Consider the following 161497-nt stretch of genomic DNA (forward strand, 5'->3'; position numbering starts at 1 on the left):
CCATTCTCTAAAGCTAAATCGATTGCACTCTCTAACGTTAACTCTCTAGAAAAGGCTGCTGTCGAAAGTAATACCAATAGCCCTAATATTTTTTTCATCAACTTCCTCCAAATAATTTATTTTAAACCCTATTCAAGTTTAGAGTTTTTTATCCCAAAATATTCTATTTTTGTTATGTGTATTTTTTGTGTAATAGCTTCATATTTCAGTTTTTTTACAAAAGAAAAAGAGCTATAGAAGCTCTTTCTCAAACTTTATTTTAAAAGTTGATCTTTATCATTTTTGTCATACTCAATAACTCTTCCTAAAGAATCCCCTGGTTCGCTATAAGGATAATCTTTCACACTAGCCACTATACCTGTATTTGGTGATTTATACTCCTTTACCACATTTCCAAATGCATCATATTGAACAAATAAAACATCATCTTTGTTTACCTTATCCATCACTTTTACTTTTGCTTCAACAAACCCACCTTTTTCAGCACGAATACGACTCCAAGTATTTCCATAGAATGTTTCTACTTTTGATTTTATCTCTTTAGCATCTAAATAATTCCAATAAATAAGATTATTTAGTACTCCATCTGTTGCTCTAGCTACTATTTCTGCTTCTTGAGTTTCTGAAGACCCTAATTCAAAAGTTATACTTGGAACTCCTAATTCAACAAAAGATGTTTCTACCGATCCCTTTTCACCATTATCCATTTTTACGATATCAGAACCTGTTAACTCAGCCATCTTCTTTATATCTAAATTTCTAAAATCTGCATACACGAATAATGGAAACTGGCTTCCTTTTCCACTTGTATGTAGATCAATCACCTTATCCGCATTTTTAGATAGTAAATTTTGCCATATTAATGTAGAGTATTTTTGATCAACAGTAGTTACCTTTCCAGAATCCATCTGTCTATTCACGTCTGATGTATTCTCTGAATTCCCTCCAAACTTGTATCCTCTAGTATTATTTAACAGTCCAGGAATATTCATCCCATGAACTATAGTAACTGTTCCCTTAACATTCTTAGGATTTAATTTTTCTTTCACTTTATATGTTGCTAAAATAGGATTCAACTCATTTCCATGAACTCCAGAGTTTACTAAAAATTTTCCTCCTGTTTTTTCTCCTTTTATAACAGTAACTGGAATATACCAAGGACTACCTAAACTATTTTCTGTTCCTTGGAAAAAGAACTCATGAGTTTTCCCTACTTCCAAATCAGTTACGTCGAGATTTGTAATTATATCTCTTCCTAAATATTTTCCCCCAGTGTACTCTGTTTTAGCTAAAGTAAGTGCTGATAACGATAAAAAAGTTAATAATAAAGTTTTTGACATTTTTGTCCTCCCGATTTTTTTAGTATCTACCCCAAAAGAAAAGGCATACCAAAAAATGGTATGCCTTTGAGAACTTAATTAAAATCTTAATAAGCGTATTGTTATGGCAGCGTCACAATACTTAATTCACAGGATCACAAGATCATAGCCCTCGGCCTTAGGCTCCCTTTGTGGAAGTGAACTAACCTCTCTTCTATTGTTAGCAGGAGTATACTATAAAAAGAATTTTTCTGCAACCATTTTTTTGAATTTTTTTATTTTTTAAAGGATAATTTGAAAATATAGTGTAATATTATTCATAGCAACTTTATTGAAAATATTAGGAGGAAAATATGAAAATAACTATAATTTTAGATTTTATATGCCCGTATTGTTTTGTAGGAGAAAAGATTCTTGAAAAAGCGCTTAAAGAAAAAAATATTACTCCTGAATTTAAATTCTTACCGTATGAACTTTCTCCAGAACCAAAACCACAAGCTGTTGTGAACGAGGCTGGAAAAATATATTTTCAGAAAAATATTGTCGAGTGGGCAGAGTCTGAAAATATTTTAATTAATTTCCCAACTGTAAATCCTAAACCTCGAACAGCTCTAGCTTTCGAAGGTTTATACACTGCTGAAAAATATAATAAAGGAATTGAGTATATCCGTGAAGTTTTAGATGCATATTGGCTTCATAATAGAGATATTGGAAATATTAATGTGCTAACAGATGTTGCTAAAAATTTAGGTATTCCTGAAAACGAGTTTTCTGAATCATTAAGCTCTGGAGAATTTAAAGAGCAACACTATAAATTAAATTTAGAGGTTTCAGATTATGATTTTGATGTAGTTCCTACATTTTATATAGATGAGGTTCAACTAAAAAATTTCCCTAGAAGAATTGAAAAGTGGTTAGAAATTTTAAATTAATTAAGATAAGAAAAAATGAGAGGGTTTCCTCTCATTTTTTTATTAATACATTCTATATCCCATAGATGTCAATTTTTCTTTTACTTTTTCTTGATGCTCTTTATCAAAGCACTCTAAAACAAAACTTGCCTCTTGAGAAGTAATTCCTAAGTTTGGACTATACATTGTTTGATTAACACTTAAAATATTTGCGTTCATTTCACAAATTGCAGCAACTACTTTAGCCATCTCTCCCACTTTATCAGATAATTCTACTGAGAACGCAAATCTTCTTCCTTCTAGAATTAATGCTTTATTCAATACTCTTTCAACTAGATTAATATCTATATTTCCACCTGATATAACTGCACAAACTTTTTTATTTTCAACCTTTATTTTTCCTGCTAAAATTGCAGCTACTGTTGTAGCTCCTGCACCTTCAGCAACAACTTTACTTTTTTCCATAAGGAATAAAATTGCCTTAGCTATTTCATCTTCTGTTACCGTTACAATTTCATCAACGCACTCTTGAACCACTTTAAATGGCTCACATCCTGCTTTTCTAACTGCTATTCCATCAGCTATTGTTGGTTTTGTTGTAATCTCACATACCTCTTTCATAGCTACAGCTTCCATCATTGATGCTGCATTTGCAGCTTCTATTCCTATAACTTTTGCTTCTGGTCTTAATGATTTTATAGCTTTAGCTATTCCACCAATAATTCCTCCTCCACCGATTGGTACTAAAACAACATCTACATCTGGAATATCCTCTAATATTTCTAAACCTATTGTTCCTTGCCCTGCCATTACAAATTTATCATCAAAAGGGTGTAAAAAAGTGGCACCTGTTTCTTTTTGAATCTCACAAGCTTTTCTATAAGCATCATCATAAACTTCACCTTCTAGAACTACTTCAGCTCCATAAGATTTAGTCGCTGCAATTTTTGCTAAAGGTGCTGTTGCCGGCATAACTATTGTTGCTTTTATTCCTTGTGCCGCTGCTCCTAGTGCAACTCCTTGTGCATGATTTCCTGCCGATGAAGCTATTACTCCAGCAGCTCTTTCTTCAGCTGAAAGGCTAGCTATTTTATTTAAGGCTCCTCTTAATTTAAAAGATCCTGTTTTTTGTAAATTTTCTAATTTAAAGAATACAGAATTCCCTGTTAAATCCTTTAATGTCGGACACTCTACTACAGGTGTTCTTTTTAATGAATCCTTTATAGTTTCATTAGCTTTTAATATATCTTCTAAGGTAAAATTGCAATCCACGGTTTAACCCCTCCAAAAATTCATTATTATACAACTTTTAATAAGTTTATTATATATTTTTAGGACAAGTTTTTCAAGCTTTTTTTAGTTTTTTTGATTTCTAGTGATCTTATATATTGTAAACAGTAACATTCCCGCACTAATAAACTGAATTGGTGACAACATCTTTTTGTTAAATATATAATCAAAAACTATTGACGAAACAGGAAAACATAACTCACACATTGTTGCTATATTTGCTCTTATGTGTCTAAGCCCTAAGTAGTATAGCAATACTGCTCCACTACCTGTTGTTAAACCAATAATCACAAATATCAGCCATTGGTCTGGAGTTGTTTTCAAGAACCATCCCATATTTCCGTTAAATAGTACTATCAATCCTGTAATTATTGATGTAAAAAGATATCTTGTATATAAAGCCGTTCTAAATGACGAGTTTGCCAATATCTTTTTTCCAAATACTGTTGAACTTCCAAAAGAAAATGCAGCTAACATAGCATACAAACTTGCTACTCCAACTTTATCCCCGGCTTCAAAGTGAGGAAGCGTAAATTGGAAAGTTAGGAAGTATCCACTTATTAGTGCCGCTAAAGCCCAGAATATAAAATTCTTCCCTACTTTTTCTCCTAATAAAATTCTTGCTAAAATAATTGCAAATACCGGCTGTAATTTTTGTAGCAATGTTACTACTGTTAAATGATTAAAGTTTACTAAAAATAGAGCTTTTACTATTGACAACGTACCTAAAGCTCCTCCAAATAGTGCTATTAAGAAATAGAAAAACAGATCCTCTTTTCCTAATTTCTTTATATTCGCTATCTCTGTTTTTCCGAACAATAAACTCATTCCTAATAATGGAAGTAGATGCAGTACAAATACCACATAAGCTACATCCAGTTTAAATAATCTGGGTGTTAAAACTATACCATCAAATCCCCACATAGTTGCAGCTAAACAAACTAATCCTGCACCTAAATATTGTTTTTTTATGTTAAACACTTTGCCCTCCTAGAAAAATAAAGTTGTTTGATTTGTTTCACTTAAAGCTTCTATACAATTCAACTCTTTTAATTTATCTACTGTTGTTTGAGATGTTTTTGTTCTTCTCTTCAAATCTTCATAAGAGATGAATCTTCCCAACTCTCTTTCTCTAATAATATTCTCCATAACAGAAGCACCTAGTCCATTTAAAGCCATCAACGGAACTCTTATTTTACCATCTTCTATTGTGAATCTATATCCATGCGATTTATATACATCTAGATTTAAAAATTCAAATCCTCTTGCGTGCATCTCTACTATTATTTCACACACTGCTAGTTGAGCCTTTTTCTTTACATCCAATTTAGGCTCTTTATTTAACTCTTGTATTCTTTCTCTTACACTCGCTAAATCTTTCATCAACTCAAAGTCAAAGTCCTCTACTTTTCTACTTAAATATGCCGCATAAAATGCTAAAGGATAATGAACTTTGAAATATGCTATTCTCATTGCCATCATAACATAAGCAACCGCATGTCCTTTAGGGAACATATACTTTATTCTTCTACAAGATTCTATATACCATTCAGGAACTCCATGCTCTTTCATTAAATCAGAATACTCTTTCCATTGATTTACATTTTTACTTGGCTGTCCTTTTCTTACAAATTCCATTATCTTAAATGCCGTACCTTTTTCAAGCCCCTGATCTATTAAGAAGTTCATAATATCGTCTCTAACTGATATAATCTGTGAAAGTGTTGCCTTTCCTTCTCTTACAAATTCTTGGGCGTTATTTAGCCATACATCTGTTCCGTGTGAAAGACCCGATATTCTTACAAGTTCTGCAAATGTTGTTGGCATTGTATCTACAAGCATCTGTCTTACAAATCCTGTTCCAAACTCTGGAACACCATAAGTTCCAACAACTGATCCAATCTCTTCTTTGGTTACACCTAATGATTCCGTTCCAGAGAAAATCTTTATAGTTTCTGGATCCGCTAAAGGAATATCATAAACATTTACTCCAGTATATTCTTGAAGCATTTTTATTGTTGTAGGATCATCATGCCCAAGTATATCTAATTTTACTAGCTGCTCATCCATTACATGATAATCATAATGTGTTGTTGTAGAGTCACTCGATTGATCGTTTGCAGGTCTTTGAACTGGACAAAACTCATATATAGAATTCCCTTGAGGTACAACTATCATACCACCTGGATGCTGCCCTGTTGTTTTCTTTGCACCTTCACACTTTTGAGCCATTCTCATAACTTCAGCTCTACCTGAAATGATACTGTGATCTTCAAAGAATTTTCTAACATATCCTTCAGCATTTTTCTCTGCTAAAGTTGATATTGTTCCTGCTTTAAATACATTACTTTTTCCAAATAACTCTTCACAATATCTATGAATTTCAGATTGATACTCTCCTGAGAAGTTAAGATCTATATCTGGAACTTTATCTCCATCAAACCCCATGAAAACTTCAAACGGAATCGAATGTCCATCCTTTTTTAATCTTTGACCACACTTTGGACAATCTTTATCTGGTAAATCGACTCCAGCTCCTTCTCTTTCAATAAACTCTGAATGTTTACACTCAGGATTTGTACATAAATAATGTGGATATAATGCATTAACCTCTGTTATTTCCATCATATATGCGACTATCGAAGACCCAACTGAACCTCTCGAACCAACTAGATACCCATTGTCTAAAGATTTTTTTACTAACTTTTGTGCTGATAAATATAGTACTGAGAATCCGTTTCCTATGATTGCTTTTAACTCTCTTTCAATTCTTGCCTCAACATTTTCAGGTAAAGGATTTCCATAAAGTTCGTAAGCTTTAGTATAGGTCATGTCTCTTACAATATTTTCAGCGTTATCTATTTTAGGCGGATAGAATCCACTTGGAATTGGTTGAACCTTATCAATTTTATTATTGATATCATTTGTTGCGTCAATAACAATCTCTCTTGCGATATCATCACCTAAGTAACTAAATTCTTCTAAAAGTTCACCCGTCGTTCTAAAGTAGAATCCATTATCAACTCTATATTGATTTTCCCTAAATACACTTCCACTTCCATAAAGAAGAATAGATCTTATTTTATGATCCTCTTTCTCTAGATAGTGTACGTTTGAGGAAGCAGTTACTATTTTTCCATTTTCTTTAGCTAAATCATACATATACCTATTCATTTTTTCTACATCTTTAAACGAAGCTATAGCCCCTGTATCATCACTATCTAAAAATTCTGAAAATGTAACTCTTGGTTGTAATTCAACATAATCGTAAAACTGTAAACATTTTTTTACTTTTTCCAAATCATTTCTAAAGTACGCTTCTGAAAGTTCACCATTATTTGCAAAATGAACTGATGTCGGTGCTCCTAGTATAAGTCCCTCTCTATTTTCACTTAATACAGTTTTTAAAATTCTCGGTTTTTTATTTCCAAAGTAATCAATATGAGCTTCTGAAATTAATTTATAAAGATTTTTCAATCCAACTAAATCTTTTACTAAAACCATTACATTTCTAATATCCTGCTTTCTAAAGTTTAGTGGGAAAGCTCCTGTCATATTCAGTTGATTTGTTACTCCAACCTCTAAATATCTCTCTAAGAATATTGCAAACATAGCTGCTGTAGCTTGAGAGTCATCAACAGCTCTGTGGTGATTCTCTAGTGCTACTTTTAAGAATTTTGTCATAGGTTTTAGTCCATATCCTTTTTGATTAGGATATAGATCTCTCGCCATTTGTAGTGTATCTATAACTGCTGGATTGTAATCTATATCTAGATACTTTTTTATATCTCTTTTCAAGAATCCCATATCGAAAGGTGCGTTATGAGCCACTAAAGTTGCATCTCCTAAAAACTCCATAAATTTAGGTAATACCTCTTCTATTGAAGGCATTCCTGCTACTAAAGCGTCATCTATTCCTGTTATTTCCTGAATTTTTTTTGGAATAGGTTTCCCCGGATTTATAAGCTGAGAATATCTATCTACAATTCTTCTACCTTGAAGTTTAACTGCTCCAATCTCTATTATTTCATTTTTATGTGAATTAAGACCTAAAGTCTCTAAGTCAAACACTACATATGTCTCTTCATCAATCAAAACATCTTTTGCATTTTGCACCATCGGTTGAGTATCATCAACCATATACATCTCACAACCAAAGATTATTTTTATATCTTTACCTTTTGCAGCTTTATACGCAAACGGGAAAGCATGAACAACACCATAATCAGTTATCGCAACAGCTTTATGCCCATAGTTTAACGCTCTTCCTACAATTCCTTTTACATCTTCTACTCCACACATTTCACTCATTTTAGTGTGTGTATGTAACTCTACCATTTTCTCTTCAGATAAATCTTGTTTTTTAGACTTCTCTTTTTCTAATTTATTTAAAATATTAACTAATATTATTTCCTCATTATTTTCAAAAGTATCTATCTGTTTTTTTCCACTAATTTTTACAAAATCTCCAACTTTAACATCAAAATCCTCTGGACTATTCAAGAAAATTTTTGCAGTTATTGAATCTTCACCATCAGTAATTCTTAATACTTGAAGAATCTTTCCAGTTCTTAACTCTCTTCCTTCAGTAGCAAACAGCTCACCTTCTACAACTGCAATTTCATTCTCTATAAGTTCTTTAAACTCTGATAATGGCATACTTGGACTTTTTATATCTTTCTTTTTACTGAATCCACCTCTTCCTGTTGGAACTGCCGATTTTATCTCAACTGGTGGAGCAGCAACTTTTGCAACTGTTTCTTTTTCCTCTTCTTTTTCACTTAACGTTATTATCTGATTCTCAATTTCACTCTCAATATTTTTTATCTCTGAGTTGAAATCTCCCGAAACAAAGTTAACTTTAAATCCTTTTATTCCATAGTTCTCTAAAAGTGTTTGCAACTTTACATCTAAATTTGAACTATAAAGTGTTTCTACTGCCATTTCATTTTTCAACTCTATATCAACATTATTTTCTCTTATAGAGACTCTATAAAGATATAAAAATGATTTTGAAATAGCATTTGTTTTTTTCAATTTTTCGATAACTCTCTCTACAATCTCTAAAAAACTCTCTTTGCTTATCTCCTTAGACATATACTCTATTTTAAAATCTATATCTAATTCACTTCCAAACTTCTTTTTTAAATTTTCATAAGCCTTATCTAATCCTTTTAAATCTTGCGGAGTAGAAACCACACATATAAGATCCATCTTTTTATTTCTCTCGCTGAACACTATCTCTGTGATTTCGATATTTTCAATCCCCATCTCTTTAAAAATATTTCTTTGAGGTCTTATTCTAATTTCTCTTCTCAATTAGTTTTCACCTAATAATCTATCTAAGATGATTGAAACCGCCGATCTAACTGATAGATGGTTATAGTCTGCCGCCCCTCTAATTGGTTCTAAAATGTAATCTGACATATTCATAACCTCATCAATCAATCCCCATCCTGTTCCGAATAGAATTAAATATGGTTGATCATCATTTATCATTTTCTCAGATAAATTTTTATAGCTTATTGAGTTTGGGAATGTTTTTGCTGATGTCGTTATTATTAAAGGTTTCTTTCCTTCTCTTGCTTCTATTTCAGCGATACTTCTCTCTATAGATTCATAAACTCTCGTTCTTCCAAAAGCTTCCTCTCTATCTCTGTTATATCCTGTTCCGAAACCATCTTGCCAGTAACCTATAATTCTTTCAGTTAATTGCTTTTGTGCATCTACAGATACTATTATATGATATTGATTAACATCATAAGTTCTACAAGTTCTTGATATATCGTGTATATCAAAGTTTGTTACTGATGTACATACTACGTCCCCTCTTTTATTGTATACAGGTGAGTGAACTAGTCCTAAATATATTGCTTTTCTCATTTTTTTACCTACCCTATTCTCTCTAATTTTTTATACATCTCTATTTTATCTAAGTAAACCTGATTTGCATATTGTAAATAGTCTACATTTTTATCAGAAAGTTTTTTGATAGCTTTAGCTGGAGATCCTACAATTAAATCCCCCTCCTCTGCTATCAACTTATCCGTTACTAAGCTTCCAGCTCCAACAATACAGTTTTTAGGAATCTTCGCTCCATTTAACAAAATTGATCCCATTCCAACAATGACATTATCACCTATTTCACAACCATGAATTATACAGTTATGACCTACTGTTACATTATCACCTATAACTACTGGGAACGGAGTATCTCCATGAACCGTAGTATTGTCTTGAATGTTTGAATTGTCTCCAACTGATATCTTACTCATATCAGCTCTTAAAACTGCTGAAAACCAGATGCTAACATTTTTTCCAGTTTCAACATCTCCAATTATTGTAGCATTTTCAACTATAAGATTATTCTCACCAATTTTTGGAACTAAATTTCCTAATTTATATATCATTTGCTCCACTTCCTTTTATCTCTTTTAAAAGTTTTTTTTCTAACTTTGAGAATTCACGGTCTTTCAATAACTCAGGTCTTCTTTCTAGAGTTCTTTTTAAACTTTGTTTTAATCTCCATTCATCTATATTTTTATGATGACCTGACATAAGAACATCTGGCACCTTTAATCCCTCATATTCAGCTGGTCTTGTATAGTGTGGATAATCTAAAAGTCCATTATAAAAAGAATCATTTTCATAAGACTCTTTTTTTATAACTCCAGGAATCAATCTTATTATTGAATCTGATATTACCATTGCAGGTAACTCTCCACCAGTCAAAACGAAATCTCCTAACGAAATCTCTAAATCAACTTTGCTATCAATAACTCTTTCATCTATTCCTTCGTAGTGACCTGCTATTATTGTTATCTCCTCTTCTTGAGCTAAATCACAAGCTAACTTCTGATTTAATCTAACTCCTTGAGGAGAAGTGTAAATTACCTTTCCACCATTTTGCTCTAAGGCTTTAAGTAGCGGTTCTGGTTTCATAACCATTCCAGCTCCTCCACCAAAAGGCATATCATCACACTGTCTTTGTTTTCCCTCAGCAAAGTCTCTTATATTAACTATATTAATCTCTACTTGCTCTTTTTCCACAGCTCTTTTAACTATACTATGCTCTTTAAACGAGTCAAAAAACTCTGGAAATAGTGTTAATATATTTATTTTCACAACTTTCTCCTTAGTCTTTCTTTTTTTCTCTCATACCATCAATTAACGAAACTAAAATCTCTCTCTTTTCAAAATCTATTTTTTTTATAAATACCTCTACATCAGGTATCATCGTTTCATATTCATCATCTTCAATAACATATATATCGTGAGCAGCTGTCTCATAAACATCTACAACTTCTCCAATATTTTCTCCATCTTCTGTTATGGCTTTCATTCCTAAAACATCATTTGCTAAAAACTCATCCTCTTCTATTCCTAAGATATCTCTTCTTACTTTTATAACTCCGTTTTGAATTGAATTTGCATCCGTTTTATTAGTTAACTCTTCAAATTCAAGAATCCATTTTTTATCTACCATATTTGATGCTTTTTTAACCGTTAATATTTTTACATCACCTGAAGGCAATTCAACCATAACTTTACTTCCGTTTAATGGTTCTAAATCATCCAAATTTGATGTAACTTTTATAGCTCCTTTTAAATGGTGAGTTCCTGAAACTCTTCCAACTGATAATAAATCCATTTTTAATTCTCCTTCAAAATTCTTTAATTAGTCTACAAATTCAACATTTACATTTAATTTATCTTTTACTCCAGCAGCTTGCATAACTCCTCTTATTGCATTTGCTGTAAGTCCATTTTTTCCTATAACTCTTCCCATTTCTCCCTGAGCTACACTAACTTTAAATGTTACTGTATCATCTATTAAATCATAACTTATTCTTATTCCCTCTTTTGTTTCAACTAACTCACCGATTATATAATTAATTAATTGCTCTAATTTTTCCACAATATTATCCTCCTGATTTTTTATTCTTATAACTCTCCAGACCAAGGTCCTTCTGAAACTATTTCAGCTTTAACCCATTTTCTATTTAAATCTTCAACAATCATTCTTACATCCTCTTTAAAATCTGTTGTTGATACGATTGATAAATCTCCTGCGTCAGCATTTTTAGTTCTTACTACTCCAACACCTTCGTAAGCTTCCATTATTTTATTGATAAAATCAATATCCTCACGTTTCGTTTTTATTTTAAATTCATAACTATCCATTCTTACTCCTTTTTAAGCTAAAAGGAGGCTTTCAAAAATTAGGTACCCCCTCTTTTATCAACGCCTCACTTATTAAAAGTTTTATTCTGCTTCAAATACCTCAGCTAAGTCTATAAACTGCTCTATTGTTAAATTTTCTGCTCTCTCTGTTTCAGGAATATCTAATTTAGCTAACTTTTCTCTTATGGCATCTTTCGAATATCCTAAAGTAGATAAGTTATTTATGATATTTTTTCTTTTATTAGAGAATGCTGCTTTAACATATTTAAAGAACAATTCTTCAGAGATTCTACTTTCATACCTTGCGTCTTTATAGAACTTTATCGACATAAAAGCTGAATCTACTTTAGGTGGTGGTGTAAAGAATGCTTTGGGAATTGTAAATAGATATTCTGCTTCACCGTAATATTCTACGGCTAAAGTTAAAACACTTCTCTCTTTTCCTGATTTTGAGCAAACTCTTTCTGCCACTTCCTTTTGTACCATTATGAACATTTCACTAATTCTGTCTCTATGCTCAATTATTTTATTTATAATAGGTGAAGTTATATAGTATGGAATATTCGCTACAACTCTTCCCTTCTCTATTACTTCTTTTAAATCTACCGTTAAAACGTCTTGCATTATTAGATTAAATTTTGGATTTGATGAATACTTTTTTGTTAAGATTTTTTCTAAATCTGTATCAATCTCTATACAAGTTACCTTTTCAGCTCTTTCTAAAAGTAAAGCTGTTAAAGCTCCCTCTCCAGGCCCAATCTCAATTATATGCTCATCTTTTTCAACATTTGAAACTTCCATTATTTTATTCAAAACATCGTTTTGATCTGTTAAGAAGTTTTGTCCAAATTTTTTCTTATGTTTAAAGGACATCTTACCTCCTTTTATTTCTATTATTATTTTCTAACTACTTTTCCGATATAAGGAAGGTTTCTATATAATTCATCATAATCTAGTCCATATCCTACTACGAACTCATCTGGAATTTCAAACCCGATGTATTCTCCAACCATTTCAACTTTTCTTCTGCTTGGCTTATCTAATAAAGAACAAACCTTTAAGCTATTTGGTTGTTTTGACATTAAAAACTTTTTAACAGATTCTAGAGTTAATCCTGTATCAATTATATCCTCTATTATTAGAACATCTTTTCCTGTTAAGTCTGCATCAACATCTTTTAAAATCTTTACTACACCTGTGCTATCAGTTCCTCCATGGTAACTAGAGACTTTCATGAAATCCATAGCTAAATCCATCTCAACATTTTTCAGTAAATCTGCCATGAACATGATTGACCCCTTCAGTAAACCTACGCAAATAAGATCTTTACCTTTGTAATCTCTCTCAATCTCTTTTGCAACCTCTCTTACTCTTGCTTGTAAATCTCCTTCAGAAATCATTTTCTCTATTGTGTAATCCATTTTTCCCTCCTAAATTTCAAATAATAGTTTACAAAATATTCTATCATTTAAGCTACTATTTATCAAGTAATTATTGATATTTTAGTGCCACTATGATATTATTTTATAAGTATTTAAAGTATTTTATTATTTAATTTCACAGTACCAATTTAGGAGGAAAAATGAAAAAATATTTAGCATATCTGCTATCTTTTATACTTGTTATTTTTATTTGTTTTTTTAGTTTTAACATATTTTTGAAGATATCTTTCAATAAAAGTTTCTATTCATTACCAAATTTAACTGGAATGAATTTAGATCAGATTAAAAAAATTGACTCTATTGATAAAGTAAATGTTATTATTGCTGGAAGCGACTTTTCTGACCTTCCTACTGGAACTGTTTTCAGACAAAATCCTTCTCCTGAAAAAACTGTGAAAGAGGGGAGAACTGTTAGAGTTTGGTTAAGTAAAGGAAAGGACGATTATATTATGCCTGACTTTACTAATAAAAACTTAATTGAGGTTTCTGCAAAATTACAAGAAGAGGGTGTGAGAATTAAAAAAGTTTCTTATACATCTTCAAATTTACCATATAATACAGTTTTAGCTACAACGCCTTCTTTAGGACAGAGTACTCAAAAAAATAAAGGAATTTCACTTCTTTTAAGTAACTCTAACTCTGTAGCTTCTGTAGAGGTTCCAGATACAATAGGTTTCACATTTGATGAAGCAACTAATGAATTAATTTCAAAAGGCCTTATTATTGGAACTGTTCAAGAAAAAGTAATTCCTGACTTAGAGAAAGGAATTGTTATCGAAACAACAAATATTGGAGAAACTGTCCCTGTTGGAAGTATTATTGATATTGTTGTTAGCTATTAATTTAAGGAGTGTGAATTATTATCGAAGGTATTGTTATTAATAAAATTCAAGGATTCTATAACATTGAAAGCGATGGAAAAGAATATCTTTGTAAATTAAGAGGTATTTTAAAAAGATCTGACAAAAGAGAGAACTGTACTGTTGGAGACTACGTTGTCTTTGACGCAGATGGTTTTATAACTGAAGTAAAACCTAGAAAAAATCTTCTAAGAAGACCTTTAGTTGCTAATATTGATTTCGGAGTTATACAATTCGCGGCTAAAGACCCTGCTATAGATTATGAAAAAATCAATATTCTTATTCTAAATAGTCTATACAATAAAATAAACCCAGTTTTAATCATCAATAAAGTTGATTTATTATCTGAAGATGAACTTAAAGAGATAAAAGTAAATTTAGAGTATCTTGATAAAATCGAGATTCCTGTTTTCTACATCTCAACTTATGAAAATATTGGTATCGAAGAACTTAAAGAGTTTTTAAAAGACAATGTTACTGCTTTTGGTGGTCCTTCAGGTGTAGGTAAGTCTAGTATTTTAAACCTTCTACAAGACTCCAAAGAATTAAAAACTGGAGAAACTAGTAAAAGATTAAGAGCTGGAAAGCATACAACTAGAGACAGCAAACTTCTTACTCTTCCTAGCGGTGGTTTTGTTATTGATACTCCTGGATTTTCATCTGTTGATCTTCCACCAACTGAGGATGCACAAGAACTAATTACTCTTTTCCCTGAATTCAATTTAGGAGAAGGTTGTAAATTTAATAACTGTGTTCATATCAACGAACCTCAATGTGGAGTTAAAAAAGCTGTCGAAAATGGAGTGATTCCAAAGGAAAGGTATGAGTTCTTTAAACGTTGTTATGATAAATCTAAAAATGAGATTTGGAATAAATATAAATAATTATTAAAAAATGTATTTAACACTATAAGGGAGTGAATTTAATGATACAAAAAGAGATTAAAATAGCGCCATCTATACTTTCAGCTGATTTCAGCCAACTTGGTAATGAGGTTATAGCTATTGATGCAGCTGGAGCAGATTATGTACATATAGATGTTATGGACGGAATGTTTGTTCCTAATATTACTTTTGGTGCACCTGTTGTAAAGTCAATCAGAAATAAAACTAAATTAGTTTTTGACGTACATCTTATGATTGAATCACCTGAAAGATATATCGAAGATTTTGTTAAAGCTGGAGCTGATATCATTGTTGTTCATGCTGAAGCTACTAAGCATCTACACAGAACAATACAACTTATAAAGTCTTTCGGAGTTAAAGCTGGTGTATCTTTAAACCCTGCTACTCCTGTTGAAGCCATTAAATATGTTATTGATGAGTTGGATATGGTTTTAGTTATGTCTGTTAATCCTGGTTTTGGAGGACAAAAATTTATTGAAAGTTCAGTTAAAAAAATCGCTGAAGTTCGTCAATTAAATGAAACTGTTGATATTCAAGTTGATGGTGGAATCACTGACGAAACAATCGGAAGATGTATCGATGCTGGTGCAAATGTTTTTGTAGCTGGATCATATGTTTTCTCAGGAGATTACAAAGAGAGAATAAAGTCTTTAAAGGAGAGATAATTATGAATAATATAAATAAAGTAAATGATGTTTTAGAAAATTTCTATAAACTATTCTATGAAACTGAGGATTTAGCATTAAAAAGAGGAATCAAATGTATAACTCACACAGAGTTACATATAATAGAAGCTATCGGAAAAGAATCTTTAAGTATGAACGAGTTATCTGACAGACTTGGAATAACTATGGGTACAGCTACTGTTGCGATAACTAAATTGAGAGAAAAAGGATTTATTGATAGAGTTCGTTCTGATGCAGATAGAAGAAAGGTATACGTTTCTCTTTCTAAAAAAGGAATTGAAGCTTTAAACTACCATAACAACTACCACAAGAATATTATTTCTACTATCACAGAAAATATTCCTACTGATGACTTAAATCACTTTACTGAAACTTTTGAATTAATTCTAAAAAATTTAAAAGATAAAACTGAGTTTTTCAAACCTCACTCTGTTACAGAATTTGCTGTAGGATCTCTTGTTTCTATTACTGAGGTTAAAGGAACTCCTATTATCCAAGACTATTTCGCAAACAACGGAATTGAACACTATTCGGCTGTAAAGATTATAGAATCAGAAGATAAAGATAAAGTAGCTCTTGAAAAAGAAGATGGTTCTGTACTTAAAGTAAATCTTTTAGATGCAAAAAACCTGATTGCTATTAAGGTTGAAGAGTAATGTTATACCTTGATGGTATCTCTTTAAATAAAATCAAAGATGAATTAGAATCATCTTTAAAGGGTAAAAGTGTTAATAAAATAGTTCAGACGAGTTCTTTAGCTGTAACTATTAACTTCGGGAAACTAAAATTTGTTCTTTCTTGTTTCCCAGCCCTTTCTCTTTGCTACTTATCAAATACAAAAGAGGAAAATCTATTAGAAGAGAACAGTTCTTTTTCTTTAAACTTAAAAAAGCATCTAGTTGGATCAACACTACTGTCTATTAAGCAGATTGACTTTGACAGAATTTTAGTTTTTACATTTTCAAAATTAAACGAACTTGGAGAAATCAAAGTTTACAATCTATATTTTGAAATGATGGGAAAACATTCAAATCTTATACTAACAGATAGAGAAAATAAAGTCTTAGATTCTACAAAACGTTTTTCAATAGAAGAAAACCCAAGCAGAATTCTCTTTCCAGGAATCGAGTATACTACTCCATCTCTAGAGAAAAAAATGAATCCTGATACTATTACAAAAGAGTTTTTTGATTCTGAAAAAGAATCTAAAACTTTATTAAAAAATGTTGAAGGCCTTGGAAAGTCTCTTGCAAATTCACTAGATTCTTTTGAAAAATTAAAAGAAATTTTAAACGATAAAATATCTCCTAAAATATTTTTTAATGAACATGATGAAATTCTTTTGGCTACAGTTCTAAATATAGAACCCAAAGAATATGCTTCTGTAAAAACTTATGAGAGCTTTAATGACTTAATAAATTTCTATTTAGAAAATAAAAATCTATCTAATACTTTTAAAATATTAAAAGATAAACTAACTGCGTGTGTAAAAAAAGAAATAAAAAAATCTGAAAAAATTATTATCTCAATCAAAAAAGATTTAGAAGATAAAAAAGATTTTGATAGATATAGAGAGCTCGGGGATATTTTAGCCGCTTCTCTTTACACTTTAAAAAAAGGAATGACCGAGGTTGAGCTCTACGATTTCTACAACGATAAGATGTGCAAAATACCTTTAGACCCTTTAGTAACTCCACAAGTTAATCTTGAAAAAATTTATAAAAAATATAATAAATTAAAAAAAGGAATGGAGTTCAATGGAAAAAGATTTATTGAAATTTCTGAAAATTTAAAATATTTTTTAAGTGTAGAAACGTTTATTGAAAATAGTGATTCCAAAGAAAATCTAAAACTTATTGAAGAGGAACTTTTAAACGAGGGCTACTTGAAACTTTCATCTAAAATAAAAAGTAAAAAAGCTCCAAAAAAAATAGTCACTAAAGCTTTTAACTTTGGAGAGATTACAATCGATAATATTTTAGTTAGATATGGAAGAAATAATCTTGAAAATGATGCCCTAACAACTAAGTATTCTAATAGAGAAGATATCTGGTTCCATTGTAAAGATATGCCTGGAACTCACGCTGTTATTAATCATTCTGAGATTTTAACTGAAGAAACTATATATAATATTGCTGTCTTCTGTGGTCAACAATCTAAACTTCCGAAAGGAACTAAATTAACTGTTGACTATACTCCAATCAAATATTTAAACAAACCTAAAGGTGCTAAACCTGGATTTGTAACATACAAGGTATTTAAATCTATTATCGTAACAATATAAGCACGAATCAAAATTATTTCTGGGGTGGTTTATGAAACAAAAATTAATAGCTTTATTTTTCATATTTTACATCACTTCTTTTGCTTCAACGTCTTCACTTTATAGATCGTTAGAATTAAAAGATAAAATGACATATGATGTTTTTAAAAATGCTGTAAAAGGCGCTTCTAAAATTAAAGGAAACAAATCCCAATACTTAACAGTTATCGATTTTACTAAACCATCTACTGAACCAAGATTCTTTGTTATGGATTTAAAAAAGAAAAAACTTCTTTACTACACTTATGTTTCACATGGAAAAAATAGTGGAAAAGTTTTAGCTACTAAATTTTCTAATGCACCAAACTCTTTCCAAAGTTCTTTAGGTTTCTTTGTTACTGACAGCAAACCATACTTTGGAAACTTTGGCTATTCATTAAGACTAAAAGGATTAGAAAATAGATTTAATTCAAATGCATACGATAGAGCAATCGTTATCCACGGAGCTGACTATGCTTCTAAAACATATATTGATCAAATGGGATTTTTAGGTCGAACTTTGGGTTGTCCTGCTATTCCTACAGAACTTTCTAAGGAAGTTATTGATCTTTTATCAGATAACTCTATTGTATTCATTGCTGGAAACGATACTAAATATCAAAAAGAAAGTCGTTTTATAAATTAATAAAAAACAACAAAAGGAGGCTATTTTGCCTCCTTTTAAATTAGTACTGCTCAATCTCTTTTATCCACGAATTTTCCGATTTCATAAAATTTTCTATCTCTACTTCTGCACCTTTATTTAAACTAAATTTAACAATCCCCTCTTTTATTTGTCCATCACTTTCAATTATAAATTTATGTTGCTTTCCTTTAAGTTCTATCACAGTTTTCCGATTTTTACTTATTTTCTTATCCTTTTCTCCTGCTATTTTTAAAACTATATTTTTACTTTCAGCCTTATCTTTATAAATATTATTAAAAATCAAAGTATGTTCTTGTCCGCTAACGTATAAAAAATAACTTATTAAAACTAAAGAAAAGAAAAAAGATATCAATACAACTATTCTTCTCATACCTCTCCTCCTTTTCTTTCCTTCTCTCTTCTCCACTCATGCATAACTAAAACCAAAGCGATTATTCCGTAAGATATAAACACTCTAAAGTATTCTCCTATCTGGGCTGATCCCATAAGTTCCTTTCCTGCTACCGGAGATATTATAAAGAGTAAATGAAATAAAATTATTCCCGTTATTGCATTTGGAATACTTGCTTTTACTGCAGATGCTCCACCTATTAAAAGAGCTGCTATTGAAAACATCCCTATCTGTTCATGGCTATTATAAGTATTCATCGTACCTATATTTTGTAAGTAAATTATCTGTCCAAAACCAGCTAAAACTGTAGATATAACAATGGCTAAAACTCTTGTTCTTTCAACATTTATTCCAGCAGCTCTAGCTATATCCATATTTTGTCCAACTGCTCTCATATCTTGCCCTAACTTCGTTTTTCTAAACCAAACTATGAACAAACATAATAAAATAACAATTAGAAATGTTGCAACAGGGATTTTTTGTCCGAATATATTTACTTCTAAAAGTGCATCTAAACCTCTTCTAACACCTTGTAAATCAATTGCATTTCTTATTCCACTTCCTCTTGATAATATCAACTTTGGATTTGAAATCTTTATGACACTTCCCATGCCATATAAAACTAATAATTGATATACTCCATTCATAAATAAACCTAATATCATTGAAGTTATCATCTCTTTTCCTTTAGCTTTATTCAAAATATTTCCACTAAAATATCCTAATAATACCGCTATTGGAGTTGATAAAATCATAGCTAAAAATACTCCTTGATAACCCACAACTCTCCATTCTGTTATGAAAATTAAAGCTATCTGTCCTGCCATTGCACCAAGTACAATTCCAAAATTTAATCCCATTCCTGCTATTATTGGAATTAACAGCGATAAAACTAAAAATAGATTTCTATCTAATCTCAATATCATCTCTTGAACAAGATAGTGAGGAGTTAGCTTTGATACTGGAACTATTAAAATTAAAAAAATTAAAATAAATAGTGGTACTATATTTTTTTGTATAAACTTTTGTACTTTATCCATTAATTACTCCCCCCTTTTCTTGTCAATGCATATATGATCATTCCATTTGAGATTATAACTCTAATTGTTTCAGACATATCTGTTTTTATAACTCCACTTATCACTACAGGAGTCATTGTTATTACACCTTGGAATAAAATCGTTCCAATCATTACATTAAAAATTGTAGCTTTTTTTATTGATGCTCCTCCTATCAAAATAGCTGCAATAGCTGGAAAGGCCATATAAAATGGTGCTAAATAAAGCTGGATAAATCCAAAACTTTGTTGATAAACTATTATTCCTATTGCTGCTATAACTGTTGACATAATTACTGAGTTTATTCTTGTTTTGTCAATATCAACTCCTATAGATTTTGCGAATCTCTCATTTGAACCCACAGCTTTCATTGCTAATCCTTTTTTAGTTTTAAAAAACTCTTTAACTAATAATGCTAAGAGTAAAAAAAATAAAATCTCACCTATATAGCTAGAATTAGGAAAATATGGCAATATCTTTCCCAAAATTTTGCTCCAATATCCCTCTACACTTATAGTTGTTCTTAGTCCCTCTCCACCATAAGCCCATATCATATCGGGTTTTTTAAATGGAAGTATCAACCACATAATACACATAAATGCAACTGATGAAAATCCGACATAAGTCGCTATCATCATCTCTCCGCCTTTTACCCTATTTAATATTTTCCCATAACCATATCCAAAGATAACTGATATTGGAACTGATATCAATATAGCTCCTAAGAATCCAAAAATTCCAGTTAAACCTAACTCAATACTTATAACTGCTCCTAGTAATCCAGCCTCTATTCCTAATGGCATTCCAAAATTCAATCCTGTTCCACCTTGAATCATCGGAATCAACGATAAAACTAAAATTATATTCATACCAACTCTTATCAATGTATCTTGAAATGCAGATTTTAAATTTACACCTACGAATGGAGCTAAAATATATAATGATAATAAAAATAACGCTATAATTATCCTTGGTAGTCCTATACTACTAATTTTTTTTATCATTTTTCCCTCCTTTCACTCCTGTCATAAGTTTTCCAAATTGTAATATATCCTCATCTGAAGATAATATCCCCGCAATCTCACCCTCTGTCACAATAGCCACTCTATCGCAAACACTTCTTAGTTCCTCCAACTCTGATGATGTTAAAATTATGGTCATCCCACTTGCTCTGTTATACTCTTTAAGCGTTTCTAAAACTATTTTTTTAGCACCTATATCTATTCCTCGTGTCGGTTCTGAAATAAACAAAAGTTCTGGATTTATTGTAAACGCTTTAGCTAAACAAACTTTTTGTTGATTACCACCACTTAATTCTCCAACTTTTTGATGGCTACCTACACATTTAATTTCTAATTTATCTATATATTTTTTTGCATTCTCCTCTATCTTTTCACTATCGATACTTTTGAACAAACCAAAATATCTTCTTTTTAGAAACTCCTCTTTTATATAAATTGATGGATAAGCTATATTCAAATCTATCTCTTCATCTAATATCAAACCAACCTCTTTCCTATCTTCTGAAACAAAATATAATCCCTTCTCTAAAATCGATTTTGGATTTTTTAAATTCAATACCTCTCCTTTATATCTAACCTCACCTCGAGCCTCATACAGTCCCATTACACCATTCGCAACTCCGACTTTCCCTTGCCCTGCCATACCACCAAGACCTAATATCTCTCCTTTTTTTACTTTTAAATTTAAATTTTTAACTTTTTCTCCAGGCATATTAACCCACAAATTTTTTATATCTAAAACTATCTCCGATTCTATATCAACTTTTGCTTCTTTTTTCTCTTTTTTTCCAATATCTCTTCCAATCATAAGTTTAGTAATTTCATCTACGTCCGTTTTTGATGTTTCTACTTCACTCATCATTATTCCATCTCTTAATACTATTACTCTATCTGAAACCTCCATTATCTCATCCAATCTATGAGTTATAAATATTATTGCAATTCCTTCACTTGCAAGCCTCTTCATAGTTTTTAACAAAATCTCCGCTTCTTTTTCTGTTAGAACTGCTGTTGGTTCATCTAAAACCAATAATTTCGTATTCTCTCTTTCTATCTCCCTTGCTATCTCAGTAAACTGCATGTGTGCCACTGGCATATCTTCAATTTTAGTTTCAACATCCAAATCTATTCCTAAATGTGAAATTGCTACTTTAGCTCGCGCTTTATCCTTTTCAATATTTATTTTGCTTATTCTATCTCCAAAAACTTCTTTTAAATATGATTTTTCTAAACTTTCTCTATTTAAAACAATATTTTCTGAAGCCTTAAATCCTGGAATTAAAGAGAATTCTTGATGAACCATTCCTATTCCCGCATTTAAAGCATCAAAAGAACTTTTGAACTGAACTTTCTTACCTTGGAAAAACATATCTCCATTGTATCCACCAGTTTCTGTAATAACGGACATTCCAAAAATTATCTTCATCAATGTCGATTTACCCGCCCCATTTTCACCTACTAATCCTACAATTTCACCCTCTTTTATTGTAAAATTTATATCCTTTAAAACGGCATTTTCTCCAAAACTTTTAGAAACATTTGTGACTCTTAGTAACTCGTTTTCCACAATATCACACTCCCTTATACTCCTTTAGCAAAAATTTGACCACTAGATTTCCTTAGATACTAGTGGTCAATAGATTCCATTATTTTATTGAAAAATATTTCTCCGGAACTTCTAGTTCTGTCATCTTTAAATAACCTTTTCCTAATACATATGTATCTTGATATAATAAATAGAAGTTATCTTTCTCTACTCCTCTAACATCAACGTAGTTACTTCCATTCCACTCTGCTCCAGGAGTATTTTTAGCCAAAACACTTTTTAATGCATCAAAATCATCAATCTGTGCTTTTCCTTCAATAACCTCCTTTGCTAAATCAACTAAAGACAGTGTTACTGAGAAGTTATATGAATATGCCCATGTACCCATTCTTCCACTTGCACCTTTATCAACAACTGTTTTCTCAACTTTTTCTAATATTTTTGGCCAGTTCCCTTTCTCATCTTCAGCGAATTGAATTCCTAAAGCTCCAGGATACCCCATTGTAGGCGAAGGTAAATCAGCTTCAACAAAATATCCACCTAACTCTGCAACTCTTTTTAATAGTGGTTCTGTATGTGCATCATTAGTAGCAAAAAATGCTGTTTTATCGCCATATCTTTGAATCCAGTTTGGTACTTGTTCTAAAATATATTGTTGTGCTCCAGCTACCCCAACATCACTAACTGGATCTGGAGCTGTCATCTCTATAAACTCCATTCCTAAATCTTCAGCTGCAACTTTCATGATATTTCTTCTTTTTGATAGAAGTTCATAACTCATATGTCTTGGGAAAGATATATGCATAAACTTCTCTGCTCCCATCTCTTTAGCTGCTTTTACTATCAAATATCCTCTAGCTATACTATCAGGGTTTACAACTAGATCAGAGACCTCTCCTATCATCTCTGGATCCTCGTGTGGAGAATTTGCTAATAATAATATATCTGGTCTCTTCTCTCTGATTCTTCTAAATGCCTCTACTGTTCCAGGAATCGCTTCACCTACAACTATTGCTTTCATTTTGGAATCATCCGCTAAACTTACCATCTGAGAAATTGTTGTCTCCATTTCTTGCATAAAGTTATCTGGATATGTTACATGAACAATCTCTCCACCCTTATCCGCAGCTCCATACAACTTTATTGCTTCCTCCGCTCCTCTCAATCCATCTTCTGATTGTGATACTGTTCCAGTTATAACTCCTATGTGATAAGCCCCCTGTGCTGATGCAACTAAAGAAAATAAGAAACTCATCAAAACTACAAATATTTTTTTCATTTACCTCTCCCTCCCTATATTTATTTTTTTCTTTCCGATAAATATATTTCAATTGAACAGTTTTTAAAAATATATTTTTATTATCCATGTATTAACTAAATATATAATTAGTACTTATGTAGAAATCACTTTCCTCAAGATACTATTTTTTTAGCATTTTTGTTCTTTTTTTATTTTCAAAAAATAAAAAAAACTGCATCACTGCAGTTTTTTAATACACTTTATTTTGCTAAATCGTATATTGCTTGAACATATATTTTTAACCAAGTATCTAACTTATCTAGCTCTAAATATTCATTTTTTTGATGCATATTATCCTCTTGATCTTTTAGTAGTGCTCCAAAAGCAACTCCATTTGTTACTGCTCTTGCATATGTTCCTCCACCTATAGAAACAGGTTCAGCATCAACATCTCCAGTTATATCCTTATAGATATCCATCAATGTTGTAACTAAGAAACTATCTTTTGGTACATATAATGGATTTTTTTGTGATCTTACAGTTACATTTAAATCCATATTTTTAGCTCTTTTTTCAACCTCTTCTATAACTTGTTCCTTCGTGAATGTAACCGGGTATCTAATATCAAACCCAAACATCACTTTTTTATCTTCACACTCTATTTTTCCAATTGTTAATGTCAATACTCCAGATGGCTCATCTTTAAAGTTAATTCCTAATCCCTCTCCTGAATAATCCATTTTTATGTATTCATTGAAGAAATTAACTAAATTCTTTAATTTAGAATCCTCTATTTGAAGCATTGTTAAAAACGAAAATAGTGCTGATATTGCGTTATAACCATTCGATGGTCTAGCTCCATGTGATGCTTTTCCTAAAGAAACTACCTCTATCTTTCCATCTTTTTCTGTTGCCGATATTTTAAAATCTTTTCCTTCATTATATATATTCAGATTTGTAAAAATATCATCTCTCATTGATATTGGAAACTCTGCTACAGCTGAATCTGGAACCGAATTAAACGCAACTCCACCTTTTATAGAGAAATCTAACTCTTCATTATATTCTTGACTCAACATTAAATGTAGTATTCCTTTTTCAGCATATGTAACTGGGAAAGATGAGTCTGGAGTAAATGCCATTGCTGGTTGTGGCATATTTAACTTACCGAAGTAATGATTCATACATCCCCAACCTGTTTCTTCGTTTGCTCCTACTATAACCCTAACTTTTCTATTTAATTTTAATCCTGAATCTTTTATTGCCTTTAAAGCATATAAAGCTGCTATTGTAGGACCTTTGTCATCTAAAACTCCTCTTCCATACATTTTCCCATCAACTATTTTAGCCTCGTATGGAGGATGATCCCAACCCTTTCCTTCAGGTACTACATCTACATGTCCTAAAACTCCTATCATATCTTCATCTGATCCAGTTCCAAAGTCAATGTGACCTGCATAGTTATCAAAGTTTTCAACTTCAAACCCTAACTCTTTTCCTAAATTAAGCATATGCTGTAACGCCTTCGCTGGCCCCTCACCAAAAGGCATTCCTTCTAATGGTTCTTCTTGAACACTTTTAATTCTAACTGACTCTTGAATCGATTTTACAACCTCTTCCTTGTAATTCAATACTAACTCTTGTAAATTCAATTTTTCCACCTCTCCCATTGATTCTTTACTTTATATCTACTAATGTATCCCTATATTTTGTATAGAAATATCTTACATACTCATACTCAAATGGACTTCCAGTTCCATAGTATCTAAAATTCTTATTCTCTTGTCTTGCATTTATTGCGCTCATTCCACTTACAGCTGGATGTGTTATATCTACTCCTACTGGATTATCATATGGATTTATTTCTGAAATAGTTAATATTCCCGTAGCCTTACCTGTTGTATCTCTCAAATTAGATGGTCCAAATCCTGGTAAAACTAAATACGGACCATTTCCTACTCCATATTTTGCTAATGTCAATCCAAAGTCTTCATAAGTTTTTGGTAACTCCAAAGCAGACGCTACATCAAACAATCCTAAAACTCCAAATGTAGAGTTTATTCCAAATCTAGCTAATGTTATTGTAGCCTTTTTTCCTTCAAATTGTAAGAGGGAATTTAAAAAAGTGTTTATTTCTTGCAGATTCGAAAAGAAGTTTGACACACCTTTTTGGACAAAATTTGGTGTTACGTACTCATACGTATTCACTGCTGGTATCAAAACATACTTATCTAGATAATAATTAAAATAGTAAATCCTTCTATTTAAAGGTTCTAACGGGTCATAAACCTCTATAAATTTAGTTCCATTTACCTCTTTATAATCAGCAATTTCTCTGTTTGACATTTCTGGAGATTGCATTATCTCTTTTCCAACAGATAATTTCAAATATTCCCTTTTATCGACATATACTTTTTCAGTGATGTTCCTTCTTTCGGAAACTTGAACAGAGCTTTCTGGGGTTTTCCTCATAGATGAACAACCAATAACAAATAAACAGTTTAGAATTACAAAAACTTTTTTAAAGTTCATTGTTAAACACCCCCGTTTTCAAGAATTCTAACATCTTCTCTACATTTGTTTGATAAAACATATTTCCACAATGTCCTCCAACTGGATATATTAACGCTCTATCTTTAAATACAGTTTCTATGAACTCTTTATCTCTCTCTGCTAATATAAAATCATCTTCATTCGTTACAGCTACTATTTTTTTCTCATTTTGCAAATAAGCTCGTATTATTCTTAGGTCACCATATTTTACAATATCATTAAATTTTAAATCTCCACCCAATATTTTCAAATAGTACGGATAAGCTAAATTATTTAAATAGTCACTAAAATTAGCAAAATTAATTGCTTCAAAATATTTAAACATATTCTCAAATTTTTTTGGTTTTGTTTTAGAATAAACGTGTGTTCCATTTATTTGATCCACTATATAGTTCAAATCTATTGATGTTAAATTAAAAGCTAATCCAATTAAACGTTCCATCTCCTTATCGGATAATTTTTGTTTTTCAAAAATTGAATATATACTTTCTTCAGTAATTTGTAAATCACTCGGCGATATATTTCTCTTTACAGCCTCCATTACTTCATCCACTATTTTTGAAATTTCACCCTTATCCTTTATATTTTTTATAAGCATATCATCTAATACAGTAGCTGAATGATATAAATTTATAGCTGGATTTACCATATATACCCTTTTAAAATTGAAATCTTTTCCAACTGAATCTAAATATGATAGTACTGCTGAATGAGTTGCTCCCATACTATATCCCATTAAATATATATCTGTTATCTCTAGTTTTTCTTCTAACTTTACTTTATCTAACATATCACCCATAATATTATATAAGTCTAATCCATCTTGAATCAGTACTCCAGGAACTCTACTGTTAGATACATTTAAAATAAAATTAGAGTTAAACGTAGATGTTACTGTTAACACATGATAACCAGCATTATAAAATATCTTTTGAAAATTCTTGGTTCTAATTGAATTGTAGGCCGATCCAGTTCCTGATAAAACGTATATCAATGGTGCCTTTCCTTTTTGTTTACTCAATGAAAATTTAAATCCTTGATCATACCATAAGTTAGCTGGTATATTTTTACTTCTTGGAGTCAATATATTAAACTCTTTAGTTGGTACTTCTTCTGGAATTCCATCTGTCATTATTTTCGAACTACCTACAATTGTAGCTATATAAGGATTTTTCATTGGAAACTTATACTCTGCAAAAATATTAACAGTTAAAATTAACATAAATATAATTTTTAAGTATCTTGTCATTTAAAAGCCTCCCTTATTAGTCATTTAAATAATTTTTTTTAATTCCTCTAATACACCGCTTTCATTATTACTTTTAGCCATGAAATTTGCTATTTTTTTTATTTCATCATGAGCATTCTCCATAGCAAAGCTATATTTACCTTTTTTCATCATATCGTAGTCATTTAAATAATCTCCAAATATCATTGTTTCATCATAAGAGATATCTAACTCTAATTGTAAGGCTTCTAATGCAATTCCTTTATTAGATTCTAAATGACTAACATCTAACCAAATCTCTCCCGAAACAACAACTTGACAATCAATTTCATTTTTTACGTGTGGAAATACATGTTCTTCTGTTCCTGTTAGATCACAAAATGCAATTTTTATTATCTCATCATGTTTTACATCTAAAAGATCTTCAACTATCTCTCTTTCTTCGTAATATTTTTCAACTTCTTTTAAAAATTTTGGATTTTTTGATTCTATGTATGCTGACTTCTTTCCACAAAGAACGATATCTGTCGTAGGTATTTTTCTTCCGATTCCTACATATTTTTCAATCATCTCTACTGTTAAAACTCTTGAATAAATCTCTTCTTCATTCTGTACAACATAACTTCCATTTTCAGCAATAAAAACAATTTTATCTTTAATTTTATCAAAATTTTTCTTTAAATTTTGATATTGTCTTCCACTTGCAACAACAAATTTTATATTCTTTTCTTCCATTTTTTGAAATATATTCCAAAATTCATCTGAAAATTTTTTTTCATCGTCTAAAAAAGTTCCATCCATATCTGTTACAACCAATTTTATCATTTTAAACTCTCCCCCAATTTTTTTATCTATTTTCTAATCTATTTCTAACATCATACAAAAGTATTCCTGTTGCCATAGCTACATTCAGCGATTCAGCAGTTCCATATATAGGAATTATAACTTTTTCATCACTAAGTTGTATTATACTCTGAGAAACTCCATCTCCTTCATTTCCAAATATAAAAGCATTTTTCTTTTCTAGCTTCATTTTTGTATACGGAATCGAATCCTCTTCTAAAGCTGTTACAACTATTTTATATCCTTTATTTTTTAATAAATCTACAATTTTTTCCTCTTCAATATAATATATATTCATACTTAATATTGATCCCATGCTACTTCTTACTGTTTTGTCATTATAACAATCAACACTTCCTTTAGTAAGTATAATATCTTTGAATCCTGCTGCATCAGCTACTCTTATTATTGTACCTAAGTTACCTGGGTCCGCTACTCTATTTAATACCACAACATTATCTGTCAAATCATCTAACTGATTTGCTTTTGAATTATAGCAAATTATTACTCCTTGAGAATTTTCTTGAGATGTTAACTCTTTAAATAGTTTTTCTCCCAATATTATTTTTTTACAATCGTGATCCTTAGCCATTTCTACAACTTCTTCTGCTATCCCCTCTTTGAAAATAATCATTTTTGGTGTTTCTTTAAACTCTAAAAATTTTCTTCCCTCTGCTAAGAATAATTGCTCTAAATCTCTATATTTTTTCGTTTTTAACTTCTTCAAGCCTTTATAAACTTCATTATCTTTACTTGTTATTATATCCACTTTTCTCTCTCCTAAAACTCTAATATCTTTTATTTAAGATTATACATGAATTCCGTATTATTTTCTAGTTAAATAATCCTTTACAATTCATTTCCTACTTGACTATACCTAAAAAATATAATACAATTTTCATTGATTATAAAATTTAAATTTTTAGGGAGGTTTAAGTGAAAAAAATAATAATTTTACTATCTTTGATTTTTTTACTTCTTTCTTGTGGTAAAGAAAAACAAAAAAATGAAAATGTTCTATATCTTTATGGATGGGCTGATTATATTCCTGCTAAGATTTATGACGATTTCCAAAAAGAAACGGGTATTAAAGTAGTTGAAGATATCTATTCATCAAACGAAGAGATGTTTGCAAAAATTAAAGCTGGAGGAACTGGTTACGATATCTTAACTCCATCAACTGATTACGCTGAAATTTTAATGAACGATGGAATGATTGATAAACTTGATAAAACAAAATTACCATCATTAAAAAATATAGATCCTATGGTATTTGAAAAATTACAATATTTCGATACTAATAACGATTATGCATTCCCATTTGCTATGGGTGCTACAACAATTGCTATTAACACAGAATATGTTAAAGATTTTCCAAGAGACTTTACTATCTATAATAAAACTGAGTACAAAGGAAAAATGACTCTACTTGATGATATGAGAGAAGTTATGACATCTGCTTTAGGAACTTTAGGATATCCTCAAACGACAGAAGACGAAGCTGCTATTGCTGCTGCTGCACAACTAGTTAAAGAATGGAAAAAGAATATCGCAAAATTTGATTCTGAATCATTCGGAAAAGGATTTGCTAACGGAGAATTCTGGGTTGTTCACTGTTATCCTGATAATGTATTGAACGAATTAACAGATGAACAGTTAGAAAAAACTGAGTTTATTATTCCTGAAAAAGGTGGAACAGCTTATATTGATTCATTTGTTATTCCTAAAACTGCTCCAAATAAAGAAGCAGCATATAAGTTCTTAGATTTCATTCACAGACCTGAGAACTATAAGCTCGTTGCAGAACACTTAAGAGTTCCATCTATAAATGTTCCAGCTAGAGAATTAATAACTGTAGAACCTATATACACTATCGAAGATCTATCTCATACAGATATCTTAAGAGATATCAAAAACACACTAGATATTCAAAGTAAATATTGGCAAGAAGTTTTAATAGATTAATTTTTAAGCCTAACTTATTTTTAAGTTAGGCTTTTTTATTTCTTGTAAGGCTCTTATTTATAGTGTATAATTTTAAAAAAGAATAGTTTTAGGAGGTACCCTATGAATTTTAATATTAGAAGAAATGACTTAATTGAAATTTTCTCTGAATTTATTAATATCTTAAAAGATAATCCAATCAAACCTATCATTTCAGGTTTAAAAATAGAATCTAATAACGGTAAAGTAACTTTCACTGGAACAAATTTAGATGTCAACTATATAAAGACTATCCACTGCGAGACAATTGAAGATGGTATTGTTATATTTAAGCCAAACTTAGCTTTAGAATATATCAAACTTTTAGACGATGAAGTAATTTCTCTTTCATCTAAAAATGATATTCTATCAATACATTTAGCTGAATTCACTTTACTTTATAACGATAACTTCCCTGAAAATTTAAAGTTACCTGTTATAGATGAAATTGCTAAAATCTCTCCTCAAGAACTTTACAAAAGTTTAGAAAAAACTAAGTTCTCAGTTGCACCATCTGCTGAAAATTTAGCTATCAACTGTATAAGAGTTCTTTTCAGACAAGATCGTATATCATTTGTTTCAACGGATTCATATAGATTAACATATCTAAAAACAGATAATACTGCTTTATTAGATAAAGATTTCTCTATTCCTCTTGAATCTGTTAATATTTTATGTAAACTTATAAAAGATTTGAACGAAGATATTCTTATTGGAGCTAGTGGAGATAATTTAATTTTCCTATGGGAAAATACATATTTCTTAACTAAAATTACAACACTTCCATTCCCTAACTTCGACGCTATACTTTGTGGAAATAGCTTCAGTAAAGAGATGGAGTTTAATTATAATGACTTTAAAAGTGCTCTAAAAAAGGTTTTAACTGTTGCTAGAACTAGTAACGAATCTAAAAATGGAGCTATTCTTGAATTCAAAGGTAAAAAATTATCTATTTCAGCTTCTTCTGGAAAAGCTAAAATAAACCAAAAAGTTGATATGATTAAACTTGGAGACGACTTCAAATGTTCTCTTAATGTTAAATTCCTATTCGAATTTGTTGAAAATTTAAATACAAATGTTTTCATAAAAGGAAATTCATCAGCAGCAATGTTTGAAATTACAGAAAGAGATAATAACTCTTATAAATATATTTTAATGCCTCTGGCTTTAAGAGACTAAAAAATTTAAAGTTAGGTGGTTCTATGATAAAAATTTATAAAAGTCATAACGATATTTTAGAAAAAAAACTTTTTTCGATTTCTGAAACTTTAGAGGTTGAAAAACTCACTGAAAAAAATACTTGGATACATCTTTCTAATCCAACGGAAGAAGAGATTAAAGTAGTTACTAATAGCTTTGATATTCCTGAAGAACACATCAGAGCAGCTCTAGATGAAGAAGAAAAAGCACGTTTAGAGATTGATGACGATATCATCCTTGTAATTATTGATGTTCCTATTCACGATGAAAATAATCGTTGCTCTTTTACAACGGTTCCTTTAGGAATTATCTTGTTAAAAGATCATATATTGACTGTTTCAACAGTTAAACTTTCTCTTATAGAAGAGTTTGTTCAAGGAAGAATTAAAAGTTTCTTTACATTTAAGAAAACTAGATTTATTTTACAAATGCTATTTAGAAACTCTACTTATTTTTTACTATATCTTAAACAGATTGGTAGAATAAGTGACAATATAGAGAGACAACTAAAAAATAATCTTAGAAATCAAGAACTTATGCTTCTCTTGGAATTGGAAAAAAGTTTGGTATATTTCACGACATCTTTAAAATCTAATGAAGCTGTTTTAGAAAGAATGATGAGAACAGAGATTGTTAAAAGGTATCCGGATGATCTAGAGCTCTTAGAAGACGTAATTATAGAAACAAAGCAAGCTATTGAAATGGCGAATATCTACTCTAGTATTTTAAGTGGAACTAGAGATGCTTTTTCAACAGTTATGTCAAATAACTTAAATATAGTAATGAAAAAACTTACATCTATAACTATAGTTTTCGCGATTCCTACAGTAGTTTCTGGGTTATGGGGAATGAACGTTGGTGGAGTTCCATTCGCTAGTGATACCTATGGTTTTTTATGGGTTGTTCTAGTTGCTATTGCATGTGGAATTTTTATAACTTGGATTTTATTTAAAAAAGAGTTGTTTTAAATTAAAAAAAGCTCAAAACTTTATTTTAAAAGTTTTGAGCTTTTATTTTTATCCTTTTCTAATATCTATTATTTTTTGAGCTAAATTGTCTTGTAATTCCTCGTACTTTAAAAAGTTATATTCAAATCTTCCTCTGCCTTGAGTTAAAGATTTTAAATCTATCGCATATTTCAAAATCTCACTTTCTGGAACCTCAACTGTCAAAAGTTGCTCAGAGTACGCTTTAGGTTCCATTCCTAAGATTCGCCCCCTTCTTTTATTCATATCTCCCATTATGTCTCCTATATACTCGTCTGGAGCTACTATTTCCATCTTAACTATTGGCTCTAATAAAACACATCTAGCAGTTTCCATTCCTTTTCTAAAAGCCAATATAGCAGCTTGTTTAAAAGATATTTCATTCGAATCCACAGGATGATATGATCCATCATAAAGAGTTGCTTTTATATTTATTACTGGATATCCAGCTAATTTACCTTTAGTTTTAGCTTCTAAAAGTCCTTTTTCCACTGCTGGAATATAAGTCTTAGGAACAACTCCTCCATGTATATCATCTGCAAAGTTAAATTCATCTTCATGAGGTTCAAATTTTATAAATACCTCTCCAAATTGTCCTGCCCCACCAGATTGTTTTTTATGCCGACCTTGAGCTTCTACAATATTTTTTATAGTTTCTCTATAAGACACCTCTGGTTCTTTTAATATAGCATTAACTCCAAATTTATTTTGAAGTTTATTCAGAAGTATATTCAAGTGTTTTTCTCCCTGTCCCCCTATTATAAATTCTTTTGTCTCAAAATTTCTCTGAATTGAAAATGAAGGATCTTCATCCATCAATCTTTGAATTGCTCCACTTAATTTATCATCATCATTTTTTTCTTTTGGTATAATTGACATATATAAACAAGGTTTTGGAAAATCTATAATATTATATATAATCGGATGTTCTTTATCACAAAGTGTATCTCCTGTTTGCGCTTCTTGAAGTTTTGTGACAGCTCCAATATCTCCAGCTCTAACCTCTTCCGCAGTTATTTGCTTTCCTCCTCTAAAGAAAGATATATTCCCTACTTTAACCTTGATATTTTTATTTGAAATTATAACCTCGTCATCTTTTTTTATTACTCCTGAATTAACTTTAAATAGTGATATCTTCCCCATATATGGATCTACTATTGTTTTAAAGATGATAGCTGAAAATGCTTCATTTACATCTACTGCTCTTTCTATTTTTTCATTACTCTCTATTGTATATCCTACCTTTACTCCTCCATTTACCTCTTGTGGAGTAGGTAGATAATTATACATCATCTCAAATAACGTTCTTACACCTATTCCATTGCTCGCAGACCCTATTACGATTGGTACGATCTCTCCGGAAACTACACCATCGTGTAACCCTTTTCTTATCTCTTCATCTGTGAACTCTTCTCCTAAAAAATATTTATTCAAAAGATTTTCATCTGTCTCTGCTATAGCTTCTAGCAATAGGCTCCTCACCTCTGAAACATCTATATCTTCAGGAATTGGTGCATCAACGCAATTCTCTCCATTAAATATTCTACCTTTTAAATCTACAACATTCACGAATCCTTTAAACTCCTCTTCAAAACCTATTGGAATACAGAATGGAGCAACTTTTTTTCCAAATTTTTCCTTTAAATCATATAGTAATTTTTCATAATTATGTACACCTTTATTCATTTTATTTATGAAAATAACTCTCGGAATTCCTTCCTCTTCTAACATTCTCCAAGCTCTTTCTGTTCCAACTTCTACTCCAGCAGCACCATTTATAACTAATACTGCTCCTCCTGAAACTGCTAAAGCTGAAGATACTTCTCCTGTAAAATCTGAATATCCAGGTGTATCCAATATGTTATACTTATGGCCTAAATACTCCAAAGGTATAACTGATGTATTTATTGAAAATCCTTGTTTCATCTCCTCTTTATCAAAATCTGATGTACTCGTCTGAGAATCTACACTTCCCATTTTAGAGGTTGTATTAGATATGTATAGCATGGCCTCTACTAAACTACTTTTTCCACTTCCACGATGCCCTAACAGAGTTATATTCCTTATTTCACTCATTTCATAACTAATCATATTTGTTCCTCCTATTTTTTAAGAGATTTTTTACATTAGTACTTATATAGCTAATATTTTCAAATAAGTCAATAGGAATTATAAAAGAAAATAAAAAAAACCGAGATTTCTCTCGGTTTTACAAAGAACTATTAGTTCATTTTGTCTACTAAAGACTTTCCTGCTTTGAACTTTACAGTTTTCTTAGCTTCTATTTTAATTTCTTCTCCAGTTTTAGGGTTTCTTCCTGTTCTTTCTGGTCTTTCAACTACTTCAAATTTTCCCCATCCGATGAAGTTGATTTCTTCTCCAGCTTGTAAAGTTTCCTCTATTGTAACTAGAACTGAATCTAATTTTCTTTCCGCTTCAGCTTTTGAAGAGAATACACCTTTCTCAAATAATACTTTCGCAAACTCTTTTTTTGTCATTATATTTTCCTCCTAAAATGCTTCTATTATTGTAATTAAGTACAGTCATTTATATCATATAAACCAATTAATTTCAAATGTTTTTTAGGTTTTTTTGGATTTTTTTGATATTTTGTTATATAATCAATTTATACTAAAGATGAGGAGGTTCTTTTTAATGATGAAAAAATTGATTTTTTTGATTTTCACCCTTGTTTTATCTTCGTGCACATCGCTAAAATACAGCGTGAATTCGTCTAAATACCAGTCAAAATCATACAATGAACGAGTTAGATTTATCATTTTACACTACACAGCTCTAAATGACGAACGTTCGATCACTGCTTTAACAAAAAATAATGTCAGTTCGCACTACTTGGTCACACAAAAAAGAGAGGATCCTGTTTATTCTTTAGTTCCAGATACTAAAAGAGCTTGGCATGCTGGTGCAAGTTCCTTCGATGGTTACAAAAATTTAAATGATAACTCAATTGGTATTGAGATTTCAAATTTAGGTTATTCAAATGCTAGTAAACAGAAAACTTCAAATTTAAAAGAGGGTATGGTTGATATTACAATGTTTTATCCTTACAATGACGCACAGATATTTAAGATTGGAATGTTGCTTAAAGAGCTTACTGCAAAGTATAAAATCAATCCTAAATATATTTTAGGTCACTCTGATATAGCTCCAACTAGAAAATTTGATCCTGGTCCTAAATTCCCATGGAAACATCTTTATGATAAATATGGAGTAGGAGCTTGGTATAACCAAAAAGATTTCAATCACTATTATTCACAAAAACTTTTTGATTCATATTCAGTCGAAGCATTAAAAAAAGAACTTGAAAAATATGGCTACACTATTAATTCAACTGACATTTGGGATTTAGAGAGTAAAAAAGTAATTGCTGCATTCCAAATGCACTTTAGACCTAGAAAAGTGGATGGTGTTTTTGATCTTGAAACTTTTGCTATTTTAAAGGCTCTAAATAGAAAGTATAAATAATTTTATTGACAAAACAAGAAAATATGTTTTATAATCAAGTCAACAATATTAAAATATGATAGATAAACTTCAGGGCAGGGTGAGCCACTCATGGCAATTCCCGACCGGCGGTTATAGTCCGCGAAACCTTCGGGTTTGATTTGGTGAAACTCCAAAACCGACAGTATAGTCTGGATGGAAGAAGTGTTTTTTTTATGCACAATTTTTCTAAGCTATCGCTTTTTTAGCCCGAAGTCTATCTTCGGTTTTTTTTTATAAAAAATTTGAGGAGGACTAAAATGGTAAAAATTTATGAAGGTAATTTTGTAGGAGAAAATTTAAAGGTAGGTATCGTTTGTGCTAGATTCAATGAATTTATTGTTTCTAAACTTTTAGGTGGAGCTATCGATGCTCTTAAAAGACACTCTGTTAACGAAGAAAACATCCATGTTTCTTGGGTTCCTGGTGCTTTTGAAATACCTCTTATCGCAAAAAAAATGGTAGAAACAAATAAGTTTGATGTTGTTATCACTCTTGGAGCTGTTATTAGAGGAGCTACACCTCACTTTGATTATGTTTGTTCTGAAGTATCAAAAGGAGTTGCATCAGTATCTCTAGATTCTGGAATTCCAGTAATATTTGGAGTTCTAACAGTAAACTCTATTGAAGAAGCTATTGAGAGAGCAGGTACTAAAGCTGGAAACAAAGGATTCGACGCTGGAATCTCTGCTATTGAAACTGTTAATCTTATTAGAACTATATCTGAGGCATAATTATGCATGAACATTTTATGAAAATAGCTATAGAAGAAGCTAAGAAAGGATTTGGATTTGTTAATCCAAATCCCCTTGTTGGAGCTGTTCTTGTAAAAAATGATGAGATTTTATCTACAGGTTATCATCAAATTTTCGGTGGTCCGCATGCTGAGGTAAATGCTATCTCAAATGCTACTATCACTGAAGGAGCTACTCTATACGTTACATTAGAACCTTGTTCTCACTATGGAAAAACTCCACCGTGTACAGAACTTATTATAAAATCTAATATAAAAAGATGTGTTATCGCTACTCTTGATCCCAATCCTCTTGTTAGCGGGCGAGGTATTAAACAACTTAAAGATGCGGGTATTGAAGTTATTATAGGTATTTTAGAAAAAGAAGCTATAAATTTAAACAAAGTTTTTTTTAAGTTTATCAAAGAAAAAATCCCCTATATCTTCTTAAAAGTTGGAATTACATTAGATGGTAAAATCGCTACTAGAAATTACTCTTCTCAATGGATAACAAACTCTCTAGCTAGAGAAAAAGTTGAAAAATATAGAAATTTCTTTTCTGGAGTTTTAGTTGGAGCTAATACTGTAATTCAAGACAATCCTTCTCTTACATGTAAAACTTCTGGAAATCGAAATCCATATAGATTAATTCTAGACAAAGATCTGATTATTAATGAAGATTATAAAATTATTCAAAATAATTCTGATAAAAAAACATTTATCATCACTAATAAAAAAAATATGGATAAAGAGCTTTTTCAAAAATTAGAAAAAGATTTCTTTATTAAATTTATTACATTTTCAGATGATGAAAATCTAAAAGATATTTTAAAAAAAATAAGCTCATATAATATTGATTCTATTCTTGTCGAAGGTGGAAGTGGAGTTATCAGTTCATTTTTTAAAGAAAATCTATTTGATGGAGGAGAGATTATGATTGCACCCAAAATTTTAGGCGACAACTCTGCAATTCCATTCATATCGGATTTTTCACCTCTAAACATCAATAGTGCTTTCAATTTAGACAATATTAAAATAAATCTTTATGATAATAATATTGGGTTTGAGTTTTATAAGGAGGAAGGATGTTTACCGGTTTAGTTGAAGAACTTGGAAAAATAATTTCTATTGAAAAAACTTCTGCAGGAGCTAACATCACCGTTTCTTGTAATAAGGTTTTAACCAATGTAAAGCTAGGTGATAGCATTGCAACAAATGGAGTTTGTCTAACAGTAGTAGAAACTACTTCAAGCTCTTTTACAGCAAATGTTATGAATGAATCTCTTAGAGTTTCGGGATTAAACGAACTTAAAATTGGTTCACTTGTAAATTTAGAGAAATCTCTTACTTTGCAATCCTATTTGGGCGGACATCTAGTAACTGGTGATGTTGACTGTACTGGAAAAATTACTGATATCTGTAGTGATGGATTTGCAAAAAAATATACTGTTGAAATTCCAAAAGAATTTATGAAATATGTTGTTTATAAAGGTAGAGTGACTTTAGATGGAGCCTCTTTAACTGTTGCATCTCTAACTGATACAACCTTTACCGTTTCTTTAATACCACATACTCAAAAATCTATTACTCTTGGATTTAAAAACATTGGGCAAAATATAAATGTTGAAACAGATCTTATTGGTAAACATCTTGAAAAATTGCTCCTGAGTAGAGAACAAAATGATGAAAAACCTAAATCAAATCTCTCTAAAAATTTTTTAGCTGAAAATGGTTTTTTCTAATTATTAAAGGAGGAACAAATTATGTTCAATAAAATAGAAGATGCAATCAACGATTTAAAAAATGGTAAACTTATCGTTGTTGTAGATAATGAAAATAGAGAAAATGAGGGTGACCTTGTTGGTATTGGAGATATAATCTCTAAAGAAAATATAAATTTTATGATTAAATATGGAAGAGGTCTAGTTTGTGTTCCTATTGAAGAGAAAAGAGCCTCTGAATTAGAATTACTTCCTATGGTTTATAATAATAGCGATTCTCATGGAACAGCATTTACAGTTTCTGTGGATTCTCTTAATGGAACAACAACTGGAATCTCTGTTGAAGATAGATACAATACTATCAAAGATCTTAGTTTTAAAGCCACTTCTGGGAAAGAGTTCAAAAAACCCGGGCATATATTCCCTCTGATAGCTAAAAATGGCGGTGTAATCGAAAGACCCGGTCATACTGAAGCTTCTGTTGATTTAGCCAAATTAGCAGGTTTTAATGGATGTGGTGTTATCTGTGAAATTATAAAAGAAGATGGTGAAATGGCTAGAGTTCCGGATTTAATCGAATTCTGTAAAATTCATGATTTAAAAATGATTACTATTGAAGATTTAATTCAATACAGAAAAACTCATGAACTTCAAACTGAACTTGTTTGTGAAGCTCCTCTTCCTACAAAACATGGAACATTTAGACTTATTGGATTCTCTAATACAATTGACTTTAAAGAGCATGTAGCTCTTGTTTTCGGAGATATCAAAGATAAAGATGACGTTCTTATTCGTGTTCATTCGGAATGTTTAACTGGAGATGCTTTTGGTTCTTTAAAATGTGATTGTGGTAGTCAACTTGATAGATCTTTACAGAGTATAGTTGAACATGGTTCTGGTGCTCTACTTTATATGAGACAAGAGGGAAGAGGAATCGGCTTACTTAATAAAATTAAAGCATACGAACTTCAAGCTCAAGGAAAAGATACTGTTGAAGCTAATACACTATTAGGATTTGCTCCTGATCTTAGAGATTTTGCTGTTGCAGCCCAAATGATTAAACTTTTAGGTATTAAAAGTATCAACCTTATGACAAATAATCCTAAAAAAATTGATGATCTTGAACAATACGGAGTTAAAATTACCAATAGAACTCAAATTGAATTTCCTTCGAATGCTTGTAACTCACATTATTTAAAAACTAAAAGAGAAAAAATGAATCATCTTTTTAAAATAAATTAAATTTTTAATAACAAAAAGGCTTGAAATTAATTTCAAGCCTTAATCTTTTAAATCTTCTAATATCATTAAATAATAATCTATATCTTGTAGAAGACTCTCTTTATCTTTTTTAGAAAATTCCTCTGCATAAACTTTAACTTTCAACTCTTTAAATTGATTTTCTAACTCTTTTCTGTCCTTCTCTTTTATAGGTTTTGAAACTAAATTATTGAAATCATTTTGATAACTTCTATAATCTCCTCTTAATCCTACAGAAAAACATCCGGTAAAAAGCAATCCTATACTTAAAATTAATAAATTCCTCATAATTTTTACTTCCCTTTTTTTGTTTCATCTGTAAAAAATTTCAAAAAATTATATATATCTTTAGAGATATAATCCCAAGTATGATATTCATTTTCATATATCTTACCTTTAAAATTCAGTTCATACTTTTTAGCTCTTCCCACAACATCAAGCCACTGCTGAAACATCAAATATGGCTTTTTATCTTCTGATCCAACACTTAAATAGAATTTTTTTCCTTCAAATTTTTTAGAATCCATAGTTTTTATGATACTATAAGGATCATTTTTCAATATTTTATATCCCCAAGGACTGAATACTTTCACAAAATGGGCCTTATTAACATCATTAAACAGAAATCTAGGAACATATAAATATCTGAATATTCTCATTACTCTCCTATTTATACTCATTCTAATTAAGCTAATTGCTCCTGAAAAACTAGCTATCACATCATATGACTCAAGATTTTTAAGTCCTATTTTTAAAGATCCATATCCTCCCATAGAAAAACCGCCAATTCCTTTTATAGAATTAGGATACTCTTTTTCTATATAGTTGGTTAAATCTTTTGAAAAAAACTCTTCATATTGATGGATTTTATCTTTATAGAAGTTAGTATACCAACTTTCACCTTTATATCCAGAGTCAGGAAGAATAAAGATGATATCGTCTACTCTCCCTTTCCTCTTTAAAGTTAAATAATTCTCTCTTATTTTAGCTTTATAAAGCCAATCTTCACATTTGTCTCTTATTCCATGAAACAACACTAAACATAAAGGATTTTGTTTTAAAATTTTTGGTTTTAAAATTAAAAATCTCATCTTCTCTTCTGTATAACTACTTTTTAAAAAATGCTCTTCTAAAATAAATTCAGAATCTAACTCTTCATTTGAAAACTCCGAATATTTATGTTTTACATTTACAATTTTTTCAACTTGTGGAAAACCAAGAACTCTTTTTAGTTTTCTATCCAATTTAAAATTATAAGGGTATGTTACTATATAAAAAACCAATGAAATTATAGCTAGAAAAACCAGTATATTTAGTACCATTATTTCATTCCTCGAATTAGAACTCTGCGTTATTTGGAGTTCTTGGGAATGGAATTACGTCTCTTATATTTGTAACTCCTGTTACATACATAAGCATTCTTTCAAATCCTAATCCATATCCTGAATGAGGGAAACTTCCATATCTTCTTAAATCTAGATAGAATCCATAATCCTCTGATTTTAATCCTACTTCAGCCATTCTATCTTCTAAAATTTCTAAACTATCCTCTCTTTGAGATCCACCAATAATCTCTCCGATTCCTGGAGCCAATAAATCCATCGCTCTTACTGTTTTTCCATCTGCATTTAATTTCATGTAGAATGATTTTATATCTTTTGGATAATCCGTTACGAATACAGGTCTTTTAAAATGCTCTTCAGATAAGAATCTTTCATGCTCACTTTGTAAATCTATTCCCCATTTAACTGGATAATCAAATTTCTTTCCTGAATTGATTAAGATATCTACAGCTTCAGTATATGTTACTTTTCCGAAATCACTATTTAATACATTATTTAACTTATCAAATAATCCCTTTTCAATAAATTGATTGAAGAACTCCATCTCTTCCGGACATTCATCCATTACATATTTAATGATATATTTAATCATATCTTCTGCTAATTCCATATTTGCTTCTAAATCTGCAAAGGCTATTTCAGGCTCTACCATCCAGAACTCTGCAGCATGTCTTGATGTATTCGATTGTTCAGCTCTAAATGTTGGTCCGAATGTATATATATTTCTAAACGCTGAACAGTAAGTCTCACCATTTAATTGACCACTAACTGTTAGATTAGTTTCTTTTCCAAAGAAATCTTGAGAAAAATCTATTTTTCCATCCTCAGTTTTTGGAGTGTTGTTTAAATCTAAAGTTGTTACTCTAAACATCTCTCCTGCGCCTTCACAATCAGAACCTGTTATGATTGGAGTATGAGTATATACAAATCCATTCTCTTGGAAGAATTTATGAATTGCATAAGCTAATACTGATCTCACTCTAAATACAGCTGAGAAAGTGTTTGTTCTTGGTCTTAAGTGTGCTATTGTTCTTAAGAACTCAAATGAGTGTCTCTTATTTTGTAATGGATACTCTAAATCAGCTTTTTGGAAGATTTCTATTTCTTTTGCTTGAATTTCAAAAGTTTGACCTGCACCTTGAGATGCTACTAATATTCCTTTTACAATTATTGATGATGAAATTGATAATCTTGACACTTCATCAAAATTAGCTAAGTTAGTATCAAATACTACTTGAACACCCTTAAAGAAACTTCCATCATTTATCTCTATAAATCCAAAGTTTTTTTGTGATCTTATTTTTCTTACCCAACCTGAAATCTCTATCTCTTGGTTGATACACTTTTCTGTTTCTCTATAAAGAGTTTTTACTAATTGTTTCATTCTTATCCCCCTATATCATTTTTGCTTCATCGACAATTTCGATGCTGTCTAATTTCTGTCTTACTTGTGCTTTAAACTGTTCTAAATATAACTTTCTATATTTTTCTCTTTCAAGCTTTTCTTCAGCTGTTAGCTCTCTTTTTTTAGCTTGATTAGAAAAATAGTTAACCATCTCTATTATATCTTTCATTTCCATAATTGTTTCCTCCAAACTATACGATATATAGTCTTATTTAACTTTTCTGTAATTATACCGTTTATTTGAGTTTTTGTCAATTTGCTTGTAACTCTAAAAAGAATATTTTTGTTGTATTATTTTCTTTGAAAAATTGCTATAATTTAAATGAAAATTTTTTTAAGGAGTTGAAGTTTTTTATGAACTATTTCCAACCAAGACCTAAAACAAATTTTAATGTTACTGTTGATATTCCAGGTTCAAAATCTATTACAAATAGAGCTCTTATTCTTTCAGCTCTTTCTGGAAAAAATGTAACTTTGAAAAATATACTTTTGAGTGATGATACAAAATATATGATTGAAGCTCTAAAGAGTTTAAATAATAATATCACACTTGATTTACAAAATAAAACTTTAGAAATTAAAGGAAATAAAAATCCTAAATTTGATAATTTAGAAATTTATATCGGAAATGCCGGAACTGCAATGAGATTCTTAAGCTCATATTTAGCAACTGGAACAGGGACCGCTACTTTATATGGAAACGAGCGAATGAATCAACGACCTATCAAAGATTTAGTTGATTCTTTAGTTCAATTGGGTGTTAAAGTTGAATATATGAATGAAATTGGATTTCCGCCTATTAGAATTACTTCTAATGGCGTTTCTTCAAATTATGTAGAGATTGATTGCAGTAAAAGTAGTCAATATATTTCATCTATTTTAATGGCTGCTCCTAACTTTAAATCGCCTATACAAATCAAATTTACTAGTAGAGTTGTATCTCGACCATATATAGATATGACTCTGAAAATGATGAAAGATTTTAGTGTCGATTTCTTAGAAAAGGATAATAGCCTTTTTATTACTCCTCAAGAATATTCTTGTTCTGAATATTTAATCGAAGGTGATATGTCATCCGCTTCATATTTTTTAGCTATGGCTCTTATAAGTAACTCTACTGTTACTCTTAATAATTTTTTTAAAGAAAGTATTCAAGGAGATTCTAAATTTTTAAATGTTTTAACCGAAATGGGATTAGAGGTAATCTCTTTCAATGACACTAATATTACAGTTAAAGGAGTTCAAAATTATAACGGAATCGAGCTCAGCATGAACGATATTCCAGATGTTGCACAAACACTTGCTGCTGTCGCTTTATTTGCTAAAACACCCACAAAAGTTTGGGACGTTGAAAATATGAGAATAAAAGAAACTGATAGAATCTCAGCTTTAAAAAATGAGATTTTAAAATTAAACGGAAACTTCGAAGAGTTTCAAGATGGATTTTTAATTATTCCTAAAATTATAGATGAGTACAAAGGAGATTTTTTAGAAACATATGATGATCATAGAATGGCTATGTCTTTAACTTTAATTGGCCTTAAAGTTCCAAATATAAAAATTTTAGATCCAAACTGTGTTTCTAAAACTTTCCCTAACTTCTTCGAAGAGTTTAATAAAATTTATTTGGGGGAATGAAATGAAAAAAAATTATCTTTTTTTTACTCTCTTATTCGCCTTTATTTTTTCATTTAGCTTTTCTAAAACAGCTGAAGATATTGAGATTAAAAAATTAAAAGAACAGATTAAAATATTACAAAAAGAAATTCAAATTTTAGAAGCTAGAAAAATAGAGAGATTTAAAGAAGAGGAAAAACAGCCTAAAATTGGACTAGTTCTAAGTGGTGGCGGTGCTAAAGGATTCGCACACATTGGTGTACTGAAAGTTTTAGAAGAGAATAATATCAAAGTTGATTACATCACTGGTACTAGTATGGGAGCCCTTATAGGAGCTCTTTATTCTGCGGGATACACTCCTGACCAGATTGAAAAGCTTGTTCTAGATATTAACTGGCAAGAAACTTTTAATGATAGTCCAAACCTTGCCGATATTCCTATCGACCAAAGATCTTTAATGAAAAACTACAATCTTTCATTAAAATATGATAACTCTCTTAACTTTGCATTACCTAAAGGGATTAGAAATACACAAAAGATATACCTTACTTTGAAAAATCTGCTTTGGAATGTTGAGCAAACAAGAGATTTTAAAAAATTACCAATTCCTTTAGAGATTATTGCAACAGATTTAAATACTGGTAAAGCTAAATCTTTTAATAGTGGAGACCTTGCTCAAGTTATTACAGCAAGTATATCTATCCCAACTATTTTCGATCCAGTTGTAATTGGAGGCAATTATTATGTGGATGGATTATTATCTAGAAATTTTCCAGTGGAAGATGCTTTCAACTTAGGAGCTGATATTGTTATCGGTGTTGATGTTGGAAGTTCTTTACAGAAAAAAGAGGAATATGATATTCTGAGTGTTGCAGATCAAATTGTTGCTATACAAAGTACAAGTTCTACTAAGAGACAAAGAGACCTAACTACTGTTCTTATTGAACCAGATGTCTCAAAATATAAAACCACAGATTTTAATGATTTTAAATCAATTAAAAATTCTGGAGAGATTGCTGCAAGAAAACAGATTAACAAAATTTTATCTTTTGGTCCTAAACAAAATAAAAGAAAAAGTTCGTTACAATTCAAAAATAACTTTGTCTTAGATAACTTAGAGATTATTAGTGAGTCTGAAAACGCAAATCATAAAGAGATTATTGAATCTATTTTCAAAAGCTCATTTGGTAATAGTGTTAATCCAGATACTTTAGAAAATTTAATGCTAAAAACATATAGTCTTAACTTTGTTAATAAAATATACTACTCTTTTGACAACAACACTTTGAAGCTCCAAGTTGAAGAAACTCCAACTAATATAGTTGGATTAGGAGTGGATTATCAAACTGACTACGGAACTACATTTTCTATTGGAACTGATATAAGTTCATTCGGAAAGATTGGAACCTTGTCTACTGTCGAAGCTACTTTTGGAGATTATTTAGGTCTTAACCTAAAGAATTTCTCCTATTACGGTGTTTCAAATAAAGTTGGAGTTCTTAGTAGCATAAGCTATTCTGAAAACCCATTTTTTATCTATCATGGTAAAAATAAAATTGGTAGTTATAAAAGTCAAGTTACAAAACTTGAAAGTGCATTTGTAACACAATATTCAAATCTATTCTTACTGTCTTACGGTGCTTCCTTAAACTACAGTAGTTTAGACTCTGAAATAAAAAATATTCTAGATACATCTATTGAATATTCAAAAAGTTACGGTGATATCTTTCTTAATATAAATTGGGATAAAACTAACTCTACAGCCTTTCCTACCAAAGGGTTTAAAGGTGAAGTTTCTCAAAGATGGGGTGGGAATTTAGGAAAAGATGATTTAAATTTCCTTTCTACAAATTACATCTCATCAAATTTCATTCCAATTACAGATAGTACAAGTCTAACTGCTAAACTTTTTGGAGGTAATGTCAGCGGAGAAGATATTCTTCCTGATAAATATATTAAACTTGGTGGTCTATCTGACGACCTATCACAAAATATGTTTTCTTTTAGTGGATACTATTTCCAAGAAAAATATCTATCATCACTTCTTGGAGTTAGTTTAGGTCTTCAACAAAAGATTATTGAAAATCTTTATTTTAGTACTCATTGGGATATTGCAACTTACAAATATGTTGATGAAGATTTCACTAATAATGCTAAATCCATACTTTGGAAAGATTATTCTCAAGGTGCGAGTATTGGACTAAATTATCTTAGCCTTATCGGCCCTATTAAGTTTAATATATCAAAAGCTCAAGAATCTCATGATTATCTATTCCAATTTAGTTTTGGTTATAAATTTGATTAACAAAAAAACACCCTAAATTATAAGGGTGTTTTTTACTTCTAATTTTTGAGCCAAACTTTCTAGCTCTTCTAATTCTTTGTCTGTAGGTGGTAAAAGAGTTTCTTGTAGAATTTCTCTAACTCCAAAATGTCTATATTTTATTATCTTATACCTTACATCTGTTTTAGCTATGACTTCAGATACATTTTTTATCGTCATTCTATTGTTCAATTTTCCCTGAACAACGACAGTTCTAACTTCAAATAGTTTTCCTATCTCTTTTAAAAAATTTAAATTTTTAATTACATTTTCAACTCTTTTCTCTGTTAATTTAAAATGCTCTTCTTCGTTCCAAGCTTTAACATCGAGCATAAAAGAATCAGTTACTTCCACAAACTCTTTATAAATATCCTTTTCTAAATCTAAACTTCCATTCGTATCTACAAAACAAGTTAAGTTTGGCCAACTTTTCTTTATCTCCTTAAAGAACTCTGTGATAAATTTATATTGAAGGGTACTCTCTCCTCCACTTACAGTAACTCCTTTAATAAAAGCTTTTACCTTCGCAACCTCTTTTACTAATTGGCTAACACTGTATTCTTTAACTTTAGGTGAAGCATCAAATCCACAGCTTTTTATACATCTATCACATTCGCAACATAAAGAATCATTCCACACTACTTTCTCTTTCTCTATGTAAAGAGCATTAGTTGGACACTCATCAACACATTTATAGCAATTTTTACAAATATTTATTGTTTCTGGATTATGACAATATTCACAATTGAAATTACATCCCTGAAAAAATATTGCCATTCTATTTCCTGGTCCATCAACATTTGAAAATTTTATTATTTTATTTATTTTAGCAGTTAACTCTATACTACTCACTTCTTAGTTTTCTCCCTAAAGCTTTTGCATTATCTCTAGCACCTTTTCCTAAAATAGTTGTATCTCTTAGAACTTGCTCTCCTTTATCTAGCTTTTCCATTTCAGATCTTTTTACTAAATATCCTGTTACTCTTACTACATCACAACTATCACTATATAGTGAGAAGAATCTCATATCAGTCTCAAAAGCTCCCTTTATTATATCTAAAATCGCTTCAGGATTACTTTTGTAAGTTTCGTCGAATACGAATATATCTCCAATTCCACTTGGACAATATTGATGGAACGGTGCTGACTGAACTATGTGCTCAAATATCTCTGGTTCTTCTCCTACTGGAATTCTACATCCTGGACTTTCATTTCTATCTGTATCAATACCAACTTGTGAATGTAACAAGTGAGTATTTCCGAAAAACTCTCCAGCATATTTTGTTTTATGATTTTGAACTAAGCTACTCATTGATCTTACTATTTCTAAGGCTAAATCTGCTGCTACTTCTGAATATCCAAATCTATCTTTCTTCTCTGTTGCTCCTAAAAGATTATTTACACATTCTGCTAGTCCTACAAATCCAAATAATCCTGTGAACTTCTCTTTTTCAAGTAATCCCTCTTTAACTAAGAAGCTACTTTCATAAAATCCACTTTCTTCAATTACGAACTTTGATCTTTCATCTATATAGTTTAACATCTCTTTTGAAACTTCTGGTAAAACTTTAGTTAAAAATTCCTCTTTTGAAGAAGCTAATTTTGAAAGAGCACCCAATCTCACTCTTACTAAAGTGTTTGCTCCCCCACCAACTTTTAATCCATTGTAACAACTTACAATTCCGTACTCTCCTTTAAAGTCATCTCTGAATATTTTGTCATTTGCAAAACTTGGTTTTGCTGTTACAAGAGCTGTTTGAATTGCTTCAACTGCTATTTTATCAGATGTTTCCTCTGCGTATTTTATTGTTAAGTTCGGTGTTGGTAATTCTAATTCTCTCATAACTTTTAAAATGATAAGACCCGCTTTTGTCTCTTTTGGTCCTATATTTGCATGACAGAAAGAATCAGTTATAGTTGAGTCTATATGTTTTAAAAATAATTTTATCGCTAAATATGCTTCACTTTCATCTTTAATAAAAGGTTCTAATAAATAATCAATATTTCCTAAATAAACAGGCATTGTAGTTATTGAAGGAACATGCTTATAAAGTATCAATAATCCATGAACAGCTTCCCAAATATTCGTTGGCTTATCTAAGTTCAAAAACTTACTTCCATTTTGCATAAACACGTCATAATCAGGAACTATATATCTCGGTCTATAAGGTGCATTTCCTTCAAATAAATCACAAATAATTCCGTCTTCAATATATTTTTTCAAAGCTTCACTTTTATTTAAAACTTCTATACTTCCTTCTGCTAATCTAGCTAGAGTAACAACTTTTTGTTCAAAAGTTATTTTTTGACTCTTTATTGTTTCTAATATCATTACCTTCTCCCTTGAATTAAAATATAAATTTCACATATTATATTCATTTTCTACCACTTCTGTCAACTTTTATTATATTTTTCTAAAAATATTACAACCTTTTTTTTAATTCTTTGAATTGAATTATCTATCGCTTTAGGTTCTTTTTCTAACTCCTCAGCTATCTCTAAATAACCATAACCTTTAACCATATATGAAAATACCTCTTTTTCTAAACCGCTTAAATTTACCTTTAAAAATTTTTTAAGTAATTTCATCAACTCTTTTCCAATAACAATCTGTTCAGGTGTATAATATCTTAGTGACGGATTATTATATCTTATTAACTCTTCAATTTCTGAATACCCCTCTCCCTGCATAGCACTATTCAAATTTCTATTTTTTTCTGAATTATAATTTTTAACCGCTGTTATGATCTGTCTTTTTATACACAGAGATGCAAAGGTGCTAAAACATGCACTCCTATTCTCGTCAAAAGATCGAATAGCCTTCATTAAGCCTATCATTCCCTCTTGCACTAAATCCTCTCGTTCTGCACCTTTTAAAAATAAAGTTCTGTTTCTCATGTAAATAAGATTTTTATATTCTGCGACTATTTTCTCTATTGATTCTACGTCTCCCTGCTTAGCTAACAAAATATCCTCATTCCTAATCATGATCCCTCCTTATATTAAAGTTCAAACAACAATTTATTCTATTTAATTCATAACAATATTTTCCCCTTTCCTATTTTATATACCTCTTATATCGAAAAAAATCAATTTTTTATTTTAAATGTATCTCCCCCTTTCTTTTTTCACTTTTTTAAGGTACAATTATATTGACAAAGTACAATTAAATTACTTAAAAAACATTTATTTTATTTAGGAGGGGCTATGAAAACTGATATACAAATTGCACAAGAAGCAAACTTATTAAAAATTTCTGATATTGCTTCTAAGCTAAACATTAACGAGGATTATTACGATACTTACGGAAAGTACAAAGCTAAACTTAACCTTTCTCTATTAGATGAATTATCTACTAAGAAAGATGGAAAATTAGTTCTTGTAACTGCTATTACACCTACGCCTGCAGGAGAAGGAAAATCTACTGTTACTGTTGGTTTAACTCAAGCTTTAAATAGAATTGGTGTATCCTCTGTTGCAGCTCTTAGAGAACCTTCTTTAGGACCTGTTTTTGGAATGAAAGGTGGAGCTACTGGTGGAGGTTTCTCTCAAGTTATCCCTATGGAAGATATCAATCTTCACTTTACTGGAGATTTCCATGCGATTGGGGTTGCTCACAATCTTGTTTCCGCTTGTATTGACAACCATATCACTCAAGGAAATACTTTAAATATCGACAATACTAAAATAACTTGGAAAAGAGTTGTTGATATGAATGATAGAAATTTAAGAAATATTGTTGTTGGTCTTGGTGGAAAATTAAATGGATATCCTAGACAGGATTCTTTCCAAATAACTGTTGCATCTGAAATCATGGCAACTCTTTGTCTTTCAAACTCTTTAAAAGAGCTTAAAGAAAATATTGGAAAAATTGTATTTGGTTATGATTATAGTGACAAACCTTTAACTATAAATGATTTAAAAATTTCTGGAGCTGTTACTGCATTATTAAAAGAAGCTATAAAACCAAATTTAGTTCAAACTCTAGAAAATACTCCTGTTATCATCCACGGAGGACCTTTTGCTAATATAGCTCATGGATGTAACTCACTTCTAGCTACAAAATTAGCTTTAAAACTTTCTGATGTTGCTGTTACTGAAGCTGGATTCGCAGCTGATTTAGGAGCCGAAAAATTCTTAGATATAAAATGTAGAAAAGGAGATTTAAACCCTAACTGTGTTGTTATAGTTGCTACTGTTAGAGCTCTTAAACATCACGGTGGAGCAAAAGTTTTAAATGAAGAAAACTTAGATGCTTTAAAATTAGGTTTAGCTAATCTTGATAAACATATCGAAAATATGAAAAAATTCAATCTACCTGTTGTTGTTGCTATAAACAAATTTGTAACTGATACAGATAATGAAGTTGAATTAATTAAAGCTCATTGTGAATCTTTAGATGCACCTGTAGCTCTATGTGAAGTATGGGCTAAAGGTGGAGAAGGTGGAGAGGAATTGGCTAAATTAGTTCTTCAAAAAATTGAAGAAAACACTGCTAACTATAAACCTCTTTATGATTTAGAACTACCTATTAAAGATAAAATCTCTAAAATTTGTACAGAGATTTATGGAGCTAACGGAGTTTCTTTCTCTGCAGCTGCTAATAAAACTATTAAACAACTTGAAGAGCTAGGATATGGTAATCTTCCTATCTGTATGTCAAAAACTCAAAAATCAATATCTGACAAAGCAAATCTTCTTGGAAGACCAACTGATTTCACTGTTGAGATTGATACAATTAAACTTGCCGCTGGAGCTGGATTCATTATTGCTATGGCGGGTGGTATCATTGATATGCCTGGACTTCCTAAAGTTCCTGCAGCTGAACTTATTGATATCGATGAAAACGGTACTATTACAGGTTTATTCTAAATAACTTTGACCCTTACTTAAATATAAGTAAGGGTTTTTTATTTTTGTAAAATATAGTATAATATATTAAAATTCTACTGCATGTGAGGGATAAATATGAAAATTGGTAAACTTACTATTTCAGATTTAAATGATTTAATTTTTAAAAATATAAAAAATAGTAACGAAAGAATTCTTTCTGCTGGTGAAGTTGGAAGTGACTGTGCAGCTATTGAAGTTGGAGATGAAGTTGTTTATCTATCTACAGACCCTATAACTGGAACTAGTACTGGACTTGGAAAACTTGCAATCAACATCAACTGTAACGATATTGCTACAGAGGGAGTTTCTCCAACTGGTATAATGCTTACTATCTTAGCTCCTCCACACACTCAAAAAGAAGAGATTGCTTTGATTATGAAAGAAGCCCAAGAGGAAGCTGACAAACTTGGAGTTTCTATAATCGGAGGACACACAGAGATAACAGCAGCAGTCAACAAAACGATCATATCTGCTACATCTATTGGAATAGGAAAAAAATCTGACTTTAAAAAAAGAGAAACTATTGTCGCTGGAGATAGGTTAATCATAACTAAAGGAGTTGGAATTGAGGGAACTGGCATTATTGCTTTTGAAAAAGAGCTGGAACTTTTAGATGTTTTTCCAAAAGAAACTATCCAATTTGCAAAAAATCTTTTAGATTTAACTAGTGTTGTTAAAGATGGAGTTGTGGCTAATAAGTTTTCAAAAGGTATGCATGATGTAACAGAAGGTGGGCTTTTAGGTGCTCTTTGGGAATCTAGTTGCTTCTATAATTTAGGTTTGGAGATTTCATATGATAAAATATTTATTCATCAATGCACAAAAGAGATTTGTAAATACTTTAAAATAGATCCTCTAAAGCTTATTTCAAGTGGAACTATGCTTATGGTTGTCAGCGAAGAAAATTCAGAGTTACTAATTAATGAATTGAAAAAAAATGGTATTGAAGCTTTTGATATCGGAGTATTTACAAATTCTAATGAGAAAGTTTTAATAAAAAATGGTGAAAGAATCAAAATTTCTTCACCTGAAAGTGATGAGTTATATAAAGTTATATAGTTAGGAGAGATTATATTGAATATAAAACAAAGAGTAATTGGTTTATTAAGTGAGTTTGAAAAAGGAAAATATTCTAACATTCTTTTAAATGAATATTTTTCAAAAAATAATTTAAGTAAAGGTGAACGTGGATTTATCACCGAAGTTTTTTACGGTGTTATTAGAAACGACATCTATTTAAACTATCAATTAGAAAAAAGAACTAAAGCAGTTAAAAAAAATTGGATTAAAAATCTTTTAAAAATCTCTATTTATCAAGCTACTTTTATGGAAAGTGACGATAAAGGAGTAGCTTGGGAAGCAACTGAATTAACTAAAAAGAAATTTGGAGTTCCTGTTAGTAAATTTGTTAATGGAGTTATTAGAAGTTATTTAAGAGAAAAAGATGAAGAGATTCAAAAGCTTAAAGAAGAGGATAAATTAGATCTTTTATACTCTTATCCAAAATGGTTCTATGACAAAATCAAAAAAGAGTACAAAGAAAATACAGAACAAGTTCTAATTTCACTAAAAAAAGTACCTTATATGAGTATTAGAGTAAACACTTTAAAATATTCTGAAGAGGAGTTTGAAACTCTTTTGAAAACTTTAAAAATTGATATAATTAAGAAAGTGGATACTATATATTATATTGATTCAGGTATTGTTTTACATACTGATGAGTTTAAAGATGGTAAAATCATAGCTCAAGATGGTTCATCTTATCTTGCTGCTAAAATTTTAAATCCAATAGCTGGAGAAAAAGTTGTTGATACTTGTAGTGCACCTGGAAGTAAAACTGCTGTTCTTGGTGAGCTTATGAATAACACCGGAGAGATTTATGCTTTAGATATTCATCAACATAAGATAAAAATTATTGAAGAAAATCTAAAAAAATTAGGTCTTACAAATGTTAAAGCTATCAAGCTAGATGCTAGAAAACTTAAAGAGCAAGGACAAAAGTTTGATAAAATTCTTGTAGATGCTCCTTGTAGTGGATATGGAGTTTTAAGAAAGAAACCCGAAGCTCTTTACAATAAAAACATGGCTAATGTTAATGAGTTAGCTGGATTACAATATGATATTTTAGAATCTGCTGCAACTACATTAAAAGTTGGTGGAGATTTAGTTTACAGTACTTGCACTATATTCTCAGAAGAAAATAGTGATAATGTTGAAAAGTTTTTAAATAACCACAAAAACTTCTCAGTTCAAAAATTTGAGATGCCTGAAAATGTAAATGGGCACTTTGATAAAATCGGTGGATTTTTAATTGATTATACAGAAGAAATTTTAGATAATTTCTATATTATTAAGCTAAGAAAGGATTTTGAATAATGTTAGATGAATTAAAAGAAGCTAACGGCTATGTTGTTAGTAAAATAGAGGAAACAGACTCTTTAATTTTAGAGATGGAGGCTTTTGCTTTAGAGCACAACGTGCCTATCGTTACAAAGGAAGTTGCTAAGTATCTAGATTTTTTAGTTTCTAGTCACAATTTTAAAAATATACTTGAGATTGGAACTGCAATTGGATACTCTGGAACTATAATGGGAAGAGTTGCTAAAAAAAATGGTGGTAAATTGACTACTATTGAAATTGATGAAGTAAGATACAATCAAGCTTTAGAAAATTTCAAAAAAGGAGACCTTTTAGATTCTGTTAATCTTATTTTAGGAGACGGAACTGAAGAGGTTAAAAAATTAAATGAAAAATTTGACTTTATCTTTATTGATGCTTCAAAAGGTCACTATATGGAATTTTTCAACGATTCATTTGAAAGACTTACTGAAAATGGTATGATTTTTATTGATAACATCATGTTCAGAGGATATCTGTATAAAGAGTATCCAAAAAGATTTAAAACTATAGTTAGAAGACTTGATGAGTTTATAACTTATCTTTCTCAAAATCATGATTTCGTTCTTCTTCCATTTGGAGATGGAATTGGTCTTGTAAAAAAATAAATAACTATTTTAATAATAGAAAAAGTAGGATTTACATCCTACTTTTTTTATACCTATCTTTATATCTCTCTAAATACTTGTACTCTCCATTTAATATCCAGTTACAAGTTAAAGCTATTATAACTCCAACTATTGTTGTTAAAATTCTTTTTCCAGCCCAAAAGTAAGGATCACGCCCCTCCATATTTGTTGCTATTCCTAAGAAAACAATACAAGCTATTGTATTAGACGATGGTTTCTTTAATACATAAGTACATCCAAATATAATTATAACCATCGAAAGAGCCATAATAATGCTTCCTTTAAAATCACTTGCTTCTGTAGTTATAAAATAGATGGCTAATAGTCCCATTAGCCCTCCAAATATTGTTCCAATTACTCTTTCTATACCTACTTTTACAGAATCTTTAACAGTTCCTTGCAAGCAAGATACTGCTGCTATAGCAGCATAAAATGGATTTGCATTCAATAAAACTTTTAGTAAAAAAACACACCAGAAAACTGAAACAGATATTCTCAAACTCTTATTTAAGGTTTCATCGTATTCTTTTCCCATGTCTACTTCCCTCTATGTGTATAATGAGGTAATAACATCGGTGATGCCTTAGCCTCTTCTAAATTTTCAGATTTCAACATCTCATGGTATGAATTTACATGACTTAATGTTAAGTCTTTTAATTCTATACTCTTAGAAACTTCTCCTGCAGATGCTCCAGCTCTTCTTCCAAATACGATTATATCTAAAAGTGAGTTACCCATAAGTCTATTTCTACCGTGAATTCCTCCTGCTGCTTCTCCCGCTACATAAAGATTTTCAATCTCTGTTGATCCATCCTCTTTAATTAGTAACCCTCCATTTTGATAATGTAAAGTTGGATAGATTAAAATTGGTTCTTTTCTCATATCAATTCCAAACTTCTGATACATTCTCATCATTGCAGGAACTCTTTTCTCTATAGTTCCAGGCCCATTTAAAATCTCTATCAGTGGAGTATCTAACCAAACACCTTTCACTCCATTTGGAGCTTCTATTCCTTTACCAACTTTGTTACACTCTCTAATGATAGCTGATGCTTCAACGTCTCTTGTTTCTAGGTGATATACAAACTGTTCTCCATCAATATTTAAAGGTGTAGCTCCTAAACTACGAACTTTCTCTGTTACTAGTGCTCCAAATATTTGTGCTGGGAATGCAACTCCTGTTGGATGATACTGAATTGTATCAGCAAATGCTAATCTAGCTCCAGCTCTATATCCTAAAACTAATCCATCAGCTGTTGCTCCATAGTGATTGGATGTTGGGAACCCTTGATAATGAAGTCTTCCTGCTCCACCTGTTGCTAATATAACCGCTTTAGCTTTTGCTACATGGTACTCTTCAGTTTCTATATTGTATAAAACTGCTCCTGCAACTTTTCCATCTGTATCTAAAATCAGTTCTACTGCTGGTGAGAATTCTAGTACTTCAATCTCTTTATTTTGAACTTCATCTCTAAGAACACGCATTATTTCAGCTCCAGAATAATCTGCTGCCGCATGCATTCTTTTTCTTGATGTTCCTCCACCATGAGTTGTAACCATAGTTCCATCAATCTCTTTATCAAACATAACTCCTAAATCATCTAACCATTTTATAGCTAAAGGAGCATCTTTTACTAAAGCTGCTGCTAACTCGGGAACATTTGAATAGTGACCTCCACCCATAACATCTAAATAGTGCTTTGCTGGTGAATCATCAGGTTTATCTGCTGCTTGAATTCCACCCTCTGCCATCATAGTATTAGCATCACCAAAACGTAATTTTGTTGTGATTATTACTTTTGCTCCAGCTTTGTGAGCTTCTAAGGCAGCAGCGGCTCCAGCTCCTCCCCCTCCTATGATTAAAACATCAGCTTCATAATCAACTTTATTTAAATCTATCTCTATATTTTCTAATCTACTTTTTCCATGAAGTAAAGCTCCTAACTCGTTAGGTACTTTCTCTCCTTTATTTTTTCCTACTTTTATTTGAACAAATCCAGATTCTATATAATCCGGATGATTCTCTCTTAAAACCTCTGTTTTCTCATCCGCTGTCATTCTTGGGTAATCCCCTTGAGCTATTCTTTCAGCACGTGTCGCTTCAACTTTTTTTATTAGCTCCCTCATCTCTGGTGTATACATAACCACTCCTCCAACTCTCTATTTTGTTATGTCTCTATTATTATATAGATCTTTTAATTCTGATATATCCTTTTTCATTAACTCTTCTAAAGCTAAATTATGCTCTCCAGCTTCAATCTCTTTCACTCTATCATTTAAGTGAGTTGTTTCAGCTGCAATATATTTACCTGTCAATCTACGAGCTAGTAGTCCTACATTATAGTGAGTTATCCCAGCTGGACATCTTGTTGCACAAATTCCACAAGATACACAGTCAAATGATGCATGAGCACACTTCTCTAACTCTCCTCTTTGAGCGTATCCAATATACTGCATTACCTCTAAGCTTTGAGAGCATCCTTTTGTACAAGAGTTACATCCTATACACTTGTATATCTCTGGATAGTATTTAGCTATCGAATCTGCTGTTGCATCTAACTCATTTATATCATAACTTCCCTTATCCCCTGGGAAAAATGGAATCTGAGTTAAGTACATATCGTCTTCAACCTTACTTTGGCAAGCTAAAACAACTTTCATCTCTTTGTTTCCCTTTACTCTATAAACAGTTGCACACGCTCCACAGAATCCTGATCTACATCCACACCCTCTTTTAAGTTGATATCCAGCATACTCCATAGATTCCATTATTGTTAATGTATTAGGAACAGAGTATCTCTTACCTAATATATATATATCTACCATTTTTTTATCTGTCACTTTTTTATTCCTCCTAGCAAAGTATTAATATTCATCTGGAAGTTCTGTTATCTCATCACATCTGAATACAGGTCCATCTTTACAAACATATTTGTCTCCGATATTACAACGACCACATTTTCCAAAACCACACTTCATTTTTAACTCTAAAGTTGTATAAACCTGCTCTTTTTTAAAACCAATCTCTTCCAACCCTTGAAGAACATATTTAATCATAATTGGTGGCCCACAAACTAAAGCAACTTTGTTTGTATCAAACCCTAATTCTTTTATATAACTAGGTACAAACCCAACATGACCATTCCAGTTTTCAGCTTCTCTATCTACTGTCAAATGTACATCTGTATCTTTTGAATTAGGCCAAACTCCAAATATATCTTTTGGATGAACTAAATCTTCTGGAGTTCTTGCTCCGTAAACTATATCAACTTTTCCAAACTCATCTCTTTTATCCATAACATAGTTTATAACCGATCTTAAAGGAGCTAATCCGATTCCTCCACCAATAAATAAAAGGTCCTTTCCTTTTAAAAGTTCTACTGGGAAGTTATTTCCATAAGGTCCTCTTATTCCTATTTCATCTCCAGCTTCTAGTGTATGTAAGTAGTCTGTTACTACTCCACATTTTTTTATACTGCACTCTATATATCCCTCTTCCGTTGGTGATGAAGTTATTGAAAATATAGCTTCTCCCAATGGAGGAACAGATATCATAGCACATTGTCCTGGCATAAATTCAAATGGTGCTTTACCATCCTTTGATACTATTCTAAATGTTGTTACATCTGGAGTATCTCTTCTTACAAACTCTAACTTTGCTAACTGTGGAACCAAAGGATCCTTCTCATGACATGTACAAGCCATTATTTATTCACCACCAATTTTTTTATTACTTTTACTATATCTAAATGCACAGGACATTTCTCTATACATCTTCCACATCCAACACATGAGTATACGCCATCATGATTAGCTGGATAATAAACTAACTTATGCATAAATCTTTGTCTTACTCTTTGCATCTGAGTTGTTCTAGGATTTCCATGAGCCATCAGTGTAAAATCTGAATACATACACGAATCCCAACATCTAAATCTCTCTCCACCATTATTTCCAGCATAATCTTTTACATCATAACAGTGACAAGTTGGACAAACATAAGTACAAGACCCACAAGCTAAACATCTTCTTGCTAAATCTTTCCAAACTTTTTCATTTTCAAATACCTCTTTTAAATCTCCAATTTTATCAATTTCTAAATTATTTAAGGTATTTTCTGCAGACATTTTTGTAATTCTCTCTTTTGCTTCATTATATAAAATTTCATCTTCTGATTTTACATCTTCTAAAATATCTTTAAGTAACTCAGTTAATCTCTTACCATTTTCACTAACTTCATTCCAATAATAGAAATCCCCACAATCAACTAGGGCCACATCTGTAGATTTTAAAACTCCTGCTGGCTCTACTCCAAAAACTTCGCAAAAACAACTACTTTCGATGTTGTTACAAGCTAAAGATATAACAATACCTCTATCTCTATGAGCCTTATAATAAGTATCTACTGGTTCTCTTAAAAATATATTATCTAAAATTTCTAATGATTTTATATCACAAGGTCTTGCTCCAAAAATTACATATCTATCCTCTGATACACTTTCAACACTGAATTTTATCTTTTTATTCTCTGTTTTAAATTTTAAATAAGTTTCACTTTGAGGAAATACAAAGTTTTTTAAAGGAACTGCTGTTTTTAAAGTTTTTAAATCTACCTCTCCATCTTCATGAAAATTTTTAAACTTTAAAGTTCCTTTATCCATTTTAGGAAGGAATAGATTATACTCTTCATCTATTTTTTTCCAAAGATTATCTAAATTATTTTTAAATAATTTTTTCATTACTTCCCTCCTTTTTTATCTGAAAAACTATCTTTATCCTCTATATCAAAGTTTGAAAGACTATCCTCTTCAGCTCCATAAAGCTCCTCTAAATCTTTTATAATCTTTCTATTTATTTTTCCTAAAGGAATTCCTACAGGACAAATTCTTTCACACTCTCCACAATCCGAGCAACGCCCAGCTACGTGATAAGCTCTTATAATCTGATAAAATCCTGTTTCACTTTCATTGTTTGCTTTTCCTAAAACATCCTCATCTTTATTTTCAAAAACACAAGTTTCACAGTTACAAGCAGGACAGATATTTCTACAAGCGTTACATCTAATACACTTTGATAACTCTCCCATCCAGTACTCATATCTTTCATCATAACTCATATTTTCAATCTCTTTTACTTCAGCATACTTATCTAAATTTTCATTTAAACAAGTTTCACACTTTTTAAATCCCTCTCCTGTAACAAAATCTTTCATTCCATCGCAGGCAACTTCATAAACTACAACGTTTTCTTTTGATAATCTATTATCCATTATAATTTGATCAAAACCTTTTCTATCACATTTTTTTAAGAAAACTCCTACTTTTTTTCCGTTATGAGTCTCTTCTATTAAATATTTTGCTAAATTATTTACACAATATTCATCAAAAATCAGTGTATCTAGTTCTGACTCTTCATCTATAAATGCCGGTATTGACTCTATTGAATCATCCTCTTTTTTCCATCCAATTATCATATCAATTTTTTTTGATATAAAATCCTCTTTTGCTTTTAATATCATCTCTATCTTTCCCATCTCGTATCCCTCAACTTTCTATTAGGTCCTAGTGTATGAACTTTTTCTAAAATATCATTCATAACTGTAGAAAACTTATTTGCTTCAGCTGCTGATATCCAATCAACTTTAAAACGTTCTTTCTCTATTCCCATAAATTGTAAAAGATTTGTAAATACTGAGAAACGTCTTCTTGTATAATAGTTTCCTGTAGAGTAGTGACAATCTCCTGGATGACATCCTGCCATTACAACTCCATCAGCTCCTTTTTGGAATGCACGAAGTACAAAGTTAGGATTAACTCTACATGAGCAAGGAACACGAATTATCTTTACATTTGCTGGGTAATTTAATCTACTTGTTCCCGCTAAGTCCGCTCCTGCATAACTACACCAGTTACAACAAAATGCAACGATTAGTGGTTTGAACTCTTCGTTCTTATTTATTTCTAAAGACATATTGCGTCTACCTCCGCCATTATCTGTTTATTCGTAAATCCTTTTAAATCTATAGCTCCCGGACGGCAAGAAACAGTACATCCTCCACATCCTTGACAAAGTGCCTCATTTACTTCAGCAACCTCTTTTCTGATAACTTTTCCATGATCATACACATCTACCATTTTTATTTTTATAGCATCATATGGACACATCTTAGAACAAGCTTTACACCCACTACACATATTTTTATTTACACTTGAAACACAAGCGTTGTTAGTTAACTCTTTCTTACTTAGAAGAATTATCGTTTTTGCTGCTGCTGCACTCGCTTGAGCTACTGTTTCAGGAATATCTTTTGGACCTTGGCAAGCTCCTGCTAAATATATTCCTGCTGAAGCAGTTTCAACTGGTTTTAATTTTGGATGAGCTTCTGTAAAGAAGTTATTTAAATCACTACTGATATTTAGTTTTCTTTTCAATGCTACTGCATCTGGTTTAGCTACTGTTGCCGATGATAAAACTACCATATCCGCATCTATCTCTAATGGAACACCTGCAAGAGAATCAACAGCTTGAACCATAAGTTTTTCTCCTTCTGGAATAACCTTTCCAACCATTCCTTTTATGTAGTGAACCCCGTATTCTTCTACTGCTCTTCTATGGAACTCATCAAAGTTTTTTCCAGGTGTACGAACATCTATATAGAATACATAAACTTCTGTGTCAGGATATTTATCTTTTATCAGCATTGCATGTTTTGCTGTATACATACAACAAATTTTTGAACAGTAAGATTTTCCTCTCTCACTTGTATCTCTTGATCCAACACATTGTACAAAAACAACTTTCTTAGGTCTTTCTCCATTTGATGGTTTTACAAACTTTCCTTTTGTTGGTCCTGCTGCATTCGTCAATCTTTCAAACTCTAACCCTGTTATTACATCTGGATGCTCATATGCATACTCTCCAAAGTTATCTAGTTTTATAAGATCAAATCCTGTTGCTAAAACTATAGCTCCATACTTTTGATTTACAATCTCTTCCTCTTGATCAAACTTCACAGCTTTTGTTCCACATACAATTGAACAAACTCCACACTTTCCTGTTTTGAACTTTAAGCATTGCTCTTTATCTATAACCGGAACCTTTGGAACTGATTGAGCAAAGGGAGTATATATTGCTGTTCTTGTTGCTAATCCCTCTTCAAATTCACTTCTTCCTTTTTTCGACGGACATTTTTCTATACAAACTCCACATCCTGTACACTTATCCATATCTACATATCTTGGTTTCTTTTTAATTGCAACATTAAAGTTTCCAACAAACCCATTTACACTTTCTATCTCACTATAAGTATACAAAGTTATATTTGGATGAGCTGCTGCATCAACCATTTTAGGTGTTAATATACAAGCTGAACAATCTAATGTTGGGAATGTTTTATCTATTTGAGCCATTTTTCCACCAATACTTGGTGTTTGTTCAACAATATCAACTAAATATCCTGCATCAGCTATATCTAAAGCTGCTTGAATACCTGCAATTCCACCTCCAACAACCAAAGCTCTTTTTTCAACTGCAGTTGTTCCAGCTACTAACTCTTCATTTAATGTCGCTTTAGCTATCGCTGCTTTTGTTAAAGATATCGCTTTTTCTGTTCCAACCTCTTTATCTTTATGAACCCAAGAACAATGTTCTCTTATATTTGCTATTTCAACTAAATACGGATTTAATCCCGCTGTTTCAGCTGCTTTTCTAAATGTTGCCTCATGCATTCTAGGTGAGCATGACGCTACAACAATTCTATCTAAATTTTTCTCTTTTATTGCATCTTTTAAATAGTTTTGCCCTACCTCTGAGCACATATATTGGTAGTCTACTGAATGTACAACTCCTGGCATATCTTTTACTGCATCTCTTACTTTTTCTACATCTACAGTACCAGCAATGTTACTTCCGCACCAACAAACAAACACCCCTATTCTACGCACTGATTTTCCTCCCTTAATTAAAAAAATTACTTAGTATATTTACGGAATCCACTTACTACTGCTTGTTGTGGCATTTTTCTATCTTGCATTATTTTTGCTACAAACTCAGGAGTTAATCTATCCTCTCCTTGCTTTCTAACAACTGTTTGTCTAACTGCTTCCATTAACTTTGAAACACTGACATTTCTAGGACATCTCGATTCACAAGTAAAACAAGCTGCACAGTTCCAAATAGATTTAGATTCCCTTAACTTTTCTACATCTCCAATTTGTAAAAATCTTATAACTTGGTGAGGTAAAACGTCCATTCCTGCATTTGCTGGACATCCTGCAGAACATTTTCCACACTGCATGCAGTCATCTATTTTTTCTTTGCTTAACTCAAGTACTTTTTCTACTTCTGAGTTTCTTTTAGGATTTATTTTCCCTTTAAACATTACTCCTCCTCTGCTTTAATCTCTAAAGCTTCTGCTAATAACTCAGTAAAATATGTAACTTTTATCTTAGAATTTTTCTCCTCTAAGTTATATTTACAAAGAGGGCAAGCTGTTATAATTTCCTCTATTCCATTTAACTCTGCTGATTTTAGAATTTTTTCACTCATATTTTCAGCTAGCTCTTTATTATTTACAGATAAATATCCACCACAGCACTCTGTTCTATAAGGATATTTTATCGCCTTTGCACCTAAAGCTTCTATAAAATCTTCCATTATTTTGGGATTTTCAGGATTATCAAAAGTCATCTCTTTTTGTGGTCTCAACAATAGACAACCATAATAAGCTCCGATTTTTCTTTCTTTTAAAGGATTAGTAACCTTTGCCTTTAATTTCTCAAAAGTAACATCATTCTTTAACATCTCTAAATAATGCACAACCTCTGTTTCACCAACATACTCATTCTCAACCTCTAAGTATAAGTTCGCTTTTTTTCTAACATTTGGTTTTGTTCTCATATCGTTATTAACTCTTTTTATAACATTGTGACAAGCTGAACAAAGAGTCAAAAGTTTTTCTCCTTTATCTCTTGCTGAAATTAAGCTTCTAACTGATGAAAGTTTATGCGCTACCTCTCCGTCACTCTGAGGATATACCCCACCACAGCATTGCCAATTTTCAATCTCTTCCATTGATATTCCTAGCTTTTTAGCTGCATCTAAAGCATAATTCTCTAAATCTTTTGCTTTAGTTTTTAAGGTACAACCTGGATAGTAACTATACTTCATTCCATTCCTCCATTTTAAAAGTATTTTTTCAAAAATTACTGTTCTGAAAACAAATGAATTACTTCATTAAAAGAACACTTTTTACTTAAATTATAGTATTACACTAGTATTCACGTCAACTATTTTTTTTTATTTTTTCATTTTTTATGAAAACTTAACCAAAACTCGCTTAATAAACGGTTAATCGTTACCATTAATAAAATATATTTTTCATTTGTTGACAGTTGTGTACAAACTATGTATAATTAGTGAAAAATGTTCTTAAATAAATTTATCAACACTATTTTTATACAGTTTTATTTTTGAATGTTAATTAAATTTTAAGGAGGAAACTACTCAATGATTTTTTTCATCACACTTTTAATCATCTTTTTTGTGGGATATTTTATAGTTAAAAAATATTATCCTCAAGGGGTCCTATTTGTAGGAGGATTTCTTTTACTTTGTACCGCAATTTTATTTAACGACACACCCATGTTAAGTGAAAAGGCTTCTCTAGGATCTAATTTTTTAGACATATTCCAATATCTAAAAGATACTTTCTCTAAAACAACAGCCGGTTTAGGATTAACTATTATGGTTGTTGGTGGATTTGCTAAATATATGGATCATATCGGGGCTAGTAAGGCTCTTGTTAAAATTACAACAAAACCTATGAAGAAACTTAACTCTCCATATCTTGTTTTAGCTTTAACTTATATTCTTGGACAGATATTAAATATATTTATTCCTAGTGCATCAGGTCTTGGAGTTTTACTTATGGTAACTGTTTATCCTATACTAGTTTCTCTTGGTGCTAGTCCACTTTCAGCTACAGCCGTTATAGGAACAACTGCCTGCCTTGATTTAGGACCTGCATCTGGAAACTCAGTTCTTGCTGCTAAAACAGCAAATATAGACGCAGCTCTTTATTTTGTTAAATATCAACTTCCTGTCTCTGTTTTTGTTATCACTGCTATCGCTTTAACGCATTATTTTGTTCAAAAAATCGGAGATAAGAATCTTTCATATGATGAAAGTGAAATCAAAAAAGAAGCAACTCAAGCTGATAATTCGGAAGAGGCTCCTGGATTCTATGCATTATTCCCGATTATTCCTTTGGTTATAATATTAGGATTTAGTTCACTTTTCAAAAGTAGTATCAAAATGAATGTTGAAGTTGCAATGCTTTTAAGTATCACTGTTAGTATGGTTGTTGAAGGAGTAAGAAGACGTACTTTCAAAAATACAATCACTGATTTAAAAATAGTTTTTAATTCTATGGGTTCTCAATTTGCGGCTGTTATAACACTTATTGTTGCGGGTCAGTTCTTTGCTTACGGACTTACTAAAGTTGGAGTTATCGATAGTATTATCGAATGGACAAAACATGCAGGTCTTGGTGTTCAACCTATGATTCTTGTTATGACTGGTGTTATCTCTGCATCATCTGTTATTATGGGATCTGGAAATGCTCCATTCTTCGCTTTTGCTGCCCTTGCTCCTACTGTTGCAGCTTCTGTCAATATAGATCCTGTTGTTATTGCTATGCCTATGCAACTTGCATCTGGAATTGCTAGAAGTGTTTCTCCTATAACTGCTGTTATTGTTGCTGTTTGCGGTATCTCTGGTGTTTCACCTTTCTTAGTTGTAAGAAGAACTTTCTTACCTATGCTTGTTGGTTTAATTGTTTTATTAGTTTCAAATATGATTTTATTTGGATAATTTATATTAAATGGGGGATTTTATGGATTTAAATAAATATTTAAAAAATTTAGAAACTTTAGTTAATGTAGATTGTGGAAGTAACACTCCTGATGGTCTTAAAATTGTAACGAAGTTTTTTGAAGAGCTTTATTGCGATTGGATTGTTGAATATCATGAATTAAATAAAAATAATCCTGTTCTTGTTATAAAAAATAGAGATGTCGAAAATTTTGATTTTCTTTTTATTGGACATAACGATACTGTTTTTCCTGAGGGAACTGTAGCTAAAAGACCATTTAAAATAGATGGAGATATCGCTACCGGACCTGGTGTTTACGATATGAAATCAGGATTACTTTCTATGTATGAAGTTGCGAAGGAGTTTAAAGATTCAAAGTTAAATATCTGTATTATTATAAATACAGATGAAGAGATTAGCTCTTTAATCTCTAGAGATTTAATTACTGAAATGGGGAAAAAAACAAAATATGCTTTAGTTTTTGAACCTGCTAGAAAAAATGGAAATATGGTTTCAGAAAGAAAAGGTTTAGTTAAATATGAGATTACTTTCAAGGGAAAAGCGGCTCATGCAGGAATCGCACCACAAAATGGAATCAATGCTATCATAGAAGCCTCAAGATGGGTTTTAGAAATTTCAAAACTTCAAAATTTAGAGATTGGAAACTCTATAAATGTTGGAGTTATAAATGGTGGCTTTGGTGTAAATACCGTTCCTGATAAAGCTGTTATAAAATTTGAAGGTCGTTCTCATGATATAAAACATTTTGAAAATATTATCAAAACTTTAGATACTTTAAAGTCAACTCCTTATGTAAATGGAATTGAAATAGAAGTAAAAGAGATTGGATATAGACCTCCTCTTGTTTTAAATAATCTTTCAAAAGTTCTTTTAGAGAAATTTGATGTTGCAAAAGCTGAATTGGGAATTAAAGCTGAATGGGAAAAAACTGGTGGTGGCTCTGATGCTAACTTCTTAGGAATACTTGGAGTTGGAGTCTTAGATGGGATTGGCCCTATTGGAGGAAATTCTCATGAGGAAACTGAGTATCTTGTTATCTCGTCAATTGAAGATCGTATCGAAATGATAAAAAAAGTATTAAGAACATTTTTATAAACTTAGAGAGGATTTTCCTCTCTTTTTTATTAAAAAAGATTTTCATAGAAAAAAATACTAAAATAATGTATAATTAGGAAAAAGAATATATTTGGAGGTAATTTTAATGAAAATTAAAGCCTTTCCTTTAGGAAGCTATATGACAAACTGTTATTTAGTTTGGAATGATAAAAATGAGGCTTCTCTTTTTGATTGTAGCGATACAAGATTAGCAGGGATTGTTTCTTTTATAAAAGAGCATAATTTAACTTTAAAAAATGTTATTTTAACTCATGGTCACGGAGACCATATCGGTGGAATAAATGAAATTAAAAATATTTTTCCTGAGGTACAACTTTTCATAGGAAAAGAGGAAGAAAAGTTCCTAACAGACGCTTCTTTAAATCTATCTTACGCTATACAAGGATTTGACTTTGTATATACAGGTGATTTTACTCCTTTAAAAGAGGGAGATTCTATTTTTGGATTTGAAGTTATTGATACTCCTGGTCATACAATTGGTTCGAAATGTTTTTATAACAAAGAAGCTAATTTTATGATCTCTGGCGACACACTATTTAGAAGAAGCTACGGTAGATATGATCTACCAACTGGAAATTTATCACAATTACAAAGAAGTTTAAAAAAGATTTGTGAGAACTATCCAGAAGATACTATAGTGTATAGTGCCCACACTGAACCTACACTTTTAGGGGAGGAGAGAAGAGTATTAAAATCCCAAGGAATGTTTTAGGAGGACTTAATATGGAAAATAAAATTTATGATGTTGTTATTATTGGAGCTGGACCCGCAGGTTTAACATCTGCACTTTATGCAGGAAGATCAAACTTGTCAGTATTAGTTATTGAAAAACCAACTGTTGGAAGCTTACTTATGGCCCACAAGATTGAAAACTATCCTGGAATTCAAGGATCACCTACTGGTAAAGATATCTATAATTTAATGAAAGAACAAACTTTAAAATTTAATGTAGAATTTGTAGATGCTACATTTTTAGGTTTTGATCTACTTGGTGAAAATAAAATAGTTAAAACTGATAAAGATAACTTTGCAGCTAAAACTGTTATTATTGCAAGTGGTTGGGCAAAAAATGGTGCTAAAAAATTACCTGGTGAAGAACAGTATTTAGGTAAAGGAGTTTCTTACTGTGCTACTTGTGATGGTGCTTTCACTAGAAATATGAGCGTTTCACTTTTCGGAAAGGGTAAAGAAATCGCTGAAGAAGCATTATTTTTAACAAAATACTCTAAAGAAATCCATATGTTTTTAACTGAAGCTTCGGATGAATCAGAGGATAAATCACTTATGGAAACTTTAAAAGCCAATGAAAAAATTAAAATGTACTATTCATCTAAACTTTTAGAAATAAAAGGTGAAGAATTTGTAGAAGAGGTAATAGCTGAGGTAGCTGGAGAAAAAATAAACTGTAAAACTCAATTTGCTTTTCTATATCTAGGAACTAAATCATTGAAAGAGCTATATGGAGAAGTGGCATCTTTAGACGAAAATGGATATCTTATAACAGATGAAGCTATGCATACTTCTATTGAGGGTATATTTGCTGCTGGAGATGTCAGATCAAAAATGATTAGACAAGTGACTACAGCAACTTCTGATGGAACAATAGCGGCACTTGAAGCTATAAAATTTGTACTTAAAAAACAAAATTTAAGAGCTCAATATAGTTAAAAACTTATAATTTTATAAAAAAAGAAGTCAGAGCCTCAAAACTCTGACTTCTTTATATTTATAATCTGAATAACATATCCTCATAAGTTGGAACTGGCCAAACTTTCTTTTCAACTTGATGCTCTAATAAATCAACAATATCTCTTAAACAACTTAAAAGAGGAATAATCTCTTTATTTAAATATTCTACTTTTTCATATAATCCATCAATTTCATTAGCTACAACTAATTGTGATTCTAATTGTGCTAAATAATCTTTTAAACGATTTTTACCAGCTAATAATTTAACTAAGTGAGCTTTATCAGCAGATAAATATTCATCATTTCCTAAAACTTCTCTCAATGAAAGAATACTGTTTGATATTTTTGCAGCATACTCCATAAGTGCTGGATATATTTCATTTCTTGCGATTCTAACCATTGAGCTTCCTTCAATATTTACTTGCTTTATATAACGCTCACAGTAAACTGAATATCTCGCCTCTAATTCTTCCGGAGATAAAACTTTGGCATTTTTAAACAGTTCGATTATATTCTCTTGTTTATAAACTTTTAATCCTTCTAAAGTATTTCTTAAGTTTTTTAAACCTCTTTTTTCAGCTTCAACTTTCCAACTGTCATCATAACCATTTCCATTAAAAACGATTCTTTTATGTTTTTCATATCTATCTTTAATTAATTCAATTATATTTTTCTTTAAATCCTTTGGATCTTTAGATTCTAATAAATCCGCATATTCCTTTATGATTGTACCAATTATTGTATTTATAATAAATGTCGGTGTTGATGCTGAAGCACTTGATCCTGGCATTCTGAATTCAAATTTATTTCCTGTGAATGCAAATGGAGATGTTCTATTTCTATCAGAAATATCTTTTGGTATTTTTGTAAAGTTTTTAACACCAAATTCCATGCTTTCTTTTACATCGTTTGTTGGAACAATCTCTCCAATATTTTTTAAAATTTCTTCTAATTCATCACCAATGAAAACAGAAATTATTGCTGGTGGAGCCTCATGCCCCCCTAATCTATGATCATTTCCTGGTGTTGCACAAGACGCTCTTAATACATCAGCATATCTATCAATTCCTTCTAATACTGCTGTTAAAAATACTAAGAACTGAAGATTATTTTTTGATAAAGAAGATGGATCCAATAGATTTTCTCCTAAATTTGTTGCTAATGACCAGTTACAATGTTTTCCTGATCCATTCACACCTTTAAATGGCTTCTCGTGTAATAAGGCACTTAAATTGTGTCTGTCTGCAACTTTTTTAATTATATCCATTGTTAATTGGTTTTGATCCACTGCCACATTTGCTGTCGCAAACATAAGTGCTATCTCAAACTGGTTTGGAGCTACTTCATTATGCTTTGTTTTAGCCATAATTCCTATTTTCCATAACTCTGCGTCTATTTCATTCATTACTTTTTCAACTTTCTCTTTAATACTTCCATAGTAGTGATCATTTAATTCTTGACCTTTTGGAGGCAATGAACCAAATATTGTTCTACCAGAAAGCATTAAATCTTGACGCTTCTCCCAGAAACTCTTCTCTATTAAAAAATACTCTTGCTCTAGACCTAAAGTATTTGTAATTGAAGTTACATTTGATTTAGGATCTAAAATTCTTTTTAATCTTAATGTTTGCTCTGATATAAAATCAATTGATCTTAATAAAGGAACTTTTTTATCTAATGCCATTTGATTGTATCCTATAAAGGCTGTTGGAATATATAACGACTTAGACAATCCTTCTCCTCTTAAAAACATTGGTGATTTACAATCCCACGCTGTATATCCTCTAGCTTCAAAAGTTGATCTTACTCCTCCATTTGGGAATGATGATGTGTCAGCTTCTCCTTTTATAAGCTCTTTTCCTGAAAACTGTGAAACACAACTTCCATCTGAAGACATTGAAATAAATGAATCATGCTTTTCTGCTGTTAGTTCTGTCAAAGGTTGGAACCAGTGTGTAAAATGTGTTGCTCCATTTTCAGTAGCCCAATTTTTAACTGCATTAGCTATAGAGTCCGCAAGTTCGATAGATAACTCTTTTTCTCCGTTTTGAACCTTTTTAAACTCTTTAAAATACGATTCTGGTATTCTGCTTTTTAATTTATCCTCTGTAAAGCAAAATTGTCCAAAAATTTCTAGCATGTTGTTCATAAATCCTCCTCTTTTTCGTTCTACATTGTCGAACGTTGTTCTTTAATAAAAATTTGTTATATTCACAATATACTATTTTTATATTTTTGTCAACCAAAAAATAAAAAAGAGGAGTTAATACTCCTCTCTTGCTCCTAATTCGAACGATATTTTTTTACTCATAGCTACCATCTTCGGTGCCAGATGCGGAAGAATATGCATCATTTTCTCCCTTGTAGCCATTATCGATGCAGTTCCTACAAATTCATTATTAACCTTAAAAATTGGAACTGAAATACAATATATTCCCAATTCTACTTCTGATCTCTCTAGAGAATAACCATCTTTTCTAATCTTGTAAATCTCTTCGATTAAAGTTTCTCTATCTATTATTGTACTATTAGTATATTTATATAATAAATCTTTATTAAATATAACATCTATATTTACATCCTTAGAGTAAGCTAATGCTAACTTTCCAGAAGCTGATGCATTCAAAGGAATCTTAGTTACTGATGTACTTATTGTATAATACATTGAATCAGACTGAACTCTATCAATTAACTTTAAATGCTCTCTTTTAAAAATAAACAGATTTACTGTTACAGAAAACTCCTCTGATATGTTAACTAAATATTTATGTCCCACATTCTTTATCAAAACATCTTCATTTACAATAAAACTTTTCTCTATAAAAGCTGGTCCTAGTGAATAGTTACTATTTTTTTCACTCTGCTCTAAATATGAATTTTTTAAAAGTGTTGAAACAATTCCATGAACAGTACTTTTACTTAATCCAACCTTCTCACTAATCTCTTTTAGTGATAGTTCATGAACTTCCTCATTAAAGCAATTCATTATATCTATTGCTCTTTGGATAGATTGTATAGTTTTTCCTTCCATAAAATCCCCTTTTATTTTAGTCTGAAGTATCCTTCCTCTGTCTTCTCTACTTTACCTTCTTTTAATAGTCTTCCCATTGCTCTTTTAAACGCTTTTTTACTTATTCCAAAATATTCTTTTATAGCTTCTGGAGAACTGTCATCATTAAATCTAAAGTGAGTTTTTAATATTTTCATTTTACTTACTATTACTTCAGCATCTTTATCCATTTGAACAAAAGCTAACTCTCTCATTGCTAAATCTAACTTTCCATCTTCTCTAACTCTAATTACTCTTGCTTGAATCTCTTCTCCAACATTAAATTTTCTGAAACATTCACTATTAGGTATAAGTCCAAAGTATCTATTATCTACTGCAACAAATATTCCAATTTCTGGATTGATTCTATAAACAGTACCTTCTACAAAATCATTTTTCTTGTAATCTTTATTTGGCATTAGGAAGCTGTATATTTTCATAGTTGCAGATAATCTTCCTTTACTGTCTTCATATATACCAACTAAAACTTCATCACCTGGTTTTACGTCTCCATCCATTTGTGCGTAAGGTAATAATAACTCTTTCTTTAGTCCCCAATCTAAGAATGCTCCTAGTTTTTCGTTCATATCTGTTACATATAATTTCCCTACTGTTCCAACTGTTAAAGCTGTCTTTCTAAATGTCGCTGTCAATCTATCTTCTGAATCTCTATAGATCATAACATCTATCTCATCACCTATATCTAACACTTTTCCTTCTAATTCATTGTTTGGTAGAAGAATGTTATCTTTTGCATCCCCTGTTCCTGCATCTAAATGTGCACCTTTACTACTGAAGTTGTTAATCTTCATCGTTTGTCTTTTTCCTACTTTTATCATTTCGCCTCTCTCCTTACTATTTTACTCCAAATAGTTTCTAAATAAATTAAATTTTTCATCCAATTTATGGGGATAATTTTTATAGTAATATTGTAATAATGTTACTACTGGTTTATAATCCTCATAATTTTTTAATATTCTTAAATACTCTTCCTCTATGCTCAATAAAGAGTAATAATCACTTTTTTCAAAACTGATAAATAACTTATTAATTATCTCCGTAACTTGATTCAAAGGAACGTCAATTCCTTTTCCTATTATTAAAGCTTCAATATAATATTTTTTCGCTTCATTTTTTTTATTCAAGATATCTGCAATCTTACCTAAATTATATAAAAGTATAAATTTCTTTCTGTTTTCATTTTCCAATTTACGTTCATGAATCCTTTTTAATCTCAAATAAATAACTTTCAACTCATCATTTTTTAAACTTTTTATCAAAATTTCACTTAATTTATATAAAATCTCTAATTTAAATTCTAAATCTAAAGCTTGTTTAAAAACTTCATTATATATTTTTATAGATTTCTCTAACGAATCTAGTGTGGAAATCTCTATTAAAATTTTTAAATAATTATTTTTTGTGTCACTATTTTTTAAATTTTTTAAAATTCCTTTTATTATATCTTCTAACTCTATCGAATCAATAGTTCCCATTCTATATTTCGAATACAAATAAAGATAATATATCTCATTTATTTTTTTTAATTTTTTTATGTCCTCTTCATATTTTTCAAAAAGTAATATTATTATCTCATACTTTTTATATTTTTCACACAAATTTAAAAAAATTATAAATTCTTGTTCATATTTTTTTATTTCAGATACTCGTTGAAATAATTTTCCATACATTTTTCTTGCTTCATCTTGAAGATCTAATCTTAAATAGAATCTACTTAAATCGAGAATCATTTTTATTTGATCAGCGATATTTAATTTTAAGATTGCTTCCTCTATCAACCATTTATTTTCTATAATCCCCGTTTTTAAAATTCCATCTAAATATCTCTTAGCTTTAACTTCAGAACTCTCAATAAATTCCTCATAAGTTAATTCTAATTTTTCTCCTTTTTTCTCTAAAATTTCATTCAAATTTTTGTAGAAAATAAAACTCATTCTTTTACTTAAAACTTTTTTACCACTTTCAACCATTCCTAAATAAGTTTTAGAAACTATATTTTTTGTTAATTCCTCTTGTTTTATTTTATAATGTTTTCTATACTTTAATATCTTTTCCCCTGGCGATAAAAACATAGATATCTCCCCCTAAAAATAAAAAAAGCTGTTTATTATAGAGTATCAAATTTTCCATATTTTTACAATAAAAAATACCCTAGATTGATATACTCAATCTAAGGTATTTAAATTTATTTTTCTTCTAAAACCTTATTTTCATTTTTTATATAGACTCTTTCATAATCTTTTAAAGAATCTAAAGCAATTTTTGACATAGGAACTATCGCTATTATATTAAATACTGTCATTAACGCAACTCCTAAATCTCCTAATTCCCACACAAATAAATACTGCGCCATCCCTCCAACAAACATCATTACAAGTGCAAATATTTTATAAGCATCCTGTGCTTTCATATTATCACCAAATAAAAAAGCCACATTAGACCTTGCATAAAATAATATTCCTAAAAAAGTACTAAAACTAAATAAAAACAATATTAAAGCAACTAAAGGTGTCCCTATACTTCCAATATGATAGTCCATACAACTTTGTAATAGATCCATTCCCATCTTTCCATCTCTTACAGCTGCTGGAGCTAAAAGCATCGTAAAAGCTGTACAACTACATATAACTAAAGTATCTATAAAAACTCCTAAAGCTTGTATTAATCCTTGTTGTGCTGGATGTTCAACGTCTGCAGCTGCGGCTGCACATGGTGCTGATCCACTTCCTGCTTCATTGGAAAATAAACCCCTCTTAACTCCCTGCATTAATACCGCTCCAAATCCTCCCGCTGCTATTTGTCTTCCACCAAAAGCTTCCTCAAATATTTCTAAAAACATTCCTGGAACTGAACCAATATTTTTTATCAAAATAAATAGTGTCAATGTAAAATATAAAATTGCCATAATGGGAACTAATTTATTTAAAACTTCTGCTATTTTATCTTTTCGTCCTTTTCCAAATAAAACTATTGTTCCTAAAACTGTCATTCCGATAGAAGTGTATAGAGGTGACAATCCAAATGCATTACTAAAAGATTCCGATACTGAATTCGATACTATCTGAGTTATTCCTACCCAAGTTATCAATCCTGATATTGCGAATAAAATTCCACACAGTTTAAAATTTGAAGTTCTTTTATAGTATTTTTTCTTATTTTTATCTATAACATCTGACTCTAAAATAATATTAGTTTCAAACGGATCACTATTTTTGGCCTCTACCACTACCTCCATTCTATTCATAAAGTATGCTGGACCACCTCTCCATCCACCATACAAAGGATCTTTCTCTTTATATATCTGTGCGAGAGTACTTTCTATAAAAGCAGTATTAGAAACTATTATAGCTGCTACCCACATCCAAAATATTGCTCCTGGACCACCGAAAGATACAGCCGCTACAACACCAGCCAAATTACCCATTCCAACCCTTGAAGCTGTTGCTATAAAAAGTGCTTGTAACCCCGAAATTGCTTCTTTATCATCTTTAGCTTTACTTTTTAATACTATTCTAATCATTTCTGGAAATAATCTAAATGATAACATTTTAGTTTTTATACAATAATATATTCCTGTAGGAATCAACATTAAAACTAATAAACTTAATCCTATATTCGTTTCTCCAACATTAAAAAGAATAATATCTCCCCATAAAAAACCATTAAGAGCACTCACTGCCGTTTTCAATGGTGATAATAACATGTCTATAAACCCCATATGTACCTCCTATTTTTTAATTTTAGTAGAAAGTTTTATGTAGGTATTTATATTAAAATATCCTAAAGTTGCCCTTAGGATATTTTAATTGCTGTTATCTATTTGTGAGAAAATCTTCCTGTAAAGAATCTTAAACAAGCTGGCTCATATTCCCACTTCAGTCCTTTTATTTCCTCTTTATTTTTATAAAGAGAAATTATTGCGTCTGCTACATAATCTAAATGTGCGTATGTATAAACCCTTCTAGGTATTGTTAATCTAACTGTTTCTAACTTTGGATAGTGATTTTTTCCTGTCTTTATGTCTCTTCCTGCTGAAACTACACCTCTTTCCATTGTTCTAACTCCTGAGCTTTCATATATAGCTGCAGCTAGTGATTGAGCTGGTAAATCATCCTGAGTTAAATGAGGTAAAAAAGCCCTTGCGTCTAAGAATATTGCATGACCACCGTATGGTTTTACCATTGGTACTCCTGCTGCATCCAATCTCTCTCCTAAATATCTAATTTGGTTTACTCTATGACTTATATATTCATAGTTAACAGCTTCCCTAAGTCCAATTGCCATTGCCTCCATATCTCTTCCTGCTAAACCACCATAGCTAGGCATCCCTTCAAATTGAACTACTGTAGCTGTTGCTTGTAGATATAAATCATAGTCATTCATACATAAAAATCCACCAATATTAGTTAAACAATCTTTTTTTCCACTCATCGTACATCCATCACCATAAGAAAACATCTCTTTCACAATATCTTTTATCGCTACATCTGCATATCCTTCTTCTCTTGATTTTATAAAATATGCATTCTCTATACAACGAGTTGCATCATACATTATTTTTATTCCATAACTATGGGCTAATTCAGAAACTGCTTTTATATTTGCCATTGAAACTGGCTGTCCTCCTGCTAGATTTACTGTTACAGCTAAACAAATGTATGGTATTTTTTCAGCTCCAACTTCATCTATTAAAGCCTGCAATTTCTTTAAGTCTACATTTCCTTTAAATGGTAAATCAATCTGTGAATCATGTGCTTCATCTATAATAATATCTCTAAATGTTGCTCCATTTCTTTCTTGATGAAATCTTGTTGTCGTAAAATACATGTTTCCTGGTACATAGTCTCCTGGTTTTATAGTTAATGTTGATAATATATTCTCGGCTCCTCTTCCTTGATGAGTTGGAACTACATATTTAAATCCAAAAAGTTCCTGAACTGTTTTTTCTAAATGATAAAAATTTTTACTTCCTGCATAGGCTTCATCACCTAACATCAAGCCAGCCCACTGAGCATCACTCATAGCATTAGTTCCAGAGTCAGTAAGTAAGTCTATATAACATTCATCTGATTTTAATAAAAAAGTATTGTATCCAGCTCTTTCAATAGCCTCTTTTCTTTCTTCTTTAGTCATAATAGCCATATTTTCAACCATTTTTATTTTATATGGTTCTGGTGCAAATCCTTTTGACATAATAATTCCTCCTCATTTATTTTTTCTTGTTGATATCATATATACTTCATTTTCTTTTTTATGTCAATAATTCTCATTTTAGAACATATATAGTAGTTAAAAATATATTTTTCATTATAACTCCAAAAAAAAATCTTTGATTATATTTAAAATAAACCTTTTTATGGTTTTTTTGTGTAAAAGTAGTATTTCTTTCTCTTTCTAATTTCACATAAAAATAATTCTTCTTATTTATAATGATTTAATTTTTAAAAATAAAAAAAATTTATTTTTATTTTTTATATAAATTTTAGTGAAAAAATAAATTAATTTCATTTTTTTATTTTTTATTTTTTTCAAACCTTTTAAGGGTTTATTTTTTGCAAAATTTGATTTTTGTATAATCTTTATGGTAAACTCCTACTATATTTAATATCTAGGAGGAAGCATGGTAAGAATTTTATTTTATATTTTCATTATAAGCTGTGGTTTTTTATTGAGTAAATACCAATTAATACCTTTAAAATTAAAGATGAAAACTGCTATTTTACAATCATTTTCTCTTTTCTTTTTATTAGGAGTTATGGGGTATAAAATTGGTAGTGATAACAAAATTATAAAAGAATTTCCAAATCTTGGATTACAAGCTATTGTTATTGCATTTTTCTCTATTTTAGGAAGTATTTTTATTACTAAATTTTTCTTCAGAAAAAGAGGTGACAAATAGATGCTAGGAATTTGTTTATCAATTATTTTTGGAGTTATTATAGGATTATTTTTTCAAACTCCATTTTTATCTAATTCATCAGATACTTTTATCGATTTAGGTCTCTGCTTACTTTTATTTTTTGTTGGAATCGATATTGGAAATAATTCTTCTGTATTTTCTAATTTAAAAAAATATGGTAAAAAAATATGGCTTCTTCCTATCTCCACAATTTTAGGTTCTCTTTTAGGTGGAGTTATTGGTTCTTTATTTCTTCCCATCTCTATTGGAGAAAGCCTTGCTGTTTCTTCTGGTCTTGGTTGGTACTCTCTATCGGCCATTGAATTAACTAAAATAAGTCCTGAACTTGGAAGTGTTGCCTTTTTAAGTAATGTTTTTAGAGAAGTTCTTGCAATTTTAACAATTCCTCTTATTGCTAAATTCATTGGAAGTTTTGAATCTATATCTACAGCTGGTGCTACAGCTATGGATACTCTTCTTCCTGTTATAAATAAAAGTAATAGTTCTGATATATCTGTTATCGCATTTTTTTCAGGCGTTGTTCTGACTACATCAGTACCTCTACTAGTTCCATTAATTGTAAATATATTTAAATTATAAAAGGACATGAATTTCATGTCCTTTTAAAATAATATCAAATCATAAATATCTTGTATTCTGTATGGACTTGGTAGCTTCATTTTCAAATTCTCCCATACTCTTGTAAAAGTCTGTTGATCCATATCTTTTAATTGATTGTATGCTTGTGATTTATATAAAATATCATCACCACATTTTTTTATTGCATTCAAAATCTCTGTCTTTATCTTCTTAAAATTACTATCTGTCATTGGAACTAAACTATAATAATCTGCAAGCAACTCTCTTTCAACACAGTATTCCAATGTTAAAATCTTTCTAATTATAGTTCCTAAATATCCAATCGACAGATTTTTACTAAACATCCCAATACGTTCTCCCTCAACTTCAATGAAAGGTAAGAAAATATCTTGATAATGATAATCTTGAACTGACTTAGTAAAAAATAAAAAATTAGAAAAAATAGTTTTCTTCCTCACTTCTTTTCTCAAAAAATATTTATCAACTTGATAAACTGCTCCTATATGAGGAAAAAGTGAAACTGTCAAATCCTCAGAATGACAAAAATTAACAATATTTTCTTCATAAACTTTATTTGTTTTTATTCTTCTTATAAAATAATCAGCCTGATAAAGTTCCTCTGTTAAATTATCAACTTTAAACAAGGCATTAAACACTTTATTATTATCAAGCAATCTATTTTTTGTATCTACAGATACTTTTCCCAATAGATTTTCAAACTTAGTACTTTTTACAAAACTTTTTACAAAGCTTTCATCAATTTGAGGTGTTACTTCTATATTCCCTGTCAATAATAAAGTATTGTTATCTTTTATCACTTTACCTTTTTTTAGTTCTTTCAAAAAGAATGATAAATATTCATTCTTAAACTCTAAAAAATATTGCCTCTCTATATCATCTAAATTTAATTTATCTAGTATTTTATCATAATTAAAGAAATCCAAAAGATTTATTATTCCATCTCTATTGATTCCTACAGCATTCCAAGTACAAGTATACGGAATAAATCCTCTCTCCTTATCTACCATGATACTTACAAATTGAGCTATCCCTCCACCCAGAGAGTGACCAGTAATAGATATTTTCTCTTTAGGAATTTTAAACTCGTCATAAAGTTTATTAAAAACTTCTAGCCCATCATAAAATTGCTTCGGTTTTACACCCAAACCTATTTTCAAATCGTTTTCTATAAAATCTTTGTATGCATCCTCCAAAGGATATTTCTCACTTCCTCTATAAGAGATAACATATCTATCATATTTTGTATTTTTAAAAACTACACTATAAAAACCTGTTGAATTTTTATCCAGATCTGAAGCTCTTTTACTTTCTACATAGAATATCTCCCAATTTGGAAGAATCTCTTTAAAAAAATCATAAAACAAATATCTTGTTTTTGAATTTGAAAAATAGAAACCATCGCTATCTAATTTTAATGAATCGTTCTCTCTGTAAATTTGATTTAAATTTTTTTTATAATCCTCTTGTGAAAAATTACAATAAGAGAGTACACTAAGCAATAGATAATCTTTCGCTCTTTGCATTATACCACTCCCAAACAATCTAAATTTTTAATAATGATAGGAATAGATAAGTTACTCCCATTCCTAGTACTGCCCCTATAAGGGTTTCCAATACAGTATGTATCTTTCCTTCAACTCTTGACTGTAGTACTAAAATTAAAAGAAAAAGCGAAAGATAAAAAATTCTAACATCATCTGTTAAAAAGAATATTCCTACAAAGAGTGCACCACCTAAAGCACTATGACCACTAGGTATTCCTCCTCTTAAAGGAGTTCCTTTTTTAAAAAAACTTTTTATTGTAATTACCAATATAACTAAAAAAATCAATATAAAAACAATTACATTAGCATATGATTCTTTTAGTAAATCGAAAAAATTTGCAAACTCTCCCGCTATTCTTTTATGAAATACTAAATATCCAACTATTAAAGCATTTGTTGCTGCTATAAAAACAGCACCCGCTCCAACATCTTTTGCTCTCTTGGCCAAAAGATTATAGTCTGGACAAACTAAATCTACAAAACTTTCAATCGCTGTATTTAATAATTCTGCCGCTAAAACTAGGGACATACTAATTGATAACACAATTAACTCCATTCTACTAACACCTAAAAATATTGAAATCATCAAAACTAATATTGTACAAAAAGCATGAAACTTCATATTTCTCTCTGTTCTAATTGTCTCTATTATCCCTTCAATTGCAACATTAAAACTTTGTGTTACATCCTGTTTAGTCCCTTTTTTCATAAGCATCCTCCCGTCTAATCTCTAGTATGACCAAATTTCCCTAAAATTTCTTCCTCTCTAGCCCTCATCTCTTTCTTATCTTCTTCCTCTATATGGTCGTATCCTAAAAGGTGAAGCATTCCATGAGTTAAAACATAGAAGAACTCTCTTCTAAATGAGTGATTATACTCATTACATTGTTCCTCTACTCTTTCTAAAGATATTATAATATCTCCTAATGTATCATATGGCCCTATCATGTAATCCTCTGTTTCATGGTAAGCAAATGAGATAACATCCGTGGGTCTATCCTTATCTCTAAAATCTCTATTTATTCTTTGAATATCTTCATTTCCGACTAAGGCTACTGATAAATATACTGGTTTTTCTGATTCAAATTCATCATTTAAAACTTCACAGATATATTGTTGTACTTCATCTTCTTTTATATATTCATTGTATCCCTCTATTTCTAGAGAAAAATCTAAAACTACTTCCATCTCTAACTCCTTTTAATCTCTCTTATTCTACTTTTGCCCAGGATATTTTATTCTCACATGGTGAATACTCATCAATACCTTTGTAAAAGTTTTAATTATTATTTCAATCTCTTTAAATGTTAGTGCCGCTTCAGAAAGTTGATTATCCTCTATTTTCGAGTTAATAATCCTTCTTAACATATTTTCAATAGTTATTGGCGTTTTTTCATCTAAAGATCTTACCGCTGCTTCTATCGAATCAGCTAACATTATTATAGCCGATTCCTTACTTCTTGGAATTGGTCCACTATATTTAAAATCATCCTCTAAAACCGTTGGATCTAGCTGTTTAGCTTTATTATAAAAATAAGCTAACATAGTCGTTCCTTGATGCTCAAACATAACATCCCTTATCTCTCTTGGAATTTTATATTCTCTTCCTAACTCATTTCCATCTTTAGTATGAGATGTTATTATCAGAGTACTTAAAAATGGAGATATTTTAGAGTGAGGATTTTCTCCCCCCTCTTGGTTTTCCACATAAAATTTGGGTCTCTTCATTTTTCCTATATCATGATAGTAAGATGCAACTCTAGCAAATATTGCATTTGCACCTATAGCCTCTGCTGCTGCTTCAGATAAAGTTGCTACCATCATCGAATGATGGAACGTCCCTGGAGCCTTCATAGATAATAATTTTAATAAAGGATGAGACAAATCTCCTAATTCCAACAATCTAAATGTCGTCAAAATATTAAATGTTTTTTCAAAATACGGTAGAACAGCTATGGCTAACATACCTGAAAGCAGTCCCGATATAACTATTTCTCCACTTTGTAAGGCTATCAAGTTCTTTTCTCTTCCTATAAAATATGTTAATAATAAGTATAAGAAAAACTTAGTTACTGCTAACTTCATTCCTAAAGCAATTAACTCCTGTCTTGTTGTAACCTTCTCTATCAAATATGATCCCATCAAACAAGCTAAAAATGTCACTATTATAAAAATAGGATCGTATCCTACAATTGGGAATAAAAACGTTATTGACATCAATGTCATTATAAATGCAAAATCTTTAGCAAATAGTATAGACATCAAGAAAAACATAGTTTCAAACGGTACAAAATATATATGATCTGGTTGTGTAAATCTATATGCTAAAAATCCTATAGTATATATTAAAAACAAACTTCTATAAACATTTTTATTTAATATATTCTTTTTAAATTTATTTGCTAACAAATGATAAAATATAACAGTTAAAATAATTGTATATAAAAAATTTGCAACTGAAAAACCTAAACTTTTTTTATACGAATATATTCCCACAGCCTCTAAAAGTTTAGCTCTACTATCTGTTATTATATCTCCTTTTTTCACAAGTAAAGTTCCGGCTTTTATATCTAAAATCTGATCGTCTATCTGAGATATCTTTTCTGCTATCGAGTTTTTAGTTTTTGTTTCATCATAGATATAATTTGCCGTTAAAAAATTCTCTACAATTTTCTTATCAAAATCAGACAGTTCTAAAAATAATTCATCATTTGGAGGAGAGATTGTTAAACTTCCTTTTTCTCTTATGATTCCTGTTGCATAAGCTTTTGTTAAAAATCCTATAACTCTTTCTTTAGTATCCGTCAAATCTCTTTTATTTAGCTGAGTCAATTCATTTATCAATTTTGGAGATAACGGTTTCCCTATTATATCTTCAACTCTATCTAAATAAAGTTTATTTTTTTTGAAATCTTTCTTCAAAATTTCATCAAATAAATATTCAGCACCAGATATATAAACGCTACCTGCTTGAGGTACATAGATATATTCTTTCTTTGAACCTTCCATTAAATTTTTTATAATATCTTGTTTTTTATCTCTATCATTAAAAAGAATACTCTTTGGAGAGTAAATATCATTTATTGCTACATCTCCTATATCATACTTTTGTGTATTTACTATATAGCCACTCTTTGAACTAATAACTATTACCATAACCATCAAAATTAAATAAAATATTTTCTCCTTTAAATGATTATCTTTCGTATATAATTCAGCATCATCTGCATTCTTTTTGTTAATCTTAAAAGTCAAGCTCAGACCAAACAGCTCAATTTTCTTCATATTAGTTACTCCTTTTAAGTTTTAGAAATATCCTTTAAAATATCTTCTTTATTAAGTATCTTTATATTTTTTGTAGGTATTGCATCTTTAAAGTATTTTCCATAGCTTTTTGTTATTACTCTATTATCTAATATTGTAACAATTCCTCTATCACTTTTACTTCTTATCAATCTTCCAATTCCTTGTTTAAATTTAATTACTGATTCTGGAATTTGATATTCTACAAAAGCATTTTTATTTTGTTGAGTTATATTTTCTATTATTGCTTCTGTAATAGGGTCACTTGGAACTTTAAATGGTAGCTTTATTATAATTACAGAACTTAATTGTTCTCCCTTTATATCTACCCCTTCCCAGAAAGAATCTGTTCCAAATAAAACTGGATTTTTTATATTTTTATACATATTCACAAGCTGAGTTCTCGGAGCTTGTCCTTGAATTAATAAATTTAATCCTGCGTCTTCTAAATCATCTTTTATCATATAATACATATAATTTAATGTCGTATAAGAAGTAAATAGTATAAAACATTTCCCTGAAGTTTTCAATATCAAATTTTTTAAAAAATCTCTAATACTGTCTATAAATTTTGGATCACTTGGATTTAAAAGATCTTTAGGTAAATAAACTTTCATTTGATTATCATAATCAAATGGTGAATGAATAACTTTTTCTAAAGTTTTTTCTTTTAATCCTATGCTCTCTTTAAAATATGAAAAATCACTTCCTATTGCTATTGTTGCAGATGTGAAAATCATCTGTTTTAAATTTGTATATAGATTTTTATCTAGTTCTCCATCTATTTTTAGTGGTGTTGCCACCAATTTAGAATTACTTTTTTTTCCATTTACTTCTGCCCAATAAATAAATTTCTCATCATCTAAAGCATTAATAAATTTTAAATTTTCAAAGAACCCGTCTAATCGATCTATATATCTTGAAAAATCACTTATATATCCCTCTTTATCCTCTAAATCTTTTATTCTTCCTAATATAGTTCTAACTTTTTTTAAATATGATGATAGATCTGCTATAAATTCATCCTTCAAATTATCTAGCTGCTCATAGAATACAGCTCTTTCAAATTCATTTTTCTTTAATCTATAAGTTATGCTCGACATTTGTCCCTTTGAAAAAATTTCTATTAAAAAATTAAAATACGCTCTTCCAGATGTAAATAAATTACGATGTCTCAATTTAATATCATTCTCTAAATCTGATTCAGTTCCTTTTTTTCCATCATAATCCGCTGTTTTTAAATAATTTATTAAGACATCTAAACTTCCCGTTCCTCTTTTTTTAGATTTTTCCATTGTATATATTTGATTCATAGTTTTTGTAAACCCGTATTTTGAAACATCATAAGAAAAATAATCTCTTGCCACTTTTTCAACATTATGAGCTTCATCAAAAACAACCAATTCATATTCTGGCAAAATTGAATATTCCGTATTGAATCCTATCTCTTTTCTTATTGCCAAATCAGAAAAATACATATGATGATTTGTTATCAGTATATCTGCTTTCTTCTTCTCATCTCTGGCTTTTAAAAAGTAACAGTCAGCTTTAAAAGGACATTTATTTCCTGCACACATGTCACTCTCACTCTGAAAATGCTCCCAAATTGTATAATCGACTTCAAATGGAAGCTCTGCCTTATCTCCACTTTCTGTTTTACCACCCCATTTTAAAACTTCTCGAAACTGAGCCTTTTGATTTTGGCTATATTCTTCAAAATCTACAATATCTCCCGTTGCTACATTGTGTAATTTTCTATTACAAAGGTAATTCCCTCTACCTTTAACTAACATATAATTAAAGTCTCCTTGGATAACTTTTTTAGCTATCGGAATATCTTTGTTTAAAAGTTGTTCTTGTAAATTTATTGTATTTGTACTTATAACAACTCTTTTTTTATTTTTTATGCTCCATTCAATTGCTGGTATTAAATATCCTAAAGTCTTTCCTGTTCCTGTTCCAGCCTCTACTATTACTTTCGTTTCTGTATTTAATCCATTTTCAATAACTTCAGCCATCTCTAACTGTTCATTTCTATATTCAAACTCTTTAAAAAGATTGGCTAAAAGTCCATTTTTTTCAAAATATGGCTTTATATCTATCTTTACATTTTTTCTTTGAATCAACTCTACAATCACATAAATATCCGTTACATCATTATTTACTATATATGATGCTCCATCAAGTCTATTTGAATATATAGCCGCTATTTCAACATCGGGGTCTGACGGATATAAATGACCTGAAGGATGATTGTGTATTATAACTTCACCTTTTCTCATCGCTTTCAGTATTGCTGGAACTGAATATCTATTTCCTCTAGCTAAAACTTCGACATCTATCACTATGCCATTTTCATCTGGAATACCTCTAAAAAATACCTCATTTCCATCTACATTCTCTATCTCTAATCTCATTTTTTCTGCAGCTATTAAAGATATTTTTTCCTCTATATTCATTCTTATCCTTTCTTTATTTACTAATTTCTATCTATAATATAATACCCTTTTTTTGAAAAAATATAAAATATTTTTTTAATTATCTTCTTTTTTTCTATTAAATATGATAAAATATCTTAGGTCCATTGTACAAATTGTGTCTCTTTTTATGCTTACCTGTCAAATTGAACTACCATACTTGGTATTAGAATCATATTGACATAAAGCGTTATTTATGTTATTATGATATGAAAATTTTATTTAAAATTAAAGGGAGGTTTTTGATTTGGCACATTCAAAATCAGCAAAAAAGAGAGTTATCGTAGCGGAGAGAAACAGAGAGAGAAATCAAGCTGTAAAATCTAGAGTAAAAACTATGCTTAAAAAGGTATTAGTAGCAGTAGAAACTAAAGAGGTTGAGGCTGCTAACGCTGCTTTATCTGTAGCTTACAAAGAGTTAGATAAAGCTGTAAGCAAAGGAATCATGAAGAAGAACACAGCTTCTAGAAGAAAAGCTAGATTAGCTGCAAAAGTTAACGCTTTATAATCGATGCTATCGAAGAAATAAAACTGGAGACATCTCCAGTTTTATTTTATTTTTGGAGGAGGATTTTCAATGATTAAACTTATTGTTTTAGATGTCGATGGAACATTAACTGATGGAAAACTTTACGTTTCAAATTCAGGAGACGAGATGAAAGCTTTTAATGTTAAGGATGGTCTAGGAATAACTCAAGCTATTGCTCAAGGTAAAGAAATAGCTATTATAACTGGAAAGACATCACATATTGTTACTAAGCGTTGTCAAGAACTTGGAATAAATGAGATTCACCAAGGAATTAAAAATAAAATAGCGACACTTGATTTAATTTTAGAAAAATACAATATTTCATATGAAAATGTTGCCTATATGGGTGATGATTTAATTGATTTAGCTGTTATGAAAAAATGTAAACTTGCTGCTGCTCCAAAAGATTCTGTTGAAGAAATTTTACAAATATCTGATTTTATCTCTACTAGAAATGGTGGCGATGGAGCGGTTAGAGAATTTATTGAATATATATTAAAAAAAGAAAACTTATGGACCAATGTAGTTAATAACTTTACTCCAACAGAACAATAAAAAAATAGCTGAAATTCAGCTATTTTTTTTTGCAAACAAAACACAACAAAGATATGACGTTATTGGAACTGCAACTAATATTCCTATACTTCCTGCAAAAGCTCTAAGTATATCTGCTGCTACAGATTCAAAGTTCAAAATTCTAATCAATGGAAATTGCTCTTTTTGTAAATATATAAATAATGTAGAAAGAATTCCACTTCCTATATAAGCTAGTATAAGAGTATTTACCATAGTTCCTATTATGTCTGCTCCTATTCTCATTCCAGAATCGAAAATCTCTTTTTTCGTTATATTAGAGGCTACAGCCTTAAGCTCAGTTAATGCCGAAGAGATTGACATCGATACATCCATTACTGCCCCCATACTTCCTAAAATAACTCCAGCCGAAATTATCTCTCTCACTCTTATACCTTGAAGTAATGCCGAATAATTTAATGCTTCTACAGATACAAAACCTGTCATTGCCATTTTATAAGAAAAATACATCGAAATTACTCCTGCTATAATCACTCCAGCAACCGCTCCAAGAATTGCAACAATACCCTTTTGAGAAAATCCTGTTGTCAAAAATATTGTAATCGTAGAACATAGAAGTGCACATAATGTTGATATAAGAATTGGAGAATATCCATTTGCTATCATTGGTAAAAATATATTATATATTATAGCCACTACAATAACTAAAGAGAGTAAGGCTTTTATGCCTTTAAGTTTGGCTATAAAAATTGTTAACGCTACAAAAATCCCAATTATAACTAATATTGAATCTCTTTTATCTATGTCTACTATATAGTATGTATTTCCAGCTTCATCACTACTTTCTTTATATAAAACGATATTTTGCTTTTCTCTTATAAATATATTATATGCTCTCTCTTCATAAACCGGAGATTGAACTAATACCTCTTTATTCTTATCCTCCCCTTCTAAAATTTTAACTTTATACTCCTCTATCTCTCTTATTCCATCCTGTTCATTATACCCATTTTTTATTACATTTTCTAAAGATAGTATTTTTCCTTTTATATACTCTTCTTGCCTTATCTCTTCTGTATAGCTTTCAATATTTTGTGAAAATATAACTATTGAAAATATTGAAAACAACAAAATTATCATTCTTTTCATGACTTTTCCCCTTTATACTTTTTCATTGTGTATTTCTTGTGTAACTTATAAAAAAAAACGAGGAAAATTTCCTCGTTTTAAAATTACTTTCTGATTCCTAATTTAGCAATTAAAGCTCTGTATCCTTCGATATCTTTGCTCATTAAGTAGCTTAATAATCTCTTTCTTTTTCCAACCATTTTTAATAATCCTAATCTTGAATGGAAGTCTTTCTTGTGAGTTCTTAAGTGGTTAGTTAAGTGGTTGATTTGTGCTGTTAATATAGCAACTTGAACCTCTGTAGATCCTGTATCTTTTCCATCTTTTCCGTATGCTGCGATGATTTCTGCTTTGTTTATAGCCATTTTTATTTCCTCCTGAATATTTAATATCTAGGCCAAGGTCTACGGGGCTTAATCGTAAATCCTAGCAAAGATTAAATTAATTATAACATAATTTCTTTTTTTAGTAAAGTTTATTTTCTAGATATTACTCTGGTGTATTATCCAAAACTGATTGAGCTGCTTTTTGCTTTAGCTCCTCTTTTAACTTTTCCTCTTCTTCTTTTAAATCCACAATTTTTTCTTCGATACTATTTTCTTTTTCTAATCTTTCAACAGTTTTCCCTGCTAACATCTCATCTAACTCTTCACCATTTATTGTTTCTAATCTCAATAAAGCTTGAGTTATCTCTTCAAGTTTATCTCTATTATCTGTTAAAATCTCTTTAGCTTTAGCATAAGCTGTAGAAACTAATCTTCTAATCTCATCGTCAATCTCTTTAGATGTCGTTTCACCATAAAGCTTTTGCTGGAACATATCTCCATCACGTGTAGCATCTAACATTATTGGTCCAAATTTATCACTCATTCCATATTTTGTTACCATGGCATGAGCTATTGCTGTTGCCCTTTCAATATCGTTACTTGCTCCCGTTGTTATATCTCCAAATACAATCTCCTCTGCGGCTCTTCCTCCTAATAAAGTTACAAGCTCAGATAAAAATTCATTTTTTGATTTAAGATATCTATCTTCCGTTGGTAGCGTCATAGTATATCCTAACGCAGCCATACCTCTTGGAATAATCGTCACTTTGTGAACTGGCTCTGTATTTGGTGATAATCTCTGAGTCATTGCGTGCCCTACCTCATGATAAGCTACAATGATTCTTTCTTTCTGAACAGCCATTCTCGATTTTCTTTCTGGACCTATAGTAACTTTTTCTGAAGCTTCTTCTAAATCTGCCATATTTATCTCTTCTCTTCCAGCTCTTGCAGCTAAAATAGCGGCTTCATTTAACATATTTGCTATATCTGCTCCAACAAATCCAGGTGTTTTTCTTGCGATTACTTCAAAATCTACATCTGAAGCAAACTTTTTATTTTTAGAGTGAACTTTTAAAATAGCTTCTCTTCCTTTTATATCTGGTCTATCAACAACAACTTGTCTATCAAATCTTCCAGGTCTCATTAACGCTTTATCTAAAATTTCCGGTCTGTTTGTTGCTGCTAAAACAATGATTGTCTCTTCAGTTCCAAATCCATCCATCTCTACTAAAAGTTGGTTAAGTGTTTGTTCTCTTTCGTCGTTTCCTCCACCTTGACCACTTCCTCTTTTTCTACCTACAGCATCAATCTCATCTATAAAAATTATACAAGGAGAGTTTTTTCTAGCTTTAGAGAACAAATCTCTAACTCTTGAAGCTCCAACCCCTACGAACATTTCTACGAACTCTGATCCTGACATACTAAAGAATGGAACTCCAGCTTCTCCAGCTACCGCTTTTGCTAAAAGTGTCTTTCCTGTACCTGGTGATCCTAATAAAAGAACTCCCTTAGGAATTTTAGCACCTAAATTTTTAAACTTATCCGGCTCTTTTAAAAACTGAACAACCTCTTCTAATTCGATTTTAGCTTCATCAATTCCAGCTACATCCGCAAAAGTTACTTGAGATACATTTTCTCCATTTTCTTTTGCCTTAGATTTACCCATATTGAAAACTTGAGGTCCTCCACCTCCACCTTTATTCATTTTGTTAAGCATAAATATCCAGATTCCAATTAATAATAGCATTGGGAACCAAGATGCTAGCATATTTAATAAGAATGGTAGCTCTTGTGGTGGTAACGATTCAATTTTGACTGTCTTACTTTCTATCAAGCTAACAAGTTGAGAATCTCCCCCTAATCTATCAGTTATCATTCTAGCTTTTACTGCTGTCGTATCTTTTTCAGAAGTATATCCATAAACATACCCTTCTCTTTCATCTACTCTAACAAGTTTGTTATCGTTTAACTCTTTTATAAAATCAGTATAACTAATAGTCTTTACATTTGATGAATCTGACTTTGAGAACATTGTTGGTAGTGATAAAATTATTGTTACTATAAACAACAACATTACAAATCCTTTAAGATTAAATTTCCCTCCAATTTCTCTAGGTTCTCCAGATTCTTTTTCCTGCTTACTTTTATCTATTCCCTCTTTTAATTTTTCCTTAATTTTTCTTTTTCTTTCCTCTAATTCACTTTGTTCTTGTTCATCTTTTACTTTTTTTTCTTCTTCTTTTTTAGCTTCATCATCATGCACGTCATCTTTTTTTGGCTCTTCTTCAATGAAGTTATGCAATGCCATTTTTTCATTATCTTCTCTATTCTTCATCTTGCCTCCTTATGATTAGCTTAATTCCTTTTTCATTTTTTCTACATTTAAAGTCTTCACTTTTTTTTACTCCTGAAATCCAGACAATCTCATTATCTTTTATTACTAATGGGATTGTACCCCTCATTTCCTTTGGTATCTTCTCATTTATAAATATATCTTTTACTTTTTTATGAGAAGTCATTCCTAAAGGTTTTATTCTATCCCCATCCTTTCGATACCTTATCTCTAAAGTATCACCTATTTTTAAATTTGTTAAAAATTCATTTTTACCAAAACTTCTTTCATCTAGAAATGCTTCTAAAATAAAATTATCAACTTTTATTTTAAAGGGTACTTTTTTTATAAGACTAATATTTATATTTTCTAAATTATCTATATTTTCCTTCTCTATCCAAATATTTTTATATTGTTTTTTTAAAATAAAATTATTTTCTAAGTGTATATTTTTACTTCCTGAACTTTTAAATAGTTTTATTACATTTCCAATTTTTTCTCTAGATGATTCTAATTCAAACTCTTTAAAATATTCATTAATTATTTTTCTTTGGATATAACTATCTTCTGTTTGAATCAAATCTATATTTAAAACTTCCTTATCATTTTCAAGAATTTTATATTTTTCTAAATCTATTTTGAGAATCTCATTAACCTCTTTAATCTCTTCAATTAAATTATGAACTTTATCTTTAAAACTAACATTATATCTTTCTTCTATAAATGGAATTAAATCCAATCTTATGCTGTTTCTAGTAAAATCGTTTTCAAAATTTGTTTCATCTACTCTATATTCAATATTTTGGGTATCTAAAAAATTTAAAATATCATTTTTATATGTTTCATTTATAGGTCTAATTATATTTTCTCTATGTTGAATTCCTTCTAAACCTTCCAAAGATGAACCTCTAATAAGTCTAAATAAAAAGTTTTCGATTTGATCATCTAAATTGTGAGCTATTGCTATTTTATTACTATTTGTTTCTTTTAAAACTTCTGAAAAGAATTCATATCTTATCATTCTTCCCGCTTCCTCTAATCCAATTCCATTTTCTTTAGCTACTGTTTCCATCGAAGCTCTTTTTATAAAAACTGGTATTCCTATCTTTTCTCCGCTTAAAAGACTAAATTTCTCATCACCGTCTGAATTCTTACCTCTAAACAAGTGGTTAATATGGGCTAATACAAACTCAAAGTCTAACTCTTTTTTTAATTCTTTTAAAACTTCTAATAAAAATACTGAATCTGGTCCTCCTGAAAAACCAAGAACAATTTTATCTCCATTTTCTATTAATTTTTCATTTTTTATTTTTTTTAAAATTTTTCTTAACATAATTTTACCCTTCATGACAGTATTTTATAGAATTATACCATATAGAGAATCTTTTTCAAACTCTTTTCCCTCTTATTTTTATTTAAAAATCTCTAGTTTTGGTTTTTTATTCGAGTAATTGAAAAATATTTCAATTGTATCTACTCTGTGATTTAAAACATCATATTCGAATTTTTCAAATTCAGTTTTTTTATAGGCTTCTCTTGTTGATGAAAAGTTTTTTTCGACTACTATTTCATTGTATTTTTCTTTATCTTTTTTAGAAATAAACCATTCTGGATAAGCTCCTGGTTTACCTAAAAGTAAATAATCCAACTTTAAATACTCAATAAAAATATCTTTTCCTATAAAATTCTTTTCTTTATAAAATTTAACCAAGTGATTAAATATGGCAACTATCTTGTGCCCAACTCCTAAAAGGTTATTTTTTTCATAATATTCTGCAATCTCCTCAAAGAAAGTAAATGGTCTATCATAATGATTATCAATTATATATTTTACAGAGTTTTTAAATTTTTCAGAATTATAATAGAAATCTAACATTTTTTCAAGATTTTTCAATTTAACTAATTCAGTATAATTTATAAAACAATTTGATAATATCTCGTATGGCGGAAACTCCATATATTTATAATCATATTCTTCTATCTCTTTAGAAATTTTTGTCCCACTCAATATTTTTAAAAAACCTAATTGAATCATCTCGGCATCTAAATCATAAACATAGTCAAACGAATCTTTAAATGTTTCATATGTATCGTGTGGAAGTCCTGCAATTAAATCTACATGTAGATGAACATTTTTCGATATTGCCTTTATATTATATCTCAATCTTTCAAGTAGATTTCTTCTATTAATGCTATTCATTGTATCTTTATTAATACTTTGAACTCCAATTTCAAATTGAAAGTAACCCTCTGGAACTTTTTTTAAGAATTCTATAATTTCATCATCAAATATATTAGCATTTATTTCAAAATGGAATGTTACATTTTCCTTATAGTTTTCTAATAAAAATTCCCAAATTCCTAAATATCTTTCTTTTCTTAAATTATAAGTTCTATCAACAAATTTAACTAACTCAACACCTGAATCTAAAAATTTCTTTAAATCAGTTTTTACTCTTTCTAAGCTCCAATATCTAACACCCTTATCTATAGATGATAGACAATAAGAACAGCTAAACGGGCATCCTCTACTCGATTCATAATAAAGTATTTTTATATTCTCTTTTAATTCGTTTTCTGTATATGGAAAAGGAATCGTATCTAAATTCTCAATTGGAAACTCATCTCCATTATAGATAAACTCTCCATTTTTTAAAGTTGCCACTCCTCTTTGTAATTTATCATTCTCTACTAAAAAGTTATAAAGAACTTTTTCTCCCTCTCCAATCAGAACATAGTCAATAGCTCCATTTTCTAATAAAGATTCTTTTGCATTATAACTAACTTCTGGTCCACCAAGAGTAATTGTTACGTCTGGTCTAATCTTTCTTAATTCCTTTATAATTCTAAACACATACTCTTTATTCCAAATATAAGTTGAAAATATATAGTGATCTGCGTCAAGATTAAATAAATCTGTAATTATACTTTGAACTTGATTATTTATATTACTTTCATAAAGTTCTATTTTTAAATCACTGTATTTTTCTACATAACTTTTTAAATATCTAATTGCTAAATTCGTATGTATAAACTGACTATTTATACCGACTAAAACTATTTTATTCATAATTTTTTCTCCTGCTTATTTTTTCTTTTGAACTTCTAAATGCTCTCTATATGTTTTTGTAAACGTATGTTTTCCTGTGCTTGTAACAACAAAAAATAGGTAATCTGTTTCGGCTGGATTCATCGCTGCCATCACCGAAGAATAATCTGGGTTTGATATTGGTCCCGGTGGTAATCCTCTATACATATATGTATTGTAAGGAGAATCTATTTTTAAATCTTTGTAATACATTCTTCTCTTACTGTAGTCATATAAATAATTTACTGTTGCATCAGATCCTAATTTCATACCTTTTTTCAAACGATTATAAAAAACTGATGACATCAAAGGTTTCTCATCCTTCAATTGCGCTTCTCTTTCAATTATTGATGCCATGATTAACTTTTCATAAAACTCTTTTTTATCAGAATACTTATCAGGTGGGAATATCTTCAAAAATTGTCCTAGCATAGCCTTCGCTACCTCTTTCTCATTTGTATCTACTGCTAAATAGTATGTTTCTGGATATAAATATCCCTCAAAGTTTCCATCAGGGGTTAAATATGGAAAATCCTTTATTTCCTTTAAAGCATTTCTCAATCCCTCTTCAGTACCAATTCCTCTTTCTTTAAGTAAAGACCCTATCTCTTTTATTGAATATCCTTCTGGTATTGTTAAAATTGTGTATTTAACTCTTCCCTCTTCCATCATTTGAATTATATCTCTATAAGAATATTTTCCATCTAACTCATAAAATCCAGCCTTTATATTTTTTCCTGAATTTTTTTCATATTTTAAAAATATTTTGAAGAAAATAGAATCTGCTATTCCCATCTGTTTAAATGCACTATTCAAACTTGTACCAGTTCTTAAGTTTACTTGAACTTTGTATTCTTTTTTTGCATCTACTTTTATTGAATACAACTTAAATATTGAAAAAACTCCTGTTAAAATAATTAATAAAAAAATTAAAAATTTTTTCTTCATAACACTCTCCCGATTTTATGCTGAAAAAAGCTGTACTTTGGTCTCCCTAGTTACAGCTTTTTCTTAATCTATTTAATTATCTTTTAGATTGTTTTGCTTTTTCGATTAAAGGCTTTCTTCCTTTTCTATCTTTTTGGAATACATCTACTATTGTTTCCGCTTCAACAAATGGTACAGATACGAATGAGAAGTTCTCATATATTTCTACACCTTTTAATTTTGATTCATGTACTTTAGCTTTCTTAGAGATTAAGTCCACTAATTTTCTTGGAGTCATTTTATCTTTCTTTCCAAGAGCAATGAATAATCTTGTTTTTCCTGTTTTATCGATAGAAACGCTCTCGATATCAGAGTAGTTAGTTTCTTCTAACTCTTCCTCATAACAATTCTTTAATATAGCAGCAATTACTTCAATTGGAGTAGCTTCTTGATTTAATAACTCTTTAGCCATATCATAGTAAGACTCAGCATCTCCATTTGATATTAAGTTAGCAACGTTATCAAATAATCTAGTTTTCTTAGCTAAGATTACATCTTTAACTCCTGGTACTTGCTCTTTTTTGATTTCTGTTTTTGTTATTCTTTGAATTTGAAGTAATTTTCTGTACTCAGAAGGAGTTATGAACGTTATAGCTGTTCCTTGCTTTCCTGCTCTTCCAGTTCTTCCAATTCTATGAACATAACTTTCTGCTTCTTGTGGTATAGCGTAGTTGATTACGTGAGTAAGATCATTTACGTCAATTCCTCTTGCAGCAACGTCAGTTGCTATTAGAATGTTTAAGTTTTTATTTTTAAATCTCTTTAAAGTAACTTCTCTATGGTTTTGGCTGATATCTCCATGAAGACCTTCAACGTCATATCCTCTATCTTGAAGTTTTCCTACTAATTCGTTAACATCATTTTTAGTTCTACAGAATACTATTCCGTAGAAATCAGCTTCGATATCAACTATTCTACATAAAGCCTCAAACTTATCTCTCTCTTTTACTTCGAAGTAAATTTGCTCAGTTAAGTTTGTAGTTAACTCTTTCTTTTTAACAGCTAATACTTCATGCTCTCCCATGTGAGATTTAGCTATCTTTAAAATTTCTGGTGGCATTGTAGCAGAGAAGAATAACATTCTTTTATCTTCGTTAGTTTGAGTTAAGATTTGCTCGATATCTTCTACAAATCCCATGTTTAACATTTCATCAGCTTCATCTAATATAAAGTAATCAATGTTGTTTAATTTTAAAACTTGTCTGTTCATTAAATCCATAACTCTTCCTGGAGTTCCAACAACTATATCAACACCTCTGTTAAGTTGTCTCTTTTGTTGCTCTAATGATTGTCCTCCATAAACTGGAATTATCTTTAATCTTCTTCCGTGTGCAAGCGAGTTCATCTCCTCAGCAACTTGAACTGCTAACTCTCTAGTTGGAGCTAAGATTATAGCTTGTACATGACCTGTACTCTTCTCAATTTTCTCTAAAATAGGTAATGAGAATGCAGCTGTCTTTCCTGTTCCTGTTTGAGCTTGTCCGATTATATCCTTATCTCCATTTAATAATGCAGGTATAGTTAATGCTTGTATTGGGCTTGGTCTTTCGAACCCTTTTTCTTGTAAAGGTTTTAACGTTTTTTCAGTTAAACCTAAATCTTTAAATGTTAATATACTTTCCATATTCACTTCCTTAATATTTTTATATTCATTCATTAGATTATAACATACATTTATAATTTTGTGTACTTTTTTTATCTTTTTATTTCTTATTTGTGAGTTGTTTTTTTACATGTTCTTATTCTGTAAGAATTTTTACTGTTTTAAGATATTGATTTTTTTTTAAAAATGTAGTAAATAAAGTATTAATAAGATTTTAGAGGAGGCTTTTATGATTATTGATAGAAAAAATGCGAAAAGAACTGTTATTTACATTAATGATTCTCAAAAAAATAATCTCCAAAACTTTTTACACTCTATCGGCTTTCATTATTATACTATCCAATCAAAACTTGAAGGTAGTTGGGAACATGGAATTAGACATCTAAATAATCATGTTTGGCCTGGTTCAGAAGCTGTTTTTCACCTAATTGTTTCTGGTTCAAAAGTTGATTTATTGCTACAAAAATTAAAAAGCTTTAGAATGGGATTACCTGACAATGTTGTTATGGCAGTACTCGTTTGTCCCTTAGATGATTTTATCTATAATATGATGACTGTTGATATAGAACCAGACTCATCGACCGAGAAAGTACACTGGCTAAAAGAAGATGAAAATTAATTATAAAAAAAGGAGCTAGTTCATAAATGAGCTAGCTCTCTTTAATTAATGTTTACACTTATCTTTTATACTACAACTTCCATTTTTGGCCTTTGAACAGTTACAACCGCTTTCACCTTTAAACATCTTATATAAACTTTTCAAAGCTATTGCTCCTATCACAACAACTATTCCAACTAAAATTAATGTTTTCATTTTCTCCTCCTTATAAAGAGTTAAAAGAACAGTTTTCCTATTTGGAATACTAAAGTAGACGCTATATAAGGTATAACTAAAAGTAATCCAATTACAAATCCTGTAAACTTATATCCGAACTCTTGCTTTATAGCTCCTAAAGTTACTACACAAGGAACTACTAGTAAAATATACACCATAAATGAATAAGCTCTTAGTGGTGCTAAATTATCTGTCCATAAAGCTTTCGTTGCCGCTACAACTCCACTTCCTTCTTCCTCTATCTCTTCCGCATCAGGTACTGTAAATAATCCACCAATATCAAAACTTAAAACTCCTACAACAGAATCTTTTATTGCTATTCCTAACCCAACAACTTGCTCAACTGTATCCTCTACAAATGTTGTTTCTTCCATCTCTTCCGCTTCTATAACATCTTCAGCTGATTCATCACCTACTAAAACTTGAGCCATAAATCCTACAACAATCTCTTTAGCAGCTAAGCTCGGTGGAATTGCGGCTACTGTTTCCCATCTATTTGCAAAACCTGTAGGTTGTAAAATTGGTTGGAACGTTTTTCCAAATTTGGCCATATAAGAATTTGATGTATCTCCATGATTTGGGAAGTATGTCAATGCCCATAAAATCATCAACATTCCCATGATAATTGTTGTTGCTTTTTTTAAGTATGATCCAGTTCTAGTTAAAGTTGATTTTAAAATAACTCTTAAACTTGGCACTCTATAAGGTGGTAATTCTATAAGTAATGCTCTTCCTTCAGATTTAAACATTTCAAAATTCTTTAAAACCAACCCTGTTAATATTGCTACAACAATTCCTAAAACATATAACGACATTACAACTAATCCAGCTTTAGCTCCAAAGAACGCCGCTGTAAATAACCCATATACAGGAAGCCTTGCTCCACAAGACATGAACGGTGCCATTGCTGCGGTCAATCTTCTTGATGAATCATCCTCTAAAGTTCTTGTTGCATATATTGCTGGTACAGTACATCCAAATCCAAGAACCATCGGAACAAACGCCTTACCATTTAATCCTAATTTTGTCATTATCTTATCCATAAGGAAAGCAACTCTAGACATATATCCACTTTCCTCAAGTAAAGCTAAGAAGAAGTATAAATAAAGCATTAATGGAACGAATACAACTACTCCACCTACTCCACCTAATATACCATCCATAACTAATGATGCTAACCAATCTGGGGTATTTTCATCTATTAACAACCCTACATATTTCCCTATATAGTCACTTACAAATCCATCTACCCAATCAATCAATGGTGCTGAACCATTAAATACAGTTCCCATCAATCCAACTATAATTAAGAAGAAGATTGGTAATCCCAAATATTTATTTAGTAAAACTCTATCAACTTTATCAGTGAAATCTAATCTAGATTTTATTGATGTTGTAAATGTTTTTGCTAAAATACCCTTTACAGTTCCATATCTACCTTCTGCGAATATAGTTTCTATATCCTCATCATGATCATCTTCTAATTGCTTCGTTCTCTTTATTATTTCAGAATCTAATTCATATCCATACTCTGATTTTAATATCTCTATTAAATGAGAATCTTGCTCTAATAATTTGATTGCTAAAAAATCCTCTCCGAATTTTTTTGATGCTTTGATTAACTTTTCATTACAATTAATATCACACTTTATTTTTTCAATTGCATCTTGTAAACAACTATCAAATAAAAGAGTGTATTTCTTATACTCTTTTTTTGCTTTTGCTATCTCTAAAGCTTTATCTAATAGTTCCTGTAAACCTGTTCTTTTTGTTGCTGATGTCATAACAACATCCATTTCTATCATATCTGTAAACTTTTTCATATCTAACTTATAGTTTAATTTTTCAAATTCGTCATAGAAATTCAATGCCATTACCATTGGTTTCTCTAACTCTTTCAATAACATTGTTAAATATAAATTTCTCTCTAAGTTTGTTGAATCAACTATATTTATGATTACATCCGGTTTTTCATTTATTATAAAATCTCTTGTTATTGTTTCTTCTAAAGTATAAGGACTTAAACTGTATACTCCAGGTAAATCTATACACTGAATTCTCTCTCCGTTATAATCAAATTCAGCTTCTTTTTTCTCAACTGTAACACCTGCCCAGTTCCCAACCTTTAGATTAGAACCTGCTATTGCGTTTATCAATGCTGATTTCCCTACATTTGGATTTCCTGTAAATGCTATTTTTATCATCTCTATCTCCTATCCGTCTATCTCTATTTCAATATTTTGTGCATCTTGTTTTCTTATAGCGATGTTTGTTGATTTTACAATAAACTCTTGTGGATCTCCTAGGGGCGCATTTCTTTCTAATTTAATAATCTCACCGTTAGTTACTCCCATGTCAACTAACCTTTTTTTCAATTCGCCAATTTTCCCAATTTTGACGATTTTTGCTGATTCTCCTCTTTTTAATTCTGTTAACTTCATTCAAGCCTCCCAACTCATTAGTCATAAATATATTTTGAAACACAAAGTATATTTGGAAAAATTTAAATCACAGGATAATCCTGTGATTTATTCTTACTCATTTCCTATTATTATTTTGTTTGCCAACCCAAAATTTAATACATACTTCGTTTCATTTATTTTAACAATATAATTACTTTGATCATCTCTAAGTAAACATATTTTATTTCCTATACAAAAACCTTTTTCTGTCAGTCTACTCTTATCTTTGTCTCTACCTTTTATCTCTTTTATAACAAACTCTTTATTTTGTTCTGCAAAAACTAATGGCGTCATAGAATAAACCTCCTAGTAATAATTTCCTATCTATACTAGAATTATATTCTATGCAGTAACATTTGTCAAGAATAAAACTTTGATTATTAAAGTTTTATTTATGCAAACAGATCTTTAATGCTATGTAACATAACACTTCTTATATTTGGACTATCCTTTGATAACTCCTCTATCATCTTCTTAACTTTTAAACGTTTAGAGTTATCACTTGTTTCATAAGGGCAATCATTATGAAGAATTGGTAATCCTAATTTCTTAGCATACCTAATTGTTTCTTTCTCTTCAACATATGCAAGAGGTCTTATTACTCTCAATCCATATTCTTCAGAATCATAAGCAGGTTTCATAACTCCCATATTTCCTTGATATAAAACATTTAATAAAAATGTTTCTACAATATCATCCTTATGATGTCCTAAAACAAGTTTATTTATATTCTGTTCTTTCATAGCTTTATATAAAATCCCTCTTCTTACTCTAGCACACATAAAACATGGATTTTTTAATTCAGCATTTGTTAAAATACTTTCTCCTATCGATGTTTCTATAACCTGTAACTCTGTTCCTAGCTTTCTGCAATACTCTTGTATATCTCCATATTTCCCTCCCTCTTCAACAGGGTGGATGTGAATCGGAAATATTTCAAACTTTATTCCTGATATTTTTTGAATTCTTATTAAAGCATTTAGCACAGTTAAGCTATCCTTTCCTCCTGAAATACCTATAGCTACTCTATCTCCTTCTTCAATCATATTATAATCATGCATAGCTTTTCCTATTGGACTCCATAAAGTCTTTTCAAAACCTTTATCTTGTATAAAAGCTAAAATCTCCTTCTCATCTAATTTATTTAATGAGATTTTTAGTCCTGTTTGTTTATATATTTTATCTATTAATTTTATTATTTTATTTTGTGAATATGAAATCTCTATCTTGATTTCCTCTTTTGAATTAGTTACTAAAACCTTATCTTCTTGTACTTCAAATGTGTATGCTTGAAAGACATATCCATTTAAATCTTTTATATTATCTATCTTTAACACTTTTCTATTCTCCTTTTCCCGTTTCAGATACATATCCTAATACATAATCTAAATTTATATTTTTCATTGAATTAAATATACTTTGCTTTATTTGTGGATTAGTTTTTTCTAACGTTGCTAAAAGATTTTTGATCTCTTTTCTCTTTGAATCAACTTTTCCTGATTCAATTGGACATCCACAAGCCATTGCTGCTATTTCATTCTTTTTAGTAAAATTGATAATATCTTGTTCTTTTATATAAATCAACGGTCTTATCAACTCCATCTTTCCACTTGTCGATTTCACCTTAGGTATCATTGTTTTTACAGTTCCTGCATAAAACATATTTATCATTGCTGTCTCAACCATATCATCAAAATGATGTCCTAAAGCTAGTTTATTATATCCCAACTCCTCAACCTTGTTATAAAGAACACCTCTTCTCATCTTTGCACATAAGAAGCATGGACTATCAGGTGATGATTCAAATGCTATCTCCCAAACATTAGCATCAAATATCTCACATGGGATTCCTAACTCTTCTAAATTTACTTTAAATTGCTCTAAGTCCATTGATCCAAATCCAGGATTCATAGATATAAAAGCCACCTCAAAATTTTTACTTCTATCTTTTTTTAACTCTTGGAATAGTTTCGAAAGTAGCAAGCTATCTTTTCCTCCAGATACCCCTACTGCGATTTTATCTCCATCTTGAATCAAATCAAAATCTTTTATAGCTTTCATAAATTTAGACCATATTTTTTTTCTGTATGCAGTTCTTATAGAGTGCTCAACCATATCTTTTTTCGTTTCAAAAACTTTTTCTTCCATTTTCCCTCCAATTAAATTCTATAGGTTTTCATTCCATTATACCATGCTTGCAAAAAAATTAACAATTCTTTTTTTTTGTGTTAAAATGTTCTTAATCTTAATTTATGAGGTGAATAAAATTTATGAATAAAATAGAAACTGCTGTTTTAGACTTTCTAAAAAGCGGAATGGTTTATAGTGATGGTGCCATCATGAAAAACCTTGGTATCAATGAATTAGAGTTAGAAAACATCTATAATTCTCTTACAAAACAAGGGTATTTAGAAAGTTATGAAGATTTTCTAAAAAGAAATCCCGACTATGAAAAGGGAGAGGAGGAACACTCTTGTGGGGGATGTAGCTCTGGAGGATGTTCTTCTAGCGGTTGTAGCTCTGGGGGATGTTCTTCTGGGGGATGTTCTTCAAAAGATGACGATATCGACTACTCTAAAATTAAAGTTTTAACAGAAAAAGCTTTTATCTATTCTTACTAAAAAAAGGAGGGCAATAAATTTTGTCCTCCTTCTTTTAAAATATTTTATTCAATTTTGATCCACCACTTATTTGAACATCCGCCACTACTTTAGAAATCTCATTTGATAACTCCTCCATAGAAACCTCATATCTGAAAAACCAATAAAAATTGTATCCCGGTGATGACGTTATACAAATCGCTTTCAACTTAAACAATTTAAAACTAAAGGTATCCAATGTTCCTAGTTGAAAAAGTGGTATTGAAAATATCTTTATTCTATTTCTTAATTTAAAAACACTAATCAAACGAGTATTTGTTATTAAAAATGAATTTATTTTATTGTCATATGCTGTATAAAGAGTTTCATTTGGATATATTATATCTTTATTGTCTGGATTTCTTAAAAAGTTAATGGTGTTAACTTTTTTCATTTTACTCATCGGCACTAAAAGAAACATAAGAATAACTTTGATTCCTGTAAGCATAGATTTAACTCCTTTTAAATTTTATATTCTATTCTTACTCTCTTCAATCTTCGTTTCTTTTTTAGAATTTAAAAAATTATACTTTCTAACAAAGCTTGTTCTTCCTCATCTAAATATGCATTCTCCAGTAACTCTTCTGCCCATGAATATTTTTCTTTTATGCTATTTAATATATATATTGCTGTTACTTTTACTATCGGAGTTTCACTCCACATAGCTCCACTTAAAAATCTAAAATCATTTTCTTTTGATCTCTTTATATTTTTCAAAAGTTCTATACAACTATCACATAAAAATATACATCTATCATAATCTGGTTCATCTTTTGACGGCGGAACTTCAAAAACAGACAATTTAACTCCTATCGCCTCACACAATTCACACTTTGATTTTGATCTTCTAGCCAAATTTTTTCCAAATCCAGAAACTATACTCAATCTCTCCTGATGCTTATCAAACCCTTTTGCCACAATATATCCTCCTAATTTTATTTTTTTCTAAAAGTCCAAGCCAATACTCTACTTATTTTTTGTCCCTGAGTCATCTCTAATATTTTACAATTAGCACCTAATTTTTCAAGAATTTTCACTGTTGGTTTTATGTTATCTTTATTCGAAATCAAACTTGTAAAATAAAATACTTGAGATGCAAATATCGCACTCTCCTTTGCCATTTTCTTCAAGAAAAGACGTTCGCCTCCTGGACACCATAATTCAGCTTTCTGTCCACCAAAATTCAAACCTTTTTTTATATCTTTATTACCTTTATTTAAATTATCAACTTTTCTTTTATTTGCTTTTAAGGCGTCTTCAAGTGATGAATGAAATGGCGGATTACACATTGTCAAATCAAATTTATCCTCACTTTCAATAATCCCTATAAAAATATGATTTTTATCTTTTTGAAGTTTCAAAGTAACTTTGTTTTTTAAGTTTTCATTTAAATCAACTATTTTTTGAGCATTTTCTATAGATTTTGGATCTATATCCGATGCAACATAGTTCCAATCATAAGTTTGGCTTCCTATTATAGGATATATACAGTTTGCTCCCGTTCCTATATCAAGTACTCTTACATCTTTCTTTTTTAATAGTAACTCTGCGATATAATGGATATAGTCAGCTCTCCCCGGAATTGGAGGACATAAAAATCCATCTGGAATATTCCACTCATCTACATTATAATAAGTTTTGATCAATGCTTTATTAAGACTTATAACCGCTTTATTATCACTAAAGTCAATGGTTTCTTCTCCTATCGGATTTTTTATTACAAATGATTTTAACTCTGGTAAGTTTTCTTTTAAGCTTTTAAAATCATATCTTCCTTTATGTGGATTATTAGGATGTAATTCTCCTTTTTTTATATCTTTTTTCAATACCAACATTCTCCTTTTAACTTTTGTTTTAAATTAGTTTAACATTTTTAATTTTAATAAGCAATAAAAGAGGTCTTATCAAAAAGAATTACTTTTCTCTTTTGATAAAACCTCTCATTTTCTCACTTTAGATTGAACTAGCTTCTGTAACTGAAATTTTATTTTTTATTTTCGGTGTACTTGCTTTATTTAAAAAATACCCTATTGTAGAATTCGTTAATCCAATCAATAGAAGAGTTATTCTTCCAAAAGTAGGATTAGGTATAACTACCAGCATTGATAGTATTATTCCAAAAGCAAATATAAGCTTTCCTAATATACTTCTTTGAGTATTGTCTAACTCATTTTCATCTGATTGTACTGCTATAACCTCTGTCGAAATATTATTGAAGAATTTATTATAAGATTCCTCTCTCTCTTTTGACTTGAATCCTTTAAAGAATAACTTCGTCGACATAAAGAATCCACAAGTTATTGTTAACTGAGCCCCTAAACCAACAACAATCTCCAAATCTTTTGCTTCTCTAGCTGTAAACGGAACTACTAAATTAAGTGTGTTCGCTACCCAAATTGGATTATATAATTTCATAACTGCAAACGAAACTATGAATCCTACTACTACAGTTGCCCAACCAGCCCAATCTGGAGTCTTCTTCACAACATAACCTAATAATCCTGGAATTAAAATTGGTAAATCTAATAGCGTTCCAATCATAAGAGTTATTGTAAATAAGCTCAGGTTATTAAATTTATTTAATATTAAAGCGATTGAAATTATCATCACTCCAAAGAAGAATGTTACAATTTTACTAACTGACATCATCTGTTTTTCTGTCGCATTTTTATTTACAATTGGGCAGTAGAAACTTTTAATTACTATTCCGGCATTTCTATTTAATGCCGAGTCCATAGATGACATTGTCGCTGCGAAGATTCCCGACATCATAATTCCAGCCATTCCTGCAGGCATCTCTTTCTTTATAAACGCTAAGTAAACACCATTTGTTATAGATTTTCCTAGAGTTGATAACCCCCAAGTAGTTACATCTGGATTAAAGGCTGACATATACCAAACTGGTAAGAACCACACTAAAGGTCCTATCAGCATCAAACCTAGTGCCAATAAAGCTCCTTTTTTTGCATTTTTAGTATCCTTAGCAGAGAAGAATCTATATGCTCCACCTGTTAAACTACTTACACTGAAGAACTGTTTACAGAAAATCATTATAAACCAAATTGCAAATAACCAAACGTAGTTTATATCTGGACCAACTATTTTATTAGTTGGAAGTCCCATATTTAAAATATTGAAGAACCCTCCACCTTTTATCGATGCAACTATAGCACAAGCTACCGTTCCTACCATTAAGATAATCATCTGCATAAAATCAGATGCTATTACAGCCCATGCTCCACCTGTCAGAGACATAAATAATACAACTAATCCTGTTACTAATATAGTAACATCTATCGAAACTTCAAATACAGCACTTGCAAATATTGCTAGCGCATTCAACCAAACACCTGCCGAGATTATATTCGGTAACATAATCGCCCACGTAAAAGCTTGTTCACTCGTATTTCCAAATCTCATTCTTATTCCTTCTATCGGAGTTGCAATTCTTAATTGCCTCGCTTTAGGTGCAAACCATAAGAAACAAGTTAAATATCCTAATGCATTTGCATAAAATACAACAACTGGACCAATACCTTTTGTAAATGCATCCCCTGCCATTCCTGTAAAAGTCATAGCGCTAAATTGAGTCATAAAAGCCGTTCCTCCTACCATCCACCACAACATTTTCCCACCACCAGAGAAATAGTCACTTGTAGAATTCGAAGCATGCTTTTGGAAGAAATATCCTATTGCCATCATAAACATAAAGTAAATTACAATTACTAATATATCTATTTTCATTACTTTCCTCCCTTATCACCTAATAAGATTATTTCACTATAAGCTTTAAATAGAGGTCCTACTCCTTTAGGGTCATCAGATCCAACTTTTTCAGAAATATAGTATTCAAAACTTCCATTTCTATCTCCATTAAATGGTATAAGTCCATTTAAACCAGCCATTATACATATGTTTCCTAACTCTAACTTTCCATCTTTTTCTTTTAAATTATTTGCAATAACTGCATCGAAAGCTTTTTTTCCTTTTTCTAAATAAGACTCATCAACTAGATTCAATCTATTTCCTTTTAATAATGAATATGCAAACATCAGTGTAGCTGAAGTTTCTAAGTAGTTTCCTTCTTTTCCTTCTAAAGCCATAACTTGATACCATAACCCTGACTCATCTTGATATTTTACAACTCCCTCCATAAGCTCTACATATAACTTTGCAAGTTCATTTTTATATGAGTTAAATGTCACATCATCAATACCTTCAATAACATCAACTAAAGCCATAGCATACCAACCAACTGCTCTTGCCCAGAAGTTTTTTGATTTTCCTGTTTCTTTATCTGCCCAATTCATAGTTTTTGTTTCATCAAAACCATGGAAGTATAATTTTCTATCATCACAGAATAGATTTTTTCTTACATTTTTAAATTGATTTAAAACATCCTTTAAACCATTTTCATCGTGTTTTTCATTTGAATAGATTGCAAGAAATGGTTGGGCCATATATAGTCCATCTAACCAAACTTGATAAGGATATCTTCCTTTATGCCAGAAATTCCCCTCCAATGTTCTTGGGTGAATATTCAGCAAATACTTTACACTTTCAGTAGCTTTTTCATATTTTACATCGTTTGTTTCTTTGAATGCTGTAAATAAAACTCTTCCTGAGTTTATATTGTCAATATTATATTCCACTGGATTTAAATCTGCTATCTTTCCATTTTCATCAATTCTTTTATCTAAATAATTTAAAATAAATTCTAAATATTTTTTATCTTTTGTAGCCTTATATAATGCTTCTGCTCCTATTAATATGCAACCATCTTCATAATTCCATTCAGTCTTATATTCTTTATAACTCCCTAAGTAAGACTCTATGTAGTTTTCAATTTGTAACCTTTTCATGATTAGATGTTCCCTCCGTGTTCTCTATTTAATTTTATTATTTAAATTTATTTTTTGTTCCCCTATTAGCTTTTAATAACTTTTATTATTGTATACTCTTGTGAAGATTGTATACGATTTTGTGTTTAGTATACATTTAAAATAAATTATTGTCAATTGTTTTTTTCTAATAATTTTATAAAAAGCAACAACTTTTATTCACTATATATTTTTTTTAACCTAAAACAGAACACTATACCATCTAAAAAACGAAGGTAAATAAAAAAAGGAAAGTTCTACGAACTTCCCTTTAAATCAAACATCTTTATCTAAGAAATCATGTATCCTAGTATAATATTTACAATATAACCAAGTTACCAACAAAAAGATTGTCGACACTAAAATGACCTCAAAACTTACAGTTTTATTTTTTATCGATATTAACAAACCTAAAATAAATATTATGTAATACAGAACTGAAAATCGCCTTAAAACTTCATATAAAATCTCCGAAATAACCTTTAAAACCGAAATTATTCCAACCGTTACTTTTTTCAATACCATAATTACCCCCTTTATGATTTGAATTCTAATAAAAGTTTACCTCGTTTTTTTCTTGTTTTCAAATTCACTTTGTTTATACTTACTATTGACACTATTTCTTTTCAGGATTATAATCAAGTTAACATTTACCTAAGGAGCGATTTATGAATAAAAAAGTAGAATATGTTAAAGGTCAATTTAATTGTGCTGAAAGTATCATTGCATCTTTCAATAAAAATAACGGAACAAATATTCCTATAGCTTTAGGAAGCGGTATGGGGACTGGTGTTACTGTTGGTAGCCTTTGTGGAGCTGTGAATGCTGCTGTTCTTATTATTGGTTTTTTAAAAGGTAGAGAAACTTATTTAGAGGAAAATAAGGCTAGAGCGCTTTCTAATCAACTTTTAAAAGAAATCAAAGAAAAATATAATTCTGAATTATGTATTGAATTGAAAAAATCTGGTACTAGTTGCCAAGAGATAGTAGCTTATACCTACGAAAAATTAGAAGAAGTTTTAAAATAAAACAAGGAGTAGATTTTCATCCACTCCTTGTTTTTTTATCTAATTTGCTATTTTTTCTTTTAGCATATCTACTCCAGCTTCAACCTTTTCTTTAGCTGCATCAACACCATCGTCAACTTTTTCTTTAGCCGCATCTCCTACTTTTTCTAATTCAGCACCTATTTTCTCAGTAGTTGTATCAACACTTTGTGCTGCTGTTTCTACATTTTGCTTTACATCCTCTTGAACAGTTGCCTCTACTGCTGCAGCTTTTTCCTGTGCTGCTGGAGCTTCTATTACTGGTGCCTCTGGAGCAGGTTTAGCTTCTTGCTTCTCTCCTGAACAAGCAACCATAAGTACACTTATACCTAATAATGCTAACATAGTTATTTTTTTCATTTTAATTCCTCCTCAAAACGAATTAAGATATTGTTATCTTATTGTTAATAACGAAGTCTCATTTTCCTTCTTTATTTCACAATTTTTTTTATATATTTTTCCATATCAAACTTTTTTTCCAAGCCAGAACTATTCATATATCTAACTTTTCCAAAAATTTTTCTTTCCTTCCAAGCTCTATCATGTTTTCCAAAACACCACGCTACCCCAGCATAAGAATTAGGATCTCTTCCATCATATAAATATTTATTATTTAAATTTATCGCTATCTCATATGCTTCTTGAGGAGAGCCAACCCATTCTAATAGCTTTTTGCACCAGTACATCCTCATATAGCTTTCCATATATCCTGTATCTACCATCTGTTTTTGTGCTGAATTCCAATAAATATCATGAGTTTTATAATTTTCTAACTCTTCTAAAGAGTATAAGTAATCTCTTTGATCCTTTAAATGCTTTTCCATTGTTTCATAAGCCCATTTATAAGTAATCCCATCCCAAGCATCATACTTTAAATTATAGTATACAAAATTTATAGCTAATTCTCTTCTTATAAAAAGTTCTTCTAAAAATTTATCTTTTTGAATCTCTAATTCTTTGATTTTTTTTAGCGCACTCCATATTTGAAGAGGTGATATCTGTCCAAAATGTAAATATGGAGAAAGTTTAGAGCTCCAATCGTTATCAGGTCCTTTAAGTGAATAAAACTCTAATTTTTCTTCTATAAATTTTTCCAACACTTTTTTAGCTTCTATTTCTCCTCCAATAAAATCTCCATCTAACCTAGCTTTATTTTGAGGAAGATAAATTTGCGACTGATCCATTTTCTTTAATTTATTATTTATCAACTCATTATAAGCAAACTTTATAACTATTTTATAATCAGATTCTTTTAAATATCTTTCTTTGACTTTTTTATATTTATCCCTAAATGTTTTTGCGCTATATTCTTCTTTAAAACTTACAACTTCTACAGGTACAACAACATTATTTTCAACTTCAATTATAGTTAAATCCAATTTTTTTAAAATTTTTTCTCGAATATCTCTTTGATATCTCAGATAACTTTTATCCCAAATTAAAGTTCGAGCATCTTTGGAAATTTTTAGCATATTTTTTTCTAAATCTCCTTCTAACAAAACAAACTGAACACCATATCTTTCCAAAGTATCACGAACGTCCTTTAGTCCTTGAAGCATAAATTTAAAATGTCTTTCAGATGCTTCTGGATAATTTTTTATATAGTTAAATATAACATAAAGTGGTAACTTCGATTCATTTGCGACTTCAATAGCTTTTTCTAAAGAAAAATTATATTCTATCCTTTGAGTCTCTTGCATCCAATAAATTATATATTCCCCTTTTTTCTCTTTATTTATTTTTAAATATTTAACTCTCTCTTTATCCATAAAACACCCTCCTAACTAAATAATAGCTTTTAATTTTTCAAATAATTCTTTAGGAAATTTCGAGATTTTTTTTAATACATAATTAAAACCTACGATTAGTGTTGAACCCTCTATTACTATATCACCATTTTCATTTGCAACCTGATAAAAAAAATCTATTGAAGCCTTTTTAAGCTCAACTCTTACAATTCTTACTTTCAATTTCTCTCCCATATAAACTTCACCTTTATAATAAACATGAGCATCCTTTTGAATTGTACCAATACCATCTATTACATTCATTTCATCTCCACCCAACGCCTTAAAAAGATTTATTCTTGCCTCTTGAAACAAAAGAAGAGCTCTTTCATTTCCCATATGACCACCGTAATTTATATCTGATACTGTTACTTTATAATCTATTTCAAACATTATTTATACTCCTTTTTTCTTTTTTTTCATTATAACAATATTTCTTCTAATTTGTTAATTTTCTTTTTTATATGGTATAATTAAGATCATAATTTAGAGGTGTCTTATGTTCGAATTGGCAAGTAAACTATTTAATACTCTCGGCTATATTATAGCTATCGCGTTTTTCTTTTCTCGATTCAAAAGTGCCAAAAATATTTTTGTAAGAGAAAAACATACAAAAAAAGATACAATACTTCTTTCAATTGTTTTTTCTAGTTTAGCTATTTTAGGAACTTATATTGGAGTCGATTATAAAGGTGCAATTGCAAACACTAGAAACATCGGAGTCATTGTTGGTGGTATGCTTGCAGGCCCTGAAGTTGCTATTATCTCGGCTATTATTGCTGGTATACACAGAGCTTCTATCGGAGTTAGTCAACTTACTGCAATTCCATGCTCTATTGCAACAGTTTTAGGTGGATTTATTACTAGCTACCTCTACAAAAAATCTAACTCTAACAATCGTTCTTTTCTAGGCTTTTTCGCAGGTGTTTTCGTTGAAAACCTTAGTATGCTACTAATATTAGTTCTTTCTAGTAATAAAATTTTAGCTATGGATATCGTTAAAAATCTTTATCTTCCAATGATATTTATAAATGGAATAGGTGTCGCAGTCATAATCATAATAACCGAAGAAATTTTAGAAGAGAAAGAAAGAGAAGCGGGAACACAAGCTAAATTAGCTCTCGAAATCGCCAACAAAACTCTTCCGTTCTTTAAAAAAGGAGAATCTCTCGATAGTGTTTGTAAAATTTTACTTGAATCATTAAAAGCTGAAACTGTTGTTATCACTGATAAAAATTTTATAATAGCAAACGCTTTTAAAAATAAAGATTTTTGTATAAAAAATCAAAGTATTCAAAGTGATGCTACTAAAAAAGTTTTATCTTCTGGTGAAGTTTTAATTTTTGATAGAAACAGTGAACTAAATGATTTCTGGTACTCTGAAAAAGGTATAAAATCTTGTATTATTACCCCTCTTTTTCAAGATGAAAGAGTATCCGGTACTTTGAAAATATACTTTAATAATGAAGAAAATATTACTGCTAGAAAAAAATATTTAGCTATTGGCCTTTCTCAACTTATCTCTAGTCAACTTGAAATAAGTAAATTAGAAAATTTGAAAGCCATGGCCAGAGATGCTGAACTAAAAGCTCTACAAGCACAAATAAATCCACATTTTCTATTTAATGCTCTCAATACAACAGCTTCATTTGTTAGATTTAATCCCAGTAAAGCAAGAGAGATTATTATTGATTTATCCACTTATCTTAGATACAATTTAGAAAATACAGATAGACTTGTTCCTTTAGAAAAAGAGTTAGAACAAGTTAAAGCTTATATAAATATAGAAAAAGCAAGATTTCAAGATAGAATTGAAGTAATTTATAACTTTGATCAAAATTTAGATAACTTAAAAATACCTAGTTTAACCATTCAGCCACTTGTTGAAAACAGTATAAAACACGGATTATTAAAAAGAAATGGTTCTGGAAAAGTTAAAATTACTATAAAAAAAATGTATTTAAAATGTTTAATCTCTGTAGAGGATGACGGTATTGGAATTGATCCAGAAATAATCAAAAATATAAATAATAAAATTGAAAAAAATATAGGTTTAAAAAATGTTCATAATCGTTTAAAACTTATCTATGGTAAAGGATTAAATATAGAACGTCTAAGTAACGGAACAAAAATTTCATTCTATATTGACCAGGAGGAACAATGATTAAATGTGTAATTGTTGAAGATGAATTTCCCGCTAGAGAGGAATTAAAATTCTTTATTAACAGTAATACCAATTTTCAAATTGAAAAAGAATTTGAAAATCCAATAGATGCTTTGAAATATATTGAGGCAAATGAAGTAGATGTCGTATTTCTAGATATAAATATGCCTGAATTAGACGGTATGACTCTGGGAAAGATAATCCATCGAGTCAATAAAAATATAAAATTAGTCTTTATTTCTGCCTATAAGGATTTTGCTGTAGAAGCTTTTGAAATAAAAGCTTTTGATTATATTTTAAAACCATATTCAGAAGATCGGATAATAACTCTTCTTGAAAATATTGTAGAAAAAATTAAAAAAATTGATTCCCCTCCTAAAGACTATAATATAAAAAAAATAACTGTTAATTCCGATTCAAAAATGTTAGTAGTTTCAACTGATAATATTTTATACATTGAAGCAGATGAAAAAGAAACAAATATTTTTATGAAAGAAATAATGTATACATCAAAATTAAAAATTTCTCAATTAGAAAATATTCTTTCTGAAGAATTATTTTTTAGATGCCATCGTTCATATATTGTAAATATCGATAAAATTATCGAAGTAGAACCTTGGTTTAATGGCACTTATATTTTAAAAGTTTCAAATTCTAATTTCAAAATTCCTGTAAGTAGAAATAAAGTCAAAGAACTCAAAGAAATTTTAACTATAAAATAAAAAATCTCTCCTAAATTAGAGAGATTTTTTATTTATTACTTTTTTATTTTTTTTAAGAATAATCCTAATGCCACTACTGCCCCCGCTATTCCAACTACATAACCTATAGTTTCTGATAATCTAAATCCTTCTGGTGCTATCAGTATGTATGTTGTAACTACCGCAGTCATAAATGTCGCCGGTATAGTTGCTATCCAATGATTTTTTTCTCCTTTAGCTAAATATACTGCTCCAGCCCATAATGCTATCGTTGCTAAAGTTTGGTTTGACCATGCAAAATATCTCCAAATAATTGCGAAATCTATAAAACATAAACCAATTCCTACTGCAAATAGTGGTATTGCTATCATAAATCTATTTTTTATTGGTCCTTGCTTGTAGTCAATTGCATCTGCTATTGCTAATCTTGCACTTCTAAATGCTGTATCTCCTGATGTTATTGGACAAGCTACAACTCCTAATAATGCTAAAGCTCCCCCAACTTTTCCTAATATACTATTTGATATTGTATTTACTACAACTCCTGCTGGTCCTGCATTCATAAGTCCTTCAGTTCCACCAAAGAATGACATTGCTGCCGCTGCCCAAACAAGTGCAATAACACCCTCTGCTATCATTGATCCATAAAATACTCTTCTTCCCTCTTTTTCACTCTTCATACATCTAGCCATAAGAGGTGATTGTGTTGCATGGAATCCAGAAATCGCTCCACACGCTATTGTTATAAATAGATATGGATAGATTGATGTTCCTTTAGGATGTAAGTTTACTAATGAAATCTCTGGTATATTATATCCTTGGAAGATTAGTCCTCCACCAATACCTATTCCCATAATAATCAATGAAGCTCCAAATATTGGATATATTTTTCCTATTAATTTATCAACAGGTAAAACTGTGGCAAGCATATAATATGCAATTATTATTGCTACCCATGTTAAAGTTCCTATACTTGTCATGCTTGCTAATATTCCGGCTGGTCCATTTACAAATACAACTCCAACAAGTACTAATAATACAACTGAAAATACTCTCATAAGTTTTTTTGCATTGTCACCCAAGTAATGCCCTACAATTTCCGCTATAGTTGCTCCATCGTGTCTCACCGAAAGCATTCCTGATAAATAATCATGTGTTGCTCCCGCAAAAATACATCCAAATACAATCCATAGAAAAGCTGCTGGTCCCCAAAGCGCTCCCGCTACTGCTCCAAAGATAGGTCCTAATCCAGCTATATTTAAAAACTGAATTAAAAATGCTTTTTTCCAATCTAATTCAACATAATCAACTCCGTCTGCTAGACGAACTGCAGGAGTTTCCTTATCACTAATACCAAATACTTTCTCTACATACTTTCCATAGATTGCATAACCTAAAATTAACGCTATCAACGATCCTATAAAACTAATCATCTTAAACCTCCACACTCTGATATTTTTTCTAATATATTATAATTGTTTTTTATCAAAATGTATTTTTTTTGGAATAAAACGACTATTTATAAACTTAAATTGTATTTTTATATACTTAAATACCTTTTTTTGTTTTTAAAAGTTTCAATGTTGTTGTTGTGAATGCAGTTATGCTTATCAATGGAGCCACGATTATCCCTATGATAGGAATAAAATATATCAAAGTAAATATTCCACCTCCAATTGTAAATACGATCTTATTTTGCCATATAAAATCTGAACTTTCCTCTGCTGACATCTTGTGTCTTTCAAGTGTATAATCAACAAAATTATACGATATAAAGTAACTTTGAATAATATAAATTAAAATCGGTACGATTATATTTATAACAGGAATAAATCCCAATAAAATAACTATACTCGTAAAAAAAAATTCTTTAAAAAAACTTTTACCCGCAATTTTTATTCCCCTTAATATAAAAAACAAATTTTCTTTGACCGTGAATTTATACACAACTCCCTCTTCGTAGCATTCAATCTTTTCGGATATATAACTAAAAAAAGGTGCTAATATTGCCAATAAAATCGTTTTAAAAAAGAAATACTCTACTGAAATCATAATCGTTCTTATTAAAAAGATAAACAACCATCTTACTATTCTAGAATATTCTTGAAAATCAAAAACATTACTTACTTCTTTGAATATCCAATCCCCTATATATCCAGAAATCCAATAAAAAAATAAAAGTAATAATACGCCTACAAATCCTCCAACCAAATATCCCCATCTTAACCCTAATTCTTTTATTAATTTAGGCGCTTTCAAATAACCGTCTAATAATATTCTTATCTTTTCCACTTCTCTCTCCTCTAAATAAGTTTATAAATTAATTTACAACAACTTGTATATCTATCTTTCAAAATAAAAAAAGGCTTTAAAGCCTTTTTTATTTTTGATATATATTAATTTCTACTCTTCTATTTAACGCCTTTCCATCAACTGTCGCATTTGAAGCTACTGGATTTCTATCCCCATAACCAACACTTGAAATTCTACTCGGTGATACTCCCTGTGTTGCTAAATAATTTGCTACACTTTGTGCTCTTTGTAATGAAAGATTTAAATTAGAATTTGGATTTCCCGTATTGTCTGTATATCCAGAAATTTGGATTTTTGTATCAGGATATCTATTCATGATATCCGCAATAGAATTTAACGGTGCATAGAATCCTCCGTTTAAGACAGAACTTCCACTTTTAAATGAAGATTCACCAGGTAATCTTAAATTTATATTGTCTTTATTATTTGTTACTGTTATATTTGTACTATTTAGAGCATTTATAAACTCTTTGTATTGAGCATCTTTGTAAGCTCCCCAACCAAGTCCTGCTAAAGCACCTATTCCAGCACCTATAAGCGTTCCCTTTGTATCTTTTCCTACTAATTGACCTATCAGTGCTCCTGCTGCTGCACCTTTTACAGTTCCACTAGTTTTTTTATCTGCAGTACTACAAGCCCCTAAAAGAGATGTCGTCAGTAGTAACATAGCTATTGTTTTCTTGTTTCTCATTTTGTTCCTCCTATTTTGATACTTCTTATATTATCTAATATATAAAGGAACATGTCAAGAATTCTATGTTACTTTTCTAACTAACTTGATAATTACTTTGCACTTAATGCAGCCATTGTTATATAGTTATATGGTTGATTAAAATGAGGTAAGAAGAATATATCTAATAATTTAATTTTATCTATAGTCACTTTCTCTTGAATAGCAAGTGAGAACATATGAATTCCCATTGATATATCTTGTCTTGAAGCCATTTGAGCTCCTAGTACTCTTCTTGTATTTTTATCATAAACTATTTTTAAGAATACAGTATCATTATCATGTTCGATAAATCCAGGTTTTTGTAAATCTGCAAACTCAGTTGCAATTGCATCATATCCTAAAGCTTTTGCTTTCTCTAAAGTTAATCCTGTTGAAACCATATTTAACCCATATATTGAGATTCCATTCGAACCTTGAACTCCAATACTTTCTAATTTAGTTCCACACACGTTATGAGCTGCAACGATACCTGAACGAACCGCATTTGTTGCTAAAGCTATGTAGTTTGTATCTTCGATTGAGTTGTCATAAACTGTAGCACAATCTCCAATTGCATAAACATCTTCTAAACTTGATTTTTGAGTTAAATCTACTCTGTAAGCTCCATTTCTAAATAACTCTAACTTTTCTTTTCCTAAGATATTATTTGGTACAAAACCAACAGCTAAAATAACCATATCAGCTTTGTAAGTTTTCTTGTCTGTTACAACTTCCTCAACTTTTCCATTTCCTTTGATCTCTAATACTTTCTCTCCAAAGTTTACATTAACTCCATTTTTTACCATATTTTCTTTCATCATCTCTCTGAATTCAGAATCATAGTAACCTGATAAGCAACTGTCACTTAAATCAACTAGCTCTACATTCTTTCCACATCTTTGGAAAGCTTCAGCTAATTCAACACCAATATACCCTGCTCCAACTACTACTATATTTTTTAACTCTTTATTTTCTAATTTTTTTATTACATCTTCAGCATGTTGATATAGTTTTACGAATTGAACATTTTCTAAATCTTTTCCAGGAATTGGTAAATCTATTGGTAACGATCCTGTTGATAATATTAATTTATCATAAGATTCTACTATCTCATTTCCATTCTTATCCATTCCATAAACAACTTTATTATCAAAATCTACTCTTTTTATCTCTGTTTCCATATGAACTTTAGCACCATTACATTCTAATTTTTCTTGTGAAGAGTAGAATAATCCTTCAGGTCCTGAAATTTGCTTTCCTATCCATAAAGCCATTCCACATCCTAAAAAGCTAATGTTTGAGTTTTTGTCAAATACTACCACCTCTTGATTTGGGTAGTTCGATAAGATTGTGTTAATTGCTGCTGTTCCAGCGTGATTTGCTCCTACTACTACTATTTTACTCATAATTGCCTCCTAAAATTCATTTTATTTGATATATATTCAATCAAAGTATACCTTTTTAGTATTCTGAAGTCAATTGTTTTTACGATTAAAATATGACCTTGAATTCATTTTTTTTTAATCAAAATAAAAACGAGGATGTTTTTTTATCCTCGTTAATTCTTTTATTTCTATATGTACTCTTTAAATTTTTCAAATGCTCTCATATATATTTTCATAGCTAATTTTATGTCTTCTAACACGATATACTCATTCGGTTGATGCTCTGTTTTTGGGCTATTTGGTAAAACTGCACCAAATGCTACACAGTTATTTATTGCTCTTGCATATGTAGCTCCCCCTCCAGCTATCGGTCTAGAAATTAAATCTCCTGTCACTTCTTGATAAGCTGACATCAATGTTTTTACTAAACTAGAATCTAGAGGTGTATATATTGATTTCAAATAATCATGTGCCTGATATCTAAATCCATAATCAGAAGCCTTTTTAGTTATTGTTTCTATTATATTTTCTACACTATACGTCACCGGTATTCTCATATCAATACATAAAATTTCTTCTTTCTCTGTAAATTCGATTTTACCAATATTAAATTTTAACTCTCCTGAATGTTCATCTTTAATCTCTCCAAAAATAGGTTCTGCAAAATTATAACCAATAATATTTTCCACTATAAATTTACCAGATTTTGTATTTTGTCCACTTTCATTCAAAGCATGCATATATCTATTGATTGCATTTACACCTGTTTCAGCTACTTGAGCATGAACACTTTTTCCAATTATTTCAACGCATCCATTTTTTTCTAAATACTCGTAATTCAATTTTTCTAATGTCTCTATAAGACCTTTTGAGTTTTCAACTGTAATCGTCGAAGGAACCGAGTTAAATGCATCTCCACCTTTAAATATCATTCCACTTTCATTTTCAGCGATAAGCTTACATTGCAACAAACCCTTTTCTGCATATATCAATGGAAATTTAGAATCTGGTGTAAACCCTACTGTAGGCATCTCCTCTTTTTCTACATATTTAGGCATATCTCTCCATAGATTTTCTTCATCTGTACCAAAGATAAATCTTACTCTGTAATCTAATTCAAATCCAGTTTCTAATAAAATTTTCAGAGCATATATAGCAGCTAATGTAGGCCCCTTGTCATCTTGAGCTCCTCTTCCAAAATATTTCCCATCTTCAATTTTTGGTTCAAATGGCGGATTTTTCCATTTTTTCAAATCACCTGGTGGAACTACATCCAAGTGTCCTAAAACACCTACTAATTTTTCTCCATCTCCAATTTCAGCATAACCATAATACCCTTCTGGATCAATAAAAGTTTTAAAACCTAACTCCTCACATATTTTCAAAGTTTCCTCTAATACATTTTGTATATCTTCTCCAAACGGATAACCACTTTTATCTTCTTTTAAGAAGCTGGGGATTTTTACTATTTTATTTAAACTTTCTATAAACTCTGGAAATTTTTCATCTAATTTTTTATACTTCAACGCTCTCTCCCTATTTCAATTATAAATTTATTTTATTCCCTACTTGAATATCAGATATATAAATCCCAGTCTTCTCTATCATTCGCTTTATACCATACTCGCCAGTACAGTGACAAGGATACAGACTTTCAACTTTACTTTTATTCAGATAATCTATAACTTCATCTATATATTTTTCATTTTTATTTAAACTTGTTCTGCTCGAAAGGTGAAAACCTCCTACTATTACATTTACTTTATCACCATAAGCTTCACATTCATCTAAGATATTATTTACTCCCTTATGAGCACATCCAATAAATAAAGCTTTAACTTTTTCCTCCTCAACTATCAAGTTTAATTCGTGTTTGAAATTATCTTTTATATACTCACCATTATCACTTTTTATATAAAGACTTTCGTTCAGAGGATTATAGCTCTCTCTATTAAAACAATGGAATAATTTTAAATTCTCAATTTCTAAAATATTCTCTACAAAATTAAATCTTTCAACATCCAGATACTCGTATGGTATTCCTATATCTATATACGCTCCAAAGATTTTCTTATAGTGCTTTTCAAAATAATATTCACTACAATAAATCTTTGCTTTTTTATTTTTCTTTAAAAAATATGAAAGTCCGCCTCCATGATCTTTATGACCATGAGATAAAATCAAATAATCTACCTCTTCTAAATTTAAACCTAATTTTTCAGCATTTTTCCAAAACTTTTTGCTCTCTCCAACATCAAATAATATTTTCAAACCTTTTGTTTCTATATATAAAGAGAGGCCATGCTCCTTCGCTAACTCTTTATTTGAGCTTTTATTTTCAACCAAGACCTGTATTTCTATCTTCTATCCCTTCCTTTTTTATTTTATTAAAAATAATTATATTGTTTTTATTACAAAAAATCAAGTTTTATAGTATGAAAAATGTTGTTATTCCAACAAAAGAAATTATTGCACCGACTACTTCTGAAGGAGATATTTTTTCTTTAAAACAAACTATTGATATTGGAATTATTAATATTGGACTTGTTGCAGCTAGCGTACTCACAATCCCAACGTGTGCATGTTTCATAGCTTCAACTAAAGACGTCACACCCATCGTTGCTACAATTGTCCCTAACACTATATATAACATCGCTTTTTTATTCACTATTCCATCTTTTATATCCATCCACTCTTTACGATATGTTATATATAAAATAAAAGCTAATATAGCTGGAATTGTTCTAACCTGTATTGTTGCAAAAGAATCATAATCTATCGACCCCATCCGAGTAAAAACTATTCCAAAACTCTCTCCTAACATAGCTAATACAGCATACATAAACCCTACTTTTGAAAAAGTCTGGTCACTTTTCTTCTTTAAAATGACTATTGCAATTCCACTTATTGTCAATAACATCCCTATTACTTTAAATAACTCTATTTTCTCCTCTAAAATAAAAAAGCTTAATATTGACACCGCTATAGGACTAAATGTCATCACAAGCAGTGTAATTCGAGGACCTATTTTCAAATAAGCTTTAAATAAAAAGAAATCTCCTAAAAATAATCCAAATAATCCTGATACAGATAGATACTTTAAAGATTCTTTAGAAACATCTAAAGGTAGTAACATCCCTCTATTCATCTGTGTTATCATACCTAAAAATACCATAGCTAAAACTAATCTTATTAAGTTTACTGCCAAACTTCCCGCTTCTTTACTTGCTTTCTCTAAAAAAATAGAACTTCCTACCCATCCAAAAGCTGCTAAAAGTGCTAAACTTTCCCCCATCATTGTTCTCCCCCCCTATTTTTCTTTTTTACTATTCTACACTATTTTTAATTTAATTTGAAATGAAAAAATAGAGAGGATTATATCCTCTCTAAATCAATCTTAATAGTTTACACATTCCATTTCAAACTCTTTCTGTTTTTCTAAGCATGATGGGCACACCTTAGGAGCTTCTTTACCTGCATGAACATACCCACACTTTCTACACTTCCATCTCACATCTTCATCTTTTTTAAACACTAACTCTCTACCTAAATTGTCAAGAAGTTTACGATATCTTTTTTCATGTAATTTTTCTACTTCAACTATAGCTTTAAACGCTGCTGCTACCTGTGGATATCCCTCTTCTATTGCTACCTCAGCAAATCCTGGATAAAGCTCTGCCCACTCCTCATATTCACCTTCAGCAGCCTCTTCTAAATTTTCCATAGTTGTTCCAACAATTCCAGCTGGATATGTTGCTGTTATCTCAACAGGTCCTCCCTCTAAAAATGAGAAAAATCTTCTAGCATGATATTGCTCATTTAAAGCTGTTTCTTCAAACAATGCAGCTATCTGCTCATACCCTTCACTCTTAGCTTTTTCAGCAAACATCGTATATCTTTGTCTTGCTTGTGACTCTCCTGCAAAAGCTTTTAATAAATTTTGCTCAGTTCTAGATCCCTTAATCGATTTTACCATTTTATCCTGTTACCTCCTTATTTGTATTCTTTGATATTATTCTATCTTTTTATTTTTTTCCTTTTTATTTTTTTATTTTATATGATAATATAGAAAATAAAATTATACGAGGAGGATATATGGATTTTTTATCAAGAAGAACCATTAGAAAATATACTACACAAAATATTGAAAAAGAAAAATTAAATGAAATTTTAAAAACCACTTTAGCCTCACCTTCTGGAAGAAACTTAAAACCATTTGAATTAATTCTAACTCAAAACAAAGATATTTTAAATAAATTATCTCTTTCCAAAAAAGTTGGTTCAGCTATGCTAAGTGAAGCTAATGCAGCAATTGTTGTTCTCGGAAATCCTGAGACATCAAACACTTGGAACGAAGACTCCTCTATTGCATCATTCACAATTCAACTAAAAGCTTTTCAACTTGGATTAGGTAGTTGCTGGATAAATGTAAAAGATAGAAAAACTAGTGATGGAATCGATTCTGAAATTTATATAAAAAATTTATTATCAATTCCATCTCATTTCAAAATAGTTTCAATTATTTCACTAGGATATCCAAACGAAGAAAAAATACCTCGAAATGAAAACGATATGGACTTTTCTAAAATTCATATTGATAAGTTCTAAAAAAAAGGATTATTGTAACTTTACAGAGTCACAATAATCCTTTTCTTATCTATGAGTTTTTTTATCTCCAGTCATATGAATGATATCATCACCTTTTAAATTAAACGCTTGACCAAAACCTTTAACAAATCTTCCATCAATTACATCTAATTTTACTAAATGGAAATCTTCCATCTTACGCACTACCTTAACTCCATGTCCCATTCTCTCTTCGAAAATATCTAAAATAGTTTCAAATCTCTCATCTCTTGGTTGGAATTCAGCTGTAACATTATATCTTAATCTCTTTCTTACTAACACTGATGCCGCTTCACTTTCATCTTGTAAGAACATAATCTCAAACTTTTGAGTGTTCTCTACTAAGTTATCATAGTGATCTCCTATTTCACTGATAAAAATGTATCCTGCACCTTCATATTTTACATACGGAGCATAAGTAACATCAATCTCTCCATTTTTAGAAACCGTTCCTAAAACTACTGATTTAAAACTTCCTTCAAACTCATCTATCTCTTTTCTTAATTCATCTTTATTTAAATTCATTGCCATTGCCATTTTCATCATAAATATTCAATCTCCTTTAAGTTTGTATCTCAAAATATTATATACTCATATAGTATATTTTTTTACAAACTTTGTCAAGAATTAATTACACTTTTTTTGTATGATTATAAATTCCCGGCTTTATACATTCTGAAGAACTCTCCCTGTTTTTCCATTAAGGTTTTATAATCTCCCATCTCTTTGATACCCTCTTTTCCCAAAACAACAATTTTATCAAACTCTTTTATCGTATTTAATCTATGAGCAATCGAGATTATTATTTTATCATCAAACTTTTCTAAGATGTTATCCATAATTTTTTTCTCTAGGATATTATCTAGTGCTGATGTTCCTTCATCTAACATTATAATCTCTGGATTCTTTAAAAAGAGCCTTGCCATAGCTAATCTTTGCTTTTGCCCCGAACTCAAATTAACTCCACCTTGACCTAACTTAGTCTTTTCTTTGTGCTCAAGATTCTCTACAAACTCCTTCAATTGAGCTAATTCTAAGGCTTTCATTATCTCCTGATCAGTAGCGTCCTTTTTCACAACTTTTATATTATCTAAAATTGTTTCATTCATCAAACTATCTCTTTGATCAACTACTGCTATTTTATTAAGTAGACTCTCTCTTTCTAAATCTGTTATACAGTGATTATTTATTAATATCCTGTTTTCTTCAGGTAGAAATGTTCTTTTTAAAAGTGAGAAAATCGTTGTTTTTCCAACTCCACTCTCTCCTACGAAGGCTACTTTTTCACCTTTTTCAATCACTAAAGACAAATCTTTTATTACATCTTGATTGCCAAAAGAGAAGCTTAAACCTTTAACTTCTATTTTTTTTATCTCGTCAGTCATTTGAATATCTCCATTCTTTTCATCTGGAATATTCATAATATCTAAAAATCTTCCAATTCCTGTTGCTCCTCTTTGGAAAACATCTATCAATCCCATCAATCTTAGTAGATATATCCTAAATCTATTTGTCAGTAATATGAACCCTACGATAACTCCTAGACTTATTTCATCATTTATATGCATATACCCACCTATAAATATCACTATCAGTTGTGTAAGTTGATTGTAAAAATTAACTCCTGACATAAGAGCAGATGTATTAAATATATTTGTTTTCTCTACATCTAAAAGCTCTTTATTTTTTTCTGAAAACTTTTCTAATATATCATCTTCTAAAACATTATCCTTTATAAAAAATACAGTTTTTAAAGAGTCGTGAATTTTTGAAGTAAGACCTGAAAATCTCTCTCTTACTAAACCATAACCTATCTTTAACTTTTTATTTTGATAAATTGTAAAATAAACAGCTAAAGGCAGAGGTATCATCGTTAATAGGGTCAATTTTAAATTGAAATTAGCCATAAGAACAACTGCACCAATTATCGATAGTATAGAAAATAGAAAATCTTCTAAACCTCTGTATAAAAGAGCTGAAACATTTTCTAAATCACTTGTCACTCTTGATATTATATCTCCACTTTGATTTTTCATAAAATATGTATCTGGTTGACTTAAAATTTTCTTGAACAAATCCTCTCTCATCAGAAACTTTATTCTATTTCCCATCAACTGTCCTCTCGAACTAGAATAAACAGACAACAATAACCTAAACACATATATTCCTAAAAGGGCTGCTGAGAACATAAAGAACTCTTTAACATTTTTATTCGGTATTGATGTATCTATCAGGTTTTGAACTACTATCGGGCCATATAAGTCCAAACCAGTTACAAAAAAACTGCTAACTAAAAAATAAGTTAGCAGTTTTCTTTCTTTTAGATAGTATTTAAAAATACTATTTAACATTCGATAACTCCTGATACAACTCTTCTAGAGCATCTATAACTCTCGGAGTTCCTCTCAGTATTTTATCTGAATCAATTATCATCATATTACCTTTTTGCCCTGCTTTAGTTTGTTTTACAACTGGGTTGCTATTTAAAATATCATTTTTATTTTTTATCGCCATTGATCCAACTAATAGATCTGGATTTTGAGCTAATAAATATTCTGGTGAAAGTATTGGTCTTCCTCCTGGCAACCCTTTTGCTATATTCTCAATACCTAAGGTATCAAATATCTGTCCTGGTAAAGAGTTCGGAGTAAACACCATCATTGGAGATGTCGAGAATAAAAACGCTCCCTTAATATTCAATGGTTTTTCCTCTATCTTTTGTTTTATCTCACCTAACTTAGATTTATAATCCTGTACTAACTTTTCTGATTTTTCTCTTTGACCAGTTATTACCCCATACACCTCTAAATTTTCTAAAATTTGATCAAAAGAGTTCGCTTCATTTATTATAAAATTTAATTTTCTAGCTTTTAAGCTCTCTCCAAATGCTTCAGACATTGTATTTAATATTACAAGGTCTGGAGTAAAACTTAGAACCTGCTCTATCGATGGCTTCATTATAGTTCCTGCTTTTGGGAGGTCTTTTGTTTTCTCTTGTGGCCATATAGGATTTTTTGCTGTATCTGCTATAGCTACAATACTTTTCTCTCCTTCAATCAAATAAAATGATTCAACCGCTGCGGGGTCTAATATTAAAACTTTCTTATATTCTTTTTCCTCTACTTTGTTACCTCTAGAATCTACAATAAATCCATTCTCTAACTTTAAAGCAAAGGCAAAATTACTCATCAAAACTGTGAATGCTAAAATTGCTAATTTTTTCATAATCTCTCCCTATACTAATGGAATAATATATGGTATCCCATTTTCATCTTTTATAACCTTTGATTTCAGATTATAAACTGCTCTTAAATTTTCCTCTGTTAAAACTTCTAATGGTGTCCCTTGGAACTTAATCTCTCCATCTTTCATCATTATTAATTCATCACAAAACATTGCCGCTAAATTAAGATCATGAAGAACTGCGACACTTGTCAGTGATTTTTCTAAAGATAAACTCTTAACTTTATTTAGTAACTCTACAGCGTGATTTAAATCAAGTGCCGAAGTTGGTTCATCTAAAAGTAGTATCTCTGGTTCTTGAGTTAATGCTCTTGCTAACAATACCCTTTGGAACTCTCCTCCAGATAAACTTACCGCTACTCTTTCACTAAATTTATATAATCCTAAAAAATTTAGATTATCCTCTACCTTTTTTTTATCATCAAATGTATATCCTGCCCAACTCGATTTTAAATGAGGTAATCTCCCCATTAAAACGAAATCTTTCACAGACATATTTGTCATTAAATTTGATTTTTGTGGAACTAACGATACAAGTTTAGCTTTATCTTTTTTAGATAACCCAGCTGTATCTTTTCCATTGAAAATAATCTCCCCACTATTTGGAGTTAAATAACCAAGTATATTTTTTAAAAAAGTTGACTTTCCACATCCATTCGGCCCTAATATTCCTGTCATCTTTCCTTTTTTTATTTGAACTTTTAAATTCTTTAAAATAGCTCTATCTCCATAAGAAAAAGATAGATTTTCAACTTTAATACCCATCTTATCTTCCTCCTTTAGATTTAAATGCTAGATATAAAAAGAATGGCGCTCCAAAGAAGGCTGTAACCACACCTATAGGAATCTCAACTGGTGCTAATAAAAGTCTTCCAATAGTATCACAAATTAGTAAGAAGAATCCTCCTGCTAAAGCTGAATTTGGAATTAGTTTTGAGTTTGAAGGTCCCACCAACATTCTTATTGAATGAGGTATAATTAAACCTACAAATCCTATCATTCCTGAAAAAGCTACTGAAAAAGCTACTACTAAAGCAGAAACAGTTAAAACCTTTGCTTTTAATGCATGAACATCAACTCCTAAAGAGTTTGCTTCTTCATCTCCTGATAGCAGAGCATCCAACTGATTTCTTTGTAGATAGAAGAAGATTAGAGAAAATACTAATGGTACAAATAAAAGTGCTACCTTTGTCCACGTTGCTCCTCCTAAATACCCCATTAACCACATAGTAATTTTAAATGATTCCTCACCTATAAGATACATAGCAAACGATGTAAACGCACCTATAAATGACGAGACAGCTATCCCTACTATCAATAGTGTTGTTATATCAACTTTTCCATTTCTATTTGAAAGCTTGAATATTACAAAAGTACTTATTAAACAAGATAAGAATGCTAGCACTCCGTAAAATATATCTGGTAATTGGAATACATAAGCTATTACTGCTCCAAATGTCGCACTTGCTGCTATCCCTATTATATAAGGATCCGCTAAAGGATTTTGAAACACAGCTTGAACCACAACACCACTTGATGATAGCATCATCCCTATTAATAGCGCCATAATTATTCTTGGTAATCTTATTTCATAAATTATTGTTTTTATATAATCTGGGGCAGTTGACATTGAAAATAATTGCTCCAATGGCACAGAAACACTTCCTAAACCAATAGAAAGTGTTCCTGTCAGTATTATTCCCAGAATTAATATTAATGACACATGTTTCTTCATATTAATTCTCCCTGTTTTTAGAAGTTATATTTAAATCCTGCATAGAAACTTCTTTCTGCTGCTGGATCAAAATATTTTCCATCTGATTTTATAGAGTTATAGTATTTCTCATTAAACAGGTTTCTTACCCCTGTGTATAATTTTAATGTTTCTGTTGGATTATAGTTAAATGTTACATTTGTAACAATATTTTCGTTTTGTTTTCCTCCAGTGTTTTCATCATTTATGTAATAAGCTGATGTATAAACAGTCTCTGTTAAAACTGTAAACTTTGGTGTTACCTCATAAGATAATCCTAACGATAACTTATTCGTAGGTACATCGCTTATCTCTTTTCCTTCTAATTTAGAATTTGCTGATTCTAATATCTCTGTTTTTATAAGAGCATAACTTTCTCTAACAGTTAATTTTCCAAAGTATTGCTCTGCTGATAACTCAGCTCCATATCTTTTAGTTTTTCCTATATTATAGTAATCGAAATAGAATGTCCCCGGAATAGCTACTCTTGCTATCTCATTATCTGTTTCTGTATAGTATACTGCTCCATTTACATAACTTCCTAAAATATAGTCTTTTGCACCTAACTCATAAGTTAAATATGTTTCTGAATCAGCCTTACTTAATGAATAATCCTTCGTATTTGCCATCTCTGGTGGAAGAGGTGATCTAAATCCTCTTTCTATCTTTGCATATACATTTCCTGTATCTGAATACAGATAATTCACTGTCGCTTCTGCTGCATAATTTTCTTTTGTTATTTTTTCATCTAGGTTTCTAGTATTATCTTTTCTTTTTAAATCATAATCAGCACGTTCATATCTGAAACCTTGAGTGAATTCAATCTTTCCAAATCTATTTCTATTTAAAACAAACCCACTGTTTGTCATTTTAGTAAAATCACTTAGATTATAGTTTGTACTCGAACCTGTAACTCTATTCATCTCTTGAGATATAAAATCATACCCGAATACAATCTCATTATTTTCTCCATACTTTAATTGAAGCTTCGGTTTAAATCCAACTTTTTTATCCTCTAGTTCTATTCTTCCACTTCCCTTAGTTCCTACAGTTTCAATATCTGATTCTTGATAGAACGATAGTATGTCTAACTTTAAATTATCATTTATTTTATTTTCATATTTTAAGTTAAATTCATCTTTAATCACATCAAGCATCGCTAAATCTTTTGAACTTGTAAGCCCTGACTGTGTTGGGTCTGATAACTGCTCTTTTGTCAATCTTTCTGGTGATGTTGCATTTTCATCATATCTTGAATATTTTAAAGTAATATTTTGATTTTCATCAATTTTATACTTTAAACTTCCTTCGAAGAATTCTGAATCTGATTCATCTCCATCTCTGAAACCTTTGTAATCATTTTTTGTATAGTTAATTCCTACTCCGAAATCTCCTACAGTAGTTCCGAATGATACATCACCTTTTTTAGTTCCAAAACTAGTAAATTCACTAGATACAGATCCACCTTTATATCCCGCACCAGATTTAGTAATTATATTAATTACTCCTCCTCTAGTTCCACTTCCATAAAGTATCGCTCCTCCACCTGGAATCACTTCTATCTTTTCTATATTTTCAACTGGAACTGTATTTATAGGCATTCTTCCATGACTTGAATCTAATGATCCTGTTGAAATTCCATCAATTAAAACTTGTACATTCTCTGCTGCCTTTGTTCCTTGCCCTCTCATATCTATAATCGGATCTTTTGGATCTCCAATTATATTTACACTTGGAACATCTCTTAAAGCATCTGATACTGATTGGTAATTTTTCTCTTCAATATCTTTTGCTGTTATAACTGTAACTGTATTTGTTACATTTCTTTGTGCTGTTTCAAACCCTGTTGTAGATATAACACTCTCGTTTAATTTAACACCTTTACTAGCTTCTTCATAGAAAAATTCATCATTCGAATAACCTAAAGCTGTTACTAGTAAACTTAATACTGCTATTTTTTTGTTCATTTCTTTAATCCCTCTCTAAACTTTACTTTTTTGTTACCTCTAAAGTTTTTTCAACTACAGTAGTTAAAACCTCTCTAGATATATTGTTACCCCAAAATAGACCGTCACTCGTTAAATGGTAATGTGTTTCATTTTCTGTTACAAACCCATCAGCCTTTAATTCAGACATTACCTCTTCAAATACTTTTTGCTCTGTAAAGTTTAAAATCTCATTCACTACATCTTTTTCAACTGTTGGGAACTGGAATAATCCATTAAACCTATCTAATCTTTGTTGATACTCACTTTTCTCAACAAACATTCCCATCTCTTTTTTCATTCTAAATACAGATACATTATCAACATTTCCACCAGCACCTACACCAATTGGGAACGTATCTCCTCCGAATGTTCTTGTTTTTATATATTTATAGTTATCTCTTCCTGCTTTAGCTATCTTAGTTAATTCTAAAACATAGTAATCGCTATCTGTTGTTAACTCTTTTACGAAAGCGTCATGTAACTCTCTCTCTCTTTTTAAATCATCTTGTAGTTTTACCTTCTCATCCTTTATATCATGAGATAGTGTTGAACCTTCATGAACCATTAACGAGTAGAAGCTCGAACTTCCTAAATCTAACTCTTTTATAACTCTTGCATCTTCTCTTGCATCCTCTACTGTTTGAGTTGGATGATTATAGATAATATCTATACATACTTCACCGTTAAACTTTGATTTTAAATCTAACAATCTATCTTTCACTTCAGCTTTAGTATAAGTTCTATTGTAGAATTTTCTTCCTTCGTCTGAGAAACTTTGAATTCCTACAGATAACCTATTTACTCCATATTTGTTCATTAACTCTATTTTTTCTGGATTTAAGTTGTGTAGTGTTGTTTCTAATGTAAACTCATATCCCTCTGCAAAGATTATATTTCTATTTACACTTTGAAGTATTCTTTCTAGCTGATCATTTTTATAAACAGTCGGTGTTCCTCCACCAAAATATATTACATCGACACCTTTTTCTTTAAAGTATCTATATTGTCCATATTTATCAAACTCTTCAACTAGGTAATCAGCATAAGAATCTAAACTTCCACTAAGTTGCTCTCTATTTAAGTTACAGAACGAACAGATTTTATCGCAGTATGGTGTATGTACATAGATTGCTCTTGGTACATCCTTTGGCTCCTCTGATAATTTATTTAAGAAATCTTGCTCTGTAATTCTCCTTTGTGGATAATATTTTCCTATTAATCCTGATGAATTATGGTGGCTTTTATGTCTAACTTCAAAACGCATTGTTTAATCACTTCCCTTTAGTCTCTATATCTATCGCTGCTGCTCCTGCTAACTTTATATCTGACATTATATCGACAACATCTCCATAATCTATTCCTCTATCAGCTAATATTGCAACTCTTTTGTTCTCCATCGTTACGATTGTTTGTTTAATTTTTTCTGACAATTCATCTTTTGTTATATCTATCATCGAACTATCATTTCTTCTATCTATTTTTAATTTTAATTGACCATCAACCGTCACTAAAACTGATACCTTATCTGTTGCTTCTACTATTTCAGCAACTTCAGATTTTGGTAAATCTATTTTCATTCCTTTCATATCATCAAATGTTGTTGCAACCATAAAAAATATTAGCAACAAGAATACAACATCAATTAAAGGTGTTAAATCAGGTGTCAATTGCTTTCTTTGATAGTTCAAAAATCCTTTTGATTTTAACATTACTACTCTCCTACATTTTTCTTAATATATTTATAAACTCCACTACATTTTTTTCCATATCAAGCATAGCTTTTTCTATCTTCTTTTGATAGAAGTTATAGAATATAAGTGCTGGAATAGCAACTATAAGACCTGATGCTGTTGTAATAAGTGCTTGAGATATTCCAAATGCTAAAACTGTTGGATCTCCTGCTCCATGCTTTGACATCGCTGTAAACGCACCAATCATTCCTGTAACTGTTCCTAACAGTCCTGCCAGTGGTGTAACATTAGCTGCTAATGCTAATATCCACATATGTCTTTCTAATTTTGGCATCTCTCTTAGCGCACACTCTCTTGCCTTTTCTTCCAAGTAATCATAAGTGCAACAGTTCATTTTTCCACCGTTATACTCTATTAAAATTGTTTTCATAACTTTTGCAGATGTATTCTTAAAAGAATCACAAGCTTTTATTGCTCTATCTTTTTCATTATTTTTTATAAATTTTTCTAAATGTGTTATCAATAATTCACCGTTATCTTTTTCGTTCTTAAAGAAATAGTAACCTCTCTCTAATATTACTGTTAATCCTGCTACCGAAAGGAAAATTATCACTCCCATAAGTGGTCCTCCAGCTTTGATCATATCTATCATCTATTTCCCTCCTAATTTTTAATAATTTGATATTCAAAGTTATTATATTAACTTTGTACCAAATAGTCAATATATTTTTCACACAAAGTATTTTTTAATAAATAATTTGATAATTAAAATATTTTTTGATATAATTATTACAAAATTATTACTTGTATTTTGGAGGAATTATGAAATTTGTTATTTATTCTATTGCTTTACATATATTTATCTTTATTTTTGGTTTTTCTCTAAATATCAATAAAAACTATGAAATCGATAATATAGGAAACGATTTTAATACCCCTTCTATTTCTGTAAACTTTAACTCATTCCAACCTTCTGAGCCAGTTCAAGAGCAAACTCAAATCGAAGAAATTCAGGAAGAGATTATTGAAGAAGTTCCAAAACCAGAACCAATTCCTGAACCTAAAGTTGAAGAAAAAAAACTCGAAGTTATTAAAAAGGAACCTGAAAAAAAAGTTGAAAAACCAAAAAAAATACCCGAAAAAAAGATTCCTAAAAAAGAGATTACAGAAGATAAAAAAACAACAAAAAAATCTGAATCTCAGCAATCTAAAGCACCAAGCAATAATAGCGATGATTTAATTGAATTATCTCAAGGTGTTTTTGCTGCTAAAAATCAAGGTGTGCAAGGTTTAACATATTCATTTATCTCTCAACCAGATCCCGACTATCCTTTAGCCGCTAAAAGAATTAGTTATAATAAGGAAGTTTCTATTAAAGTTAGATTCCTTGTTGGATTAAATGGTGAAATTGAAGAGGTTAAATTCTACAACAATAAAGATAGCTTAGGATTCCAAAACGAAGTTGAAAAAACTTTAAAAAGATGGAAACTTACTCCTGTTATGTTAAACGGAAAAGCTATTAAACTTTATTTTTATAAAGAATTCAAATTTAATCAAAAATAATAGGAGGATTTAAATTTTATGAAAATACTTATTACATACTCATCAAAAACTGGAAATACTGAAAAAGTAGCAAAAGCTATACATGAAAATATTCCAGAAGCTAGTCTTCTTCCAATTTCTGAAATTGTTAATTTAGACTACGATTTAATCTTTGTTGGAGGATGGATTGATAGAGCTACTTTTGATCAAACAGCTTTAACTTTATCTAAACAAATCTTCGATAAAAATGTCGCTTATTTCTTTACTTTAGGAGCTTACCCTGACTCAGACCACGCAAAAGATTGCGTAACTAATATCGAAACACTTTTAAAAGATAATAACAACAATGTTCTTGGAGGTTACTTCTGTCAAGGTGCAATTGATCCTAAGTTAATTGCTTGGTTCTCAACACTACCTTCAGATCATAGAATGGCCGCAAGTGAAGAAAGAACAAAGAGATGGGAAGCTGCTAAATCTCATCCAGATGAATCTGATTTAAACAAAGCAAAAGAATTTGGACTTTCTATAATGAATTCAATAAAATAACTATATAAAAATAAAAGGAAGAGATTTAAATTTCTCTTCCTTTTTTCATTCTTATAAACTTTTAAAACTATCTACACACTCTTGAATTAATTCCTTCTTTTCATCTCTTGGAACGTAGATTGCAAAAATCTCTTTTTCATCCTCTCCATAGAATCTAATTGAATAGCTTTCTCTTCCGAACATAACATCTTTTACTAAGAAAATCTCTTTTATTTTGTCAACGCTTAAGTGTCCTCCAATAGAAGAGTTTTTATCATGGAAATTGAAATATCCATGTCCATAGAATCCTTCGGCAAATTTATCTTGAATCTCAATTACAAATGCTGGTGTTATAACTATTAAAAATACTTTTTCCCAACTTCTTAAAACTGCAAATAGATCATCTATTTTAGCTACATCATATTTTTTTACTGTTGGTGCTTGTCTTAAAACTTCTATTAGCGGCATCTCTAACTCTTTCGCCACTTTACTTAAAGATGCTTTTACATCATTTGTAAGTATTTCTTGTATTTTATCTCTCATGAAAATCCTCCTACATACGTTATGTAGATAAAATATATTATATTTTAAAAACTTTGTCAATCAAATATTTTTAAAATAGTCTATTAGTTTGATATTTTCATCAAAATTTACAACCTCAATTTCTAAATTCTCTCCTACAGTTTCTAAATCTTCATATAGTTTTTTAAACGTTATAATCTCTACACTCATTGTAAGCTTACATCTTTTTTCATCGTTGGTATCACTTTCTATTACAGAGATATATTCTAACTTTTTTAACTCTTCTAAAACATTTCTACTTAACTCCATCGGAATTTTCAACTCTTGCGAAATTTGCAGAGCCGAAACTGGTTTCTCATTATCTAAATAATTTTTAACTAAAAATAACAATACTTTTTTTGTAACTAAATACTTAGACTTGAAATTAATTTTTTTTATATCCTCTATTTTTCCCAAATTCTCTCTATTTTGTAAAACGTATGAAAAATGTGCTCCAATTAATATTAAAAACCAAACAACTTTGAGCCAAATTAATGATAATAACAATACTGAAAAACTTCCATAAATCTTATTATATGTTGCTATTATTATTTGTAATTTTACTAAAAGCATATTGCTTTGATTAAGTAAAAACGAAACTATAAAGCTACTCCAAATAGTTGGAACTAAAGCTACTTTTGTATTTGGTAAAACCATATAAAAAAATATAAAAAATATCCATAACGCTAAATATGGAGCCACTAAATTCAATATATGCTCTACATATAAAAATTCTACTTTTATATTATTTAAAACATTTGCACCTATAACACTTATAGGCAACAGAAAAAACACAAGTAAATAGTCACTTACTTTTCTAAAAAAATTTCTAGTTCTTTTTATATCCCAAATACTATTTAAAGCTTTTTCGATTACAGAGAACATCGAAACAATAACCCATCCCAAGGATATAAATCCAACTCCTGCTATCACTCCGCTCCGAGTATTTTGTAATAAATTTTGAGCTATATCTAAAATTAATTTGATAGTTTCTTCATTCAACGGAGAACTTTCTGTTAATTGCCTTAAATAATAATTATCTATACCAAACCATCGACCAATACTAAAAGCTATCGCTAATATTGGAATAAAAGATAGAGTTGTAAAATAACAAAGTGTATTTGCCCAAAGATTTGAATTCGAACGTTTATAATTCTCAAACGCCCCCTTCATTTGACTATAAAAATGTGTTAACTGTAACTCACTTACATAGTTTTTTATATTTTGTATCATTGCATCATCCTCCTGAAGTATTATTTCCTATTTTACCATTTTTTTCCTTTATATTTATTCTCCAAAAAATTAAAAGAACCTCAAATGAGGTTCTTTTAAAACGGGGGGATATTACTTTATTTACACTTTTATTCTCTATTATAACTTTTAGACCGAGTTTTTTATAAAAAAGTTTTAATTTTTTATTTTTTTTATTGTATCAATAACAGTTCCATCTCTATACTCTACAACTGCTACAATTTCTTCTTCAAACTCAATATCATTTTCTTGTCCTGTCATAGCTTTTGCAATCTCTCTTAACTCCTCAATCGATTTTATAGGAAGCTTAGAATCCTTAAATATTTCAATCAAGTCTTTTCTTAATGGATTTATTGCAATCCCTCTTTCAGTAACAAGTATATCTACTGTTTCTCCTGGAGTTGTCAATGTCGTAACTCTATCTTTTACAACAGATAGTCTAGAGTTTACAAGTTGAGATACTATTATACAAAGCTTTGATCCTGCTGCTGTATCTGAATGTCCTCCTGATCCTCCCATTATAACTCCGTTAGATCCTGTCGTCACGTTCACATTAAAGTTTGTATCAATCTCTGTTGCTCCTAAAATAACAACATCAAGCTTATTTACTACAGCTCCTTTATTGTTTGCATTAGCATACATAGAAGCTGACATTGTTATATGCGCTGAATTTTCTTTAGCTGACTTTATGGCATCTAAATCAAAACATTGTACATCAAATAAAGCTTTAAACAATCCCTCTTTATACATATCAACTATATATCCTGTTATTCCACCTGAAGCAAAACTTCCACAAATCTCTTTTTGCTTCATTATATTTTTAAGTTGAGCTGCTACAGCTAAAGATATTCCTCCTGCTCCTGTTTGGAAACTCATTCCATTTTTTAAGTATCCTGACTCTTCTATAAATCTTGCCGTTAAATCAGCTACTTTTAATCCAATCGGATTTTTAGTAATTTGAGTTGTTCCTGATACAATTCCATTTGGATCTCCGATAGCGTCTACAACTAAAACATAATCGACATATGTTTGATTTATCTCTATTGTTGAATTTGGAAACTCTACTAAATTATCTGTTATCGCTACAACGATATCCGCTAGCTCTGCATCTGTGTGAGCATAGCCTAAAGCTCCACAAGCTGACTTCCCATCTACACCGTTTATATTACCATATTCATCACTTGTTGGAGCTGCCATAAATGCGATATCAATATTTCTCTCTCCTGATTCAAATATTCTCGCCCTTCCACCATGAGTATGCATGATTGCGGGTTTAGAAAGCTTTCCGTTAGATATAGCCTCTGCTACTGGTCCTGAGATATAAGCTGCATATATTCCTGTTACAACTTTATCCTCCATCATCTTTACTAACCCTTTATGACATGGAAAAATTGAACTTGCTGCAATCGTAATATCTTTATAGCCCCTTCTTGCAATCTCCTCCATAACCATGTTTAAAATATAGTCTCCATTTCTCAAATGGTGATGAAAAGATACAACCATACCATCTTTTAATGGTAACTTATCCATTAATTCATTTAAATCTCTATGTAACTTAGAGTCTTCTCTAGTTACAGTTTTAAACTTAAAATTCTTTTTTATTGCTCCATCTTTTTTTGAAAGGTATCCCTCATATTGCTTTACCTCTCCATATCCATCTATAAATTCAGGAATATCTCTTCCTAAAATATTTTTCATTAGAACACCTCACCTTTAAAATTAATCTATTAAACCAATCATTTCAGCAATCTCTAAAGTCTGAATAGCTCTGTTTATAATTGGAAGGTCAACCATTTTCCCATCTAGAGAGAATACTCCTAACCCCTCTTTTTCTGCATCCTCTTTTGCTGCCATTACTCTTAATGCGTGATTTATCTCTTGTTTTGTTGGAGAATATACATTATGAATTGTATCAATCTGTCTTGGATTTATAGCTAACTTCCCTGTAAATCCTAGCATCTTAGCCTTTCTAGAATCAGCTTCTAATCCTTCATAGTCGTTTGTATCTGTAAAAGGTGTGTCTACAGCATCTATTTTTAAAGCTTTACAAGCATTTACAATTTTTGTTCTAGCATAGAATAACTCATCTGAATCTTTAGTTCTTTTCACTGCTAAGTCCGCTGCTAAATCTTCTCCTCCTAACAGTACAGCTTCTATTCTTTTAGATGTTTTTAAAGTTTCATAAACTGTCTCCACTCCATAAGCTGTTTCTACTAAAGCATGAACCTTTATCTCACCGGTCTCAAACCCTTCCTCTTTCTCAACTCTCTCCAACTCTTTTTCTAATATAGCAATATCCTCGGGAGTTGCTTTTGGTAAAAGAATGGCATCCGGCTTTAATCTCGCCATTTTATCAATGTCCTCCATTGCAAACGGAGATGATAATGGATTTATTCTTATTACAACCTCTGTATCTCCATAATTCATTGTTTTCATAGCTTCTGTTACCAATATTCTCGCTGCATCCTTTTCAGTCAAAGCCACCGCATCTTCTAAATCAAATATAACCGAATCTGCTCCAAATGTATCTGCTGTTTGAAGCATCCCTGGATTATTTCCTGGCATAAATAACATCGTTCTTCTTAATTTCACACTAACACCTCACCTTAAAGGAAATTTTAATAACCTCTTTTTATAGCTCCCTCTACTCTTGCTCTTATTGTATAATCAAGAGCCCCTTTATCTTGAGCTTTAACTAATATAGATGTAATTCCCATCTCTTTTATTTTTTCTTCTATAACCATTCTGATATGATTTCCAAATTGCTTTTCTACAACACTTTCTAATTCAATAACAACTCCATTTTCATAAGGAGTTAGCATAATAAATATATCATTAGATTCTAATGTTCCACATTTCGCTGGTTTATTTATTGTCATTTTTTCACCTCTTATACTATTCTATAAAATTAAAGGAAAAGGTAGGATACCCCCACCTTTTCCAGAATCAAAAGTCTATTACTTTCTTCTGTTTACTAAAGCTTCTACTCTACTCATTTCGTTGAACACAATCATAAATCCTTCGTCAACACCCATTCCTGGTTTTGCTAATACTTGAAGAGCTCCACAAGCCATAGCTATATTTGTAGTAACTTCAGCTGATCTGTTAGTCTCGTTACATGTTCCACCCGAATATGACCCGATTCCAACTTTATTACAATAAAGAATTGCTTCTGCTATGTTATTTACTCCTCCTAAATCTGGAGTTTTTATTTGAACTACGTGACCTGCTTTTGCATCTGCGAAAGCTACGATATCCTCGTAAGTATTACACCATTCATCAGCAACTAACTCTATTCCCATATCTCTCTTATCCACTTCAGCTGTTAATGCTGCTAAAGCTTCAATTTGCTTATCTCTATCCTCTACATCCATAGGACCTTCGATTCTTAATTTAAATGGTTTTGCTGCATCCACTAAAGTTTGTAAATAATCTGCCATTTTTATAGTATCACAATCAAATGCCGCTCCAATTGTTCCGTATACATCTATATGTAAAATAGGTGCGTAATCTTCTGTATCTCTTAAGTGGATAATTCTATCTCTTAACCATCCAACATACTCAAGTAATAGCTCCCCTTTATTTCCTAACTTTGTTTCAACATGATTTATTAAAGCATGAGGTAAAACATCAGCAGATTTTATAATCATTTTGTCTGCATTTTCATATCTGTTATCTCCTGATTGAGTAAATATAGGTCTCTTAGAAATCTCTAAACCTGTATTGTAATCTTTTTGAATAACTTCAGCCATAGTAACTCTTCTAGCTTTTGCTACTGCATCTAGTAAAGCTTGAGTAATTCCATATCTGATTGCAGTATGTAATCTTTTTCCATCTAACAACATTCCATCAAACTCTTCTGCTAAACATTTAAAGTTTTCTAACTCTTTTCCTATTAATTTTGGAGCAATCTCTTTCTCTATTACAGGAATAAAATCTTTAGCTAAGAATAATGGGTCTCTTCCTCCCGCTCCTGAATATTGTACTGCTGCACAATCTCCAAATGCAACTTGACCATCTTCTAAAATAAGTTGAACAGATATTGACTCTCCAGCTTGTCTTATTGAAGAAAAACCTTCTGTCATTGGTTCTCCTACATAAGCAAATCCATCATGTCCTGCTCCCTTTTTTATAGCTCTTTGATCATCGAAATAGAATCCTGTTTTTCCTGCTGAACATACTACATCAACTATTCTCATTTTAATTCCTCCTGATTTTTACGAGGGGAATCTCTTCCCCTAACCTTATATAATAAATCAAACTTTTTAACTTCTATTTATTCTAACTATTTTCCTGCTGGTCTTCCAATTAAAGTTCCTTTTCCAACAGCAAATATATCATCTACTGTCATTTGGAAACTGATCTCTCTTCCTTCAAATTCTGCTCTCTCTTGTAATTTTGCAGTATGGAAAGCTTTTATTTCTTCTGATAGTGGTAAGTTTCCTGCATTTAGGTATCTGATCATTCCATTGTTATCTCTTGCAGGTAACATTTTTCCTGCATTATACTTAGATGGTGCAAACGGAATATCTAATACTCCTTGCTCGAAAGCTTTTACAGTTCCTACTGCTAAATCTCCCTCTCCTAACTCTAACACTTTATCTATAATTTGCTTCACTTCTTTTTTAATCATATCTTTCTCGAATTGAACCTCTTCAGAGTTTGGTAACTTTTGACCTCTTAATAAGTTTAACACCATTTTTGTTGCTCTGATACCCATTGCATTTGCCTCTTTTGTTGGAACTCCAATAGCTTCGTGAGGTGTTTTTACAATAACTTTTGTTGCTCCTGCTAATGCTGCTGCTGAAGCACCATTTGAAATTACTCCAAACGCCTTAGCTTCATCCTCTGGGAATCCACCCATCCATTGGTGGAATACAGATGTCAGTTGCATATTTTCATATCCAAACTCTTTACAATACTCTTCAGCTTGCTCCATCATAGATCTTACTGCTGCAACGTCTTGAACTAAGTTTCCACATTGTCCATATCCTAAAGTTATATTTTTAACTCCTTGCTCAGCTGCTAATAAACATTCGATTATCTGAACTGCATTTGATATTGATGGCGGAACTAAAGTTCCTGTTAATGGTCCAAACGGTTCTCTATTGATAGATACCCCTTTTTCTTCATATAATCCAACTAATCTATCACAATATTGCCAATCTCTTATTGTTTGCTCAAGAGTAACTGATTTTGCGTAAGGAATGTTATAAGATATTCCTCCACCCTCGTTTGAAGTGTATCCTGCTGCTAACATTATCTCTGATAATAATCTTGCATCTGGAGTTCCATGTCTTAATTGTAGAGGTAAATTTACTGCTTCTACAACCTCTCTACAACCTTTAACTCCATGGTTTACACCTGGGAATCCATTAAGTAATGATCTTCCTGCTTTTTTAGATTCCTCTATTCCTTTTTCACAATTCTCATATTTATTCTGTCTTGTATAAGAATCTATAGTTGAAGGCAGTAAATCTGCTCCTCCCTCTGTATCAAGGAAGTTTAATAACTCTATATGTTGCTCTACTAAAGCTACTCCTGCTCTTGGTTGAGCTAGTGTTATATTTTTAGATTTAGCATCTATTAATTTTTTAGCAAAATTTTTGTGCTCAGGTAATGTTTTATGATAAGCTACTGCTTCTTCTAAATCTACATCTGCCCCTGTTGGCCATTGTTTTAAAACTTCTTCTCTCACTTTAAAGAACTCTTCTTCAGTCCATTTTTTAAATTTTAAATTCATCGATCAGACTCCTCCTCAAAACTTATACTTCAATTAGATATTTTTTCATTATTTTCACTGCTAAATCTGGCTCTTTTTGAGCTAATAACCCCATAGCTGATAAAATATATGTCTTATCAACCATGTATTTTGGATTTTCTGGTTTTAAGTATATTGGTTCAGCCGGATTAAATCTACCAGCCTCTAAAATTCCTTTTGGATTTTCACTATGAACAATTACTCCCCCAGTTCCTATTATATATGGTGCATTTAAAAGATCTTTTCCACTCTGATTAAACATTGTTCCCATCGGCGTATAGATACATTCTAAAACCCCGCAATGCCTTGTCATAGATAACTCAGTAGCAACTTTTGCCATAGCTTCATCAAACAAAACGTCCTCTCTCGTTTGAGGAACCATTCTGATATTATCATGTCTAAAATTACACATTCCTTTTATATCCCATTTTTTCTCTACATCATTTAAATAATTTCTTAATTTTCTACTTCCTGCTGCTTCCAATAAAGAGATTGCAGAGTATCTCATTCCCAAATCTCCTTCAACAGTTCTTTTGGCGAATGGATCTTCTAGACCTTTCAGCAGTACTCCTGGTTTAGATGGTTCTCCCTTTCCAATAGAATGTATATCAGTGGTTGCTCCTCCAATATCAACTATTATCAAATCTCCAATTCCATCCTCTTCATCAGTCCCCTCAGACAAGACCTCTGCAGCTTTCAAAACTGCTGCTGGCGTTGGCATCAATATCCCACTTATAAAGTCTTCAGCCTTCTTCATTCCTTTTGCTTCTATTATTTTACTCATAAATACTTTTCTAATTTCTTCACGAGCAGGTTCTACATTTAATTTATTTATTTTTGGCATAACATTATCTGCTAAATAGTAATCAACTCCGGCTTCTGAAAAAATATTTTCTATTTCATCTGCTACCGCTTTATTTCCTGCTACAACAACAGGTTTATTTACCTCATGTTCTACTATTAGCCTTGCATTGTGAATTATGCACTCTTTATTTCCACCATCTGTTCCACCTGCTAATAAAATTATATCCACAGATGTATTTTTTATCTCTTCCATTTCACGAGAATTAAGTTCATATGAATATGTTTTTATAACTCTTGCTCCTGCTCCTAGGGCCGCTTTTTTAGCCGCCTCTGCCGTAAGTTCTGGGACTAATCCAATTGCCACCATTTTCAAACCACCTGCTGCAGACGAACACGCAATCTTATCTATAAACTCAATCTCTGATATAGGAATCTCTTTTTCTATCTCAGTTACAAGTTTTTTATATGCATTATTAAAACCAATCATTATATCATCTTCAACTGTTGTTATATCTTTTGCAGTTGCTAGAATTCTTTCTCCTACTAAGTCTATCGCTGTTAACTTTGTATAAGTACTTCCAAAGTCAATAGTTAGATAACATCTCATAGAAATCATCTCTTTTCTTTATTTTTATTAGCTTAAATTCCTAAATCTGATTTTAAGTCTTCAGTAGTAAGTTCTATTGGAGTTCCTGGTCTGTAAACTCTGTTGAATCCCATAGCTTTAAATCTTGATTCTACATCTGACCATTCTTGTTTTCCAACAACAATATTTCCTCCAACATAAAGTAAAATATCCTTTAATCCAGCTTCTTCACACTTTTCTCTCATTCCTTGACAATCTAATTCACCATGCCCATATAGCGATGAAACTATTATTGCGTCTGCCTCTGTTTCTACAGCTGCATTTATGAAGTCAATTTGTGGTGATAATACCCCAATATTGATTACTTCAAATCCATTACTTTCTAACACGTGATGAATAATTTTATTTCCTACTGCATGACAGTCCGAACCGATTACACCTATTACTACTTTCTTTCCATTTTTCATTGAAAATAACACCTCACTATTTCTTTTTCCTAATAAAAAACAAACTTTTATAATATATTTTATACACTACGTTTTAAAAAAACACAATACAAATAATAAATTTATATTGTTACTTTTTCAACTATTTATACAATATATTATAACTATTCATCACTTCTAGTCATTTTTACTTTTTTTCTACATTATTATATATAAACGACTTTGAATAACACTATTTCATTGATTTTTTTTTATACTTATGCTATACTCTAAATGGATAATTTATACTAGAGCTGAAAAGAGTGGGGAAATCCCACTCTTTCTTTATAGTTTTTATTTGGAAAGAGGTGAAATTATGATAAAACTTGATAAAAGAGAGATGGAAGAAACTCTTATAAAAATAGAGAAAGTAGTTATTCCAGCTGTTGAAAAAAGAAATGTTGAACTTGTGGACTTAGAATATATCCAAGAAGGTGGATATCTTTATGTTCGTATTTTTATAGAGAAGACTGACGGAGATATAACTCTTGAAGATTGTGGTTCTCTTAGCAACGATATTGACGAAACTATCGATGCATTAATTCCACATAAATTCTTCTTAGAAGTTTCTTCTCCTGGTGTTGAAAGACCATTAAAAAAAGAAGCAGACTTCATAAGATTCAACGGTGAAAAAATTAAAGTTAGCTTAAAGCACAAACTTAATGATAACAAGAATTTTGAGGGTATTATTGAAGATTTTAAGAACGAAACACTTTTCTTAAATATAAAAGGACAAACTCTTGAAATACCTTTCAAAGAGATAAAAAAAGCAAATATTGTCTTTGATTTTAGTGATATTTAATTATTATTTAGTTATAGTTAGGAGGAAAAACCATTATGAAAAGTAAAGATGGAAAAATCTTTTTAGAAGCTCTTGAGCAGCTTGAAAAAGAAAAAGGAATAAACAAAGAAAGTCTTCTTGAGGCTGTAGAACAAGCTATGCTTGCTGCTTATAAAAAGCATTATGGTGAGGAAGAAAATGTAGAAGTTGAAATCAACAGATCAACTGGAGAGGTTAAAGTCTTCGAAATTAAAACTGTTGCAACAGCTGAAGATTTATACGATGCTGCTCTTGAAGTATCTGTTGAGGATGCTATTGAGGCTGGTCACAAAAGAGCTAAAGTTGGTGACATTGTTAAATTAGAGGTTAATTGTGAGGAATTCAGAAGAAACGCTATACAAAATGGAAAACAAATTGTTATTCAAAAAGTTAGAGAAGCTGAAAGACAAAACATATTCGATAAATTCAAAGGAAAAGAGCACGATATTATAACTGGAGTTATCAGAAGAATTGATGAAAAGAGAAACATATTCATTGAATTTGATGGTTCAGAAGCAATTCTTACAACTGCTGAACAATCTCCTGCTGATGTTTACAGAGTTGGAGAAAGAATAAAAGTTTACGTTGCTGAAGTTGAAAAAACAAACAAATTCCCTAAAATAGTAATTTCTAGAAAAAACGAAGGACTTTTAAAGAAGTTATTTGAATTAGAAATTCCAGAAATTGCTGAAGGAGTTATCGAAATTAAATCTGTTGCTAGAGAAGCTGGTTCTAGAGCTAAAGTTGCTGTTTTCTCTGCAGATGAAAACATCGATACTGTTGGAGCTTGTATTGGACAAAAAGGATTAAGAATCAGAAACATAGTTAATGAACTAAACGGTGAAAAAATTGATATCGTTGTTTGGAAAGAAGATGTTGAAGAGTTCGTTTCTGCTGTTCTTAGCCCTGCTAAAGTTATTAGCGTTGAAGTTCTTGAAGAGGGAGCTACTGCTAGAGTTCTAGTTGAAAATTCTCAACTGTCACTAGCTATTGGTAAAAATGGACAAAATGCTAGACTTGCTGCTAAATTGACTGGAATGAGAGTTGATATTAAAACTGTTGAATCATACAACGCTGAAAATACAACTAATACTGAAGTTTTAGCCGAGGAAGAAAATGCATAATCACACGCCTGAAAGAACATGTGTTGTTTGTAGAGAAAAAAGAGAGAAAAGCGATCTTTTTAGAATCGCTAAAATAAATGAAAACAACTATTCATTTGATGAAAAGCAAAAACATCAAGCTAGAGCAATCTATGTTTGTAAAACACACGAATGTATAAAAAGAATTTCTAAAAATAAAAAATATAGCCTAAAAATAGAAGATTTATTACTTATGGTTAATCTTCTGAAAAAACAATCTAAAGATTACTTAAACATTTTAAAGGCAATGAAAAACTCTGAGCATTTAACTTTTGGTATCAACATGGTTATGGAAGAAATTCAACATATTCATTTCCTTATAATTGCTGAAGATATCAGCGAGAAAAACGATAAAAAATTAATTGCAAAAGCTAAGGAGTTAAATATTCCTTATGCTCATTATGGAGACAAAACACAACTAGGCGAAATCTTTAATAAAGATGAAGTTAATGTTATTGCTATAAAAAACAAAAAAGTTGCAAGAGGATTGATAGACTAGGCTATTTTGGAGGTGTTAATTTTATGAAAGTAAGAGTACACGAATTAGCTAAGAAATACGGTTATGGCAACAAAGAGTTTTTAGATATTTTAAACAATATTGGAATTGATGTGCAATCACATCTAGGTGGATTGACTGCTGAACAAGAAAAAATTGTTCTGGCACATTTTGCTAAAAAAAATGATGATGTTGTTTCTAGTAATACCTATATAGAGGAGGAAACAATGAAGAAAACTATGGATTTTAATGACGCAGAAGATTTTACAGAAGAGACTACTACTGCTAAAAAAAATAAAAACAAAAATAAAAACAAAGCAAAAACTAATAATGACGCTTCAAATGACGAAGGGAAATCTAAGAAAAAAAGAAAAGGTAGAAGAGCTGATTTTATCGTAAATAAAGCTGAACAAGGACCTGAAATTATAGAAGAAGATGGAATGAAAATCATAAAAATCAGAGGAGAAATCACTCTAGGTGACTTCGCTGATAGATTAGGTGTTGGAAGTTCTGAACTTATCAAAAAACTATTCTTAAAAGGACAAATGTTAACTATAAACTCAACTATATCTTTAGAATTAGCTGAAGAGTTAGCTGAAGATTACGATGCTTTCGTTGAACTTGAAGAAGAGATTCAATTAGACTTCGGAGATAAATTTGCTCTTGAAATAGAAGATAGAGCTGAAGATCTTATTGAAAGAGCTCCTGTTATAACAATCATGGGACATGTTGACCACGGAAAGACATCTTTACTTGATGCTATCAGAACTACTTCTGTTGCTTCTGGAGAAGCTGGAGGAATCACACAAAAGATTGGAGCTTACCAAATTACTAAAGCTGGAAAGAAAATCACTTTCGTAGATACTCCTGGACATGAGGCGTTCACTGATATGAGAGCAAGAGGAGCACAAGTTACAGATATCGCAATCCTTGTTGTTGCTGCTGATGATGGTGTAATGCCACAAACTATAGAAGCTTTATCACATGCTAAAGCTGCAAATGTACCTATTATCGTTGCTATCAATAAAATCGATAAAGATGGTTCTAACCCAATGAGAGTTAAACAAGAGCTTATGGAGCACGGTTTAGTTTCAGTTGAATGGGGAGGAGACACTGAGTTTGTTGAAGTTTCAGCTAAAGCTAAAATGAACTTAGATATTCTATTAGATACAATCCTAATCACTGCTGAAATTTTAGAGTTAAAAGCTAACCCTAAAAAGAGAGCTAAAGGAATCGTTCTAGAGTCTAGACTTGATCCTAAAGTTGGACCTATTGCCGACGTTCTAATCCAAGAAGGAACTTTAAAAATTGGAGAGGTTATCGTTGCTGGAGAATCTATGGGAAAAGTTAGAGCCCTTGTTAATGATTTAGGAGCTAAAGTTCAATCTGCAACTGTTTCTCAACCTATAGAAATTATCGGATTCAATGATGTTCCATCTGCTGGAGATACATTCTATGTTATTCAAAATGAGCAACATGCTAAGAGAATCGTAGAAGAAGTTGCTAAAGAAAGAAAAATTTCTGAAATTAGCAGAAAATCTATCTCTCTTGAAACTCTATCTCAACAAATGGATCATGCAAACTTAAAAGAACTTAACTTAATCTTAAGAGCTGATTCAAGAGGTTCTGTTGAAGCATTAAGAGATTCATTATTAAAACTTTCTCATGAAGAAGTTATTGTTAATATAATTCAAGCTGCATCTGGAGCAATCACAGAGAGTGACGTAAAGCTAGCTGAAGCTTCAAATGCAATCATAATCGGATTCAACGTTAGACCAACTACAAACGCTTTAAAAGAAGCTGACTCTAACGGTGTTGAAATCAGAACTTCAAACATTATCTATCATATTACTGAAGATATCGAAAAAGCTTTAACAGGAATGTTAGACCCTGAGTTCAAAGAGATGTACTCTGGAAGAATCGAAATCAAAAAAGTATTCAAAGTTTCTAAAGTTGGAAACATTGCTGGATGTGTTGTTGTTGATGGTAAGGTTAGAAAAGAATCTAACATCAGAATCTTAAGAAATGGTGTTATTGTTTATGAAGGAAAATTAAATACTCTTAAGAGATACAAAGACGACGCTAAAGAAGTGGTTGCTGGTCAAGAGTGTGGTTTAGGAATCGAAAACTTCAACGATATTAAAGAAGGAGATATCGTAGAGGCATTCGATATTATCGAAGTTAAAAGAACTTTAAAGTAAAAGTAGGTGATTTATTATGAATAAAAAAAGATTAGCTGCAATCGAAAAGGAAGTTTCTAGAGTTGTTTCTAAAGCTCTTTTCGAAGAGATTAAAAATCCAAAATTAAAAAAAGCTATGGTTTCTGTTACTAGCGTAAGAGTTACTGAAGATTTAAAATTTGCGGACTTATTCTTCAGCATCATGCCAATAGCTGGAGCAACAGTTAATAGAAAAGAAGTTTTAGAAGGATTAAATGAAATAAAAGGTTTTCTTAGAAAAAGAGTATCTGAAGAACTAGCCTTAAGATATACTCCTGAAATGAGAATTAAACTGGATGATACTATAGAACACGCTATTAAAATCTCCCAGTTACTTGATAGCTTAAAAGGGTAATTTATGCACTGGGAATATAAGACAGTATCTGAAAATCTTATTGAAACTAAGGCTAGTCAATGGAATGTTTCTAAATTTTTAGCTACTTTATTAATTAAAAAGGGCTTTTTAGAAAAAGATGATGTAGAGAATTTTCTTAATCCATCTATTAATAAATTTCGAAATCCTTTTGATTTCGAAATGATGGATAGCGTTGTAGAAAAAATAGTTTCCGCTAAAAATAAAAATGAAAAACTTTTTATTTATGGAGACTATGATGTTGATGGAATCACTGCAGCTATCTTCCTTGTATTAGCTTTTAGAGAGATTGGAATTGATATTGATTACTATATTCCTAATAGAATGGATGAAGGTTACGGACTAGACAAAAAGACTATCGACTTTATCCATAAAAATTCTGGAAAACTAGTGATTACTGTAGATACAGGTGTCAACTCCTATGAAGATGTAGAGTATGCACGTAGTCTTGGTATTGAGGTTATTGTTACTGATCACCACAAAAGTGTTAAAGATGATGAAGAGGATAATATCCTCTTCATCAATCCTAAACTTAGTGATAATTATAAGTTTAAATTTTTAGCAGGTGCAGGAGTAGCTTTAAAGGTTGCTCAAGGTGTATATACTCATCTCAATGAAGATTTCTCTAAACTTTATCAATTTATGGATGTTATTATGATTGGAACTGTTGCAGATGTAGTTCCTATGTTTGATGAAAATAGAATTATTATAAGTAAAGGGCTTGAAACTCTTAAAAATACTAAAATCAAAGGACTTGTTTATCTTATGAAGTACTTAAAACTTTATAACAAAGATATCAGTACCACAGATATTAGTTATTTTGTTTCCCCTCTTATAAACTCTTTAGGAAGACTTGGTAACTCAAAACTAGGTGCTGACTTCTTTATGAAAACAGACGATTTCGAAATATATAACATTATTGAAGAGATGAAAAAAGCAAATAAGCAAAGAAGAGAACTAGAAAGAATGATATTTGATGAAGCAAATAAAATGATCGCACAAAAAATAGATAAGAATGAACTTAAATATATTTTTGTTGCATCTGAAAGATGGCATCCTGGAGTTATTGGTGTGGTTGCATCTAGATTAAGTGTAAAGTACAATCTACCTGTTGCTATGATTTCATTGAAAGATGGTCTTGCAAAAGCTTCATGTAGAAGTATTCCTGGTGTAAATATTTTCAATATTTTAAAACTTATTGAAAGTAAATTGATACGTTTTGGTGGTCATGACTTAGCAGCTGGATTTATTGCCAATGAAGCTGATCTCCCTGAGATTGAATTGCTCTTCCAAAGAGAGATTAAAGTTCATGAACACAACATTAATCAACCTAAATTTTTAGAGATTGATTTAGAGTTACCTATTGATAAAATCAATAAAAATAATATAAATGATATTAAAAAATTGGGTCCTTTTGGCCTTGAGAATAAGCATCCCTATTTTATAGATAGAGGAGTTAAAATTATAGATACAAAATTTTTTGGCATTGAAAATAGACACTTTAATGGTTTCTTATTGAAAAATGGCAAATCCTACCCTCTTGTAGCTTTTGACTTAAGTTCTAAGTTACATCACACAAATAAAGACACTCTTTATGATGTGATTTACTATCCTGAAAAGATAATTAATAGAGGCGAGGAATATTATCAATTTCGTTTAAAAGATCTTAAATCTCATAAGATTTAAGACGTTAATACATAATACTTTAAGGAGGAAATGATGAAACACGAATTAAAAAAAATCGAACACTCAGCAGTTGAGATTAAAGTTACTTTAACAGCTGAAGAGTTATCACCAATTAAATCAGAGGTTGTTAAAACTTTAGCTACTAAAGTTGAGGTTCCTGGATTTAGAAAAGGACATGCACCATTAAACAAAGTTGAAGCTGCTTTTGCTGACGCTATAAAAGAAGAGGTTGTAGAATCTGTTCTTAAAGCTAACTTCGAAAAAATCGTTTCTGAAGAGAAAATTGCTCCAGTAAGTTTCATTTATGATCTTGTTACTGAAATGAAAGATACTCTTGAAATGACTTTCAAAGTTGATATCTATCCTGAAATCACTTTAGGAGAGTACAAAGGTTTAGAAGTTGAAAAAGAAACTTTCGAAATGACAGAAGAGCTTTTAAATAAAGAGATTGAAAATATGTTAAACGCTAAAGCTAAATTAGAAGATGCTGCTGAAGGGCACAAAGCTGAGATGGGAAATACTGTTGACCTTGCTTTTGAAGGATTCGTTGACGGTGTTGCTTTCGAAGGTGGAAAAGCTGATTCTCACCAATTAAAATTAGGATCTAAAATGTTCATCGATACATTCGAAGATCAATTAGTTGGATACACTGTAGGACAAGAAGGAGAAGTTAACGTTACTTTCCCTGCTGAATACCATGCTGAAGCTTTAGCTGGAAAACCTGCTGTATTCAAAGTAAAAATCAACTCAATCAAAACTTTAGCTAAACCTGAGTTAACTGAAGAGTTCGCTACAGAAGCTGGATTTGAATCTGTTGAAGATTTAAAAGCTAAGAAAACTGCTGAAATCGTTACTAGAGAAGAAGCTAGAGTTCAAAACAACTTCGTTGGAAAATTAATCCAAAAATTAGTTGCTGACTCTAAAATAGAAGTTCCTAGATCAATGGTAGTTAGAGAAGTTGAAAACAGAATGGCTGAAATGAACCAACAATTAGCTATGCAAGGAATGGATATCGATCAATACTTAAAAATGACTGGTATGACTAAAGAGCAAGCTTTCAACCAAATCGCTCCAATGGCTCATAACAAAGTTCAAGTTGACATCATATTAGAAGCTATTGCTAAAGCTGAAAACTTAGAAGTTACTGCTGAAGAGTTAACTGCTAAAATAGAAGATATCGCTAAAATGTACGGTATGACTAAAGAGCAATTAGAAGCTGAGTTAACTAAAAACTCTAACTTAGACGAATTCAACCATAGCTTAAAAACTGAGAGCTTAGCTCAAAAAGCTGTTGAAGTTATTGTAAACAACGCAAAGTAATAAAATCCTGTATTGAGTAGAGATAACCCTCTACTCAATACTACTTTTAAAAAATTAGTGTTAAATACCTAAGTTTTTAAGTATTTAACTTTAAATTTTTAAAGTAAGTTTTTAAAGGAGGGATAAAAATGTACAGTCCAACAGTTATTGAAAACACAGGAAAAGGTGAAAGAGCTTACGATGTCTTCTCTAGACTTCTTAAGGATAGAATTATATTCTTAGGTAGTGAGATTGATGATCAAATAGCCAATGCTATCGTTGCTCAACTCCTGTTTTTAGAAGCTGAAGATCCTAATAAAGATATAATTATGTATATAAATAGTCCTGGAGGGGTTATAACTTCTGGTATGGCAATCTACGATACTATGAATTACATTAAACCTGATGTACAGACAGTTTGTATTGGACAAGCTGCTAGTATGGGGGCTCTATTACTCTCAGCTGGAGCTAAAGGAAAGAGATACTCTCTTGAAAACTCTAGAATTATGATTCACCAACCTCTTGGTGGAGCTAGAGGACAAGCTACTGATATTGAAATCCAAGCTAAAGAGATTTTAAGAATGAAGGATTTAACTTCTAAAATTTTAAGTAAAAACACAAACAAATCAGTTGAAGAGATTATAACTGCAACTGAAAGAGATAACTTTATGAGTGCTGAAGAAGCTAAAGAATTTGGTTTAATCGACCACGTATTCGTTAGATAAGGAGGGAAACGATGAACAAAAAAGAACATTGCTCTTTCTGTGGAAGAGGACAAGATGAAGTTTCAAAACTTTTCTCTGGTATTGATGGATCTTTCATCTGTGATGAGTGTATCGAAACTTGTTTTGATATGCTTGGATATGAAAATGATATCTATTACGGTGAAAAACAAGAAAAAGAAGATACTTCTAATAACTCTTTAACAGGAATTCAATTACCTACACCTAAAGAAATCAAATCTAGACTAGATGAATATGTTATAGGTCAAGATGATAGTAAAAAAGTTTTAGCTGTTTCTGTTTATAATCACTATAAAAGAATTATGCATAAAGATCAAGGAAGCAAAGATGTTGAGTTACAAAAGTCTAACGTACTTCTTATTGGACCTACTGGTTCTGGAAAAACTCTTTTAGCTCAAACTCTAGCTAGAACACTTCATGTTCCTTTTGCTATCGCTGATGCTACAACGCTTACTGAAGCTGGATACGTTGGAGACGACGTTGAAAATGTTCTAGTTAGGTTGCTACAGGCTGCTGACTATGAGGTTGAAGCTGCCGAAAGAGGAATTATCTATATAGACGAGATTGATAAAATCGCAAGAAAATCTGAAAATGTTTCAATTACTAGAGATGTTTCTGGAGAAGGAGTTCAACAGGCTCTTTTAAAAATTATTGAAGGTACACAATCTCAAGTTCCACCACAAGGTGGTAGAAAGCATCCTAATCAAGAACTTATAGAAATAGATACAACAAACATCTTATTTATAGTTGGTGGAGCTTTTGAAGGTATGGAAAAAATTATCAAATCAAGAACAAATAAAAAAGTTCTTGGATTTGGAGCTTCTCAAGAAGCTTTAGAAACTGAAAAAGAGATTGAACTTTTAGGAAAAGTTCTTCCTGAGGATTTAGTAAAGCAAGGAATCATTCCTGAACTAGTTGGTAGACTTCCAGTTATTACTACTTTATCTCCTCTGGACGAATCTGCACTGATAAAGATTTTATCAGAACCTAAAAACTCTATTGTAAAACAGTATCAAAAATTCTTCGAGATGGAAAATGTTGATCTTGATTTTGAAGAAGACTCTCTAAAAAGAATTGCTACTCTTGCTTTAGAAAGAAAAATTGGTGCAAGAGGACTTAGATCTATTATCGAAAACATTATGACAGAACTTATGTTTGAGATTCCTTCAGATAAATCTATCAAAAAGGTTACAATTACCGCTGATTCAATTCAAGATTCTACAAAAGTTAAAATTGAACACTAAGGAGTGATTACTAATGAGTAGATTACCTTTTTTACCTACTAGGGAAATGGTTCTTTTCCCAGGAACAGCATCTCCTCTTTATGTTGGAAGAGAAAGAAGCTTATTAACGATGAATTTTGCAATGAAAACAAAAAATAAACTAGTTTTAAGTTTACAAAAAGATTCTTTAGAAGAAAATCCAGCTCTTCCAGAAGGAATCCATAAAATTGGGGTTTTAGCTAATATCGTACAATCTATTCCCCTACCAAATAAAAGTATAAAAGTTCTTATAGATGTAGACAAAAGAGTACTTATTGAAAATATTGTTGAGGAAGATGGAATTCTTTTTGCTGATTACAGTGTTATATCTGCAACTGAAGAAACTTCTCCTGAGTTGACTGCTCTAAAAAGAAAAGTTATCAACCTTTTTGAAGAATACTCAACACTAACTAACCAAGTTAGTGCTGAATTGATGGTTCAACTAAAAGGACTTAGAAAAGCTGGAAAGATTTTTGATTCAATTGCATTTAATCTTGAAATTGAAGAATCTTTAAAAGTTGAACTTTTAGAACTTCTTGATGTTAAAGATAGAGGATACAAATTAGTTGAAATTTTAAACAATGAAATTGAAATTGCTTCTATTGAACAAAAAGTAGATCAAAAAGTTAAGGAAAAAATAAATGAAAGCCAAAAGAGCTACTTTATAAGAGAAAAAATAAATACTCTTAGAGAAGAGCTTGGTAAAAATGGTGGAGATGAAGAGACTGATGAACTTTTTGATAAAGTTAGAAACTCTCCTCTTCCAAAAGAAGCTAAAGATAAATTAGAAATAGAACTAAAAAAATTAGGTAAAATGGCTCCTTATTCTGCAGAAGCTACTGTTTCTAGAGCATATATTGAATCTGTTTTAGAACTTCCTTGGGGAGTTTTAACTACAGAAACTTTAGATCTGAAGATAGCTCACGAAGTTTTAGAAAAAGACCATTATGGACTTAAAGATGTAAAAAATAGAATTCTTGATTATCTAGCTGTAAAAAAACTAAATCCAGATATGAAAGGAACTATCCTTTGTTTAGCTGGACCTCCTGGAGTTGGAAAAACATCTTTAGCTAAATCTGTTGCTGATGCTTTGGGTAGAAACTTTATCAGAATATCTTTAGGTGGAGTTAGAGATGAAGCTGAAATAAGAGGACACAGAAGAACTTATATAGGTTCTATGCCTGGAAAGATAATTAAGGCTATCAAAAATGCTGGAAGTGTTAACCCTGTTATCCTTCTTGATGAAATCGATAAGATGTCAAGCGACTTCAAAGGAGATCCTGCTTCTGCTATGTTAGAAGTTCTAGACCCTGAGCAAAACAAGCATTTTGAAGATCACTATTTAGATATGCCATTTGACTTATCTAAAGTATTCTTTATTGCTACAGCAAATGATTTAAGAAGTATTCCTGGTCCTTTAAGAGACAGAATGGAAATAATAACTCTTTCTTCATATACTGAGTTTGAAAAGCTTCATATAGCAAATAGCTACCTTATTAAACAAGCTCAAGTTGAAAATGGTTTATCTAATATTAAAATCAATATCACAGATAAAGCTGTTTTAAAAATTATAGATGAATATACTAGAGAAGCTGGTGTCAGAAATCTGAAAAGAGAAATCTCTGGATTATTTAGAAAAGTTGCTAGAGATGTCATTGATAAAGATGCAAAATCTGCTAGTATCACTGTTAAAAATTTAGAATCTTATTTAGGTCATCCTAAATTTAGACCTGAAAAAATGAAAAAAGCTGTTTCTAAAGTTGGAGTTGTAAATGGTTTAGCTTGGACAGCCGTTGGTGGAATGACACTTGAAGTTCAAGGTGTACAAATCCCAGGAAAAGGAAGCCTTTCTCTAACTGGTACTCTTGGAAATGTTATGAAGGAATCAGCTATGGTTGCTTTTACATATCTAAAAGCTAACTTTGATAAATTCAATGTTGAACCAACTGTTTTAGATAAAAAAGATATTCACCTTCACTTCCCAGAAGGAGCAACACCAAAAGATGGACCATCTGCTGGTACTGCTATCACAACAACTATTTTATCAGTGTTAACTGGTAGAAAAGTTAAGCAAACTTTTGCTATGACTGGTGAAATCACTATTACTGGTGAAGTTTTACCTGTTGGTGGAATCAAAGAGAAGGTAATTGGGGCTCATAGAGCTGGAATTAAAAATATAATCTTACCTGAGGACAATAAGGTAGATGTAGAGGAAATCCCAGAAGAAGTAATGAAAGATATTAAAATTTACTTTGCTTCAACTTATGACGATGTTGAAAAACTTGCCCTTGAAAAATAATAGAAAGAGGTAATAAGATGATTGTAAAACAAGCAGATTTCGTAAAATCAGCTGTATTTGAAAAAGATTATCCTGAAGAGTTAAGCCATATAGAGTTTGCCTTTGTTGGAAGATCTAACGTTGGAAAATCATCTCTTATAAACAGTATCACAGGAAGAAATAAACTAGCTAAAACTAGTAAAACTCCAGGTAGAACACAGTTAATTAACTATTTCCTAATCAACAAAGAATTCTTCTTTGTTGATTTACCTGGATATGGATTCGCTAAGGTTCCTAAAGAGATGAAAAAAGAATGGGGATTAACAATGGAGAGATACCTTGCTAGCCCTAGAAAAAAACTTGTGTTTGTTCTTCTAGATATAAGAAGAATTCCAAGTGGAGAAGATTTAGATATGCTTAGATGGTTAGACCACTATGGAACACCATTTAAAATTATTTTTACTAAAATGGATAAAGTATCGAATAATGAGAAATTTAAAGCTTTAAAAGATATCAGAACAAAGGTTGATTTCCATAATGATGATGTTTTCTTCCACTCATCACTTAATAATAATGGAAAAGAACAAGTTTTAGAATATATTGAAAACTGTTTAAAGGGAGAAATTGAATAGGAGGATTTTAAATGAATGAATTAGCTACTACTTATTCCCCTAATGAAATTGAGGGAAAATGGTATAAATATTGGGAGGAGTCGAAGTTTTTTGCTGCTACTTTAGATGATAATAAAGCAAACTACTCTATCGTTATCCCACCTCCAAATGTAACTGGAATATTACATATGGGACATATTCTTAATAACAGTATCCAAGATGTACTTGTTAGATATAAAAGAATGAGTGGATACAACACTCTATGGATGCCTGGAACAGATCATGCTGGTATCGCGACTCAAAACAGAGTTGAAAGAAAATTAGCTGAAAACGGATTAACTAAAGAAGATTTAGGAAGAGACGAATTCATAAAACAAGTTTGGGAATGGAAAGAACAATATGGTGGAGCTATTACTAACCAATTAAGAAGAATTGGAGCTTCATTAGACTGGGATAGAGAAAGATTTACTATGGATGAAGGACTTTCTGAATCTGTAAAAGATATCTTTATCAAATTATTCAACGATGGATTAATCTATCAAGGTGAATATATGGTTAACTGGTGTCCAAGATGTGGAACAGCTCTTGCCGATGATGAAGTTGAGCATGAAGAAAAAGCTGGTTCTTTATGGAATATAAAATATCCTGTTAAAGGTTCTGACGAATTTTTAATAATTGCAACTACAAGACCTGAAACTATGCTTGCTGACGTTGCTATTGCTGTAAATCCTAACGATGAAAGATATTCACACCTTGTTGGTAAAAATGTAATTTTACCATTAGTTGGAAGAGAGATTCCTGTAATCGCTGATGAGTATGTTGATATGGAATTCGGTACGGGTGCTTTAAAAATAACTCCTGCACATGACCCTAATGATTTCACTTTAGGACAAAAATTCAACTTACCAATCATCAATATGATGACTCCTGAAGGTAAAGTTTCTAACGATTATCCTGCTTACGCTGGAATGGATAGATTCGATGCTAGAAAGAAAATGGTAGCTGATTTAGAAGAAGGTGGATTCTTAGTTAAAGTTGAATCTCACTCACACAATGTTGGTGGATGCTATAGATGTAACACTGTTGTAGAGCCTAGAGTATCTAAGCAATGGTTCGTTAAAATGAAACCTTTAGCTGAAAAGGCTTTAGAAGTTGTTAGAAACGGAAAAGTTAAACTTATGCCTAAGAGATGGGAAAAAGTTTACTACAACTGGTTAGAAAATATAAGAGACTGGTGTATCTCTAGACAAATCTGGTGGGGGCATAGAATTCCTGCTTGGTATGGTCCTGATATGCATATCTTCGTAGCTAAAACTGAAGAGGAGGCTTTTGCTCAAGCTAAAGCTCACTACGGACATGATGTTGAATTAACTCAAGAAACTGATGTTCTTGATACTTGGTTCTCATCTGCTCTATGGCCATTCTCAACTTTAGGTTGGCCTGATAAAACAACTGAATTAGCTAAATTCTACCCTACATCTACTCTAGTTACTGGAGCAGATATTCTGTTCTTCTGGGTTGCTAGAATGGTTATGTTTGGTATGTATACTATGGATGATATTCCATTTGAAAATGTTTACTTACACGGTATTGTAAGAGATGAGATTGGAAGAAAGATGTCTAAATCATTAGGGAACTCTCCTGATCCATTAAACTTAATTGAAGAGTATGGTGCTGATGCCATAAGATTTACTATGTTATATAATACTTCTCAGGGACAAGATGTTCACTTCTCTGAAAAATTAATTGAGATGGGAAGAAACTTCGCTAATAAAATTTGGAACGTTTCAAGATTCGTTCTAATGAACCTTGAAGATTTCGATATGAAATCATTTGATAAATCTAATGTTCAACTTGAATTAGTTGACGAATGGATTTTCTCTAAATTAAATAAAACTTCTAAAGATGTTGCAGATAAATTAGAAAAATTCCAATTAGATGAAGCTGCTAAATCATTATACGAATTCTTAAGAGGAGACTTCTGTGACTGGTATGTTGAGTTAGCTAAAGTTAGACTATACAACAAAGAAGAATCTGGAATTCAATCTAGACAAACTGCTCAATATGTTTTATGGACAGTTTTAGACGCTGGATTAAAACTTCTTCACCCATTCATGCCTTATATAACTGAAGAGATTTGGCAAAAAATAAAAGTAGATGGAGAGACTATTATGCTTTCTAGCTACCCTGTTTGTGACGACTCTTTAGTTAGTGACGAAAAAGAAAAAGCTTTTGAATATATTCAAGGTTTAATCTCTTCATTAAGAAATATAAGAGCTGAAAGAGGAATATCACCTGCTAAAGAAGCTAAAGTTGTTATTAGAACATCAAATCCTGTTGAATTAGAAACTTTAAAAGCAAATGAGTTATTCATAACTAAACTTGCTAAAATTGAAGAATTAACGGTTGGATCTGATTTAGCGACTCCTGAGCAAAGTGGATTTAGAGTTAATGGAAACTCTGAAGTATTTATGATCTTAACTGGTCTTTTAGACGTAGAGTCTGAAATTAAAAAAATAAATGAGCAACTTGAGAAAGTAAAAAAAGATTTAGATAAAGCTAATGCTAAACTTTCTGACGAAAGATTTACATCTAAAGCTCCGGCTCATATCTTAGATAGAGAGAGAAGAATTCAACAAGAATTCCAAGATAAGTATGATAAACTAATGGAAAACTTAAAAAACTTCCAATAATAAAGTACTTTTAACCTTTATTGAGTAGTAGGAAATAAACTTCCTACTACTTTTTTAAAATAAATTGTATTCATTGTGTTAAAATTATGCTAAAATAGAATAGTAACTATACATAAGAATAATAGTTGGGAGTGATACAATTGGATTTACATTATCTTAGAATATTTTATGAAGTAGCCAAAGAAAAAAGTTTTACTAAAGCAGCTAATAAATTATACATAAATCAATCAGCGGTTTCAATTCAAGTTAAAAAATTTGAGGAAATTTTAAATTCTAAACTTTTTGATAGAAGTTCAAAGAAGATAAAATTAACTTATACTGGGGAAGCTCTTTTCAAAATGGCAGAGGAAATTTTTGAAAAAGTTAAAAGAGCTGAAAAAGAGATGGAAAGAATCATTAACTTAGATAAAGCTAAGATTTCAATCGGTGCTACATCTGTTATTGGTGAACCTTTACTTCCTCTTTTAATGAAAGATTTTATATCTTTACATGACGAGATAGAATACGATATTACAATATCTACTAAAGCTTGGCTTTTAAAGCTTTTAAAAGAGGGAGAACTGGATATTCTTTTAATTGATGAAGAACATATAACAGATCCTAATTTAGAAGTTTTAACTGTTGGTTCTGTTCCTTATATTCTTGTAGGAACAAAGAATACACAAAAATTAGAAGCTATATCTAAAGAACCTTTAATATCTAGAAAAAATATTTATAATAATGAAAAAGCTATCAGCTATCTAGAGGATAAAAACCATGTTTGTTTCAACACTAAAATTCCTGTACTAGGAAATTTAGGAGTTATTAAAGGGATGGTAAAAGAAGGGATTGGAAACGTTATTCTGCCTTATTATGCTGTTTATAAAGAGATACAAAGCGATGAATTTAAAGTTATTAGAACTATCGATGAAGTTACTGATTCTTATCAAATAGTTATAACAAAAGATAAGAAAAATTTAGCACACATCATTAAATTTATCAATTTCGTTAAAAATTTTAAACTTTAATCTATGTAATTTAGGAGGCTAATATGAACTTATTAGATTCGTACAAAATAACTGCTGATCTTTTAGAAAAATTTATAAAAGAGGAAGCTGAAAAAAAAGAAACTGAAAAAGTTGCGAAAGATCTTGCATCTATCTTTGAAAATGGAAACAAAGTACTAATCTGTGGAAACGGAGGAAGTAACTGTGATGCTCTACACTTTGCAGAAGAGTTTACAGGAAGATTTAGAAAAGATAGAAGAGCTTTACCTGCAATATCATTATCAGATTCATCACATATAACTTGTGTTGGAAATGATTATGGATTTGATTACATCTTCTCTAGAGGTGTTGAAGCTTACGGTAAAGAGGGAGATATGTTTATTGGTATCTCTACAAGTGGGAACTCTGCTAATGTTATAAAAGCTGTTGAAGCAGCTAAAAAAATGGGACTAAAAACTACTGTACTTCTTGGAAAAGATGGAGGAAAACTTAAAGGAATGTGTGATTATGAGTTCATCATTCCTGGAGAAACTTCTGATAGAATCCAAGAAATACACATGATGATATTACATATTATTATTGAAGGTGTAGAAAAAATAATGTTCCCAGAAAATTATTAAAAATACCCTTTTTAGGGTATTTTTTTTGAGGTGATTTTATGTTAAAGAAAATTTTTTTATTTTTTATTATATCCATTTTAACTTTTTCAAGCGACTCAAACTCAAAAACAGAAGCTTATATTGCTTCTTTTAATACTCTAAGACTTGGAAAAGGAGAAAAAGACTACACGCATCTTGCCAAATCTATTGAACCATTCGATATCATTGGATTGGTTGAAGTTATGAATAAAAAAGGACTTTATAAATTAATATCTGAGGTTGAAAAAATAAGTAATTCAAAATGGGGGTATGAAATCTCTCCATATCCTGTTGGAACTGCAGAGTACAAAGAGTACTACGCTTTTTTATATAAAAAAAATAAAGTTCAATTTATAAAAAGTGAAGGGTTTTATCCAGATACAAATGATGATTTTATACGTGAACCATATGGTGCAACTTTTAAAATTAATAATTTTGATTTTACATATGTCTTAATACACTCTATCTATGGTAAGAAAGTTTCACAAAGACAATTTGAAGCCAATAAAATCATAGAGATTTACAACTATTTTCAAAATTTGGATCCTGTAGAAAACGATATTTTGATAGGTGGTGACTTCAATTTAGCTGCTAATGATTCAGCCTTTGAAAATCTTTTAAATCATAAAGATAATATCATCTACTCTTTAGATCCCTCAATTAAAACAACAATTGGAACTAAAGGTTTTGCAAACTCTTATGACAATATCTTTCTTTCTAAAAAATTCACCACTGAATTTAAAGGAAAAAGTGGTGCTCTAGATATTACTAGAGATGATTATATTAAAACTAGAAAGGAGGTCTCTGATCATCTACCTATTTTTATAATAGTAGATACAGATATTGATGATGACTAAAGCATTTATCTTTTTAAATGGTGAGTTTTCAAACTCACCTGATTTTTATAAATCTTTAAATATAGATGAAAAACATCTCTATTGTGCTGATGGAGGAAGTAAAAAAGCAATTCAACTTGGATTGAGCCCTAAAGAAGTTTGGGGAGATTTTGATTCTCTTGAAAGTGAAGACTTTGAATATTTAAAAACTCAAGATATTATTTTAAATATTTTTAATAAGGATAAAGATTTCACCGATGGAGAACTTCTTATCTCATACGTTTCATCTTTAAAATATAATGAAATTATTGTTATCGGTGGATTTGGAGGAAGAATAGATCATACTTTAACAAATATAAATCTTATTTTTAAATATCCAAAACTTAAATTTGTTAGTGAAATAGAAGAATTATTTTTTGTACCACAAAGTTTTGAAATTGAAAATAAAATCGGAAAAACTATATCATTCATTCCTTTCTCAGATAAAGTTACAGCTTTAACTTTAAAAGGATTTAAGTACTCTTTAGATAAACATACACTAAACAGAGGTGACTCAACATGTTTAAGTAACATTATTACTCAAAACAAAGCTTTTATCTCTTATTCCGAAGGAAAACTTTTAGGAAGTTTAAGTTTAGATTGACTTTCATTTTAAAATAATGTAGGCTATTTAATAGCAAAAAAAATTCGGGAGGCGTTTTACAATGACTAATTTATCAACAAAAAGTAAGCTTTTACTTGGGATTCAGCACGTACTAGCTATGTTTGGAGCCACAGTTTTAGTTCCATTTTTAACTGGTTTAAATCCTTCAGTTGCACTTTTATCTGCTGGAATAGGAACTTTACTTTTTCACCTTTGTACTAAAGGAATTGTTCCTGTTTTCTTAGGTTCATCTTTTGCTTTTATTGGAGCTCTAGCTCTTGTTTTAAAAGAAGAGGGAATTGCCGCAATTAAAGGTGGGGTTATCTCTGCTGGTTTTGTATACATCTTTATGTCTTGGATGATAAAGGTTTTTGGTGTTGAAAAAATCAAATCATTTTTCCCACCTGTTGTAGTTGGTCCAATTATTATGGTTATTGGGCTTAGACTAAGTCCTGTAGCTCTATCAATGGCTGGATACTCAAATGGACATTTTGATTTAAAAAGCTTAGCCGTAGCTATGATAGTTATCATATCTATGATTACCATTTCAATTTTAGAAAAATCATTCTTTAGATTAGTACCAATCTTAATATCAGTTATTTTAGGTTATGTTGTTTCTATCTTCTTAGGATTAGTTGATTTTACTCCTATCGCTGCTGCTAACTGGATTGGATTCTCATCTGAAGCTTTAAAAGATTTACTTACTCTACCTAAGTTTTCTACAACTGCAGTTTTAGCTATTGCTCCTATCGCTCTTGTTGTTTTTATTGAGCATATTGGTGACATCACAACTAATGGTGCTGTTGTTGGAAAAGATTTCTTTAAAAACCCTGGAATTTCAAGAACACTTTTAGGTGATGGAGTTGCAACTGTTGCTGCTGGACTTTTAGGTGGTCCTGCTAACACTACTTATGGAGAAAATACTGGAGTTCTTGCGGTTACAAAAGTATACGATCCTGCAATTTTGAGAATCGCCGCTTGTTATGCTATAGCTCTTAGCTTTATTGGAAAATTTGGAGTTATCTTACAAACTATTCCTACTCCTGTTATGGGTGGAGTTTCAGTTATTCTTTTCGGAATGATTGCTTCAGTTGGTGTTAGAACAGTTATTGATGCCGAAATTGATTTCTCTCACTCTAGAAATCTTTTAATCGCTTCTCTTATCTTTGTTCTTGGAATAGCTATTGATAATATCATTATTTGGAAAACTGTCTCACTTTCTGGATTAGCAATCGCTGCTCTTATAGGAGTGACATTGAATAAAATCCTACCAAAAGATCAAATAGATAATTAATTTCTAAAAAATAGAGAGAATCGGGAAACCTTTTCTTTCTATTTTTTATTTTTTGTTGTAATATATAAAATATATTAAAGGAAGAATCTGTTAACTAAAGATGAAAAATAGGTCCAATTCCTTAAAAAGGGATAAAGATTTTCGATTTGAAATAATT

At 30.6% G+C, this 161497-nt stretch carries 154 protein-coding genes and 1 riboswitch; of the genes, 54 read left to right on the top strand and 100 right to left on the bottom strand.

What is annotated here, in order from left to right; genetic code table 11:
• Window positions 1-254: 254 nt before the first annotated feature.
• Complete coding sequence (locus L992_RS03950; RefSeq protein ID WP_052193899.1) at window positions 255-1340, bottom strand: succinylglutamate desuccinylase/aspartoacylase family protein; 1086 nt, start codon at window positions 1338-1340, stop codon at window positions 255-257.
• Between the two features lie 332 nt (window positions 1341-1672).
• Between L992_RS03950 and L992_RS03955 the strand changes: the two genes are divergently transcribed.
• Window positions 1673-2251 (top strand): DsbA family protein, encoded by a 579-nt coding sequence (locus L992_RS03955; protein WP_047394560.1) that lies wholly within the window; start codon window positions 1673-1675, stop codon window positions 2249-2251.
• A gap of 42 nt (window positions 2252-2293) precedes the next feature.
• Here L992_RS03955 and ilvA read toward each other — a convergent pair whose 3' ends face one another.
• The 11 genes from ilvA to hpt all read right to left on the bottom strand — a co-directional run bounded on the left by ilvA (window position 2294) and on the right by hpt (window position 13125).
• Complete coding sequence (gene ilvA, locus L992_RS03960; protein ID WP_047384046.1) at window positions 2294-3502, bottom strand: threonine ammonia-lyase; 1209 nt, start codon at window positions 3500-3502, stop codon at window positions 2294-2296.
• Window positions 3503-3586: 84 nt separating this feature from the next.
• A complete protein-coding gene (locus tag L992_RS03965) occupies window positions 3587-4492 on the bottom strand; it encodes a DMT family transporter (RefSeq protein WP_047394652.1) in 906 nt (301 codons plus the stop codon).
• Window positions 4493-4510: 18 nt separating this feature from the next.
• Window positions 4511-8791, bottom strand: coding sequence for a PolC-type DNA polymerase III (locus L992_RS03970; RefSeq protein ID WP_052193904.1), 4281 nt, complete (start codon window positions 8789-8791; stop codon window positions 4511-4513).
• A 48-nt stretch (window positions 8792-8839) separates the two neighbouring features.
• The gene (locus L992_RS03975) at window positions 8840-9403 is read right to left on the bottom strand and encodes an RNA methyltransferase (protein ID WP_047384043.1); all 564 of its coding nucleotides are present in this window, start codon (window positions 9401-9403) and stop codon (window positions 8840-8842) included.
• 8 nt (window positions 9404-9411) lie between these two features.
• Window positions 9412-9930: a gamma carbonic anhydrase family protein gene (locus tag L992_RS03980; protein ID WP_047394565.1), complete on the bottom strand. Its 519-nt coding sequence runs from the start codon at window positions 9928-9930 to the stop codon at window positions 9412-9414.
• On the bottom strand, window positions 9920-10645 hold the full coding sequence (gene trmD / locus L992_RS03985) for a tRNA (guanosine(37)-N1)-methyltransferase TrmD (RefSeq protein WP_047384039.1): 726 nt from the start codon (window positions 10643-10645) through the stop codon (window positions 9920-9922). Before trmD ends, L992_RS03980 begins: the two co-directional genes overlap by 11 nt.
• A gap of 10 nt (window positions 10646-10655) precedes the next feature.
• A complete protein-coding gene (gene rimM / locus L992_RS03990; protein ID WP_047384037.1) occupies window positions 10656-11171 on the bottom strand; it encodes a ribosome maturation factor RimM in 516 nt (171 codons plus the stop codon).
• A 27-nt stretch (window positions 11172-11198) separates the two neighbouring features.
• Window positions 11199-11438, bottom strand: coding sequence for a KH domain-containing protein (locus L992_RS03995; RefSeq protein WP_047384035.1), 240 nt, complete (start codon window positions 11436-11438; stop codon window positions 11199-11201).
• Window positions 11439-11464: 26 nt separating this feature from the next.
• Window positions 11465-11704, bottom strand: coding sequence for a DUF4911 domain-containing protein (locus L992_RS04000; protein WP_047384033.1), 240 nt, complete (start codon window positions 11702-11704; stop codon window positions 11465-11467).
• Between the two features lie 81 nt (window positions 11705-11785).
• Window positions 11786-12577, bottom strand: coding sequence for a 16S rRNA (adenine(1518)-N(6)/adenine(1519)-N(6))-dimethyltransferase RsmA (gene rsmA, locus L992_RS04005; RefSeq protein ID WP_047384032.1), 792 nt, complete (start codon window positions 12575-12577; stop codon window positions 11786-11788).
• Between the two features lie 23 nt (window positions 12578-12600).
• Window positions 12601-13125: a hypoxanthine phosphoribosyltransferase gene (gene hpt / locus L992_RS04010; protein WP_047384030.1), complete on the bottom strand. Its 525-nt coding sequence runs from the start codon at window positions 13123-13125 to the stop codon at window positions 12601-12603.
• Window positions 13126-13286: 161 nt separating this feature from the next.
• Here hpt and L992_RS04015 point away from each other — a divergent pair, with 161 nt between their 5' ends.
• Genes L992_RS04015 through L992_RS04040 form a run of 6 tightly spaced genes read left to right on the top strand, consistent with a single transcriptional unit; the run spans window position 13287 to window position 18545 of the window.
• Window positions 13287-13988: a PASTA domain-containing protein gene (locus L992_RS04015; protein ID WP_047384028.1), complete on the top strand. Its 702-nt coding sequence runs from the start codon at window positions 13287-13289 to the stop codon at window positions 13986-13988.
• Between the two features lie 35 nt (window positions 13989-14023).
• Window positions 14024-14890 carry a ribosome small subunit-dependent GTPase A gene (gene rsgA / locus L992_RS13300; RefSeq protein ID WP_081982695.1) on the top strand — a complete coding sequence of 289 codons (867 nt, stop codon included), beginning with the start codon at window positions 14024-14026 and terminating at the stop codon, window positions 14888-14890.
• A 44-nt stretch (window positions 14891-14934) separates the two neighbouring features.
• On the top strand, window positions 14935-15576 hold the full coding sequence (rpe, locus tag L992_RS04025) for a ribulose-phosphate 3-epimerase (RefSeq protein ID WP_197053382.1): 642 nt from the start codon (window positions 14935-14937) through the stop codon (window positions 15574-15576).
• Complete coding sequence (locus tag L992_RS04030; RefSeq protein WP_197053383.1) at window positions 15576-16253, top strand: MarR family winged helix-turn-helix transcriptional regulator; 678 nt, start codon at window positions 15576-15578, stop codon at window positions 16251-16253. The genes rpe and L992_RS04030 overlap by 1 nt, the downstream gene beginning before the upstream one ends.
• Window positions 16253-17881: an NFACT family protein gene (locus tag L992_RS04035; RefSeq protein ID WP_047394573.1), complete on the top strand. Its 1629-nt coding sequence runs from the start codon at window positions 16253-16255 to the stop codon at window positions 17879-17881. The genes L992_RS04030 and L992_RS04035 overlap by 1 nt, the downstream gene beginning before the upstream one ends.
• Before the next feature lie 31 nt (window positions 17882-17912).
• Window positions 17913-18545, top strand: a complete 633-nt coding sequence (locus L992_RS04040; protein ID WP_047384205.1) for a murein L,D-transpeptidase catalytic domain family protein — start codon at window positions 17913-17915, stop codon at window positions 18543-18545.
• Between the two features lie 40 nt (window positions 18546-18585).
• Here the strand turns inward: L992_RS04040 and L992_RS04045 are convergent, their stop codons facing one another.
• The 10 genes from L992_RS04045 to L992_RS04090 all read right to left on the bottom strand — a co-directional run bounded on the left by L992_RS04045 (window position 18586) and on the right by L992_RS04090 (window position 29216).
• Window positions 18586-18936 carry a DUF6672 family protein gene (locus L992_RS04045; protein WP_047394576.1) on the bottom strand — a complete coding sequence of 117 codons (351 nt, stop codon included), beginning with the start codon at window positions 18934-18936 and terminating at the stop codon, window positions 18586-18588.
• Window positions 18933-19997: an ABC transporter permease gene (locus L992_RS04050; protein WP_047384201.1), complete on the bottom strand. Its 1065-nt coding sequence runs from the start codon at window positions 19995-19997 to the stop codon at window positions 18933-18935. Before L992_RS04050 ends, L992_RS04045 begins: the two co-directional genes overlap by 4 nt.
• Window positions 19997-21019, bottom strand: coding sequence for an ABC transporter (locus L992_RS04055; protein WP_047384200.1), 1023 nt, complete (start codon window positions 21017-21019; stop codon window positions 19997-19999). Before L992_RS04055 ends, L992_RS04050 begins: the two co-directional genes overlap by 1 nt.
• Entirely contained in the window at window positions 21003-22604 is a 1602-nt protein-coding gene (locus L992_RS04060) for a sugar ABC transporter ATP-binding protein (protein WP_047394578.1), read from the bottom strand. The genes L992_RS04055 and L992_RS04060 overlap by 17 nt, the downstream gene beginning before the upstream one ends.
• Before the next feature lie 79 nt (window positions 22605-22683).
• Complete coding sequence (locus L992_RS04065; RefSeq protein ID WP_369797063.1) at window positions 22684-23838, bottom strand: DUF3798 domain-containing protein; 1155 nt, start codon at window positions 23836-23838, stop codon at window positions 22684-22686.
• Window positions 23839-24083: 245 nt separating this feature from the next.
• The gene (pepV, locus tag L992_RS04070) at window positions 24084-25475 is read right to left on the bottom strand and encodes a dipeptidase PepV (RefSeq protein ID WP_047384194.1); all 1392 of its coding nucleotides are present in this window, start codon (window positions 25473-25475) and stop codon (window positions 24084-24086) included.
• Window positions 25476-25500: 25 nt separating this feature from the next.
• Complete coding sequence (locus L992_RS04075) at window positions 25501-26355, bottom strand: VacJ family lipoprotein (protein ID WP_047384192.1); 855 nt, start codon at window positions 26353-26355, stop codon at window positions 25501-25503.
• The gene (locus L992_RS04080; RefSeq protein ID WP_047384190.1) at window positions 26345-27625 is read right to left on the bottom strand and encodes a hypothetical protein; all 1281 of its coding nucleotides are present in this window, start codon (window positions 27623-27625) and stop codon (window positions 26345-26347) included. Before L992_RS04080 ends, L992_RS04075 begins: the two co-directional genes overlap by 11 nt.
• A 24-nt stretch (window positions 27626-27649) precedes the next feature.
• Entirely contained in the window at window positions 27650-28429 is a 780-nt protein-coding gene (locus L992_RS04085) for a Cof-type HAD-IIB family hydrolase (RefSeq protein WP_047394580.1), read from the bottom strand.
• Window positions 28430-28451: 22 nt separating this feature from the next.
• On the bottom strand, window positions 28452-29216 hold the full coding sequence (locus L992_RS04090; protein ID WP_047394583.1) for an RNA methyltransferase: 765 nt from the start codon (window positions 29214-29216) through the stop codon (window positions 28452-28454).
• A 167-nt stretch (window positions 29217-29383) separates the two neighbouring features.
• On the opposite strand from L992_RS04090, the gene L992_RS04095 reads away from it, so the two are divergent.
• The 3 genes from L992_RS04095 to L992_RS04105 all read left to right on the top strand — a co-directional run bounded on the left by L992_RS04095 (window position 29384) and on the right by L992_RS04105 (window position 32598).
• Entirely contained in the window at window positions 29384-30412 is a 1029-nt protein-coding gene (locus L992_RS04095; protein ID WP_047384184.1) for an extracellular solute-binding protein, read from the top strand.
• Window positions 30413-30514: 102 nt separating this feature from the next.
• Window positions 30515-31609, top strand: coding sequence for a DNA polymerase III subunit beta (locus L992_RS04100; protein ID WP_047384182.1), 1095 nt, complete (start codon window positions 30515-30517; stop codon window positions 31607-31609).
• A 23-nt stretch (window positions 31610-31632) separates the two neighbouring features.
• Complete coding sequence (locus L992_RS04105) at window positions 31633-32598, top strand: magnesium transporter CorA family protein (protein WP_047384180.1); 966 nt, start codon at window positions 31633-31635, stop codon at window positions 32596-32598.
• Between the two features lie 48 nt (window positions 32599-32646).
• On the opposite strand, the gene fusA is transcribed toward L992_RS04105, so the two are convergent.
• Both fusA and L992_RS04115 read right to left on the bottom strand, forming a co-directional pair.
• The gene (gene fusA, locus L992_RS04110) at window positions 32647-34707 is read right to left on the bottom strand and encodes an elongation factor G (RefSeq protein ID WP_047384178.1); all 2061 of its coding nucleotides are present in this window, start codon (window positions 34705-34707) and stop codon (window positions 32647-32649) included.
• 131 nt (window positions 34708-34838) lie between these two features.
• Window positions 34839-35114 (bottom strand): HU family DNA-binding protein, encoded by a 276-nt coding sequence (locus L992_RS04115; RefSeq protein ID WP_023049818.1) that lies wholly within the window; start codon window positions 35112-35114, stop codon window positions 34839-34841.
• Between the two features lie 160 nt (window positions 35115-35274).
• On the opposite strand from L992_RS04115, the gene L992_RS04120 reads away from it, so the two are divergent.
• The 5 genes from L992_RS04120 (at window position 35275) to L992_RS04140 (ending at window position 39816) form a co-directional block, all read left to right on the top strand.
• Entirely contained in the window at window positions 35275-36102 is an 828-nt protein-coding gene (locus L992_RS04120; RefSeq protein ID WP_369797064.1) for an N-acetylmuramoyl-L-alanine amidase, read from the top strand.
• Window positions 36103-36163: 61 nt separating this feature from the next.
• A riboswitch (FMN riboswitch) is annotated at window positions 36164-36292 on the top strand.
• 88 nt (window positions 36293-36380) lie between these two features.
• Complete coding sequence (ribE, locus tag L992_RS04125) at window positions 36381-36854, top strand: 6,7-dimethyl-8-ribityllumazine synthase (protein ID WP_047394586.1); 474 nt, start codon at window positions 36381-36383, stop codon at window positions 36852-36854.
• Window positions 36855-36871: 17 nt separating this feature from the next.
• Window positions 36872-37954: a bifunctional diaminohydroxyphosphoribosylaminopyrimidine deaminase/5-amino-6-(5-phosphoribosylamino)uracil reductase RibD gene (ribD, locus tag L992_RS04130; RefSeq protein WP_047394655.1), complete on the top strand. Its 1083-nt coding sequence runs from the start codon at window positions 36872-36874 to the stop codon at window positions 37952-37954.
• A complete protein-coding gene (locus L992_RS04135) occupies window positions 37939-38595 on the top strand; it encodes a riboflavin synthase (RefSeq protein WP_047384169.1) in 657 nt (218 codons plus the stop codon). Before ribD ends, L992_RS04135 begins: the two co-directional genes overlap by 16 nt.
• Window positions 38596-38616: 21 nt before the next feature.
• The gene (locus L992_RS04140; protein WP_047384167.1) at window positions 38617-39816 is read left to right on the top strand and encodes a bifunctional 3,4-dihydroxy-2-butanone-4-phosphate synthase/GTP cyclohydrolase II; all 1200 of its coding nucleotides are present in this window, start codon (window positions 38617-38619) and stop codon (window positions 39814-39816) included.
• A gap of 39 nt (window positions 39817-39855) precedes the next feature.
• On the opposite strand, the gene L992_RS04145 is transcribed toward L992_RS04140, so the two are convergent.
• Genes L992_RS04145 through L992_RS04160 form a run of 4 tightly spaced genes read right to left on the bottom strand, consistent with a single transcriptional unit; the run spans window position 39856 to window position 42757 of the window.
• Window positions 39856-40122 carry a hypothetical protein gene (locus L992_RS04145; protein WP_047384165.1) on the bottom strand — a complete coding sequence of 89 codons (267 nt, stop codon included), beginning with the start codon at window positions 40120-40122 and terminating at the stop codon, window positions 39856-39858.
• 5 nt (window positions 40123-40127) lie between these two features.
• A complete protein-coding gene (locus L992_RS04150) occupies window positions 40128-41156 on the bottom strand; it encodes an alpha/beta hydrolase-fold protein (protein ID WP_047394590.1) in 1029 nt (342 codons plus the stop codon).
• 16 nt (window positions 41157-41172) lie between these two features.
• The gene (gene asnS, locus L992_RS04155) at window positions 41173-42561 is read right to left on the bottom strand and encodes an asparagine--tRNA ligase (RefSeq protein WP_047384162.1); all 1389 of its coding nucleotides are present in this window, start codon (window positions 42559-42561) and stop codon (window positions 41173-41175) included.
• Window positions 42562-42571: 10 nt separating this feature from the next.
• Window positions 42572-42757 carry a DUF896 domain-containing protein gene (locus L992_RS04160; RefSeq protein ID WP_047384160.1) on the bottom strand — a complete coding sequence of 62 codons (186 nt, stop codon included), beginning with the start codon at window positions 42755-42757 and terminating at the stop codon, window positions 42572-42574.
• A gap of 179 nt (window positions 42758-42936) precedes the next feature.
• On the opposite strand from L992_RS04160, the gene aroA reads away from it, so the two are divergent.
• Complete coding sequence (gene aroA, locus L992_RS04165) at window positions 42937-44220, top strand: 3-phosphoshikimate 1-carboxyvinyltransferase (protein ID WP_047394593.1); 1284 nt, start codon at window positions 42937-42939, stop codon at window positions 44218-44220.
• Between the two features lies 1 nt (window position 44221).
• Window positions 44222-46504, top strand: a complete 2283-nt coding sequence (locus L992_RS04170) for a patatin-like phospholipase family protein (protein ID WP_047384158.1) — start codon at window positions 44222-44224, stop codon at window positions 46502-46504.
• A gap of 12 nt (window positions 46505-46516) precedes the next feature.
• Here the strand turns inward: L992_RS04170 and L992_RS04175 are convergent, their stop codons facing one another.
• From L992_RS04175 to L992_RS04185, 3 genes are all read right to left on the bottom strand, one after another.
• Window positions 46517-47374 (bottom strand): YjjW family glycine radical enzyme activase, encoded by an 858-nt coding sequence (locus L992_RS04175; protein ID WP_231549754.1) that lies wholly within the window; start codon window positions 47372-47374, stop codon window positions 46517-46519.
• Window positions 47367-48854, bottom strand: a complete 1488-nt coding sequence (locus L992_RS04180; protein WP_047384156.1) for a YjjI family glycine radical enzyme — start codon at window positions 48852-48854, stop codon at window positions 47367-47369. The genes L992_RS04175 and L992_RS04180 overlap by 8 nt, the downstream gene beginning before the upstream one ends.
• 62 nt (window positions 48855-48916) lie before the next feature.
• Window positions 48917-49510, bottom strand: a complete 594-nt coding sequence (locus L992_RS04185; RefSeq protein WP_047384155.1) for a sigma-70 family RNA polymerase sigma factor — start codon at window positions 49508-49510, stop codon at window positions 48917-48919.
• A 219-nt stretch (window positions 49511-49729) separates the two neighbouring features.
• On the opposite strand from L992_RS04185, the gene L992_RS04190 reads away from it, so the two are divergent.
• The 4 genes from L992_RS04190 (at window position 49730) to L992_RS04205 (ending at window position 54420) form a co-directional block, all read left to right on the top strand.
• On the top strand, window positions 49730-51394 hold the full coding sequence (locus L992_RS04190; protein WP_047384153.1) for a formate--tetrahydrofolate ligase: 1665 nt from the start codon (window positions 49730-49732) through the stop codon (window positions 51392-51394).
• Between the two features lie 96 nt (window positions 51395-51490).
• The gene (locus L992_RS04195) at window positions 51491-52474 is read left to right on the top strand and encodes an AIR synthase family protein (protein WP_047384151.1); all 984 of its coding nucleotides are present in this window, start codon (window positions 51491-51493) and stop codon (window positions 52472-52474) included.
• Between the two features lie 15 nt (window positions 52475-52489).
• Complete coding sequence (rsmB, locus tag L992_RS04200; protein ID WP_047384149.1) at window positions 52490-53791, top strand: 16S rRNA (cytosine(967)-C(5))-methyltransferase RsmB; 1302 nt, start codon at window positions 52490-52492, stop codon at window positions 53789-53791.
• Complete coding sequence (locus L992_RS04205; protein ID WP_047384147.1) at window positions 53791-54420, top strand: O-methyltransferase; 630 nt, start codon at window positions 53791-53793, stop codon at window positions 54418-54420. The genes rsmB and L992_RS04205 overlap by 1 nt, the downstream gene beginning before the upstream one ends.
• A 31-nt stretch (window positions 54421-54451) precedes the next feature.
• Here L992_RS04205 and L992_RS04210 read toward each other — a convergent pair whose 3' ends face one another.
• Genes L992_RS04210 through L992_RS04255 form a run of 10 tightly spaced genes read right to left on the bottom strand, consistent with a single transcriptional unit; the run spans window position 54452 to window position 63609 of the window.
• Complete coding sequence (locus L992_RS04210) at window positions 54452-54976, bottom strand: aromatic acid exporter family protein (protein WP_047394596.1); 525 nt, start codon at window positions 54974-54976, stop codon at window positions 54452-54454.
• Window positions 54977-54978: 2 nt separating this feature from the next.
• Window positions 54979-56583, bottom strand: coding sequence for an FAD-dependent oxidoreductase (locus L992_RS04215; protein ID WP_047394598.1), 1605 nt, complete (start codon window positions 56581-56583; stop codon window positions 54979-54981).
• 18 nt (window positions 56584-56601) lie between these two features.
• The gene (locus L992_RS04220) at window positions 56602-57282 is read right to left on the bottom strand and encodes a 4Fe-4S dicluster domain-containing protein (RefSeq protein ID WP_047381517.1); all 681 of its coding nucleotides are present in this window, start codon (window positions 57280-57282) and stop codon (window positions 56602-56604) included.
• A 24-nt stretch (window positions 57283-57306) separates the two neighbouring features.
• Window positions 57307-58146: an FAD/NAD(P)-binding protein gene (locus tag L992_RS04225; protein ID WP_047394601.1), complete on the bottom strand. Its 840-nt coding sequence runs from the start codon at window positions 58144-58146 to the stop codon at window positions 57307-57309.
• On the bottom strand, window positions 58146-59180 hold the full coding sequence (locus L992_RS04230) for a 4Fe-4S dicluster domain-containing protein (RefSeq protein ID WP_047381521.1): 1035 nt from the start codon (window positions 59178-59180) through the stop codon (window positions 58146-58148). Before L992_RS04230 ends, L992_RS04225 begins: the two co-directional genes overlap by 1 nt.
• Window positions 59180-59974 (bottom strand): 4Fe-4S dicluster domain-containing protein, encoded by a 795-nt coding sequence (locus L992_RS04235; protein WP_156110640.1) that lies wholly within the window; start codon window positions 59972-59974, stop codon window positions 59180-59182. The genes L992_RS04230 and L992_RS04235 overlap by 1 nt, the downstream gene beginning before the upstream one ends.
• A complete protein-coding gene (locus L992_RS04240) occupies window positions 59962-60411 on the bottom strand; it encodes a hydrogenase iron-sulfur subunit (RefSeq protein ID WP_047381523.1) in 450 nt (149 codons plus the stop codon). The genes L992_RS04235 and L992_RS04240 overlap by 13 nt, the downstream gene beginning before the upstream one ends.
• Window positions 60402-62384: a CoB--CoM heterodisulfide reductase iron-sulfur subunit A family protein gene (locus tag L992_RS04245; protein ID WP_047381525.1), complete on the bottom strand. Its 1983-nt coding sequence runs from the start codon at window positions 62382-62384 to the stop codon at window positions 60402-60404. The genes L992_RS04240 and L992_RS04245 overlap by 10 nt, the downstream gene beginning before the upstream one ends.
• Before the next feature lie 26 nt (window positions 62385-62410).
• Window positions 62411-62821: a 4Fe-4S dicluster domain-containing protein gene (locus tag L992_RS04250; RefSeq protein ID WP_052193900.1), complete on the bottom strand. Its 411-nt coding sequence runs from the start codon at window positions 62819-62821 to the stop codon at window positions 62411-62413.
• Entirely contained in the window at window positions 62821-63609 is a 789-nt protein-coding gene (locus tag L992_RS04255; protein WP_047381527.1) for a CoB--CoM heterodisulfide reductase iron-sulfur subunit B family protein, read from the bottom strand. The genes L992_RS04250 and L992_RS04255 overlap by 1 nt, the downstream gene beginning before the upstream one ends.
• A gap of 339 nt (window positions 63610-63948) precedes the next feature.
• On the opposite strand from L992_RS04255, the gene dcuC reads away from it, so the two are divergent.
• From dcuC to L992_RS04275, 4 genes are all read left to right on the top strand, one after another.
• Window positions 63949-65313, top strand: a complete 1365-nt coding sequence (gene dcuC / locus L992_RS04260) for a C4-dicarboxylate transporter DcuC (RefSeq protein ID WP_047381529.1) — start codon at window positions 63949-63951, stop codon at window positions 65311-65313.
• A gap of 22 nt (window positions 65314-65335) precedes the next feature.
• Window positions 65336-66430, top strand: coding sequence for a M20 family metallopeptidase (locus L992_RS04265; protein WP_047394604.1), 1095 nt, complete (start codon window positions 65336-65338; stop codon window positions 66428-66430).
• Between the two features lie 106 nt (window positions 66431-66536).
• Window positions 66537-67163 (top strand): MBL fold metallo-hydrolase, encoded by a 627-nt coding sequence (locus tag L992_RS04270; protein WP_047381533.1) that lies wholly within the window; start codon window positions 66537-66539, stop codon window positions 67161-67163.
• A gap of 11 nt (window positions 67164-67174) precedes the next feature.
• A complete protein-coding gene (locus L992_RS04275) occupies window positions 67175-68119 on the top strand; it encodes an NAD(P)/FAD-dependent oxidoreductase (RefSeq protein WP_047381536.1) in 945 nt (314 codons plus the stop codon).
• A gap of 58 nt (window positions 68120-68177) precedes the next feature.
• On the opposite strand, the gene L992_RS04280 is transcribed toward L992_RS04275, so the two are convergent.
• From L992_RS04280 to L992_RS04305, 6 genes are all read right to left on the bottom strand, one after another.
• Complete coding sequence (locus tag L992_RS04280; RefSeq protein WP_047381538.1) at window positions 68178-70289, bottom strand: glutamine synthetase III; 2112 nt, start codon at window positions 70287-70289, stop codon at window positions 68178-68180.
• A 114-nt stretch (window positions 70290-70403) separates the two neighbouring features.
• The gene (locus L992_RS04285) at window positions 70404-71171 is read right to left on the bottom strand and encodes an IclR family transcriptional regulator (protein ID WP_047381540.1); all 768 of its coding nucleotides are present in this window, start codon (window positions 71169-71171) and stop codon (window positions 70404-70406) included.
• An 11-nt stretch (window positions 71172-71182) separates the two neighbouring features.
• On the bottom strand, window positions 71183-72028 hold the full coding sequence (locus L992_RS04290; protein WP_047381542.1) for a S1 RNA-binding domain-containing protein: 846 nt from the start codon (window positions 72026-72028) through the stop codon (window positions 71183-71185).
• Window positions 72029-72049: 21 nt separating this feature from the next.
• Window positions 72050-73282, bottom strand: coding sequence for a hypothetical protein (locus L992_RS04295; protein ID WP_047381545.1), 1233 nt, complete (start codon window positions 73280-73282; stop codon window positions 72050-72052).
• A gap of 113 nt (window positions 73283-73395) precedes the next feature.
• Window positions 73396-74928: a sodium:alanine symporter family protein gene (locus L992_RS04300; RefSeq protein ID WP_047381548.1), complete on the bottom strand. Its 1533-nt coding sequence runs from the start codon at window positions 74926-74928 to the stop codon at window positions 73396-73398.
• Between the two features lie 98 nt (window positions 74929-75026).
• A complete protein-coding gene (locus tag L992_RS04305) occupies window positions 75027-76403 on the bottom strand; it encodes a tyrosine phenol-lyase (RefSeq protein WP_047394607.1) in 1377 nt (458 codons plus the stop codon).
• 427 nt (window positions 76404-76830) lie between these two features.
• Between L992_RS04305 and L992_RS04310 the strand changes: the two genes are divergently transcribed.
• Together L992_RS04310 and L992_RS13305 are read left to right on the top strand one after the other, a co-directional pair.
• Complete coding sequence (locus L992_RS04310; protein WP_047381551.1) at window positions 76831-77109, top strand: LysO family transporter; 279 nt, start codon at window positions 76831-76833, stop codon at window positions 77107-77109.
• Window positions 77110-77709: a lysine exporter LysO family protein gene (locus L992_RS13305; protein ID WP_081982698.1), complete on the top strand. Its 600-nt coding sequence runs from the start codon at window positions 77110-77112 to the stop codon at window positions 77707-77709. It begins immediately after the preceding gene.
• A 23-nt stretch (window positions 77710-77732) separates the two neighbouring features.
• Here the strand turns inward: L992_RS13305 and L992_RS04320 are convergent, their stop codons facing one another.
• The 5 genes from L992_RS04320 to L992_RS04340 are packed head-to-tail and all read right to left on the bottom strand — an operon-like array spanning window position 77733 to window position 85036.
• Window positions 77733-79253, bottom strand: coding sequence for a hypothetical protein (locus L992_RS04320; RefSeq protein ID WP_047394610.1), 1521 nt, complete (start codon window positions 79251-79253; stop codon window positions 77733-77735).
• A gap of 19 nt (window positions 79254-79272) precedes the next feature.
• Window positions 79273-79983, bottom strand: a complete 711-nt coding sequence (locus L992_RS04325; RefSeq protein ID WP_047381558.1) for a diacylglycerol kinase — start codon at window positions 79981-79983, stop codon at window positions 79273-79275.
• 14 nt (window positions 79984-79997) lie between these two features.
• Window positions 79998-80462 (bottom strand): rRNA maturation RNase YbeY, encoded by a 465-nt coding sequence (ybeY, locus tag L992_RS04330; RefSeq protein ID WP_047381559.1) that lies wholly within the window; start codon window positions 80460-80462, stop codon window positions 79998-80000.
• 27 nt (window positions 80463-80489) lie between these two features.
• Window positions 80490-82559, bottom strand: coding sequence for an HD family phosphohydrolase (locus L992_RS04335; protein WP_047381562.1), 2070 nt, complete (start codon window positions 82557-82559; stop codon window positions 80490-80492).
• A 14-nt stretch (window positions 82560-82573) separates the two neighbouring features.
• The gene (locus L992_RS04340; RefSeq protein ID WP_047394612.1) at window positions 82574-85036 is read right to left on the bottom strand and encodes a helicase C-terminal domain-containing protein; all 2463 of its coding nucleotides are present in this window, start codon (window positions 85034-85036) and stop codon (window positions 82574-82576) included.
• A gap of 265 nt (window positions 85037-85301) precedes the next feature.
• Here L992_RS04340 and rpsT point away from each other — a divergent pair, with 265 nt between their 5' ends.
• Window positions 85302-85562 carry a 30S ribosomal protein S20 gene (gene rpsT / locus L992_RS04345; RefSeq protein WP_047381566.1) on the top strand — a complete coding sequence of 87 codons (261 nt, stop codon included), beginning with the start codon at window positions 85302-85304 and terminating at the stop codon, window positions 85560-85562.
• Window positions 85563-85631: 69 nt separating this feature from the next.
• Window positions 85632-86138: an HAD family hydrolase gene (locus L992_RS04350; protein WP_047394615.1), complete on the top strand. Its 507-nt coding sequence runs from the start codon at window positions 85632-85634 to the stop codon at window positions 86136-86138.
• Between the two features lie 15 nt (window positions 86139-86153).
• On the opposite strand, the gene L992_RS04355 is transcribed toward L992_RS04350, so the two are convergent.
• The 7 genes from L992_RS04355 to L992_RS04385 all read right to left on the bottom strand — a co-directional run bounded on the left by L992_RS04355 (window position 86154) and on the right by L992_RS04385 (window position 95602).
• Complete coding sequence (locus L992_RS04355) at window positions 86154-87266, bottom strand: YibE/F family protein (RefSeq protein WP_047394618.1); 1113 nt, start codon at window positions 87264-87266, stop codon at window positions 86154-86156.
• Between the two features lie 83 nt (window positions 87267-87349).
• Complete coding sequence (rpsO, locus tag L992_RS04360) at window positions 87350-87610, bottom strand: 30S ribosomal protein S15 (RefSeq protein WP_047381572.1); 261 nt, start codon at window positions 87608-87610, stop codon at window positions 87350-87352.
• 124 nt (window positions 87611-87734) lie between these two features.
• Complete coding sequence (gene ftsH, locus L992_RS04365) at window positions 87735-89906, bottom strand: ATP-dependent zinc metalloprotease FtsH (protein ID WP_081982700.1); 2172 nt, start codon at window positions 89904-89906, stop codon at window positions 87735-87737.
• Window positions 89896-91236 carry a tRNA lysidine(34) synthetase TilS gene (gene tilS, locus L992_RS04370; RefSeq protein WP_052191661.1) on the bottom strand — a complete coding sequence of 447 codons (1341 nt, stop codon included), beginning with the start codon at window positions 91234-91236 and terminating at the stop codon, window positions 89896-89898. The genes ftsH and tilS overlap by 11 nt, the downstream gene beginning before the upstream one ends.
• 78 nt (window positions 91237-91314) lie before the next feature.
• The gene (locus tag L992_RS04375) at window positions 91315-92973 is read right to left on the bottom strand and encodes a B12-binding domain-containing radical SAM protein (protein ID WP_047394620.1); all 1659 of its coding nucleotides are present in this window, start codon (window positions 92971-92973) and stop codon (window positions 91315-91317) included.
• Between the two features lie 15 nt (window positions 92974-92988).
• Window positions 92989-93939, bottom strand: a complete 951-nt coding sequence (gene mltG / locus L992_RS04380; protein WP_047381579.1) for an endolytic transglycosylase MltG — start codon at window positions 93937-93939, stop codon at window positions 92989-92991.
• 76 nt (window positions 93940-94015) lie between these two features.
• Entirely contained in the window at window positions 94016-95602 is a 1587-nt protein-coding gene (locus tag L992_RS04385) for a DEAD/DEAH box helicase (protein ID WP_047381580.1), read from the bottom strand.
• Between the two features lie 208 nt (window positions 95603-95810).
• On the opposite strand from L992_RS04385, the gene L992_RS04390 reads away from it, so the two are divergent.
• Entirely contained in the window at window positions 95811-96200 is a 390-nt protein-coding gene (locus L992_RS04390; protein WP_052191662.1) for a PG0541 family transporter-associated protein, read from the top strand.
• 45 nt (window positions 96201-96245) lie between these two features.
• Here L992_RS04390 and L992_RS13455 read toward each other — a convergent pair whose 3' ends face one another.
• The 6 genes from L992_RS13455 to L992_RS04415 form a co-directional block, all read right to left on the bottom strand.
• Window positions 96246-96395, bottom strand: a complete 150-nt coding sequence (locus L992_RS13455) for a FeoB-associated Cys-rich membrane protein (RefSeq protein WP_156110641.1) — start codon at window positions 96393-96395, stop codon at window positions 96246-96248.
• Window positions 96396-96415: 20 nt separating this feature from the next.
• Window positions 96416-98620: a ferrous iron transport protein B gene (gene feoB, locus L992_RS04395; protein WP_047381582.1), complete on the bottom strand. Its 2205-nt coding sequence runs from the start codon at window positions 98618-98620 to the stop codon at window positions 96416-96418.
• Between the two features lie 9 nt (window positions 98621-98629).
• Window positions 98630-98857, bottom strand: a complete 228-nt coding sequence (locus tag L992_RS04400) for a ferrous iron transport protein A (protein WP_047394623.1) — start codon at window positions 98855-98857, stop codon at window positions 98630-98632.
• Window positions 98858-98950: 93 nt separating this feature from the next.
• The gene (locus L992_RS04405; RefSeq protein WP_047381585.1) at window positions 98951-99172 is read right to left on the bottom strand and encodes a FeoA family protein; all 222 of its coding nucleotides are present in this window, start codon (window positions 99170-99172) and stop codon (window positions 98951-98953) included.
• Between the two features lie 98 nt (window positions 99173-99270).
• The gene (locus L992_RS04410; protein WP_231549755.1) at window positions 99271-100215 is read right to left on the bottom strand and encodes an ATP-binding protein; all 945 of its coding nucleotides are present in this window, start codon (window positions 100213-100215) and stop codon (window positions 99271-99273) included.
• Window positions 100216-100219: 4 nt separating this feature from the next.
• Window positions 100220-101026 carry an ATP-binding protein gene (locus tag L992_RS04415; protein ID WP_047381587.1) on the bottom strand — a complete coding sequence of 269 codons (807 nt, stop codon included), beginning with the start codon at window positions 101024-101026 and terminating at the stop codon, window positions 100220-100222.
• Window positions 101027-101148: 122 nt separating this feature from the next.
• Here L992_RS04415 and L992_RS04420 point away from each other — a divergent pair, with 122 nt between their 5' ends.
• A complete protein-coding gene (locus L992_RS04420) occupies window positions 101149-101499 on the top strand; it encodes a hypothetical protein (RefSeq protein ID WP_047394626.1) in 351 nt (116 codons plus the stop codon).
• Between the two features lie 34 nt (window positions 101500-101533).
• Here the strand turns inward: L992_RS04420 and L992_RS04425 are convergent, their stop codons facing one another.
• From L992_RS04425 to L992_RS04450, 6 genes are all read right to left on the bottom strand, one after another.
• Entirely contained in the window at window positions 101534-101965 is a 432-nt protein-coding gene (locus tag L992_RS04425; protein ID WP_047381589.1) for a hypothetical protein, read from the bottom strand.
• 68 nt (window positions 101966-102033) lie between these two features.
• Window positions 102034-102435, bottom strand: a complete 402-nt coding sequence (locus tag L992_RS04430; RefSeq protein ID WP_047381591.1) for a PhnA protein — start codon at window positions 102433-102435, stop codon at window positions 102034-102036.
• Window positions 102436-102452: 17 nt separating this feature from the next.
• Window positions 102453-103343, bottom strand: a complete 891-nt coding sequence (gene rlmF, locus L992_RS04435; protein WP_197053380.1) for a 23S rRNA (adenine(1618)-N(6))-methyltransferase RlmF — start codon at window positions 103341-103343, stop codon at window positions 102453-102455.
• A 127-nt stretch (window positions 103344-103470) separates the two neighbouring features.
• Window positions 103471-105261: a transporter gene (locus L992_RS04440; protein WP_047381594.1), complete on the bottom strand. Its 1791-nt coding sequence runs from the start codon at window positions 105259-105261 to the stop codon at window positions 103471-103473.
• On the bottom strand, window positions 105261-106379 hold the full coding sequence (locus tag L992_RS04445; RefSeq protein WP_052191663.1) for a glycoside hydrolase family 105 protein: 1119 nt from the start codon (window positions 106377-106379) through the stop codon (window positions 105261-105263). The genes L992_RS04440 and L992_RS04445 overlap by 1 nt, the downstream gene beginning before the upstream one ends.
• 294 nt (window positions 106380-106673) lie before the next feature.
• Window positions 106674-106922 (bottom strand): hypothetical protein, encoded by a 249-nt coding sequence (locus L992_RS04450; RefSeq protein WP_047394629.1) that lies wholly within the window; start codon window positions 106920-106922, stop codon window positions 106674-106676.
• Window positions 106923-107065: 143 nt separating this feature from the next.
• On the opposite strand from L992_RS04450, the gene L992_RS04455 reads away from it, so the two are divergent.
• Complete coding sequence (locus L992_RS04455; protein ID WP_047381599.1) at window positions 107066-107425, top strand: C-GCAxxG-C-C family (seleno)protein; 360 nt, start codon at window positions 107066-107068, stop codon at window positions 107423-107425.
• Between the two features lie 39 nt (window positions 107426-107464).
• Here L992_RS04455 and L992_RS04460 read toward each other — a convergent pair whose 3' ends face one another.
• The 3 genes from L992_RS04460 to L992_RS04470 all read right to left on the bottom strand — a co-directional run bounded on the left by L992_RS04460 (window position 107465) and on the right by L992_RS04470 (window position 109623).
• Complete coding sequence (locus tag L992_RS04460) at window positions 107465-107803, bottom strand: hypothetical protein (RefSeq protein ID WP_047381601.1); 339 nt, start codon at window positions 107801-107803, stop codon at window positions 107465-107467.
• A gap of 71 nt (window positions 107804-107874) precedes the next feature.
• Window positions 107875-109212, bottom strand: coding sequence for a deoxyribodipyrimidine photo-lyase (locus L992_RS04465; RefSeq protein ID WP_047394630.1), 1338 nt, complete (start codon window positions 109210-109212; stop codon window positions 107875-107877).
• Window positions 109213-109227: 15 nt separating this feature from the next.
• A complete protein-coding gene (locus L992_RS04470; protein WP_047381607.1) occupies window positions 109228-109623 on the bottom strand; it encodes a thioesterase family protein in 396 nt (131 codons plus the stop codon).
• A 106-nt stretch (window positions 109624-109729) separates the two neighbouring features.
• Between L992_RS04470 and L992_RS04475 the strand changes: the two genes are divergently transcribed.
• Complete coding sequence (locus L992_RS04475; protein WP_047381609.1) at window positions 109730-111394, top strand: LytS/YhcK type 5TM receptor domain-containing protein; 1665 nt, start codon at window positions 109730-109732, stop codon at window positions 111392-111394.
• Window positions 111391-112116, top strand: a complete 726-nt coding sequence (locus tag L992_RS04480; RefSeq protein ID WP_047381612.1) for a LytTR family DNA-binding domain-containing protein — start codon at window positions 111391-111393, stop codon at window positions 112114-112116. Before L992_RS04475 ends, L992_RS04480 begins: the two co-directional genes overlap by 4 nt.
• A gap of 35 nt (window positions 112117-112151) precedes the next feature.
• On the opposite strand, the gene L992_RS04485 is transcribed toward L992_RS04480, so the two are convergent.
• From L992_RS04485 to rbr, 8 genes are all read right to left on the bottom strand, one after another.
• Complete coding sequence (locus L992_RS04485) at window positions 112152-113528, bottom strand: carbon starvation protein A (RefSeq protein ID WP_047381614.1); 1377 nt, start codon at window positions 113526-113528, stop codon at window positions 112152-112154.
• 115 nt (window positions 113529-113643) lie between these two features.
• Window positions 113644-114387 carry an EI24 domain-containing protein gene (locus L992_RS04490; RefSeq protein WP_047381615.1) on the bottom strand — a complete coding sequence of 248 codons (744 nt, stop codon included), beginning with the start codon at window positions 114385-114387 and terminating at the stop codon, window positions 113644-113646.
• A gap of 88 nt (window positions 114388-114475) precedes the next feature.
• On the bottom strand, window positions 114476-115099 hold the full coding sequence (locus tag L992_RS04495; protein WP_047381616.1) for an OmpA family protein: 624 nt from the start codon (window positions 115097-115099) through the stop codon (window positions 114476-114478).
• Between the two features lie 92 nt (window positions 115100-115191).
• Entirely contained in the window at window positions 115192-116526 is a 1335-nt protein-coding gene (gene nox, locus L992_RS04500; RefSeq protein ID WP_047381619.1) for a H2O-forming NADH oxidase, read from the bottom strand.
• A 167-nt stretch (window positions 116527-116693) separates the two neighbouring features.
• Window positions 116694-118031: a Sapep family Mn(2+)-dependent dipeptidase gene (locus L992_RS04505; RefSeq protein WP_047381620.1), complete on the bottom strand. Its 1338-nt coding sequence runs from the start codon at window positions 118029-118031 to the stop codon at window positions 116694-116696.
• A 19-nt stretch (window positions 118032-118050) separates the two neighbouring features.
• Complete coding sequence (locus tag L992_RS04510) at window positions 118051-118851, bottom strand: MBL fold metallo-hydrolase (protein WP_052191664.1); 801 nt, start codon at window positions 118849-118851, stop codon at window positions 118051-118053.
• Between the two features lie 82 nt (window positions 118852-118933).
• Entirely contained in the window at window positions 118934-119803 is an 870-nt protein-coding gene (locus L992_RS04515; protein ID WP_047381624.1) for a DMT family transporter, read from the bottom strand.
• A gap of 99 nt (window positions 119804-119902) precedes the next feature.
• The gene (gene rbr / locus L992_RS04520) at window positions 119903-120481 is read right to left on the bottom strand and encodes a rubrerythrin (RefSeq protein ID WP_047381627.1); all 579 of its coding nucleotides are present in this window, start codon (window positions 120479-120481) and stop codon (window positions 119903-119905) included.
• Window positions 120482-120600: 119 nt separating this feature from the next.
• On the opposite strand from rbr, the gene L992_RS04525 reads away from it, so the two are divergent.
• A complete protein-coding gene (locus L992_RS04525; protein ID WP_047381629.1) occupies window positions 120601-121113 on the top strand; it encodes a nitroreductase family protein in 513 nt (170 codons plus the stop codon).
• Window positions 121114-121158: 45 nt separating this feature from the next.
• Here the strand turns inward: L992_RS04525 and L992_RS04530 are convergent, their stop codons facing one another.
• The 9 genes from L992_RS04530 to L992_RS04570 all read right to left on the bottom strand — a co-directional run bounded on the left by L992_RS04530 (window position 121159) and on the right by L992_RS04570 (window position 130458).
• A complete protein-coding gene (locus tag L992_RS04530) occupies window positions 121159-121677 on the bottom strand; it encodes a pyridoxamine 5'-phosphate oxidase family protein (RefSeq protein ID WP_052193901.1) in 519 nt (172 codons plus the stop codon).
• Window positions 121678-121781: 104 nt separating this feature from the next.
• Window positions 121782-123482, bottom strand: a complete 1701-nt coding sequence (locus tag L992_RS04535) for an ABC transporter ATP-binding protein (RefSeq protein WP_047381630.1) — start codon at window positions 123480-123482, stop codon at window positions 121782-121784.
• Window positions 123472-124356, bottom strand: coding sequence for an ABC transporter substrate-binding protein (locus L992_RS04540; protein WP_047381632.1), 885 nt, complete (start codon window positions 124354-124356; stop codon window positions 123472-123474). Before L992_RS04540 ends, L992_RS04535 begins: the two co-directional genes overlap by 11 nt.
• Window positions 124357-124365: 9 nt before the next feature.
• Window positions 124366-125139: an ABC transporter ATP-binding protein gene (locus L992_RS04545; protein ID WP_047381634.1), complete on the bottom strand. Its 774-nt coding sequence runs from the start codon at window positions 125137-125139 to the stop codon at window positions 124366-124368.
• A gap of 1 nt (window position 125140) precedes the next feature.
• Window positions 125141-126109: an iron ABC transporter permease gene (locus L992_RS04550; RefSeq protein WP_047381635.1), complete on the bottom strand. Its 969-nt coding sequence runs from the start codon at window positions 126107-126109 to the stop codon at window positions 125141-125143.
• A 17-nt stretch (window positions 126110-126126) separates the two neighbouring features.
• Window positions 126127-128094 carry a TonB-dependent receptor gene (locus L992_RS04555; RefSeq protein ID WP_047381638.1) on the bottom strand — a complete coding sequence of 656 codons (1968 nt, stop codon included), beginning with the start codon at window positions 128092-128094 and terminating at the stop codon, window positions 126127-126129.
• Window positions 128095-128116: 22 nt separating this feature from the next.
• Window positions 128117-129379 (bottom strand): coproporphyrinogen-III oxidase family protein, encoded by a 1263-nt coding sequence (locus L992_RS04560; protein ID WP_047381640.1) that lies wholly within the window; start codon window positions 129377-129379, stop codon window positions 128117-128119.
• 7 nt (window positions 129380-129386) lie between these two features.
• The gene (locus L992_RS04565) at window positions 129387-129824 is read right to left on the bottom strand and encodes a biopolymer transporter ExbD (protein ID WP_052191666.1); all 438 of its coding nucleotides are present in this window, start codon (window positions 129822-129824) and stop codon (window positions 129387-129389) included.
• A 10-nt stretch (window positions 129825-129834) separates the two neighbouring features.
• Complete coding sequence (locus L992_RS04570; RefSeq protein ID WP_047381644.1) at window positions 129835-130458, bottom strand: MotA/TolQ/ExbB proton channel family protein; 624 nt, start codon at window positions 130456-130458, stop codon at window positions 129835-129837.
• 170 nt (window positions 130459-130628) lie between these two features.
• On the opposite strand from L992_RS04570, the gene L992_RS04575 reads away from it, so the two are divergent.
• The gene (locus L992_RS04575) at window positions 130629-131369 is read left to right on the top strand and encodes an energy transducer TonB (protein WP_052193902.1); all 741 of its coding nucleotides are present in this window, start codon (window positions 130629-130631) and stop codon (window positions 131367-131369) included.
• 18 nt (window positions 131370-131387) lie between these two features.
• Window positions 131388-131894 (top strand): flavodoxin family protein, encoded by a 507-nt coding sequence (locus L992_RS04580; RefSeq protein WP_047381646.1) that lies wholly within the window; start codon window positions 131388-131390, stop codon window positions 131892-131894.
• A 51-nt stretch (window positions 131895-131945) separates the two neighbouring features.
• Here L992_RS04580 and hutX read toward each other — a convergent pair whose 3' ends face one another.
• From hutX to glmS, 9 genes are all read right to left on the bottom strand, one after another.
• Window positions 131946-132416, bottom strand: coding sequence for a heme utilization cystosolic carrier protein HutX (hutX, locus tag L992_RS04585; RefSeq protein ID WP_047381648.1), 471 nt, complete (start codon window positions 132414-132416; stop codon window positions 131946-131948).
• A 60-nt stretch (window positions 132417-132476) separates the two neighbouring features.
• On the bottom strand, window positions 132477-133667 hold the full coding sequence (locus tag L992_RS04590; protein WP_052191668.1) for a YihY/virulence factor BrkB family protein: 1191 nt from the start codon (window positions 133665-133667) through the stop codon (window positions 132477-132479).
• A gap of 174 nt (window positions 133668-133841) precedes the next feature.
• Entirely contained in the window at window positions 133842-135383 is a 1542-nt protein-coding gene (gene citF, locus L992_RS04595; RefSeq protein WP_047381651.1) for a citrate lyase subunit alpha, read from the bottom strand.
• A gap of 21 nt (window positions 135384-135404) precedes the next feature.
• Window positions 135405-136277: a CoA ester lyase gene (locus L992_RS04600; RefSeq protein WP_047381654.1), complete on the bottom strand. Its 873-nt coding sequence runs from the start codon at window positions 136275-136277 to the stop codon at window positions 135405-135407.
• Between the two features lie 26 nt (window positions 136278-136303).
• Complete coding sequence (gene citD / locus L992_RS04605; protein ID WP_047381655.1) at window positions 136304-136564, bottom strand: citrate lyase acyl carrier protein; 261 nt, start codon at window positions 136562-136564, stop codon at window positions 136304-136306.
• 78 nt (window positions 136565-136642) lie between these two features.
• Window positions 136643-137884 carry a methylaspartate ammonia-lyase gene (locus L992_RS04610; RefSeq protein ID WP_047381658.1) on the bottom strand — a complete coding sequence of 414 codons (1242 nt, stop codon included), beginning with the start codon at window positions 137882-137884 and terminating at the stop codon, window positions 136643-136645.
• An 86-nt stretch (window positions 137885-137970) separates the two neighbouring features.
• Window positions 137971-139428, bottom strand: a complete 1458-nt coding sequence (locus L992_RS04615) for a methylaspartate mutase subunit E (RefSeq protein ID WP_047381661.1) — start codon at window positions 139426-139428, stop codon at window positions 137971-137973.
• A 22-nt stretch (window positions 139429-139450) separates the two neighbouring features.
• Window positions 139451-140857 carry a methylaspartate mutase accessory protein GlmL gene (glmL, locus tag L992_RS04620; RefSeq protein ID WP_047381664.1) on the bottom strand — a complete coding sequence of 469 codons (1407 nt, stop codon included), beginning with the start codon at window positions 140855-140857 and terminating at the stop codon, window positions 139451-139453.
• Window positions 140858-140889: 32 nt separating this feature from the next.
• Complete coding sequence (glmS, locus tag L992_RS04625) at window positions 140890-141303, bottom strand: methylaspartate mutase subunit S (RefSeq protein WP_047381668.1); 414 nt, start codon at window positions 141301-141303, stop codon at window positions 140890-140892.
• Window positions 141304-141661: 358 nt separating this feature from the next.
• On the opposite strand from glmS, the gene rimP reads away from it, so the two are divergent.
• The 17 genes from rimP to L992_RS04710 all read left to right on the top strand — a co-directional run bounded on the left by rimP (window position 141662) and on the right by L992_RS04710 (window position 161340).
• Window positions 141662-142123: a ribosome maturation factor RimP gene (gene rimP / locus L992_RS04630; protein WP_047381761.1), complete on the top strand. Its 462-nt coding sequence runs from the start codon at window positions 141662-141664 to the stop codon at window positions 142121-142123.
• 35 nt (window positions 142124-142158) lie between these two features.
• Window positions 142159-143265, top strand: a complete 1107-nt coding sequence (gene nusA, locus L992_RS04635; protein WP_047381672.1) for a transcription termination factor NusA — start codon at window positions 142159-142161, stop codon at window positions 143263-143265.
• On the top strand, window positions 143258-143782 hold the full coding sequence (locus tag L992_RS04640) for a DUF448 domain-containing protein (RefSeq protein WP_047394633.1): 525 nt from the start codon (window positions 143258-143260) through the stop codon (window positions 143780-143782). The genes nusA and L992_RS04640 overlap by 8 nt, the downstream gene beginning before the upstream one ends.
• A 23-nt stretch (window positions 143783-143805) precedes the next feature.
• Window positions 143806-145980, top strand: coding sequence for a translation initiation factor IF-2 (gene infB, locus L992_RS04645; protein ID WP_047381675.1), 2175 nt, complete (start codon window positions 143806-143808; stop codon window positions 145978-145980).
• Between the two features lie 16 nt (window positions 145981-145996).
• Window positions 145997-146353, top strand: coding sequence for a 30S ribosome-binding factor RbfA (rbfA, locus tag L992_RS04650; protein WP_047381677.1), 357 nt, complete (start codon window positions 145997-145999; stop codon window positions 146351-146353).
• A gap of 3 nt (window positions 146354-146356) precedes the next feature.
• Window positions 146357-148057 carry a single-stranded-DNA-specific exonuclease RecJ gene (gene recJ / locus L992_RS04655; protein WP_052191669.1) on the top strand — a complete coding sequence of 567 codons (1701 nt, stop codon included), beginning with the start codon at window positions 146357-146359 and terminating at the stop codon, window positions 148055-148057.
• A 33-nt stretch (window positions 148058-148090) separates the two neighbouring features.
• A complete protein-coding gene (gene tig / locus L992_RS04660; protein WP_047381679.1) occupies window positions 148091-149377 on the top strand; it encodes a trigger factor in 1287 nt (428 codons plus the stop codon).
• A gap of 128 nt (window positions 149378-149505) precedes the next feature.
• The gene (gene clpP / locus L992_RS04665; protein ID WP_047381681.1) at window positions 149506-150081 is read left to right on the top strand and encodes an ATP-dependent Clp endopeptidase proteolytic subunit ClpP; all 576 of its coding nucleotides are present in this window, start codon (window positions 149506-149508) and stop codon (window positions 150079-150081) included.
• A gap of 11 nt (window positions 150082-150092) precedes the next feature.
• Window positions 150093-151343: an ATP-dependent Clp protease ATP-binding subunit ClpX gene (gene clpX, locus L992_RS04670; protein ID WP_047394635.1), complete on the top strand. Its 1251-nt coding sequence runs from the start codon at window positions 150093-150095 to the stop codon at window positions 151341-151343.
• Between the two features lie 13 nt (window positions 151344-151356).
• The gene (lon, locus tag L992_RS04675; RefSeq protein WP_047394638.1) at window positions 151357-153660 is read left to right on the top strand and encodes an endopeptidase La; all 2304 of its coding nucleotides are present in this window, start codon (window positions 151357-151359) and stop codon (window positions 153658-153660) included.
• Between the two features lie 17 nt (window positions 153661-153677).
• A complete protein-coding gene (gene yihA / locus L992_RS04680) occupies window positions 153678-154271 on the top strand; it encodes a ribosome biogenesis GTP-binding protein YihA/YsxC (RefSeq protein WP_047381688.1) in 594 nt (197 codons plus the stop codon).
• An 11-nt stretch (window positions 154272-154282) separates the two neighbouring features.
• Window positions 154283-156943 (top strand): valine--tRNA ligase, encoded by a 2661-nt coding sequence (locus L992_RS04685; protein WP_047394641.1) that lies wholly within the window; start codon window positions 154283-154285, stop codon window positions 156941-156943.
• Window positions 156944-157083: 140 nt separating this feature from the next.
• Entirely contained in the window at window positions 157084-157950 is an 867-nt protein-coding gene (locus L992_RS04690) for a LysR family transcriptional regulator (protein WP_047381692.1), read from the top strand.
• 23 nt (window positions 157951-157973) lie between these two features.
• Complete coding sequence (gmhA, locus tag L992_RS04695) at window positions 157974-158549, top strand: D-sedoheptulose 7-phosphate isomerase (RefSeq protein ID WP_047381694.1); 576 nt, start codon at window positions 157974-157976, stop codon at window positions 158547-158549.
• 38 nt (window positions 158550-158587) lie between these two features.
• Window positions 158588-159424 carry an endonuclease/exonuclease/phosphatase family protein gene (locus tag L992_RS04700; protein WP_047394644.1) on the top strand — a complete coding sequence of 279 codons (837 nt, stop codon included), beginning with the start codon at window positions 158588-158590 and terminating at the stop codon, window positions 159422-159424.
• Complete coding sequence (locus tag L992_RS04705) at window positions 159417-160046, top strand: thiamine diphosphokinase (RefSeq protein WP_047381765.1); 630 nt, start codon at window positions 159417-159419, stop codon at window positions 160044-160046. The genes L992_RS04700 and L992_RS04705 overlap by 8 nt, the downstream gene beginning before the upstream one ends.
• A 61-nt stretch (window positions 160047-160107) precedes the next feature.
• A complete protein-coding gene (locus tag L992_RS04710) occupies window positions 160108-161340 on the top strand; it encodes a uracil-xanthine permease family protein (protein ID WP_047394646.1) in 1233 nt (410 codons plus the stop codon).
• Window positions 161341-161497 lie beyond the last annotated feature (157 nt).

Source organism: Cetobacterium sp. ZOR0034, assembly GCF_000799075.1.
GTDB lineage: Bacteria > Fusobacteriota > Fusobacteriia > Fusobacteriales > Fusobacteriaceae > Cetobacterium_A.

Bases quoted from the DNA above. Each gene is read 5' to 3' on its own strand.
- ribE (WP_047394586.1), top strand. From the start codon at position 36,381: ATGGTAAAAATTTATGAAGGTAATTTTGTAGGAGAAAATTTAAAGGTA.
- glmL (WP_047381664.1), bottom strand. From the start codon at position 140,857: ATGAGATGTTATCTAACTATTGACTTTGGAAGTACTTATACAAAGTTA.
- L992_RS04185 (WP_047384155.1), bottom strand. From the start codon at position 49,510: ATGATTAGGAATGAGGATATTTTGTTAGCTAAGCAGGGAGACGTAGAA.
- L992_RS04615 (WP_047381661.1), bottom strand. From the start codon at position 139,428: ATGAATTTAAAATTTAAAAAATGGACTGAAGAAGAGTTCTTTAAAGTG.
- L992_RS04555 (WP_047381638.1), bottom strand. From the start codon at position 128,094: ATGAACAAAAAAATAGCAGTATTAAGTTTACTAGTAACAGCTTTAGGT.
- L992_RS04045 (WP_047394576.1), bottom strand. From the start codon at position 18,936: ATGAGAAGAATAGTTGTATTGATATCTTTTTTCTTTTCTTTAGTTTTA.
- tig (WP_047381679.1), top strand. From the start codon at position 148,091: ATGAAACACGAATTAAAAAAAATCGAACACTCAGCAGTTGAGATTAAA.
- L992_RS04240 (WP_047381523.1), bottom strand. From the start codon at position 60,411: ATGTCTTTAGAAATAAATAAGAACGAAGAGTTCAAACCACTAATCGTT.
- L992_RS04560 (WP_047381640.1), bottom strand. From the start codon at position 129,379: ATGCGTTTTGAAGTTAGACATAAAAGCCACCATAATTCATCAGGATTA.
- L992_RS04540 (WP_047381632.1), bottom strand. From the start codon at position 124,356: ATGAAAAAATTAGCAATTTTAGCATTCACAGTTTTGATGAGTAATTTT.
- L992_RS04425 (WP_047381589.1), bottom strand. From the start codon at position 101,965: ATGCTTACAGGAATCAAAGTTATTCTTATGTTTCTTTTAGTGCCGATG.
- L992_RS04115 (WP_023049818.1), bottom strand. From the start codon at position 35,114: ATGACAAAAAAAGAGTTTGCGAAAGTATTATTTGAGAAAGGTGTATTC.
- ribD (WP_047394655.1), top strand. From the start codon at position 36,872: ATGAAAATAGCTATAGAAGAAGCTAAGAAAGGATTTGGATTTGTTAAT.
- L992_RS04015 (WP_047384028.1), top strand. From the start codon at position 13,287: ATGAAAAAATATTTAGCATATCTGCTATCTTTTATACTTGTTATTTTT.
- L992_RS04080 (WP_047384190.1), bottom strand. From the start codon at position 27,625: ATGACAAGATACTTAAAAATTATATTTATGTTAATTTTAACTGTTAAT.
- asnS (WP_047384162.1), bottom strand. From the start codon at position 42,561: ATGAAACAATTAGTAAAAACTCTTTATAGAGAAACAGAAAAGTGTATC.
- ybeY (WP_047381559.1), bottom strand. From the start codon at position 80,462: ATGGAAGTAGTTTTAGATTTTTCTCTAGAAATAGAGGGATACAATGAA.
- L992_RS04375 (WP_047394620.1), bottom strand. From the start codon at position 92,973: ATGAATAAAATAGTTTTAGTCGGTATAAATAGTCAGTTTATACATACG.
- L992_RS04445 (WP_052191663.1), bottom strand. From the start codon at position 106,379: ATGAAAAGGTTACAAATTGAAAACTACATAGAGTCTTACTTAGGGAGT.
- L992_RS04495 (WP_047381616.1), bottom strand. From the start codon at position 115,099: ATGAGAAACAAGAAAACAATAGCTATGTTACTACTGACGACATCTCTT.
- L992_RS04190 (WP_047384153.1), top strand. From the start codon at position 49,730: ATGAAAACTGATATACAAATTGCACAAGAAGCAAACTTATTAAAAATT.
- L992_RS04685 (WP_047394641.1), top strand. From the start codon at position 154,283: ATGAATGAATTAGCTACTACTTATTCCCCTAATGAAATTGAGGGAAAA.
- L992_RS04040 (WP_047384205.1), top strand. From the start codon at position 17,913: ATGAAACAAAAATTAATAGCTTTATTTTTCATATTTTACATCACTTCT.
- L992_RS04120 (WP_369797064.1), top strand. From the start codon at position 35,275: ATGAAAAAATTGATTTTTTTGATTTTCACCCTTGTTTTATCTTCGTGC.
- yihA (WP_047381688.1), top strand. From the start codon at position 153,678: ATGATTGTAAAACAAGCAGATTTCGTAAAATCAGCTGTATTTGAAAAA.
- L992_RS04515 (WP_047381624.1), bottom strand. From the start codon at position 119,803: ATGATGGGGGAAAGTTTAGCACTTTTAGCAGCTTTTGGATGGGTAGGA.
- L992_RS04580 (WP_047381646.1), top strand. From the start codon at position 131,388: ATGAAAATACTTATTACATACTCATCAAAAACTGGAAATACTGAAAAA.
- L992_RS04300 (WP_047381548.1), bottom strand. From the start codon at position 74,928: ATGGGGTTTATAGACATGTTATTATCACCATTGAAAACGGCAGTGAGT.
- L992_RS04335 (WP_047381562.1), bottom strand. From the start codon at position 82,559: ATGAAGAAAATTGAGCTGTTTGGTCTGAGCTTGACTTTTAAGATTAAC.
- L992_RS04295 (WP_047381545.1), bottom strand. From the start codon at position 73,282: ATGTTTTTATCGCCAGGGGAAAAGATATTAAAGTATAGAAAACATTAT.
- L992_RS04050 (WP_047384201.1), bottom strand. From the start codon at position 19,997: ATGGATAAAGTACAAAAGTTTATACAAAAAAATATAGTACCACTATTT.
- L992_RS04170 (WP_047384158.1), top strand. From the start codon at position 44,222: ATGAAAAAAAATTATCTTTTTTTTACTCTCTTATTCGCCTTTATTTTT.
- rimM (WP_047384037.1), bottom strand. From the start codon at position 11,171: ATGGATTTATTATCAGTTGGAAGAGTTTCAGGAACTCACCATTTAAAA.
- L992_RS04285 (WP_047381540.1), bottom strand. From the start codon at position 71,171: ATGGAAGGAAAAACTATACAATCTATCCAAAGAGCAATAGATATAATG.
- L992_RS03975 (WP_047384043.1), bottom strand. From the start codon at position 9,403: ATGAGAAAAGCAATATATTTAGGACTAGTTCACTCACCTGTATACAAT.
- L992_RS04350 (WP_047394615.1), top strand. From the start codon at position 85,632: ATGATTAAACTTATTGTTTTAGATGTCGATGGAACATTAACTGATGGA.
- hutX (WP_047381648.1), bottom strand. From the start codon at position 132,416: ATGAGAGATAAAATACAAGAAATACTTACAAATGATGTAAAAGCATCT.
- L992_RS04230 (WP_047381521.1), bottom strand. From the start codon at position 59,180: ATGAAAAAATTATTTAAAAATAATTTAGATAATCTTTGGAAAAAAATA.
- L992_RS04075 (WP_047384192.1), bottom strand. From the start codon at position 26,355: ATGAACTTTAAAAAAGTTTTTGTAATTCTAAACTGTTTATTTGTTATT.
- L992_RS04320 (WP_047394610.1), bottom strand. From the start codon at position 79,253: ATGCAAAGAGCGAAAGATTATCTATTGCTTAGTGTACTCTCTTATTGT.
- hpt (WP_047384030.1), bottom strand. From the start codon at position 13,125: ATGGATTACACAATAGAGAAAATGATTTCTGAAGGAGATTTACAAGCA.
- L992_RS04575 (WP_052193902.1), top strand. From the start codon at position 130,629: ATGAAATTTGTTATTTATTCTATTGCTTTACATATATTTATCTTTATT.
- L992_RS04485 (WP_047381614.1), bottom strand. From the start codon at position 113,528: ATGATTAGTTTTATAGGATCGTTGATAGCGTTAATTTTAGGTTATGCA.
- L992_RS04305 (WP_047394607.1), bottom strand. From the start codon at position 76,403: ATGTCAAAAGGATTTGCACCAGAACCATATAAAATAAAAATGGTTGAA.
- L992_RS04275 (WP_047381536.1), top strand. From the start codon at position 67,175: ATGGAAAATAAAATTTATGATGTTGTTATTATTGGAGCTGGACCCGCA.
- ftsH (WP_081982700.1), bottom strand. From the start codon at position 89,906: ATGAAGAATAGAGAAGATAATGAAAAAATGGCATTGCATAACTTCATT.
- rpsO (WP_047381572.1), bottom strand. From the start codon at position 87,610: ATGGCTATAAACAAAGCAGAAATCATCGCAGCATACGGAAAAGATGGA.
- infB (WP_047381675.1), top strand. From the start codon at position 143,806: ATGAAAGTAAGAGTACACGAATTAGCTAAGAAATACGGTTATGGCAAC.
- L992_RS04250 (WP_052193900.1), bottom strand. From the start codon at position 62,821: ATGTTTAAAGGGAAAATAAATCCTAAAAGAAACTCAGAAGTAGAAAAA.
- L992_RS04525 (WP_047381629.1), top strand. From the start codon at position 120,601: ATGGATTTTTTATCAAGAAGAACCATTAGAAAATATACTACACAAAAT.
- L992_RS04710 (WP_047394646.1), top strand. From the start codon at position 160,108: ATGACTAATTTATCAACAAAAAGTAAGCTTTTACTTGGGATTCAGCAC.
- L992_RS04355 (WP_047394618.1), bottom strand. From the start codon at position 87,266: ATGAAAAGAATGATAATTTTGTTGTTTTCAATATTTTCAATAGTTATA.
- L992_RS04145 (WP_047384165.1), bottom strand. From the start codon at position 40,122: ATGAGGAATTTATTAATTTTAAGTATAGGATTGCTTTTTACCGGATGT.
- nusA (WP_047381672.1), top strand. From the start codon at position 142,159: ATGAAAAGTAAAGATGGAAAAATCTTTTTAGAAGCTCTTGAGCAGCTT.
- L992_RS04640 (WP_047394633.1), top strand. From the start codon at position 143,258: ATGCATAATCACACGCCTGAAAGAACATGTGTTGTTTGTAGAGAAAAA.
- L992_RS04100 (WP_047384182.1), top strand. From the start codon at position 30,515: ATGAATTTTAATATTAGAAGAAATGACTTAATTGAAATTTTCTCTGAA.
- feoB (WP_047381582.1), bottom strand. From the start codon at position 98,620: ATGATAAAAATAGCATTTACAGGAAATCCAAATGTAGGGAAATCAGCA.
- L992_RS04085 (WP_047394580.1), bottom strand. From the start codon at position 28,429: ATGATAAAATTGGTTGTAACAGATATGGATGGAACTTTTTTAGACGAT.
- L992_RS04160 (WP_047384160.1), bottom strand. From the start codon at position 42,757: ATGGAAATGAAAGATATAATAGAGATGGTTAACTATTTTTCTAATCAA.
- L992_RS13305 (WP_081982698.1), top strand. From the start codon at position 77,110: ATGCTAGGAATTTGTTTATCAATTATTTTTGGAGTTATTATAGGATTA.
- L992_RS04400 (WP_047394623.1), bottom strand. From the start codon at position 98,857: ATGAAGTTAACAGAATTAAAAAGAGGAGAATCAGCAAAAATCGTCAAA.
- rbfA (WP_047381677.1), top strand. From the start codon at position 145,997: ATGAATAAAAAAAGATTAGCTGCAATCGAAAAGGAAGTTTCTAGAGTT.
- L992_RS04465 (WP_047394630.1), bottom strand. From the start codon at position 109,212: ATGGATAAAGAGAGAGTTAAATATTTAAAAATAAATAAAGAGAAAAAA.
- L992_RS04310 (WP_047381551.1), top strand. From the start codon at position 76,831: ATGGTAAGAATTTTATTTTATATTTTCATTATAAGCTGTGGTTTTTTA.
- L992_RS04340 (WP_047394612.1), bottom strand. From the start codon at position 85,036: ATGAATATAGAGGAAAAAATATCTTTAATAGCTGCAGAAAAAATGAGA.
- L992_RS04590 (WP_052191668.1), bottom strand. From the start codon at position 133,667: ATGATACAAAATATAAAAAACTATGTAAGTGAGTTACAGTTAACACAT.
- L992_RS03980 (WP_047394565.1), bottom strand. From the start codon at position 9,930: ATGATATATAAATTAGGAAATTTAGTTCCAAAAATTGGTGAGAATAAT.
- L992_RS04390 (WP_052191662.1), top strand. From the start codon at position 95,811: ATGATTATTGATAGAAAAAATGCGAAAAGAACTGTTATTTACATTAAT.
- L992_RS04140 (WP_047384167.1), top strand. From the start codon at position 38,617: ATGTTCAATAAAATAGAAGATGCAATCAACGATTTAAAAAATGGTAAA.
- L992_RS04255 (WP_047381527.1), bottom strand. From the start codon at position 63,609: ATGAAGTATAGTTACTATCCAGGTTGTACCTTAAAAACTAAAGCAAAA.
- L992_RS04205 (WP_047384147.1), top strand. From the start codon at position 53,791: ATGTTAGATGAATTAAAAGAAGCTAACGGCTATGTTGTTAGTAAAATA.
- L992_RS04065 (WP_369797063.1), bottom strand. From the start codon at position 23,838: ATGAGTTTCTTATTTTCTTTAGTTGCATCAGCACAGGGGGCTTATCAC.
- L992_RS03950 (WP_052193899.1), bottom strand. From the start codon at position 1,340: ATGTCAAAAACTTTATTATTAACTTTTTTATCGTTATCAGCACTTACT.
- gmhA (WP_047381694.1), top strand. From the start codon at position 157,974: ATGAACTTATTAGATTCGTACAAAATAACTGCTGATCTTTTAGAAAAA.
- L992_RS04225 (WP_047394601.1), bottom strand. From the start codon at position 58,146: ATGGCTTGTACATGTCATGAGAAGGATCCTTTGGTTCCACAGTTAGCA.
- L992_RS04470 (WP_047381607.1), bottom strand. From the start codon at position 109,623: ATGTTTGAAATAGATTATAAAGTAACAGTATCAGATATAAATTACGGT.
- L992_RS04535 (WP_047381630.1), bottom strand. From the start codon at position 123,482: ATGTTAAATAGTATTTTTAAATACTATCTAAAAGAAAGAAAACTGCTA.
- L992_RS03955 (WP_047394560.1), top strand. From the start codon at position 1,673: ATGAAAATAACTATAATTTTAGATTTTATATGCCCGTATTGTTTTGTA.
- dcuC (WP_047381529.1), top strand. From the start codon at position 63,949: ATGATTTTTTTCATCACACTTTTAATCATCTTTTTTGTGGGATATTTT.
- aroA (WP_047394593.1), top strand. From the start codon at position 42,937: ATGAACTATTTCCAACCAAGACCTAAAACAAATTTTAATGTTACTGTT.
- clpX (WP_047394635.1), top strand. From the start codon at position 150,093: ATGAACAAAAAAGAACATTGCTCTTTCTGTGGAAGAGGACAAGATGAA.
- L992_RS04215 (WP_047394598.1), bottom strand. From the start codon at position 56,583: ATGTATACACCAGAGATGAGGGAGCTAATAAAAAAAGTTGAAGCGACA.
- L992_RS04105 (WP_047384180.1), top strand. From the start codon at position 31,633: ATGATAAAAATTTATAAAAGTCATAACGATATTTTAGAAAAAAAACTT.
- mltG (WP_047381579.1), bottom strand. From the start codon at position 93,939: ATGAAGAAAAAATTTTTAATTTTTTTATTAATTATTTTAACAGGAGTT.
- L992_RS04000 (WP_047384033.1), bottom strand. From the start codon at position 11,704: ATGGATAGTTATGAATTTAAAATAAAAACGAAACGTGAGGATATTGAT.
- L992_RS04455 (WP_047381599.1), top strand. From the start codon at position 107,066: ATGAATAAAAAAGTAGAATATGTTAAAGGTCAATTTAATTGTGCTGAA.
- L992_RS04475 (WP_047381609.1), top strand. From the start codon at position 109,730: ATGTTCGAATTGGCAAGTAAACTATTTAATACTCTCGGCTATATTATA.
- glmS (WP_047381668.1), bottom strand. From the start codon at position 141,303: ATGAAAAATGGAAAGAAAGTAGTAATAGGTGTAATCGGTTCGGACTGT.
- L992_RS04530 (WP_052193901.1), bottom strand. From the start codon at position 121,677: ATGATGAAAATGGCAATGGCAATGAATTTAAATAAAGATGAATTAAGA.
- fusA (WP_047384178.1), bottom strand. From the start codon at position 34,707: ATGATTAGTTATGAAATGAGTGAAATAAGGAATATAACTCTGTTAGGG.
- L992_RS04460 (WP_047381601.1), bottom strand. From the start codon at position 107,803: ATGAAAAAAATAACTATGTTAGCATTATTAGGTATAAGTGTACTTATG.
- L992_RS04325 (WP_047381558.1), bottom strand. From the start codon at position 79,983: ATGAAAAAAGGGACTAAACAGGATGTAACACAAAGTTTTAATGTTGCA.
- L992_RS04195 (WP_047384151.1), top strand. From the start codon at position 51,491: ATGAAAATTGGTAAACTTACTATTTCAGATTTAAATGATTTAATTTTT.
- L992_RS04150 (WP_047394590.1), bottom strand. From the start codon at position 41,156: ATGGTACTAAATATACTGGTTTTTCTAGCTATAATTTCATTGGTTTTT.
- L992_RS04135 (WP_047384169.1), top strand. From the start codon at position 37,939: ATGTTTACCGGTTTAGTTGAAGAACTTGGAAAAATAATTTCTATTGAA.
- nox (WP_047381619.1), bottom strand. From the start codon at position 116,526: ATGAGTAAAATAGTAGTAGTAGGAGCAAATCACGCTGGAACAGCAGCA.
- lon (WP_047394638.1), top strand. From the start codon at position 151,357: ATGAGTAGATTACCTTTTTTACCTACTAGGGAAATGGTTCTTTTCCCA.
- L992_RS04415 (WP_047381587.1), bottom strand. From the start codon at position 101,026: ATGGAAGAAAAAGTTTTTGAAACGAAAAAAGATATGGTTGAGCACTCT.
- L992_RS04265 (WP_047394604.1), top strand. From the start codon at position 65,336: ATGGATTTAAATAAATATTTAAAAAATTTAGAAACTTTAGTTAATGTA.
- L992_RS04235 (WP_156110640.1), bottom strand. From the start codon at position 59,974: ATGGGAAAGATAGAGATGATATTAAAAGCAAAAGAGGATTTTATATCA.
- L992_RS04280 (WP_047381538.1), bottom strand. From the start codon at position 70,289: ATGAACAACATGCTAGAAATTTTTGGACAATTTTGCTTTACAGAGGAT.
- L992_RS13455 (WP_156110641.1), bottom strand. From the start codon at position 96,395: ATGAAAACATTAATTTTAGTTGGAATAGTTGTTGTGATAGGAGCAATA.
- L992_RS04270 (WP_047381533.1), top strand. From the start codon at position 66,537: ATGAAAATTAAAGCCTTTCCTTTAGGAAGCTATATGACAAACTGTTAT.
- L992_RS04055 (WP_047384200.1), bottom strand. From the start codon at position 21,019: ATGATAAAAAAAATTAGTAGTATAGGACTACCAAGGATAATTATAGCG.
- L992_RS04180 (WP_047384156.1), bottom strand. From the start codon at position 48,854: ATGATATTAGAAACAATAAAGAGTCAAAAAATAACTTTTGAACAAAAA.
- citF (WP_047381651.1), bottom strand. From the start codon at position 135,383: ATGAAAAATATTTTAGGAAGAGATATTCCTGAATTTATAGATGGATAT.
- rsmA (WP_047384032.1), bottom strand. From the start codon at position 12,577: ATGTCCTTTAAACATAAGAAAAAATTTGGACAAAACTTCTTAACAGAT.
- L992_RS04550 (WP_047381635.1), bottom strand. From the start codon at position 126,109: ATGAAGAAACATGTGTCATTAATATTAATTCTGGGAATAATACTGACA.
- L992_RS04480 (WP_047381612.1), top strand. From the start codon at position 111,391: ATGATTAAATGTGTAATTGTTGAAGATGAATTTCCCGCTAGAGAGGAA.
- L992_RS04700 (WP_047394644.1), top strand. From the start codon at position 158,588: ATGTTAAAGAAAATTTTTTTATTTTTTATTATATCCATTTTAACTTTT.
- L992_RS04705 (WP_047381765.1), top strand. From the start codon at position 159,417: ATGACTAAAGCATTTATCTTTTTAAATGGTGAGTTTTCAAACTCACCT.
- L992_RS04565 (WP_052191666.1), bottom strand. From the start codon at position 129,824: ATGTTAAAATCAAAAGGATTTTTGAACTATCAAAGAAAGCAATTGACA.
- clpP (WP_047381681.1), top strand. From the start codon at position 149,506: ATGTACAGTCCAACAGTTATTGAAAACACAGGAAAAGGTGAAAGAGCT.
- rbr (WP_047381627.1), bottom strand. From the start codon at position 120,481: ATGGTAAAATCGATTAAGGGATCTAGAACTGAGCAAAATTTATTAAAA.
- L992_RS04385 (WP_047381580.1), bottom strand. From the start codon at position 95,602: ATGGAAAGTATATTAACATTTAAAGATTTAGGTTTAACTGAAAAAACG.
- L992_RS04440 (WP_047381594.1), bottom strand. From the start codon at position 105,261: ATGAAAATAGATATATTAGTAATTGTAATTTACTTTATGTTTATGATG.
- L992_RS04450 (WP_047394629.1), bottom strand. From the start codon at position 106,922: ATGGTATTGAAAAAAGTAACGGTTGGAATAATTTCGGTTTTAAAGGTT.
- recJ (WP_052191669.1), top strand. From the start codon at position 146,357: ATGCACTGGGAATATAAGACAGTATCTGAAAATCTTATTGAAACTAAG.
- L992_RS03970 (WP_052193904.1), bottom strand. From the start codon at position 8,791: ATGGGGATTGAAAATATCGAAATCACAGAGATAGTGTTCAGCGAGAGA.
- L992_RS04570 (WP_047381644.1), bottom strand. From the start codon at position 130,458: ATGATAGATATGATCAAAGCTGGAGGACCACTTATGGGAGTGATAATT.
- L992_RS04420 (WP_047394626.1), top strand. From the start codon at position 101,149: ATGAATAAAATAGAAACTGCTGTTTTAGACTTTCTAAAAAGCGGAATG.
- tilS (WP_052191661.1), bottom strand. From the start codon at position 91,236: ATGTTAAGAAAAATTTTAAAAAAAATAAAAAATGAAAAATTAATAGAA.
- L992_RS04545 (WP_047381634.1), bottom strand. From the start codon at position 125,139: ATGGGTATTAAAGTTGAAAATCTATCTTTTTCTTATGGAGATAGAGCT.
- L992_RS04290 (WP_047381542.1), bottom strand. From the start codon at position 72,028: ATGATAAAAGTAGGAAAAAGACAAACGATGAAGATTAACAACTTCAGT.
- rimP (WP_047381761.1), top strand. From the start codon at position 141,662: ATGGAAGAAACTCTTATAAAAATAGAGAAAGTAGTTATTCCAGCTGTT.
- L992_RS04035 (WP_047394573.1), top strand. From the start codon at position 16,253: ATGTTATACCTTGATGGTATCTCTTTAAATAAAATCAAAGATGAATTA.
- L992_RS04610 (WP_047381658.1), bottom strand. From the start codon at position 137,884: ATGAGAATAGTTGATGTAGTATGTTCAGCAGGAAAAACAGGATTCTAT.
- citD (WP_047381655.1), bottom strand. From the start codon at position 136,564: ATGACAATAAATAAACCAGCGAAATGTGGAACATTAGAATCTAATGAT.
- L992_RS04210 (WP_047394596.1), bottom strand. From the start codon at position 54,976: ATGGGAAAAGAATACGATGAAACCTTAAATAAGAGTTTGAGAATATCT.
- L992_RS04405 (WP_047381585.1), bottom strand. From the start codon at position 99,172: ATGACGCCATTAGTTTTTGCAGAACAAAATAAAGAGTTTGTTATAAAA.